At 68.9% G+C, this 230,686-nt stretch carries 190 protein-coding genes and 31 pseudogenes; 110 read left to right on the top strand and 111 right to left on the bottom strand.

Annotated features, from left to right (window positions below; translation table 11 throughout):
• Positions 1-53: 53 nt before the first annotated feature.
• Positions 54-728: pseudogene (locus ACQEXA_RS59550) on the top strand (IS110 family transposase); the annotation flags it as partial.
• 345 nt (positions 729-1,073) lie between these two features.
• Here the strand turns inward: ACQEXA_RS59550 and ACQEXA_RS59545 are convergent.
• Both ACQEXA_RS59545 and ACQEXA_RS59540 read right to left on the bottom strand, forming a co-directional pair.
• Complete coding sequence (locus ACQEXA_RS59545; protein ID WP_433135063.1) at positions 1,074-1,289, bottom strand: hypothetical protein; 216 nt, start codon at positions 1,287-1,289, stop codon at positions 1,074-1,076.
• A gap of 335 nt (positions 1,290-1,624) precedes the next feature.
• Positions 1,625-2,395 carry an IclR family transcriptional regulator gene (locus tag ACQEXA_RS59540; RefSeq protein ID WP_433135062.1) on the bottom strand — a complete coding sequence of 257 codons (771 nt, stop codon included), beginning with the start codon at positions 2,393-2,395 and terminating at the stop codon, positions 1,625-1,627.
• Between the two features lie 95 nt (positions 2,396-2,490).
• On the opposite strand from ACQEXA_RS59540, the gene ACQEXA_RS59535 reads away from it, so the two are divergent.
• The 5 genes from ACQEXA_RS59535 to ACQEXA_RS59515 all read left to right on the top strand — a co-directional run bounded on the left by ACQEXA_RS59535 (position 2,491) and on the right by ACQEXA_RS59515 (position 9,743).
• Positions 2,491-3,657, top strand: coding sequence for a pyridoxal-phosphate-dependent aminotransferase family protein (locus ACQEXA_RS59535; RefSeq protein ID WP_433135061.1), 1,167 nt, complete (start codon positions 2,491-2,493; stop codon positions 3,655-3,657).
• Positions 3,658-3,694: 37 nt separating this feature from the next.
• Positions 3,695-6,625 carry an FAD-binding and (Fe-S)-binding domain-containing protein gene (locus ACQEXA_RS59530; RefSeq protein ID WP_433135060.1) on the top strand — a complete coding sequence of 977 codons (2,931 nt, stop codon included), beginning with the start codon at positions 3,695-3,697 and terminating at the stop codon, positions 6,623-6,625.
• A gap of 287 nt (positions 6,626-6,912) precedes the next feature.
• A complete protein-coding gene (locus tag ACQEXA_RS59525; RefSeq protein WP_433135059.1) occupies positions 6,913-8,208 on the top strand; it encodes an MFS transporter in 1,296 nt (431 codons plus the stop codon).
• A gap of 141 nt (positions 8,209-8,349) precedes the next feature.
• Positions 8,350-9,135 carry a fumarylacetoacetate hydrolase family protein gene (locus ACQEXA_RS59520; protein WP_433135057.1) on the top strand — a complete coding sequence of 262 codons (786 nt, stop codon included), beginning with the start codon at positions 8,350-8,352 and terminating at the stop codon, positions 9,133-9,135.
• 401 nt (positions 9,136-9,536) lie between these two features.
• On the top strand, positions 9,537-9,743 hold the full coding sequence (locus ACQEXA_RS59515; RefSeq protein WP_433135055.1) for a DUF6417 family protein: 207 nt from the start codon (positions 9,537-9,539) through the stop codon (positions 9,741-9,743).
• A 239-nt stretch (positions 9,744-9,982) separates the two neighbouring features.
• Here ACQEXA_RS59515 and ACQEXA_RS59510 read toward each other — a convergent pair whose 3' ends face one another.
• Positions 9,983-11,125: an IS1380 family transposase gene (locus tag ACQEXA_RS59510; protein ID WP_433135517.1), complete on the bottom strand. Its 1,143-nt coding sequence runs from the start codon at positions 11,123-11,125 to the stop codon at positions 9,983-9,985.
• Between the two features lie 202 nt (positions 11,126-11,327).
• Here ACQEXA_RS59510 and ACQEXA_RS59505 point away from each other — a divergent pair, with 202 nt between their 5' ends.
• Complete coding sequence (locus tag ACQEXA_RS59505) at positions 11,328-12,725, top strand: transposase (protein ID WP_433135054.1); 1,398 nt, start codon at positions 11,328-11,330, stop codon at positions 12,723-12,725.
• Positions 12,726-12,733: 8 nt separating this feature from the next.
• Here the strand turns inward: ACQEXA_RS59505 and ACQEXA_RS59500 are convergent, their stop codons facing one another.
• Positions 12,734-13,981 carry an ISL3 family transposase gene (locus tag ACQEXA_RS59500; RefSeq protein ID WP_433135053.1) on the bottom strand — a complete coding sequence of 416 codons (1,248 nt, stop codon included), beginning with the start codon at positions 13,979-13,981 and terminating at the stop codon, positions 12,734-12,736.
• Positions 13,982-14,436: 455 nt separating this feature from the next.
• Here ACQEXA_RS59500 and ACQEXA_RS59495 point away from each other — a divergent pair, with 455 nt between their 5' ends.
• Positions 14,437-14,742: a hypothetical protein gene (locus ACQEXA_RS59495; protein WP_433135051.1), complete on the top strand. Its 306-nt coding sequence runs from the start codon at positions 14,437-14,439 to the stop codon at positions 14,740-14,742.
• Positions 14,743-15,084: 342 nt separating this feature from the next.
• On the opposite strand, the gene ACQEXA_RS59490 is transcribed toward ACQEXA_RS59495, so the two are convergent.
• Together ACQEXA_RS59490 and ACQEXA_RS59485 are read right to left on the bottom strand one after the other, a co-directional pair.
• On the bottom strand, positions 15,085-15,477 hold the full coding sequence (locus ACQEXA_RS59490) for a hypothetical protein (RefSeq protein WP_433135514.1): 393 nt from the start codon (positions 15,475-15,477) through the stop codon (positions 15,085-15,087).
• Positions 15,478-15,612: 135 nt separating this feature from the next.
• Positions 15,613-16,692 (bottom strand): annotated as a pseudogene (locus ACQEXA_RS59485) (integrase core domain-containing protein).
• 161 nt (positions 16,693-16,853) lie between these two features.
• On the opposite strand from ACQEXA_RS59485, the pseudogene ACQEXA_RS59480 reads away from it, so the two are divergent.
• The 3 genes and pseudogenes from ACQEXA_RS59480 to ACQEXA_RS59470 all read left to right on the top strand — a co-directional run.
• Positions 16,854-17,093 (top strand): annotated as a pseudogene (locus ACQEXA_RS59480) (transposase); the annotation flags it as partial.
• 275 nt (positions 17,094-17,368) lie between these two features.
• Positions 17,369-19,978, top strand: coding sequence for a hypothetical protein (locus ACQEXA_RS59475; protein WP_433135050.1), 2,610 nt, complete (start codon positions 17,369-17,371; stop codon positions 19,976-19,978).
• Positions 19,975-21,186, top strand: a complete 1,212-nt coding sequence (locus ACQEXA_RS59470) for a hypothetical protein (protein WP_433135048.1) — start codon at positions 19,975-19,977, stop codon at positions 21,184-21,186. Before ACQEXA_RS59475 ends, ACQEXA_RS59470 begins: the two co-directional genes overlap by 4 nt.
• Positions 21,187-21,252: 66 nt before the next feature.
• On the opposite strand, the gene ACQEXA_RS59465 is transcribed toward ACQEXA_RS59470, so the two are convergent.
• Together ACQEXA_RS59465 and ACQEXA_RS59460 are read right to left on the bottom strand one after the other, a co-directional pair.
• Entirely contained in the window at positions 21,253-22,566 is a 1,314-nt protein-coding gene (locus ACQEXA_RS59465; protein ID WP_433135548.1) for a hypothetical protein, read from the bottom strand.
• Positions 22,560-22,640, bottom strand: a pseudogene (locus ACQEXA_RS59460) (transposase); the annotation flags it as partial. The pseudogene ACQEXA_RS59460 and the gene ACQEXA_RS59465, both read right to left, overlap by 7 nt.
• 151 nt (positions 22,641-22,791) lie before the next feature.
• On the opposite strand from ACQEXA_RS59460, the gene ACQEXA_RS59455 reads away from it, so the two are divergent.
• The 6 genes and pseudogenes from ACQEXA_RS59455 to ACQEXA_RS59430 all read left to right on the top strand — a co-directional run bounded on the left by ACQEXA_RS59455 (position 22,792) and on the right by ACQEXA_RS59430 (position 33,286).
• Entirely contained in the window at positions 22,792-24,072 is a 1,281-nt protein-coding gene (locus ACQEXA_RS59455) for a competence protein CoiA (protein ID WP_433135047.1), read from the top strand.
• A gap of 399 nt (positions 24,073-24,471) precedes the next feature.
• On the top strand, positions 24,472-24,960 hold the full coding sequence (locus ACQEXA_RS59450) for a hypothetical protein (protein WP_432922887.1): 489 nt from the start codon (positions 24,472-24,474) through the stop codon (positions 24,958-24,960).
• Between the two features lie 81 nt (positions 24,961-25,041).
• On the top strand, positions 25,042-26,562 hold the full coding sequence (locus tag ACQEXA_RS59445; protein WP_433135046.1) for an ISKra4 family transposase: 1,521 nt from the start codon (positions 25,042-25,044) through the stop codon (positions 26,560-26,562).
• 517 nt (positions 26,563-27,079) lie between these two features.
• On the top strand, positions 27,080-30,742 hold the full coding sequence (locus ACQEXA_RS59440) for a hypothetical protein (RefSeq protein ID WP_433135045.1): 3,663 nt from the start codon (positions 27,080-27,082) through the stop codon (positions 30,740-30,742).
• A gap of 222 nt (positions 30,743-30,964) precedes the next feature.
• Positions 30,965-32,077: pseudogene (locus tag ACQEXA_RS59435) on the top strand (ISL3 family transposase); the annotation flags it as partial.
• A gap of 117 nt (positions 32,078-32,194) precedes the next feature.
• Positions 32,195-33,286, top strand: a complete 1,092-nt coding sequence (locus ACQEXA_RS59430) for an integrase core domain-containing protein (protein ID WP_433135044.1) — start codon at positions 32,195-32,197, stop codon at positions 33,284-33,286.
• 579 nt (positions 33,287-33,865) lie between these two features.
• Here the strand turns inward: ACQEXA_RS59430 and ACQEXA_RS59425 are convergent.
• The 6 genes from ACQEXA_RS59425 to ACQEXA_RS59400 form a co-directional block, all read right to left on the bottom strand.
• The gene (locus ACQEXA_RS59425; protein WP_433135043.1) at positions 33,866-34,951 is read right to left on the bottom strand and encodes a methyltransferase domain-containing protein; all 1,086 of its coding nucleotides are present in this window, start codon (positions 34,949-34,951) and stop codon (positions 33,866-33,868) included.
• Positions 34,948-35,928 carry an ATP-grasp ribosomal peptide maturase gene (gene tgmB, locus ACQEXA_RS59420; RefSeq protein WP_433135042.1) on the bottom strand — a complete coding sequence of 327 codons (981 nt, stop codon included), beginning with the start codon at positions 35,926-35,928 and terminating at the stop codon, positions 34,948-34,950. Before tgmB (ACQEXA_RS59420) ends, ACQEXA_RS59425 begins: the two co-directional genes overlap by 4 nt.
• Positions 35,925-36,146, bottom strand: coding sequence for a hypothetical protein (locus ACQEXA_RS59415; RefSeq protein WP_433135041.1), 222 nt, complete (start codon positions 36,144-36,146; stop codon positions 35,925-35,927). Before ACQEXA_RS59415 ends, tgmB (ACQEXA_RS59420) begins: the two co-directional genes overlap by 4 nt.
• A 175-nt stretch (positions 36,147-36,321) precedes the next feature.
• Positions 36,322-36,984: a hypothetical protein gene (locus ACQEXA_RS59410; RefSeq protein ID WP_433135040.1), complete on the bottom strand. Its 663-nt coding sequence runs from the start codon at positions 36,982-36,984 to the stop codon at positions 36,322-36,324.
• Between the two features lie 22 nt (positions 36,985-37,006).
• Positions 37,007-37,168 carry a hypothetical protein gene (locus ACQEXA_RS59405; RefSeq protein ID WP_433135039.1) on the bottom strand — a complete coding sequence of 54 codons (162 nt, stop codon included), beginning with the start codon at positions 37,166-37,168 and terminating at the stop codon, positions 37,007-37,009.
• Between the two features lie 153 nt (positions 37,169-37,321).
• Positions 37,322-37,708 (bottom strand): hypothetical protein, encoded by a 387-nt coding sequence (locus ACQEXA_RS59400; RefSeq protein WP_433135038.1) that lies wholly within the window; start codon positions 37,706-37,708, stop codon positions 37,322-37,324.
• Positions 37,709-37,875: 167 nt separating this feature from the next.
• Between ACQEXA_RS59400 and ACQEXA_RS59395 the strand changes: the two genes are divergently transcribed.
• The 4 genes from ACQEXA_RS59395 (at position 37,876) to ACQEXA_RS59380 (ending at position 41,513) form a co-directional block, all read left to right on the top strand.
• On the top strand, positions 37,876-39,327 hold the full coding sequence (locus ACQEXA_RS59395; protein ID WP_433135037.1) for a hypothetical protein: 1,452 nt from the start codon (positions 37,876-37,878) through the stop codon (positions 39,325-39,327).
• A gap of 15 nt (positions 39,328-39,342) precedes the next feature.
• Positions 39,343-39,834 (top strand): hypothetical protein, encoded by a 492-nt coding sequence (locus ACQEXA_RS59390; RefSeq protein ID WP_433135035.1) that lies wholly within the window; start codon positions 39,343-39,345, stop codon positions 39,832-39,834.
• A 677-nt stretch (positions 39,835-40,511) separates the two neighbouring features.
• Positions 40,512-40,691: a hypothetical protein gene (locus tag ACQEXA_RS59385; RefSeq protein ID WP_433135034.1), complete on the top strand. Its 180-nt coding sequence runs from the start codon at positions 40,512-40,514 to the stop codon at positions 40,689-40,691.
• A 618-nt stretch (positions 40,692-41,309) separates the two neighbouring features.
• Positions 41,310-41,513, top strand: a complete 204-nt coding sequence (locus ACQEXA_RS59380; RefSeq protein ID WP_359412006.1) for a hypothetical protein — start codon at positions 41,310-41,312, stop codon at positions 41,511-41,513.
• A gap of 69 nt (positions 41,514-41,582) precedes the next feature.
• Here ACQEXA_RS59380 and ACQEXA_RS59375 read toward each other — a convergent pair whose 3' ends face one another.
• Positions 41,583-42,974 (bottom strand): glycosyltransferase 87 family protein, encoded by a 1,392-nt coding sequence (locus tag ACQEXA_RS59375; RefSeq protein WP_433135033.1) that lies wholly within the window; start codon positions 42,972-42,974, stop codon positions 41,583-41,585.
• Positions 42,975-43,083: 109 nt separating this feature from the next.
• Positions 43,084-44,532 carry an IS66 family transposase gene (gene tnpC, locus ACQEXA_RS59370; protein ID WP_432920114.1) on the bottom strand — a complete coding sequence of 483 codons (1,449 nt, stop codon included), beginning with the start codon at positions 44,530-44,532 and terminating at the stop codon, positions 43,084-43,086.
• 876 nt (positions 44,533-45,408) lie between these two features.
• Here tnpC and ACQEXA_RS59365 point away from each other — a divergent pair.
• From ACQEXA_RS59365 to ACQEXA_RS59355, 3 genes are all read left to right on the top strand, one after another.
• Positions 45,409-45,750: a hypothetical protein gene (locus ACQEXA_RS59365; protein ID WP_433135032.1), complete on the top strand. Its 342-nt coding sequence runs from the start codon at positions 45,409-45,411 to the stop codon at positions 45,748-45,750.
• 477 nt (positions 45,751-46,227) lie between these two features.
• Positions 46,228-46,494, top strand: coding sequence for a hypothetical protein (locus ACQEXA_RS59360; RefSeq protein ID WP_433135031.1), 267 nt, complete (start codon positions 46,228-46,230; stop codon positions 46,492-46,494).
• 341 nt (positions 46,495-46,835) lie between these two features.
• Positions 46,836-46,997, top strand: a complete 162-nt coding sequence (locus ACQEXA_RS59355) for a hypothetical protein (protein ID WP_433135030.1) — start codon at positions 46,836-46,838, stop codon at positions 46,995-46,997.
• Positions 46,998-47,157: 160 nt separating this feature from the next.
• Here ACQEXA_RS59355 and ACQEXA_RS59350 read toward each other — a convergent pair whose 3' ends face one another.
• Together ACQEXA_RS59350 and ACQEXA_RS59345 are read right to left on the bottom strand one after the other, a co-directional pair.
• Positions 47,158-48,516: a glutamine synthetase family protein gene (locus tag ACQEXA_RS59350; protein ID WP_433135029.1), complete on the bottom strand. Its 1,359-nt coding sequence runs from the start codon at positions 48,514-48,516 to the stop codon at positions 47,158-47,160.
• A gap of 221 nt (positions 48,517-48,737) precedes the next feature.
• The gene (locus ACQEXA_RS59345; RefSeq protein ID WP_433135028.1) at positions 48,738-49,532 is read right to left on the bottom strand and encodes a FadR/GntR family transcriptional regulator; all 795 of its coding nucleotides are present in this window, start codon (positions 49,530-49,532) and stop codon (positions 48,738-48,740) included.
• A gap of 84 nt (positions 49,533-49,616) precedes the next feature.
• Here ACQEXA_RS59345 and ACQEXA_RS59340 point away from each other — a divergent pair, with 84 nt between their 5' ends.
• Positions 49,617-50,498: a carbon-nitrogen hydrolase family protein gene (locus tag ACQEXA_RS59340; RefSeq protein WP_433135027.1), complete on the top strand. Its 882-nt coding sequence runs from the start codon at positions 49,617-49,619 to the stop codon at positions 50,496-50,498.
• A gap of 92 nt (positions 50,499-50,590) precedes the next feature.
• Positions 50,591-51,949 (top strand): APC family permease, encoded by a 1,359-nt coding sequence (locus ACQEXA_RS59335; RefSeq protein ID WP_433135026.1) that lies wholly within the window; start codon positions 50,591-50,593, stop codon positions 51,947-51,949.
• A 50-nt stretch (positions 51,950-51,999) separates the two neighbouring features.
• Here the strand turns inward: ACQEXA_RS59335 and ACQEXA_RS59330 are convergent.
• Together ACQEXA_RS59330 and ACQEXA_RS59325 are read right to left on the bottom strand one after the other, a co-directional pair.
• Positions 52,000-52,182: pseudogene (locus ACQEXA_RS59330) on the bottom strand (hypothetical protein); the annotation flags it as partial.
• 37 nt (positions 52,183-52,219) lie between these two features.
• Positions 52,220-52,351: pseudogene (locus tag ACQEXA_RS59325) on the bottom strand (FCD domain-containing protein); the annotation flags it as partial.
• 217 nt (positions 52,352-52,568) lie between these two features.
• Between ACQEXA_RS59325 and ACQEXA_RS59320 the strand changes: the two are divergent.
• The 5 genes and pseudogenes from ACQEXA_RS59320 to ACQEXA_RS59300 all read left to right on the top strand — a co-directional run bounded on the left by ACQEXA_RS59320 (position 52,569) and on the right by ACQEXA_RS59300 (position 56,065).
• On the top strand, positions 52,569-53,051 hold the full coding sequence (locus ACQEXA_RS59320; RefSeq protein ID WP_433135025.1) for a GNAT family N-acetyltransferase: 483 nt from the start codon (positions 52,569-52,571) through the stop codon (positions 53,049-53,051).
• Positions 53,052-54,201: 1,150 nt separating this feature from the next.
• On the top strand, positions 54,202-54,399 hold the full coding sequence (locus ACQEXA_RS59315) for a hypothetical protein (protein WP_359410523.1): 198 nt from the start codon (positions 54,202-54,204) through the stop codon (positions 54,397-54,399).
• A gap of 9 nt (positions 54,400-54,408) precedes the next feature.
• The gene (locus tag ACQEXA_RS59310; protein ID WP_359410524.1) at positions 54,409-54,813 is read left to right on the top strand and encodes a type II toxin-antitoxin system VapC family toxin; all 405 of its coding nucleotides are present in this window, start codon (positions 54,409-54,411) and stop codon (positions 54,811-54,813) included.
• 227 nt (positions 54,814-55,040) lie between these two features.
• Positions 55,041-55,214, top strand: a pseudogene (locus ACQEXA_RS59305) (SAM-dependent methyltransferase); the annotation flags it as partial.
• Between the two features lie 584 nt (positions 55,215-55,798).
• Positions 55,799-56,065 carry a hypothetical protein gene (locus ACQEXA_RS59300; RefSeq protein WP_433135023.1) on the top strand — a complete coding sequence of 89 codons (267 nt, stop codon included), beginning with the start codon at positions 55,799-55,801 and terminating at the stop codon, positions 56,063-56,065.
• A gap of 717 nt (positions 56,066-56,782) precedes the next feature.
• Here the strand turns inward: ACQEXA_RS59300 and ACQEXA_RS59295 are convergent.
• Positions 56,783-57,271 carry a hypothetical protein gene (locus ACQEXA_RS59295; protein WP_433135021.1) on the bottom strand — a complete coding sequence of 163 codons (489 nt, stop codon included), beginning with the start codon at positions 57,269-57,271 and terminating at the stop codon, positions 56,783-56,785.
• Positions 57,272-57,311: 40 nt separating this feature from the next.
• Between ACQEXA_RS59295 and ACQEXA_RS59290 the strand changes: the two genes are divergently transcribed.
• Together ACQEXA_RS59290 and ACQEXA_RS59285 are read left to right on the top strand one after the other, a co-directional pair.
• Positions 57,312-58,532 carry an RNA-guided endonuclease InsQ/TnpB family protein gene (locus ACQEXA_RS59290; protein ID WP_433135020.1) on the top strand — a complete coding sequence of 407 codons (1,221 nt, stop codon included), beginning with the start codon at positions 57,312-57,314 and terminating at the stop codon, positions 58,530-58,532.
• A 288-nt stretch (positions 58,533-58,820) separates the two neighbouring features.
• Positions 58,821-59,144, top strand: a complete 324-nt coding sequence (locus ACQEXA_RS59285) for a DUF3024 domain-containing protein (RefSeq protein WP_433135019.1) — start codon at positions 58,821-58,823, stop codon at positions 59,142-59,144.
• A gap of 12 nt (positions 59,145-59,156) precedes the next feature.
• On the opposite strand, the gene ACQEXA_RS59280 is transcribed toward ACQEXA_RS59285, so the two are convergent.
• Complete coding sequence (locus tag ACQEXA_RS59280) at positions 59,157-59,627, bottom strand: single-stranded DNA-binding protein (protein WP_433135512.1); 471 nt, start codon at positions 59,625-59,627, stop codon at positions 59,157-59,159.
• 75 nt (positions 59,628-59,702) lie between these two features.
• Between ACQEXA_RS59280 and ACQEXA_RS59275 the strand changes: the two genes are divergently transcribed.
• Positions 59,703-59,915: a hypothetical protein gene (locus tag ACQEXA_RS59275; RefSeq protein ID WP_433135018.1), complete on the top strand. Its 213-nt coding sequence runs from the start codon at positions 59,703-59,705 to the stop codon at positions 59,913-59,915.
• Positions 59,916-60,146: 231 nt separating this feature from the next.
• Here the strand turns inward: ACQEXA_RS59275 and ACQEXA_RS59270 are convergent, their stop codons facing one another.
• Genes ACQEXA_RS59270 through ACQEXA_RS59230 form a run of 9 tightly spaced genes read right to left on the bottom strand, consistent with a single transcriptional unit; the run spans position 60,147 to position 72,089 of the window.
• Positions 60,147-62,789 carry an ATP/GTP-binding protein gene (locus ACQEXA_RS59270; protein WP_433135017.1) on the bottom strand — a complete coding sequence of 881 codons (2,643 nt, stop codon included), beginning with the start codon at positions 62,787-62,789 and terminating at the stop codon, positions 60,147-60,149.
• Complete coding sequence (locus ACQEXA_RS59265) at positions 62,765-63,415, bottom strand: hypothetical protein (RefSeq protein WP_433135016.1); 651 nt, start codon at positions 63,413-63,415, stop codon at positions 62,765-62,767. Before ACQEXA_RS59265 ends, ACQEXA_RS59270 begins: the two co-directional genes overlap by 25 nt.
• Positions 63,412-64,524 (bottom strand): C40 family peptidase, encoded by a 1,113-nt coding sequence (locus ACQEXA_RS59260; protein ID WP_433135015.1) that lies wholly within the window; start codon positions 64,522-64,524, stop codon positions 63,412-63,414. Before ACQEXA_RS59260 ends, ACQEXA_RS59265 begins: the two co-directional genes overlap by 4 nt.
• A gap of 35 nt (positions 64,525-64,559) precedes the next feature.
• Complete coding sequence (locus ACQEXA_RS59255) at positions 64,560-67,238, bottom strand: hypothetical protein (RefSeq protein ID WP_433135014.1); 2,679 nt, start codon at positions 67,236-67,238, stop codon at positions 64,560-64,562.
• Position 67,239: 1 nt separating this feature from the next.
• A complete protein-coding gene (locus tag ACQEXA_RS59250; protein WP_432941038.1) occupies positions 67,240-67,593 on the bottom strand; it encodes a hypothetical protein in 354 nt (117 codons plus the stop codon).
• Positions 67,593-70,283: an ATP-binding protein gene (locus ACQEXA_RS59245; RefSeq protein ID WP_433135013.1), complete on the bottom strand. Its 2,691-nt coding sequence runs from the start codon at positions 70,281-70,283 to the stop codon at positions 67,593-67,595. Before ACQEXA_RS59245 ends, ACQEXA_RS59250 begins: the two co-directional genes overlap by 1 nt.
• Positions 70,280-70,822 (bottom strand): hypothetical protein, encoded by a 543-nt coding sequence (locus ACQEXA_RS59240; RefSeq protein WP_433135012.1) that lies wholly within the window; start codon positions 70,820-70,822, stop codon positions 70,280-70,282. The genes ACQEXA_RS59245 and ACQEXA_RS59240 overlap by 4 nt, the downstream gene beginning before the upstream one ends.
• Positions 70,819-71,160: a hypothetical protein gene (locus ACQEXA_RS59235; RefSeq protein ID WP_433135011.1), complete on the bottom strand. Its 342-nt coding sequence runs from the start codon at positions 71,158-71,160 to the stop codon at positions 70,819-70,821. Before ACQEXA_RS59235 ends, ACQEXA_RS59240 begins: the two co-directional genes overlap by 4 nt.
• Positions 71,157-72,089, bottom strand: coding sequence for a conjugal transfer protein (locus ACQEXA_RS59230; RefSeq protein ID WP_433135010.1), 933 nt, complete (start codon positions 72,087-72,089; stop codon positions 71,157-71,159). The genes ACQEXA_RS59235 and ACQEXA_RS59230 overlap by 4 nt, the downstream gene beginning before the upstream one ends.
• A 263-nt stretch (positions 72,090-72,352) precedes the next feature.
• Between ACQEXA_RS59230 and ACQEXA_RS59225 the strand changes: the two genes are divergently transcribed.
• Positions 72,353-73,249, top strand: a complete 897-nt coding sequence (locus ACQEXA_RS59225) for an IS982 family transposase (RefSeq protein WP_433135009.1) — start codon at positions 72,353-72,355, stop codon at positions 73,247-73,249.
• A 145-nt stretch (positions 73,250-73,394) separates the two neighbouring features.
• On the opposite strand, the gene ACQEXA_RS59220 is transcribed toward ACQEXA_RS59225, so the two are convergent.
• Positions 73,395-74,624, bottom strand: coding sequence for an IS701 family transposase (locus ACQEXA_RS59220; protein WP_432923500.1), 1,230 nt, complete (start codon positions 74,622-74,624; stop codon positions 73,395-73,397).
• Between the two features lie 426 nt (positions 74,625-75,050).
• On the opposite strand from ACQEXA_RS59220, the pseudogene ACQEXA_RS59215 reads away from it, so the two are divergent.
• The 6 genes and pseudogenes from ACQEXA_RS59215 to ACQEXA_RS59190 all read left to right on the top strand — a co-directional run.
• Positions 75,051-75,228 (top strand): annotated as a pseudogene (locus tag ACQEXA_RS59215) (SAM-dependent methyltransferase); the annotation flags it as partial.
• Positions 75,229-75,313: 85 nt separating this feature from the next.
• Positions 75,314-75,544, top strand: coding sequence for a FitA-like ribbon-helix-helix domain-containing protein (locus ACQEXA_RS59210; RefSeq protein ID WP_433135008.1), 231 nt, complete (start codon positions 75,314-75,316; stop codon positions 75,542-75,544).
• A complete protein-coding gene (locus ACQEXA_RS59205; protein WP_433135007.1) occupies positions 75,541-75,942 on the top strand; it encodes a type II toxin-antitoxin system VapC family toxin in 402 nt (133 codons plus the stop codon). The genes ACQEXA_RS59210 and ACQEXA_RS59205 overlap by 4 nt, the downstream gene beginning before the upstream one ends.
• Positions 75,943-76,004: 62 nt before the next feature.
• Positions 76,005-76,130, top strand: coding sequence for a hypothetical protein (locus ACQEXA_RS59200; RefSeq protein ID WP_433135005.1), 126 nt, complete (start codon positions 76,005-76,007; stop codon positions 76,128-76,130).
• Positions 76,131-76,796: 666 nt separating this feature from the next.
• On the top strand, positions 76,797-78,212 hold the full coding sequence (locus ACQEXA_RS59195; RefSeq protein WP_433135004.1) for a hypothetical protein: 1,416 nt from the start codon (positions 76,797-76,799) through the stop codon (positions 78,210-78,212).
• Between the two features lie 25 nt (positions 78,213-78,237).
• Positions 78,238-79,671 carry a hypothetical protein gene (locus tag ACQEXA_RS59190; protein WP_433135003.1) on the top strand — a complete coding sequence of 478 codons (1,434 nt, stop codon included), beginning with the start codon at positions 78,238-78,240 and terminating at the stop codon, positions 79,669-79,671.
• Positions 79,672-79,757: 86 nt separating this feature from the next.
• Here the strand turns inward: ACQEXA_RS59190 and ACQEXA_RS59185 are convergent.
• Positions 79,758-80,180, bottom strand: a pseudogene (locus ACQEXA_RS59185) (replication-relaxation family protein); the annotation flags it as partial.
• An 864-nt stretch (positions 80,181-81,044) separates the two neighbouring features.
• On the opposite strand from ACQEXA_RS59185, the gene ACQEXA_RS59180 reads away from it, so the two are divergent.
• Entirely contained in the window at positions 81,045-81,209 is a 165-nt protein-coding gene (locus ACQEXA_RS59180) for a hypothetical protein (protein WP_433135002.1), read from the top strand.
• A gap of 62 nt (positions 81,210-81,271) precedes the next feature.
• On the opposite strand, the gene ACQEXA_RS59175 is transcribed toward ACQEXA_RS59180, so the two are convergent.
• A complete protein-coding gene (locus tag ACQEXA_RS59175) occupies positions 81,272-81,964 on the bottom strand; it encodes a hypothetical protein (protein ID WP_433135001.1) in 693 nt (230 codons plus the stop codon).
• Positions 81,965-82,138: 174 nt separating this feature from the next.
• Between ACQEXA_RS59175 and ACQEXA_RS59170 the strand changes: the two genes are divergently transcribed.
• From ACQEXA_RS59170 to ACQEXA_RS59150, 5 genes and pseudogenes are all read left to right on the top strand, one after another.
• A complete protein-coding gene (locus ACQEXA_RS59170; RefSeq protein WP_433135000.1) occupies positions 82,139-84,232 on the top strand; it encodes a sensor histidine kinase in 2,094 nt (697 codons plus the stop codon).
• Positions 84,229-84,885 (top strand): response regulator, encoded by a 657-nt coding sequence (locus ACQEXA_RS59165; protein ID WP_433134999.1) that lies wholly within the window; start codon positions 84,229-84,231, stop codon positions 84,883-84,885. Before ACQEXA_RS59170 ends, ACQEXA_RS59165 begins: the two co-directional genes overlap by 4 nt.
• A 171-nt stretch (positions 84,886-85,056) precedes the next feature.
• Positions 85,057-85,638, top strand: coding sequence for a hypothetical protein (locus ACQEXA_RS59160; RefSeq protein WP_433134998.1), 582 nt, complete (start codon positions 85,057-85,059; stop codon positions 85,636-85,638).
• Positions 85,635-85,775: a hypothetical protein gene (locus tag ACQEXA_RS59155; protein ID WP_433134997.1), complete on the top strand. Its 141-nt coding sequence runs from the start codon at positions 85,635-85,637 to the stop codon at positions 85,773-85,775. The genes ACQEXA_RS59160 and ACQEXA_RS59155 overlap by 4 nt, the downstream gene beginning before the upstream one ends.
• A 483-nt stretch (positions 85,776-86,258) precedes the next feature.
• Positions 86,259-86,462: pseudogene (locus ACQEXA_RS59150) on the top strand (alpha/beta fold hydrolase); the annotation flags it as partial.
• A gap of 22 nt (positions 86,463-86,484) precedes the next feature.
• Here the strand turns inward: ACQEXA_RS59150 and ACQEXA_RS59145 are convergent.
• The 3 genes from ACQEXA_RS59145 to ACQEXA_RS59135 are packed head-to-tail and all read right to left on the bottom strand — an operon-like array spanning position 86,485 to position 91,855.
• A complete protein-coding gene (locus ACQEXA_RS59145) occupies positions 86,485-89,643 on the bottom strand; it encodes an error-prone DNA polymerase (protein ID WP_433134996.1) in 3,159 nt (1,052 codons plus the stop codon).
• The gene (locus tag ACQEXA_RS59140) at positions 89,636-91,156 is read right to left on the bottom strand and encodes a DNA polymerase Y family protein (RefSeq protein ID WP_433134994.1); all 1,521 of its coding nucleotides are present in this window, start codon (positions 91,154-91,156) and stop codon (positions 89,636-89,638) included. Before ACQEXA_RS59140 ends, ACQEXA_RS59145 begins: the two co-directional genes overlap by 8 nt.
• Before the next feature lie 6 nt (positions 91,157-91,162).
• Positions 91,163-91,855: a hypothetical protein gene (locus ACQEXA_RS59135; protein WP_433134993.1), complete on the bottom strand. Its 693-nt coding sequence runs from the start codon at positions 91,853-91,855 to the stop codon at positions 91,163-91,165.
• Between the two features lie 929 nt (positions 91,856-92,784).
• Here ACQEXA_RS59135 and ACQEXA_RS59130 point away from each other — a divergent pair.
• Positions 92,785-93,837: a PP2C family protein-serine/threonine phosphatase gene (locus tag ACQEXA_RS59130; RefSeq protein WP_433134992.1), complete on the top strand. Its 1,053-nt coding sequence runs from the start codon at positions 92,785-92,787 to the stop codon at positions 93,835-93,837.
• Positions 93,838-94,018: 181 nt separating this feature from the next.
• Here the strand turns inward: ACQEXA_RS59130 and ACQEXA_RS59125 are convergent, their stop codons facing one another.
• Positions 94,019-95,239 (bottom strand): RNA-guided endonuclease InsQ/TnpB family protein, encoded by a 1,221-nt coding sequence (locus ACQEXA_RS59125; protein WP_433134991.1) that lies wholly within the window; start codon positions 95,237-95,239, stop codon positions 94,019-94,021.
• A gap of 181 nt (positions 95,240-95,420) precedes the next feature.
• A pseudogene (locus tag ACQEXA_RS59120) lies at positions 95,421-95,513 on the bottom strand (single-stranded DNA-binding protein); the annotation flags it as partial.
• Positions 95,514-95,619: 106 nt separating this feature from the next.
• Between ACQEXA_RS59120 and ACQEXA_RS59115 the strand changes: the two are divergent.
• The 6 genes and pseudogenes from ACQEXA_RS59115 to ACQEXA_RS59090 form a co-directional block, all read left to right on the top strand.
• Positions 95,620-95,928 carry a hypothetical protein gene (locus ACQEXA_RS59115; protein WP_432940956.1) on the top strand — a complete coding sequence of 103 codons (309 nt, stop codon included), beginning with the start codon at positions 95,620-95,622 and terminating at the stop codon, positions 95,926-95,928.
• Between the two features lie 96 nt (positions 95,929-96,024).
• The gene (locus ACQEXA_RS59110) at positions 96,025-96,753 is read left to right on the top strand and encodes a hypothetical protein (RefSeq protein ID WP_433134989.1); all 729 of its coding nucleotides are present in this window, start codon (positions 96,025-96,027) and stop codon (positions 96,751-96,753) included.
• Positions 96,750-98,084, top strand: a complete 1,335-nt coding sequence (locus ACQEXA_RS59105) for a helicase-associated domain-containing protein (RefSeq protein ID WP_432940950.1) — start codon at positions 96,750-96,752, stop codon at positions 98,082-98,084. Before ACQEXA_RS59110 ends, ACQEXA_RS59105 begins: the two co-directional genes overlap by 4 nt.
• A 221-nt stretch (positions 98,085-98,305) precedes the next feature.
• Positions 98,306-98,491, top strand: a complete 186-nt coding sequence (locus ACQEXA_RS59100) for a hypothetical protein (RefSeq protein ID WP_432940947.1) — start codon at positions 98,306-98,308, stop codon at positions 98,489-98,491.
• Between the two features lie 54 nt (positions 98,492-98,545).
• Positions 98,546-98,864: pseudogene (locus tag ACQEXA_RS59095) on the top strand (IS6 family transposase); the annotation flags it as partial.
• A gap of 214 nt (positions 98,865-99,078) precedes the next feature.
• Positions 99,079-99,237 (top strand): annotated as a pseudogene (locus ACQEXA_RS59090) (transposase); the annotation flags it as partial.
• A gap of 110 nt (positions 99,238-99,347) precedes the next feature.
• Here ACQEXA_RS59090 and ACQEXA_RS59085 read toward each other — a convergent pair.
• The 4 genes and pseudogenes from ACQEXA_RS59085 to ACQEXA_RS59070 all read right to left on the bottom strand — a co-directional run.
• Positions 99,348-99,611 (bottom strand): annotated as a pseudogene (locus ACQEXA_RS59085) (AAA family ATPase); the annotation flags it as partial.
• Positions 99,612-100,096: 485 nt separating this feature from the next.
• A complete protein-coding gene (locus ACQEXA_RS59080) occupies positions 100,097-100,465 on the bottom strand; it encodes a GNAT family N-acetyltransferase (protein ID WP_432940944.1) in 369 nt (122 codons plus the stop codon).
• Positions 100,466-100,740: 275 nt separating this feature from the next.
• On the bottom strand, positions 100,741-101,961 hold the full coding sequence (locus tag ACQEXA_RS59075; protein WP_433134988.1) for an RNA-guided endonuclease InsQ/TnpB family protein: 1,221 nt from the start codon (positions 101,959-101,961) through the stop codon (positions 100,741-100,743).
• 179 nt (positions 101,962-102,140) lie between these two features.
• A pseudogene (locus ACQEXA_RS59070) lies at positions 102,141-102,245 on the bottom strand (transposase family protein); the annotation flags it as partial.
• Between the two features lie 969 nt (positions 102,246-103,214).
• Here ACQEXA_RS59070 and ACQEXA_RS59065 point away from each other — a divergent pair.
• Complete coding sequence (locus ACQEXA_RS59065) at positions 103,215-104,387, top strand: serine hydrolase domain-containing protein (protein WP_433134987.1); 1,173 nt, start codon at positions 103,215-103,217, stop codon at positions 104,385-104,387.
• A gap of 122 nt (positions 104,388-104,509) precedes the next feature.
• Here ACQEXA_RS59065 and ACQEXA_RS59060 read toward each other — a convergent pair whose 3' ends face one another.
• From ACQEXA_RS59060 to ACQEXA_RS59045, 4 genes are all read right to left on the bottom strand, one after another.
• A complete protein-coding gene (locus ACQEXA_RS59060) occupies positions 104,510-105,919 on the bottom strand; it encodes a GH1 family beta-glucosidase (protein ID WP_432940940.1) in 1,410 nt (469 codons plus the stop codon).
• 280 nt (positions 105,920-106,199) lie between these two features.
• Complete coding sequence (locus ACQEXA_RS59055; protein ID WP_433134986.1) at positions 106,200-107,012, bottom strand: carbohydrate ABC transporter permease; 813 nt, start codon at positions 107,010-107,012, stop codon at positions 106,200-106,202.
• On the bottom strand, positions 107,012-107,983 hold the full coding sequence (locus tag ACQEXA_RS59050) for a carbohydrate ABC transporter permease (protein ID WP_433134985.1): 972 nt from the start codon (positions 107,981-107,983) through the stop codon (positions 107,012-107,014). Before ACQEXA_RS59050 ends, ACQEXA_RS59055 begins: the two co-directional genes overlap by 1 nt.
• A 2-nt stretch (positions 107,984-107,985) precedes the next feature.
• Positions 107,986-109,362 carry an ABC transporter substrate-binding protein gene (locus ACQEXA_RS59045; RefSeq protein WP_433134984.1) on the bottom strand — a complete coding sequence of 459 codons (1,377 nt, stop codon included), beginning with the start codon at positions 109,360-109,362 and terminating at the stop codon, positions 107,986-107,988.
• A 146-nt stretch (positions 109,363-109,508) separates the two neighbouring features.
• On the opposite strand from ACQEXA_RS59045, the gene ACQEXA_RS59040 reads away from it, so the two are divergent.
• Positions 109,509-110,246, top strand: a complete 738-nt coding sequence (locus tag ACQEXA_RS59040) for a GntR family transcriptional regulator (RefSeq protein WP_432940928.1) — start codon at positions 109,509-109,511, stop codon at positions 110,244-110,246.
• Between the two features lie 78 nt (positions 110,247-110,324).
• Here ACQEXA_RS59040 and ACQEXA_RS59035 read toward each other — a convergent pair whose 3' ends face one another.
• The 3 genes from ACQEXA_RS59035 to ACQEXA_RS59025 form a co-directional block, all read right to left on the bottom strand.
• On the bottom strand, positions 110,325-111,347 hold the full coding sequence (locus ACQEXA_RS59035) for a BadF/BadG/BcrA/BcrD ATPase family protein (protein WP_433134982.1): 1,023 nt from the start codon (positions 111,345-111,347) through the stop codon (positions 110,325-110,327).
• Positions 111,344-112,645, bottom strand: a complete 1,302-nt coding sequence (locus ACQEXA_RS59030; protein WP_432940924.1) for a hypothetical protein — start codon at positions 112,643-112,645, stop codon at positions 111,344-111,346. The genes ACQEXA_RS59035 and ACQEXA_RS59030 overlap by 4 nt, the downstream gene beginning before the upstream one ends.
• 61 nt (positions 112,646-112,706) lie before the next feature.
• Positions 112,707-113,525 (bottom strand): 6-phosphogluconolactonase, encoded by an 819-nt coding sequence (locus tag ACQEXA_RS59025; RefSeq protein ID WP_433134980.1) that lies wholly within the window; start codon positions 113,523-113,525, stop codon positions 112,707-112,709.
• A gap of 242 nt (positions 113,526-113,767) precedes the next feature.
• Between ACQEXA_RS59025 and ACQEXA_RS59020 the strand changes: the two are divergent.
• Together ACQEXA_RS59020 and manD are read left to right on the top strand one after the other, a co-directional pair.
• Positions 113,768-113,893 (top strand): annotated as a pseudogene (locus ACQEXA_RS59020) (carbohydrate ABC transporter permease); the annotation flags it as partial.
• Positions 113,894-113,974: 81 nt separating this feature from the next.
• Positions 113,975-115,189 carry a D-mannonate dehydratase ManD gene (gene manD / locus ACQEXA_RS59015; protein WP_432940919.1) on the top strand — a complete coding sequence of 405 codons (1,215 nt, stop codon included), beginning with the start codon at positions 113,975-113,977 and terminating at the stop codon, positions 115,187-115,189.
• 467 nt (positions 115,190-115,656) lie between these two features.
• Here the strand turns inward: manD and ACQEXA_RS59010 are convergent, their stop codons facing one another.
• Positions 115,657-116,187: a DUF6431 domain-containing protein gene (locus ACQEXA_RS59010; protein ID WP_432940916.1), complete on the bottom strand. Its 531-nt coding sequence runs from the start codon at positions 116,185-116,187 to the stop codon at positions 115,657-115,659.
• 1,099 nt (positions 116,188-117,286) lie between these two features.
• Between ACQEXA_RS59010 and ACQEXA_RS59005 the strand changes: the two genes are divergently transcribed.
• Positions 117,287-118,639, top strand: a complete 1,353-nt coding sequence (locus ACQEXA_RS59005) for an endonuclease domain-containing protein (RefSeq protein ID WP_432940914.1) — start codon at positions 117,287-117,289, stop codon at positions 118,637-118,639.
• 148 nt (positions 118,640-118,787) lie between these two features.
• On the opposite strand, the gene ACQEXA_RS59000 is transcribed toward ACQEXA_RS59005, so the two are convergent.
• Positions 118,788-119,480 carry a hypothetical protein gene (locus ACQEXA_RS59000; RefSeq protein WP_433134979.1) on the bottom strand — a complete coding sequence of 231 codons (693 nt, stop codon included), beginning with the start codon at positions 119,478-119,480 and terminating at the stop codon, positions 118,788-118,790.
• 195 nt (positions 119,481-119,675) lie between these two features.
• A pseudogene (locus ACQEXA_RS58995) lies at positions 119,676-120,833 on the bottom strand (RNA-guided endonuclease InsQ/TnpB family protein).
• 23 nt (positions 120,834-120,856) lie between these two features.
• Between ACQEXA_RS58995 and tnpA the strand changes: the two are divergent.
• Positions 120,857-121,285, top strand: coding sequence for an IS200/IS605 family transposase (gene tnpA / locus ACQEXA_RS58990; RefSeq protein WP_433135510.1), 429 nt, complete (start codon positions 120,857-120,859; stop codon positions 121,283-121,285).
• A gap of 544 nt (positions 121,286-121,829) precedes the next feature.
• Entirely contained in the window at positions 121,830-123,050 is a 1,221-nt protein-coding gene (locus ACQEXA_RS58985) for an RNA-guided endonuclease InsQ/TnpB family protein (RefSeq protein ID WP_433134978.1), read from the top strand.
• Between the two features lie 323 nt (positions 123,051-123,373).
• On the opposite strand, the gene ACQEXA_RS58980 is transcribed toward ACQEXA_RS58985, so the two are convergent.
• Positions 123,374-123,931 carry a DUF6233 domain-containing protein gene (locus ACQEXA_RS58980; protein WP_432940904.1) on the bottom strand — a complete coding sequence of 186 codons (558 nt, stop codon included), beginning with the start codon at positions 123,929-123,931 and terminating at the stop codon, positions 123,374-123,376.
• Between the two features lie 499 nt (positions 123,932-124,430).
• Positions 124,431-125,045 (bottom strand): annotated as a pseudogene (locus ACQEXA_RS58975) (DNA-processing protein DprA); the annotation flags it as partial.
• A gap of 83 nt (positions 125,046-125,128) precedes the next feature.
• Between ACQEXA_RS58975 and ACQEXA_RS58970 the strand changes: the two are divergent.
• Entirely contained in the window at positions 125,129-125,866 is a 738-nt protein-coding gene (locus tag ACQEXA_RS58970) for a hypothetical protein (protein ID WP_433134977.1), read from the top strand.
• Positions 125,867-125,939: 73 nt separating this feature from the next.
• Here the strand turns inward: ACQEXA_RS58970 and ACQEXA_RS58965 are convergent, their stop codons facing one another.
• Positions 125,940-126,731 (bottom strand): hypothetical protein, encoded by a 792-nt coding sequence (locus ACQEXA_RS58965; protein WP_433134976.1) that lies wholly within the window; start codon positions 126,729-126,731, stop codon positions 125,940-125,942.
• Between the two features lie 716 nt (positions 126,732-127,447).
• On the opposite strand from ACQEXA_RS58965, the gene ACQEXA_RS58960 reads away from it, so the two are divergent.
• The 4 genes from ACQEXA_RS58960 to ACQEXA_RS58945 all read left to right on the top strand — a co-directional run bounded on the left by ACQEXA_RS58960 (position 127,448) and on the right by ACQEXA_RS58945 (position 130,731).
• Positions 127,448-127,891 (top strand): GntR family transcriptional regulator, encoded by a 444-nt coding sequence (locus tag ACQEXA_RS58960; protein ID WP_432940896.1) that lies wholly within the window; start codon positions 127,448-127,450, stop codon positions 127,889-127,891.
• Positions 127,888-128,799 carry an ABC transporter ATP-binding protein gene (locus ACQEXA_RS58955; RefSeq protein WP_433134975.1) on the top strand — a complete coding sequence of 304 codons (912 nt, stop codon included), beginning with the start codon at positions 127,888-127,890 and terminating at the stop codon, positions 128,797-128,799. The genes ACQEXA_RS58960 and ACQEXA_RS58955 overlap by 4 nt, the downstream gene beginning before the upstream one ends.
• Positions 128,796-129,809: an ABC transporter permease subunit gene (locus ACQEXA_RS58950; RefSeq protein WP_432940890.1), complete on the top strand. Its 1,014-nt coding sequence runs from the start codon at positions 128,796-128,798 to the stop codon at positions 129,807-129,809. The genes ACQEXA_RS58955 and ACQEXA_RS58950 overlap by 4 nt, the downstream gene beginning before the upstream one ends.
• Positions 129,810-130,266: 457 nt before the next feature.
• Positions 130,267-130,731: a hypothetical protein gene (locus ACQEXA_RS58945; RefSeq protein ID WP_432940888.1), complete on the top strand. Its 465-nt coding sequence runs from the start codon at positions 130,267-130,269 to the stop codon at positions 130,729-130,731.
• 193 nt (positions 130,732-130,924) lie between these two features.
• Here the strand turns inward: ACQEXA_RS58945 and ACQEXA_RS58940 are convergent, their stop codons facing one another.
• Complete coding sequence (locus ACQEXA_RS58940) at positions 130,925-132,145, bottom strand: RNA-guided endonuclease InsQ/TnpB family protein (RefSeq protein ID WP_433134974.1); 1,221 nt, start codon at positions 132,143-132,145, stop codon at positions 130,925-130,927.
• A gap of 194 nt (positions 132,146-132,339) precedes the next feature.
• Between ACQEXA_RS58940 and ACQEXA_RS58935 the strand changes: the two genes are divergently transcribed.
• Entirely contained in the window at positions 132,340-134,070 is a 1,731-nt protein-coding gene (locus tag ACQEXA_RS58935) for a S8 family serine peptidase (protein WP_433134973.1), read from the top strand.
• A gap of 768 nt (positions 134,071-134,838) precedes the next feature.
• Here ACQEXA_RS58935 and ACQEXA_RS58930 read toward each other — a convergent pair.
• From ACQEXA_RS58930 to ACQEXA_RS58895, 8 genes and pseudogenes are all read right to left on the bottom strand, one after another.
• Positions 134,839-135,243, bottom strand: coding sequence for a PIN domain nuclease (locus ACQEXA_RS58930; protein ID WP_432940881.1), 405 nt, complete (start codon positions 135,241-135,243; stop codon positions 134,839-134,841).
• On the bottom strand, positions 135,240-135,500 hold the full coding sequence (locus tag ACQEXA_RS58925) for a type II toxin-antitoxin system VapB family antitoxin (RefSeq protein WP_359407616.1): 261 nt from the start codon (positions 135,498-135,500) through the stop codon (positions 135,240-135,242). Before ACQEXA_RS58925 ends, ACQEXA_RS58930 begins: the two co-directional genes overlap by 4 nt.
• A gap of 300 nt (positions 135,501-135,800) precedes the next feature.
• Positions 135,801-137,021: an RNA-guided endonuclease InsQ/TnpB family protein gene (locus ACQEXA_RS58920; protein ID WP_433134972.1), complete on the bottom strand. Its 1,221-nt coding sequence runs from the start codon at positions 137,019-137,021 to the stop codon at positions 135,801-135,803.
• A 227-nt stretch (positions 137,022-137,248) separates the two neighbouring features.
• Positions 137,249-138,484 carry an SWIM zinc finger family protein gene (locus ACQEXA_RS58915; protein ID WP_432940875.1) on the bottom strand — a complete coding sequence of 412 codons (1,236 nt, stop codon included), beginning with the start codon at positions 138,482-138,484 and terminating at the stop codon, positions 137,249-137,251.
• Positions 138,481-141,324, bottom strand: coding sequence for a DEAD/DEAH box helicase (locus tag ACQEXA_RS58910; RefSeq protein WP_433134971.1), 2,844 nt, complete (start codon positions 141,322-141,324; stop codon positions 138,481-138,483). Before ACQEXA_RS58910 ends, ACQEXA_RS58915 begins: the two co-directional genes overlap by 4 nt.
• A 124-nt stretch (positions 141,325-141,448) precedes the next feature.
• Positions 141,449-142,201, bottom strand: a complete 753-nt coding sequence (locus tag ACQEXA_RS58905) for a hypothetical protein (protein WP_433134970.1) — start codon at positions 142,199-142,201, stop codon at positions 141,449-141,451.
• 5 nt (positions 142,202-142,206) lie between these two features.
• Positions 142,207-143,922, bottom strand: a complete 1,716-nt coding sequence (locus tag ACQEXA_RS58900; protein WP_433134969.1) for a plasmid pRiA4b ORF-3 family protein — start codon at positions 143,920-143,922, stop codon at positions 142,207-142,209.
• A gap of 386 nt (positions 143,923-144,308) precedes the next feature.
• Positions 144,309-144,701: pseudogene (locus ACQEXA_RS58895) on the bottom strand (UDP-N-acetylglucosamine--N-acetylmuramyl-(pentapeptide) pyrophosphoryl-undecaprenol N-acetylglucosamine transferase); the annotation flags it as partial.
• 1,177 nt (positions 144,702-145,878) lie between these two features.
• Here ACQEXA_RS58895 and ACQEXA_RS58890 point away from each other — a divergent pair.
• Genes ACQEXA_RS58890 through ACQEXA_RS58880 form a run of 3 tightly spaced genes read left to right on the top strand, consistent with a single transcriptional unit; the run spans position 145,879 to position 148,790 of the window.
• Positions 145,879-146,844, top strand: a complete 966-nt coding sequence (locus tag ACQEXA_RS58890) for a fibronectin type III domain-containing protein (RefSeq protein WP_433134967.1) — start codon at positions 145,879-145,881, stop codon at positions 146,842-146,844.
• A 10-nt stretch (positions 146,845-146,854) separates the two neighbouring features.
• Positions 146,855-148,075 (top strand): RNA-guided endonuclease InsQ/TnpB family protein, encoded by a 1,221-nt coding sequence (locus ACQEXA_RS58885; protein WP_433134965.1) that lies wholly within the window; start codon positions 146,855-146,857, stop codon positions 148,073-148,075.
• A gap of 28 nt (positions 148,076-148,103) precedes the next feature.
• Positions 148,104-148,790 (top strand): hypothetical protein, encoded by a 687-nt coding sequence (locus ACQEXA_RS58880; RefSeq protein WP_433134963.1) that lies wholly within the window; start codon positions 148,104-148,106, stop codon positions 148,788-148,790.
• On the opposite strand, the gene ACQEXA_RS58875 is transcribed toward ACQEXA_RS58880, so the two are convergent.
• Both ACQEXA_RS58875 and ACQEXA_RS58870 read right to left on the bottom strand, forming a co-directional pair.
• Positions 148,783-150,078, bottom strand: a complete 1,296-nt coding sequence (locus ACQEXA_RS58875) for an ISAs1 family transposase (protein WP_432920765.1) — start codon at positions 150,076-150,078, stop codon at positions 148,783-148,785. The genes ACQEXA_RS58880 and ACQEXA_RS58875 overlap by 8 nt on opposite strands.
• A gap of 235 nt (positions 150,079-150,313) precedes the next feature.
• Positions 150,314-151,705, bottom strand: coding sequence for an FAD-binding oxidoreductase (locus ACQEXA_RS58870; RefSeq protein ID WP_433134962.1), 1,392 nt, complete (start codon positions 151,703-151,705; stop codon positions 150,314-150,316).
• Between the two features lie 428 nt (positions 151,706-152,133).
• Here ACQEXA_RS58870 and ACQEXA_RS58865 point away from each other — a divergent pair, with 428 nt between their 5' ends.
• The 3 genes from ACQEXA_RS58865 to ACQEXA_RS58855 are packed head-to-tail and all read left to right on the top strand — an operon-like array spanning position 152,134 to position 155,147.
• Positions 152,134-153,429 (top strand): ISAs1 family transposase, encoded by a 1,296-nt coding sequence (locus tag ACQEXA_RS58865; protein ID WP_432920765.1) that lies wholly within the window; start codon positions 152,134-152,136, stop codon positions 153,427-153,429.
• A 48-nt stretch (positions 153,430-153,477) separates the two neighbouring features.
• Positions 153,478-154,410 (top strand): NucA/NucB deoxyribonuclease domain-containing protein, encoded by a 933-nt coding sequence (locus ACQEXA_RS58860; RefSeq protein WP_432940858.1) that lies wholly within the window; start codon positions 153,478-153,480, stop codon positions 154,408-154,410.
• Between the two features lie 11 nt (positions 154,411-154,421).
• Entirely contained in the window at positions 154,422-155,147 is a 726-nt protein-coding gene (locus tag ACQEXA_RS58855; RefSeq protein WP_432940855.1) for a hypothetical protein, read from the top strand.
• 602 nt (positions 155,148-155,749) lie between these two features.
• Here ACQEXA_RS58855 and ACQEXA_RS58850 read toward each other — a convergent pair.
• Together ACQEXA_RS58850 and ACQEXA_RS58845 are read right to left on the bottom strand one after the other, a co-directional pair.
• Entirely contained in the window at positions 155,750-156,403 is a 654-nt protein-coding gene (locus ACQEXA_RS58850) for a single-stranded DNA-binding protein (RefSeq protein ID WP_432940852.1), read from the bottom strand.
• Positions 156,404-156,514: 111 nt separating this feature from the next.
• On the bottom strand, positions 156,515-156,745 hold the full coding sequence (locus tag ACQEXA_RS58845; protein WP_432940849.1) for a hypothetical protein: 231 nt from the start codon (positions 156,743-156,745) through the stop codon (positions 156,515-156,517).
• 374 nt (positions 156,746-157,119) lie between these two features.
• Between ACQEXA_RS58845 and ACQEXA_RS58840 the strand changes: the two genes are divergently transcribed.
• The gene (locus ACQEXA_RS58840; RefSeq protein WP_433134961.1) at positions 157,120-157,560 is read left to right on the top strand and encodes a hypothetical protein; all 441 of its coding nucleotides are present in this window, start codon (positions 157,120-157,122) and stop codon (positions 157,558-157,560) included.
• A gap of 245 nt (positions 157,561-157,805) precedes the next feature.
• On the opposite strand, the gene ACQEXA_RS58835 is transcribed toward ACQEXA_RS58840, so the two are convergent.
• The 10 genes and pseudogenes from ACQEXA_RS58835 to ACQEXA_RS58790 all read right to left on the bottom strand — a co-directional run bounded on the left by ACQEXA_RS58835 (position 157,806) and on the right by ACQEXA_RS58790 (position 167,158).
• Positions 157,806-159,782, bottom strand: a complete 1,977-nt coding sequence (locus ACQEXA_RS58835; RefSeq protein ID WP_433134960.1) for a hypothetical protein — start codon at positions 159,780-159,782, stop codon at positions 157,806-157,808.
• Positions 159,783-159,957: 175 nt separating this feature from the next.
• Positions 159,958-160,356: a hypothetical protein gene (locus ACQEXA_RS58830; protein WP_432940842.1), complete on the bottom strand. Its 399-nt coding sequence runs from the start codon at positions 160,354-160,356 to the stop codon at positions 159,958-159,960.
• A gap of 14 nt (positions 160,357-160,370) precedes the next feature.
• The gene (locus ACQEXA_RS58825; RefSeq protein WP_432940841.1) at positions 160,371-160,742 is read right to left on the bottom strand and encodes a hypothetical protein; all 372 of its coding nucleotides are present in this window, start codon (positions 160,740-160,742) and stop codon (positions 160,371-160,373) included.
• 270 nt (positions 160,743-161,012) lie between these two features.
• Positions 161,013-161,885: a Ku protein gene (locus tag ACQEXA_RS58820; RefSeq protein WP_432940839.1), complete on the bottom strand. Its 873-nt coding sequence runs from the start codon at positions 161,883-161,885 to the stop codon at positions 161,013-161,015.
• Positions 161,886-162,281: 396 nt separating this feature from the next.
• Entirely contained in the window at positions 162,282-162,698 is a 417-nt protein-coding gene (locus ACQEXA_RS58815) for a PIN domain nuclease (RefSeq protein WP_433134958.1), read from the bottom strand.
• Positions 162,695-162,928 (bottom strand): type II toxin-antitoxin system VapB family antitoxin, encoded by a 234-nt coding sequence (locus ACQEXA_RS58810; protein WP_433134957.1) that lies wholly within the window; start codon positions 162,926-162,928, stop codon positions 162,695-162,697. Before ACQEXA_RS58810 ends, ACQEXA_RS58815 begins: the two co-directional genes overlap by 4 nt.
• A gap of 181 nt (positions 162,929-163,109) precedes the next feature.
• Positions 163,110-164,330 carry an RNA-guided endonuclease InsQ/TnpB family protein gene (locus tag ACQEXA_RS58805; RefSeq protein WP_433134956.1) on the bottom strand — a complete coding sequence of 407 codons (1,221 nt, stop codon included), beginning with the start codon at positions 164,328-164,330 and terminating at the stop codon, positions 163,110-163,112.
• Between the two features lie 215 nt (positions 164,331-164,545).
• A pseudogene (locus ACQEXA_RS58800) lies at positions 164,546-164,669 on the bottom strand (integrase); the annotation flags it as partial.
• Between the two features lie 111 nt (positions 164,670-164,780).
• Complete coding sequence (locus ACQEXA_RS58795; RefSeq protein WP_433133308.1) at positions 164,781-166,001, bottom strand: RNA-guided endonuclease InsQ/TnpB family protein; 1,221 nt, start codon at positions 165,999-166,001, stop codon at positions 164,781-164,783.
• A gap of 677 nt (positions 166,002-166,678) precedes the next feature.
• A complete protein-coding gene (locus ACQEXA_RS58790) occupies positions 166,679-167,158 on the bottom strand; it encodes a MarR family winged helix-turn-helix transcriptional regulator (protein WP_359410656.1) in 480 nt (159 codons plus the stop codon).
• 392 nt (positions 167,159-167,550) lie between these two features.
• On the opposite strand from ACQEXA_RS58790, the gene ACQEXA_RS58785 reads away from it, so the two are divergent.
• Positions 167,551-167,898 carry a hypothetical protein gene (locus ACQEXA_RS58785; protein ID WP_433134955.1) on the top strand — a complete coding sequence of 116 codons (348 nt, stop codon included), beginning with the start codon at positions 167,551-167,553 and terminating at the stop codon, positions 167,896-167,898.
• Between the two features lie 188 nt (positions 167,899-168,086).
• Positions 168,087-168,305 (top strand): hypothetical protein, encoded by a 219-nt coding sequence (locus ACQEXA_RS58780; RefSeq protein ID WP_432940832.1) that lies wholly within the window; start codon positions 168,087-168,089, stop codon positions 168,303-168,305.
• 83 nt (positions 168,306-168,388) lie between these two features.
• Here ACQEXA_RS58780 and ACQEXA_RS58775 read toward each other — a convergent pair whose 3' ends face one another.
• Positions 168,389-168,670, bottom strand: coding sequence for a hypothetical protein (locus ACQEXA_RS58775; RefSeq protein WP_432940831.1), 282 nt, complete (start codon positions 168,668-168,670; stop codon positions 168,389-168,391).
• A 200-nt stretch (positions 168,671-168,870) separates the two neighbouring features.
• Here ACQEXA_RS58775 and ACQEXA_RS58770 point away from each other — a divergent pair, with 200 nt between their 5' ends.
• The gene (locus tag ACQEXA_RS58770) at positions 168,871-169,278 is read left to right on the top strand and encodes a hypothetical protein (protein WP_432940829.1); all 408 of its coding nucleotides are present in this window, start codon (positions 168,871-168,873) and stop codon (positions 169,276-169,278) included.
• A 480-nt stretch (positions 169,279-169,758) separates the two neighbouring features.
• Here the strand turns inward: ACQEXA_RS58770 and ACQEXA_RS58765 are convergent, their stop codons facing one another.
• The 4 genes from ACQEXA_RS58765 to ACQEXA_RS58750 form a co-directional block, all read right to left on the bottom strand.
• Complete coding sequence (locus ACQEXA_RS58765) at positions 169,759-169,941, bottom strand: zinc-binding dehydrogenase (protein ID WP_433134954.1); 183 nt, start codon at positions 169,939-169,941, stop codon at positions 169,759-169,761.
• 306 nt (positions 169,942-170,247) lie between these two features.
• Positions 170,248-170,430 carry a LuxR C-terminal-related transcriptional regulator gene (locus ACQEXA_RS58760; RefSeq protein ID WP_432940825.1) on the bottom strand — a complete coding sequence of 61 codons (183 nt, stop codon included), beginning with the start codon at positions 170,428-170,430 and terminating at the stop codon, positions 170,248-170,250.
• On the bottom strand, positions 170,408-171,121 hold the full coding sequence (locus tag ACQEXA_RS58755) for a cysteine hydrolase (protein ID WP_432940823.1): 714 nt from the start codon (positions 171,119-171,121) through the stop codon (positions 170,408-170,410). The genes ACQEXA_RS58760 and ACQEXA_RS58755 overlap by 23 nt, the downstream gene beginning before the upstream one ends.
• Positions 171,122-171,275: 154 nt before the next feature.
• Positions 171,276-171,884, bottom strand: a complete 609-nt coding sequence (locus ACQEXA_RS58750) for a TetR family transcriptional regulator C-terminal domain-containing protein (RefSeq protein ID WP_432940822.1) — start codon at positions 171,882-171,884, stop codon at positions 171,276-171,278.
• A 493-nt stretch (positions 171,885-172,377) separates the two neighbouring features.
• Here ACQEXA_RS58750 and ACQEXA_RS58745 point away from each other — a divergent pair, with 493 nt between their 5' ends.
• Complete coding sequence (locus ACQEXA_RS58745; RefSeq protein WP_433135545.1) at positions 172,378-172,605, top strand: hypothetical protein; 228 nt, start codon at positions 172,378-172,380, stop codon at positions 172,603-172,605.
• Between the two features lie 235 nt (positions 172,606-172,840).
• On the opposite strand, the pseudogene ACQEXA_RS58740 reads toward ACQEXA_RS58745, so the two are convergent.
• The 3 genes and pseudogenes from ACQEXA_RS58740 to ACQEXA_RS58730 all read right to left on the bottom strand — a co-directional run.
• A pseudogene (locus tag ACQEXA_RS58740) lies at positions 172,841-173,174 on the bottom strand (IS200/IS605 family accessory protein TnpB-related protein); the annotation flags it as partial.
• 194 nt (positions 173,175-173,368) lie between these two features.
• Positions 173,369-173,839 (bottom strand): cyanase, encoded by a 471-nt coding sequence (gene cynS, locus ACQEXA_RS58735; protein WP_432940820.1) that lies wholly within the window; start codon positions 173,837-173,839, stop codon positions 173,369-173,371.
• A 109-nt stretch (positions 173,840-173,948) separates the two neighbouring features.
• Positions 173,949-174,548 (bottom strand): carbonic anhydrase, encoded by a 600-nt coding sequence (locus ACQEXA_RS58730; RefSeq protein ID WP_432940818.1) that lies wholly within the window; start codon positions 174,546-174,548, stop codon positions 173,949-173,951.
• A gap of 124 nt (positions 174,549-174,672) precedes the next feature.
• Between ACQEXA_RS58730 and cynR the strand changes: the two genes are divergently transcribed.
• Positions 174,673-175,578 (top strand): transcriptional regulator CynR, encoded by a 906-nt coding sequence (cynR, locus tag ACQEXA_RS58725; protein ID WP_433134953.1) that lies wholly within the window; start codon positions 174,673-174,675, stop codon positions 175,576-175,578.
• A gap of 338 nt (positions 175,579-175,916) precedes the next feature.
• Here cynR and ACQEXA_RS58720 read toward each other — a convergent pair whose 3' ends face one another.
• The 3 genes from ACQEXA_RS58720 to ACQEXA_RS58710 are packed head-to-tail and all read right to left on the bottom strand — an operon-like array spanning position 175,917 to position 177,556.
• Positions 175,917-176,768: a helix-turn-helix domain-containing protein gene (locus ACQEXA_RS58720; RefSeq protein ID WP_433134952.1), complete on the bottom strand. Its 852-nt coding sequence runs from the start codon at positions 176,766-176,768 to the stop codon at positions 175,917-175,919.
• Between the two features lie 22 nt (positions 176,769-176,790).
• A complete protein-coding gene (locus ACQEXA_RS58715) occupies positions 176,791-177,324 on the bottom strand; it encodes a DUF6879 family protein (protein ID WP_433134951.1) in 534 nt (177 codons plus the stop codon).
• Positions 177,299-177,556 (bottom strand): hypothetical protein, encoded by a 258-nt coding sequence (locus ACQEXA_RS58710; protein ID WP_361829597.1) that lies wholly within the window; start codon positions 177,554-177,556, stop codon positions 177,299-177,301. Before ACQEXA_RS58710 ends, ACQEXA_RS58715 begins: the two co-directional genes overlap by 26 nt.
• Before the next feature lie 272 nt (positions 177,557-177,828).
• Here ACQEXA_RS58710 and ACQEXA_RS58705 point away from each other — a divergent pair, with 272 nt between their 5' ends.
• The 12 genes and pseudogenes from ACQEXA_RS58705 (at position 177,829) to ACQEXA_RS58650 (ending at position 190,650) form a co-directional block, all read left to right on the top strand.
• On the top strand, positions 177,829-178,179 hold the full coding sequence (locus tag ACQEXA_RS58705) for a hypothetical protein (protein WP_433134950.1): 351 nt from the start codon (positions 177,829-177,831) through the stop codon (positions 178,177-178,179).
• A 417-nt stretch (positions 178,180-178,596) separates the two neighbouring features.
• The gene (tgmA, locus tag ACQEXA_RS58700; protein WP_433135508.1) at positions 178,597-178,845 is read left to right on the top strand and encodes a putative ATP-grasp-modified RiPP; all 249 of its coding nucleotides are present in this window, start codon (positions 178,597-178,599) and stop codon (positions 178,843-178,845) included.
• 11 nt (positions 178,846-178,856) lie between these two features.
• Entirely contained in the window at positions 178,857-179,816 is a 960-nt protein-coding gene (gene tgmB / locus ACQEXA_RS58695; RefSeq protein WP_433134949.1) for an ATP-grasp ribosomal peptide maturase, read from the top strand.
• A complete protein-coding gene (locus ACQEXA_RS58690; protein WP_433134948.1) occupies positions 179,809-180,141 on the top strand; it encodes a hypothetical protein in 333 nt (110 codons plus the stop codon). Before tgmB (ACQEXA_RS58695) ends, ACQEXA_RS58690 begins: the two co-directional genes overlap by 8 nt.
• A 28-nt stretch (positions 180,142-180,169) precedes the next feature.
• Entirely contained in the window at positions 180,170-180,931 is a 762-nt protein-coding gene (locus ACQEXA_RS58685) for a hypothetical protein (RefSeq protein ID WP_433134947.1), read from the top strand.
• A gap of 255 nt (positions 180,932-181,186) precedes the next feature.
• On the top strand, positions 181,187-183,496 hold the full coding sequence (locus ACQEXA_RS58680) for a hypothetical protein (protein ID WP_433134946.1): 2,310 nt from the start codon (positions 181,187-181,189) through the stop codon (positions 183,494-183,496).
• Between the two features lie 276 nt (positions 183,497-183,772).
• A pseudogene (locus ACQEXA_RS58675) lies at positions 183,773-184,159 on the top strand (integrase core domain-containing protein); the annotation flags it as partial.
• Between the two features lie 43 nt (positions 184,160-184,202).
• On the top strand, positions 184,203-184,760 hold the full coding sequence (locus ACQEXA_RS58670) for a hypothetical protein (RefSeq protein ID WP_432940789.1): 558 nt from the start codon (positions 184,203-184,205) through the stop codon (positions 184,758-184,760).
• 133 nt (positions 184,761-184,893) lie between these two features.
• Positions 184,894-185,511, top strand: coding sequence for an IS607 family transposase (locus tag ACQEXA_RS58665; protein WP_433134945.1), 618 nt, complete (start codon positions 184,894-184,896; stop codon positions 185,509-185,511).
• Positions 185,508-187,478: a zinc ribbon domain-containing protein gene (locus ACQEXA_RS58660; RefSeq protein ID WP_433134944.1), complete on the top strand. Its 1,971-nt coding sequence runs from the start codon at positions 185,508-185,510 to the stop codon at positions 187,476-187,478. The genes ACQEXA_RS58665 and ACQEXA_RS58660 overlap by 4 nt, the downstream gene beginning before the upstream one ends.
• A gap of 617 nt (positions 187,479-188,095) precedes the next feature.
• Positions 188,096-188,923, top strand: a complete 828-nt coding sequence (locus ACQEXA_RS58655; RefSeq protein ID WP_432940782.1) for a sulfurtransferase — start codon at positions 188,096-188,098, stop codon at positions 188,921-188,923.
• A gap of 41 nt (positions 188,924-188,964) precedes the next feature.
• Entirely contained in the window at positions 188,965-190,650 is a 1,686-nt protein-coding gene (locus tag ACQEXA_RS58650) for a DUF1416 domain-containing protein (protein ID WP_432940780.1), read from the top strand.
• A 99-nt stretch (positions 190,651-190,749) separates the two neighbouring features.
• Here ACQEXA_RS58650 and ACQEXA_RS58645 read toward each other — a convergent pair whose 3' ends face one another.
• The gene (locus ACQEXA_RS58645; protein WP_433134943.1) at positions 190,750-190,884 is read right to left on the bottom strand and encodes a hypothetical protein; all 135 of its coding nucleotides are present in this window, start codon (positions 190,882-190,884) and stop codon (positions 190,750-190,752) included.
• 357 nt (positions 190,885-191,241) lie between these two features.
• Here ACQEXA_RS58645 and ACQEXA_RS58640 point away from each other — a divergent pair, with 357 nt between their 5' ends.
• A complete protein-coding gene (locus ACQEXA_RS58640; RefSeq protein WP_433134942.1) occupies positions 191,242-191,859 on the top strand; it encodes a superoxide dismutase family protein in 618 nt (205 codons plus the stop codon).
• A gap of 222 nt (positions 191,860-192,081) precedes the next feature.
• Here the strand turns inward: ACQEXA_RS58640 and ACQEXA_RS58635 are convergent, their stop codons facing one another.
• From ACQEXA_RS58635 to ACQEXA_RS58625, 3 genes are all read right to left on the bottom strand, one after another.
• Entirely contained in the window at positions 192,082-192,693 is a 612-nt protein-coding gene (locus tag ACQEXA_RS58635; RefSeq protein ID WP_433134941.1) for a hypothetical protein, read from the bottom strand.
• 218 nt (positions 192,694-192,911) lie between these two features.
• On the bottom strand, positions 192,912-193,235 hold the full coding sequence (locus tag ACQEXA_RS58630) for a hypothetical protein (RefSeq protein ID WP_432942446.1): 324 nt from the start codon (positions 193,233-193,235) through the stop codon (positions 192,912-192,914).
• Positions 193,236-193,688: 453 nt separating this feature from the next.
• On the bottom strand, positions 193,689-194,921 hold the full coding sequence (locus ACQEXA_RS58625) for an IS4 family transposase (RefSeq protein ID WP_433134940.1): 1,233 nt from the start codon (positions 194,919-194,921) through the stop codon (positions 193,689-193,691).
• On the opposite strand from ACQEXA_RS58625, the gene ACQEXA_RS58620 reads away from it, so the two are divergent.
• Positions 194,812-195,183, top strand: a complete 372-nt coding sequence (locus tag ACQEXA_RS58620; protein ID WP_433135506.1) for a CGNR zinc finger domain-containing protein — start codon at positions 194,812-194,814, stop codon at positions 195,181-195,183. The two genes, ACQEXA_RS58625 and ACQEXA_RS58620, sit on opposite strands and share 110 nt — an antisense overlap.
• 659 nt (positions 195,184-195,842) lie before the next feature.
• On the top strand, positions 195,843-196,310 hold the full coding sequence (locus ACQEXA_RS58615; RefSeq protein WP_433134938.1) for a response regulator transcription factor: 468 nt from the start codon (positions 195,843-195,845) through the stop codon (positions 196,308-196,310).
• A gap of 468 nt (positions 196,311-196,778) precedes the next feature.
• On the opposite strand, the gene ltrA is transcribed toward ACQEXA_RS58615, so the two are convergent.
• A complete protein-coding gene (gene ltrA, locus ACQEXA_RS58610; RefSeq protein ID WP_432930471.1) occupies positions 196,779-198,197 on the bottom strand; it encodes a group II intron reverse transcriptase/maturase in 1,419 nt (472 codons plus the stop codon).
• A gap of 613 nt (positions 198,198-198,810) precedes the next feature.
• A pseudogene (locus ACQEXA_RS58605) lies at positions 198,811-199,020 on the bottom strand (helix-turn-helix domain-containing protein); the annotation flags it as partial.
• 28 nt (positions 199,021-199,048) lie between these two features.
• Here ACQEXA_RS58605 and ACQEXA_RS58600 point away from each other — a divergent pair.
• Positions 199,049-199,339: a DUF427 domain-containing protein gene (locus ACQEXA_RS58600; RefSeq protein WP_432940763.1), complete on the top strand. Its 291-nt coding sequence runs from the start codon at positions 199,049-199,051 to the stop codon at positions 199,337-199,339.
• A 385-nt stretch (positions 199,340-199,724) separates the two neighbouring features.
• Here ACQEXA_RS58600 and ACQEXA_RS58595 read toward each other — a convergent pair whose 3' ends face one another.
• The gene (locus ACQEXA_RS58595; RefSeq protein ID WP_432940760.1) at positions 199,725-200,615 is read right to left on the bottom strand and encodes a LysR family transcriptional regulator; all 891 of its coding nucleotides are present in this window, start codon (positions 200,613-200,615) and stop codon (positions 199,725-199,727) included.
• A gap of 141 nt (positions 200,616-200,756) precedes the next feature.
• Here ACQEXA_RS58595 and ACQEXA_RS58590 point away from each other — a divergent pair, with 141 nt between their 5' ends.
• From ACQEXA_RS58590 to ACQEXA_RS58570, 5 genes are all read left to right on the top strand, one after another.
• Positions 200,757-201,986, top strand: coding sequence for an IS701 family transposase (locus ACQEXA_RS58590; RefSeq protein WP_432923500.1), 1,230 nt, complete (start codon positions 200,757-200,759; stop codon positions 201,984-201,986).
• A 502-nt stretch (positions 201,987-202,488) separates the two neighbouring features.
• Complete coding sequence (locus tag ACQEXA_RS58585; protein WP_433134936.1) at positions 202,489-202,887, top strand: transposase family protein; 399 nt, start codon at positions 202,489-202,491, stop codon at positions 202,885-202,887.
• Positions 202,888-202,896: 9 nt separating this feature from the next.
• Positions 202,897-203,802, top strand: coding sequence for an ISL3 family transposase (locus ACQEXA_RS58580; protein ID WP_433134935.1), 906 nt, complete (start codon positions 202,897-202,899; stop codon positions 203,800-203,802).
• 365 nt (positions 203,803-204,167) lie between these two features.
• Complete coding sequence (locus tag ACQEXA_RS58575; RefSeq protein ID WP_433134934.1) at positions 204,168-205,388, top strand: RNA-guided endonuclease InsQ/TnpB family protein; 1,221 nt, start codon at positions 204,168-204,170, stop codon at positions 205,386-205,388.
• A gap of 3 nt (positions 205,389-205,391) precedes the next feature.
• Positions 205,392-205,724, top strand: a complete 333-nt coding sequence (locus ACQEXA_RS58570) for an MOSC domain-containing protein (RefSeq protein WP_432940750.1) — start codon at positions 205,392-205,394, stop codon at positions 205,722-205,724.
• Between the two features lie 60 nt (positions 205,725-205,784).
• Here the strand turns inward: ACQEXA_RS58570 and ACQEXA_RS58565 are convergent.
• Both ACQEXA_RS58565 and ACQEXA_RS58560 read right to left on the bottom strand, forming a co-directional pair.
• Positions 205,785-206,012, bottom strand: a pseudogene (locus ACQEXA_RS58565) (molybdopterin-dependent oxidoreductase); the annotation flags it as partial.
• 107 nt (positions 206,013-206,119) lie between these two features.
• Positions 206,120-206,968: a GNAT family N-acetyltransferase gene (locus ACQEXA_RS58560; protein WP_433134933.1), complete on the bottom strand. Its 849-nt coding sequence runs from the start codon at positions 206,966-206,968 to the stop codon at positions 206,120-206,122.
• Positions 206,969-207,343: 375 nt separating this feature from the next.
• On the opposite strand from ACQEXA_RS58560, the gene ACQEXA_RS58555 reads away from it, so the two are divergent.
• From ACQEXA_RS58555 to ACQEXA_RS58525, 7 genes and pseudogenes are all read left to right on the top strand, one after another.
• A complete protein-coding gene (locus ACQEXA_RS58555) occupies positions 207,344-208,381 on the top strand; it encodes a methyltransferase (protein ID WP_433134932.1) in 1,038 nt (345 codons plus the stop codon).
• A 243-nt stretch (positions 208,382-208,624) separates the two neighbouring features.
• On the top strand, positions 208,625-209,467 hold the full coding sequence (locus ACQEXA_RS58550; RefSeq protein ID WP_433134931.1) for a TIGR03621 family F420-dependent LLM class oxidoreductase: 843 nt from the start codon (positions 208,625-208,627) through the stop codon (positions 209,465-209,467).
• A gap of 118 nt (positions 209,468-209,585) precedes the next feature.
• A pseudogene (locus ACQEXA_RS58545) lies at positions 209,586-210,119 on the top strand (transposase); the annotation flags it as partial.
• A gap of 364 nt (positions 210,120-210,483) precedes the next feature.
• On the top strand, positions 210,484-210,690 hold the full coding sequence (locus tag ACQEXA_RS58540) for a 3'-5' exonuclease (protein WP_432942385.1): 207 nt from the start codon (positions 210,484-210,486) through the stop codon (positions 210,688-210,690).
• A 70-nt stretch (positions 210,691-210,760) separates the two neighbouring features.
• Positions 210,761-211,688: pseudogene (locus tag ACQEXA_RS58535) on the top strand (IS110 family transposase); the annotation flags it as partial.
• A gap of 204 nt (positions 211,689-211,892) precedes the next feature.
• Positions 211,893-212,435 carry a DUF6882 domain-containing protein gene (locus tag ACQEXA_RS58530; RefSeq protein ID WP_433134929.1) on the top strand — a complete coding sequence of 181 codons (543 nt, stop codon included), beginning with the start codon at positions 211,893-211,895 and terminating at the stop codon, positions 212,433-212,435.
• Between the two features lie 134 nt (positions 212,436-212,569).
• Positions 212,570-212,851 (top strand): hypothetical protein, encoded by a 282-nt coding sequence (locus ACQEXA_RS58525; protein ID WP_359411508.1) that lies wholly within the window; start codon positions 212,570-212,572, stop codon positions 212,849-212,851.
• 163 nt (positions 212,852-213,014) lie between these two features.
• Here the strand turns inward: ACQEXA_RS58525 and ACQEXA_RS58520 are convergent, their stop codons facing one another.
• The 8 genes and pseudogenes from ACQEXA_RS58520 to ACQEXA_RS58485 all read right to left on the bottom strand — a co-directional run bounded on the left by ACQEXA_RS58520 (position 213,015) and on the right by ACQEXA_RS58485 (position 221,890).
• The gene (locus tag ACQEXA_RS58520; protein WP_359411505.1) at positions 213,015-213,704 is read right to left on the bottom strand and encodes a hypothetical protein; all 690 of its coding nucleotides are present in this window, start codon (positions 213,702-213,704) and stop codon (positions 213,015-213,017) included.
• A 194-nt stretch (positions 213,705-213,898) separates the two neighbouring features.
• Complete coding sequence (locus tag ACQEXA_RS58515; protein WP_433134928.1) at positions 213,899-214,195, bottom strand: hypothetical protein; 297 nt, start codon at positions 214,193-214,195, stop codon at positions 213,899-213,901.
• A 190-nt stretch (positions 214,196-214,385) separates the two neighbouring features.
• Positions 214,386-214,823 (bottom strand): annotated as a pseudogene (locus ACQEXA_RS58510) (transposase); the annotation flags it as partial.
• A gap of 51 nt (positions 214,824-214,874) precedes the next feature.
• The gene (locus ACQEXA_RS58505) at positions 214,875-216,941 is read right to left on the bottom strand and encodes a SpoIIE family protein phosphatase (protein ID WP_432940729.1); all 2,067 of its coding nucleotides are present in this window, start codon (positions 216,939-216,941) and stop codon (positions 214,875-214,877) included.
• Between the two features lie 173 nt (positions 216,942-217,114).
• Positions 217,115-217,741, bottom strand: a pseudogene (locus tag ACQEXA_RS58500) (heterodisulfide reductase-related iron-sulfur binding cluster); the annotation flags it as partial.
• Positions 217,742-217,868: 127 nt separating this feature from the next.
• Positions 217,869-219,590 (bottom strand): ABC transporter ATP-binding protein, encoded by a 1,722-nt coding sequence (locus ACQEXA_RS58495; protein ID WP_432940727.1) that lies wholly within the window; start codon positions 219,588-219,590, stop codon positions 217,869-217,871.
• A gap of 73 nt (positions 219,591-219,663) precedes the next feature.
• The gene (locus ACQEXA_RS58490; RefSeq protein WP_432940724.1) at positions 219,664-219,828 is read right to left on the bottom strand and encodes a hypothetical protein; all 165 of its coding nucleotides are present in this window, start codon (positions 219,826-219,828) and stop codon (positions 219,664-219,666) included.
• Positions 219,829-220,669: 841 nt separating this feature from the next.
• Entirely contained in the window at positions 220,670-221,890 is a 1,221-nt protein-coding gene (locus tag ACQEXA_RS58485) for an RNA-guided endonuclease InsQ/TnpB family protein (protein WP_433134927.1), read from the bottom strand.
• Between the two features lie 403 nt (positions 221,891-222,293).
• Here ACQEXA_RS58485 and ACQEXA_RS58480 point away from each other — a divergent pair, with 403 nt between their 5' ends.
• Both ACQEXA_RS58480 and ACQEXA_RS58475 read left to right on the top strand, forming a co-directional pair.
• The gene (locus ACQEXA_RS58480) at positions 222,294-223,379 is read left to right on the top strand and encodes an SEC-C metal-binding domain-containing protein (protein WP_433134926.1); all 1,086 of its coding nucleotides are present in this window, start codon (positions 222,294-222,296) and stop codon (positions 223,377-223,379) included.
• 1,096 nt (positions 223,380-224,475) lie between these two features.
• The gene (locus ACQEXA_RS58475) at positions 224,476-225,537 is read left to right on the top strand and encodes a PP2C family protein-serine/threonine phosphatase (protein ID WP_433134925.1); all 1,062 of its coding nucleotides are present in this window, start codon (positions 224,476-224,478) and stop codon (positions 225,535-225,537) included.
• A gap of 770 nt (positions 225,538-226,307) precedes the next feature.
• On the opposite strand, the gene ACQEXA_RS58470 is transcribed toward ACQEXA_RS58475, so the two are convergent.
• Positions 226,308-226,886 carry a hypothetical protein gene (locus ACQEXA_RS58470; protein WP_433134924.1) on the bottom strand — a complete coding sequence of 193 codons (579 nt, stop codon included), beginning with the start codon at positions 226,884-226,886 and terminating at the stop codon, positions 226,308-226,310.
• A 172-nt stretch (positions 226,887-227,058) separates the two neighbouring features.
• Here ACQEXA_RS58470 and ACQEXA_RS58465 point away from each other — a divergent pair.
• Positions 227,059-227,229: pseudogene (locus ACQEXA_RS58465) on the top strand (transposase); the annotation flags it as partial.
• On the opposite strand, the gene ACQEXA_RS58460 reads toward ACQEXA_RS58465, so the two are convergent.
• The 3 genes and pseudogenes from ACQEXA_RS58460 to ACQEXA_RS58450 form a co-directional block, all read right to left on the bottom strand.
• Positions 227,220-228,341 carry a maleylacetate reductase gene (locus ACQEXA_RS58460; RefSeq protein ID WP_432940695.1) on the bottom strand — a complete coding sequence of 374 codons (1,122 nt, stop codon included), beginning with the start codon at positions 228,339-228,341 and terminating at the stop codon, positions 227,220-227,222. The pseudogene ACQEXA_RS58465 and the gene ACQEXA_RS58460 overlap by 10 nt on opposite strands.
• Positions 228,342-229,125: 784 nt before the next feature.
• The gene (locus ACQEXA_RS58455; RefSeq protein ID WP_433134922.1) at positions 229,126-229,797 is read right to left on the bottom strand and encodes a catechol 1,2-dioxygenase; all 672 of its coding nucleotides are present in this window, start codon (positions 229,795-229,797) and stop codon (positions 229,126-229,128) included.
• 354 nt (positions 229,798-230,151) lie between these two features.
• A pseudogene (locus ACQEXA_RS58450) lies at positions 230,152-230,360 on the bottom strand (IS1380 family transposase); the annotation flags it as partial.
• Between the last annotated feature and the right edge of the window lie 326 nt (positions 230,361-230,686).

The raw sequence follows: 230,686 nt of genomic DNA, 5'->3' as shown, positions 1-230,686 counted from the left end.
GAGGTCGTCCGTGGCACGAACAGAACGAACACGTACGTCAGGGCAGGAGCGCGATGAGCCGGATATGGGCGGGGATCGACAGCGGCAAGGGCCACCATCACGGCCTCGCCATGGACGCAGACGGCAAGACGCTGCTGCCTCGACGGGTTGCCAACGACGAGCCCGAGCTGCTGAAACTGATCGGCGACGTCCTGGACTTGGCCGACGGCCGCGAGGTCACCTGGGCCATCGACATGACCGGCGGGGAACCCGCGCTGCTGCTGGCCTTGCTGGTAAGCCACGGCCAGGAGGTCCTCTACATGCCCGGCCGGCTGGTGAACCGGGCCTCCGACGGCTACCGCGGCGAAGGCAAGACAGACGCCCGCGACGCCTACGTCATCGCCGACCAGGCGAGGATGCGCCGCGACCTGCGGCCCATCCGCCCCGGCGACGGGGCCGCCGTCGAACTCAAGCTGCTGACCGGACGTCGATTCGACCTGGTCGAGGACCGCACCCGCGTCGTCAACCGCCTGCGCGGCACCCTGCTGAGTATGTTCCCGGCCCTGGAACGGGCTCTGGACGTGACGAACACTGGACCGCTCAAGCTGCTGACGGGTTACCAGACCCCAGCCGCGATCCGCCGGATTGGGATCACCCGGCTGACCACATGGCTGGCCAACCGCAAGGTTCGCAACGCGAGAGCCCTGGCCGAGGCGGCCGTCGAAGCCGCCGAGCGCCAGCACACCGCTCGTTGCCTCGATAGTGGTACCGCACACGCTTCCTCAGATTTTGCGTGCTGGCCCGGTTCGCCACGTGGCGTGGGGTTATGCCGACGTAGAGCAGTCGTCCGGAGGCTCAGCCGGGGTAGAGCGACTCCTTGAAATGCCATCCGTAGACGTCGGCCGCGGCCGGTACGGGGCTCGGCCGGGTCAAGGCCTTTCGGGCCAACCACAGTCGGTCAGGCTGGGTGAGGGCGATAGCGTCGAAGAGCCTTGTTTCCTGGGCGACTCGTGCCGTGACGGCACAGTTCCGGGGCAGGGGAACCCGGAGTCCACGTGCGGCGCGTGTCAATCCCCTCGCAGCGTGGAGACGATCTATGCGGCCAGTCCCTCGGCGAGGGTGGCCCTGTAGTCACGTTCGTAGTCGATCGGGCTCTTGAACCCGCACACGCTGTGTAGGCGCCTGGTGTTGTAGAAGTCGGTGATCCAGGCGGCGATCTTGATGCGGGCCTCCGCGGCATCGCTGCGGAGTAGCACCGACGGCAGGGAGATCAACTTCTGGGTCACCTTGTACAGCAGGTATACGAACATCCGGTCATGCTCTCAGCCGACGAGCCGTCACCGTCGCCACCTGCAGCGACGGACTTTTCGAGCGGCACAGGCGAGCCGGTGAAGCCGGCGCTCAGGCGCCGCTCGATGCCGGGACCACCAGTCTGGTGACGCTCCTCACCGATGGGAAGACCGCCGACCCCGGCCGCGAACGCAAGGTCTGCATGAGTCCGGCCAGGGCACAGCGGGGCTGGGCCGGTAGGGCCCTCAGAGGCCCGGCGAACGGGGGCACAGCGCGAGCGAAGGCCGCCGAGGCAAGCGCCGGCGTGGCTGTGCGCTGCATCGAGTGGGTCCGGCGCGGCCGCACGCTGATGACGTCATGTGGATGCGGGCGGGGTGGGACCGTATGAGTGCCCGAGGCGCGCTGAGAGGGTCTTCGCCGCCTCGCTCACCACGGCGCCGAAGAAGGACTGGGATTCGTCGGTCAATCGGGTCATCGGGATGTTGACACTGAGGCTCGCGATCGGCTCTTTGGCTTCACCCATGATGGCCGCCGCGACCGAGCCGACGTCGGATCGCCACTCTCCCCTGTTGGTCGCATAGCCCTGTGCTCGTATCCGCTCCAGCTCGGCGAGCAGCCGGTCGGGGTCGGTGATGGTGGTGTCGGTGTAACGCGGAAGGCCCTCGGCGAGCAGGCGGTCGATCACTTCGGCGGGGCTGTGCGCCAGTACCGCCTTGCCGTTGGCGGACGCGTGCAGGGGCAGGGAATGCCCCAGGGACATGCTGGTGCGCACGGGCTTGGACGTCTCCAGCCGCTCGATGAGGACCATTTTGTTCTGCTCTTGAACCGTGAGATGGATGGTCTCCTCGGTGCGCCGGCGCAGTTCCTCCATCAGCGGCACGGCCGCGTCGCGCAGACCGAGGTCGCCGCTGGCGTGCCGGCCCACGTCCAGAGCTTTCGTGGTCAGCACCCAGCGGGTGATCTCACCTCCCGCGGGACGGATCCACCCCGCCGCGTTGAGGGTCTGCAGCGCACGCTGGACGGAGCTCTTGGGTATCCCCAGAAGCCGTGACAGCTCCCCGACTCCGATCGGCTGTCGCGTGGCGACTTCTTCAAGCACGCGCAAAGCGTTGAGAACGTTCTGCATCTCCATTGACTCCCTGATCGCTCGTCCCTAACCTCGCCGTACCTTTTTACGGCACGGTGTGCCGTATTACGGCACAGAAGATGGAGTGATTTCAAGTGACGACGCGTACTGGGCGGCATTTCCTCCAGATCCCTGGCCCGACCAGCGTCCCTGACCGGGTGCTGCGGGCCATCGCACAACCGACCATCGACCACCGCGGGCCGGAGTTCGCCGAGTTGGGACTGGACGTCCTGGAACGAGTCAAGCCGGTGTTCGGCACCAGCGGTCCCGTCGTTATTTATCCCTCCTCGGGGACCGGGGCGTGGGAAGCGGCGCTGGTCAACACTCTGAGCCCCGGCGACCGTGTGCTGGCGTTCGAGACCGGCCATTTTGCGACCCTGTGGCGCGGCATGGCCGAAGGTCTGGGGCTGGAAGTGGACTTCGTCCCCGGGGACTGGCGGCGCGGCGTGGACCCGAGCGTGGTCGCCGAGCGGCTGGCCGAGGACAAGACCCACTCCATCGCGGCGGTGATGGTCGTCCACAACGAGACGTCCACCGGTGTCACCAGCCGTGTGCCGGAGATCCGGGCGGCCATCGACGAGGCGGGCCATCCCGCCCTGCTCCTTGTCGACACGATCTCCTCGCTGGGATCGATTGACTACCGGCATGAGGAGTGGGGCGTCGACGTCACCATCAGCTGTTCGCAGAAAGGCCTGATGCTGCCCCCGGGGCTCGGCTTCAACGCGGTCAGCGAGAAGGCATTCGCCGCCGCCGGGCGGGCGCGGCTGCCGCGGTCCTACTGGGACTGGACACCCATTCTCGAGGCGAACCAGCACGGCTACTGGCCCTATACCCCGGCCACCAACATGCTGTACGGGCTGCGCGAGGCCCTGATCATGCTCGAAGAGGAGGGCCTGCCCAACGTGTTCGCACGGCATGACCGCCATGCCGAGGCAACCCGGGCCGCCGTCCGGGGCTGGGGCCTGGAGGTGCTGTGCGCCGACGAGCGGGAGTACTCCAGTGTCCTGACTGCGGTACTGCTGGGCGAGGAGCACGACGCTGACAAGGTCCGTCGCATCATCCTGGACCGCTTCGACATGTCCTTGGGCACCGGCCTGAGCAAGCTCGCGGGACGGGCCTTCCGGATCGGCCACCTCGGTCACTTCAACGACCTGACCCTGGCCGGAACGCTCGCCGGTGTTCAGATGGGGCTCCAATTGGCAGGGGTGGACATCAACCCGGCCGGCCTGAGTGCCGCATTGGACCTGCTGCGCGCCGAGTGAACAGCCCTGACCAACGCTCGTAAGGAGGAAACGAGTAGTGACCACGGTCAGCAGTTCCCGGACCGCCGGCGAACACGTCACCTCGCAGGACCTGATGCGCAAACTTGGGCGGGAACTCGACGGTGAGGTCGCCTTCGACGATTACACCAGGCGCCTATTCGCCCAGGACGCGAGTATGTACTCGATAACTCCGATGGGCGTGGTGTTCCCCCGTCACGCCGGGGATGTGGTAGCCGCAGTCGCGGCGGCCGCCGAACACCGTGTACCAGTGGTCCCGCGCGGGGCCGGCACCAGCCTCGCCGGCCAGACCATTGGGCCCGGCCTGGTACTGGACCTGTCCCGGCACATGAACCGAATCCTCGAGATCGACGCCGACAACCGTACGGCCCGGGTCGAGGTGGGCGTGGTGCAGGACCAGCTCAACCGGGCCGCCGCCCCGCTGGGACTGATGTTCGGCCCCGACACCTCGACCAGCAACCGCGCCACGATCGGCGGCATGATCGGAAACAACTCGGCGGGCAGCGGATCGGTTCGCTACGGGATGACCATCGATCACGTACGAGAACTGGACGTGGTGCTCAGTGACGCCAGCCTCGCCCACCTGGCACCGGTGAATGAGGCAGAGCGGGCACGCCGGGCGCAGGCGGCCACCCTCGAAGGCGACATCTACCGGCAGCTCCCCGAGATCCTGAGGCGGAACTCCTCCGCCATCGCCGAGGGGTTCCCGAAGTTCTGGCGGCGAGCCGGCGGCTACCGGCTGGACCGGCTTGCCGGGGACGGACCGTTCGACCTGGCGAAGTTCGTCGTGGGCTCGGAGGGCACGCTTGTGGTCGCCACCCAGGCCCTGGTCGACCTCGTGCCCAAGCCGCTCCGTACGGTGATCGCCGTCGGCCACTTCACCTCGACGCCCGCCGCCATCGCGGCCACCGAGGATGCCCTCTCCTGCGATCCGGCCGCCATCGAGCTGATGGACCGTACGATCCTGGAACTGTCCAGGCAGAAGATCGAGTACGCCTCGCTGGGCACGATCCTGGAAGGCGACCCCGGCGCGCTGCTCTTCGTGACCTTCTCCGGGGACGACGAGGGCCGGATTGTCGGCCAGTTGGAGCGGTTGACCGCGCTGTGGCGGCGCCACGGCCACGGCTACCACACGTTGGAGGCGGTCACGGCCGACCAGCAGGCGGCTCTGCTCAAGGTACGTAAATCAAGCCTGGGCCTGCTGATGGCCGCCAGCGTGGGCTCACGCCGCCCGCTGGCCTTCATCGAGGACACCGCGGTCGATCCCGTGCACCTCGCCGAGTACACCCAGCGCTTCAAGGCGATCCTGGACCGGCACGGCCTGACGGCCGGGTTCTACGGGCACTGCTCGGTCGGCTGCCTGCACATTCGCCCCTTCCTCGATCTCACCGATCCGGCGCAGGTGCATACGATGCGCTCCGTCGCGGAGGAGATCAAGGACCTGGTCAGAGAGTACGGCGGCGTCAACTCCAGCGAGCACGGCGACGGGCTGGCCAGAAGCGAGTTCAACCGGGAACTCTTCGGCGACGAGCTCTACGAGGCCATGCGCCAGGCCAAAAGCGTCTTCGATCCGGAGGACCGGATGAACCCGGGCAAGATCGTGGATGCCCCGTCGATGACGGACAACCTGCGGGATCCGGCACTGCCACCGGCCACGCCGTTCCGGACGCGGCTGTCCTTCGAAGTGGTCGGCGGCATGCGCGGCGCCGCGGACCGCTGCATGAACATCGGGCTCTGCCGCAAGAGCGCCGCCGGCGCCATGTGCCCCTCGTACATGGCCACACTTCAAGAAGAGCACTCCACCCGCGGCCGGGCCAACGCTCTGGTCAACGCTCTGTCGAAGCCCGACCCGCGGACGGCGCTCGGCGACGAACGGCTGCACGAGATCCTGGACCTGTGCCTGGGATGCAAGGCGTGCAAGAGCGAATGCCCCCTCGGCGTGGACATGGCCGCCCTCAAGAGCGAGACACTCTCGCACCACCACGACCTGCACGGAATCCCGCTGCGGTCCCGGATCTTCGGCGCGATCCGGTCGCTGAACCGCCTGGGTTCGGCGACCGCACCGCTGTCCAACCTGCCTGGACGCATGCGACCGGTGCGCCGGCTGATGGACCGGCTGATCGGTATCACCCCGGCCAGGCCGCTGCCGATGTTCACCCGGGCCAACTTGTTGCGCTGGTTCAGCCGCCGCACGAGCACGGCACAACCCGTCACCCAAGGAACGGTCGTCTTCCTCGCGGACTCCTTCACCACGTACACCGAACCGGGCATCGGCCAGGCGGCCATCGAACTGCTGGAACTGGCTGGGTGGCAGGTCGAGTTGGGAGCCGACGGCTGCTGCGGCAGGTCCAGCCTGTCAAAAGGGCTTATCGATGACGCCCAGCACAAGGCCCGCGAACTCGCCCACGCGCTCAGCGCCCGTGGGGAACCAGGCTCACCGATCGTGGGCTGCGAACCGTCCTGCCTGATGACGCTGCGGGACGAGCACCTGTCGCTGCTGCCCGACGACGTGGCGGTCAAGGACGTCGCGGGCCGGGTAAGGCAGGTGGAAGAGCTCCTGGCGGAGGCCATCGACGACGGGCGGCTGCGGCTGCGCGCGGATTCCTGGCTCGCTGGGCGCAGGCTGCTCTACCACGGCCACTGCCATCAGAAGGCCGAAGTCGGCACCGCCGCGACCATGGCGCTGCTCAACCGGATCCCCGGTGTGACGGTGGACGAACTCGACGCCGGATGCTGCGGCATGGCCGGATCCTTCGGATTCGAATCCGAGCACTACGACCTGTCGATGACCGTGGGCAACGACCGCCTTTTCCCGGCCATCAAGGCGGCCTCCGAAGACACCGTCGTGGTGGCGACCGGCGTGTCCTGCCGACAGCAGATCTCCCATGGCGGCGGACGCCGCGCCGTCCACCCGGTGGAACTCGTTCGGTCCGCGCTCCACACCACGTGACAGACCGGGCGGTCCCGGCTGAATTCCTCCCCGAAGGCGGGGCGCACTCGATGCTCAGCACCGCCGCCGGGGCCGGCACATCAGTATGCCGTGTCACTGCCCGCCCGGCCTCGGCCGCGCCCTGCGCGAAAACCGCCGAGCGGCAGACACACCAAGAAGGGAGACGACGCAACTCGCCCCACACGAGTCTCTCGTGCAGTCAGTGCGCTGAAACATCCGGCAGTTTGCACCTACAAGGAGGTAGGTCGTTGGCAACGCAGACATCTACATTCCGGCGCCGATCCGACATGAAGCGATGGACCAGAATTCTGCCGGTCATCGTCTTCGTCTACATCATCTGCTACATAGACCGAACGAACATCAGCTTCGCCCTGCCCCACCTCCAAGTGGACATGCACCTCTCCGGGGCACAACAGGGCTTCGCGAGCGGTGTCTTCTTCTGGGGGTATCTGCTGCTTCAGGTCCCCGGCGGATACATGGCCGAGCGGTGGAGCGCGAAGCGGTGGGTCGCGATCCTGATGGTGCTGTGGAGCGCGGCCGCAGTGGCCTCAGGACTGACGCACAACTATACCGAACTCGTACTCACCCGCTTCCTGCTCGGGCTGGCCGAGGGCGGCGTACAGCCCGCGCTGATGTCCACCATCCGGTCGTGGTTCCCGTTCGCCGAACGCAGCCGGGCCTACGCGATCTTCAAGCTGTACACGCCGATCGCCGCAATCGTCGCCGCTCCGTTCTCCGGTGTCATCCTGACGTACGCGGACTGGCGCTGGATGTTCATCATCCAGGGCGGCGCCCCACTCGTGCTCGGGCTTGTCGCATGGCTCGTCATCATGCGCGACACGCCGGCGAAAGCCGAGTGGCTGTCGGCCACCGAGCGAAACCACATTGAGAAGTCCCGCACCGCGGAGGGCGAACCGCTCGAGCACCGTGGGACGTTCAAGGCAGCGTTCAGCAGCCCGATCGTGTGGAGGTTCGCCCTCATCTACACACTGACCCAACTGGGTCTGCTGGGGCTCTCGATGTGGTTGCCGAGCGTGCTCAAGACGGCGTTCCACACCGACATGAAAGTCGGTCTCGTCGCGATGCTGCCCCAGATCGCCGCCGGCCTGGCGATCATTCTGATCGGCAGGTCCGCGGACCGCCACGGCAGGCACGCCACCCACATGGTCGCCGTCCTCGGCGTCGGAGCCGTGGTCCTCGCCGGGGCGGGCCTGATCTCGGCCCAGCAGAAGTGGCTCGTGCTGGGGGCGATGATCCTGGGCACCGCGGCGTCGATCGCCTGGTACGGACCGTTCTGGGCCACCGTCACCAAGCTCACGCCGGCGGCGGCCGCGGGCGCGGGCATCGGGATCATCAACGGGGTCGGCAACCTCGGCGGCTTCTTCGGGCCCTACATCGGGGGATGGCTCAAGGACATCAGCGGAGGATACGCCCTCACGCAGGTGTTCTTCGGCGCGGTCTTCGCGGTGGCGGCGCTGCTCGTCCTGACGCTTCGGAAGAAGCTGCGCGAGGCGACGAGCGCCCCGCCCATCGGTACCGAAGCGGAGGGAGCGGAGGGATCACCCGCTGTCAGGCCTGTCTGACAGTTCCTTCTCGCCCTGTCACCTGTGGGCCAGGCGGCCGGATGCCGACCGACTGGCCCACAGGCCCGATAGGTGCGGGAGCCGGCTTCGACAACTTTCAGGACAGGAACGGTCCACAGGGGCCGACAAGGGAGATGTGCGGTGCGGTTGGTCAGGTATCGCAAGGCAGAGCACACCGGACGTGGTGCGCTGATCGGCGAGTACATCCACGAGATGGGCGACAGCCCGCTCGCCGGCTCACGGCCCGGACCCAGGATCGCGGCGCTCGACGAGGTGGAGCTCCTCGCGCCCTGCGACCCGCGGGTCATTGTGTGTGCGGGAAGCAACTACGCAGGACAGATAGCGGAGAAGCAGCGGCCGTGGCCGACCCAGCCGCCGCTGTTCCTCAAAGCGCCCAATGCCGTGGTCGGCCCCGGTGCGGCGGTGGTCCACCCGGCCGGACTGCGGAGGCTGGAGTACGAGGGAGAACTCGCCGTCGTGATCGGCTGCACCGCCCGCGACGTTCCCGCGGCGTCGTTCGCCGACTACGTACTCGGCTACACCTGTGCCAACGACATCACCGCGGACGACTGGCGCGCGGACGGGCAGTGGACCAGGGCCAAGAGCGCGGACACCTTCTGCCCGCTCGGGCCATGGATCGAGACGGACGTGGCCGACCCCGGGGCGCTGCGGCTGGACACCCTCGTCAACGGTCGTACGGTCCAGGACGGCTCCACCGCCGACATGGTCTTCGGCGTGGGCGAACTGCTGGCCTTCGTCACCCGCTGGATCACCCTGCAGCCAGGTGACGTACTGCTCACGGGCAGCCCCGCCGGCGTGGGTCCGCTGGTCCCGGGGGACCGGGTCGAAGTCCGGATCGAAGGCGTGGGGACACTGCCCAATCCGGTGGTCGGCACGGAGCCGCTCGGCGCGCCGGGCACGACGTGAGCGTTTGACCCCGCCCCGGCCGATGAGTCTGCGCTCTCCTATGGCCCAACGCCCGCCCGCGAAGCCGTCGGCCCGGCTGCACCCGTCGTGCAGGTGATTGTTCAGGTTGACTGAGCGCTGCGCGTCCGACCCGTGGCACCTGGACGAGCCCGGAGATGGTCGACCGAGGTCGCTAGGGCGCGTATTGAGTCGTGATCAATGGGTAGTCCGGGTGAGGTCTTTGATCCAGATCATCGAGGCGCGCAGGTGGAGGCCGGCGAGGTAGCTCTGCCTTTCGCCGCGTAGGCGAACCGCCCTTCACGACCACACTTCGCTCAGCCCCGACCGGTGCCCGCGCTGGCCGGGGCTGCTGCTGTCACCGCAGGGCGTGACCGGCCAGAGGCCGACCACGTTGCCCAGGCATGGACGCCTACGATCACCTCGACCTCGACGAGATCGACTTCGCGCCGGTCGAGCACACGACCAAGCGCCTGACCCTGCTCTCCCTCGAGGAGGCGCACGATCTGCGGCGCCTGCTGGTGGCAGTCGCCCAGGCCGGCGGGTTGATGTCCCGCGAGGCGGCGCGGCTGGCGCGGGAGATCGTCGCCCGTATCCCCTCGGGGAAGTGACCGCATGGCCCGGATGAGCCTGGACATGGGGGCCGCACCCGAGGTTCGGGTGCGGCCCTGACGCGTTCCGATGTCTGAACCCGGATCCACCGGCTTGATTTCGGTGTGATCGTTTCGGGGTCGTGCAGGGCGTGTCGGGGTTGAGTTGCGGATTCGGGCGTGGGGTGGCCGCTGGTCTGCCCAGCCTTTCCACTTTTCAACAGGTCTCGGGCCCTTTCGGGCAGGTCGGTCGGGGAGTGTCAGGGGGTTGGTGGCGCGTGCACGATGTTGAAGAGCTGGGTGAAGTTGGTGCTCCAGGGCCAGCGTTCGGGCAGGTGCAGGGTGAGGCGGCGGGCCGAGCGAGCCAGGCGGGCGGGCCCGTTGATCAGGTGGTCCCGGATGGTGGCGGTGGTCGCTCTGGCATGGAAGGTGCCGGCCAGTGCGCCGGCGGCGCGGGTCAGGTTGTGTGCCAGGGCCGCCATTGCGAGCCAGGCGGCATTGGCCTGGAAATGCCCGGAGGGCGCGTGGGCGAAGGCGCTGTTCTTGACATCGGCGATCACCTGCTCGACGACGGCGTGCCGTCGGTGATCACGCTCGGCATCGTTCAAGGAGAGCGGGGAGTCGGTGAACGCGGCGTGGTAGCGCCAGGTGTCAAACAGCGTGCCCTGTCCGGCGGGGACGGCTTGCGCGCTCAGGCGTTTGACGCGGCGCACGATCAGACGGGCGGTGACCTGCTGCTTCTTCGGCTTGGAAGTGAAGGCGGTGTAGGTGGTCTCGGCTATCTCGGCGTCGGAGATCCAGCACTGGCCCTCCTCGTCCCAGACCGCCTTGGGGTACTTGATCGGCGTCCAGGCGTCCTCATCGATGCGGGCGATGGCGGTCTTGACGGAAGCGTTCATCCGCACGGTGATGGAGAACCGCGCGCCCAGCGCCCGGCAGGAGTTGACGACATCGGCGCCGTAGAACGCCGAGTCCGCGCGCATCACCAGCAGGCCGCTGGCGCCGCAGGCGCGGGCGGTGCGGATGGTCTCGGCGACGAACGCTGCCGCCCCGCGCGCGGAGTTCGAGGGTCCCTTGCGCAGCCTGGTGGCGGCGATGACCGGGGCGGCCAGGGGTGTGGAGACGATGCCGAGCAGCGCGTTCAGGCCCTTGACCTTGCTGTATCCGTAACCGGCGCCCTGCTTGGCGTAGCCGTAGGTGCGGCGGATGGTGTCATCGATGTCCACGTAGGCGACCTGGTCCGCGCCGGGCAGCAGCGGGGCATGACGGGCCAGTTCGGGAAGGAACCGGCGGGCCACAGCGTGCAGTTGCTTCACATGCACGTGCGTGAAGGAACGCAGAAACGGGGTCTTCAAAGTTGAGCGGTGTGGAGGTGTCCGCGGGCTCGGCGGGTGGTGACGCAGCGTGTGCGTAGGCGTTGGTTGTCGGCGTTACGGAACCCTTGCATTTTGAGTTCTGGGTCACGCCGAGTGACAGGTGCTGGTCGGGGCAGGACTGATTCAGCGGTTCTCATGACAGCAGGACGGCCTCTGCATGATCGTGTCTTCTCGCCACGAGTTGACAGACGATCAGGCAAAGGCCGTGATGCATACTCTTGCTTCTCCCATGTCCGGTGTCGATGCCCTCCGCGAACTGGCTACGTTCCGCAGCCAGTTCCGCTCCTATCTGTACCGTCGGGGCGATGCGCTGTTCGAACTTGCTGATGCGATGTTGTGCACCGCCGGTCCGGTGCAGTCACCGGTGGAGCTGTCGCTGGAGCCGGAGTTCCTCCGGCGGCACAGTTCGGTATACGACGCGCTGCACCACGGGCGGGTCTCGACCGACCTGCTGCGGCAGGCCCTGGTCCGGCATCTGTCCCCGGCTCGGACGGGCGAGCCGCTGATGTTCGCCATCGACACCACCCCCCTGGCCCGTCCCGACGCCCGCTATGCCGACCAGCGGACCATGGTGATGGTCCGCGGCAAGGGGCCTGACATGTTCTTGCCCGGCTGGGACTACAGCGTCCTGGTCGGCATCGGCTGGGGCGCCACCTCCTGGGTGCAGCCGCTGGAGGCACAACGGGTGCGTCCCACCGAGCAGGCCGGCGAGGTCGCCCTTCGGCAAATCCGCACTCTGCTGGCAGACTTGCAGGCCACCGGCCGCTGGCAGCTGGGGGACCCACCACCGTTGATTCTGCTGGACGCCGGCTACCGGGGCGCAGAACTGGCCAGCGAGCTGGACTGCCTGCCCGTCCAGTTCCTGGTGCGACTGCGCAGCAACCGGCGCTTCCACTTCGACCCGCCACCACGACTGCCCGGCACCAACGGGCGCCCCCAGCGGCACGGCGCGGAGTTCTCCTGCGCCCGCCCCGACACCCGCCCGGCGCCCGACAGCGAAGTCATCCTCGACAGCGACCGGTACGGGAAGGTGACCATTCGCGCCTGGCACAACCTGCACCAGCAGCTGACCCGCCGCTCCAGCTGGTGGAGCGACTGGCCCGAGGACAAGCCCTTGCCCATCGTGCGCGGCACCGTCCTCCAGGTGCAGGTCGAGCGTCTGCCGCACGGCGGCGGCACGGACAAAGACTTGTGGTTGTGGCACCTCGGACCCCAGCCCGCTGACCCCGATCTGCTGTGGATGGCGTACATGCGCCGCTTCGACCAGGAACACTTCCACCGGTTCGTCAAGGGCCACCTCGGCCTGGGCGCCGCCCGCCTGGACACGGCCGAAGCCGTCGACCGGTGGATAACCCTCGTGCTGGCCGCCTACACACAACTACATCTCGCCCGGGACCTCGTCGACGATCTCCGCCGCCCCTGGCAGGCCCGCCCGCCCCTTGGCACCACCTTGAGCCCCTACCGAGTCCGATTGGGGTTTCGCCGCCTCCGCGCGAAACTCCCCGCGATCACCAAGCCCCCGAAACCCCGGCCCGCGGGGCCCGGCCGCCCCAAAGGCTCACGCAACAGGCCGAAACATCCTCGCCCCACCTACAGACCCCCGACCAGCACCTGTCACTCGGCGTGACCCAGAACTCAAAATGCAAGGAACCCGAAGGCGGCGCGCGCGACGAGCTTGATCACGCGGTTGATCCCCTCGCTCTTGGCGTTGCTGTGGCCGGTGTCGATGAGCGCGGAGATCTCGGTCCACCAGCGGTCGACGGTGACGGCGAGCTGGCGGACTTCGGGGATATCGGCGTCCGCGCACCAGGTCAGGAACTTCCACCGCGCGTGGCCGATGCGGTGGCGGTCGGCGCCGGTGCGGGCCAGGGCGAGGAGGTTGCGCAGGGATTCCTTGGCAATCCATGCGGTCAGCAGGACGCGGCCGATCTTCCCCTCGGCCAGCAGCGGGTTCCACATCTTCGCGAACTGCTCATCGGTGAGGTCCTCGCGATTGCGCAGCAGGCGCCGCCTCGCCTTCCACTCCGGGTCACTGGCGCGTCCACGCCGTCCCCGGACCTCGGCGGTGGTGCGGCGCCGGACCATGGAGAGCATCTTGTTGGCGAGCTGGACGACGTGGAAGTGGTCGACCACGACGGTGGCGTCGGGCAGGCCGGTGCGGATCGCGGCGCGGTAGGTGGCCGACATGTCGATGGCGACGTGGCGGATGTTCTTGCGCCAGGTCAGCGGTGTGGTGGACAGCCAGGCCAGGACGTCGGCGACGGCGCGGCCCTCGACCTGGCCAAGCAGCCCGCCGTGGCCCAGCGCGTCGACAAACCCGGTGTGCCACCGGTCCCGGGTCAGATGCCACTTGCCGCTTTCGGGGTCCTGCTCCCACTTCGTCTTGCCCCGCCGGGTCTCGTCGATGCCCAGCACCGTCACCTTGGGCAGCGGGGCGTCGACGACCTCGCGCGCCGATATACGGAAGGCGCGCATCACCGTCGGCCAGGACAGATGCAGGTCGCGGGCAGCCTGGATGACCGTGGAGCCGGCATCGCGCACCCGGCGCCCAGCCGCCTGGCGCAGCCGGGCGGTGATCCGCGCTCCGGCCGGTATCTGGGCAATACTCTCGGTGAACGACTTCCTCGGGCACGCCAGCTCGCGGCACCACCAGCGGCGCTTGTGCCAGAAGAACTCCAACCCACGCTCTCCGTAGGGGATGTCACGCGGCCGGGTCACCGCCGGCCCCTTCACCCGGGAGGCGATGACCCCGCAGGAGGGGCAGGCCCGCGCCGCCTCGTCCGCCGTGGTCAGGTGCACCCGACGCGTCCCGTCGGCCAGTGACTCGACCCGCACGACGGACACCCCGTCGAGACCCAGCAGCAACGTCGTATCGTTGACCAAGCCCGTGGCTCCCCAATGATCCTTCTGCGTAGAGAACAGAAATGATCAACCAGGACCACGGGCGTCCTGCGTCCGGGGGCCAGTCCCGCCACGCATATCACCCACCGTGACGAACAGTCAGCGTCCCTGGTGAGACGCACCGCTCAAGTTCGAAGACCCGCCATTGGACGACACCGTGCGCAGCGGCAAGCGGGGCGCGGTCAAGCCCTTCCCGATCACCCAGGAAGCACCGGTGTGGGGGACGGTCGAAGAGCCCGGTGAGAGCCGTCTGGCGGCGGACACCCGCTGCACCATGCCGCTCACCTGCGTGTTTACACACGCGAATACTTGTCTTTGCCAAGTTTTAGTCCGGTTTCGTGGTGATTTCGTTTGCCTGCAGCAACCAATTTCCATATGTTTGCCCTGAGCAACGAACCCGAGGTCACAGGTCGATGGGCTGTGCGAGGAGGAAGACCATGAACAAGCGGATGCGGCGTATCGCGACCACCGGCGTTTGCGCCGTAGTCGTGTCAGGCGCTCTGTTGGGCGCCGGCGGTTCTGTGATGGCGGCCACCCCTCGGGCGGCCGGGCACGCCCCCGCTGCGACCACCCTGGTCGACGCCGGCCATCGCTCCTTCCCGCGCAGCATCGCCTACCAGCGCACCGATCCCTGGGTCGCCGACCAGTTGGCGGTGTTCTCCCTCCCGGCAACCGAGCGGCCGGCGATGTCCGACCCGTGGATCAAGGACCAGCTGGCGCTAGTCGCGCCCGCCCGTTCCTGATCTTCTGGCGGATGCTGCTGCCGGGGTAAGCGGCCCGCGGTGTGGGAGCTGACCGGAGTCGGGTGTGTGACGGGAGCATCCTTGGACCCCGCGTGGGGGAGGGGACCCGGCGGTGGGGGAGATCCGCCGGCGGGCTGTCCCTCCTGGACACCGGCGGCCTCGGGGCGCACATCGCCGCCGGGGCCGGGAGTGCGACCGCTGCAAGGCCACCCATGGTGTCGGCTGAAGAGCCCTCTCGGTTGGCTTTCCGAATCTGTGCGTCGGGCGGACGATCGGATCGCCCTTCCCGGCGCTTCAGCAAGCAGGCGGAATGCTGGTTGCGCAAGTCCGACGATCCCGCCGTCAGGCCAGCGCAGGCATGAAGCCACCGCGGGCGGTGCCCGAGGACAGCAAGGCAGACCAATCGAGCGCCTCGGGCAGTTGGTCCAAAGACAGGACGACTGCTCCGCCGGCCTGCTCGGCATCCGCGCACCAATCGCCCATGCCGTTCGATGCCGTGCCACCACCGGCGCCCTCGACCACCGGCGCAGCGAGAGCGGGGACAACGAGTCCGTGGTCCCCAGGTCCGTCTACGACGCACAGGGTGAGTCGAGGGACGATGCTCCACCCCTCACACAAGGGCACCGCCTCGTCCGACGCGGTCAGCAGCGGCAGGGCATCGTGGACGGGCGCGTCGGCCAGCAGGAGCACGGGCGTGGCACCACGGACGAACAGAGTGTTCTCAGGATCCAGCATCACGGGACCACTCTCGCAGGCGGAGAAATCGGGGCGGCAGGGAGGTAACGAGCAGGGCAACGAGCGCGCGCGTCGGCCCAAAAGTCTCAAACCAATGCCTGACATCCTGTGCCGCTCGAAAAGTCGTCGCTGCACTCAGGCAGCGTATCTGTACTGGTTGACGAGGCCGCCGAGGATGCGGGTGCGCAGGAGTTTGTGTGTGCCGACATCTGTTGCAACAGGCTGTTCCTGGGCATCGGGTGGTAGCTGGTTGCGGGCCTGGTGGGGGCGGTGTCCGTTGTAGTGGCTCTGGTAGCCCGCAAGGACCTGTCGGACATGCGCTTCGCTCAGGATGAGGACGTGGTCAAGGACCTCGCGGCGGATGCTGCCGATGACTCTCTCGCAGTGGGCGTTCATCCGAGGCGCCCGGGGTGCGCTCGTGATCACGTCCCGCTCCTCCGCCTGGAAGACCGCGTCGAACGCTGCGCCGTACTTGCCGTCGCGGTCGCGCAGGAGGAATCGCAGGGACTCCATGCGTACGCCGAGGTCTGCAGCGAGATTTCGTGCCTGCTGTACCGTCCAGTCCCGCGTCGGATGGGCAGTGACACCGGTGATGTGCAGGCGCCGGGTGCCATGCTCGAGGAAGGCCAGCGCGTACAGCCGCTTGCCGAGCGCGGTGTCGATGTGGAAGAAGTCCGCTGCGATGATGCCCTCGGCCTGGGCGGTGAGGAACTCACGCCAGGTCGGGCCGGAGCGACGCGGCGCAGGGTCGATGCCTGCTACGTGCAGGATTTCCCATACTGTCGAGGCTGCGATCCGGTGCCCGAGCCGAGCCAACTCGCCCTGACTCCGCCTGTGGCCCCATCGCGGATTCTCGCCGGCCAGTTACAGGACGAGGTTCTTGATCGCCGTGGTAGTGGGCGACCGACCGGTGCGCCTGCGTGCGCTGTAGTCCCACTTCACGGCGATGAACCTGCGATGCCAGCCGAGCAGGGTGCCGGGTGTGACCGGGAAAACGTGGCGCCAGCGCAGGCGGGGTATCAGCCCCGACAGGGCTGCGAACCAGAACCGGTCCGCTGGCTCGTAGCTGACTGGTCGGGTCAGCTGTCGGCGCAGGACCGCATTTTCGTGGCGGAGTACGAGCAACTCGGCGTCCTTCGCCGCATCGCTGCGGAGTAGTACCGATGGGAAGGAGATCAACTTCCGGGTCACCTTGTACAGCAGGCGCACGAACACCCGGTCATGCTCTCAGTCGACGAACCGTCACCGCTGCCACCCGCAGCGACGGACTTTTCGAGCGGCACAGGACGTGAAGACATCGGAGTGGTCGGCGAGCGCGGCCTGAAGTCAGTCGATCAAGGCCTCGACCTGGGTGGACGATTTATCGGCACCCGCACCGCCGCTGCCGCATCGACAGCTTCGTCGACCTCCAGCGCCGCATCCACCGCCACCATCAGGCGATCCGCGCCGCCTTGACCACCGGCATGAGCAACGGACTGACCGAGAGCACGAACACCAAGACCCGCCTGATCATCCGACGCGACTTCGGCTTTCACACCGCCGACGCCATCATCGCCCTCGTCATCCTCAGCCTCGGCGGCCACCGCCCCCACCTACCAGGCCGTCACCCTGCGTGAACCCACCCACGGAAACGAAATACGGCAAGAGAGCCATATTTCCTCGGGGCAGCCATGGTCAGAACTCCTCTCATGAGAACCATCTGACTCTCTGTCAACTCACTCCGCATCTCGGGGGAACCTCACGTACGTGGCGTCAGGCTAATGCCGTACGGGCGTCCGCGTCAGCGCGTTAAAACGTACTGAGATGTGGGCGAACCCGCTGCGACGGTACGCCGAACGGGAGACCTTCGGGTGGGATACGCGCCACATCACGCGTCGGCGGAGGTGTTGCCATGCCTGGTCACTTCACTCACATCTACACCGCGCGCCGGGTCGCCGACCTGCTCGCCAGCGGCAAGTTCACGGACTGGCCCGACATGGGCAAGGGGAGCAACGCAGTCAAGGGCTACACCCCGGAGTACTGCGGCAGGATCATGTGCAAGTGGGAGAAATTCACCGCGATCGGCGCGATCGGACCGGACCTGTTCTTCTTCTCCATGGACTGGAATAACCCGATCCTGGGCCCGCGGTCGGACGACATCATGCTCGCCCTGGCGACGTACTACTTCTTCGACGCGGCGAAGGAGGACCACTGGGAGCCGCTGCTGGACATCCTGCAGGACGTCAACAGCCCGATGGTGTCGATCCTCAGATTCCTGATCAAGCTTCAGCAGAAGTGGAAAGACTTCGTGGCCGTGTGGAACGGGACGATCGGCCCGCTGGTCGACGCGGCGTCGGAGATCATCGATGACCTGACCGGCGGCGTCCTGGGCGAATTCAAGGGCGCCCTGGAACAGTTGCTCAACGAGATCGAGGCCCTCGGGGTGGAGGGGATCACGACCTACGCCGATCTCTGGGGCCTGATGAACACCAAGATCGCCAAGGGGTGGGACGAGCAGTCGTTCCTCTGGAGCGACATGACGCACTACCGGCGCACGTCGGCGACCTGCCAGGCGCTGGTCGATCAGGCCGAACGGATGCGCGACGGCACGGACGAGGGCGAGGAGCGCTTCGAGCAGTTCCTCGCGTATGCGATGGGCTGGATCGTCCACGTGGGGACGGACACGATCGCCCACTCCTTCGTTAACGAGCAGTGCGGCGGCCCCTACCGTGACCACCCCACCCGCCATCACCTGATCGAGAACCACATCGACGCCTGGAACTACGCCCAGAGCGGTGAGGGCGGCACAATCCCGGCCGACCCCTGGGGCAAGACCGACGACTACCCCGAACTCTCATCCTCGGCCCTGTGGTTCGCAGTGCAGCTCACACCGGAGTGCCCGCGCGGCAAGCAGCGGCCGTCCCCGCTGTCGGACGACCCCGACAAGCGCAAGAAGCAGCTCGACGTGGACGGCGAGATGCCGAAGTGGATGGCCGAGGCCATCACCGCAGCGCTGATCCACACCTTCGACCACCACCCGCACCCCCTGATCTACCAAGGGGACACCTACCAGCGGCAGATCGACCAGGGGAAGCTGACCAACGTCGTGAAGTCGGTGACCGGACACGGTCTGGACCGCCCGTTCCAGGAACTGCTGGACGCGATCGCGCCACCGCCGCCGTTCCCGGTGCCGACCGGGTTCCCGCTGCCATGGGAGGTCGCCACGGCGTACCGGCTGATGATCACGCTCTACAAGCAGAACTTCAACGGCGGTTGGGAACTACCCAAACCACGCGTGCCTGACTTCGTCATCATCCCTCCGCTGTCGGACCTCACGGATCTGTTCCAACCGCCGGACTTCACCGGCATCGACCTCGACAGCGGCATCCTGATCGAGGACGTCTGCGATATGTTCGTCGCGCTGGTCCAGTGGATTGTCAAGAAGATCCGGGATGTCATCAAGCTCATCGGCGACCTGATCAAGGCCCTCCTGAGCCCGTACACGTACGGCATCCGGATGCGGCTCCACGACATCGCGATGGGGGTCTGGGACGTCACCACCAAGATTCACGACGTGATGGCGCACTGCGGGATCCTCATGCCGCACGCCGAGGCACGCTATGAGGACAACGGCGAGCTGAAGTGGCCCAACGAGATCGACCTGCCACTGATCACCCTTGGCGGCACGGTCGACGGCGCCTTCCGGCAGGCCCTGGCCGACGCGGGCGACGCGTTCGGCAACCTCGACCAGGACCAGCACGTCGTGGTCAGTCACTCCGTCCGGGACCGCAACTACCCGTACTACCCGGTGCTTCAGTACCACGCGGACGGCAGCGAGCCCGACGGCTCGCCTCTGGCTCCCGACGACTGGGAATTCCGCCGCCCGTGGGCCTACCCACAATTCAGCGAAACCGAACAGGGCGGCCACAACACGCCCACGCCGACGCCCCCGGAGACCTACGACCCGAGCAAGTGCGACCCGAACGGCCCCAGCACCAAGGGCGGTTACAAACCGCTGCGCCCCGGGCCGTATACCGAGGGCACTACGCCGGACCAGGTCTTCTTCCGTACGAACGGCGGCTTCAGCGCGGAGTACCGGCACCGCTACGAGACCGCACAGACACCCTGGCAGACCGACCAAATCAACGAAGACGCCCTCGGCACGGGCCCCCTCGGGCGCAGTCCACTCGGCGACCCCGTCCCCTTCTCCGCGTACCTGATCGGAAGGCTGGCGAACCGGACCAACTACGCCACGCAGTTCAACCTGGACGCCGACCGCGCCTACGCCTACCTGACCTGGGACTGGATCCGGGGGATGGAGACCGATCGGGAGGACCCGGGCTTCACGTACGCGCTGCCCGTCGCGGCGCCCTGGCTGGACAAGAATCGCTGGAAGAAGTCGTTCGGCAACGAGCCGATGCAGTTGCACTACGTCGACCCGCCTCCGCCTCCGCCTCCGCCACCGATCGGGGTCGTCGAGGAAGTTCCTGGGGCCGAGGACGTGCCTGGGGGTGAATCATGACCGAGGAACGGCGGGAATGCCGCTGCGGGTGCCACCGGCACGAACATCACCGGTGCGACTGCGCATGCCACCACGGGGACCGTGAACACTGCCACGACCACGACCACGACCACGGCAAGGGGGACGGGGGCGGTGGCCACAAGCCTCCCGACGGGACCACCATTGGTTGGAAGAACCCCAACCGGCCGGGCCGCCACTGCGGTACGTCCACCGGTCAGGTGCCCGGCGGCCGGCTCACCCCGGGCGACTTCAAGCCGCAGCCCGGGAACCAGTGGCCGGGTCAGCGCGGCGATCTGTATCTGCCGTTCCTGTTCCTGCGGGCCAACGCCGGTGATCTCGGCGCGCGGCCGGTGGTCGGCCCGTTCTGGGAGAGCCCTGACATCCTGCTCCTGGCGGGCGTCGAGCCGTCGACCGCGCCGCCCGTCCCGCCGGAGCTGGGGCAGACCGCACTGGCCGGGAAGCCGAACACGGTGTATGCGCACGTGTGGAACTTCGGCCTGGCAGCGGCGCCCAACGTCGTCGTCGAGTTCTACTGGTGCGACCCGTCGCTCGGGATCGGGCCTTTGGGCGCGCACCTGATCGGCTATGCGTCGGTCGCGCTGGGCGCCCGGGGCAGCGCCCGCGCACACGCGGTCGTCAAGTGCCCGACGGCCTGGGTGCCGACCTTCGTCAACGGCGGCCACGAGTGCCTGCTGGTCCGCGTATGGGAGGAGACCAGCGACGGGCTCGGCACCCCCGCCTGGGACGCGGCGCTGAACCGGCACATTGGCCAGCGCAACATCCACGTCGCCGCCGGAGCCGGGCTCCACGCGACGGCCCGGCTGACTGGTGAGCCGCTGCTGCTGCCAACGCCGATGGCACCGCTCACCCTCAAGGTCGGCCCGCTCTACGGCGAACCGGCCCAGGTCCAGGTGGCCCGCGCGGCGCCACACGAAATGCCGTGGCTCCAGCTGCGTACCGGCACCCGGGGCCAGTTTCCTGCCCAGGCGGCGCCCACGGGCACGGCGCTGCTCTCGCCGCCGACGACGATCGGCGGGGGCACGTCGAACGGCGGCGCGGCCGAGCACCAGGTGACCGGGGACGATCAGCAGATCGCCTTCACCACGAGCGACAAGGCGCCGGGGCCCGGCGAAGCGCACGTCTACCGGGTCACCGCCAGCCAGCAGGGCCAGGTCTTCGGCGGCTACACGGTCGTGCTGCTGGGCTAGGAGGCTTGGACGGGTGAAGCCGTCTTGATCGGGTCAAGTTTGCGCGATGGTGCAGGTTTGGGCTGTTCAGGCGGCTAGTCCGGCTCGTCGGAGGTAGTCGTCCAGAGTCTTGTCGTAGGCGCGGGTGGCGGTCCGGAGTGCCGTGGGCTGGTCGGTGTCGGCGAGGTCGGCCAGCCCGGTGCGGATCAGCCGGTCATGAACCCGGGTGAGGAAGAGGGCCTGCTCGTGGCCGGCGGGGGTGAGCTGGTAGCGGTGGGTGCGCGGGATGCGTTGGATGATTCCGTGGGCGCGCAGGCGCCGCAGGTCGTAGGACATCTGCCCGGCGGAGATGGTCTCGGGCGGTTTCCCGAGCAGAGGCGCGAGTAACGCGCGCAGGTCGCGGTTGGCGAATCCGCGGGGCAGGAGCTTGAAGACCAGCAGGGCGTGCAGCAGTGCTTGGGCGCGGGGGTCGGCGAAGCGCAGGCCGGGGATGCGGGTGCCCTCGGTGGTGAGGTTCGGGTCGGTGACGGCGGAGAAGACCTCCGCACCTCGGGCCGGGTCGTGGCTGAGTCGCTGGACGCCGAGCAGGCGCCGGTTGGCGGTGAAGCCGATCTGCCGCAGCGCGGGCAGGTTGGTCAGCCGTTTGCCGATCCGGAAGTCGGTCGGGTTGTTGATGGTGGTCTCAGTGCGCAGGGCGCGTCCTTCCTTGTGGTACTGCTTGATCCGGCTGGTCTTGTAGTCGACGTGCAGGCTGGGGACGACCCCGTCGGTGAGCACGCGGGTGCGGAAGGTTCCCGGGGTAGGACGTGGTCCGCGGTGGAAGATGCGCCGGTCGAAGATGAGGCTGATCTGGTCGGGGCGGCCCAGGTCGAGGTTGTCCCGGATGACCTGCTCGAAGAAGATCCGCCCCGATTGTGGGCGGTCGAGCATCTGGGTGAGGGAGAACTCGGCCCGCAGGATGGACAGGTCGTAGCGGTAGCCAGCGACCCGGTCGGCCGGGCTGAAGGGGTGCGGCAGTGCGGCGAGCCATTTCCTCAGCAGCGCGTCGATGCGGGCTCCGTCAAGGGTGTCGCACAGGTCCTGCAGACCGGCTGGGTCATCGACCGCGGCGAAGGCGTTGTCCAACGGGGTGAAGCCGATGCCGGCCTTCGTGGCCTGCCGCTTGGCCCACTCGTGGCCGTTGAGGCACAGTTTGGCGTTGTAGGGGAAGTAGGAGCAGAAGTTCAGGAAGAACGGACCGAAGTCGCCATCCACGCAGTAGAAGTAGTACTGGTTGACCATGCCGGTGGTCTTCACGATCCACGGGTAGCTCTTACCCGCGGCGTCCCGGCGTTTCTCGGTGCGGAAGACCGTGGCCCGTTCCTGGGCCCGGCCGATGAACAGGGGTGTCGGGCCTTCCACGCCGTGATCACCGGCGCGATCAACGCCCACTGCTCGTCGGACAGATCACTCGGGTACGGCTTGCGCATGCTCATGCCACAACTCAAGCGAACCCCGAACGCCTGACCGGCAGCGATGCCCCAACGTCACACCATCGAGCGATGACAAGGCGGACGGAAGTTCACATACCGCACTCTCAGATCCACCAGCGTATCCGTCGCCTCGTGGCTCTCATCCGTTGCGAGCGTGAGGGCGTTCTCACCAGGAGGAAACCGATGTGTCTCCAGAAACGACGACATCAGGACCCTGAGCGCTGAAGAGGTCTGCTCGCACCAGCCACGCACCCATTCCGAATCGAGTCGCTCGCCAGACACGCTCATCCCTTTCGACACACCTGCAGTCCGGCATCCACGAACCTCGAAGAACCTATCGGAGGCGCGTCACGGACGTGCTGCCCGCGACGCAAAGCCAGTGCTCATAGCCAATGCGAACGCTTCCACAGTCGGAAAACTGGAGCTGGCGAACGCCGCGCGAGACGCTGGCGCGCGCGCTGAGCTCGAAGCCCGCGGGCCTGACGGCAAATGGCGTGCGGACGTATTGGCCACCGACCGCAATGGAGGGGCCTGGTCGACGGCACTCGAAGCGCAGCTCGCGCCGATCACCGACGTCGACATCACCGCCCGTACTGAGAAGATGCGCGCTGACGGCGTCACGTCGATCTGGTTCAGCGACCGGCCCAGTCCGCCCTGGCTCGGCACCGTCCCCTCCGTCCGCCTGTCACGGCCCAACGGCGAGGAACACCTCATTGTCGCCGAGGGCCTGGTGAAGTTCGAGGGGAGAGGTTGGAGCCCGGTCACAACCTCCCTGAGCCAGTTTTTGGCCTGGGTGTTTGCCCGCCGCGTCGTCCCGCACGTCCCGCGGACCCTGCTGGGATGCCGGCAGCGGGCACTTGTTACGGTGTGGACGACGCCGCAGTGCATTCGGGCTGAGGACGCGTATCTCCTTGAGGAGGAGCGGCGGCGCCGCACCGACGAAGCCCGCATGGCCGAGCTGGAGAAGGCGCGGGTCGCGACCCGCGCCAAGGATGCGGCCGCCCGGGCGAAGGCTCTGGCCGAAGCGGCCGCGGTCGAGCAGACAGCACGCACCCACCAAGCTGGTGCCTGGCGCCGGGAGATGGCCCTGCATTTCCGCCGGGGGATCGACGAGGCCCTCACGAAGCTCGCCGAGGAGCATGGCATTACCGCAACGGCGGGCTACAGCACCGGCGACCCCCGGTACGCCGGCGGTGTACCTCTTGTAGACGAGGAGGGCGTTCCGGTCGCGGTCTTCGACCCAGACCCCAAGCGGGTTCGCGCTGACGCGTTCTGCCTTATGACCGAACTTCTGCTGCTCTTCCCGAACAAGGCGAGCCAGCGGTACTTCAACGATGCCCGGAACATCAAGAAGGAGTACCGGCCGATCGGTGGCTACCGCACCGACGCCGTCAAGATCGCCCCGACCTCCCCGGCAATGCCGCCCCGGTCCTGAGGGGGCGACAGGCGGGGATTCATGGTCACTGGCGAGCGGTGGAGCGATTTCGGACCCAGAGTCGCAGAGCGCTGAGCTAGGCAAGGGGAAGTCTCGCCGACGCCTGATCGAAGCGCCGGCAAGTGGAGGGGCTTGGCACGGTCTGGATCCTGACGGCAAAGCCGGACGCCCCCTGGTGATTGCGTAGTTCTTCAAGCCTGCTCGCCATCGACACGGCCGCCGTCCGGGCCGCCGTGGACCGGTAAAAGCGGCCCCAGTGACGGCTCGAGCGCAGAGAATTCGGGCCCATCTGAGTCGGGTGCGGATCCTCTCGGGGGACGGTTGAACTGGGGTTTTGCTGATCTGGGTGTGGGTGGGGTGTTGTCGTCTCTACCGTGCGGGTAGAGGAGGCGGTGCCGGATGGGCTCGTTGATCGGGGAACTGGAGGCTCGGCAGGCGGCGGTGCGGTCCCGGGTGGAGGAACTCGAGCGGGAGATCGCCGTGTTGACCGTGCGGTTGGAGGCTGAGCGGGACCGGCTGGAACGGTTGACCGTGACGCGGGAGACGCTGGAGGAACTCGCGGCTGAGGGAGTGGCCGTGGACGCGGTCGAGCCGGTGGGCGGGGGCCGGGTGGTGGGAGCGCAGACGGTGACCGTGTGGTGGGAGGGGATGAGCAGCGCGGATCTCCCTGCGGTCTACCGCGACATCGTGGGCGTGATCGACGACGGGCCCGAGCCGGTGCAGGCGAAGCAGGTCGTGCCGAGGATCGGCCTGCCCGCGCAGACGTCGAAGATCGAGGGGACGCGGTCGAAACTGAAGCGGCTGGTCGAGCGGGGCTGGCTGGACGAACAGACACCCGCACTGTTCACCGCGTCGGCCGGAAGGACGGCGACCGGTTCGGTGCGGTGAGCCAACTCCCGGTGGTCAAGGGGCTCTTCTTCCTACCGTCGTAGGTGCCAACCAGGAACGACGGCCGGAAGAAGAGCCCGGATGGAACGCTACGACACCCACGATGTCCCTGACCCGTTTGCCTGCTCGATGGAAGCGGTGGAGTCGCTGGCAGCACGGCTGTCGGCACCCGAGACCGCCGAGTTGGACCATGCCGCGGTGGAACAGCTGATCGAGACCGATGGCCGGGAGATCCTGCGCCGGTTCTTCCAGGACCACCTCGACCTGCGGGCGGCCCGTGAAGAGCAGGCGCCGCCGCCTCGGGCGGTCTTCGGTCCGGACCGCGAGGTGCGGCCGTACCGCGAGAGGGGGCATGCCCGGCAGCTGACCTGCTTGTTCGGCACGGTGAGTGTGACGCGGTGCGCCTGGCGGAGCCGGGGCCTGTCGAACGTGCACCCGGCCGACGCCCAGTTGTCGCTGCCACGCGGCCAGCACAGCCACGGCGTCAAACGCCTCGCCGTGCGCGAGGCGGTCCGTGGTTCCTACGCGCAGGCCGTCGCGGCGATCACCGACCGGTGCGGGCCGGTACTGGGCAAACGCCGGGCCGAGAGCCTGACCGTCGAGGCCGCCGCCGACATCGACGCCTTCTACCACCACAAGATCGCCTCCCCGTGCACGGCCGACATGCCGCTGGTCATCCAGGTCGACCAGAAGGGGGTGGTGATGCGGCCCGAAGCGTTACGCGAGGCCACCCGCCGCGCGGCCGAGGCAAAGAAGCGGCAGGGCAGGCAGGCGCGGCTCGCACCGGGCGAGAAACCGAACCGGAAACGCATGGCGACCATCGCCTGCGTCCACGACACCCACCCCGCCCAGCGCCGTCCGCACGACATCGTCCACCCACCCGGCGGCCGTACCCGCCTGCGGACGGTGCGGCCCGGCCCGAAAGCGGTCAACCGGTGGTGCACCGCCTCCCTGATCCACGACCCCGACGACGTGATCGCCGAGGCATTCACCCAGGCCACCGACCGTGACCCGGGCCATCACCGGCCCTGGCTCGTCCTCGTCGACGGCGCCCGCCACCAACTCGACCTCGTCGAAGCCGAAGCACAGCGCCGCAACGCCAAGATCCACATCTTGATCGACTTCGTCCATGTCGCCGAGTACGCGTGGACGGCCGCGCACGCCTTCCATCCTGTCGGCAGCCTGGAGGCCGAGACTTTCGCCGCCGAGACACTCACCGCGATCCTGCACGGACACGCCGCCCGCGTCGCCGGCGAGATGACCGCCCGGGCCGAGAAGGAACAGCTCACCGGGGCGAAACGGGACAGCGTCGACACCTGCGCGCGCTACCTGTCCGGCCACCTCGACCAGCTCCGCTACGACACCGCACTGGACAAGGGCTGGCCCATCGCGACCGGATCGGTCGAAGGCGCGTGCCGGCACCTCGTGGGCGACCGCCTCGACATCACCGGAGCCCGCTGGGGCCTCGCCAGCGCCGAAGCCGTCCTCAAACTCCGCGCTGTCCACGCCAACGGCGACCTCGACACCTACCTCGCCTACCACCACACCCGCGAGCATCAGCGCACCTACCCCGACCAGCACCACAACCAACCCAGCACTTGATCAACAACCTTCCCTCAGAAGGATCCGCACCCATCTGAGTCTCTATGCTGGCGGTCGCCGGGAGGACGGCTGCACCCTTGCACATCACGAGGCGCTGTTGTGCGCGGACGCGACGCTGTCGGTGCCGTCCGGCAGAATGGGCCTCGCGAACATCCGACTGCGAGTGGTGCGTCTGAGGTGACCGATGGGGGACACGGCCGAAGGCGAAAGCCCTGCGCCAGGCTGGGAGGCCATTGATGACGCCCATCCCCTTGGGGCACCACCCGAGGGAATCGCTCCGCCGCTGGTGACGACTGCCCCGAACCAGCTGAATGTCCACGAGATCGGGTGGGACAACTTCGAGAAGCTGGTCACCGAGATCGTGCGCAAGGTCGAGGGCCGTGAGGCGCGGCGCTACGGCCGTCCTGGCCAGTCGCAGGACGGCATCGACATCGTCGGCTTCTGCCCCGGCGCCCCGACCCGTGTCTACCAGGCGAAGAACTATGTGAGGTTCACCGCCCGAGTCCTTGAGCGAGCGGTGGAGAAGTACGCCTCGGGCAGCCGGCCGTTCGGCGCCAGGGACCTGGTTATCGTGACGTCCGACGACACCAACGACACCGAAGTGGTGAACAGGCTCGCTGAGTTGAGGACGAAACACGGCGAATTGTCGATTGGCCTGTGGGGGCGTCAGGAGCTGTCGGACATGCTCTACGAGCACCCGAGCACCGTGATGAGGTTTTTCGGCCGCGCATCAGCCGATGCCTTCTGCTGCCCCACCGCCCCAGCCGTCGCCGTTGACTCGGCGGCTGCGGCACTGGGCCAGCTTGCTTCTGGCGGGTACAGCGCCTGGATCGAGCAACACATCCTGCCTGCTCGATTGCTGGACAGGGAAGACGAGCTGCGGGAGCTGACCGCGTTCTGTGTCGAGGCGGACCTCCCCGGCGCGTCCGCGTACATGTGGTGGCAGGCGGCCCCCTGGGCTGGGAAGTCGGCCCTGGTTTCCGAGTTCGTGCTCCGGCACCAGCCGGCCGACGTGGAGATCGTGAGCTACTTCATCACCGATCGCTTGGGCCGCAACGACCGGGAAGGATTTCTCGAGACAGTGCTGCCGCAGCTGGCCTCCCTTGCCGGGCAGGACTCCGGGACTGCGGGTGTCCGCCCGGAGGACTTCCCAGCCCTCTGCCAGGCCGCCGCGGAGGCCTGCCAATACAGCGGTCGGCGCCTAGTGCTCGTTGTGGACGGCTTGGACGAGGACCACGGAGCCGCATCCAGCAGAAAGAGCATCGCCGCGCTGCTGCCGCGGAATCCCCCGGCGGGCATGCGCATTGTGGTCACTGGCCGACCCAACCCGCCCATCCCGGACGACGTGCCCCACGACCACCCCCTCCGCACTCCGCACATTATCCGCACCCTTGCCCACTCGCCTCACGCCACCAACATCAGCACCATGGCCCGGAGCGAGCTGCACCGTCTCCTTGAGGACGAGCAAGTAGGAGTTCCCCTCCTCGGCCTCCTGGTGGCGGCACGCGGCAGCCTGACAGCAGCGGACCTGGCCCAGCTTGTCGGGATACGCCCCTATCGGGTCGACCGGCGGCTGCGCGAGATCACCGGCCGGAGCTTCATCCCTGGCAGTCACGGCCAGATCCTTGTCCCAGACTTGTCCGTTGGCGTGCGTCCCCTCGCGCTAGGGCACGAAGAGCTGCGCGGAGAGGCCCACGCCGCCCTGGGCGACGTGACCGAGTTCGAAGATCAGCTGCATGCCTGGGCGGACAGGTACCGCGCCAAGGGCTGGCCAGCCAACACCCCCGCCTATCTGCTCTACGACTACCCGCGCATGCTGCACAGCATTAACGACAGCGAGCGGCTGACCGCGATTGCCCTCGACCCGCGTCGCCAGCAGGCTCTGCTGGGGCGCGCGTCACTCGATGCGGCGTTCTCCGACATCGAGCTGAGTGCCCAGATGATCCGGCGCCGACGCCCGGTCGATCTGACGGGCTTGGCCGGGCTCGCCGCTTCACGGACCATGCTGACCCAATGGGCTCGGGCCCTCCCGGTTGGCCTTCCCGTGGCGTTCGCTCATCTCGGGTATCAACAACGCGCCGTGCAGTTCGCGCTTCTGGCACCGTATCCCGCTGGGAAAGCCGTCCGTTTGGCGAACGTGGCGCGGGCCCTGGTGAGTGCTGGCGACCAGCATGCCGTCCAGGCGGCGCGGGACGCCGCGCGGTGGGCCAAGCGAGCCCGCGCGGAATCAGCTCCCCCGAGCGGGGACGAGGACGAGGCCGAAGAGGCGACAGCGGAAGCCGCCGTGGCGCTGATCGCCGTCGGCGACTACCACCAGGGACGCGAACTGCTCAGTTCGCTCCGCTCTCCGGCGTCGTACGGGGATGTCACCCTACCCTCCCTGACGACTGCGCGGGCAGCCCTCGCTGCCCGTCCGCGAAATCCCGTGCTAGCTGAGGAGTTGCTGGAGCAGGCTGAACAGCACGCCGACGACGTGGCATCCGACTCTCCGCCCGACCCGAGCGCACCCGTGAGGGCATGGGCCGGCGTCGCCGCCGCTGCCGACGCCACACGAGCCGCCCGGCTGTATGAACGCATCACCCAGTACACACAGACGTTTCCCGCCAGCCTCCCGGCCTGCGTGGTCGACGCCGCAGCGGCCTCGGCTCTGGCTGCAGAACACCCTGAACAGGCGCATACCCTGGCCCAGCAAGCGGCACGGCGTCTTAGGGCTGCGCTGCGCGATCCCGAAGCGCTGCCGAGCGACGACGCGGCGGACCTGACCATACTTCTGAGCCCCATGCTCACCCGTGTGACGCGGGCCTTGGCGGACACCGACTGCGTGGACGAAGCCCGCCACCTCATAGCGAGCGTGCCCGAGGCAAGGCACACCGCACTCGGAATGGACACACTCGCTCGTGCTCGCGCCGTGATCGCCGATACCAATGACTCTGCAGACGAGGAACCTTCCGTGGAGGCACTGGCCGAGCAGGCATGCCGCCTCGCGGAGCAGAACCAGACGGACGAGGCGAACCATCGGCTGTACCAGGCCCTGGAAGCGCTTGGATCCTCCCAACCTGTCGTAGGGCCACGCGAGACCTGGCTGATCACCCTGTGCACGGCACTGGCTGCCATGGGACGGCACGCTGACAGTGCGCAGTTGGCCCGCACTCTGCAGGATCCCGCCGAACGGGTGCAGGCACTTGCGGCGACCGCTGTCTCGACTACCGCGGCAGGGTATCGCCTTGACGCACGACGGTTGGCGCACGAGGCCGCCGACGGCACGACAAACCTTGAAGGCGCCGGAAACTTCTCCCTCCTCGACGGCGCTCCCGGCATGAAGGTGAGCGATGCGAAGGGCGCCGCCGCACAAGCCTTGGCCTACGCCGGCGAACACGACCGCGCCCTGTCGCTCGCCGAGGAAACGGACAACACGGGCAGCGACAGGAAGCGACGCGCGCTCGTAGCCGTCGCGGCCGGACTGCGCTCTCATGACCCGGCCACCGCCGCAGGCATCATCGACCGTCAGCTTGAACGCCTCCTGGCCGCAGATGCCTCACTGTGGCAGCGGGGAGGACATATCGCCGAGCTTGCCGAGCTCCTCGCCGCCCTCGGTGACGCCGACCCGCAGAGCGGCGATCGGCTTCGCGAGGCAGTAGACCAGATTTGGGCCACGCTCCAAGCCTCGAAGACGCATCCGGGCGCGGAGTCTTTCCTCGTCCTGCTCCTCCTGAACGCTCCTGAACAGCGCGCGAAGGCCCAGCGCACACTGGCGACGTTGGAGCGCAGCTGGGCGGGCATTCCGCCGTGGGGGCTGCCGACCGGTGCCATCGCGATCGCTCACGCGGCCTTCGGCGACCTGGGCGCTGCCCGAGAATCAGCGAACAGTCTCAACGTCCCATACGACCGCGCGGAGGCGTTTGCGGCCGTGGCCGGCTACCTGACCGGCCAACCGCCAGGCCTGCGGGCGGTCTCGGAATCCGCTGAAACCGCCTTCACCCAGATATTCCACTCCCTCGCCCTGTCCCAATTGCCCCCCAACACCGCACAAACAGCGCAGGCGGTACTGACCTTCACCGCCGACGCGCTTGCCGGTGATGGCTGGTACCACGCCCTGCCAGTGCTGGCCCGTATCGCTCCAGCCGCCGTACAGAAAGTACGGGACATCGTCTTCGCCCACCGCCAGCTTGAGGCTGCTTGAGAAGACGAGTTCCTCGACGATCCCTCGAGGTGCCAGGGATGTAACTGGCGTGTCAGTCGACCAGGGTTCCGGCCGTCGGCCCACAGGTGGCTTCAGTCGTGTCCGCCTGCAGGCCCGCAAAAATCGGCTCTTCTGCCGCATGTGTGGGTGCCTGACCAGCCCTGATACGTGAAACACGCCGTCTTGCGCATATGGTTCAAGGTCTCTGAGGTCAAGATCCACATGCAGGAAGACGGCGTGTCTGCGAACAGGATATGGAAACGGTTGCTGACGGTCGAACGGGCCGTGGTCGAGCAGGTCGAGATCGACCAGGATGCGGGTGTGCTGGTCGCCCGGGTGCGGCCGGTGATGCGGGAGCAGCACCGGTGCGGGATCTGCCGCCGCCCCGGACGCGGCTATGACCAGGGGCGCGGTCGGCGCCGCTGGCGTTGCCTGGACGCCGGCACCATGAAGGTGTTCCTCGAGGCGGAGGCGCCCCGGGTGCGCTGTCGCGAGCATGGCGTTGTGGCGGCCGCGGTGCCCTGGGCCCGGCACGGTGCCGGGCACACCCTGGTCTTCGACCAGCAGGCCGCCTGGATGGCCACCGAGTGCTCCAAGTCCGCCGTCGCGCAACTGATGCGTGTCTCCTGGCGGACGGTAGGGGCCATCGTCGAGCGGTTCGTCGCCGACCGGGACACCGGCCTCGACCGGCTGTCGGGGCTGCGCCGGATCGGTATCGACGAGATCTCCTACCGCAAGGGGCAGAAGTACATGACCGTGGTCGTCGACCATCACACCCGGCAGGTGGTGTGGATGGCCGACGGCCACGGCCGCGCAGTCCTGGAGGCGTTCTTCGCCGAACTCGGCCCACAGCGGAGCGCGAAGCTGACACACGTATCCGCCGACGGCGCTCAGTGGATCGCCGACACCGTCGCCGCGCACCCCCCACGGGCGGTACGCACCATGGATCCGTTCCACGTCGTCGCCTGGGCCACCGAAGCGCTGGACGCTGAGCGCCGCGCGGCGTGGAGCCGGGCCCACCACCAGGCCCTGGATGCCGCCACCGCCAGGGCGTTGAAGGACTCCCGCTTCGCGTTGTGGAAGAACCCCGAGGACCTCACCCACCGCCAGCAGGCCAAGCTGGGCTGGATCGCGGCCACCGATCCGCGCCTGCACCGCGCCTACCTACTCAAGGAAGGCCTGCGCACGGTCTTCGCCATCGCCCGCGAGCAGGACACGCAGACGGCAATCGCGGCCCTGGACCGGTGGCTGTCATGGGCCCAGCGCTGCCGCATCGACACCTTCGTCGACCTCTGCCGCCGTATCCGCCGCCACCGCGAGGTCATCGTCAACGCTGCGGGTGCCGAATAATCATCCGTCGAGGTCACTGCCTTGATCGCTGATCTACGCGGCTCGGGGGGATCATCGCGAAGTGGTCGCCCGCTCGGCGCCAGGACGGCATCATGAACTGTCGTGCTGCTGCGTCTGGCCTACCTCGCTGCGACCAACATCCTGGCGATCCTGCGCCTGCTGACGATGACAGGACGCGAGAAGGATATCGAGATCCTCGCGCTCCGCCATCAACTGCTGGTCCTGCAGCGTCAGGTTGGCAAGCCCACCTTCACCGCCACCGACCGCGCCGTACTCGCCGGCCTCCTTCACCGCCTGCCGGCGGACAAACTGCGACGCCTGCTGTTGCTGGTGCGGCCGGACACGATCCTGCGGTGGCACCGCGACCTACTCAAGCGCCGCCACGCCGCGGTGAGCCGCCCACATCGCCGAGGACGACCACCCACCGTACGGTCGATCCGCGCCCTGGCGCTGCGCCTGGCCAGGGAAAACCCGCCGTGGGGGTATAGGAGGATTCACGGCGAACTCGCGGCCCTCGGTATCAAGGTCGCCGCATCCACCGTCTGGGAGATCCTCAAGGAGCACGGCATTCCGCCCGCGCCCGAGCGGCAGAGCACGACCTGGGCCGAGTTCCTGCGCGGCCAGGCCGAGGCGCTGCTGGCTTGCGACCTGTTCGAGGTCCGCACCCTGACCGGGGCGCGCCTGTACGTCTTCGCCGTCATCGAGCACACCACGCGCCGCATCCGGATCCTGGGCGCCACCGCCCACCCCACGGCGGACTGGCTTGTCCAGCTCGGACGGAACCTGCTCATGGACCTTGAGGACGCCGGCAGCCGCGCCAGATTCCTCATCCGGGACCGGGACGCGAAGTTCACCGCCAGCTTCGACGCCCTGTTCGCCGACGCGGGCCTGGAGGTGGTCAAGACCCGGATCCGAATACCGCGAATGAACTCCATCATGGAGCGCTGGATCCAGACCTGCCGCCGCGGGCTCCTCGACCGCACCCTGATCTGGAACCAGTACCATCTCCTGCACGTGCTCGACGAGTTCGAGACCTTCTACGATGGACATCGGCCACACCGGGCCCTGGGCCAGGCCGCTCCACTCCGCCCGCTGCCCGAAGTGGTCGACATTCCGGCGCGGAGAAGGCGCCTGAGGATCCGCAGGCGAGATCGACTCGTCGGAACCCTCCACGAGTACGGACATGCCGCCTGACCTCGCCGGATGATTATTCGGCACCCGCAGTGTTCCGACATGAACCGCCCGTTCATCTTCGGCGTGATCGTCCTCCCCGCCGACGCGGGGGTGTTCCGGCAACTTCGTGACCCCGCTGACCCCTGCGACCGTCCTCCCCGCCGACGCGGGGGTGTTCCGGGATCCGCAGACAAGTCACCGCGCACCTCGGCGTCCTCCTCGCCGACGCGGGGGTGTTCCGTGATAGAAGCCGACGACGTGACCGCGCTTGCGGTCCTTGTCCGTCTGCTATACGAGCAACTCGATGCGATGAGTCTGAAAGAGCGGGAGACAGCGGCCGGGCGCCTGAACGCACCCGATGCCGGGGGCTGCCGTGTGCTCGGTCCAGGTGGCGGTCAGGAACGCCAGGTCCCCTCGGGCGGGTCAGGCGTGGTCTACGAGCTGGACACTCCGTGAGAGTCCGCCATCGCGAGGGGCTGGCGGGGAAGCCGAGGGCACCCCGAGTGTGAACGGGACGCGCACCGCGCTGTCCGTTACGTGCGGCCTGTGGGAAGCAGCAGCCCCGCGTGGGCGGGCGGGGCTGCGGTTAGGGGGAGCTCGTCACTGGGGTTGCGGGAGATTCCAGGCGGGCCCGTCAGGTGTCCGGTACCAGGCGATCTGACGGCTGGGGGTGATGTTGACGTGGAACTCCTGCCGCTGTGGTTCACCGGTGAAGGTCTCGGCGAGGCTTTCAATGACGTCCCACAGGCGGCGCGGTCCGACCTGGCGAACCGTGCCGGACACGTGAGCCGTCGCGGCTGCCCCGTCCTGCGTCCAGATGCCGACGGCCGTCAACTTGCCCCCTTCATCACGCCACGAGCACGTGGTGTGCCCGGGCAGTGCCAGTGAGAGGGGGAACCGCAGCCGTCCCAGGACGTCACACGGCGCTGCCGTGGTCTTGGTGGGCGCCGCTTCCCGGGCCGCTTCGAATGCAGGCGGCACGGAGGAGCTACGGCGGGGCATGAAGTGGGCCGGGGTCGGGAGGAACCATCCCGTGCCATGGCCAGGGGCTGTCATTGTGACCCGCAGGATGCCGTAGCCGACCGGGGCCACGATGACCGCGCCGGGCGCGGCTTGCTTGAGGAACGCGTTCGGGATCGCGTGAAGCGCGGCAGTGGCGATGAACCGCTGGTAGGGGGCGCGGTCTGGCCAGCCGCCGGCGCCGTCACCGGTGCCGATGAACGGGTGCAGGCCCGCATCCGCCAGGCGTTGCGCTGCTGCGCCGGTGAGCTCCGGATCGACGTCGATGCTGGTGACGTTCTGCTCGCCGATCCGGTGGGAGAGCAGGGCCGCGTTGTAGCCGGTGCCGGTGCCCAGCTCGAACACGGTGTCACCGTCCCTGGCATCGAGTGCATCGAGCATCGCGAGCATGACGGAGGGCTCGCTGGATGAGCTGGTCGGGATGCCCCGCTCATCAATCTGGGTCGTCAGCGCGTGGTCGGAGTAGACGGCCTGCAGGTATCCGGGATCGCCCGGCCCGACGCGCTCCCACGCGCCGGCGGCGCCCTGGGTGTAGAAGCTGGGCACGAACACGTGGCGGGGGACGGACGCGAACGCATCCCTCCACGCGCTGGTGTGTGCCGGGTCAAGGGCGACGGCGAACTCCTGGCGCAACGCGCCCGCGGTGTCGTTGTCCAGCCAGGTCATTCGCAGGCTCCTCGCAAGTGGTCGGCGTGTGCGGCGGCGATCGGCAGCCCGGTGCGGTTCTCCACCCAGGCCCACGTTCCCGCGGGGTTGTTCTCGAAGAACACCCACTCTCCGGCCGGAGTCACGGCGAAGTCGAAGCTGCCGAACACGATGCCGTAATAGGCCAGGAAGCGCCGCACGGCTGTGGCGACGTCCTCGGGCACGTCGACTGTGCCGTAGGCGATGTACTCGTAGTCGGTGCGCCAGTCGGTGCGCGCCTTCTTCGAGGACGTGTGCAGGGTGCCGCCGAACACCTTGTCTGCGACGGCGACGAGCCGCACCTCGTAGGCCTTCTCGATGGCCTCTTGGAAGTAGTGGGCCGTGGTGCGGATGCTGTGGTCGAACGCCGCGGGATCGACGTAGTGGGTGGCCACCATGAGTTGCCGACCCTCGTCTACCGGCAGGCGTCCGCCAAGGACTGGCTTGCAGATCAGCGGCCCGCTGACCTGCTTGGCGAAGTCGCGGGCGGCATCGGGGTCGTTCGTGATCAGGCTGCGGGGCACGCGGAGCCCGCAGCGTGTGGCGACGACGAGCTGCTGCGGCTTGTGTGCGGCGACTCGATCGTGGTGCGGGTTGTTGATCCACCGTGCGCCGGGCAGAGCCGCAAACACGTTGAGCAGCGCAGCCTCGGCCTGGTTCTTTGCCCAGGTGGCGTAGGGCTCGGGAACGGCGTCGGCGATGACGGGGCGTCCGGGCCGCCTCCAGTAGACGGCCCGGACGTCCTCAAGCCGCGCCGTCCGGCGCCCGTCGTCCAGCATCCCCGTCCAGCCCCACTCTGTTGGCGCGTGGCTGGCTGTGAGTGTGAGCTGCTGGGGGAACTCGGCGACGTCAAAGCGGAGCACAGGGACGTCACGCTTGTTGAGTTCGTCCATGACCATGTCCGCTGATGCGTCGAGCCGTTCAGCGACGACGAGCACAGGGCGGGCGGCGGAGGTCATGACGCGGGCGCGAAGTACGGGTCAGAGACGTCGTCGCCCTGGCCGTCCAGGTTGGTGTCCGTGGTCGAGGCCGCCAGGTCGGACGTGTGCCAGGGGGTGCCGTCGGCCTGGACGTTCAGCTGACGCTCCTCGTTCCAGGTCACGCCCTTGATCGAGGTGGTGACCCGGCACGGAGGCGCTGCGGCTCGTGCCCCGAACGGGATGGTTGCTGTGCTCATGTGTCCTCCAGTGAGTGATCTTTGCGGAGCCCTTCGCGCGTCTGGCGTGCGAGAGGGGTCGAGCCCCGCCGCGAGGGGGAAGGCCGTCCGTAGGGGGCGTTGCAGACGGTTCCTCGCGGCGGGAGCGGGGCTGTCCGGTGGTCCGGGCCAGGGCATCCGGGCCACCGGAGGGGGTCTATGAGGCCTGCTGCAGGTGGTGCAGTAGTTCGTCCAGGTCGACCAGCCGGAACGAGCGCAGCCGCCGGACCAGTTGGGAGGCAAGGAAGGTGGGCAGGTTGTGGTGCCCGTAAGGCAGCGGGAAGTCAGGCTGTGTGATCACGTGGACGCCGCCTTGCCCGTAGCCGTAGAGGGTGCCGTGCACTCCGTGCAGGGGAGCGCTCTGGACCAGGAAGGCCATGAGCCAGCCATCCAGGTGGGGACACAGCCGGGCCGCGGCCCGCACGTGCCGGGCGCACACCGGCGGCTGTGCCGTCAGGATCGTGGTGTCGTCCGGCTCGCAGTCGTCGGGCCCGGCGAGGAAGATCCACCCGGCGGGAGTCCGCGTCGGTCGGGCGCAGACCTGGCAGAGCAGGGACTGCATCGTCTCCCGCTGCCGCGCAGGGTGCATCAGCCTCCACAGCGGCCTGCCGGTCGGCAGGTTGCGTTCGTCCCTGCGGTTTTGCGAGCAGCGCCCCCACAGCACGCCTCGTACGTCCCGGTCCTCGGCTGTCTGGTCCCGGTAGTGCAGCTGGGGCCGGCGGCCGGGCCCGATGAGGATGGTCAGATTGTCCGGGGCGCTTTCTTCCCCCTGCCGCAGCGTGACGTAGGGGATCAAGTCCCGTTCGGTCGAGGTGCCCACGCGCGCGTTCAGACTTCTTCCTCTAGTTTCCGGTGGCGAGCTGCCAGAGCAGGGCGGCGAACACGGTCACGACAGTGCTGATCAGCACAGTGGTGAGGGCGGCCTCCACGGTGGGGGAACGGATGGGGCGGCGTGCCCTCCGCCGCTCGAATCGGGTGGACCGCGTTGCTTTCGATGTCGCCACGGGGGGTGTCCTCGGATGTGGGGTGGGAGGGGCGGCCCTGCGCCCTCGGGGGAACCGCGATGCGGATGCGCGGTCGGGTGCGGGGCCGCCCCGTCTCGACCCGCCGCACGCCAAGGGACAGGGGAGGAAAGCGCGCGGCGGGGAGTTGGCGGGCTACCAGCCGGTCTCGAGGTTCTGGTAGAGCAGCCGGCACGCTCCTGCCAGGAGGTGGAGTCGTGCGGTGGGGTTGGTCAGTTCGCCGCACTCTTCGGCCAGGTGCACCGATCTGGTGTGCCGGAGGGTGTTCGTCAGGACGTCACGGGCCCGCAGGGCAGCGGGTGTGCTGCCGCTCATGCGGTCCAGACGGACTTCCGCTACAGCGAGCAAGGAGGGCAGGTAACCGTTCAGTTCGGCAGCAACGGTGTCTGCCGGGCTGGATACGGGGTCTGTGGTGGCGAGTTGTTCGGCCCGGTGGGCCGCGCTGATTACCTTGACGATGTCCACCGGCTCGCGGGCGTCGGGGCTTTGCTGTGCTTGGGAGTGCTCGGCGGTCACGGTCATCCCGTCCTCGTCCGGGGGTTATTGCTGTCCTGTTGCGCACTCACCAAGCGTTGCCGATCGTGGGCAAGCACGGTATGACCGGCGGGTGTTACCGAGGTGGGAATACACTCGTTCCCGGCTTGGTACGAAGCTTGATCGCGCCTACGATCGCACCGGAAGTTGGCCCCATGGACGCCACCACCCCCGGCCCGCTCGCTCCCGACCTCCTCGAACGCGAGGATGTATGCCGAGCCTTGGCGGAGCACGACTTCGCAGCCGCCTTCGCCTTGATCAAAAAGTATGGCGGCCTGTCTCAGAACCGCATTGCCTCGGCCTGCCACCTGACTCCGGGCAAGGTTTCCATGATCACCAGCGGTCAGCAGCAGGTCACCAGCTTCGAGGTCCTCTGCCGTATCTCCGACGGTCTGCGCATCCCAGGCCATCTCCTCGGTCTCGCCCCCCGCCCGTGGGAAAGCCGACCGGCCCAGGACGAGGCATCACAGGAGCCGGAGAGCGAGCGGCCCAGCACCAATGAGGTTCCCTGGCAGCCGGACGCCACCGTGGACCTGGCCGCACACCTGACGAGGAGCGATCTCGTGATGGACCGACGCGCGGCGGCTCGCGCACTGGCCGGGGCAGCCATCACCGGCGCCGCCCTGCTCGACCCACTCGAAGGCTGGCTCCAGCCCTCAGCCCCTACAACGGCGCCGCGCCGCCGTGGCCGGCTCGGTGTACAGGAGATCGAGGAACTGGAGTCCACGGCTCGGGCCTTCCGCGCCTGGGACCACAAGTACGGCGGCGGCCTGCGCCGCAAGGCCGTCCTGGGCCAGCTCAACGAGGTCGCAGCCCACCTCGACGAACACCAGTCGCCCCAGGTCGAACAGCGCCTGTACCAAGTCATGGCTCAGCTGGCCGGCACGGCTGCCACGATGGCCTGGGACACGGGATTCCAGCGCCGAGCCCAGACTTACTACCTTCTGGCCTTACGCTCCTCGCACGCCGGCCGCGACATGATCTTCGGCGCCAACGTGCTGGCGGGCATGGCCCGTCAGATGCTCTACCGCGGCCAGCCTCAAGACGCCCTCGAACTCATCCGCCTCGCCCAGGACGGCGCCCGGCACATCGCCGGACCCAGAGTGCGCGCCATGCTGCATACGCGGGAGGCGTGGGCATACGCGGCGATGGGCCGCACCGCCGCCTTCCAGCGCGCCACCGCCCAGGCAGCCGAGTCCCTCGCCACAGCGCGGACCGGCGAGGAGCCGTACTGGATCGCCTACTTCGACGAGGCCGAACTCGCCGGCACCACCGGTGGCCGACTCCTTGAACTTGCCCGCCATAACCCCAAACAACACGCCGAAGCCGCAGCCACCGAGATCCGTCGGGCCTTGTCCCGGCGCGGCCTCGAGGCCAGCCGCAGCCATGCCTTGGACCGCATTGGCCTGGCCCAGTGCCACTTCCTGCTCGGCGACCTCACCGTCGCGGTCGAGGAGGCTCACCGGGCCGTGGACGCGGCCCGCTCCACACGGTCAGGCCGGGTCCGCGCCCAGCTGGGCGAGCTATACCCGTACACCGTGGGAAACAGCACGGCCCGGCCGGTGCGGGCGGTCCGCGATAGGATCCGCGACCTGCTGTCGAACTGAAGGGGGCACGCGACCGTGACGACCATTGCGGTGACTGGGCACATGGACCTGACCGAGGACAGCGTTCCCCTGGTCCGCAACGCCCTGGACGTACTGCTGAAGCAGTACGCCGACCACGGCGAGCTCGTCGGCGTCTCCTGCATCGCCAAGGGCGCCGACTCCCTGTTCGCCGAAGCTGTCCTCGCCGCCGGCGGACGTCTCTCGGTCGTCATCCCCTCCCAGGACTACCGCCAAAACAAGGTCAAGCCCGACCATGCCGCCCTCTTCGACCGCCTGGTCCAAGCCGCCGAGGAGGTCCTCGTCCTCCCGCACGAGACGGCCAACCGGCATGCATACGAAGCCGCCAACGCCGAACTCATCGAGCGTGCCGACCGACTCGTCGCCGTGTGGAACGGCGACCCCCCCAGCGGCAAGGGAGGAGGTACCGCCGACACGGTCCTCGAAGCGCAGGCCGCGGGCATCCCTGTGGACGTGGTGTGGCCGGACGGGGCTGCCCGCGTGGACTGACACCCATCCCTGGAGGTGGAGGACTCGGGGACGCAGCTGAAGCAGGAGCTGGTCTGGGCCGCTGAGCTTGCGCGCCTGACCATGTCCCCACCTGGCAAGGCGACCTCCGCAGACGGGACAACGAACTCTTTCCGTAGTCAACCGGCACTCGACGCTGCCTTCATCCCGCTCAACGATCAGCACCGCAACCTCCACCACCGTGATGGCAATCGCGGCAAAGCTGCCTCATCCCTCCCCCATGGAACGGCCTCGCCGCCCCAGAACGACCGACTGGGTGAAGCGCTGACATACCCAGGTGATACCAGTGACGGCATGACTGCACCTGATCACGAGGTCAGCGATGAGGATCTCGCTGTCCTACGGGCGGCATTCCCGCCCGAGTGGCGCGAAGAGCCACTCGGCCAGGCAGGCGTAGAGGCATGGGAGCGCGCCCACGGCGTTCGTCTCCCGGAGCCCTACCGCACCTTCATCGCCGACATCTCCAACGGATCCTCACTCGGCCCCGCGGAAGAGGGGCGGCCTGCTGCCTCTCGGCTGGCTCACACCCGGCTGGCCCGGGCACCAGAGACCCCTCCGCCGCCTTTTCTCTGCAGGAGCCCTGGCGCTGGGAAGAGGAACTGCCCCTCGCGGAAGACCACTGTCCGAGCATCGCCGACGTCTACAACCACGGCTCCGTCATGCTTGGCACAGACGATGAGCTTTCCTACTGGGTCCTCGTCCTCACCGGCCCCCAGCGAGGCAAGGTCTGGCTCGTCACCGCCGTCGGCGCGTACCCGTACCCGTATCCCCAGCCCGAAGCCCACGGCTTCGCCGAATGGGTCCAACACTGGAAGACACACGACGGCTGGTGGAGCTGACCGCTACTCGCAGGCCGACTTGGTGTTCACCGCGTCGTCGCACACCAAGCCGGCCGCAGCAGCCAACCCGTCCAGGCTGAATGTCGCTGAGCCAAGAGTCCGTCACCAGCCAGAGCGCCGTTCAACAAGGGGAGGCCCGCGGTGTTCGTCGAGATTGTCTTCACGGGTCTGCCGATCGATTCCGCGCACCGTGGCCTCGACGTACTCCCGTGACAGGAACATGCGCACGGCGTCGGTGGTTTTGGAGCTGATCAGTTCCAGCGTCTTGCGCTGGGTCTGGCTGGAGCGTGAGGAAAGACCTGTTGCGCCTCATGCTGCGATAGCTGTTGCGCCCAAGTGTTGCGGCAAGGGTTGCCTCCAGCGTTGCGCCGCCTGACGGCCGGCCTCTCCGGCACCCCAGCTCAGGGTCCTATTCGCGCGTGGTCGGCCCGCTGACATCCCCTCTACTGCCGCTCTCCCCGCCGAATGAGAGAAAGAGGTGGGGGCGGGCATGGGCGGCGCGGCGGCATCGGGGATCGAGGGCCGGGTTCCAGATTCCGCGTCGGCGGGGCCTCCGCGCTCGGGCGCTGGCGCACCCGAGCGGCACAGCGACCATCGCCCTGACCCGGCCACAACCGCGTGATCGTCACCGGCAGGCTGCGGCAGCCCACCGTCGACGACAAGCAGGGCCAGCGCCGCATCAGTATCGAGATCAATGTCGAGGATGTCGCCGTTTCCCTCACCTATGCGACGGCTCAAGCCGCCAAGACCTTCCGCAACTCTGACGACTACCGCGCCTACTCGGTGCGTTGGAGGCCCGCCGCAAGGTACAGGCTGGATTGAGCGGTGGGTGGAGGGTGGTGTCAGTCCCAGAAGGCGTGTCGGGGGTGGTCCAGCGTGGTCAGCGCGGTGTCAAGGGAGGGGTGGCTGGTACGTGGTCGTAGGGGTACCAGCGGCCGTTGTGGTCGGCTCCGTCGAGCGGCCATCCGTGTTCGGTGTGGCGTGTGCGGAACGGGGATCCGGGACGTCCGGTCGGAGCCGCGGCCCTGCGGCCTCCTCGGGCTCCGGCTCCAGCGGCACCAGCGAGGTGGAGCGCCACAGCCGGGCGCAGGCGAGCAGTGTTGCGGCCAGCAGCAGCACGTTGCGGGCGGCCAGCACGCAGACGCCCAGCGGTCGGCCGCCCACCACGGAGTCGAAGCCGAGCGGGAACTCCAGCACGGTCAGCGCGGCGACTGGCAGCAGCAGGAGGGCGACCGGTCGCTGGGCGGTGCCCCGGGCGCAGAGGCAGACGGCGGCCAGCCCGATCAGCCAGATGAGGTACTGCGGGCTGATCACCCTGCTGGTGGTCACGAACAGCAGGGTGGCGGTGAGCGCGGCGTCGGCAGTGGCGGCCGGCCCGAAGTGCCGGGCGCGCAGCCGCCACACCAGCAGCCATAGGCCCGCCACGGCGCTCAGCACCAGGGACGCGGTGGCCACCTGGCTCACCCACGGGCCCAGGAACTCCATCGATCCGTAGTGGTAGGAGACGGTGCCGTGCCAGCCGAAGTGCCGGGCGATCTGGAAGACGGTGCCGCCGAGCGACTCGATCTCGACGCCGCGCTGCTGCTGCTCGTTCAGGAAGGAGAAGGCGCCGGGCAGCGCCGCCTCCGCGGCCAGCGAGAGCAGCGCGACCGTACCGCCCGTGGAGAGCCAGGCGCGCAGGCCGCGGCGTCCGCGCGGCGCGCCGAGCAGCAGCAGGCCGGACCAGACCTTCAGCAGTACCCCGATCCCGGCCAGCGCCCCGCCTAGGACCGGCCGCCGGGCGATCACCAGCAGGGCGGCGATCGCGACCACGGTCACCATGATGTCGTAGCGGGCGAAGACCGTCGGCCCCAGCAGTGCGATGCCCAGCACCCAATACCAGCTCGCGACCAGCCGCCGCCCGCGGCGCCGGTCGGCGCGGATCAGCAGGCTCAGTGCCAGCATGTCGCAGGCCACCGCCAGCAGGATGAAGGCGTGCGCGTAGCCGAGCGGCAGCAGGCCGGGCGCGACGATCACCAGGGCGGTCAGCGGCGGGTACTGCCAGGTGACGTCCCCGACCGGGTAGTGCCCGGCCCGGAAGACCCCGTACCAGCTGTGGTAGATCTGCGAGACGTCGCTGAGCACGGCGACCTTGGTCAGCGGGATGATCCCGGCCAGCACGAGCAGCAGGAAGGCCCGGCTTATCGCCCAGCCCGTCCACAGCAGCGGGCGCGAGCAGAGCGGCCCGGACTCGCGGGCGGATCTCTCGAAGCGGTGCCGGGCTCTGGCACGGGTGGTCTGCACGATGCGTGTCCTGGTCTGGCCCCGCGGGAGGGACGTCTCAACGGGTCTCGGGGGACATCGAGGAGTCTCGATCGGCCCGCATGTTTTCGAAAAGTGACTGGTTTGGTGGTCAGGCTGGGGTGGGGATCCAGGCGCCTCGGCCGTCGAAGAGTCGGGTGATGGTGTCGAGCAGGTTGCGGCCCTGCTTGGCGGCGGTAGATAGGTAGCCGCGCACGGCGAAGAAGCGCTCGGCTCCGGGTGCCGTGCGCCAGCCGCCGGAGATCTTCTGCTGGATCTTGGCCATCCGGATGGCCTGCTCGCTGGTGTTGTTGTCGAAGGGCACCCGCCAGTCGAAGGCGAACCGGAGCACCTGGTGGCTTTCGGTGTCGAGGCGGTCGAGCAGGTTCGCGGCCTTGTCCCGTTTGCGGCGTGGTTCGCCGGGGGCGCGGGGCGGGTGCAGGGTCCGTCCGGCGGCGATGATCTCCTCGTAGCGGGCGGTGAGGCGTTCGAGGGCGTCGACGGTGAAGCCGGTGGCGTGAGGGTGCGCGGTCTGGATGTTCTTGATCTCGTCCCAGGTGTCCACCAGCAGCGCGGCCAGCTCTTCGGCCCAGTCCTCGGGGTGGCCGGCAGGCGCGTTGTCCACGACGGAGGCCAGTTCGCGCAGGTGGTGGGCATTGCATAGGGCGTGGACCGCGTCGGTGTACGTCTTGTAGGGCTTCCAGCCGTCGTGGACCGCGATGCCGGTGAAGTGCGGTAGGACGCCCATGGCTTCGAACGCCTTCACGCCGCGCTTCGTGTGGACCTGGTAGAGCGTCAGCGAGCGGGTGCAGGCGGTGTGTACCCAGCAGGTGCGCCCCGCGATCCGGGTGCCGGTCTCGTCGAAGCCGACCACCTCGCACTCGATGAGTTGCTGCCGCACGGCCTCGGTGTGCGGGGCGACTGCCTCGGCGGCCTGCCCGGCCCACCCGAGCAGAGTCGCGGTGGCCACATCCGCGTCCAGGCAGTCGGCCAGCAGTTCGGCGCACCGCTCATAGGGCAGGTGCTGGCGAGTGAGCAGGTAGACCGCCAGGCTCTTCAGCCGCGGCCCGTACTGGGCCGGGGCGGCGGGGGCGTCGGAAGGGGTGGCGGCAGCGTTGACCTGCCCGCAGGCGCAGCGGCGGTGTTCGATGCGGTGCTCGGTCACCCGCAGGCGGATCTCGGGCAGGTCGAAGACCTGCCGCCGCTCGATGGAGACTACCTCGGCCCCGGTCAGGTCACCCGCGCAGCCCAGGCAGGCGGTCGGGGAATGGACCTCGATCGCGTCGGGCTCGTCGACCTGCATCAGCGCGCCCCCGGCGCCGCCGCGGGGCTTGCCCGGGCCTCGGCCCGAGGGCTTACGTAGCGACGTCGGCCTCGCCAGCCCGTCGCTGGACGGCGGCTTGGAGGAGTTCTTCGAGTTCATCCCCAGACGCCGCTTCAGCTCACCGTTCTCCGCGCGCAGCTCAGCGATCTCGGCCCGGGCGGCCGTCAGCTCGGCCCTCAACTCGCCAACGAGTGCAATCAGTTCCGCGTAGCTCGGCAGCGGCGGGGTGTCGGACACGAGATCCAATGATCAACGAGTTGGACGCCAAGATCAACTCAGTGCGCCAGGACCACCAAACCAGTTACTTCGAAAAGAGCGTGCCCATCCTAAGGACGCCCTTCGTCGAGCAGGGTAAGAAACGGCTCAGAACCCTATATGTGGGATGCCCGGCATCCACCAGGGTGATCCGGCCGTGGTCCACCGTCGGGTAGATCGTCTCCGTGAACGGCCACCCTGTCGCGCCCAAGGCCGACCCCCGCGCGCCAGCGGCCGACAGCCCTGCCAGCGCCGCCGCGCTGCCCCGGCGCCCCGGACGTCCGAGGGCAGCGCAGCTTTGCACGCCCGGCTGTGAACGGCCCCGACGGCCCGCAAGGACGTCACGGCGTCCGTGGCCGCCGTGCAGACCGCCCCACCGGCCCGGGTCACCGCCCGTGTCGACGAGGCCCAGGAGCAGCCTTCCGCTCAGCCCAAGCAGACCGTCGGCCCCGTCAAGGACTGGGACCTCCCCGGCCTCCCCGACGACTGCGTCCCCGGCCGCACACCCGAGCTGCCTCACCGATGCGCAGGCCCACGCCCGCATCCGCTACGGCCACGCCAACGGATGGGCCCAGCGCCGCGTAGCCACATTCGCCGGGCACTCGCCCCCCACCGCGCGTGGTGCGGGCCGCTTGGGAGCCCCGCACGCGATGGCCATCAACGAGACGATCATCGCCATCACCCGCACCTCGCCTGAACCCACCCGAGGAACCCGGTCATGCTGATGCATTGTCTGAAGCGAGTCGGCATGGCTGCCGGCGTCCTCTTCGCGAGTGCCCTGCTGCCTGTGGCGAGCGCTCTGCCCGCGGCAGCCGCGACGAATGACAGTTTCGTCGTCTACACCGGCCAGTCGCCGAGTTGCGCGGAATACGAGGTGCCCAGTTCGTCGACTACGGCGACGTGTTCGGCGACGACTACGTCGGTGTCTTCGACACGTGCAGGGACGGCGTCGGCGTCAAGGCGTGGGTCTGGATCAACGGCAAGCTGATCGGCGCCCAGCGCAACGGCAGCGGTGGCGAGGTCTACTTCGACATCCCGAACGTGAAGGCCAACGACTCCGTGGGAATCAAGGTGTGCGCCCAGAACGGCCCGAACGAGACCGCGGGTGCCGATAAAACATCCGCCCAGGTCGCAGACTCGATTGGCGAGGCGGCGCGGCCGGCGGGGGAGATCGCCGCCCGCATCCCCTCGGGGAACTGACCGCATTGCCCGGATGAACCTGGACATGGGGGCCGCACCCGAGGTTCGGGTGCGGCCCTGACGCGTTCCGATGTCTCAATCTTTCCCCGCCGCTTTCAGGAAGGGATAAAGCCGTCGCGATGCGCAGGGATGCCCATACGGGCGAAGGTGGAGACGGCTACCAACGGGGGCATCGCCCCCGGGGCGAGGAGGTCAGCCCTGTGACCCTTCGGGATGTATCGATTCTCTGTGGCCGGGGTCGGGTTGTGCGGCCGCGAGTGGCGTTGCGGGGTGCGACGATCTTGTGTGTGAGCGCTCCAGTGAGACTGAGTGAGTGACCGCGACGTGGTGGTGCGGCTCTGGCTGAGGGCTTGGGCCCGCAGCAGACGACGGTGGCCGAGGTGTGCAGCGACGATGTGGTCGCCGTCAGCCCGGTTCAGCGGCCGTCTTGCGAGTGGGTCGCGCAGGCTGTCGGTGGCGGCTGCGACGCTGTCCGTCATGGATGAGCTGGAGTTCCTGCGCGGCCGTGTCTACGGGGCCGACCACGACGATGCCGGACCGCGGCAGGGGCGTACCTACGTGGAGCTGGTGGCCGGCCCGCTGGATGGTCTGCTCCTGGACGTCACGGACTGGCCTGACCACGCTCGAGTCGAAGACGTCGCCCTGCATACGGAGATAGGCCGGTATGGGCCGGGCGGCCGCGCCCTGTACTCCCCGAGAGCGGTGGACCGGCGCCGGTTCGACTGGCGCGGGGACACCCCCTGACCGTCGCCGTGGCCTGCCTGGCGCTCGTTTGCGAAACCCCCGTCCCCTGCCAAGGGGGTGCGGTTTTCGCGTTGCGGGGTGGGGCTGGGGCGACGTGGATCCTGTGCGTCGGCTGCGCCGCCCCTGCGGTGGAGGTGTCTGCACACTGGCGATGGCCAGTTCCGCGAGGTTGGTGGGCTTCGTGGGGGAGGGGTGGCTGGCCTCCCCATACCGGGCCAGCCGTCGATGCCCGGCACTGGCCAAGGCTCTGACGCGATCAGCGGGCACGGCCGGAGACTGGTGATCAAGGCTGTGAACTGGGCGGATGATGTATCGGCACCCGCAGCGTCACAGTCACCCGGGTGATCAAGGACGTGAATCCGGGCCTGCGGCGGATCGCTGTGCTGGAGACGGGCGGCGGCCTGGACCCGCTGGCGCTGTTCATTGGCCAGGGCGGCCGAATGCTTACAGGCTCGGGCTGGGACCGTATCCGCTGGCGGGCGTGGGACCGGATGAAGCAGTGAAGTGCGCACGAGGAGGCTGCGGTGCTGCCCCGCCGCTGCTGGGTCTACCACGACACGCGGCACACGTTCGCGCTGCGGCTTCTCATCTTCCTCACCCGCGAAACCCTCGGTGACATCGAGAGCGAACAGGGCCGGCCCCTCGGCGGCCGGTCGCCGACCGTCAGTACCGCAGGCGGGTGGCCGCCACGATGCTCTGCGGCGTTGCCCCTTCGAACCGGGCGGCCTCCGCACGCCGTACGGCGACGACCGCGTCGAACAGCGGTTCTCCGAGCGCCTCGCGCAGCACCGCCGACCGCTCGAAGTGCGCCAGCGCCTCGGTGAGCGAGGTGGGTAGCCGCGTGTGCCCTCCCACCTCGGCGGGGTCACCCGCCACGGGCGGCGGGAGGGTCGCGGCGGCGTCGATTCCGGCGAGGCCGGCAGCGATGACCGCGCCCACCGTCAGGTAGGGGTTGGCCGCCGCGTCGAAACTCTTGATCTCGGCGTTCGCCGCCCAGCCGGCGTCCGGTGCTCCCGCGACGAAGCGGATCGCGGCCTCCCGGTTCTCCGGGCCCCAGCACTGGAACGCGCCGGCCCAGCGCGAGGGTTGGAGCCTCAGATAGCTGGCGGCCGAGGGCGCGCCGAGGGCGAGCAGCGCGGGCAGCTCCCGGAGGACGCCCGCGAGGAATGCCTCGCAGAGCGCTGTCATGCCGTGTGGGCCGTCCCCGTCCCGGCACAGGTTTTGGCCGTCCTGCCAGAGGCTGAGGTGCAGGTGGCGGCCGTTGCCGACCGCTCCTGCCTCGACGACCGGGGCGAACGAAGCCGTCAGCCCGTGCCGCGCGGAGACCGCCCTGACCGTCTCCCGCACGAGCACCGCCAGATCGGCCGCCCCCACCGGGTCGGCGGGTGCTACGGACACCTCGAACTGGCCGGGCGCGTACTCCGGGTGCAGCTGCTGCACGGCGACACCCTGCGCGAGGAGGGCGTCCAGCACGTCGCGCAGGTAGTCGGAGAGTTCGACGAAGCGTGCCATGCCGTACGCGGGGCCCGCGGCCGGGCGGGACGGCGACGGGGACGAGGACGGGTCCGGGTCTCGGCCGACCACCCACTCTGTCTCGAAGCCCATCCGCAGGGCGAGTCCGCGTTCGGCGGCCCGCTCGGTCATCCGGCGGGCGAACAGCCGTTGGCAGCCGGGGTACGGAGTGCCCCGCTGGTCGTGGCGGTCGGCCGGCGCCCAGGCCCAGCCGGGCTGCGCGGCCAGCGGGGTCAGCCGGTCGAGGTCGGGCAGGAGCCGCAGGTCGCCCTCGGGGGCGCCGGTGTGCCCGCCGGTGGTGACGGAGTCGTCGGCTAGGATCAGGTCGAAGACCGGCGGCATGGCGACACCCCACCGCACGGTGTCGGGCAGCGCCGAGACCGGCACGGTTTTGACGCGGGTGATACCCGCGGTGTCCACCATGGTGAGGACGACCCCGCTCACTCCCTGCGCCGTCAGCCGGTCGGCCTCCCCGGCCGCCCGGGCCCGCTTCTTACGCGCGGTGGACATGGCATCCTCCTTCACCGCGTGCGTCCGTGATCGGCTCCGCGGTCGTGCTCTTGAGTGTGATCGCCGCCGGGGCGCCGACGGCCGGAGCCTGCGCCCTGTCCCTTCGGGGACGTGGGCGAACGCCGCGGCGGCCGGGTACGAGTGTGCGGACCGGCCGCGGGGGCGCCGCGCCGGCCCGCGCAGGGTGTGCGCCGGGCGCGGGCATGGACCGCCGGTGCCAGTCAGCGTCGGTCGAGGAGGTCCATGAACATGCTCTTGTGGAGTTCCTCGACATGCCGGCGCGCCACCTCGGCCGCCTCCGCCGCGTCCCCGCGCAGAATTGCCTTCACCAGGGCGCGGTGCTCGTCATTGGAGTGGCGTAGGAAGTCCAGCGGGTAGGGCAGGTAGTAGCGGTACAGCTCCCGGAGCACGGCGCCGTAGGGCTCGGCGACGGAGTCGAGTCCGGTCGCGGCGGCCACCGTCATGTGGAAGCGCTCGTCGCAGCCGTGGAACTCCGCCCAGCTCGGGGCCCGGTCCATCTCCTCGATCAGCCGGTCCAGTTCCTGCGCGGACTCCGTGTCGAGGCCGCGGACCGCGGCCAGATGGGCGACCCCGCACTCCAGGACGAGCCGGTGGTCGATCAGCTGGTGCACGTCGGCCGATGCCGCCCGGTACGTTTCGATGGCCCCGACCGTCGCGTGCGCGGGCCGCTCGGCCACCAGCGTCCCTCCGGTGCGGCCGCGTCTGCGCTCCAGCACGCCTTCCTTGCACAGGGCCACCAGGGCCCGGCGGACCGTGATCTCGGAAACGCCCAGGGCCTCGGCGATCCGGTCGCTGCCGGGCAGCCGCTCACCGGGCGCCAGCAGGCCGAGATCGACGGCGAGCGCGATACGGGCCCGTACGGCGTCCAGGGCGGACAGCCGCCGGATGGCGGTGAGCGGCGGCGCGTACAGGCCGTGCGTGGCCTGCTCCGCGCGCGCCGGGCGGGAGTTCACGGGGGAGCCGGGCATGGCGACACCGTACTCAAAAGTGCTCATCTTGAACACTCTTGTTTAAGTGCTCATCGTGCTCTATTTTTTTTCGCCATCAGGCCACCTGCTGTCCGAAAGTGGTGACTCCCCGTGTCCCGGCCCCTGCCCATCGCCCTCGCGCAGGCCCTTCCGCGCTCCTCCCGCCTGCCGCTGGCCGGCTTCACCGATGAGGTCCAGGACCTCATCGCGAGGTTCCCCGGGACCCGTCTGGTGGTTCATCCCGAGCTGCACCTGTGCGGCGTGGAGGGCTCCCGAAAGGAGCGGGAGGCACAGTTGCGGGAGTCCGCGGAGCCGTTGGACGGCCCCCGGACCAAGATGCTCGCCGAGCTCGCGGGTGACCTGGGCATCTGGCTGCTGCCCGGCAGCGTGTGCGAGCGCGGCGCGGGGAGCGAGCTGTTCAACACCGCTCTGGCCTTCTCGCCCGAGGGCCGGCTCGTGGCCTCGTACCGCAAGGTCTTCCCCTGGCGACCCTACGAGCCGTACGACCCCGGCGACCGCTTTGTCGTGGCCGACCTGGCCGAAGCGGGCCGGATCGGCTTCGCGATCTGCTACGACGCGTGGTTCCCCGAGGTCGCCCGGCATCTGGCCTGGATGGGCGCGGAAGTGATCGTCAACCCCGTCATGACGACGACCGCCGACCGTGCCCAGGAACTGGTCCTGGCCCGAGCGAACGCCATGGTGAACCAGGTCTACGTGATCAGCGTCAACACCGCGGGCCCGGTCGGCACCGGCCGCAGCCTCGTGGTGGACCCGGAGGGCCGGGTACGGGTCGAGGCCCCCGACGCCCTGCCCACCGTCCTCACCGATGTGCTCGACCTCGACGACGTCACCCGGGTCCGGACCCACGGCACGGCGGGCCTCAACCGCGTGTGGGACCAGTTCCAGGACGGTGACGCCCCGATCGAACTGCCGCTGTACCAGGGGCGGATCGACCCCCGCCGCTGGAATCCGGACCGCCGCGCCGGCGGCTGACCGCCCGGCATGTCCGCCTCCGCCCCGTCCCCCGCCCGCCGACACACCCCCGGAAGCCCGCCCGGCCCCTACGCGCCCCCTGGAGCCCCGCCATGGAACAGCCCACCCCGACGCTGAACCGGACCCTGACCCTCAGATCAGTCGTCGTCTTCGGCCTCGCCTACATGACCCCCCTGATCGTGCTCGGCACGTACGGGGTCATCGCGCAGACGACCAACGGCACCGTCCCGACCGCCTACCTGCTGGCCATGGTCGCGATGATCTTCACCGCGTACAGCTACGGCAAGATGGCCGCGGCCCATCCGGTGGCGGGCTCGGCCTACACCTACGTGCGGCGAGCCATCGACTCCAGGGCGGGCTTCCTCGTCGGATGGGCGACGCTCCTGGACTACTTCTTCCTGCCCATGGTCATCTGGCTGATCGGCGGCGCCTATCTGCACGCCCAGTTCCCCGGCGTGCCCTTCTGGGTCTGGATCGTCGGCTTCATCGCGATCACCACCGCGCTGAACGTGCGCGGCATCCGCACCGCGGAGAAGACCAACGACCTGCTCATGATCTTCCAGGTGCTCGTCATCGGCTTCTTCGCGCTCTTCTCACTGCTCCACGTCTTCCACCACTCGGGCGCCGGAGGGCTGTTCAGCACCACGCCGTTCCTCAACGACCACAGCACCCTGGTCGGCATCTCGGCCGGAGCGGCCATCGCCGCGTACTCCTTCCTCGGCTTCGACGCCGTCACCACCCTCACCGAGGAGACCGTCGAGCCGCGGCGCACCATCCCCCGCGCGATCATCCTCATCGCCCTGATCGGCGGCGGCATCTTCGTCCTCCTCGCGTACACGACCCAGCTCGCCCACCCCGGGAGCACCTTCGCCGACCCGAACTCGGCCGCCTTCGAGATCGCCAGGACGATTGCCGGGAGCCTGTTCTCCTCGATCTTCCTGGCTGGTCTGGTGGTCGCTCAGTTCGCCTCGGGCATTGCCGCCCAGGCCAGCGCCTCCCGCCTGCTGTTCGCGATGGGCCGGGACGGTGTGCTGCCCCGCCGCTTCTTCGGGTTCGTCCACCCCCGGTTCCGCACCCCCGCCGTCAACATCGTGCTGACGGGGGTAATCGGGCTCATCGCGCTGCGACTCAACGTGGCGACCTCCACCTCGTTCATCAACTTCGGCGCGTTCACCGCCTTCACCTCGGTGAACCTCAGCGTGATCGCCACCTTCGTGCGCGAGCGCCGCGCGGGACGCAGACTCAACCCCCTCACCCACGTCGCCTTCCCCGTGGTCGGCGCGGCGGTCGACATCTGGCTGCTGACCCGCCTCGACGGCAAGGCCATCACCCTGGGCCTGATCTGGCTTGCCGTGGGCGTGCTCTACCTCGCCTACCTCACCCGGCTGTTCCGGACCCCGCCACCGGAGATCGACTTCGCCGAGGAGACCAGGACCCCCGAAACGGTCTGACCTGGACCCCGGAACCTGACAAGGGGCCGCCGCATTGCCGGCGGCCCCTGTCAGCTTTCAGCGCGATTGCTCCGTCTTGACCCCGGTACCAGTTCCAGGCCGCTGTCCGCGGGCAGGGCCTGCCGGTAGCCGGTGTACATGTGCTCGGTCGCCAGGTGGACCAGGCGGTCCTCGTCCGCCGCGCGGGCGGCCTCCAGGATGGCGCGGTGCTCGCTCACCATCACCGGGACGGTGCCCGGTCCTGGACGTAGGAGCGGGAGATGCGGCGGTTGACGGGTGGTCCCAGAGGGTGTCGATCATCCGCAGGAGCAGCGCGTTGTCGCAGGGCTCGATCAGTAGCCGGTGGAAGGCCCGGTTGAGTTCGAACTGCGCCGCCGCGTCGGCCGGGTCCGTGGCCGCCATCTCCTCGATCCCCGCACGTCGCCCAGGGCAGTGTGAGCGACTTCGAGGAATTCATCCGTAACGAGGCCCTCTCTCCGCAGGACGGGGACACCCGGGCCCAATACGCCGCCGACCTCGCGGCCCGAGGCCAGGCCCAAACATGGCCGCCGCCCCACAACCTGAGCGGCCGCGCACCCGATCTGGATCAGCGACCGGGCCAGCGGGTAGATTCCGGATCGTGACGTCTGCGCAGGTGCGACTCGACCCGATGACCGAGACCGAATTCCAGGCCTACTTCGAACACATGCTGGTCAAGCACGCTGCCAGCAATGTGACCTCGGGCAACTGGACGGCCGAGGAGGCTGCGGCGAAGTCCGCGCAGAACCTGGCCCGGCTGCTGCCCGACGGGCTCGCCACCAAGGACACCCATCTCTGCCTGGCCCGGGATGCGGCGAGCGGCGACCGTGTGGGCATCTTCTGGCTGAATCTGCGCCCGCATGGAACTGAGACTGCGGCATTCATCTACGACATCGAGGTCGATGCCGAGTTGCGCGGTCGCGGCTACGGCCGGGCGGTGATGCTCGCGGGTGCCGACCTCGCCCGTGAACTCGGCTCGGTACAGATCGGACTGCATGTCTTCGCGTACAACCAGACTGCGATCGCGTTGTATACCTCGCTCGGATTCGCCACGACCGATCTGGTCATGTCCTTGCCGCTGTAACAGATGGGGTCGCTGTGTCCGTCGGGCAGCGCCGGCTTGGCGGTTCGGCTTTGGGGTGATCGTGGTCAGCAGGCGGCGGTGCGTGCGAGGACCAGTTCGGTACTGGTAATGCGGGTGGCGCGGCGAGCTGAGCGGTCGGAGACCAGCCCGGCGTTCGCAGCCTGGGCGAAGTCTTCGCGCCGTCCGGTGTAGCGCTGGAGTGGGACTTTTCGAGCGGCACAGGTTCGCCGCGCTGGACCACTGCGGCCCGGGCTGGTCCGACTCGCGCGACGATTCCCCCGTGACGAACACCGGAACACTGCGGGTGCCGATTAATCATCCGGCCTGGTCACTCGACTTTCGCGGTTTCCTGTTCGAGTGGACGCCCGTGGGCCGATTGACGGCGCCGGGTGATCTTGTGCGTGTCGTCCCGGGGTGAAGCCGCAGGTCGCGAGCATGGCGGAAGCATCAGCGTGATCAAATCCACCTCGTGAGGGGCCGCTGATGCTTCCGACGATGACGGTACCCGCTTCGCTGGCACGGCTGTGGGAGGCCGCGCGGGCGACCTTCACCGCGCCTTCACCGCGCCGACGTTCACCACCTTCTGCGGTCTGGTGTGAGGGATGATCGGGCAGACCTCGGCAGTGACGGTATGCGGCATGCTCACCGGCATCTGGGCTGGAACAGCACTGGGCCCACGACCGCGCCCGCCGCTTCTTCAATGCCGCCCGCTGGAGTGTCGACCAACTCGGCCTTGTCCGCCCTGCTGGTGCACCTGCCGTTCTGAAGGGTCGATTGCTGCCGGATGACAGACTCGGTTGAGGCCGAGTGAAGCCACGACTAACTTGATCTTTAACCTGGGGTCTCGAACGGCGTCTCGTACTTGATCACTCGTGTTGGTAACTGCCGTACGTGCAGGCGGCCTTCGGCTGACCATGTGCTCCGACCAAGGAACACACATGCCCAGCACGAAGGCCGTAGGGATGAGTCTGTTGCATCATGCTGTTCGGCAGGAGCGGTTCGCGGAACTGTCACGCTTCCGGGGCCAGTTCTACGCGGTCACCACCCGGCCCCGGGACACGCGCAGTTGCTCGCTCAGCCGCGCCGCGTGCAGTGCCCGTATCATGAGCCGAAGCAGGCAGTGACCGGCAGCAGCGGGGAGGTTCTCACCATGAATGCAGCGGAAACGGAGCACCCGATCTATCCGCCGGTCCGGCCGCGGCTGACGGTCGAGGAACTGCTGGCCGCGAAGAACACGCAGCCGATCACGTCCCTGGACGATCTGAAGGCGGACACCTTCGAGTCCGACGAGGAGCTCGACGAATTCCTCGCCTTCATCTACGCCGAGCGCCGGCGCGACGTCGCCTGAGCCGCCGCCATGCAACCGGTCATCCTGGACACCGATGTCGCCTCCCTGTCCCACAAGGGCAGGCTCACCGGCCCGCTGGCCACCCGGCTGATCGGCCGCAAGCCGCTGATCACCTTCGTCACCTTGGGCGAGCTCACCCAGTGGACCGAGATCCGCGACTGGGGCAGCCTCCGCCGTCAGGAGCTCGCCGACTGGCTCTCCGGCATCCCCGTTCTCCCTGGGGACGAAGCCGTCGCCGCCACCTGGGGCAAACTCTCCGCAGCCGGAAGGAAGGCCGGACGGCCGCAGCCGACCAACGACATGTGGATCGCCGCCTGCTGCCTCACCTACGGCCTGCCGCTCGCCACCTTGAACCTGAAGGACTACGAGTACTTCAAGAACGAGCACGGCTTGCGCATCCTCGGCGAGGAATAGCCTGTGGCGCTCGAAAAGTCATAGCCACAGGTGGAAGTGGTGCGGTTCGGCCGCTGGAATCATGTCCGCGTGATCGTGTCCCTGCTGTACAAGGTGGCCCGGAGGTTGCTGTCCGTCCCGTCGGTGCTGCTGCGCCGCGACACCACCAAGGACGCGGAACTGCTCGTCCTGCGGCATGAGAACGCGGTGCTGCGCCGGCAGTTGGCCGGGCCGGTCCACTACGAGTTAGCCACGCCCTGCACTACCTGCACGCCTCCGACGAGCAGTTCGATGCGATCTGCTCCGTCTTCGGAGCCATCGGCCTCGTCGCCCCCGAGCTCCTGCTCCCGACCATCGCCCAGCACCTCAAAGCCGGACGCACACTCGCCTCCTCCGTCCCACACCCCCAGCGCGGCGGCAGGCGCTGCGGGTGCCGATAAAACATCCGCCCAGGTCGCAGACTCGATTGGCGAGGCGGCGAGGCTGGCGCGGGAGATCGCCGCCTGCATCCCCTCGGAGAACTGCCGCATTGCCCGGATGAGCCTGGACATGGGGGCCGCACCCGAGGTTCGGGTGCGGCCCTGACGCGTTCCGATGTCTCAACCTTTCCCTGCCACGTTCAGGAAGGGATAAAGCCGTCGCGATGCGCGGGGATGCCCATACGGGCGAAGGTGGAGACGGCTACCAACGGGGGCATCGCCCCCCGGGGGGGCGGCGAGGTCAGCCCTGTGACCCTTCGGGATGTAACGATTCTCTGTGGCCGGGGCCGGGTTGTGCGGCCGCGAGTGCCGTTGCGGGGCGCGACGATCTTGTGTGTGAGTGCTCCAGTGAGACTGAGTGAGTGACCGCGACGTGGTGGTGCGGGCTCTGGCTGAGGGCTTGGGCCCGCAGCAGACGACGGTGGCCGAGGTGTGCAGCGACGATGTGGTCGCCGTCAGCCCGGTTCAGCGGCCGTCTTGCGAGTGGGTCATGCAGGCTGTCGGTGGCGGCTGCGACGCTGTCCGCCATGGATGAGCTGGAGTTCCTGCGCGGCCGTGTCTACGGGGCCGACCACGACGATGCCGGACCGCGGCGGGGGCGCACCTACGTGGAGCTGGTGGCCGGCCCGCTGGATGGTCTGCTCCTGGACGTCACGGACTGGCCCGACCACGCTCGAGCCGAAGACGTCGCCCTGCATACGGAGATAGGCCGGTATGGGCCGGGCGGCCGCGCCCTGTACTCCCCGAGACCGGTGGACCGGAGCCGGTTCGACTGGCGCGGAGACATCCCCTGACCGTCGCCGTGGCCGGCCCGACCACAGGTGCGGCCATGCCTGGTCAGCGCCCTGAACCGCGGAGGGCGCACGTGGCCGCGATGCGCAATCGCTGACCGCGTGTGTGCAGTCTCGGCATGGCGTGGGCCGGTTGCGCACGCGATGCGCAGGCGCCCGGGAGCTGCGTGGTCCGGCCCGGCGGGCTGTGCGGTGCTGTGACCTGCCGTGGTGGGGCTTGTGGTCGGGGGTGGGGGCCTGCGCAATGGGCGTCGGTTTCCCTGCGGCGGGGTGTGTGCATGGACACGGTGACGCTGCACGCTGCCCGGCTCGGCCCGAGTGTCGGGCTCACGGGTGGGCATGCGCTAGGACTGATCTTGAGCAGGCCGCCGCAACTTCTGGTGGCCGGTTGTGCGTTGGCGGTCCGGGAAAAGACGTTCCGCTTCCTGCGGGGAGATGCAGGTGCAAGGCCTGCCCGGCGCTCGTTTGCGAACCCCCGTCCCCTGCCAAGGGGGTGGGGTTTTCGCGTTGCGGCGTGGGGCTGCGGCGACGTGGATCCTGTGCGTCGGCTGCGCCGCCGCTGCGGTGGAGGTGTCTGCACACTGGCGATGGCCAGTTCCGCGAGGTTGGTGGGCTTCGTGGCGGGAGAGGTGGCTGGCCTCCCCATACCGGGCCAGCCGTCGATGCCCGGCACTGGCCAAGGCTCTGACGCGATCAGCGGGCACGACCAGAGACTGGTGATCAAGGCTGTGAACTGGGCGGATGATTTATCAGCACCCGCACAGCGGCGGCGACCTGGACGGGGGAGGCGTCCTCACGGCTGAGGAGTACGGCCTGCTGGGCGCGGCCGCTGAGGTCACCGAGCTCGGCGCTGTCCACGGCCGCGAGTTCCACGGCGGCTTCGGCGGCAACGGCCTTCACGAGCTGCGGGTCGTCCAGGTGGTGCAGGGCGCGTCCGACACGGTGAGCGGATTCGAGAAGGCTGCTGTAGGAGACGACCATCGTGCCGCCGCTGGGCAGATTCGGCCGGGTGATCGCGTCGACGACTTCACTGAAGCCCTTGCGCTCCTCCTCACGGCCCCAGCCTTCACCGGGTTCCTCCGAGGATGCCCCGGCCTTCAGGCCGGGGAGGAATCGGACTCCTGCGGAGCAGGACAGGAAATAGGGGTTTCGCCTCCAGGGCGAAGGACCGTCCACCCGCGACGAGGTGAGCGAGCCCGTGGCGATCAAGAGGCCTCAACTGTCAGTCCTCCCGGGTAGGTTCGGATGCATGACGACAGACGCGACCACGGAGGGGGCCGGGCATGCCCGGTACTCCTTCCGTGTGCGCCTGTCGGCTACCGCGCGGCGCGCACTTGAAGCGGAGTGGGACCGCTGCCGGTGGCTCTGGAATGAATGCGTCGCCAAGTCCAAGCAGGTCCACCAGCAGAGCAAGGGGTCCGGAGAGAAGCTGACGTGTGGTCCGGCGCAGTTGGACAGGATGCTGACTGAGGCCCGCGGGGTGATGCCGTGGCTGGCCGAGGGTGCCTCGGTGCCGCAGCAGCAGGTGATTCGGGACTTCGCCAAGTCGCGGGCGAAGGCGTTGAAGGACGTCAAGGACGGGCTTCCGGTGCACCGCCGGGCGGGGATGCCCCGCTTCAAGCGGAAGCGGGACAGCCGCCCGAGCCTGAACTACACGCGGCGGGGTTTCCGTCTGAAGGACGGTCGTCTGCACCTTGCGGGCCAGATCGTGCTGAGCGTGGTGTGGTCGCGGGCTCTTCCGGCCGACCCGTCGAGTGTGCGCGTGTACCAGGACACGCTCGGGCACTGGTATGTGTCCTTCGTCGCCCCCGCGCAGAGCGAACTGCTTGCCCTCACGGGGCGGGTGCTCGGGGTGGACTGGGGTGTGAAGGAGACCGCCACCACCACGGATGACGCCTACGATCTCCCGCATGCCGAGCACGGCAAGCGGGCCGCGCAGGGGCTCGCCCGCTACCAGCGGATGATGGCCCGGCGCCGGCGTCCGAAGGGCCGGCCCGCATCCAAGGGCTACCGGAAGGCGCAGGCACAGGCCGCGAAGCTGCACAAGAAGGTCGCGGGGCAGCGGGAGGACACCGGCCGCAAGTGGGCCAAGTCCGTGATGCGTGATCATGACGGGGTGGCGGTGGAGGACTTCCGCCCGAAGTTCCTCGCGAAAACCACGATGGCCCGCAAGGCGGCCGATGCCGCCATCGCCGCCACCAAACGCGCTCTGGTCGAGATGGGGCGCAAGCACGCACGGGACGTCCGCCTCGTGCACCCGGCGCACACCACGATGGACTGCGCGCAGTGCGGGGCGAGAACCAAGCACGCACTCCCTCTCTCGATGAGAACCTATGCCTGCATCGTGTGCGGAGCCGTGTCCCCCAGGGACAAGAACTCCGCCCGTGTGATGCTGGTCCGGGCAGGTTGGAACCCGGACGGTGCCGAGGGCGTAAGACCTCCTGAGCCGCCGGCTCCGGTGGCGGCCTGAGCCGTGAATCCCCACGCAGCCCTGGAGGGTGGAGAATCCCCTCCCTTCAGGGAGGGGAGCCTTCAATGTTGGGTTCCAGGGAGTCGGCGGCGCTGGCGGGGTGCGTGTAGGTGCGCCATGCGGCGCTGGAGAGCTGGGTGAGAGCCTGGGCCAGGCTCAGGAGCCTGCCAGTATCCGGAGCTCGCGAGTCACTGAAGCCTCTGGCCTGCGGTAATGCGTGTTGGACATGTCTTTGACGCTGCCTGCGGCAGACCACGTTCCGGGGGCGGGCTCTGTACGGTCGGAGATGTGAAGATCTCGGAGATGGACCAGGCCCGGCTGAAGAAGTGGGCCGAGCAACGCATTCCTGCATACGCGAAGGCGGAAGTCTCGGTGGGGTGCACTGTGCGGGGCAGTGCTGCTGTGATTACCGAGGAGCGCGCGCCGTGGGATGGGGTTGGGGAGTGGACCTCGCGCAGGGTCGCTCGGCTGCGGCATACCGGTGAGGGATGGCAGGTGGAGGGGGCGGACCGCAATGGCCGCTGGTACCCGTGCGATCACCTGCCGACGGTCCCGTCGCTGGACGAGGCCCTGGCTGTGCTGGACGACCCTCGGAATGCGTTCTGGGGCTGATTCTTGTCCGTGTCAGAACGGGTGCGGCTCGGCGGGCGCCGTGTTCGGGGACGACTGCGTGGAATCGGGCATCGGCCTGGCTGCCGGTGGGGGCTCGCCCTGGGAGGGTGTGCCTTGCCGGTAGGTCTTGGTGACCTCGGCGGTCGCATACGTCAGGGAAACCGCGACCTCCTCGGCGTCGATCTCGAGGGTGGTGCGGCGCTGGCCCTCTTTGTCGTCGAAGGTGCGCTGCTTGAGGCGGCCCGTGACGATGATCCTCATGCCGCGGGTGAGCGACTGTGCGGCATTTTCGCCGGCTTGTCGCCACAGTGAGCAGCGCAGGAACAGCGGTTCGCCGTCCACGAATTCGTTGCGGTCGCGGTCGAACACACGTGGGGTGGAGGCGATGGTGAACCCAGCGACGGGCAGGCCGGAGGCGGTGTGCCGCAGTTCCGGGTCGGCGGTCAGGTGGCCCACCACGGTCACCAGCGTCTCGCCCGCCATCGTTGCCACCCCTTGCTCGATACTGGAACGCTCCCACTGTACTCGCCCTGCGGACCCCCTGGCACGATGACTGGTATGACGAGCGAGGAGAACAGGCTGGAGACGGCGGCCGCAGCATTGCGGGACGCACAAGAAGCAGTGCACACGGCTCGCCGGAACCTGACCGCGGCCATCGTCGCTGCGTACCGGGCCGGCGAGCCTGCCACTCGCATCGCCGAGCGCACCGGCACGAGCGTGGTGGACATCCGCAACCTGCTGGCCGCCACCCAGAGCTCACGCCGCGCATAACCACAATCGTCCGGGGTGTATCAGGAATTAATTCCTGATACACCCCGATTGGACTAGGCCGGCACGACGAAGTCGGTCGCTCGGCCGCTCCCAGACCGAATGGCGGGAGTGGTCGGGTCGCGGCAGGACACGCAGCGGTGCTGGGCGGGCGTGGCCAGGCGTTGGTGCTGAGGGGCTCGACGGGGCTGTGTGTGAAGCCCGCTGTCGTACGGTCCTTGGGCTGGGCGGTGATCATCCGAACTCCTCATCCCTTTCCTTCGAGAGGTGGACAGCAGCGGCGCCGGCAGGGGAGTGCGCGGCGAGGAAGGCGGCAACGTGGCCGAGCTGCTTCGCGGCGAGGTCGGTGAGCTGGTCCAGCGGGAGCGCTTTGGCGTTGGCCAGGGCGGCCTGCTCCAGCGCACCGGCCTGCTGCGGACGGGCCTGAGCGGCGAAGACGTCGTCGAGGTGGGGCCCGCGCAGCTGGACGGGCCCGATGCGGCGGCCGTGCACGTTCATGGAGACGTAGTGCTCGAACCGCTCCATGGTGGCGACCCGGTCGGGGCTGGGGTCATCACCCCACTCCATGGTGATCGGCGCGATCGCGGACCTCGATCCGGCGGTGGTGGCCAGCGTGGACGCGTTCTGCACCAGGGACAGCCGCACCGGCGTGGGGAGGCGGGACAGTAGCTGGGTCATGCCGTGGACGTGGCACTTGTACTTGCGGAGATCCTCGAACATCGCGGCGATGGTCTCCGGGGCCGCACCGGTCAGGGTGATCAGCTCGTCGAAGTACGGGCGAAACGGCACCCGCTTATCCTCCGGGGTGTCGCGCCGGGAGCGTGCGGCCCGCAGCAGGTCCCGGGCCAGGAGTGCGGTCAGGAGGCGGTCGGTGGGCCCGTTGCCGCCCGGGCACACCCAGACGATCATCCGGGAGTCCATCGCCGCGCGGATGTTGTAGACACCGACCGGCTGGCCGAGGAACGCGCGGGTGACCGGGTTGGCGGCCAGGCGGGCGATCGGGTTGAGGACGACAGCGAACGCGTCGGGCGGCAGGGTCGGGAACACCGACTGCCACCAGGCGAGGGTCTCCTCATCGAGCCGGCCCGTTACCGTCGCGAGTGCTGCCCTGCGGAAGGCCGGGTCGGTGAGCAGGGCCCTAACGTGGAAGAGCGTGGCCTGGTCCTCGGGCCGGCCGGCCTGGCAGGCCGTCTCGTTGACCGCGACAAGGACGGTCAGGGCGGCGGTGAGGATGGTCAGCGCACGCGGGGCGGTCGCGTCGTCCCAGGCCAGTGCGGAGGCGTAGGCGTCGGCGATGGCCTCGACGACCTCGTACGCCGACTGCCCGTGGTGCATCCCGAGCGGATTCCACGAACTCACCCGCGGTTGAGAACCGAGACCGTTGAGATCGATCAGCGCGATCCGCGGCATCAGGTGTTCGTGTGCCAAAAACGGCAACGCGCGCGGCCAGGAGTCGCGGTGCGGGTCGACGAAGACGAGCCCGCCACCCGCGTGCGCCCAGCCGATCGCCTGTGCCAGGGCCCGTTCCGTCTTGCCGCCGCCCGCCTTGCCGGTCCCGACCTCGAACAGGGTCTCTTCGGCGTAGGTGGCCACCAGCCGCCTTCTGCCGTCCGGGCCGCGGTAGATGCCCTGCAGCAGCAACCCAGGGTCGCCGAATTCGAACGTCGGCAGGTCACCGGCGAGCACCGGAAGACGACAGTGCAGGGTCGGGGGCTTGAGCAGGCCGGTCAGCTCCTCCAGCCTCACCCAGTTGGGGCGGGGCGGCTGGCAGTGCCCCAGATTCCAGCGGCGCGCGAAGCCGCGCCGGGTGGGCCAGTGGTCGGCGCCGATCCGCCACGGCCCCAGCCGCCGGCCGCGCATGGCCCACCGGGAGCGGCCGCCGAACACATCGAATGCCGCCTGGAGTTGGGCCAGACGGGCCTGGGCGCGGCCTTCCGTGTTCGAGGCACACATCACCAGGAGCTGGACGCGGACCAGGTGGTCGTCCTCGGCGAGCTTGCCCAGCGCCTCAGACGGCTCGATGCGGCGGGGAACGGGCGGCATCACCAGCCGCCGACCTGCGCCCGGGCCCGAGCCGGGTGTGTCGCTGAGCAGCTGCTGCACCTGCCAACCCCAAGAGTCCCCCATACCGCTGGCGTCCTGCCGCAGCCAGCGAGCGGCCCGCTGGGCCTCGCGGCGCTCAAACCGGCGCGCGGCGCCCATCAGCTGCAGGCGGCGCGCCTGCAGCGTCCACTTCGGGGCTCGCTGGATGTCGAGCCGGATTTCGGCGAGGTCGCCGAGCTCGGCGCGCAGGTCGGCCACGGCGTCGATGAGCGGCTGCAGCGGGTCGGGGGTGAGCGGCACCTCGCGCAAGGGCGCTGTGGGTGTGCCGCGCAGGATGAACTCGGCACGCACGGTGTGCTTTCGCGGCTCGTCGACGATCGGCCGGGCCCGGGTGACGGTGACATCGGGCCCAAAGGGGGTGATGGACAGCAGCCGCTGTCCGCCCGCTGGACCCTCGATGCGGTAGCGCAGCGGCGAACTGCCGTCCGCGCGCAGTCGGATCTGCACGGCCTTCGCCCGGCGGGGTGCCCACCACGGCATGGCCGTGGACGCGCGGGCGAGCTGGACACCGCGCCGGAAGATCTCCTCCAGACTCGGGTCGAAGTGCCGGGTGGCAACGAGCTCCAACGCCATCCGCTCGGCCGAAGCCTTGGCCGCGAGCAGGCGTACCACCATCTCAACCACGCCCCAGCACACGGCGATGGCCGGCGCGAGCAGATACCAGTGGCCATACAGCCATTGGGCGGCGTCGACCAAGCCGGTGACCAGTGCGAGTACCTGACCGGCAGACGTGTCACCGGCCAGGTCCGTCAGGTACGGGGCCGCGGAGTCCACGTGGCTGCTCCCTTCTTCAAAGCGGTGCGGGTGAAGTGCCAGTCGGTGATGCGCAGGTCGGTGAAGGTGCCGCCGCGGTCCGTCCCGGCCCACACCAGATGGACCACCGCCTTGGTAGGGCTGCCGGCGCGGCGGGCGATCGCGGCCTGGATGCGAAAGCGAGCGGTGGCGAACGCCGGGGCCACGTCCTGGCCGGCGTCGGGAAAGACCTCTGGCCACGTCGCTCGGCCGACTCCTGTGGCGTCCGCGCGCAGCAGCGCACGACCGGCGGTGAGCAACTCCCGCTCGTCGTCGGCGGGAAGGTCGGCGGGCCAGGAAGTCTCCAGATTCCGCTGGATGGCCCGGTCGCCGGCCACACCCTCGCCGTGCGGTGGCAGAGCGGACTCGTCGGCTGACGGCGTCGACGCCTCGGACGCCGTGGAGGCAGCCGAGCCGGCGGTCGCCGGCCTGCCGGTCGAAGGCATAGCGGCGATCGATGACCGATCCGTGGTCGCCTGCGCGGTCGACGGCGTCGCTGGGGCCAGCGGTTGCTGATCGTGCGGCATGCACAGCAGGGCAGCCCCAGCGACGGCGAGCAGGACGGTGCTCAGCACCAGCAGGCGCGAGGAGCGCGGGGTCGTGGTCACAGCAGTCGTGCACCCCCCGCATAGCCGGACATCGCGCTGACGGCGTCCAGGCGCACCACGGTCCCCGGGCGGGCGGCGTTGACCATCTGGCCGCCGCTCACGTAGATCCCGACGTGGTAGATCGTGGAATCATGTCCGGGAGCTGTGGCGTAGAAGACGAGGTCACCGGGCTTCAGCGCACCCGTGCCCTGGCTGGCCGGGATCCGCTTGCCGACACCGGCCTGCGCGGCCGCGGTGCGCGGCAGCCGGATGCCGACCTTCGCGTACGCGTACTGGGTCAGGCCCGAGCAGTCGAAGCCCTTGATGCTCGTGCCGCTCTTGCCGCCGGGCGAGCAGCAGATCCCGTACGACGTGCCGCTCGCGTTGCCTGCGCCCCACGAGTACGGCACCCCCCGCTGGGAAAGCGCCGCCTCGATCACGGTGCGGACCTTCTCGGAGACGTTCTTCAGGTCCGGGCCCTCGGCGGCTGCCGTGTACTGGTCGATCCAGCCCAGCACGCCTGCTACGTACGCGCTCGAGTGGTTGTACTGCCAGATCGCGGCCTTGAGTTGGGCGCGCTGGGCCAGGTTGCGTCCGCCTCCGCACAGATAGATCGCGGCCCCGAGAGCGGCGTCGTCCGCGTTGTGCGGGTCGGCGATCTTGTCCCCGCCTGCGTCTTTGCCGATCGACTTCCAGGTGGAAGGCAGGAACTGGAACGGCCCGACGGCGCGCTCCCCGTTCGCGGTGCCGTCCCACCGGCCGCCGTCGGTGTCCGGGACGGCGGTGGTGTTGCCACCGACACCGGAGCCGCCCAGGAGTACCCCGTAGATTTTTGGGCGGATGTCGCCGCCTGCGGCGATGCTCCTGCCGATCGCGTGGTTGGACTCGACCTTGGCGATCCCGGCGAGGATCGGCCAGCGCATGCCCCGGCACCTGGGCACATACGTCCCGACCTGCTGGACGGCCTTCTTGTAGGCGGTCAGCATCCGCGGCGGGATGTCCGCTGCGCTGCCGCCCTCGGCGATACCCCCGTCGTCCTGTGCACCCCTCTGAAGCGCGACATACGCGCTGATCGCGTTCCCCACCGGCGCGGCACAGCACACAGCGGCGAACATCAGCAGCGCCACCATGCACCCCCACCGCCTCACACGGCGCCTGGGCGGCCTCACTCGTCCTCACCGCCCTTGTTCCGCCGCCGGACCTGCTCCTGGCGCAGGCGTTCCGCGTCGGGACCGGTTAGCCGCATCAGTTCCTGCATCCGGGCCCGCGCCTCCTCCCGCGCCTGGCTACGCGCGCTCCTCCCACCGGGAAGAACCGGCCCGCCGAGATCGGCCCGAGGCTGCGGCGCAGGCCCGTCCCGGCGCGGGAGCGGTGCCGAGGCCGGAGTTGCCGTGGAACCGCCCGCCGACGCGGGCGGCTGCGCGGGGGCAGAGGTCGGACGGCTCGAAGGACGAGGGGACGGCGCAGGCGTAGCCGGGCGGGCGGTGTGACCCCGCAGGACCTGGGCCACGTGGCGACCCGTGTCTGTCCAGACCCGGCCGTCCTCGCGGAGGGTGTTGCCCCACACGCGCAACTGCTGGCGGGCGTCCTGGGTGTAGCGCGAGCCCCCTGCCCGGGCCCGGCGGACGCCTGCCGGTAGACCGGCCGTCGCCCCGTACGCGGCCCGGCCGCCGCGGTGCAGGATGCGGTAGCCGCGGAAACGGACCAGCCGGTTGTGCGCCCGGGTCGACAGCAACGTGCGATCGCTGTTCTGGTCGTGCAGCACCTGGCCGGTGTCGCGGTCGATGACCTGCCCCTGATCGTTGCGGAACCGGTCGGGCGGGCCTGAGGGCCGCCGCGGCCCCGCGCCGCCTGAACCACCGTCCCCGCCGTCCCCGCCGTCCCAGGGCCCGCCCGCGACTGCACTCGGGTCGCCCTCGGCGACGGGCTTGCGCCACGTGGCCAACTGCTCCGCATCGGGCCGGCGGCCGATCAGCAGCCAGTGCGCGCCCTTGGCGCCGAGCCGGGCGCCCAGCCCGCCCAGGGCGGCGGCCGCGGTCAGCGGGGCCAGACCGCGCCCGGCTTCGGCCGTGGCATCGGCGAGGACCCTGCCGGCATCCACGGGCATACCCGCGCCGTCGGACAGCGAGGTGAGCGCGCCCATCAGCCGCTGCCGCGTGCCGAGCATCCCGAACCTGCCACCACCTCCACCCACGAAGGCGCGCAGCCCACCGCCATATCCGCCCAGCAAAGCCGGCGAGTTCATGGCGAGCGCGGCGCCGAGCTCGGAGGTGTCGCCGGGCAGATGGGTGCCGCCGACCGTGGCGTAGCGCATCCGCATGGCCATGCGCCGTCCCAACGACGAGATCCCCGTCAGCAGGCGGCGGTGCCCGGCCGCGCCGCCGATGGCGAGGACGTCGATGAGCAGGATCCGCTCCACCATCAGGTCGGGACCGTTGGTGAGGGTGGCGTCGATGGCGATCCCGAAGAACGGGATGAACGCGCAGATCCCGACCACGGCCAGGACCGCGATGCCCCACAGGGACAGCCACTTCCACACGCTCTGGCGTGCCGGGCCGGGCAGCATGCCCGCGACGAAGGTGAGACCGCCGACGGCCGCCGCTCCAGCACAGACGCCCTGGGTGCCGAGCAGAACGATGGCGCTCGACAGGAGCATGCCGCAGATGAACAGCGCGGCGATCAGCAGCAGGAACGCGCCGCCCAGACGCCACCAGGTGGGCTTTTCCGCGTAGGCGGCGCACGACTGCCCGACGGGCCCGGCCTTCTTCATATCGGCGAGGAATGCGGCGAAGGCCTGGTCCTCGTCCGTGACGATCGCGTTGGACGCGTCGAGGAGCTCGCCTCCCGGTGTGAACTCCGGAAGCTGGGAGCTGCCGCTCGGCTTGCCGTCGACGTCACGCTCGCAGTACTGCTTGGCCGGCCCGTGGACCAGGCTGCAGGCGTCCTTCGCCCTGCCCGACGGGGTCGAGCCGGGCAGGTACCCGCCGGTGATCCACTTCAGGTGGACGGCGTAGGCCTTGCGGTCTGCAGACTTGGCCGCATCGAGGATCCGGCCGTACTCCAACAACATGTACGGCTTGACGATCAGGGCATTGGTGATCGAGTCCTGGATGGGGCGGGCCACCTCTGCTGCGGAGACCGGTCCTTCGCCTTCACGTTCCAGGCACTTGATCTCGGCGTTGCCGGCCATGCCCGCGCACGGGTCGTAACGGGCGAGTTTGCCGCCCCAGTCGTAGGAGTTGACGGATCGCTGGGCGACCTCGGCTGCCACGTGCTGGGACTGTCCCAGCGGGCCGTCCGGGCCGAGCAGGGTGTCGGGGCGGATGAGGGCGGAGGCGGCGATCGCCCCGATGAGCAGGGTGAGGAAGATTTCGCCCAGGCCGCGGCCGACCCGCCCGCGCACGATCATGAATCCGGCGAAGACGAACGCCCAGGCCAGCAGCAGGCCTTTGATCCCGAGCGTGTCGACGACCACATGGTTGTAGGTGTCGGCGACCTTCTGCGCCGGGCGGATGAGGATCTTCAGCAGCGGGAACCGGAAGGCCACCTCGATGGCCCACCCGGCCAGCCCGACCAGCAGCCGGATCAGGGTGAACAGCCCGGACAGGGCGAAAGCCAGGGCCTGCGTCTTGAAGGCGACGATGGAGCCGCCTGAAGCGTTCAGGTCGTACCCGTCGATCGGCACACCCTCGGACGAGTCGATGTTCAGCGGAGCGAGCAGGTCCCCCCTCTCGCTGTTGCTGCCGGCCGCATACACGACCTGGGTGTTGACCAGGACGAACACGACCGTGAGCAGCACCACGAAGCCGACGGAACGCAGCATCGCGCGGTCTGGACGGAGCACGTCAGCGCCGCCTTTGCCCGGCAGTGCCGCGCAGCCGCCACACCACGAGAGCACCCACACCAGCACCGGCAGACACGAGCCTCCACGCGCCACCTGCCCCGTCCGGCCGGCCGGCGGATGCAGATCGTGCGGCGCCGCGCTCGCAGTACGCCGTGGCCGGGCCCACGATCAGGCCACACGGATCATCGCCCTTGGGGCGGGCGTCGGCGGCGAAGGCCCGTCCGGTGTGCGGCCACCACGCCTGCGGCACGCCCACCCCGAGGGCGAGAACGACTGCGGCAGCCACGACGGCGAACACGGTGAGGACGCTCGCGGCTGCGACGCGCCACCAGCGGTCCCAGGAAGACGTGGTCATCACAGGTGTTCCTTCGGACGGGCATCCGCGGCCTCACCGGCGAGCGGCTCCGGCACGGACGGTGAGGCAGCGCTCGTGCGGCGCCCTGGCGTGGTGGTGATGGAGGTGGTGATACGAGCAATGCGGGGGATGGAGACCTTGATACGGCCGGTGTTCTGCCGCGGGCAGGTCAGCAGGAACTCGCCCTCCCGGCCCCTCTGGCCGACGGGAGACAGACCGGTGGTCACCAGCCGCAAAAGCTCCGGATCGTTCGGGTCGAGCCCGACGAACTCCAGGCCGCGACGGGCGCGTTCACGATCGGCGGTGCGGGCGAGCGCGCGGTAAGCCATCAGCCCGCGATCGGGACCGAGCTCGAGGGCGTCATGGGACGCGCCCAGCAGACCGGCGCCGTGCTTGCGGCCGTCGTGAAGGATTTCATGGACCAGGGCGGTGCCTTCGGCAGACGAGGTGAGCCAGTACAGCTCGTCCAGGACCACCGCGGTGAACCGCTCCGGGTCCTTAAACGCCCTCTGCCGGGCGATTGCGGCGATCAGGTAGAGCACCGCACGCCCGATCAGCGCCTCCAGCGGCTGCTGCTGCAGGACCTCCGGCTTGTCGAACGCGGCCTTGGGCGGCAGCTTCAGACCGGTTGTGGTGATCACGATCATGTCGGTGGTGCTGGAGGCGTCCAACCGCACCGGCGGCAGCGTCGGGTCGAAGACCATGCGGGCCAGGGAGTTGCTGGCGACGACCCGGATGAGGCCGGCGAGGGTCGCTGCCGCGTCCTGCCGTTTGCCCACCTCGCGCGTGGCCATCTCCTTAAGGACCTCAAGGACGCGGTGCATGGACGGCCGGGGGCCGGCGGCGGCCTGCTCGACGGCATGGTGGAGGACCTCGCCGCCTGTGCTCATCGGGCCGATGCCGAGCTGCAGGGTGAGGTAGGACAGGGCGTAGTGGCGGCCCTCCGGCCCGTCGAACAACCGCAGGGGGTCGATGGACACCTCAGCCTGGGCGGCGTCGATGATCTGGACGCGGCCCTTGGCAGCGGTACGGGCGAAGGCGGCCCACTCCCGGACCGGGGTGCGGTCGATACAGATGACGCAACCGCCGCGCGCCCACACCGCCTCCGCGATCAACTTCTGCAGGACGCTCTTGCCCGCGCCGAGATCCCCGACGATGCCCATCGAAGCGGACGCGTCGACCTTGGGCGCATCCGCCACGTTGATCATGACGGGGCGGGTGGTACCGCAGTCCAGGTCGATACCGAGGAACATCCCGCCCGGGTCACCGACCTCCGCGGTGGTGAAAGCGCCGCAAAGCGCCCAGTCTTCGCAGACTTGATGCTGGGTGAACTCCCGCACCACCCCAGGCCGCACCGTGCCGGGCAGCCCCAGGGTGAACAGGGCCTCCTGCAGCCCGGCCGGGCGCACCGCGCGGTAGTCGGCGCCGCCGAGCAGCGCGGCAAGGGCCCTGGCCCGGGCGTCGCAGACGGCGGCGGTCGGCCCCCACACCGTCAGCACGGTCACCGACTGCACCTCGACCTCCACGCTGGTGCGGGAGAGACGGGCGTCCAACTCGCCCAGGTCGCGGGCGGCCTCGGTCAGGGACGCGGGCATGCCGGTGGGGCGGGCGTCGTACTGGTCGGCCTGGTCGATCAGCTCGTTCTTCTTGCGCCGCACCTGATCCCGCGCCTTTTCCGCCGGCACCAAGGTGAGGTCGACGGTGTAGTCGACGGGAAAGTCGAGCATCTCCAGCTGGGCGAACAGATCCGCGGCATCCTGGCTGACCGCGGGCGGGCACTCAGCCAGCGCCAACTGCGCCTGGTAGCCGACTCCTGCGTCGGACTCGACCTGCAGCCAGCGCCGCCCCAACGGTGAACCGGTGTTCAGCCGCCACCAGGCCTTGCGGCCCGACCTCGTGATGCTTCCCGCGTTCTTGAGCTCGGCGATGTCGTCGAGTTCGGGGTCGAGGCCGCCTTCCTGCAGGCGGACCTGGCCGAGGTCGGCGTAGCTGGGGGAGCGCAGCACACCGCCTTGGATCTGCCCGCCATACAGCGCACTGGTCTCGGCCTCCGCCAAGAGCGGCTCCGGCAGGCCACGGTGGAGGGCGTGCTGGATCATCCACACGATCTCCGCCGGACGGGCCGGGCGGAAAGCGACGCCGCCGGCGAGCGCGGCCTCCACCCCCAAGGCCTGCTCGCGGTAGGCACCCACCTCGCGCCGCGCCACCGGCACCGGCCGCAGGCCCACCATCGGCGCGATCTCGGCCCACGCCGCGCCGAGGGACGCCGACACCTGCAGGCCGCCTGCCTCGGTCGGCAGGGGCACGGCCAGCCACAGGGTGCGGCGGTGCATCTCCTGGTCGTCCAGCAGATCCAAGGTGGCCTCGACGTTCTCCACCCACGGGTGCCGGCCCGCACCCGGCACCTGCTCGGCCGGCTCGATGCCCTCGATCATGCGCAGGGCGATCTCACCCGGATCGACCTGCGCGCACCAACCGAACAACCGCGGAGCTCCGGACAGCGACCGCACCAAATGTGTGATCTTGGCGAACTGTTCGTCACGGACTGCGGCGGGCACATGGGTGCCCTGGACGCTCTCCTCGCGCTGTCCCTGTGCGTCCGGCCCCGGGTGAAGGCGATAGAGGGCCCACACGCTGCCCTGCGTCGACCACACCAGGTGCCCGGCGATGTGACGGATCGCAACCCTCACCGCGCACCCCCCTGATGGGCGACGGCGAGCAGTTGCCGAACACCCGATACCGGCGCCACCGGCATCGTGGGAGCAGCGGCCGGGCCCGGGAGCGGCGTTAGAGGCGCACACAGCCGAGCCGCACGGGAGGGCGTGGCCTTCACGGCGGGGTCCGGCGTGGGCGCGACCTCGATGGTGAAGCTGCCGAACAAGGCTCGGGGCGCTCGGTCGCGGGCGGCACGCCCGCCGATGCGGCCTCCCCTCGGCTGCCAGCCGAGCAGCACCCAGCCCAACGCGGCCTGCATCGGGGCCCGGCCCCGGATCTTCGGTCGGCGCACCGCCCAGATCGCCAGCACCCACGCGATGATGGGGACCGGCCCCATCCACGACCACCAGCCGATCGTCTTGACCAGAAGGAAGCCGCCCGCGACAGCGACCGCGATCTGCGCGGGGGTGTACGGGCCGAGGGGGATCTTCCAGTCGGCGACCTTGCCCAGCACCCAGGGGTGGCGGCGGGCTGAGGTGTAGAAGCGGCCCACCCGCGCTGCCGCCGCGGTCACAGCCGGCCTCCGACGGCCGGTGAGTGGTCACCGGAAGCCGGGAGGTCGTACTGGACGACGCCAGGAATGGCAGGCGCGCCCTTGGCCGGGTTCTTGACCTCGTCCTCGAACATGTTCGCGAGGCTGTCGCGGGAGTTGTACAGCCCCAGCGCGATGATCATCAACAGCAGAGCGCCGATCCCTGCCTTGAGACTGAACCTCTGGACCATGATCACGACGACGAGGACGGCCAGACCGGCCTTCAGACCGTTGGTCGCCCACTCCTTGAACATGTTGATCCACGAGTTGCCGAGGTCGTCCAACTGCCCAGCGAGTATCAAGCTGTGCGCCGTGTTCACTGGGCACCCCCGTCCCGAGCGGTCCCGGACTCCAGCGCCGCGACTTCCCACCGGCCGGAGCGGGACTTGAGCGTGAGCTCGTACGCCAGTGGCCACCTACCGCCGGCATCGCGGGCTTCCACCCGAACGAGGACATGCACCGCCGTGCCATCGGCGGGCGCCGTGGCGGCGGCCGCGGCATCTTCGACTGCTGACACCTGCTCGACGGCGACCGCCTTGTACGGGGCGGGGGAGACGGCGGTGAGCTTCACGCCGGGCGCGAGGTAGCGGTCGACCTCGCCGGCACCGGTCAGGTAGGCGGCGAGGAACTCCCCGACGGCGGAGGGCAGATCGCCCTCCGGGACGGTTATGTCGTACGGCGACTTGGGCACCTCGGCCCGGGCCGGGCCGGCCACCACGCCGGGCGCACCGGTCACTGTGAAGGAGGAGCCCGAGGTGTCGGCGGCCACCGGCACGGCGTAGTAGCGCACCGAACCGTCGGCATACTGCGCAGCCACCGTCACCGACCACACCCCGCCGGTGCGCTGCGCACTGCGCACCGCGGTCACCGACTCCGGCTTTGACTGCGCACCCGCTGCCGGGTCGGGCAGCTCGACGTCCGGCGCCATCGACTGCGCAAGCCGCGCCTGCGCAGTCGTCGCGTCGTTGGCACTGCTGCGCAACCAGACGCTGAGGAACACCTGCGCGTAGCCGCCTGGGTCGGCGGCGGCCGACGTGGTGCGTACGGCGGTCGGCTTGGCCGGGGTAGCCGCTTGGACCGTGGTCGGGGTGGAGGCGACGGCGACGCACAGGGCGACGGGGCCGGCCGCGATGACGGTCCAGACCGCCACGCGCGAGAGCCGTACGCGGCGCCGCATCGCCTCCAGCCGGGCACCGGCCGCCATCGCAGCAGCAGACTCGCTCGGTGAGGCCTGCTTGCCAGGGGACATGGTGAAACTCCCAGGTCAGAACGGATGTTGCTGACCTTGAGCAAACCCGCCGACCCCGACCCGACCACCGACCACGAACCCCCGACCAAGGTCACGATGGGGACACGAAGTCCGTGGTCGGCCCGACCACAGGCCTGACCACGGGCTGGCCGTGAGCCGAGGACAGGACATCGCGTCCGGCCCACGGTCGCCGTGTCGGTGACCGCTAGACGAGTCTGTCCAAACGTCTGCGGGCATGAAGAGAGGGTGTTCAAGATCCGTTTGTGACGACAGAACTGAACACCCTCGTGACCGCACTGTACGTGAAGATCGACGACGAGTGGGCGGGGATCGCCCGCCTGCCCGGACGGCCGCCGAAGCTCAGTCACTCGGAGTTGCTGTGCCTGGCCGTCATGCAGGCACTGCTGGGCTTCCATTGCGAGGCCCGCTGGCTGCGGCACCTGCGTGCGCACTACCGGCCACTGTTCCCGTTCATCCCGCAGGACTCCGGCTACAACAAACGGCTGCGGGCCGCGCTGCCACAGATCAAGCGCGTGATCCGGATGCTGGCGAAGGACACGGACTTCTGGCACGACACCGTGTGGATCGCCGACTCGACCCCGGTGCCGTGCGGGATGTCCCGTCCCACCGTCAGGCGGTCGGAGCTGGCGGGATGGGCGAACTACGGCTACTGCGCGTCGCATTCGCGGTACTTCTGGGGGCTGCGGCTGTACCTGGTGTGCACCCCGGCCGGGATGCCGGTCCTGTGGGCCCTGGCCGATCCGAAGCTCGGCGAGCGGGAGGTGCTGGCCGCCATGCTGGAGATCGACGCCCGTCTGGTCCATGAGCGGCCCGGCCTGCTGCTGATCACCGATAAGGGCTTCGCGTCCAAGCCGTTCGAGCGGTCACTGTCCGAACAGGGCATCACGCTGCTGCGGCCCTCCCGTAAGACGGAGGTTCTGCGTCCGGGCGAGCCGATGCTGAAGAAGGTCCGCCAGCTCATCGAGTCGGTCAATGACACCCTCAAAGGCCAACTCGACCTGGAACAACACGGCGCACGCACCCATGAGGGCGTCACCGTTCGAGTCGCTCAGCGCGTGCTGGCGCTGGCCGCCGCAATCTGGCACAACTTCCAGACCGGCCAGGCGGTCAGCCGCTCGCTGACCGCCTTCGATCACTGAACGTATTCGGACAGACTCGTCTAGTAGGGCTTGGTCAGGTAGGGGGCGAGCGTGTCGTATCAGGGCCAGGGTCTTCGGCAGGTGGGGCACGCCCCGGCCCAGCAGACGAGGAGGACTTGGAGCCCGGCCACGACCTGGTAGATCGTCAGACCGTGGCCGGTGCTGGCGGGCACAGTCGCTCCAGGGTGCAGAACGCCTGCGCCACCGAGGCCAGCGTGAGATGTCGCAGGAAGCCCTGGTAGGTGCGTCCCTCGAAGTGGCCCAGCCCCAGGGCGGTCTTCAATTCCCGGTAGTCGTGCTCGACCCGCCAGCGGATCTTCGCCAGCCGCACCAGGCGCCGCAGGGGAACGTGGGCGGGCAAGGTGGACAGCCAGTACTTGGTCGGCTCCGGCTCTTTGGCGGGCCACTCGGCCAGCAGCCAGCACACCGGCAGGTCCTCACCGGGGTGCGCCCGGCGGACCCGCGCTCCGGCCGGCCGGACCCGCAGCGCGACGAAGTACGAGCGCAGCGGCCCCTTCGAGCCGCGCCGCCAGGTGACGCGGTGCCGTGCGCCGCGCCCGGCGGCCAGCACGATCTCGCGGACCGACACCGGCTTGTCCCGGTAGCAGGGCACCGGCGGCCGCCCGGTGCCCGACCACGGCGGGGCGGTGCGCGCCGCCGTCTGGGGCAACACCGCGGTATCCGACCGCACCCCGACGACATACGCGATCTCCCGCTCCTCCAGTGCCAGGCGAAAGGCCCCGTCCTGCCCGTAGCCCTCGTCGGCCACCACCAGCGGCGGATCCAGGCCCCAGCAGCGCAGCTCGTCGACCATGTCCACGGCCAGCTGCCACTTCGGCACGTGCCCGACCTCATCGGGGACGCGCGCCCGACGGCGCCGCAGGACGGCGCTCTCGGGCTCGTCTGCGGTGGCCGGATCCCATTCGGCGGGCAGGAACAGCCGCCAGTTCACCGGGCAGGAGGCGGCGTCGGTGACCAGGTGCAGACTCGGCGCGACCTGGCAGTTGGCGGTCTTGCCCAGCGCGCCGCAGTACTGCGCGGCCACCCCCGGGGAGGCATGACCGTCCTTGGGGAAGGACACGTCGTCGATCACCCAGGCTGCCGGGTGGATGGCCGGCTCCATCCGCCAGGCCAGCTCGGCCAGCACCATCTGGTGCGACCACGGGGAGTCGGCCAGGAACTGCTGCAGGCCCTGCCGGTCCACCCCCAGCCGGGCGGCCATCGGCTCCATCGACTTGCGCCGCCCCGCGCCCAGCAGCCCCCGCACATACCGCTCGCCCCACCGCCGCTGATCCACCCGCCCGAACGAGCCGAACACCTCGGCCGCGAGCGACTCCAACCGCTGTTGGGCCTCCGTGAGCTCCTGCGGTGTCATTCCCCTCACCTCCGAGAGACGACACACCGCTACTCACCCAAGGTAACCAAGCCCTACTAGGCGCCCACGTGACGCTCGGCCAACGGGCCCGCCCCCGCTGCGCGGACGGAAGCCGCTCAGACCCCGCCCGGGGCGCCTGCGCAGTGCGCCACCCGGACCTGCGCACCAGAAGATCAGGAATCCTCGGGCCGACTGCGCAGCCGCACCGCGTAAGCCGACTGCGCAGGGTCCTCGGCCGGTTGCGCAGATCGATTGCGCACCGCCTGTCCGGGCTGCGCAGTCGATCTGCGCAACCGCTGCGCACTGGGGTGAAGGTGGCGTGGTCGGCCCGACCACGAGCTGCGGACCATCAAGGCACGGACTGCTCCCCGAGCGACGGCACCCCGAGGGCGGCCCCCACATCTCGGCGACCCGAAGGAACGCGCTGTGCCCGTACCGCACAACATCACTGCCGAGGCCGAACTGTGGACGCCTACGCCGAGTCCGCGTTAACGGACGACGCCGAGCCCACGTTCTGCTGGACCCAGTGCGCCGGGCACGGCCCCGGCCCCGAACTCCTCGGCGCTGCGGAGTGCGTACCGCAATCGACTGCGGCACCGGACGCACCCAGGAAGACCGCGAAGAACATGCAGGGTCGCGACCAGACCACCGACTCTGCATAATGCAGAATCTTGCGCTAAAATGCAGACATGAGTGTGCTTACCATCCGGGACGTGCCCGAAGATCAGATCCGCGTCCTCAAGACCCGTGCAGCCCAGGCCGGGAAGTCCCTCCAGGCGTACATGCAAGAACTGATCGCCAGAGAGGCCACCAAGCCGACCATGACGGAGATGGCTGCACGACTGGAGCGCGAAGCGGCCGCGGAGTACACCACCGATGATGTACTGGCAGCGATCGACGAGGGGCGGCTGGGCCGTTGATCGTCATCGACACGTCGGCGCTGGTGGTCTTCCTGACCCATTACGGCGCCACCGGTAGCGCCGTCCGCAGGCGCGTTGGGGAAGCCGTCACCGTCTACGCCCCCACGCTGATCGACTACGAAATCCAATCGGCGCTGCTCGGGATGCAGCGCGGGGGCAAGCTCACCGAGAAGCAGGTGACCAAGGCCATGACCGACTTCACGGCACTGCCCTTGGCCAAGCACGACACCCTCCCCTTGTGGGAACGAGTTCGTGCTCTCTACGCCAACCTGAGCGCCTATGACGCACAGTACGTCGCGCTCGCCGAATCCCTCGGCGTCCCGCTGATCACCTGCGATGGGCGGATCAAGCGCAGTGGCGCAGCCAAGTGCGATGTCGAGGTCTTCGGCTCGAACTGACGCGAACAGCCCCTGGGGGACGCCTTCCTGGTGGGACACGGTTGGGTGTTGCAATCGCCGGCGTGGCCTCGGCGTCGGAGATCTCCTCCCGACTCCGGCAGGCAACATCGACCGGTGCATGCGACCGGGTCGCTACCGGCCGCCATACGGCCTTCGACGCGGGCAAGAAGGAGAACGGCTACGGCTGATCTTCTGCGCGCCGTTGAGGGCCGCTGCGTTCAGTTTGGGCCCTCTGCCTGACCGTCGCGGGTGAGCTCGGTCGGCACAGACCGCCAGCAGCCACAGCCCTCGACTATCGGTCACGTTTCAGCAACACCCGCCCGCCGCTGCCGAGGTAGGGCTCGTGACCGGCCGACCATGAACTCGACCACGGTGTTTCGCAGGTCTGCGTAATCGCGGCTGCACAACGGGTGGGTGCGGCTCGCGTTGCGCATACGGCTGCGCAACGCGGCCGGGGTCCTGCGCAGTGGGCATGTGCATCCCAGCTGCCGGCTTTGGGAAGCGACGAGCGCGCGAATCCTGTGTGGCTTGTCTCTCTGCGCCGTCCCCGGATCGTCCCGGACGGCTCCCTGTCCCCGCCGCCTTCACGGCGGTTGTCGACGCCGCCCGGCCATGTCCGAGCCCGTGGTCGCCCCAGACCATGAGCCCGACCACGGCAGCTAGACGGCTACGTTGCCGGATCGTGACCGATGGTCGGGGCTCGTGGCCGTCCCCCTGGTCGGGGTCGGCGGGTGAGCTGACGGTATGGAACACACGCACGCCCGCGCACCCAGGGCCCCCGCCGACCGCCCCACCTCGGCGGGCCCGGTGCGCTGCCTGGGCCATCGCGCGCGGCCCGCTTCGGTGGTACGGCGGTGAGCCGCTTCGGGGCAGGCGTCCGCCGCGGCGCGATGGCGGCCGACCAGTTCACCCAGATCGCCAACGGGCTGTTCCGGGACTCCCGGCTTTCCTTCAAAGCGAAGGGGATCTTCGGGTACGTCAGCACGCACCGAGACGGCTGGCAGGTCACCCTCGCCCACCTCGTTGCCGTGGGGCCCGACGGGCGGGAGGCGGTCCGCGCCAGCCTGAAGGAACTGGAACGGTACGGCTACCTCATCCGCGAACGCCTGCGCCGGGCGAACGGAACGCTCGGCGAGGTCGTCTACTCGATCACCGACCGCCCCGCCACCCTCGACGTCGCCCTGCTGGAAGCCACCTCCACCCTCACGATCGAAGACGACGCCGTCGGCTTCGGGGCGGGGATCCGGCGCGGGGTGATGGCGGCCGACCAGTTCACCCAGATCGCCAACGGCCTCTTCCGCGACAGCCGGCTTTCCTTCAAAGCGAAGGGGATCTTCGGGTACGTCAGCACGCACCGGGATGGCTGGCAGGTCACCGTCGCCGAACTGGTGCGCCGCGGCCGCGAAGGCGTCGACGCGGTCACCACTGGGCTCAGGCATCTGGAGCGGCACGGATTCCTCTACCGCACCCGCGAGCGCAACCCCGACGGCACGCTCGGCCAGGCGCTGTACGTCATCACCGACCTGCCCGCCCTACAAAACCCCAGGTCGCAACCAGAGTCGGGTTTTCCAAGATTGGCTGAGCCTACGTTGGCTGATCCCGGCACTAAGAACACCAACAGAAAGAAGACCAACCAGCAGAAGACCAACCCCCTCCGTCCGTGCGACCGCGGCGACGCCGCGCGCACGAACGCAAGGACGGCCCCATCGGACGCGACAACGTCGCCGAAGCCGCCGCCCCCGGCAGACGAGATGCACGCGGGCATCCGACTGCTGCTGGAGATCGGGGCGAGCCGTCCTGAACTGCTGCTGACCGGGCCGGCGCTCACCGACCAGGGCCGCGTGGCGACCGTGATGATGGACTCCGGCTGGAGCGCCGAGCAGCTGCGCCACGTCATCACCGGCCGGTCCCTGCCGAACCCGGTGCGCACCTCGGTCGGCGCGATCATCGCCGCCCGGCTCCGCGCCGCCCAGGCCCACCCCCCGCCCGCCACCGCCGCCCGGCACGACGCGGCCCCGCTGGACGAGCCGTTCGCGCAGACGACCACAGAGCGGTCATCAACAGCGGCCGCCGCCCACTCCGTGACCCAGGCCCTCACCTATCGGGCCCTCGTCGAGTGCGCAGGCTGCGGCGTGCCTGCAACCGCCCCCGGCGAAGACCTCTGCCCGACCTGCCTCGGCTGGCCGCTGTGCCGCACCTGCCCCGGCCCGACTCGCAAGCGAGCGCACCCCGACGGCGACGGCCGCTGCACGACGTGCTCCTCCGCCTGACCGACCAACCGGAAGGAAGCAGCCCGTGACCGACACCCGCCCCACACCACCGCCACCCGGCTTCGCGCAGCACCGGCATCCCTTCACCGCCGACCCGGGCCGGTGGGAGGCGGAACACGCACGCGCCCTGCGAACCCGCCACGTCCGCCACCACACGTGCACAGCCGAGTGCGAACCCGTGCTCGTCTACGAGCGCACCCGGTGGGGCTGGCTCGCCTGGACCGTCCCAGGCGACGGCTCCCAACCCGAACTCCCCTACCAGATCGGAGTCCTCACCCCATCGGCGACGCGTACACAGTGCCTGGCCCTGCGCTGGCTGACCAGGCGCCCCGCCCGGCGCATCGGCCTGGCCCCCGGCATCCCCGGCTCGCTGCGCTTCACTGCCGTCGTGGTCGCGCTCTTCAGCCTGATCACCGGCCTGTTCGCCATGGCCGACGGCATCCCCGCCGACGTCGCGCTGCCAGCGATCCTGCTCGCGCCGCTGCTCACCGAACACCTGCCGGCCACGCTGGACACCCGGGCCCGCGAACACGTCCGCAGCGTCGAAGGCGCCAGCGCCTGCCGCTACCTCCAGCGCCTCGCCGCACTGCACACCTGCCTCGTCCAGGCCGCCGTCGGCAGCGACCGCTACGAGCTACGCCGGTCGGCCGAGATCGGTCAGCAACTGCTATGGGACGCCACAAGACTGCTCCAGACCCACGACACCCGCTCGACCTCGCGTGAACTCATTGCCCGCGAACGGCTGATGCTCCAGCTCGCCGACCAGGTCGCCCAGATCCTCAAGCACGCATCCGCCCAGGCCGGGCCGGACAACGCGGACCAGGTCCGCGAGCCGAGGCGGCCGCCTGGCACCCGGTCGACACGGCCAGCACCTCAACACACGCCCGGCACGTCACCGCTGGAGGGAACAATCGTCATGCCCGAGCCCAACGCCGCTGCCCGCACCTCAGACGTCTACCTGCTCTTCGCACACGAGCCCTACTATCCAGGCCCCGGAACCCAGGAGATCAACACCACCCTCGTGGCCGCCGACACCCTGCTCCACCCGCGGGTACTCCAGCCCGACGGCACCCGGATCCACGACCTCCTCACCCAAGGACGGCAGCCGGGCGAGATCATCCCGCTGGCCACCCTCACCCACGAACTCGACGGCGGCGCCGACTGGCCGACGGTCGGCGACTGGGAACGCGTCACCACCGACCTGGTGCACCTCGTGCAGACACAGATGTGCGACGCTCTCAGCCTCGGACTTCCCGAAGTCGCCAGGGCCCTGATCTGCACCGGCCCCGAGAGCCAGGTGCGTGCCTTCGACGCTGCGGCCGGGGAGTTCACCGTCTACGGACCGGACGACCGCACCAAGGTCCTGACTGAGGTCGGCATGTCCCTCACCGGCTTCGCGGCCGAACAACCCTTCTGGCCGGGCGACGGACTCCTGCCGCCCCTGTGCCAGAGTGCCTGACAGCGACGCCGGACAAACGCCTGCCGCCCCAGGACCGGTGTCCTGGGGCGGCAGGCCGATCAACAGCTATCGCCCGCGCGGGGGACTCACAGGTCTGTCCACGGGCGAGGCCGGCCGCCGGCCAGAGGCATCCACACGGCATGGGCGGGACCGTGTTGCTCAAGGTCTTCGAGCACAGCAGCTCCGAGGCGGACTTCACCGGCGAGGGTCGCTACGAGCGGGTGGTGGGCAACCATGGCCTGCAGATCGCTCATGCGATTCTCCAGCCTGGCTCGGGCCGCACCCGTCAGCACGAAAAGCACGCGCGGAAAGACCGGATACCAGCGGAGCCAGGCAGGACCGGTGCCGGCCGGCTTGCGCCGGCCGACGGGCTGGGCCTCGTGCTGGAACAGGCGCGCGTACTCGATCAGTTTCACGGCCAGCCGCTCGCCGCTCATGGTACTGCGGTCGACTTCTACAAACGCGCGCAGCTTTCGCCGGTGTTCGCCCTCGGCGACGGTGTAGCACCTACGCGCCGGGGGTGTGCGTCGACGTACCCGTCCCGCAGGGCGGGCCGAGCACCTGCAGGTGGGGCGCGACTGTCCCGCGATGCGGGCTGCCTGGGTCCTGCGCGTCCCCGTGATCGTGACAGCAGCGTCCGTCGCGGCCGTGCCCGAACGGCAACAAGCATGGACGGGATGCCCTCCCAGCCCAGCCGGGGCAGCATCGGCGGCGGGCACTCACTCGTACGCGCTGCTCAGCGTGCACAGCCAGGGTGCGCTTCGTACTGTTCCAGTGCCCGGCTCTGACAGGACGGCAGGGCATGGCGGTCCCGCGCTTCGTCGCACGCCGCGCGGGACTGCCGCATGTTTGCGGTGAGCATGCCGATCGGCGACGCCAGCGGCTGGGTGGGCGTAGCGACGGACCACTCAGCTACCGCCAATGTGCAGCTTGCGCGAGTCGCCTCCCGTGGCCGCCGTCAGCCCCTGCGCACGAGAGCCTCCCGGAACGAGGTGCCATGACCACCGTCATGGGCGACTCCAGAGCGAGGGCAATCAAACTGCCCCGCGTCCTGCGTGTGGACTTCTGCAAGCGGCCGCCCCCTATACTGACGGAGCGTCAATCCTTCGGTGTCTCAGCGACCTTGCCGACGACTCCGGCGCGAAGCAGCGCCACCTCCTCGCAGCCCACGCAGTCGAGGGACCTCGTGCCGAACACCCACACGCCGCCGGCGCCGCGGTCCTGAAACTCAGGCCGATGCCGGGGCGTCCCGCAAAATCCCTGGCGCTCCCAACCACCCTGACACCCGGGACCTCCGCGGCAGCGCGGCACAGGGCCGCGACCCCCTCGCCCCGACACCACGCCTCACACACGCCGCACAGCGGCACCCGCCCGTGATCGGCCCGAGAGAAGCCGCCGCCGACCACGTCGGTCTGCGTCTGCGCAGCGGCCGCCGCCAGGACGCCCGGCCCGTGGCCGAGATCCTGCGCCGCATCGGGAAGCCGATCGAGCTCCACAGCACCGACCTGCTCGACCAGAGCGATCCAAGCAACGCGTAGGACCGGGGCGTTGCGGATCCCCCCACCACCCGCAACACCCCGGCCGGTCAATGCGCACTCGGTCAAAGTGCGGGGGCCTCGTTCACCGCCTGCGTCGTCGGACGGGATTCCCGAGCGTCCGCGGTGAAGCTCGGAAGTCCGTCGCGGACGACAGCCACGGCGCAGGCCACGAAGCCCGCCAGCAGCAGCGCGTTGGCCACGGCGAAGGGGACGGAGCCGGCGTCCGCGGTCAGGACATTGGCGGGCGCGTAGGCGATGAGTGCCACCGCCGCCCAGCGCGGAACGGCGCGGCTGCGCCACAGGGCGATGCCGAGGCACACCATCGCCACCACGCCGCCGAGCAGCCCGAGGACCAGGAAGGGCACGAACTGCGGGGTGCCGGTGATGTTGTCCAGCAACCCGCTCGCGGCCTTGCGGTCGACACCGACGGCCGCGTGCGTGGCGAAGTCGAGCGCGACGAGGAAGACCATGGCGCTGCCGGAGATCATGCCCAGCCACCCGGCGACCCCGGCCAGCTTCGGCGAGGCCCGCCAGGCGAGCAGCGCGGCGAGCACGGTGGCCGCGCCGAGGAGCACGACGAAGACATCGGCGGTGAGCGCGGCACCGACGCTCCCCGTATGCGCGGCGAAGGCGTCGATCCTGGCCCCGGACGAGCTGCTGGCGTTCGGGGTCAGGGCACTCGACAGGACGGCGGCGATGCCGGTGGCCACCAGGCAGGCTGCGGCGAGGGCGCGGGCGATGGGTGATGTGGACACGGGGAACTCCCCTTCTTCCGTGGATCCGTGAACGAACGGGCCCCAGCGAACGGGCCACAACAGCAGGGGAATCGTGCGGACACCGACTTCCCGCCGGGATGAGTTCGGGTTCCCGGTCGGGTCGGGATGTCCTCCCGGGTCCCCCGGGAACGGGTCGCGGGCACAATGTGAGTCGTGAACCGCCCAGCCGGCGACGGCTCTTCCGCAGCGGGGCGGCCAGCTCGTCGGCTGATCGCGCACACCGTGGCGTTTTCGGCGGTGGCGCTGGCCGTACTCGGCGCAGTGCTGGCCGTCCTCAACCGCCACACCCAGACGCCGAACGGCGACAGCGCCACCGGCTCGCACAGCTGGGGCCAGTTCCTGCTGACGCTGGCGTTCGCCGTCGCGGGCTGGCTGCTGGCCTCCCGGCGACCCGACGTCGTCTTCGGCTGGCTGGCGCTCGCCACCGCGATCGGCCACGGGTTGGCTGTCGCGGGCCTCGGCTGGCTGGTGTTCACGGTCGGCGGCGGCCACCAACTGCCGGGGGCCACGACCGCGGCCGTGGCCGCCCTGTGGGGGGAGCCGCTGGAGAACCCCTTGATGGTCGTGGTCTGGGCCACGTTCCCGTACGGCAGACTGCCGCGCGGGCGGACCAGGTGGCTGGCCCTCGCCAGCATCGCGATGTGCGGGGGCGGTTGGCTCTACGGGCTGCTGTCCCCCTTCTCCGCGGGTGACATCACGGCCCCCTACCGCCACCTCCGCAACCCGCTGGACCTCGGCCTGCTGCCCAGCTGGCAGCCGGTTGCCCTGTTCGCCAGCGGCATGCTCCTCGGCTCGGTCGTGATGGTCGTACGCTGGCTGCGCGCCCGAGGCGAGGAGCGGCAGGTACTGCGCTGGCTGGCGGTGACGAACATCGCCGGAATCCTGGTGACGCCGTTCGTGGTCGCCCTGCCCGCCGGTGAGCTGATCGCCACCGTGGGCGTGCTGACCGAGCTCGTCGTCGTCGCGGCGGTTGTCCTCGCCCACCAGGTCTACGGAATTGACGTCGTCCTCAATCGCACCCTCGTCTACACCCTGCTCACTGCCTTCGTCGCCGGGGTCTACGCGGCCGGTGTCGGCGTCCTGGCGCTGCTGGGCGCCGCGGTCGGCGGGCCCTGGACGGCCGTCGCCGCGCTCGGCGCCGCCTTCACGCTCGCCCCGGCCCGGGGGCGGGTGCAGCGGATCGTCAACCGTTTCCTGTACGGCGAGCGCGACGAGCCGTACACCGTGATCGGCCGGATCGCCGCCCGGCTCGAGGCCGCCGGGAGCATCCAGCAACTGCTGCCGAGCCTCCTTGAGTCGGTCGCCGCAACGCTGCAACTGCCGTGGACCGCCCTGGAGATACGCATCGAGGACGGCACGATCCGCCGCATCGCCCACGGCTCCCCAGCCCCCGACGGGGCCGGCGCCCGCTTCCCGCTGGTCCACCAGGGCGTGGCCATCGGCGAGTTGGCGGCCGGGCTGCGCGCCGGGCAGCGCAGCCTCGCCCCCCGGGAGGCGCGGCTGCTGGAGGACATCGCCCGGCAGATCGCCGTGGCCGCCAGCAACGTACTGCTCACCGAGGCGCTGATGCTCTCCCGGGAACGGATCGTCGCCGCGGCGGAGGAGGAGCGGCGCCGGCTCCGTCGCGATCTGCACGACGGCCTCGGCCCGGTGCTCACCGCCGCCGCGAACAAGGTCGACGCCGCCCGCAACCTCGCCGAACGAGACCTGCCGCGCGCCCGCGGCCTCCTCGGCGACGTCCGCGCCGACCTGACCGCGGCCCTCGCCGACCTGCGCCGGCTCGTGTACGCGCTGCGCCCGCCGATCCTCGACGAGCTGGGGCTGCTTGCCGCGCTGCGCGAGCAGGTGCGCCAGTGCGCGGTCCCCGTGACCCTCGCCGCTCCCACTGCGCTGCCGGCGCTCCCCGCGGCCGTGGAGATCGCCGCCTACCGCATCGTGACCGAGGCCGTCACCAACGTCACCCGGCACGCGGGCGCCTCCCGCTGCACGGTGACGATCGCCTGCGACGACCGGCTGGCCATCGAGATACGCGACGACGGTGCGGGCAATGCCACCTGGCCTCCCGGGATCGGTCTGTCCTCGATGCGGGAGCGGGCCACCGCGCTCGGCGGTAGTTGGCTCGCCGGCCCCACCGCGGACGGCGGCCGGGTCGCCGTCGAGCTGCCCCTCGCCCTGGCCGGCAGCCCAGCGCCGCACGACACGTCCGGGAACGGCCCCGGCCCGGCCCTGACCGGGAGCAACCCATGAGCGAACCGGACCGGCCGGTACGGGTCGTCATCGTCGACGACCACCGGATCGTCCTCGACGGACTGGCGGCCCTCCTCAACTCGGTGGAGGGCATCGACGTCATCGGCGAGGCCGCGTCCGGCGAGGAGTCCGTCGCGCTCGTCGGCACGCTCGGGCCCGACGTGGTGCTGATGGACGTCGCAATGCCCGGCATCGGCGGCGTGGAAGCCACCCGCCGGATCACCGCCGCGCACCCGGACATCGCCGTGGTGATGCTGACGATGTACGGCGAGGACGAGTTCATCTTCTCCGCCCTACGCGCCGGCGCCCACGGCTATCTCCTCAAGGGCGCCCAGCAGGAAGACGTGGTGCGCACCATCGGCGCCGTCGCGCGCGGCGACGCAGTCTTCGGCCCCGACGTCGCCCGCCATGTCCTGCGCACCTTCAGCCAACCGCAGCCGGCCACGGTCCCCTTCCCCCAACTCACCGACCGGGAACGCGAGGTCCTCGCCCTGCTGGCCAACGGCTGGCCCAACAGCCGTATAGGCCGCCACCTGACCCTCACACCCAAGACGGTCGCCAACCACGTCTCGAACATCCTCACCAAACTCCAGACCCCGGACCGCACCGCCGCGATGCTGCGCGCCCGCCGCGCGGGGCTCGGGAACCCCTGAGACCCGCCCGGCTGCTCGCCCCAGGCCGCTGGTGGGGCTTGGTCAGGCAGGTGTCGCGGTGGCAGGTGGTGCAGGCGCCAGCCCAGACGGCCAGGAGTAACTGCATCCCGTGGGCGACCTGGCAGAGGTCAGGCCGGCATCGTTTCCTTCGACGAACAGGGGCGCTTCACGGTGACAGTGCACCTGGACAACGCCGCTTCCCTTCAGGCCGTCTACTACTACGACGGTGCCTACCCGGGGCACGTCTATGGCGAGTCGGGAGCGCTGCAGGTCGACATTGACAAGATCCCCATCCCCTACATCCTCCAGACCAGCGCGCAGCGCATCAACAAGGGGGAGTCGGTCACCCTGACGGGGCGTCTGGAGAAGCAGACAGCCGACGGCTGGGAGCCGTTGGCCGGCGTCTCGGGAGGAATCCTGTTCGGGTCGTCCCTCGACGTCAACGACTTGGTCGGCGGGTTCACCACAGCTGCCGACGGCACCTTCAGCGGCGAGTACACACCGTGGCGGGAGGGCTTCTTCCAGGTCGCCCACCAAAGCGAGGACCCGTTCATCTCCGACGGCAGCGCGCAGAGCTCATACGTCTACGTGCTGCAGCCCTCGCACTTCCGCGATTTCACGGCCAGCCGCACTGATCACCGGACCGTTCACACAGAGGGGCACATCGACTTCGACGATTTCACCCGGGCACCATCAACGTCGCCGTCCAGTATTCGCCGGACGGAAAGTCCTGGACCACGCTCAGCACGGTGAGGGCGCAATGGGACGGCATGGGCAACGGCTTCTCCACCGATCTGACCATGAAGCACCCGGGCTACTTCCGGGCCTACTTCGACGGCGGTGACGGCTTCCAATCGGCCGCGTCCGACAGTGTCCACGTGGGACGCTAGGCCGCCCGCTCCGGACCTGGCCGCCGGGCGACCGCACATGGTGCCTGTAGCACGCGCTTCCCATACAAGCTGTGGCCGACACCCCATCGACGCTCTGTAGCAGTCGAAAACGCCGGGGCACCGCAGCGATTCACGGGCCGGGGCCGTCTCTGGGGGCCTCGCTGTCGCGGAAGCTGAGCGCCGCACTCGCCCAGGAGGGCGGAGTACGGCGCTCACGAGCAGGCCGTCACGTCCACCGTCCGCTAACGCGCGGGTCAGGATCGGTTCACGCGTCGCCGTAACGGGTCGTCCCTCGCTGTCACGCACGGGCTTCCCGTCACCAAGCTTCCACCCCCGCCCCCCACCGCTGACCCCGGCATCACCAGCCGCTCGTCCCCGCACCCACCCTCGCCCATCGCCCTGGACAGACAGGTCCAGGGCGAGCAGACGGTGGCGTCGACCGCGGCGCCACCGATGACAAGGAGAACCCCCGCCATGAACCTCATGTCGCAGAACAAGCCCACCATCGTGCTGGTCCACGGTGCGTTCGCGGACTCATCCAGCTGGAACGGGGTGGTCGAGCGTCTGCAGTGGGACGGCTATCCGGTCATCGCTCCCGCGAACCCGCTGCGCGGCCTGGCCAGTGACGCCGCGTATGTCCGCAGTGTGCTCGACAGCGTGGACGGGAATGTCACTGTCCCCGGACACCGGGATCGATCTTCTGGCTGTGTCACCTCCCGTAAAGACGGCGGCGGACGGCCGGTGCGGGGACGGCAAGGCCTTGCACGCTGTGGACGATGACGTTGACCGCGTCGTATGCCCGCTCGACGTGTCCGTCGAGGATGACGGCGGGGGCTTCGAGGACTGTGCGCCGGCAGCGCTCCCACACGGGTGGGGAGAAGACGAGGTTGACCATGCCGGTCTCGTCCTCCAGGGCGCCGAAGGCCACCCCGTTTGCGGTCGGAGGCCGCTGCAGGTATTTGGCGAGGCCGCCGACGCGGACCCGGGTCTGGTCGGCCAGGTCGCGCGCGGCCGCGGCGGTCACGGCGCCACGGCGTGCGAGGTGGGGCCGGACGTGGTGGACGGGGTGGGTGGTGGCGCTGGCTCCGGTGGTGGCCAGGTCTGCGGCCGTCTGTTCGGCGCTCGTCATCGGCGGCAGGTCGGGTGTGGGTGCCAGCATGCCGAGGCCGGGGAGGTAGGGCTGGATCGTGCGGGGGAAGGCTCCGGCCGCCCACAGCGCGGTGCGGCGGTGGCCGCTGAAGGCGTCGAATGCGCCGGCGCCGGCGAGCTGTTCCATCAGGCGGGCGGGCAGCTGGGTGCGGCGGGCGAAGTCCTCCAGGTTGTCGAAGGGCTGCGCGGCCCGGGCTTCGACGATCACGCGGGCGGTGTCGGGGCTCAGTCCGGTGACGCTGGTCAGACCGCGGCGGATTGTCATCTGCCCGCTCTCCGCGTCGGGTTCGAGGGTGGCGTGCACGCTCGAGGCGGTCACGTCGACGGCGCGGACGGGGATTTGGCGGCGTTGCGCGTCCTGGATGAGGGTTTGCACGTCGTAGAAGCCCATCGGGAGATGGGCCATGATCCCGGCGAGCAGGGCCGCGGGGTAGTGGTGCTTGATCCAGGCGCTGGCGTAGATGATGTGGGCCATCGACTGGGCGTGGCTTTCGGGGAAGCCGTAGCCGCTGAAGGCCTCGATCATGGAGATGATCTGTTCGGCGGCCGCGGGTGGGATGCCGTTGCCGGCCATGCCGTCCATCAGGCGGCCGCGCATTTCGGCGACCTTCTGTGGGGCGTGCTTGGCGGCCATCGCCTTGCGTAGCCGGTCCGCTTGGCCGGGGGTGAAGCCGGCGCAGTCCATGGCCAGTTGCATCGCCTGCTCCTGATACAGGGCGACGCCCAGCGTTTTCTCCAGGGCGCGCCGGGCGAGGGGGTGGGGGTAGGTGACGGGTTCCTCGCCGCGCCGGCGTCGCAGGAATGGGTGTTTGGAGCCGGCCTGGATCGGGCCCGGACGGATGATCGAGGCGGCGATGGCGAGGTCGTTGAAGTTCTCCGGCCTCAGTTGCGGCAGTGTCGAGACCTGCGCTCTTGATTCGACCTGGAAGACGCCGATCGTGTCGCCGCGCGCGATCATGCGGTAGACGTCCGGGTCGTCGGCCGGGATCGACGTGAGGTCCAGCCGGGCGCCGTAGTGCTCGCGGATCAGGTCGCAGGCGGTGTGCAGGGCGGAGAGCATGCCCAGACCCAGTAGGTCGATCTTGATGAGGCCGGCGGCGGCCACGTCGTCCTTGTCGCCCTGTAGCACGGAGCGGCCCTGGGCGGTGGCCCATTCGGTGGGCATGACCTCGCCGATCGGTTGGCGGGTCAGGACCATGCCGCCGACGTGCACGCCCAGGTGCCGGGGCAGGGTGTGCAGTTGGGCGGCGAGCTCACGCACGTCCGGGGGCAGGTCGACGTCGGGGCCGGGCGGGGTGTGGTGGATGTGCCGGGTCATCTCCCTGATCTGTGCGGCCGGGTAGCCAAGGACTCGGGCGGCGTCATGTGTGGAGAGTCTGGGCTGGTAGGTGATGACGTTGGCGACCTGGGCGGCGTGATCGCGGCCGTAGCGCTGGTAGACGTACTGGATGACCTCCTCGCGGCGGCCGGCCTCGAAATCGATGTCGATGTCCGGGGGGCCTGCCTTCTCCACTGAGAGGAAGCGTTCGAAGAGCAGGCCGTGCTTGAGGGCGTCGACGGCCGTGATCCCGAGGACGTAGCAGACGACGCTGCTGGCCGCCGAGCCGCGGCCCTGGCACCAGATGCCGCGGCCGACGGCGAACTGCACGATGTCGTGGACGATCAAGAAGTAGCCGGACATGCCCAGCTCGGCGATCACGCCGAGCTCGTGATCGACCTGCTTCCACGCCGCGCGGGTCTCAACGGACGTCTCCTCACGCTCGCCGTAACGGGTGGTACAGGCCCGCTCGGCGAGGTAGCGCAGCCACGCGTCCTCGTCGTACCCCGCCGGGGTGGGGTATCCGGGCAGTTCGGGTCGCAGCTGGTCGAGGTCGATGACCGAGGTGCGGCCCAGCTCCAGGGTGCTCTCCAGCACGCCGGGGTAGCGGGTGAGCGCCTCTGTCATCTCGGCGGGCGAGCGCAGGTGCGCGGTCGGGGCCGCATCCAGGTGCCCGGCAGCGCGCTCGAGGGTCTCGCGGCGGCGCAGCGCGGCCAGGGCCTGGGCCAGACGGGCCTGGCGCGGCGCGGGGTAGTGGACGGCGCCGGTGGCCACGACCGGGACACCGAGGCGGCGGGCGGCAACGTACATGGTGTCGTTGGCGACGGAGTCTTCCGGGTGGTGGTGGTTGACCAGCTCGGCATAGAGGCTGCTGGTTCCGAAGACCTCGGCCAGGCGCGCAAGACGGCGGGCCACCAGGGCAACGTCGCGGCGGTCGGCATCCGGGCGGGGGCAGCCAGGCAGCACCGCCCACTGCCCCGCGGCTGCCGCCCGAAAGAGCACGTCCAGGTCGTAGACCGGGGCGCTCTTGGCGCCGGCCAGCTGCGCGCTGCTGATGACCGCCGACAGACGCCGGAATCCTTCCAGGGTGCGGGCCAGGACGACGGGCGTGCCCAGCTCCGGGGAGGCGAGCGTGAGTTCGGCGCCCAAGACAGTGCCGATCCCGGTCGGTTTCGCGGCCTGGGCGAGCCGCCGCGCGGCGTACAGACCGTCCCGGTCGGTGACCGCAAGCACCGAAATCCCCAGGCGGGCGGCTTCGGCGACCAGGGCGTCGGGTTGTGCGCAGCCCTGAAGGAAGCTGAAGGCCGAGTGGACGTGCAGCTCGGCCCAGCCCGGCCCGGTGTCCTCACGCTCGCTGTGGGTGCGGGCGGTGGGGAAGCGGAGGATGTGCGCGTCACCCATAGTGGGCCTCCGCCCACCAGCGGCCGTGTTCGATGGCCAGCAGCCAGGCGTGGCCGTCGGCGGTGGTGATCTGCATGCGGGCGATGCGGCGGCCGCGGCCGCGGTCCCACCACTGCTCCAGCACCGGCCACGGCCCGGCCCACCCGGCCACCTCAGCCCCGCCGTATCCCTCGACCGTGAGGTGGGCGGGCGCGGCCGACGTGGCGAGACGGGCAGAGACGGCCACCAGTTGCCCGCCGCCGTCGGTGAGTTCGGCGGGCAGCCACCGGGGGAAGGTGGCGGCGGGATGCGGCGCGGGCAGCCGCCCGGGCCACGGTCCTTCGGCCGGGCGGCGGGTGTCGAGATCACCGAACGGGATGAGCCTGACCTGATCGGCAGGTCCCCGGCCGCCTCCGATCTCCATGCGCAGGACGGCCTGGTGGCCGAGCAAGGCCTGCACCCGGGCGCCGGCCCGCTCGATCTCCTCCGGGGTGTGCCGCTCACCGAACAGGGCGCTCTGACGGCCCGTTGCCGCGGTCAGCTGTTCGGGCCGCAGCATGAGACGGGTGATACCGCCCGCGCCGCCGGCGTCCAGGGCGCCGCCCTCCGCCCAGGCCTGCAGCACGCCGCGCACCCGCTCGGCGACCGCGAGCGCCGACAGTCGCCCCTCATGCCGAAACAACCGCGACCGCAGACGGCCGTCGGCGAGTTCGACTGTCGTCTCCAGCCGGGCGCACACGACGCCGGCCGCCGCGAGCCGCTCGTGAAGCTGCTCGGCGAGCGCTTTGGCCACGAACGCCACCGGCTCCAGCAGCTGCTCGGCAGGCTCGAAGGTGTGCGCCACGCTGTGCTCGCCGGTGCCGGATCGGACCGACAGTGGCCGCAACTCCTGACCGCGCGCCCTGCGGTGGGCGTTCATGCCCTCAGCGCCGAACCGGGCCAGCACCTTGTCCTCGGGCAGGCCGGCGTACGTCCCGACGGTAGGGATGCCCAGGCGCTGAAGGAGTTCCACCAGCCGCGGCACGCCCAGCACGCCCACCGGGTACGGGGCGAGCCAAGCGGCATCGCCACCGGCCGGGATGATCTCGCCGCTACGCGCGGCGAGCGCGGCGGTGAACACGGTGTCGGCGATGCCCGCGCGGGCCGGCCAGCCGAGCTCGGCGACGGCGGCCATCAGCCGGTCGACCAGCTGCTGTTCGCCGCCCCAGTAGCGGGAGGGGCCGCGGGCGGGCGCGGCGAGCAGTCCGGGCCGGATCACCTCCAGGCGCGGCATCACCGTGCCCTCCAGATGACCGGCCACGCGTTCGAACACGCGCGTCTCAGCGGCCAGGTCCCGCTCGAGGACCCGCAACTCGGGACAGCGGGCCTGCGCCACCCGCAGCCGCATCCGGCGCCGCACCCCGGCCGCGCGCGCGGCGGCCGAGCAGGCCACCACTGCGTCGCGGTGCACGACGGCGACCGGCTCGGCGTCCTGGCCGCCACAGGCGATCACGGGAAAGTCGGGCACCCAGGCCACGACCACTCTGCCGGCCACGGCGGGTCACCCCACCACGCGCAGGCCCGCACGTCCCCCGACCGCACGCACCGCAGGCGTCGCGGGCACGGCGAGCGGGCCACCGCTCGCCTCCTGCCCTACCGGGGCGATGGCACCGTTCGGGCCGGGCAGCCACATCTCGGCATACCGGGGCGCGACAGCGGCCCCACGCCCGGCGGCCGCCACCGTCACCCGCCGTGCGCGCAGCAGACCGTGCCCCTGGCCGACGCCCTCCCATGAGGAGACCACTACTCGCAGCCGCACCTCCGCGCCTTGCCAGCCGCCGGCCGACAGCAGGACCGACCCGCTGCGGCGCATCACGGCCGCCAGGCGGCGCGCAACCCGGTCGGGTACCGCATCCAGCGAGCCGGTCACCACGACGGGAACGGCTTCCAGGACGGTGGCCAGGACCTGCGCCCACTGCCGGCCCGGGGTGTCGATGCGCATCCCGTGCGCCAGTTCCAGACCGGCGGCCTCAGCTGCCAGGACGCCCAACTGCGGTAGCCCCACCGCCGCCCACCCGGCCGCGCCGCGGGAGGCCTCCGCCGCGAGCGCGAGCAGCAACGGCATGTCCCCGCCCGCGCTGACCGCGGTGCCCGCGCGGACCCGCCCGCCGGGCAGCAGCGTCGCCAGCGGAGAGGCCGCCGGTGAACGGGTACCGCTCCCCGCCCTGTCGCTCGCTACCGGTGGTGCACCCATAGCGAGATATTCGAATAAGAGTGCGATTAATTCAAGGCGGCCGCCCTGTATGTCACCCCAAAGGAGAGTGCTCCCGATCACGGGTTGACGCGCGGGCACGACCCGGGCGCGACACCGGCCAATGGCCGCGCGGGCGAGGAGCCGTCCGCATCTCTCGGCCCGCATGCACCCCGCCTTGCAGGTTGCCACCCCAGGGCCCTCAATGTCCGCATTGACCCGTTCGGGCGCGCCTCGAGTTGGGGGCCGGTAGCCGGAGACCATTGCTGAGGCCAACCGACGCAATTCGCTGACCTGCCGAAACGCGGCTACCGAGGGGTGGGCATCCCCCTGAAGGAGTGTGGAGTTTCCCGGTGCACCGCGGTACGCCGTTGTCGTCGGTCCGGGTGGTCATAGCCGGTTCCCAGATGGGGAACCGGCTGGCGGCGAAGACTTCGAGCGTGGTGAGGAAGACCTCGAAGGCGGCCGCAAAGCCCCGGCCGAAGCGCCCGCCGATCCGTCTGTGGGAGATCAAGACCGGTCGGATCGTGAACCGGCTGCGGGAGCTGCACGAGTTGGGCGGGGGATCCCGGCATACGAGCAGTTCCCCCTCCCAAAGGAGCTGTTCCTCGTGCTGGACCACGCGCAGACGTGGGCCGGCAAGTTGAAGCAGCCGAAGGACAGCCTGGTCAACGTGCGTGGTGGGTGAGGCGGCGGTGTGGCGCACGAAGCTATGCAGTACCTTCGCGAGCAGGCCGACACCGGGCACCTGAAGGCGATCGAGGACGGCCAGGCCCCCGGGCCACCCGACCCCTTCCCTGACAGCACCGCACCGCGACCATCACGAACCCGGCGGCCGCCCCGCACCCGCAAAAACCATCGGTTGGGCCTTTACCTATACTTTGTCGCTTATGGGAGCTTTTGGTGGGCGCGGAGCACGCTGGGTCGGTCACATGCGTCAGGATCCGGTGCTGGTCTCGCCGCTACTCCTGATACTGCTTCTTTTCGTCCTCGGGGTGCTGACGCCGCCCGACGTAACCATCGATCGACTGCTTCCCGTCGCGCCCGCCCTCGCGGCGGCGCTGTGGCCAGTTGTACCCACGCTGCTCCTCGGGCTGGCCTGTCTGTTGGGAGTCGCGCTCTACGCCGTCGCGACGTCGGACCCTTCCCTCTGGTTCACCGCCGGAGCCATCAGCGCGGTCACCGCAGCCGCCGCGTACGCCAGCCATCTGCGCCTGCAGCGTGAGGCCACGCTCACCGAGGTCCGCACCGTGGCCGACACCACGCAGAACGTTCTCCTGCGGCCCATCCCACGCCGTGTCGGCCCCTTGGAGATCGCCACCCTGTACCAGACCCCCACCCCGCACGCACGCATAGGCGGGGACTTCTACGCCCTGGCCGACACCCGGCACGGAATCCGCCTGGTCATCGGCGATGTCCGCGGCAAAGGACTGCCCGCCCTCGTCGTGGCCGCGGCCCTGCTCGGCTCGTTCCGCGAAGCAGCCTACGAGGCCACCGACCTCACCCAGCTCGCCAAACGCCTGGAGGCCACGTTGCTCCGCGGCGACGCGACCGCCCTCGCCCAGGGAGACCCCGCCGAACTCTTCGCCACCGCCGTACTCGTGGAAATCCCCCGCCACGGCAGCCACGCCACGATCTTCAGCTGCGGCCACCCCCCACCCCTGCTTGCGCGTCACGGCAACATCGACACCCTCGACACAGACGATCCCGCCCCGCCCCTGAACCTCGGCAGCCTGCTCACCACCCCCTGCCACCCCCAACGATTTGCCTTCCGGGCGGGTGACCACCTGCTGCTCTACACCGACGGCGTCACCGAAACCCGCGACGCAACCGGAGCATTCTTCCCCCTCGCCACCTGGGCACAGGAGCAGCTGACCACAGCACCGCGGCAAGTCCTGAACAACCTCCACCACGCCCTGCTCAAACACAGCGGCAACAACCTCAACGACGACATCGCCGCCATCGCCATCCGCAAAACCGCCTGACCGCATCCCGCAACCCGGCGCGAGCTGCCGCCAGGCGCTGCAGTCCAGGAACGTCGGCTCCCCGTCGCGCCAGGTGTTCGCCTCCCGGTCGAAGCTGCGCGGCGCGGAGGCGACATTGAAGGCTCCCCTCCCTGAAGGGAGGGGATTCTCCACCCTCCAGGGCTGCGTGGGGATTCACGGCTCAGGCCGCCACCTGAGCCGGCGGCTCAGGTGGTCTTACGCCCTCGGCACCGTCCGGGTTCCAACCTGCCCGGACCAGCATCACGCGGGCGGAGTTCTTGTCCCTGGGCGAGACGGCTCCGCACACGGTGCAGGCATAGGTTCTCATCGAGAGAGGGAGTGCGTGCTTGGTTCTCGCTCCGCACTGCGCGCAGTCCATCGTGGTGTGCGCCGGGTGCACGAGGCGGACGTCCCGTGCGTGCTTGCGCCCCATCTCGACCAGAGCGCGTTTGGTGGCGGCGATGGCGGCATCGGCTGCCTTGCGGGCCATCGTGGTTTTCGCGAGGAACTTCGGGCCAAAGTCCTCCACCGCCACCCCGTCATGATCACGCATCACGGACTTGGCCCACTTGCGGCCGGTGTCCTCCCGCTGCCGCGCGATCTTCTTGTGCAGCTTCGCGGCCTGTGCCTGCGCCGTCCGGTAGCCGGTGGATGCGGGCTGGCCCTTCGGGCGCCGGCGCCGGGCCATCATCCGCTGGTAGCGGGCGAGCCCCTGCGCGGCCTGCTTGCCGTGCTCGGCATGCGGGAGATCGTAGGCGTCATCCGTGGTGGTGGCGGTCTCCTTCACACCCCAGTCCACCCCGAGCACCCGCCCCGTGAGGGCAAGCGGTTCGCTCTGCGCGGGGGCGACGAAGGACACATACCAGTGCCCGAGCGTGTCCCGGTACACGCGCACACTCGACGGGTCGGCCGGAAGAGCCCGCGACCACACCACGCTCAGCACGATCTGGCCCGCAAGGTGCAGACGACCGTCCTTGAGGCGGAAACCCCGCTTCGTGTAGTTGAGGCTCGGCCTGGCCTCCCGCTTCCGCTTGAAGCGGGGCATCCCGGCCCGGCGGTGCACCGGAAGCCCGTCCTTGATGTCCTTCAGCGCCTTCGCCCGCGACTTGGCGAAGTCCCGAATCACCTGCTGCTGCGGCACCGAGGCACCCTCGGCCAGCCACGGCGTCACCCGACGGGCCTCGGTCAGCATCCTGTCGAGCTGGGCCGGACCACACGTCAGTTTCTCGCCGGACTCCTTGCTCTGCTGGTGGACCTGTTTGGACTTGGCGACGCATTCATTCCAGAGCCACCGGCAGCGGTCCCACTCCGCTTCAAGTGCGCGCCGTGCGGTAGCCGACAGGCGTACACGGAAGGTGTACCGGGCATGCCCGGCCCCCTCCGTGGTCGCGTCTGTCGTCATGCATCCGAACCTACCCGGGGGGACTGACAGTTGAGGCCTCTTGATCGCCACGGGCTCGCTCACCTCGTCGCGGGTGGACGGTCCTTCGCCCTGGAGGCGAAACCCCTATTTCCTGTCCTGCTCCGCAGGAGTCCGATTCCTCCCCGGCCTGAAGGCCGGGGCATCCTCGGAGGAACCCGGTGAACCTGGCGACGGGGACCCCGGCCGAGGTGAACCGCAACTCCGGGTCGTCGACGAGGTTCCCGATCACCGTCAGCGGTGTGTCGTTACGCATCCACACAGCCCCGCACGGACCTATGACAACCCGTCCACGACTCGTTCCTGTATCGCCCTGGCCCCGCGCCCCATGAGCGGCCGGGCACGGCCGGTATCGTGCCGGGATGGGGACATGGAGCCGGGCCCAGCCGGACAGGCTGGTCGAGGAGGCCACCGTCGACGCCTACGGCGAGGACGAGGAAGTCACGGGCCTGTTCACGATGGTCGAGGAGCATCTGGCCATGCCGTTCGCCACGACGGTCCTGGGCGTAGAAGTGAGCGTCATCGGCGTCGACCTCACCGCGAGTGGGATCGTGGCGATCTGCGCCCGCGGCAAACAGCGACAGGCCATCGGGCTACTCGATCTGCCCCTGCCCACTCCCGCACCGAGTGGTGCGCAATGGATCGAGGCCTACCGCCACTGGGCGGGCTGACACCTTGCCAGGTTGTGCTCGGGCACGGTACCAGGTCTTCGGAGGGGTCCGCGGTCGGCGGCGAGGGGGTTCGGGCTGGTCAGGCACAATGGCGCGGTGCGCGAAGACGATGACACAGAGCTGCTGGAACGGGTACGGGCGTTGCGGGCGGCCGGCAGCGGCCCCAAGCAGGTGGCGAGGGCGTTGGGGCTTCGCCTCGGGCAGGCGGGGGTGCTGGTGCGGCGGGCCGCCGCAGCCGACCAGGCGGTGGAACCGGGAGACCGGCCGGTGGTGGGCTGCTGGGTGAGCCCGGGCTGGAGCAGCGGGCTGGACCTGTCGGCCTGCCCTGGGTGGGCGGCGCAGGACGGCTCGGCGAGTGAGGACGCCGCTGGGGCAGGGTTCGCGCAGTTGCTGGTGGCGCGCCGGGAGCGGGCAAGCCGGGTGACGGTGACCGGTGTGCTGGTGGACGTGTACTGCCTGGGTGTCAAGAACGTGATCGAGCCCCGCACCATGGGTGCGGGTTCGCTGGAGGCCCACCGGCGCTCCTACTACAGCGCGTTCGAGGAACCCTCCCTGCCGATCGGTATCGAGCAAGCGCAGGCCATCGTCTACGGGGCCGTCGCCTACGCCCGCGAGCTCGGGTTCGAGCCGGCCCCCGGTTTCACGCAAGCCGCCGCAGTACTGGGGGAACCAGCCGGCGCGCTACCGCAGATCGGCTTCGGGAACCAGGGGATGCCTTTCTATCTCAACGGTCCCCGCGACGACGCCCGCACGGTGTTGGCCACCTTGGAGCGCACCCGCGGCGCTGGCAACTACCACTACGTCCTCGCCTCGGGGCCGATGTGACCCACCCGCACGACACCGAGACCCCGCAGATCCGCCTCACCGAACACCGCGCCCAGGCCGACCTGCGGACACTGCTGCAACTGTGCGCCGCGGGCCGGGTGAAGTGCAGTGCCAAGACACTGCGCCCGTCCGCCGCGACCATCGCCCAGGTGGCCGAGGTACTGGACGCAGGCGACTTCTACCCCGACGAGGCGATAGCCGCCTTCGCCTGGCCCCTGCTCCTGCAGGCCGGCGGCCTGGCCCAGCTGGCCGCCGGCAAGCTCGCGCTGACCACGCGCGGCCAGCAAGCCCTCACCCAGCCCGCGCACCAGGTGCTGGCCCACCTGTGGCAACGCTGGCTTTCCAGCACGATCCTGGACGAGTTCTCCCGCGTCGAAGCGGTCAAAGGCCAGCGCGCCGCGAACGTGCTCAGCGCACTCAAACCACGGCGCGGCCACGTCGGCGCCGCGCTGGCTGCCCTGGCCGCTGGCGAGTGGACCACCGTCGACCAGCTCTTCACCACCATGCGCAAGGCAGGGCACAACCCCTCGGTCGCACGCTCCGAGCGGGCTCTGTGGAAGCTCTACCTGGAAGACCCCGAGTACGGCAGCCTCGGCTACGACAGCCACCACCCCTGGGCACTGCTCCAGGGCCGCTACACCATGGCCGTGCTGTTCGAGTACGCCGCACCACTGGGACTGATCGACGTCGAGTACGTGGACCCTTCCGGGGCGCGCGACGACTACCAGCACAACTGGGGCGGCGACTGGCTGGAGCGCCTCAGCCGCTACGACGGCCTGCACGCGATCCGCCTGACCCCTCTCGGCGCCTACGCCACCGGCCAGACCCCCACCTACCTCCCCGGGCCCGCCCCCGTCCCCGTCCCCGAACCGGCCACCGCCTCAAGCGCCACAGGGCTGAAGGTCCTCGCCAACCACGACCTGGTCGCCCTCGACGGCCTACCCCCGGCCCAGGCCCTGCTCCTGGACGCCTTCGCCACCCGCACCGGCGACCGAACCTGGGCCCTGAGCCCCGCCTCCCTCCTGGCCGCCGTGCACGCCGGACGCAACCTCACCGAACTACGCACCTACCTCGACCGCGCCGCCACCGCCCTGCCGGACACCGTCGCCACGCTCCTGGCCGACGCCGAGCGGCGCGTCGGCCAGGCCCGCGATCTCGGACCCGTCCACCTGATCGAGTGCGCGGACACAGCCACCTGCGCACTGCTGGCCAGCGACCGGCGCATCCGCGCGCTCGCCACCCGCCTCGGCGACCGCCACCTCGGCGTCCCCGCCGACAAACTCGACCGCTTCCGCAAAGCCGCCCTCACCCTCGGACACCCCATCACCTGAAAGCCACTCACCCCGACAACTCTCCAGACGTCCCTGCCACAAGCGACCTCACCGTCGCCGGCGTGGTTCCACTTGCGAACGGCTCTCAAGAAGCTCTGCCATCCGTTCCGCCCGTATTCCGGCTGACCCCCACGTACCGTTCCAACTCCACACGCGAGCGCGTGTCAGCGCGTACACCCAGCTGCAGCGCGGACGCGGGCGGCGTCGGCGGGGCGGATGCCTTGGCCGACGGGATCGACGCCGATCAGGTCACGGTGCAGGCGGCGAATCCGCAGCGCGAGATCGAGATGGAGGTGGGAACGTTTCTCGCGGACTTCGGCCACGGTGCGGGTGCTGACACCCAGACGCACGGCGAGTGCGGTGGCAGGCGTTGTCAACTTGAGCGCATAGCCTTCGGGTTGGGATGATCGTCGGGCTTGTTGATCACCAGGGAGGGGCTGGCCGTGGAGACCGAGGCGACGGTGTCGTACAAGGGGTTCCGGTTCCCGGCGGAGATCATCTCCCATGCGGTGTGGATGTACCACCGCTTCTCGCTGTCGTTCCGTGAGGTCGAGGAGCTGCTGCTCGCGCGCGGGATCATCGTCTCCCACGAGACGATCCGGCAGTGGTGCGAGAAGTTCGGCCCCGAGTACGCCGCCGCGTTGCGCCGCCGCAGGCCGCAGGCCGCAGGCCGGGGACAAGTGGCACCTCGATGAGGTGTTCATCAAGGTCAACGGGGTGCGGCAGTACCTGTGGCGGGCGGTGGATCAGGACGGCAACGTGCTGGACATTCTGGTGCAGCTCCTCGGTCAGCTCCCGGTCCCGGACGGTCCGGGCGGCCTCGGAGCGGGATTGGGCGGCGTAGTAGGTGCTCGACGCGATCTCGGCATCGGTGCCCGTGAGGGCCGCACAGATCGGCTGGACGCCGAACTCCTCCTTGTACTGGTCGATGTAGGCGACCTTCAGCGCAGTGGGCGGTCCAGCTCCGCGGCGAAGAAAGCCGAAGTTGAAGTTCATGGGGTCCAAGCAACAGAAGTACGACGCTGAGTTCCGTGAGGGCGCTGTACGCATCGTGATCGAGACGGGGAAGCCGATCCCTAAGGTCGCCGAGGAACTCGGGGTCCATCCCGGCACGCTGCACAGCTGGGTCTCGCGGTGGCGCCGCAACGGCTCGGCTTTCTCCGACCGGCCCGCGCCGGCCGAGGCGAGTGGTCGGCTGCGGGAGGCCGAACGCGCCGAGAGCCGCAGGCCGGCGACAGAGGTGCTGCCGTGGCGCAGGGCCTCCACGACCGGGCCGAGGGTCAGCGCCTCACGGAACGGTGGGCAGACGGCCGTCAGGAAACGCGGTCCGTGGATGTCCGAGGCCTTCAGCGCCTCCCGCACCAGGCGGCTCTTGCCGATTCCCGCCTCGCCCTCGACCAGGATGAGCGTCGCGGGGCCGGTCAACGCAGCGGTGAGCGAGGCCAGTTCGGCCCGCCTGCCGACGAACCGCGGACTGCCGGGGGGATCACTCGCGCCGGACCCGCCCGATCCCGCAGTTCGCTGCACCCGCTTGCCTTTCCCCAGGGCCACTCGATACTGACTACCGCCTCGCTCGCAGCCTCGGCCACGACGATCTTTCCAACCACCGCCTTCATCAGTCTTTCCACTCACCGATCCCTTTGCTTGGGCCACATCCGCCCTCGTGTCCGGCCGCGTTAGCCCAGAGGCACCAATCCCTTGCGCGATGGCTCTCCACGTCGCGATCACCGGTTGAGACGGCGGGCTTCAGTCGGGCATCCAGTTGGTGCACCCCCAAAGCCAGCTCGCGCATTCGGCCGGAGGTTAGCGTCGGGTGGACTCCGCTTCTTACCCATGTCTTGACGCTACGGGCGATCGGGGAGACGTGAGCTCATCGGCGTTGGCCAGCCGTGCCGAATCACGCTGGCCTGCGGCTGGAATCGCCGTACTCCGCCACCAGGAGCTCGAGGCAGCACGTCGTGAGGCCGCGATGGGGCTCCCCCGAGGGGACTCCTGATTGCGGCCCGGTCGTCTCAGCCACCGGCCGCCACTCGCGCCGACTCGGCAGCAGCACGATCGGAGTAGCCCGGGTGTCGGGCGTCGACTAGATCGGCATAGGCGGTCGTTCGCGAGAGGTAGTCGACCACGAAGGGGCAGATTGCGGTGATCGTGCCTCCGCGGGCGCGGATCTCGTCGAACACCCGCCGCACCAGCGCGCCCGCCACACCCTGGTGCTGATGACTCGTCTCGACCTCAGTGTGCCGAAGAGCGTACCGGTTGGGCTTCAGGTGGGTGTAGTAGAGCCAGCCGACCAGGTCGTCGTCACGGCAGAGCTCAAAGCGGCCTTGATCGATGTTGTCGATCAGCTGCTCGGTTACCGGCACCTGCTCTTCGCCGCTCATCGCCTTACCCCTCCAACGTGTCGTCACGCCGACCATTCGGACGGCCCCGCTTCGGACCTTCAAGTCCAGTATGGCGGCTTTCTGCAGCCTGAGGGGAGATTAAATTGGACTCTGAGGTCCGTTCAGCGCTCCAGCAGCCCGGGGATCTGCTCGCGGAAGGTCTGCCGCCGGCAGCCCAGGACCGGACAGACCAGCCGTCGGACACGAATTTGAAGGCTCCCCTCCCTGAAGGGAGGGGATTCTCCACCCTCCAGGGTTGAGCGGGGATGTACGGCTCAGGCTGCCACCGGAGCCGGCGGCTCAGGTGGTCTTACGCCCTCGACACCGTCCGGGTTCCAACCTGCCCGGACCAGCATCACGCGGGCGGAGTTCTTGTCCCTGGGGGACACGGCTGCGCACACGGTGCAGGCATACGTTCTCATCGAGAGAGGGAGTGCGTGCTTGGTTCTCGCCCCGCACGTTGCGCAGTCCATCGTGGTGTGCGCCGGGTGCACCAGACGGACGTCCCGTGCGTGCTTGCGGCCCATCTCGATCAGGGCACGCTTCGTCGCCGCGATGGCCGCGTCGGCCGCCTTGCGGGCCATGGTGGTCTTCGCGAGGAACTTCGGGCGGAAGTCCTCCACCGCCACTCCGTCATGATCGCGCATGACGGCCTTGGCCCACTTGCGGCCGGTGTCCTCTCGCTGCCGCGCGATCTTCCTGTGCAGCTTCGCTGCCTGTGCCTGCGCCTTCCGGTAGCCGGTGGATGCACGCTGTCCTTTCGGTCGCCGGCGCCGGGCCATCATCCGCTGGTACTTCGCGAGCCGCTGAGCGGACCGCTTGCCGTGTTCGGCATGCGGAAGGTCGTAGGCGTCATCCGTGGTGGTCGCGGTCTCCTTCACACCCCAGTCCACGCCCAGGACGTGGCCGGTCTCCACAAGCGGCTCGACCTGGGCCGGGGCGACGAAGGAGGCGTACCAATGCCCGAGCGTGTCCTGGTACACGCGCACACTCGACGGGTCGGCAGGAAGAGCCCGCGACCACACCACGCTCAGCACGATCTGGCCCGCAAGGTGCAGACGGCCCTCCTTGAGGCGGAAACCGCGCCGGGTGTAGTTCAGGCTCGGCCTGGCCTCCCGCTTGCGCTTGAAGCGGGGCATCCCCGCCCGGCGGTGCTGCGCAAGCCCGTCCTTGATGTCCTTCAGCGCCTTCGCCCTCGACCTGGCGAAGTCCCGGATCACCTGCTGCTGCGGCACGCTCGCGCCCTCGGCCAGCCACGCTGTCACCCCGCGGGCGTCGGTCAGCATCCTGTCCAGCTGCGCCGGACCACACGTCAACTTCTCGCCGCCCGCTCTGCTCTGCGCGTGGGCCTGCCGGGACTTGGCCACGCATTCGTTCCAGATCCAGCGGCAGCGATCCCACTCGGCTTCGAGTGCGCGCCGGGCTGTCTTCGACAGGCGTACACGGAAGGTGTACCGGGCATGCCCGGTGTCCTTCGTGGTCGCTTCTGTCGTCATGCATCTGAACCTACCTGGGAGGACTGACAGTTGAGAGTTCTTGACCGTTGTGGGCGGCATCACGGCCGTGCGGGGTGGACGCCGGATCGCCCTGACGGCGATCCGGCTGTCCCTGCCCTGCTCCGCAGGAGTCCGATTCCTCCCCGGCCTGAAGGCCGGGGCATCCTCGGAGAAAGCCGGTGAACCACGACCCGGCGGCCGTCCACCGGAACGTCAGTCACTGTCCGGCGGTGATACCCGTGCACCTGCCCGGTTGGCACCCCACAGACCGGGACGGCCGGCGGCCACAGTGACCGCACAGGTGATAGCCGTCAGCGAAGACGGCAGGACAGAATGCAACGGCAACGGAACTCCTCGAAACAAGCTGTCTTGGTCGACCGCCTGTACCGACGAGCTCCGTTGCGCTTTGCCCCCGAACTCTCAATGCGCTTGCGTGACCTGCAAAAACGCTAACTATCCGGCCTTGAGGGAAGGCCCACCATGTGGTCAGCCACGCAGCGAGTCCATCCAGCTGACCTGCTGTCCCGGGTCCGTCACGGGTCGTCAAACGGGCGCTGAGGGCCCGTCTCGGAGAAGGTCGGTCAGTGAGGCGGCCAGCATGGGCACGCCGCGTAGGAAATCGGCTCGTGCGAGCTTGGCGTCGGCGTGGAGGGCACTGATGCGGTTGTCGGTGCCAGCGGGGCCCGTGCCGTCAAGGACGAACAGCACCCGCGGGAACACGGGATACCGGCGCCGCCATTCCTCCACCGGAACCTCGCCACTCGGCCGAGGCCGGCCGACAGCCACGGGGACATGCCGCCCAGGGTGTCGTACACGGCGAGGCCCGCGAAGTCAGGGACGAGCGACATGGAATGAGCGTCGCACTCCGGTCACACGGCGCCCGCACCAGCACCGCATATCAGCCATGGCCGCCCAGCCCCGGCCGCCATGCGCACACCTGGGCGACGCTCCCCTTGCCGGCCGCGCAGATTAATGTCTGCCGGCGCCGGCGCGGACACCCCGCGGACTCGCGGCACCCCGCGGCAGCGGTAGGGCGCCGGCCGCCGCACGCACGGCGCTCCAGCCTCCGTTCCCACCCCCCAGCAGGTCAACCGGGCCGGCGCATCAGGTACGGTCAGGCGCAGGTTTGCCCGGCCGGGACCGTCCCACGTTGGCATATCCGGCTGCGGGCATCGGTTGTAGTTGCGTTTGAAATGGGAACCGGGCCGGGGGTCCGGCCTGGCGATGACGACCTGTCGATCACGGAGGACCGGATGCCGAGCGATCCCACCACTCGCGGCCCGCGCAGGGTACGGGGCACCGTTGCGTACGGCTATGAAGCTGTACGCGAGGAGTTCGCCGCCTACGCGGCGGGGGAGCGGGACGACTATGACGCCCAGTTGGTCGCCTACCTCGATGGCAGGCAGGTCGTGGACCTGTGGACCGGTCCCGACTTCACCGGCGACTCGCTCGTCGGCGTGTACTCGTCCACCAAGGGCGCTGCCCACCTCACCGTGGCCCTCCTCGTTCAGGACGGCACGCTGGACCTGGACGAGCGGGTGAGCCACTACTGGCCCGAGTTCGGCGCCGAGGGCAAGCAGGACGTGACCCTTCGCGACCTGCTGGCCCACCGTGCCGGAGTGGTCGGGGCAGACGCGGGCTTCTCGCTGCAGGAGCTCGCGGACGACCGGGCCATCGCCGAACGCCTCGCCGCCCAGCGCCCGTACTGGCGCCCGGGTGCCGCCTTCGGCTACCACGCCCTCGTCATTGGCGCGCTCACGGGCGAGGTCGTCCGGCGCGTTACGGGCCAGAGTCTGCAAGCGGTGTACGAGTCCCGTATCCGCGCCCCCTACGGCATCGACTTCTACCTGGGCCTGCCCGAGGAGCACGAGTCGAGGGTCCTCGACATCCAGCCCATGCTGCCGACTCCCGAGCAGCAGGGGGAAATGGACGCGTCCGCGTCGGGACCGCATACCCTCGTGGGCATCGCGTACAACCGCAATCACCCGCAGCCGACGGACATGCTGACGTTGCCCAACTCCCGGGCCGTGCGTGCCGGCGGCCCTGCGTCCTTCGGCGGCGTCGCGTCGGCGCGCGGCCTGGCCAGGCTGTACGCGGTCGCCATCAGCGGGGTCGGCGGCGAGGCGCCGCTGCTCAAGCCGAACACGGTGGCCGAGTTCACGCAGATCCACTCCGCCGGTTACGACCTGGTGAGCCGCGAGTACAAGGCGTACGGCCTTGGCTTCTCCGCGTCGGCGGACCGGTACCCGCTCCTCAGCCGGTCCGCCTTCGGCCACAGCGGCGCCGGCGGCTCGCAGGCGTTCGCCGACCCGCACAGCGGCCTGGCGTACGGCTACTCCCGCCGCCGCTACGCCTTCCCCGGCGGCGCGGCCCCGGAGAACGACCGCTTCGTCAGGGCGGTCCACCGTGCGGCGGTCGGGAGCTGACCGTCGCGCGGCAGACGCGTTGTGATCTCAGCGACCAGGCCCGCCGCCTGGGACAGTGGCGGCGGGCCTGGTGTCGCCGGCCGTCTTTCGGCGGGCGGTGCGTAGGCGCTCAGCAGAGCGGACTATTCGGCGGCTGAGGGGAGTTCACCTGTGGAGGCGACCTGCGAGTACCAGTAGGCGCTCGACTTCGGGATACGCCGGCCGGTCGCGTAGTCGACGTACACCGCGCCGAACCGCTTGCTGTAGCCGTAGGCCCACTCGAAGTTGTCCAGCAGTGACCACAGGAAGTAGCCGCGGATGTCGGCGCCGCTCTCGACGGCCCGGTGGACTGCTTCGAGGTGGGCCTGCAGATAGGCGATGCGCTCCGGGTCGTGGACACTGCCGTCGTCGCTGGGTGTGTCGTCGAAGGCCGCGCCGTTCTCGGTGACGTAGAGCGGAAGCCTGGGGTGTTCCTTGGCGAATCGCGTCACCAGGTCGTACAGGCCTGACGCGTCGATGGACCAGCCCATGGCCGTCTGGCTGCCGGGCGGCTGGTGGAAGGTGACCGAGTCGGCCGCGGGCCACGGCGACGGGGCTGGCGTGGTGTGGCCGTCGGTGGGGGTGCGGCCGTTGTCGGTGGCGGCTGAGACCAAGGTCGGCGTGTAGTAGTTCAGGCCCAGGGAGTCGAGGGGGTGCTGGATGTCGGCCAGGTCCCGGTCGTGGACGAACGACCAGTCGGTCAGGCGGGCCGTGTCCGCCAACAGGTCCTGCGGATATGCGCCGTCGAGCATGGGCCCGGTGAAGATCCGCGTCGCCAGCGCGTCGATACGCCGCGCCGCGTCCAGGTCCTGGGGTGACTGTGAAACCGGCCTGACCTGCGCCGCGTTGAGAGTGACCGAAACCTGGGCGTGAGCCGGGAGCACCGATCGCAGAGCCTTCGCGGCCAGGCCGTGGCCGAGGTTGAGGTGGTGCGCGGCGCGCAGTGCGGCGACGGGATCGGTCCGGCCGGGTGCGTGCACGCCCGATGCGTACCCCAGAAAGGCGCTGCACCAGGGCTCGTTGAGGGTCGTCCACAGCGTGACCCGGTCGCCGATTGCCGCCCCGACGAGGCTTGCGTACTCGGCGAACCGCTCGGCTGTCTCGCGCCGCGGCCAGCCGCCGGCGTCCTCCAATTCCTGTGGGAGGTCCCAGTGGTAGAGAGTCACCATCGGCTCGATGCCGTGCGTGTGCAGTTCGTCGACCAGCGCGCGGTAGAAGTCGAGGCCGCGCTGGACGCTCGGGCCCTTTCCGGTCGGCTGGACGCGCGGCCACGAGACGGAGAAGCGGTAGGCGTTGACGCCGAGCTTGGCCATGATGCCCACGTCTTCACGCCAGCGGTGGTAGTGGTCGGTGGCGACATCGCCCGTGTCACCGTTGAGTACCTTGCCCGGGGTACGGCTGAAGGTGTCCCAGATCGACGGGGTGCGCCCCTCCAGCGTGGCACCGCCTTCGATCTGGTAGGCGGCGGTGGCGGTGCCCCACAGGAAGCCGGGTGGGAAGCGGCGGACGGTCATGAGTGTGCTCTCCCAGAGAGTCGTGAGGTGAGGAGTTGATCCGGTGGTGTGTCGTGCGTCATCCGGACGCGGCGTCCCGCTGGGGCCAAAGGGGCACTGTCGTGACGTAGCCGTGGAGCGGTCAGCTCGGCGAGGGTCTGCGTCCCAGTGCCGTGTCAGTCAGGGTTCGCCCTTCCCCCGGGCTTCGCCCGGGGGACCCAGGAGCGGCGTCCGGTGAAGGGGGCACTTCCCAGCGGTAGCCGGGGGAGTCGTGACGGGGTGAACCTTGGCTGACGCGGCACTAGCCCTTGACTGCTCCGGAGAGCATGCCCCGGATGAACTGCCGCTGGAAGAACACGTACAGACCTACCACCGGCACGCAGATGAGTACGGCGGCGGCCGCCAGAAGGTTGATGTGGACCAGATAGCGGCCGGAGAATGCGCCCAGGCCGAGTGTCATGGGCTGATGGGCGGGGTCGGATACAAGGATTAGGGAGAGGAAGTAGTCGTTCCAGGTCCACAGGAAGCTGAGCAGTATCAGGGTCGTGACGGCCGGCTTGGCGATGGGCAGGTAGATACGCCACAGTGCGGACCAGGAGTTGGCGCCGTCCATTTGCGCTGACTCGCCGATGCTGGCCGGGATGGCGCGGAAGGCCGCTCGCATCCAGAAGGCGCCGAAGCTGACTCCCATACCGACGTGGGCGAGGATGATGCCCTGGTAGGTGTCGGTGAGCTGGTAGGACTGGAAGTCGTAGTACAGCGGGACGATGATCGCCTCCATCGGGATCATGATCCCGAGGAGCAGCAGCGGGAAGAGTAGCTTCTCTCCCACCACGCCCAGCACGCCGAATGCGTAGCCGCTGAGGATCGCCAGCACGGTCGAGGCGGTCACCGCCGTGCCGGTGATGATCAGGCTGGACTTCAGGTACTGGGTGAAGCCGGCCTGCCGCCAGGCGTCGACGAAGTTGGACCACTGCACATGGCTGAGATCCAGCGTTCCGGTGACATTGGGGCTCACTGCGACGCCCAGGATCCAGATGACCGGGAAGAGTACCGCGGCGGCGAGCACGGTGAGAAAAGTGTAGTTGAAGACTTTCTCCCGGGTGGAGATCATCAGTCGTCTCCTTCCGAGAGCTTGACCACGACGAGGGACACGATCAACGAGACCAGTGCCAGCACGACGCCGATGGCGGAGGCGGCGCCGATGTCCGGATTGGCGAAGGCACGTTGATAGAGCACCACGGTGGGGGTGATGGTGGAGGTCCCCGGGCCGCCCTTGGTGGTGAGCCAGACGATGTCGAAGACGCGGATCGCGCCCAGCACGGTGAGGGTGAGCACCACGGCGAGCTGTCCGCGCAGGCCCGGCAGGGTGACCGTGAAGAACTCCCGTATCGCGCCCGCCCCGTCCATCCGTGCGGCGTCGTACAGCTCACTGGGGATGTTCTGGATCGCGGCCCCGAACAGCACCATGCACAGCCCGAACGCCCCCCAGGTTCCGGCGAGGCCGAGGGCGGGCAGGGCCCAGGTGAAGTCGCCCAGCCAGCCGCGGGTCAGTCCGCCCAGGCCGAAGGCGGAGAGTACGGAGTTGAGCGGTCCGTCCGGGGCGTAGATCCGCTTCCAGACCACCGCGGCGACGGCCGGGGTGAGCACCTGGGGGAGAAAGATGATCCAGCGGTAGACGCCGCCGCCGCGCACGTCCTTGCGTGCGGTCAGCGCCGCACTGGCCATGCCGAGGGTGATGGGCAGGATGCTGAAGAAGACGATGAAGTACAGGGTGTGGACGACTGCCTGGCGCAGCGTCGGATCGGAGACGAAGCCGGAGTAGTTGGCGAACCCGGCCCAGGTTGCGGAAGTGACCCCGTCCCAGTGGTAGAAGGACAGTTGCACCCCCTGCCCGGCCGGGACCAGCACGACGAATGCGTACAGCAGCAGCGCGGGGGAGAGGTACGCCAGCCCCAGCCAGCGGCGGCGGCGCCGGTGTGGGGAGGGCCGGACTCGCCGCGCACGGCGCGGGGGCTGGGCGGCTTCGGCCCCCGCGCTTGCGGCCGTGGCCTTAAGGCTACGGCTCTTGCTGAGCGTGGCCACGGCTACCTGGCCAGGGTCTTGACGAAGGCGGCGTCGTCGTGATCGGCAGCAGTGACCACCGCGTTCGGTGTGGACTTGCCGGCCAGCATGTTCTGCATGGCGGTGTCGATGGTGTTCAGCAGCGTCGGCGTGGACCAGTCCAGATAGGGCACAGAGGTACTGTCCGCCGAGATCTGCTGGGCGATGGCCACATCGTCGGCGAACAGCGGGTCCCCGGCGGGGGCCTTCACCTTCGGGTGCAGCAGCGGCATCGTCCCGTTTTGGACGGCGAGTTCGGCCGCCTGCTCACCGGCCGCGAAGTTGAGGAAGGCGGCGGCTGCGTCGGGGTGCTTGGATTTGGCGGAGATGGAGAAGTTGGCTGCCGAGGAGGCGGTGGCAACTGGCTTGCCGCCATCCGCGCGAGGCAGAATGAACGAGCCGAAGCCCTTGGACTGGCCCGCCTTGAGCGGCAGCGAGCCGGAGTAGTCGAAGTGGAACAACCCCTGGCCGTTGACGAAGGACTGGGCGGCGTCCGCCCCGGCGACCCCGGCGTAGTCCTTGGTCAAGTAGCCCTTGTCGGACCACTGCTTGAGGGTGGACACCGCCTGCGGGAAGCCGGCCTGAGCGATGCGCACTCCGCCGTGGGAGTAAGTGAAGTCGGAGATCTTGCTCTGCGAGCCGAGGGCGTTCATCAGTGAGTACAGCGGGGTGGTGAGGCCAGCCTGTTCGACGTTGCCAAGAGAGATCGGGGTGATTCCGGCCGACTTGGCCTTGGCCAGGTCGGAATCGAACTCCGCGAGGGTGCGTGGCGCCTGGGCGCCGATCCGTTGCAGCAGGGCGCGGTTGTAGTAGACCTCGATCACCGAGGCCCTGGCGACGGGCGTGCCGAACATCGAGCCGGTGCCGATCTGCTTGCCGTCGGTGGCGAACTCGTGCTCGCTCAGGATCGACTGAGGGAAGGACTGCTTCCACCCGTAAGCCTTGGCGTAGTTGTCCAGGTTGAGGACCAGGCCGCCGCGGACCAGAGTGCCCAGCGACTGCCAGCCGTTGTTGGGCGGGACGATGTCCGGCGGGTTGGCGGACTTCAGCTTCAGCGGAAGGGCCGCCATCGCGTCGCCCCAGGCCATCGGGGTCCGCTTGATGGTGACGTTGGGGTACTTCCGCTCGAATGCCGAGACGACAGAGGTCATCCAGGCGTTGTCCGTGCCACCCGAGAAGGTGTCCAGGACATTCAGTGTGACCTTGCCCATTTTGGTCGGGTCAGTGACGACCGAACCCGTCTTGGCCTTGTTCGCCGATGCGCTGGTGCCAGCGCCCGGCGCACAGCCGGCGAGCAACCCGACCGCCACGAGCGGGATCAGTATGGCGCCGATCCGCTCTGTTCTCTTGTGCGAGACCACAATGTCTCCTGTCGTCGATAGCCCGTTCGGTACCCGAGTCCTCGCGAGCATAGATCTTGGCAGACCAATTAGTCCAGATCCTCGAAGCTGGTTTGTTCCCGTGATTCTGTGTCCGCCTGGTCCGCACAGACTGCTATCGTAGGGGGATGACCATCGGCGAGGACATTGGGGCGGGGGCGGCGGTCACGCAGACCTACCGCCGACTCAGCGACGGCCTGCGCCGAGGCGTGTTCCCGGCAGGCGGACGCCTGCCCGGAGAGCGCGACCTCGCGGAAAGCCTGGGAGTGAGCCGTTCGACACTGCGTCAGGCCCTGGGTCGGCTGGCCGAGGAAGGCAAGCTCGAACGCTCGTCGCAGCGTGGATGGTTCGTAGGCCGCAAGGTGGTCGGTGAGCCGCCCAGCACCCTGCAAAGCTTCTCCGAGATGGCACAGGCCCGCGGATTGCGCCCGCGGGCGAAGATCCTGGGGCATCGTGCCCGCCCGGCCACGTTCGAGGAGGCCGAGCAGCTCGGCATCGCTCCGGCCGCCCGTGTGCTGGAGCTGCGCCGCCTGCGCAGCCTGGACGGGGTGCCGGTGTGTGTGGACTTCACCGTCGTGGTCCTCGCCCTCGCCCCCCAGCTGCAGGACGTCGACCTCACTGACCGCTCGTTGTACGAGACCCTGGAGCAGCAGTGCGGCCTGCGCGTCGCACGCAGCTCGTACACGGTACGTGCCGAGGCCGCCGACGAGCCCACCGCCGAGCTGCTGCAGATCGAGCCGGGGGCGCCGGTGCTGATCGGCGAGGAAGTCACCTACAGCGATGACGGCGACCCGGTGCTGACCGGTCGGATGACCTACCGCAGCGACGCCTACCGCTTCCAGGCGGACCTGTACCGCCCCCTGTGAACCGCGCGGCGGCACAAAGAACAGCGCGAGGGCCGGCCCCCGTATCGGGCGCCGGCCCTCGCCCGTGTCGAACCTTCTTCAGGTGGCCAGGAAGTCCTTGGGCGGCATGGTGGCGGCCACCTGTGCCGCCACCGCCTCCGTCACCCCGACACCGTTCTCGGCGAGGGCGTCCAGCAGCGCCCCCGCCACCGGCGGCACCACCGCACGATGCGGCACCGCGCCCGGCACGTGATCCGGCAGCTCCTGAACCAGGGCCGCCGCCACAGGCGAGTCATCCGCCATCAGAACCGATCCGGACAGCACCACGCTTACGGGCGCGTTGGCCGTGGCAAGACCGGTTCGGCGCGCGGCCACGCCCGCGTACGTGGCCAGATGACGCCCCTGGGTGCGAACGATCTGCATGGCAGCCGGGTCACCGGCTTGCGCTGCCGCGGTGACCACCCGTGCGCTGCCGTTGCGGTCCCGGCGTGTGGCACCGCCCTCGCGGCGGGTCAGCCAGTGGTTGAGCGTCGCAACAGAAGGCTTGTCAAAGTGGGCCAGCAGCGCTTCCGTCAGCGCCGTAGGCTCCGCCAGGCCGAGCTCTGCCAGGAACACGGCCCTCAGCGCCTCGTCGGCCAGGCCGATGGCGCCCAGTGCGTGCTGGCCCCACCAGCCCATGTCCCACAGCTCACCCTGGGGGCCCCGGGCGGCGATGGCCCCGGCCGTCCCGGCCGCGACGGCAATACCGACGCCCGAGGGTTCGCCACAGCGAATGGCCGCGTAGCCGTCGTTGAGAACGCTGCGCCGCACCGTGGCAGGCAACCGCCGCTCCAGCGCCCCTTCCCAATACGCAGCGTCCTCGGGCCAGTCGACACCCGCCAGCCGGAAGGCCCCACCGGCCAGCGCGGACAGGTCGGCGCCCGCCTGTGCCAGAGCCGCGCCGACCGCGGCCATCACCTCGTCGACGGCGGCCTGCGGGGAGGGCGCTCCGTAAATGTCGCCGCATTCGGAGCGCCCGGCGCCCACCACCTCACCGGAGGCGGTGGACACCAGGGCGGCGGTCTTGCTGTTGCCCGCGTCCACGCCGAGGTAGAGCGTGGCTGTGGGGGCCGGCTGCGTCACGGGAGCAGCCGCTTCGGCAGCCACGCGGACTGGGCCGCGGCCAGCTCGGCGTACATCGCCTCGGCGACGGTCAGCGACGGCACCAGGGGGTTGGCCATCAGCGCGCGGACGGCATCTGCGGCAGTGCCTTCCCAGGCGGCCTTCGCCGTGAGGATCTGGTACTCCGCCAGTTGCTGGGTGATGCCCACGACCGAGTGCGGCAGCGGCTTTTGCCGCTCGGGGTGGAAGCCCTTGCCGTCCACCGTGCCCCACAGCTCGACCACGGTCGAGTCGGCGAAGCCGGGCAGCCAGCCGCCGCTGTTGGTGATGTTGAACGGCAGGCGGATCGCGGCGTCGTTGTAGTACGCGCTGATGGCGTCGATGGCGAGCTCCAGCTCGTGGATGCCGCCGCGGGAGCGGTCCTGCGCCAGTTCCGGCGCGTCGGAGGCCGCCTGCTCACGGTAGTGCTCCCAGTAGTCCGGCAGGGCATCCATGATGACCTCGGAGCGGGTCTTGGCCGCAAGCTGCCTCTCCCGCAGGATCTCGTCGCGGAAGTAGTAGTAGTTGAAGTAGTCGGAGGGAATGGACTCCATCGCGACGGCCAAGTGCAGCGCCCGCATGCCGTTGACGTCGTCCGTGGGCTTGTCCTTGAGCGCCTCGTAGCGCTCGCGAAGAATCGGGAAGGCGTCCTGCCCGTCGTAAGTGGCCTCGTTCGACCAGCAGTTGTGATTGACGCCGACCAGGTTGGCCTTGAGCTTGTCCGGGTCCAGGCCGGCTGCCTTGGCGACGACCGGCGGGAAGACGATCGGGCCCTCGCAGAAGGACACGATGGGGATGTCGGTGTAGTCGGACACCGCCTGGGAGACGATGTTGACCGGGTTGGTGTAGTTGAAGATCCGGGCGCGGGGCGCGACGTCGGCGAGGTTGGCGCACAGTTCCTTGATCACCTGCACGGAGCGCAGCGCCATCATCATGCCACCGGGGCCCTGCGTCTCCTGGCCGATGACGCCGTACTTCAGCGGGATGCGCTCATCGATCGCCCGGGCGGGGAACCCGCCGGGTCGGAAGCTGGACAGCACCGCGTCGACGTCGCGCAGTCCCTCGCGCTGGTCGGTCGTGGTGGTGACGGTGATGTCCAACCCGGCGTTGCGGGCCATCTTCTGCGTGATCGTCTTGACGACCTCGAGGTGGTCGGGGTCGAGGTCGATCAGCACGAACTCGGAGCCGTCGAACTCCTCGCCGTGATGCATGAAAGAGGCCATCGTTCCGGGGGCACGTGAGGAGCCGCCACCGAGATAAGCGATCTTGACGCGGGCCATCGATCCTCCAGGATCTGGTACGGGTCCGGACACCTGGTCCGGACCGGCGGGTATGCGTGTGTCAGGCGGTCGTGTTCAGCGCTGCTGCGGCCTTCACGACGGCCTCGTCGAGGTACAGACGAGGCCGGGCGCAGTCGGTGAAGACGGTGGCCGGCCAGTCGGGCTCGTAGTGCTCGGCGGCGAGAAGCCGGCGGGCCGTCTCGGCCTTGTCCACCCCGTGCACCACCATCACCACCCGCTTGGAGTGCTCCCGGATGGTGCCGATGCCCACGGTCACCCCGTAGTGGGGGACCTCGTCCAAGCCGCTAAAGCTCGGGAAGGTCGCCAGGTTGTCCAGGCGGGTCTGCTCGGCCAGAGCGACCACACGCGTCCTCGCGTCGTGGTCAGTGCCCGCAGGGTTGAACGCGATGTGCCCGTCGCCGGCGCCCGAGGCGAGCAGGAACAAGTCGATGCCACCGAGAGCGGCGATCCGCTCGTCGTACCCGGCGGGGTCCGCCGGGTCAGGCACCAGGAAGCGCTCGGCGGTGATGCCGCGCCCGGGGCCGGCCGCGGCATTGAGAGGCTCCACGATCTCGCGCCGCCCGAACCGCGCACAGCTGTGCAGGAGTTCGGCGTCGATCCGACGGTGGGCACCGCTGCGCGGGTCGCGCTCGACGTACTCGTCCATCATGACGATCACGACGTGGCCGAGATCCAGGCCGCGCGCGACGACCTCGTCTGCCAGCGCGCGATAAGCACTGTGCGCACTGCGCCCTCCGGGACAGCCCAGCACGTACGGCCGCTCGTCGCGCGCTGCGCTGTCGATTTCGTCCGCGATCTCCTCGGCGAGGGCACGCCCGAGGGCCTCGGGGTCAGGGAAGACGGTCGGCGCTACACGCACAGGGTCAGCTCCTTCTTGGACCAGGTACGCCACAGATCATATATTGGTCTGACTGGTCTAAGCAATGACTCGTCCCCCTGGGCGGTGGCACTCCGTGACGTGGTGTCAAGCCCCGGGTTTCGTGGAGACTGAGTTAGCGACCGCGCGGATAGGCGTAGGGTCATGGTCGGCGGTTCGGGCGTTCGTCCCAGCGGTGAGTCGTCCATGCCCGCCGAATGAGGCTACGCACGGTGATGATCGTCGCCAGCACGGACTGGGGCGGTCTGATGGCCGCCACCACCCTCATCACGGTTCCCGTCGTGTTCGCGGCACTCCTTGGCCAGAAGTATCTGGTGGCCGGACTGACCTCCGGGGCCTCCAAAGGCTGAGCCCACGAGCCAACCGCCGCCCCGACACCTCGACCTCCCATCACACGGAGCTGGCTCGCCGGCTCCGGAAAGGGACCACGTATGAAAATCGTCGACGCGAAGGTCGTCGTCACCCGCCCGGGCCGCAACTTCGTGACCCTCAAGCTGACGACCGATGACGGACTGACGGGTCTCGGCGATGCCACCCTCAACGGCCGTGAACTCGCGGTCGTCAGCTACCTCCAAGACCACGTTGCCCCGCTCGTGATCGGAGCCGACCCGCACCGCATCGAGGACACCTGGCAGTCCCTCTACCGCGGCGCCTACTGGCGCAGGGGGCCGGTGACCATGGCGGCCATCGCCGCCGTGGACGTCGCCCTGTGGGACATCAAGGCCAAAGTGGCGGGCCTGCCGCTGTACCAGCTCCTCGGCGGAGCGAGCCGTGAACGGCTGCTGGCCTACGGACACGCCAGCGGCCAGGACATCCCGGAACTGCTCGACTCCGTCCGAGCCCGGCTGGACGAAGGCTACCGCGCCGTGCGCATTCAGACTGGCATTCCCGGCCTCAAAGCCGTCTACGGGGTCCACACCACGGACGCCGACTCGGCACCCGTCCTCCACCAACAGGCCCGCCCGCTGGTGGAGGACTGGGACACTCCTTCCTATCTGAGTCACATGCCCACGGTCTTCGAGGCCGTGCGCCACGAGTTCGGCCCGGAACTCCCGCTCCTGCACGACGCCCACCATAGGCTGACACCACTGCAAGCCGCCCAGCTGGGCAAGGATCTCGAGCCCTATCGCCTCTTCTGGCTGGAGGACTGCACTCCTGCGGAGAACCAGGAGGCCCTGCGCCTAGTCCGGCACCACACCACAACCCCGCTCGCCATCGGCGAGGTCTTCAACACCGTCCACGACTACCGGACACTGATTACCGAGCAATTGATCGACTACGTACGCTCGGCTGTCACCCACTTCGGCGGAGTCACCCCGCTGCGCAAACTCTTCGACCTGGCCGCTGTCTACCAGATCAAGAGCGCCGTGCACGGACCGGAGGACATCTCACCGGTGGGCATGGCCGCTGCACTCCACCTCGACCTGGCGATCCACAACTTCGGCATCCAGGAGTTCTCTGGACACAGCCCGCTGACGGCCGAGGTGTTTCAGCATGACTACACGTTCGCCGACGGTTACCTGCACCCCGGCGAAGCGCCGGGCATCGGCGTGGACATGGACGAGAGCCTGGCGGCGGCACACCCCTACGAGAGGGCCTACCTGCCCGTCAACCGACTCCAGGACGGCACCGTTCACGACTGGTGACGTCCGGACGGTGTTGCGCGACGTTGGATTTGGCGATGACGGCGACGCTCGCGGTGACGATGCAGAGTCCGGCAATTCGGGCAGTCATCGGAGGGGTTCGGGGGCGGGCATGTGCACGCTGTCGTCGTGATGTGCAGCGTCTCTGGTTGGCTTAGCGAGTCTGAGCGTTGCTCAGCCTTGGGAGCCAATCGCCTTCGCGCCCTGGTACTGAACGACAGGAGCCGCCGACCCGCGTGGCACGTCCCTGCGGACGCTGGTCGACCGGGCCGCAAGACCCGACCGAGGAGGGTGCCCGACGTCGCCTGGGCGCCGGGCGTGCGCGTAGCACTCCGCCATAGGTTCACTACGGTTCGCTAATCCAACTGGTGAGCCTGTCGCGTGCGGCGACAGGCGCATGGGCTGGAGCGCCAACGCAAGCGTCGCGAGCCTGGATTCGGGCAGGGCGAGGCCCGGTAGGGGCGTGGTGATCAGCTTCCGGTGTCGGGAAGCAGGCGGCCGCCGCAGATCATCGCGGCCACCGGCCACAGGCTGGGGGCGTTGAGGTGCAGGCGGCGGACGGTGGCGTCGGCCGCCGCGAGCAGGGTGTTGAGGTACTCGGCCAGGAGCATGGGCTGGGGTGCGAGCCGGGCGAACATGTCGGGGTCGGTCCAGGCGAGTTGGTGGGCGGCCTGGCGGCGGATGGTCTCCAGACCACGGCGGGCGTGGCGCAGCAAGCCGCGCACCGTATCGGCGGGCACTCGCAGGGTGGCGGCGATGGGGCGGTGGCCGCTGCCGCGAGCGTGTGCGACGAGGGCGGCGGCCACCACGTCCAGGGAGTAGCCGCTGCGTGGCGGGCTGGTGACGGGTAGCAGGACGTGGGTGTGCCGGCATCCGGGGCAGCGGGCTCGATCCGGTCGCAGGTGCCGCAGCGTGCCGTCGGCCTGGCGAACGGCACGAGCCCGTGCGGTGCCCCTCGGCAAAGCCCTGCGAGACGGGCTGCCATACGCCGTGGTCCTCACGCACGCTCAGTCGATCCGCTTCCTCCGCAGTCTCGATCAGCTGAGCGGTGGTCAAGGGGACGGCCGCCGCGAAGACCCGCCCGAGGTGGTGGCAGTGCAGCATCAGGCGGAGCTCCTCCGAATACGGCTCATCGGCCACCACGAAGAGATCGGGCAGGGTCCAGCCCAGCGGACCTGCTACGGCAGATAGCTGCTGCCGGCGATGCGGACTCGGGTCCCAGCGCCACACCATCCCGTGCAGCGTGCTGAGGGACAGTCCCATGAACGGCAGTTCGCGGATGCCGAAGCCGCGATTGCGGATCAGCGCGCCGAGCACGGCGGCAAATCTGGTCTCGGCGGGACGGCGGCCCGACCAGGCTGGCTGCACGAAGCGTTCTGGAACGGCGACGCGGGGCAGCGAGCGGACGAAAGCCTCCAGCGCGGCGAGCTGCGAGTGATCGCAGTAACTGACGCGGTATGCGAAGGGCGAGGCGGGGCTGTTCCGCCAGGTAGGCGCGTACGAGATCGGCGACGGGTGCAGGCAGCGGCGACGGAGGGTCTCCGAGCCGGACTGTGAGGGCATCACCATCATCGATCACGTCCTCGATGGTCAACCGGACGATGCGGCTGACGGGTTGCGCGTAGAGCAGGACGAGCGAGGCCGCAGTTCGGGTTCTCAGCGGCAGGCACTGGTCGTGCAGGACCCGGCGGAGGATGGCGAGGCAGCGGCGCTGGTGCATCGGGGCCTGGTCCTGCTTGATCACATGGGGTGGCAGGGCGAGTCGGGGCATGGCGCCGTTGTCCATGCACCAGCGCAGGAACGGCTGGGCGGGACGGCGGGTGGCGTAGTTGTCCGCGTGCCAGGCGTCGAGGTCGGCCTGCCGACACTGGTCGAGGGTCCGATTGCGGGCTGCGAGCCGCCGCAGCGAGGCAAGATGCGTCGGCGCCTTTTCCTTCCCCAGGACCTTTGTAACTCTTGTGACGGCGTCCGCACCGCCGATGGTCCTGAGACCGGCACGTCCCTTGTCCACTTTGTCTTCCTGACCGCCCAATCCCAGCAAGTCGTGCACAGAAAGGCCGCCCCTATCAGCATGTCGGTGCGGGTCGTTAGCCTGTCGGTATGCCTGAGCGTGTCATCCCGGGTCGCGCGGGCGGCCTGATCCCTTTGGGCGCTGCGGACGCTTTGTGGGCCGGCTTGACGACCGACAGCGCTGTGCCGACGGCTTCTGCGGCGTTCACCTGCTCTCCTGCCCATGCCCGGGTGGGGTACGTCCTGCTCGGCGGCCGTGTGGTGGCGACGGTGAAGACAAGCGGCGGCCAGTGGAGTGTTCCGGAGATTGAGGTGCGCCGGGCGGCAGCGGAACTGAACGCGGTTGAGATGGACTGCCAGGACCTGGTCCGCATCGGTCCGTTCCATAGCGCGCCGAAGGAGGAGTGCAACGAGGGAACACTGATGCGCTGGCGCCAGCGCATCACCCGGGAACTGCAGGAGCTGGGCGCCCCTGAACGGGCAGCACGACGCGAAGGCGGCCGGCCATCCCATCTGGCGGGGATCGACTGGCGGCAGATACTCGTGGAGCAAACTCGAGACCGGACGGCGCGGACATGGTGGCTACCGCGCGCCGTGGTCAGGCTGCTGGACGCGGCCCAGCACACCGAAACGCAGTGGCTGCAAGCCGCACGGACCTGCCAGGGAAACACGGCCGTCATCGAGCCGCCCAGCCACCACCGGCAGGCCCGAACCGCCGACGGCCAGCAGACGACAGGTCCCGACTGCTCAACGGCCTCGCTGCGCCCGTACAACGGGGAACTGCAAGGCCACCTGTACTCGGCGCTGAACAGGAAACCCGGCACCACCCACAAGGTGGCTGGGTGGACTTGCGCTATCTGCCGCACCGCACCTGCCGCCGTACTCGACCACTGCCACGAACACGGCTACGTCCGCGCCCCCGTCTGCCACTCCTGCAACACACTAGAACGACCCGACCACCTGTACAGCAACGACATCCGCGTGGCCAACCACTACACACGCCTCTTTGACACCCACACCGCCGACTGGCTCCGCCACTGGCACCGCTGCCCGGGCTGCCGCGCCCGCACCACCTTGCCACTGCCTCATCTCGCCGCATGGACCGCCTACGTAGCCTGCCGATCGCTGCGCCCGACCCATCGCGATGCCCGCGGCTCCCGCGCACGCAAACCCTGTGGTGTGCTGCGCGTGTCCTGGACGGGCAGTCACAACGCGCCCCGTTCCTGCTTGCTCACTGTCGCCGTCGACTTCTGCCCTTCCGGCGAGCACCGTGTCCTGACGCAAGTCCCCTACCGTGAAGCCGCCAAGCGGTTTGGCACCTGGCTGGCCGAAACCGCCCCGGCCGTGGCCGCCGCGGCCGGACCCGACCGCCTGGACGACCTCCCCACCCGGTTCCGGCCAGTCATCGCGGACACCAGAGGTGAGGGCCTGGCGCTGTTCTGAATGAACAGCACCAGATCCGAAGACATCTCCGGGACCCGCCGCGCCCAGAGTCTGGGCCCCGGCAGAAGCAACGCCTGCTCCCACTGTTCGCACCGGCGGCCTGACCAGCGGTGGGCTGCCAGCGCGGGCCCGCGCCAGCGGATGTTCCTCAGACCCCGGCGGCGCGTCGGGCAGCTGCAGCGCGGGCGCGGGCGGCGTCGGCGGGGCGGATGCCTTGGCTGACGGGATCGATGCCGATCAGTTCGCGGTGCAGGCGGCGAATCCGCAGTGCCAGATCGAGATGGAGGCGGGGACGTTTCTCGCGGACTTCGGCGACGGTGCGGGCGTTGACACCGAGACGCAGGGCGAGTGCGGCGGCAGGCCATCCGGCACGCGCCAAGTCGGCCAACAGCCGGGACGCTTCAGCGGAGCCGGTCAGGCCCGGGGAGCCGGGTTCGCGACGGGCGGGGACAGGGATACCGAGCACGGCGTCGGCGGAAGTGCGAGCGATGTCCCGCACCACCTGGCCTTGCCCTGGGGTGCGGAAGAGGCGGCGGACCAGGGTCACCGACAGGCCGGCCCTGTCGGCGATGTCCTGCGCGGACATGCCCTGCTCGCGCAGCCGGACAGCCCACCGGGCGGCGGCGTACGGCGGGACGCGGGCGGGGAGACCGCGGAGGCGGTCCTGGTTGCGTTGGCGGCTGGCCCGGCGTGCCGCCTGGCGGCACTCGGTGCGGGTGCAGCCGTAGTCGGCACAAGATGCCTGGCCGTGACGGACGGTTGACCGCTGCGGCCGGCGCTGCACGAGCGGCGCAGCCGGGGCGGCGGAGGTGGACGCGGACTGTTCTGGAGAGGGCGGCACGGTGATTCCTGCTGCGAGTTCGTGGTGCCGGTCCACGGTACGCGCCCACGCGGACAAAGCAGCCCCGCCCCCCGGACTCGGCTCCCTGGCAGGAGCGAGGTGCCAGTCACTGGTCAACTTGACTCGGCTCTGAAGGGCCGGGCTTGGAGGTAGTGCCCAACTGGCTGCTGGGTGGGCTCCTCCGTCCAGACACCCTTACGGGGTGGCAGGGGCGTGTGACTTACACCCCGCAGTCCACGCGTCTTCGCCCCTGCGGGCGAGGACGCGGGAAGCGTTCCGGTCGGCGTGCGCAACGACGCCACACGACCGGCATGCGAACTTGGCTTGCAAGACGCGGTTGAGCCGGTCCACGTGCCCGCACTGCGCGCACTCCTTGGAGGAATAGGCGGGGTCCACGAACACGAGCGGGACTCCGGCCCGTCGCGCCTTGTAGACGATGAAGTCTCCGAGCTGGGCGAAGGCCCAGGAGTGGAGTGCGACCCGTTGGGGCTTGCGGAGCCGTACCCGGGTGCGGATGCCCTTGAGTTCTTCCAGGGACAGGCCGCGTCCGGTGCGTTCAGCCTCGGTCACGATCGTCTTGGCGATGATGTGGTTGGTGTTCTTCACGTGCCGCTGTTCGCGGCGGGAGCGTTCCTTGAGCCGTCGCCTGGCGGACTTGGTGCGCTTCTTTTGGAGTTTGGCCCGCAGGGCACGCTGCTGCTTGCGGTATCGGTTGAGGTGGCGGCCGGCGGCCTGGTAGCCGGTGGACGTGGTGGCGATGTTGACGATGCCCAGGTCCACGCCGGTGAACCCGCCGGGTTCATACGGGGCGGCTTCGGGAACCTCGCAGGTGGCGATCAGATAGAACACGCCGTCGCGTTCGATCAGGTCCGTTTCGCCCTTGCGGTACTGCTGGAGCGTCTTGAGCGCGCCCGCCGAGCAGGCGAACCGCACGCCCTTCAACCGGCCCTGCGTGGTCCAGATGGACACGGTTCGCATGTCGTACTGCCAGCTCAAACAGCGGTCGTCGTAGGGCTGCGCGGCATCAGGGCGGAACGTGATCGGCTTGGACTCGGCCTTGATCCGGCGCTTGGAGCCCTATTGGCCGAGGTTCCCGGCACGCAGGTTGGCGTGCAGCGTGGTGTACGCGTCACGCACTTTCTTGATCACATGCTGCGCCGCCTGCGCCCCCAGGCCACGGGTCTTTAGTTCGGCGTAGGTGTGCTTGCGTAACTCGTACTCACGCGGCACGTCGGCCGCGAACGCCACCTCGGAGACCCAGTTGGCCGCTTCGTTGACTGTGCGCAGGGTCGCCGACAGTGCGGATGCCTGCGCGGCGTCCGGTATCAGCTTGACCTGCGTCACGATCTTCACGGGCGTGATCGTATCATTGCTCTCTGTCACCTCGATGGGAGCCAAACTCCGATATCCGCAGAGGCCGTAGCGTCGTCTACACGCTGCATGCGCATGTGGTCTTCACGCCGAAATACCGGCGCGGACCGTTCACCGGCGAGATCCTGACGCGCTGCGAGGAGGTCATGCGTGACGTCTGCACCGACTTCGGTGCACAGCTGCGGGAGTTCAATGGCGAGACCGATCACGTCCACCTGCTCGTCCACTACCCGCCGAAGGTCGCCCTCTCCCGGCTGGTCGGCTCCCTCAAGGGCGTCTCCGCCCGGCGTCTGCGCCAGGAGTTCCCGGGACACATCCGCACGTACCTGTGGGGCGAACACTTCTGGTCCCCCTCGTACTTCGCCGCCTCATGCGGAGGTGCACCGCTCGCCGTGGTGAAGGAGCACATCGAGATCCAGAAACGCCCCGGCTGAGGTCAACAGTGCAGACCCGTGCACCTGCGCGGGTCAAAGCGGCCGAGAGAAGCGATTCCTCCCGGGTCTGAAGACCCGGGGTTCCTCGCTAGATCATGCTGAAGCCAGTGGTCGAGAGCACGGTCATCGTGATGGCGGTGGAGGGCAGGCCACCAGGGGGCAATGGGGCTTCGCCCCTTCGCGCAAGCGCGGACCCCCAGGTGCGGCCTGCCCGCACAACCAGCGAAGCAGATCAGTAAAGGCCCGAGCCCACGATGTCAGAGCCGCGCGCCCTTGGGGCCGTCGCCGTCACAGGTCACAGCGCTCTCGGGAATTTGTTCGGCTCCGCAGTCGCAGAACCACCGTTCGGTGTCGGCGGTGTTCACCGGCTTTCTCCGAGGATGCCCCGGCCTTCAGGCCGGGGAGGAATCGGACTCCTGCGGAGCAGGGCAGGGACAGCCGGATCGCCGTCAGGGCGATCCGGCGTCCACCCCGCACGGCCGTGATGCCGCCCACAACGGTCATGAACTCTCAACTGTCAGTCCTCCCGGGTAGGTTCGGATGCATGACGACAGAAGCGACCACGAAGGACACCGGGCATGCCCGGTACACCTTCCGTGTACGCCTGTCGAAGACAGCCCGGCGCGCACTCGAAGCCGAGTGGGATCGCTGCCACTGGATCTGGAACGAATGCGTGGCCAAGTCCCGGCAGGCCCACGCGCAGAGCAGAGCGGGCGGCGAGAAGTTGACGTGTGGTCCGGCGCAGCTGGACAGGATGCTGACCGACGCCCGCGGGGTGACAGCGTGGCTGGCCGAGGGCGCGAGCGTGCCGCAGCAGCAGGTGATCCGGGACTTCGCCAAGTCGAGGGCGAAGGCGCTGAAGGACATCAAGGACGGGCTTGCGCAGCACCGCCGGGCGGGGATGCCCCGCTTCAAGCGCAAGCGGGACAGCCGACCGTCGCTGAACTACACCCGGCGCGGTTTCCGCCTCAAGGAGGGCCGCCTGCACCTTGCGGGCCAGATCGTGCTGAGCGTGGTGTGGTCGCGGGCTCTTCCGGCCGACCCGTCGAGCGTGCGCGTGTACCAGGACACGCTCGGACATTGGTACGCCTCCTTCGTCGCCCCGGCCCAGGTCGAGCCGCTTGTGGAGACCGGCCACGTCCTGGGCGTGGACTGGGGTGTGAAGGAGACCGCGACCACCACGGATGACGCCTACGACCTTCCGCATGCCGAACACGGCAAGCGGTCCGCTCAGCGGCTCGCGAAGTACCAGCGGATGATGGCCCGGCGCCGGCGACCGAAAGGACAGCGTGCATCCACCGGCTACCGGAAGGCGCAGGCACAGGCAGCGAAGCTGCACAAGAAGATCGCGCGGCAGCGAGAGGACACCGGCCGCAAGTGGGCCAAGGCCGTCATGCGCGATCATGACGGAGTGGCGGTGGAGGACTTCCGCCCGAAGTTCCTCGCGAAGACCACCATGGCCCGCAAGGCGGCCGACGCGGCCATCGCGGCGACGAAGCGTGCCCTGATCGAGATGGGCCGCAAGCACGCACGGGACGTCCGTCTGGTGCACCCGGCGCACACCACGATGGACTGCGCAACGTGCGGGGCGAGAACCAAGCACGCACTCCCTCTCTCGATGAGAACGTATGCCTGCACCGTGTGCGCAGCCGTGTCCCCCAGGGACAAGAACTCCGCCCGCGTGATGCTGGTCCGGGCAGGTTGGAACCCGGACGGTGCCGAGGGCGTAAGACCACCTGAGCCGCTGGCTCCGGTGGCAGCCTGAGCCGTACATCCCCGCTCAACCCTGGAGGGTGGAGAATCCCCTCCCTTCAGGGAGGGGAGCCTTCAACCAGGTTTCCTCGCCGCAGGCAGAGCAGCTGCTTATCGTCATCGGCACGGCTCCACGGTAGTGCGCACAGGCCGACTGCATCTCCGGGCTGGTTCACGGGCGATCGGCCGGTGTGCTCACAGGCCGAAGAGTAGGTCCTGAGCAGCATCCTGGGTGCGGAAGAGGCGCTCTTGACGTACGGGGGGTCGCCGAGGGCGACAACCTCCTCTGTTCTCTGTTCTCTGTTCCTTGTTGCGCCGGTCTTTCGGGCTGGCCGGTTATGGGGGCGTTTTGTTGGGGTTCGTGTCCTGCAGAGATTCGTCGTCGTGCTGTTGTTCGGTCTGGTGGTTCTGGTCGGTCTGATGCTGTTCCGGGGTGAGGGATCGGGCCGCGTCGCACTCAATGCAGGCTGCTGAGCGGGGTTGACGGAGCGCGGCAAGGGCCTCTTTTCGGGTGAGTGTCCGGTCGCTGGGAGTGCAGCCGACGACGTGGAGGAGTGTGGCGCCCGGGTGTCCGAGGCGGTGGGGCAGGTACTGGAGTGTCCATGCGGGCGGGCGTTTCTGGGACGGGGTGTCTGTTCCGGACAGACGGTGGGTCGGGACGTGCTCGTAGGAGACACCGGGTACCGGGCGTGCGTGTGCGGGACTCACCCAGACTCGCTGCTCGGCAGGTTCGGCGGAGCCGTTTGTGCCGTCCTGCCACACCAGGATTCCTACTTGGTAGAGCCAGCCGTCCTTCACCTGTCGGCGGGCGTGCAGCCGTCCGCGGACTTCCTGGGCGTCGGGGAGTATGACGAAGATCGGTGGCACGCGGTGGGCGTCCTTTCCCTGGTCCACGATGACTGCTCTTGTCCTTTTCGCTCGGATGACGGGCCCAGGCCTTTGGGCCGTCCATGGCTGTCTCTCCCTCCTCTTGCTTGGTTTAGTGGGCAGGACGACGTCTCGATAAAAGATAGGTGGGGTTTTCGGCAGCCCATGCCGGTATGGAGTGTGCGGGACAGGCCCCGGTCCCCGTGGCGGGATGTAGTACGGCCGGGGCCGCCCCCGCGCAGCAACGTTCCCATGCCGGCGCGGCGAGGTCGTGACGGCTCTTCTTTACCCGAGTGACACCGACGCGCTCCAGGTCGATGCCGTGCGCGGCGGGGTCGGTGAGCATCTTCGCGAGGCAGGCGGTTGAGTCTGCTCGCAGTCCCCAGTTGATGACGGTGTCCAGGTCGTCGGTGGTGCTCAGGCAGGGCAGGGACAGGGTGTACGCGGTACGGGACATGGTTTCGTCACTGCTTCCGGGCCCCGCGCCCCGGCCGATGGGCCGGGCAGGGACGGGCGGTGGGGCTGGTCAGCGCAGGGCGGCGAGCGCGTGCGCGGGGTCGGGGACCAGGACGGCGCGCTGCTCGGCGAGCAGACGGACGTTGCCGTCGGCGCGCACGTTGTCGGTGGGGGGCGGTACGAGCACGGGCCGGTGGAGGTCGGCGGCGACCTCGGCGGTGTGCATCGCGGCCTGGGCGTAGTCCAGGGCCTCGATGAGCACCACCGCGCGCACGAGGGCGGCGAGCAGGGCGGCGCTGGCCTGGAGCGTTGCTCCGCTGGCCGGGGTGCTGGGCCTGAACAGGCTGACCACTGCGCTGCCACCCGCGGGGATGGAGCTCAGCAGCTGGGCGTGGTCGTGCGGATGGGCGCGGTCCAGGCCGCGCGGCAGGACGGCGAGCGTCGCCCGCCCGGCCTGGGTGGCGGCCCGGTGGGCGGCGGCGTCGACGCCGTGGGCGAGTGTGGCGGTGACTGTGTGCCCGGTCGCAGCGAGGGCGGTGGCGAAAGCCCGGGTACGGGCGAGGGCCTGCGCAGTGGCGGCTCGGTTGCCGGTCACGGCCACGGCGCGGGCGGTCAGCTGGGGCAGCTGCTCGTGTCCGCGTACCCACAGCCCCAGCGGGCAGTTGGTACCGAGGTCGGCCAGGGCGGCGGGCCACGGACTACGGCGTCAACCTTCGAGCGCAGCAGAACGTCAGCTTCTTCCAGGGCTGGGACGTACACCGTCTCGCCTTGACCTTCGAGGTGACCGCCCACGGCGGCTACACCGAGGACGCTCCGTTCCTCGTCTCCGGTCGCCTCTGGACACACGAGATGCCCAGCCCCGCGAGCTGGATCGGCGTCCTGCACTCCACGTCGGGGCCGATCGGGCTGAAGTCGTTCGGGACGATGTTCATGCTGGAGACGACCGTGACGGACCAGCAACTGCGCGGCCTGGAGAAGATGCGGGCGGGCGCAGACCTGTCCCTGCGCGCCGAACTCACCCTGACCGCGCTGGCCGAAGCGAAGCACTGGCCCGTTGCCTGCGACCAGGAGAACATCCGCATCCCGCATGCAACGTGGAGCAACGCCCTCGCCCAGCTTGATGCCGGCGCCTTTGTCGACGTCCTCATCCCCATCACCACCGTGGACGCCCGGGCCACCGCCGCACGGCGCATCCGCGAGGCGAAGACCGCAATCCGCGACCAGCGCTACGAGCACGCCGTCACCCTCGCCCGCCAGGCCCTCGATGCCGTACGCGAGGCCTGCAACACCCAGAAGCTCCACGACCAGGCGACGAAGAAGAAGGCCGGGGGGCGGGATCAGGAGGAGCGCTGGGCGGTGCTCACCCAGAGCGCCTACGCCCTCTTCAGCGGCGCTCCGCACGACGACTGGGGCACGACCGAGAACTTCGACTGGACCCGCGCCGACGCTGTCGCGGCTGTCGCCGCCGCCGCGGGCCTGCTCGCCCGGCTGGAAGACCTGCCGTAACAGCACCGAGCCGGACACAGAGACGGGCCGCACGGGGAGATCCCGTGCGGCCCGCTGCTCTGTGCACCTGGGGTCACCGGCGATGGCCGGCGCCCCACGCGAAGGCCAGGTCGTCCAGCAGGAGATCCTCCAGCTCTGCGTCCCACACCCCATCCAGGAGGAGCGGGGCGGTCTCGAACCGCTCGCACAGCACCAGGCTTTCGGGCTGGCCGACCAGGGCGTACCGGCCGTGTTGGGCGGGCGTGCTGCCTGGCCCGTACGCGCGCAGCATCTCCTCCAGGCGCTCGCGGTGCCGGTCGGCGAACGCCGTCAGGCGCTGCACGTAGTCGGCGCGCTCGTCCTCCCGTACGGCGCTGAGGGCGACGGCCAGGATCTCCTGGGAGGTCTCGGGAACGAGGAAGTGGCCCGGGTCTGTCAAGGCCCACGTGAACCGCTGAGTCACCGCCAGGATCTCCTTCACATCGAGCGTCGGGGTCGGCGCCGACACCTCGCTCTGGGGTACGTGGGGGAGCGGCTGTCGGAGATGGGTGAGCAGCTGGGCGTTGGACTCGGCACGCCCGCGCTGGGCGGCGGTGGTGTCGGCGATGCGCAGCAGGTAGCTCGCGACCGCCCGCACGCCCTTGAACCAGCCGTCCTCGAAGGCCTGCTCCGAACCGGCCGGGGGGCTGCTCTCGGACACCCAGGTGTGCGCCCCGGCCACCGCCCCGGCCTCCAGTTGCGAGACGAGCTGGTCCGCCTGCGCTGCGGGGACGCCGGCCTCGGCGAGCGCCTCGAACACCGTGATGCGCGCGGTCACCGCGTCGCTCTGGTGCCAGCTGATGCGGGTCAGCTCGTCCATGTGCGGGTCGTGTTGCTCGGTGCTCATGCTGCTCCTCCCTTGTCCTGTGTGGTTCGGTGGTTGCCCCGGTCCGGGTCGCGTACGGGGGCTGGCGCCCGCGTCTCGGTGGCCGGGGTGCGCAGGATGCGCCAGTTGGTGCGGGGTCTGATGGTCTGCGGGGGAGTGTCAGTTGAACTTCGTCATCGGAGCGTCAGTGGCGCAGGCGCGGCGGCCTGGTCGTTGGCGCTGACGGGTGATGCTCACCTGTTGCTGGCATGAGCGACGAAAGACCATGTCGTTCTCACGCCGACCGCCAGCCTGGCAGCACGGCGGGTGCCGCGTTCGTACAAGGCATCTTGTTTCACTCGTTGGGGGGTCCTGTTGCGGCAGGGGTGCGGTTGGGGCACGCTGCGCGGCAGCCCGGAGTTCGATGTCCACGATGGCGTTCGCGATCCCTTCCTTGCGCCACTTCTCGGGACGTTCGTCGCGCGACTGATGGTCTGCGGGGGAGTGTCAGTTGAACTTCGTCATCTGGGCGTCAGTGGCGCAAGGCGCGGCGACCTGGTCGTTGGCGCTGACGGGGGATGCTCACCCGTTGCTGGCATGAGTGACGAAAGACCATGTCATTCTCACGCCGACCGCCACTCTCGACATGCGAAGAGCGTCGAACTGTGCCACTGCGTCGCGAGTCCCGTCTCGTATGAAGGTCGGCAACCGGACGATCAGGCTTGGTTGCGACGGCTTCACTGTGACACTATATATCTATGGAACTAGATAAGCGGTTGAGCGAGGTGTCGCCGGTGGAGTTCCGTCTCGACCCGGACAGTGGAGTGCCTCCCTACATGCAGCTCGTGCGGCAGGTCGAGGACGCGCTTCGACTGGGATACTTGGTCCGGGGCGACCGCCTGCCGAAGGTCAAGGAGGTGGTGGCAGCCCTGGCCATCAACCCCAACACAGTCCTGAAGGCGTACCGGGAGTTGGAACACAAGGGGCTCGCGGCGGGGCGTCCCGGGCAGGGCACCTTCATCCAGGCGTCGGTCGACGTGGTGCCGTTGCGCGATGTGCACGCGCTGCGTCAGGGGATCACGCGCTGGCTTGAGGAGGCAGCAGCGGCGGGGCTGGACGACGAGGCGATCTCGGCCCTGTTCACCAGTGCCCTGTACGATCTGCGGCGCGGGCGCCACGCAAAGGCGACATCGGCATCGTGAACGCCGTCGAGACACAGCACCTGGGCAAGCGCTACCGCCGCTCGTGGGCGCTGCGCGACTGCACCCTGGCGATCCCGGCCGGGCGGGTCGCGGCACTGGTGGGGCCCAATGGCGCTGGCAAGAGCACGCTGCTGCAACTGGTGGTCGGCCTGACGCGTGCCACCAGCGGGCGCCTGGCGCTGTTCGGCAGCCTGGTGCCCGGTTCGGTCCAGGCGCTGCCCGAGGTCGGATTCGTGGCGCAGGGCGCCTCGTTGTACCCCCACCTCAGCGTCGAGGACACCATGCGGCTGGCGCGCAGCCTGAACGACCGCTGGGACGACGCCTACGCGCGTGCGCGGCTTGCCGCCATCGACATCCCGCCGGGCCGGAAGGTGGGGCACCTGTCCGGCGGCCAGCAATCCCAGGTCGCGCTCACGCTGGCGCTGGCCCGCCGCCCCCGGCTGCTGATCCTTGATGAACCGGTTTCCCAGCTCGACCCCCTCGCCAGACATGAGTTCATGGCGGTCCTGATGTCCGCGGTGGCGGAGGACGGCATCTCGGTGCTGCTCTCCTCACATGCCGTCGCGGAGCTGCAACGGCACTGCGACTACCTGGTGGTCCTCGGCCAGGGAAGGGTCCAGATGGCGGGCGACATCGATCGACTCCTTGCAGGGCACCGGGTCTTCACCGGCCCGGTCGACGAGGCGGACGCCGTGGCCGAGGTGTTCCCCGTGGTGGGTGACCGCAGGGCGGGACGCCAAGCCACCCTCCTCCTGCGGTCCGACGACACCAAAGCGCCGCCGCCCGGCTGGCGGTCGCAGCAGACCAATGTGGAGGAGCTGGTCCTGGCCTATCTGCGCGCACCCGGCGCGAGCGTGCTGCCTGGGCCTGTCCGCCACCAGGACGATGAGCGGAGGACCACGGCATGACCGCGATCACAGCCGTACGAGCAGACCATCTGTCCCGGGCCGGCCGACTGACCTGGGCCACCTGGCGCCAGCATCGAATGGCGCTCGCCGGAGTCGTCACGCTCATGGCAGCCGCCGGCGTCCTCCTACTGGTCAACGGCCTCGCCGCGCGCAGTGACTACAGTCGCCTGGGCCTTGCCAGCTGCGGGATTCTGACCGGACGGGACTGCGGCATCCCCTTGTCCGCTTTCCGGCAGAAATACGGACCGTGGGCCCAGATCGTGCCCGCCTCCCTGATGTTCATCCCCGGGCTCGTCGGCATGTTCGTGGGGGCACCGCTCATCGCCAGAGAACTGGAGTCGGGGACCTTCCGCTTCGCCTGGACGCAGAGCCGCCGCCGGGACCGACTGGTCCTGAACAAGCTCACCTTGCTGGGCGCGGTCCTGACCGCACTCGCGGTCGGATTCTCGGTTCTGTTCAGCTGGTGGTTCCAGCCCTGGCTGCCGCTCATGGGCCGAATGAACCCCGGGGGGGCCTACGAGATGTCGGGCGTGGTGTTCGCCGCCCGCACCCTCTTCGCCCTCCTGCTCGGTGCACTCATCGGCGCTGTCCTGCGGCGCACGGTCATCGCGATGGCCGTCGCAGGGGCAACCTGGCTGGGCGTGGTCTGGTCCTCCGTCATGTACCTGCGCCCGCTGATCATGCATCCCCTGGTGCTGCCCGTCGGCTCTCCCCTCAACAAGGCCGACGGGTGGACCGTGAACTCCTGGGTCCAAGACGCCGCCGGCCACCGCTTCGACGCCAAGAGCAGCCAGTTCGCAGATCTCCTGCGCCGAGCCCAAAGCGACGGTGTGGGCTCGAACACGCCTTGGCGGACCTGGATGGCCAACCATCACTACAGCCAGTGGGACGCCTACCAGCCGGCCAGTCGCTTCTGGCACTTCCAGGCGGTCGAAGCCGGCGCCTACGCGGTCCTGGCACTCCTCCTGGCCGCCGCCACCACGTGGTGGGTCCGCCGTCGAGCCGCGTGAGAAGGTGTTCAACGCCGCAGAGTTATGGCGCAAGTGCCCTGGTCAGGGGGCTTGAACGAGGTTGTCGCTGGCGCCCTTGAAGCGGTCGTCGAGGGCTTTGACCTGCGGAGACCGCAGCTGGACGATGTAGTCGTCCAGCAGGATCCACGCCAGGGGGCGCCTCGAAGATCATGGCTCCTGCTGGAGGAGGCGGTGCGCCAGGGGAGCCCTCGACGGCTCTCGCGGCAACGGCGGCCGGGCCTTGGCACGTCGGGCCGGAACCGTCTTCCGGCGTCCAACAAGGGTGTGCAGCGACTCCGGGTCGTCACCGGATCCGATCGGGGGGATTCCATCCCCTGGACGGCTCGCCCGATTGCGGGCAAGGCGGCGGCACCTTAGCTTCAGCGCGTCGGATTCATTCCGAAAAGCCAACATAATCCCTTATGTCGGCTTCTCTGTGGCGTCGAGTGGAGCATTCATGTCGGTGATGACCGGTACCCCGCCCCTGCAGCAGTTCGGCCAGCAGTTCGGCAGCCAGCAGATGGGTGGCCCGCAGCAGCAGATCGGACAGATCGTCCAGCAGTCCATCCAGCAGGCGTGTCAGCAGGCCAGCCAGCAGGTCGCGCAGCGCATGCAGCAGACCCTGCAGCAGATCCAGCAGGTCCAGCAGCAACTTCAGCAGCAGGGCCTGGCCCACCAGGCCCACCCCTACTTGGCCATGGCGCTGCACCACACGCTGCTTCAGGGCGTGCGCAGTGCTGTGGAGCAGTCCGTGCAGCAGGCGCTGCCGACCGCGATCGTGACTCTGCTCCAGCAGAGCCAGCAGAGCCAGCAGTCGTGGGGCGGCGGGTACGGGCAGCAGTCGTTCGGTCAGCAGTTCCCGCAGTACCAGCAGCCCGGCTTCGGCTTCGGGCAGGTGGGTCAGCCCTTCGGTATCGGCTGACCCCGGGGCGGTGCGCTGTGCGGTGTGCCCCGGGAGCCGTTGTCCGGGCACACCGCATCACCGAGCAAGCGGGACCCGCCCGGTCGCTGGACCAGGAAACACGAGCAGGACGGACAACACAGGCGTGTTGAAGGCTCCCCTCCCTGAAGGGAGGGGATTCTCCACCCTCCAGGGCTGCGTGGGGATTCACGGCTCAGGCCGCCACCTGAGCCGGCGGCTCAGGTGGTCTTACGCCCTCGGCACCGTCCGGGTTCCAACCTGCCCGGACCAGCATCACGCGGGCGGAGTTCTTGTCCCTGGGGGACACGGCTCCGCACACGGTGCAGGCATAGGTTCTCATCGAGAGAGGGAGTGCGTGCTTGGTTCTCGCTCCGCACTGCGCGCAGTCCATCGTGGTGTGCGCCGGGTGCACGAGGCGGACGTCCCGTGCGTGCTTGCGCCCCATCTCGACCAGAGCGCGTTTGGTGGCGGCGATGGCGGCATCGGCCGCCTTGCGGGCCATCGTGGTTTTCGCGAGGAACTTCGGGCGGAAGTCCTCCACCGCCACCCCGTCATGATCACGCATCACGGACTTGGCCCACTTGCGGCCGGTGTCCTCCCGCTGCCGCGCGATCTTCCTGTGCAGCTTCGCGGCCTGCGCCTGCGCCTTCCGGTAGCCCTTGGATGCGGGCTGGCCCTTCGGGCGCCGGCGCCGGGCCATCATCCGCTGGTAGCGGGCGAGCCCCTGCGCGGCCCGCTTGCCGTGCTCGGCATGCGGGAGATCGTAGGCGTCATCCGTGGTGGTGGCCGTCTCCTTCACACCCCAGTCCACCCCGAGCACCCGCCCCGTGAGGGCAAGCGGTTCGCTCTGCGCGGGGGCGACGAAGGACACATACCAGTGCCCGAGCGTGTCCTGGTACACGCGCACACTCGACGGGTCGGCCGGAAGAGCCCGCGACCACACCACGCTCAGCACGATCTGGCCCGCAAGGTGCAGACGACCGTCCTTCAGACGGAAGCCGCGCCGGGTGTAGTTCAGGCTCGGGCGGCTGTCCCGCTTCCGCTTGAAGCGGGGCATCCCGGCCCGGCGGTGCACCGGAAGCCGGTCCTTGAGGTCCTTCAGCGCCTTCGCCCGCGACTTGGCGAAGTCCCGAATCACCTGCTGCTGCGGCACCGAGGCACCCTCGGCCAGCCACGGCATCACCCCGCGGGCCTCGGTCAGCATCCTGTCCAACTGCGCCGGACCACACGTCAGCTTCTCTCCGGACCCCTTGCTCTGCTGGTGGACCTGCTTGGACTTGGCGACGCATTCATTCCAGAGCCACCGGCAGCGGTCCCACTCCGCTTCAAGTGCGCGCCGCGCGGTAGCCGACAGGCGCACACGGAAGGAGTACCGGGCATGCCCGGCCCCCTCCGTGGTCGCGTCTGTCGTCATGCATCCGAACCTATCCGGGGGGACTGACAGTTGAGGCCTCTTGATCGCCACGGGCTCGCTCACCTCGTCGCGGGTGGACGGTCTTTCGCCCTGGAGGCGAAACCCCTATTTCCTGTCCTGCTCCGCAGGAGTCCGATTCCTCCCCGGCCTGAAGGCCGGGGCATCCTCGGAGGAACCCGGTGAAGGCGGACGTGATGGCCAAGGAAAGGCCCGGAAACAACCGCGAGAGCGAGTTGGAGGACGCGGGGACGGGCGGGGCGCGATCCGAGGGGAGGAAAACGGAACCACGCGAGAACAGCGCGACATCACCGGTCACGGTGCAGCCGCGCCGACAGCGGTACATGGTGACACCGCTGCCGCAGCATCTGCTCCCGCCGGGAGTACGCGAACTGAGCATGGACGCGGTGTGCGACCGACTGGAACACATGCCCGAGGTCAGGGTGATCCGCCGACTCCAGCCGTCGCCGAAGCTGCAGTCGGCCGGGGTGCGACCCTCCTGCCCGGAGATCGCGGTCGTCGAGGCGGCCGAGGCCCACCTGCCGGCGATGCGGACACTGCACGTCCACATCGAGCCGGACCTGCCGCTGTCCGCAACCGGACCCGCCGCCACCCCGAGCACGGGCATGCTGCCGCTGCCCGATCCGGGACTGGTCCTGCCGCAGGAACAGCCCACTAAGATCTCGCTGCGCATCTGCGGCCCGGACGGCGAACCACTGGCCGGCGCGGCGGTGTTCCTGATCGGAGCGACCTGGGCCCAGGGCACCACCGCCGCCGACGGGACGGTCACCATCCCGCTGGCGACGGACACCGCGCAGTCCGTCCAGTCCCTGTACGTCCGCCCCAGAGGCGACTACACCGACCGATGGATCCACCGCCCCGAACTCTCAGCGACCCAGCACAACCTCGTCACCCTCACACCGCTGGCCAAGGTGTACCCGGGGCTGGAGGACCGGCAGCACTACGGCTGGGGCCAGCAAGCCATGCGCCTGGACCGGCTGCCCCCCACCTTCCGTGGCTTCGGCATCAAAATCGCGCTCATCGGTACGGGCGTCAGCATCGACCACCCCGACCTGAAACAAGGCGTGCGCTCCGGCATCGACCTCGTCCGCGGCACCACCGAGGGCTGGGCCCACGACCCGCTCGGCAGCGGCACCCACACGGCGGGCATCATCGCCGGCGCGGACACCGGAAAGGGCGTCATCGGCATTGTCGTCGATGCCGAGATCGACGTCTGCCAGGTACTGCCCGACGGGCACTTCAGCGACCTGATCGCCGGCCTGGACCACTGCATCCAGCACGAGGCCGACATCGCCCACATCGCCGTGGCCACCCCCTACCCCTCGGCGCTTGTCTCCCGCAAACTCGTCGACGCGAACGCGGCGGGCATCGCCTGCATCGCCCCCGCGGGCGACACCGGCGGACCCATCTCCTTCCCCGCCTGTCTGCCCACCGTCTTCGCCGTCGGCGCCCTCGGAGCCTTCGGCACCTACCCGCCCGACACCGCCCAAGCCACCCACTACGGCCCGCAACTGACACCCGAAGGACTGTTCGCTGCCCCCTTCAGCTGCTACGCCGGCGTCGACGCCGCCGCCCCCGGCGTCGCGGTCCTCTCGTGCGCGCCGCAGGGCGGCTACACGGCCCTCGACGGCACCACCACGGCCTCGGCCCACATCGCGGGCCTCGCTGCCCTCATCCTCGCCCATCACGAGGACTTCCACGGCCAGCTGCTGCCCCGCGGACCCGGCCGCCTACAGCACCTCTTCGAGATCATCGCCGCCAGCTGCCGCCCGCTTGCCGCCCCCGGCACACTGGACGCCGCCCGCACCGGACGCGGACTGCCCGACGCGCTCATCGCCCTCGGCCTGGCCCCCGGCGTGCAACTCGCACCAGCCCCCTCGTCCTACACGCCGTCGATGGCCGGGTAGATCCCTACGCGCGGCGTCCGCACGCTGTGACACCCGCCGCGAGAAAGGGAAAGTGCGGTGTCGTTCGGCTTGCAGGCCAGCGGAGATGGGATGGGGGAGCTGTTCTGAGCTCGATTGAGCTTTTCGGGTGTCCGGAGGTTCGCGGCTGATGTTCCGTGACCGACCTGGATCGAACGGCCAGCAAGATGTTCGGGTGGACGGGCGGTCCGAGCCGTAAGCATCCCCGGATGAGGCTGAAAGGGCTCGATCCGTCCAGCCACACCGGCTCCCAGCGGTGTGGCTGGACGGTGCCCTTGTCGTGTATGCGGCAGGAAGGGCGCGGTGGATGGCGAAGGACGCCCAACCCTCCCTGCGGCGCTTCGATCACGATGACGCGATCCCGCTAAACTGTGCCTCTACCTCGCCGACCAGGACGTCCCCGACCCGTGGGGCGGGGACGAGACCGCCTTCACCGCCGTTGTGAAACTCATCGAAGACGGCGCCGGCCAGCACCTTCCGTAACCTAGAGGCTCAGCGGGGGTGAGTCCTGTTGCCAGAACCCGTGCTCAGCCGAACGCCCCGAACATTCTTGGGTGTTGTGGACCGCGTTCGCTCCGCGTCCGGCGTGCACGGATCGTGTCCGTGGTCCGGGGATGCGGGGGCGGTTTTCCTCGCTCTCTCGGTCGCCGGGTCGGGCCTGGGCGGTCCGATGCCCGTGCACATCGCTCTGGTGTGCACGGGGCGGTGTCTTGGGTGGGGTGGGTGGCGCCGCGGGGGCGTCGGCGGCCCTTATAGGCCGGGGAGGATCTTGGTGGGTTGGCCGGTGTGCTTGGCGATCGTTTCGAAGTCGGCGTCGCGGTGCAGCAGGATCAGGTTCGACAGTTCGGCTGTGGCGGCGACCAGTAGGTCGACGGTGCCGGGGCCGCGGTGCTCGCCGTGGTTGGTGAGCAGCTGCTGGACCTCGCGGGTGCGCTGGTAGATGCCATCGGGGATCGGCACCCACGTGTACGCGGCGGCGAGGAGGGTGAGGATGGCGGAGCGGTCGGCCGCGGTGCGGGCGGAGTAGCAGAACTCCAGCTCGGTGATGTCGCAGACGCCGACCAGGCCGGCGTCGATGGCCTGGTTGAAGCCGTACTCGTCCTGGATGTCTGGGATCAGGCGCGCCAGGGCGGAGGTATCGGCGAGGTAGTTCACGCCGCGTCCCGCCCCGTTCGGTCGCGGTGCTTATCGCCGGGCTTGGGCCGGTAGTTCTTCTTGTCCAGCAGCAGGTCGAGGTCCACCGCGCCGTCGGCGGCCAATCGGGCGAGCTCCGTGCGGGCCTTGGCCCGGTTGATGCGCGTGGCCGCTTCGGACAGGGCGCGGTTGACGGTGTCCTTCTTGGTCTTGGTGCCGAATGCCTGCTGAGCAGCGGCGAGGGCCTCTTCGTCGATGTCGATGAGCATCTTGGTCATGGCAACCCTCTTTCATCTATACGTAACTCTATCACGTATATATCGCGGGTGTGCCCGGGCGCCCCGCGGCACCCGACCGCCTCGTTGCGACTCGTAGCGCTTCAAAGCTCACCCCGGAAGCCGGTCATCATGAGTCCCTTCGTGAACTCGTCCGGCGGTCTCGCGGCTACCCCCGCTCTGCGCCGGCCTTTGCCCGCGGTGCGCTTGAGGGAGCCCGTCACAGAGATGACCGACTTGAAGGCTCCCCTCCCTGAAGGGAGGGGATTCTCCACCCTCCAGGGCTGCGTGGGGATTCACGGCTCAGGCCGCCACCGGAGCCGGCGGCTCAGGTGGTCTTACGCCCTCGGCACCGTCCGGGTTCCAACCTGCCCGGACCAGCATCACGCGGGCGGAGTTCTTGTCCCTGGGCGAGACGGCTCCGCACACGGTGCAGGCATAGGTTCTCATCGAGAGAGGGAGTGCGTGCTTGGTTCTCGCTCCGCACTGCGCGCAGTCCATCGTGGTGTGCGCCGGGTGCACCAGGCGGACGTCCCGTGCGTGCTTGCGCCCCATCTCGACCAGAGCGCGTTTGGTGGCGGCGATGGCGGCATCGGCTGCCTTGCGGGCCATCGTGGTCTTCGCGAGGAACTTCGGGCGGAAGTCCTCCACCGCAACCCCGTCATGATCACGCATCACGGACTTGGCCCACTTGCGGCCGGTGTCCTCCCGCTGCCGCGCGATCTTCTTGTGCAGCTTCGCGGCCTGTGCCTGCGCCTTCCGGTAGCCCTTGGATGCGGGCCGGCCCTTCGGACGCCGGCACCGGGCCATCATCCGCTGATAGCGGGCGAGCCGCTGAGCGGCCCGCTTGCCGTGCTCGGCATGCGGGAGATCGTAGGCGCCATCCGTGGTGGTGGCCGTCTCCTTCACACCCCAGTCCACACCAAGCACCCGCCCCCTGGGAGCGAGCGGTTCGCTCTGCGCGGGGGCGACGAAGGACACATACCAGTGCCCGAGCGTGTCCCGGTACACGCGCACACTCGACGGGTCGACCGGAAGAGCCCGCGACCACACCACGCTCAGCACGATCTGGCCCGCAAGGTGCAGACGACCGTCCTTCAGACGGAAACCCCGCCGCGTGTAGTTCAGGCTCGGCCTGGCCTCCCGCTTCTTCTTCCAGCCGGGCATCCCGGCCCGGCGGTGCTGCGCAAGCCGGTCCTTGACGTCCTTCAACGCCTTCGCCCGCGACTTGGCGAAGTCCCCAATCACCTGCTGCTGCGGCACCGAGGCACCCTCGGCCAGCCACGGCATCACCCGACGCGCCTCAGTCAGCATCCTGTCCAACTGCGCCGGACCACACGTCAGCTTCTCGCCGGACTCCTTGCTCTGCCGGTGGACCTGCTTGGACTTGGCCACGCATTCATTCCAGAGCCACCGGCAGCGGTCCCACTCCGCTTCAAGTGCGCGCCGCGCGGTAGCCGACAGGCGCACACGAAAGGAGTACCGGGCATGCCCGGCCCCCTCCGTGGTCGCGTCTGTCGTCATGCATCCGAACCTACCCGGGAGGACTGACAGTTGAGACCTCTTGATCGCCACGGGCTCGCTCACCTCGTCGCGGGTGGACGGTCTTTCGCCCTGGAGGCGAAACCCCTATTTCCTGTCCTGCTCCGCAGGAGACCGATTCCTCCCCGGCCTGAAGGCCGGGGCATCCTCGGAGGAACCCGGTGAACTTGGGGGCTGAGGCGGCGGGTTCACGGAATCTGCCGCATGTGTCACTTCCCGGTCTGCCGCCAGACGGAGGTGAGCGCCGCTACGGGGTCGGTGTCGGGGGGTGCCGCGGGCCACCATTCGCCGTCGTCTTCCTGCAGGTAGGGGTACCAGCGGGCGTCGGGGCCCAGGCGGAGCTGGATGCCGTGGCCGGTGAGGGTGAGGCGGTTGCGCCAGGCCCTGAGGGGGATCGGCGCGGTGGTCATCTCGGTGAGGGCTGCGGTCAGGGCAGCGCGGGCGGCCGTCATTGCCGCCGGGTCGGGGGTGTGGGGCTGTTCGGCGACGGTGAGGCCGGTGGGGCCGCTGTGGCGCCAGGCGCGGGTGAGGCGGGCGAACGCGGTCGGTTGGGCGCCGGTGGTCTGGATCAGGCGGTGGAACCACTCGGGTCCGGGGTTGCTTGCGGCGATCCGTACGGCGTCCTGGTGCTGGGTGAGGTGCAGGTCGGTGGTGTCGCCCGTGAGGAGCCGTGCGGCGCGTTGGGCGGCGTCGGTCATGAGGCGTTCCAGGTCCGTGGTGGCCAGGCCGCTGCCGGAGGGCGGGGTGATGGGCAGTGCGGCGGTGTGGGCGGCCGGTTCGGGGGGTTCGGGCAGTTGGGGGGCGTCTTCGGCCCAGCGGGTGTACGCGGCTGCGGCCGGGACACCCGTCGGGGCCGGTGGGCTCGCGGTCTGTTGGCTTGCCGTGCGGCGTGCGCGCAGCTGGGCGAGGACCTCCTCGCGGCTGCGGCCGCGCAGTGCAAAGAGCACGAAGGGGTCGGTGTCGATGGTGGCGGCGATGGCGTAGCAGAGTGCGGCGGCGTGTTTGCAGGGGTATCCCCAGTCGGGGCAGGAGCACTCGGGGTCGAGTTCGGTGGGCTGAGGGAGGAGGGGTACGCCTGCCTGGCGGGCGTCGTCGACGAGTTCGGCGGGCATCTCGCCGTCGAGGAGCGCGGCGAGGTGCCCGGCACGGGCCGTAATGGTGTCGAGCAGGGTGTCCCACTGAGCGTCGGTGAGGACGGGCAGGTGGACCGAGGAGCGGTACGGGCGCGGCCGGCTGCCCTGGACGGCGGCCTTGACCTGGCCTGGGGCGACGGTGGCCGGGCCGACCATGCCCTGGCGGGCGTAGGTGCGTCCGCGGGACAGACGTCCGGCGTCCAGAGTGGAGCCCTCCAGGGCCGTCACCCACGCCTGGCCCCACCAGGTCGCGGCGAAGGCGCGCCTGCCGCGGCCGGGCGCGCGACGCTGGCCGGGCAGCGACGGGCTCATGATTGCTCTCCCAGGGCGACGAGTTCGGCGAGGTCGGCGTCGGACAGTTCGGTCAGGGCGGCCTCACCGGAGCCGATGACGGCGTCGGCGAGCGCGCGCTTGGATTCGAGCAGTTTGGCCACCTTGTCCTCGACGGTGCCCTCGGCGATGAGTTTGTGCACCTGGACGGGCTTGTCCTGGCCGATGCGGTAGGCGCGGTCGGTGGCCTGGTCCTCGACGGCCGGGTTCCACCAGCGGTCGTAGTGCACGACGTGGGTGGCGCGGGTGAGGTTGAGTCCGGTGCCCGCCGCCTTCAATGACAGCAGGAACACCGGCACTTCACCGCGCTGGAAGCGGTCCACCATCTCCTCGCGCCGCGTGACGGTGGTGCCGCCGTGCAGGAAGAGGGTGGGGGTGCCGCGTTCGGCGAGATGTTTCTCCAGGAGGGTCGCCATCTGCTTGTACTGGGTGAAGACCAGCACCGACTCGCCTTCGGCGGTGATGGTGTCGATCAGTTCGTCGAGCAGGTCGAGCTTGCCGGAGCGGCTGGCGAGGGGTGTGGACTGGCGCAGGTACTGGGCCGGGTGGTTGCAGATCTGCTTCAGCGCGGTGAGCAGCTTGAGGACCAGGCCGCGGCGGGCGATGCCCTCGGATTCCGTGATCTTCGTCATGGTCTCGCGGACCACCGCCTCGTACAGGCCGGCCTGTTCGGCCGTCAGCGGTACGACGCGGTCGGTCTCGGTCTTGGCCGGCAGTTCGGGTGCGATCCCCGGGTCGGACTTTCTGCGGCGCAGCAGGAAGGGACGGACGAGACGGGACAGGCGCTCGGCGGCCTCGGGGTTCTCGCCCGCTTCGATGGCGCGGGCGTGCCGGTCGCGGAAGGCGGTGAGTGGGCCGAGGAGTCCGGGGGTGGTCCAGTCGAGGAGTGCCCACAGTTCGGAGAGGTTGTTTTCCACGGGGGTGCCGGTGAGGGCGACGCGGGCGCGGGCGGGCAGGGCGCGCAGTTCCCGGGCGGTGGTGGTGTAGGGGTTTTTGACGTGCTGGGCCTCGTCGGCGGCGATCAGCGACCAGGCGGTCTCGGCGAGGACTTCGCGGTCGCGGCGCAGCACGCCGTAGGTGACCAGGACGATCTCGTCGTCGGCCAGGTCGTCGAGGTGGCGGTCGCCGCCGTGGTAGCGGCGCACGGGGATGGATGGGGCGAACCTGGCCGCCTCGCGCTGCCAGTTGCCGAGTAGGGAGGCGGGGCAGACGACGAGCGTGGGGCCGGCGGTGTCGGGGTGGGTCTGGCAGTGCAGGTGCAGGGCGAGCAGGGTGATGGTCTTGCCCAGGCCCATGTCGTCGGCGAGGCAGCCACCGAGGCCGAGTTCGCACATCTCGGCCAGCCAGGCCAGGCCCCGCTTCTGGTAGTCGCGCAGGGTGGCTTTGAGTGCGGCGGGCTGCGGTGCGGGCGCACGCTCTTCGGGGTCGCGGATACGGGCGACGAGGTCGCCGAAGGGGCCGACCGCCGTGCAGGGGATCAGTTCTCCGTCCCTTGCCGCCTCGCCGGTCAGTGCGGCTTCGAGTGCCTCCATGGGGGTCAGCGGTTCCATCCTGCGGCGCTTTGCGCGTGCCACCAGCTTCGGGTCGGCGACTACCCAATGGTCGCGCAGCCGGACGAGGGGGCGGCGGGCCTCGGCGAGGGCGTCCATCTCTTCCTCGGTGAGCGGTTGGCCGCTGAGCGAGATCTGCCAGCGGAAGTCGAGGAGGTCGTCGGTGTCGAGGAGGCCGCCCGCGCTGGAGCCGGGGGCCGTGCGCTGCCCGATCTGCGCGGACGCGGTGAGTGCCTTGACCAGCTCGCGCGGCCAGTGCACGTCGATACCCGCCGTACGCAGCGTATCGGTGGCGTCGCCCAGCAGGTCGAGGGCTTCGTCGTCGGTCAGCCGGAGCTGATCGGGCGCGGCGTCCTTCAGCAGCCGCTGGAGCGGGGGCCAGACCCGGGCGCCGCGGCGCAGTGCGAGCAGCGTCTGGGTCTCGGCATGCGGGCCGAGCAGCCGTTCCACTTCGGCCGGTTCGCTCCACAGCCGTGCGGCCTCGACGACGAGCGCCGGATCCGCCTCGGTGTGCAGCTGCAGGACGGCCCGGAACTGCCGACGTTGCCCCTCGGGCAGGTCGACGCGCAGTGAGACGCCGACGTCGGCGGTGAACGCGGCGGTGGTCTCCTCGGCCCACTCGCGCAGGGTGAGCACGACACGCGTCTCGCGCCAGGCGTAGGGCAGGGCTCCCATGGCGAGCGGGGCGGCCGGGGTACGGACCAGGTCGTCGGCGACCGCGTCGCAGAACTGGCGTACCAGTGCGGCCGGTTCGGCGATCCGCAGTGGGGCCGGTCCTGGCTCGGGCAGGCAGTGGGCGTGGGGCGGGAAGGCGGCGGCGAGGGCGTCCAGCCTCTGACGCTGGCCGGTGGTGAAGGGGCCCGCCTGCCAGGTGTCGTAGCCGGCGGGGGTGAGGGCCGGGTGGAGTCGGCCGTCGGCGAGCAGACGCAGCGCGAAACGGGCGGCGGCTTGCCAGGCGGCGGCGGACGGATGCGGCGGCTTCGCCCCGGCCAGGGCGGCAACGGCGAGGGCGACGGGCAGCGCGTAGCCCTCCACCCTGCGCCGCCTGGCCGAGCGGCCGTGCGGCAGCACCAGCTCCGCCGACTCGGTCTCGACGCCCGCGGGCGTCATGCCCTCGGCGGCGGCTGCCCCGACGGGCTGCCACAGCAGCAGCCGACCGAGGCGGGCGGGCTCGCCGGGCAGGAACACCGACGCCCAGCCGCCGTCGAGCAGACCCCGCGCCCAGGCGGCCGACTCCGGTGCGGCCAAGGGCGGCACGCTCCTCGTGCCCATGCCCGGCTCCCGTACGACGACTCGTGCCACTCTCTTTCGCCCCATCGTTATGCAAGCGAGCCGCACCGCGCCCCGCTCACCACCACGCGCCGTCACCCACCAGCGGGTTCCGGCCGCCCTTGCGTCACCGGCGGGAGTGCGCCTTGTTCGCCGCGGTACGCATGCGTTTGGCCAGCCGCTTGTCGACGCTGCGCAGACCCTCACCCAGTTCGGCGAGCACCTGGGCGGTGGCCGGGTGCTTTACTCGCCACAGGTCGTCCACCCGCCCTTCGAGCGCCTTTGGCACCGTGTTCCAGTTCTCCAGGAAGCCCCGGACCAGCTCCTCGCTCTCCCCCGCACCGGCGAGGAGCGACAGCCCGTCGACGAGCAGCCACAACCCGGCCTCCTCCGCCCGCGCCGGGTCCACGTGCGCTTCTGCCCCAGGGCGTGCGCCCAGGGCCGCAGCGGCCACCTGGCGGCACCCCTCGACGTCGGAGTCCGCTGCCTTCCGCAGCACTCGCAGTGCCCGGGGGTCGTCGAGCTCGGCCAGGACCAGTTGGGCCACGGCGCGCTTCGCCGCGGCCTTGGGGCCGTCTCCCGCGCAGGCGTCGAGCAGCCCCACCGCGGCATCCGCCGCAGTTCGGTGTTCCAGCCACCCTTCGACCTCCCGGCGCATCTCCTCGGGGAAGTAGCCCACAAGCCCCTGGAGCAGAGTGTCGGCGTCCGCTTCGGCCAACTCACCGAGCAGCGGCGCAGGCATACCCCACTCCATCAGGTAGGCGCGGAGCCCGTAGCGGCCGAGCGGGGTGAGCCGCATGCGGTCCCCGCGCCCGTCCTCCCGCGACCGGTCCGACGCCGCCGACGAGGGTCCTGAACCGCCCGGCTCCTGTCCGCTCATGGCGTTCAGGAGTGTGCGCAGAGCGTCTCTGATTGGCTTAGCGAGCCTGAGCGTTGCTCAGCCTTGGGAGCCAATCGCCTTCGTGCCCTGGTACTGAACGACAGGAGCCGCCAGCCCGCGTGGCACGTCCCTCCGGACGCTGGCCGACCGGGCCGCAAGACCCGACCGAGGAGGGTGCCCGACGTCGCCTGGGCGCCGAGCGTGCGCGTAGCACTCTGCCACAGGTTCACTACGCTTCGCCAATCCAACTGGTGAGCCTCCTCGGCCAAACCGTCGCCGTCACCGGGCTCGTACTCCACCGCGCCCAACAGGGCGAGCCTTTCCCCCAACTCCCGGAAGGACGCCGCGAACAGCGCCTGGAAGAGATCGAACTCCGGCCCGGTCTCGCCCGCCTCACGGGCCTTCGCACGCAGGTCGTCGACATCCACCCAGACGTCGTCCGGGGCGTCGTACAGCAGCTCGACCAGTCCGTCGGCGAGCTCGGCCGTCAGCTCGCTCAGCTCGCCGTGCAGCCTGTCCAGCACCCCCGTCTCACCGATCTCCTCCAGCAGATCGCACAACGTGGCGGCCCAGAACTCCAGAAGGTCCTCACCGGCGAAGTCGGTCGCCGCGCCGCCCCACGCGCGGCCCCCGCCGATTGTGATCATCCCGCCGTCCACGGCGAGCCACCACGGATCGTCGAGAACGGCCACGTCCTTGGCGCTGCGCAGCGATTTCAACGCACGAGCCCGCGCGACGGCATCGGCATACGGCGAGTCGCCGCTGGCCAGCTTCCACAGCTGGAGATCTTCGACGGCCTCACGGGCAAGCGCGGGCCGCAACACCCGGCCGGCGGTGACCTGCCGTCCCTCGCGGCACCAGGCGGCGAGCCGCAGCGCCGCGTCGAAGAGCGGAACACCCCGCACGGCAGCGACAAGGTCCCCCCGCGCAGCCAGGGTCACCGGGCGCAGCACAGGCACATCCTCGGCAGGCCCGTCGACTCTGGCATCGACCGGATCGCCCACCCGGCACTGCCCACAGGTACACAGCGCCACGTCCTCGGCGTTCAGCCGACCAACACCGCCGCGCCCGGCCCGATCACCGGCCGGCGGCTTCGCTTTTCCGAACACCGTGTCCGGCGTCAACAGGGCCAGCCGCGCGGTGATCCCGTCCCGGTTGAAGGCCGCCGGATCGTAACCGGCCGCCCGCAGCTCGGCGACCAGCTCACCGTACAGGTCATGCCCGGCCCCATCCGGGCGGTCGAGGAGCTCCAGCACCTCGGCCAGCCCCCACACGCCGCCGATGTCCTCGCCCGGCACATTCGCCCGACGCCCGCCGACGCAGCACACCGCCCGCTCCGCGCCCGCCGGGCGCGGCAGCGCCTTCTCCAGCGTGATCCCGTGCTCCCAGTCATCGCCGAAGTCGTAGACGTAGCGCAGCCGTGCCCCCTCCTCGGCCAGCACGTCACCGAGCGCGGTGGCGCCCTCGTCACCGACCCCGCGGCCGAAGCCGAGATCGATGTCCGTGAGCCGGGCCGCAGCGCCGTACCCCCGGCCGAACTCGTCGGTGAAGAGATGCAGATGACCACCATGCCAGCCGAAAGCGACCTGGATGGCGTCGTGCAGTGTGCCGAGCGAGGTGTCGGACGGCAGCACCAGGCGTCGCCACAGGGGCGGCTTTGTACCGTGGAGCACGATCTTCAGCTGGAGATCGGACAGGACCGCCCTCGTGTCTCGCCGCACCTGTTGCTCCCACCGATCCGAGGCCACCCGAACGCCTCATCATGGCGGCCCGGCGCGTGCCAGCCCAAATCAGACAGTCGCGATGACCGGCAATGCAGCCCCATACGGCCTCGGTGTCACTCGCAGTGGGTACCCCAGTGCCGATCAGCCGGACGCTGCCGCCAGGATCACGTCCACCAGCGTCTCTGGTTGGCTTAGCGAGCCTGAGTGTTGCTCAGCCTTGGGAGCCAATCGCCTTCGTGCCCTGGTACTGAACGACAGGAGCCGCCGGCCCGCGTGGCACGTCCCTGCGGACGCTGGTCGACCGGGCCGTAAGACCCGACCGAGGAGGGTGCCCGACGTCGCCTGGGCGCCGGGCGTGCGTGTAGCACTCTGCCACAGGTTCACTACGCTTCGCTCATCCAACTGGTGAGCCTGTCGGCCGCGTCCGGCTTCCCATGTGCCCGGGCCCGCTCCGCCATCGCTGTACGGCAGGCGGGGTCCGTCAGCAGCCGGCCCACCGCGTCGCACAGGGTGCCCGCCGTGACCTCACCGAGCAGGGCCACGGCTGCCCCGGCCTCGTGCAGGTAGCGGGCGTTGTGCGCCTGCTCGTTGCCTGCCGACGTGGCCAACGGGATGAACACCGCCGCTTTGCCCAGCGCGGTCAGTTCCGCGAGCGTGCCCGCCCCGCTGCGTGAGATCACGACATCCGTCAGCGCCAGGACGTCCGGCAACTCCGGCCCGACAAAGCCCGTCGGGTAATACCGGCTCGCCAGATCCGCGGGCAGGGCGGCATGCCGGATCAGGTCGGTGATACGCCAGTTTGCGCGGAAGCTGTCGCCCCGGGCCTGCTCGACCTGGGCGTACAGGTCAGCCAGCCGCGGTCGCCGGCAGATCGAGAGCAGCACATCGGTCCGGGCGGCGAAGACACACAGCGAGCACGAGCAGCGCGAGGTGGCGGACCAGTCGCCGGCGCCGGGCACCGAGTCGTACGTCCAGGAGTAGGGCACCGGCGCGTCGGCGTGCCGCTCCTTGACCGCGCCGGTCGACCAGTCCTTGACGGCAGCCACTCGTCCACGATCCGCGCACTGTTGGCCTGCACGGTGCGGAAGGATGCACGCTTCTTGCGGTCGGGCCCCTCGTCGCTGCGTAGACCCATGACCTTCAAGATCCGCACCGGGCGGCCGAGCTCACGCTTGAGGCGGTTGACGATCGGCGTCCAGGCGCTGGAGACCACGCTCTCCTTGGCTCTCTTGCGGCAGTACGGGCTGCCCATTCGAGGGAAGCGCCCGTACGCCGCGATCTCGGTCAGCTCTTTTGCGCCGTCCGGGCGGAGGCACGCGAGTTCGTGGATTCTTGGAGGGGTCCAGTAGTTGAAGCCGCTCGCCTGTCGTCAGTTGAGGGCGCGGCGAGGGGCGGGTTCGTCACGGGGCGGTGAGCGTGTAAGCGGTTAGGCCCGCCGGACTCAGCGCAGGCGACATCGTGGATCGCACAGCGCCTCCTGCTGGTCAGCTCCGAGCTCGCCGACGTTCTCAGCACCGTGATCAGCCGAGTTCGCGGGCAGGACGGCTGAGTGCCGAGCATCCCGTCCTACGACAGCGAATCCGCCCAGAGAACACCGGAGAGCGGGCACGAGTCAGGGCGAAATCGGGCCTGTCCGGTTCGGGAAGGGGCCGTCGGAAAAGGGCCCGAGCCACGGGCACCTCGTCGGCGGCTCACTTCACTCGGCGGGCGGGGACGGGAAGACCAACGTTCGCAAGGACGCACGGCGTCCCGTCCCCGACCCAACAGATGCAGGTCGTGGGTTGCGGCCGGGGCCAGCTTGCGCCACGTGGCGGCTGTTGTCGTGTTGCTGACAACTGTCGGTCATCCCCCTAACATCACTTCCCGCGACAGCGCTCTTACCGATCGGGGGAATTGTGCAGAACAAAGACGTCCGTCGAAACTTACGCGATACTCCTGGCGATCGCGCTTCCCATGGGGTTGCTGAACCAGCTGCCCTCCAAGGCGGAGGCCGCCGAGCAGGTGCGGCTCCCGCCGGCCGCGTGCGCGGGCATGACCGCGCCCGGGGAGGACGGGAACTCGGTCGACGACGAGAACCACGCCGCCATCCGGCTCGACCTGCCGACGCCCGACTCGGAGGTCGCGGTCGACGAGCAGGGGAAGATCGACGTCAAAGGCGTCCTGCACAAGCAGGCGCAGATGGTCGATGTCTCCATCGGCAAACTGGTGACGACCGACTTCACCCTCGGCCCGCCGCCGGACGGCGTCTCGCGGTGGGCATCGTCGTGGAAGACGCGACTGCGGCCGCCACAGCTCGGCAAGAACCTGGTGTGTGTCCGCGCGAAGCGCGACCCCAAGCGGTCCGCGCGCATCCTGCGATCCTTCACCATCGTCGACCGGATCGCGCCGAGCAACGTCAGCGGGCTGGCCGTCGGTGACATCACGCCCACCACGGCCCGGGCGTCCTGGGGCGAGGCCACCGACAACTACGGTCTCGCGGGATACGAGGTCCGGGTTGACGGCGGCGACCCGATCCGGACCAACGTCGGCACCCGCTCGTACACCTTGACCGGCCTCTCACCGGACGCGGACCACACCGTGTCCGTGGTCGCCGTCGACCTGGCCGGCAACAAGTCGGCGGTGCCGGCCAAAACCATCTTCCACACGAAGGAACTGCCGCCGGAGCCCGACCCCAACGCCGAGCTGAAGTTCGACGTGCAGGAGGGCGGCGCCGTTGCCAGGTGGCAGCCAGACCCCAACGGGGACTTCACCGGCTTTCTCCGAGGATGCCCCGGCCTTCAGGCCGGGGAGGAATCGGACTCCTGCGGAGCAGGGCAGGGACAGCCGGATCGCCGTCAGGGCGATCCGGCGTCCACCCCGCACGGCCGTGATGCCGCCCACAACGGTCAAGAACTCTCAACTGTCAGTCCTCCCAGGTAGGTTCGGATGCATGACGACAGAAGCGACCACGAAGGACACCGGGCATGCCCGGTACACCTTCCGTGTACGCCTGTCGAAGACAGCCCGGCGCGCACTCGAAGCCGAGTGGGATCGCTGCCGCTGGATCTGGAACGAATGCGTGGCCAAGTCCCGGCAGGCCCACGCGCAGAGCAGAGCGGGCGGCGAGAAGTTGACGTGTGGTCCGGCGCAGCTGGACAGGATGCTGACCGACGCCCGCGGGGTGATGCCGTGGCTGGCTGAGGGCGCGAGCGTGCCGCAGCAGCAGGTGATCCGGGAGTTCGCCAGGTCGAGGGCGAAGGCGCTGAAGGACGTCAAGGACGGGCTTGCGCAGCACCGCCGGGCGGGGATGCCCCGCTTCAAGCGCAAGCGTGACAGCCGACCGTCGCTGAACTACACGCGGCGCGGTTTCCGTCTGAAGGACGGTCGTCTGCACCTTGCGGGCCAGATCGTGCTGAGCGTGGTGTGGTCGCGGGCTCTTCCGGCCGACCCGTCGAGCGTGCGCGTGTACCAGGACACGCTCGGGCATTGGTACGCCTCCTTCGTCGCCCCGGCCCAGGTCGAGCCGCTTGTGGAGACCGGCCACGTCCTGGGCGTGGACTGGGGTGTGAAGGAGACCGCGACCACCACGGATGACGCCTACGACCTTCCGCATGCCGAACACGGCGAGCGGTCCGCTCAGCGGCTCGCGAAGTACCAGCGGATGATGGCCCGGCGCCGGCGACCGAAAGGACAGCGTGCATCCACCGGCTACCGGAAGGCGCAGGCACAGGCAGCGAAGCTGCACAGGAAGGTCGCGCGGCAGCGTGAGGACACCGGCCGCAAGTGGGCCAAGGCCGTCATGCGCGATCATGATGGAGTGGCGGTGGAGGACTTCCGCCCGAAGTTCCTCGCGAAGACCACCATGGCCCGCAAGGCGGCCGACGCGGCCATCGCGGCGACGAAGCGTGCCCTGGTCGAGATGGGCCGCAAGCACGCACGGGACGTCCGTCTGGTGCACCCGGCGCACACCACGATGGACTGCGCAACGTGCGGGGCGAGAACCAAGCACGCACTCCCTCTCTCGATGAGAACGTATGCCTGCACCGTGTGCGGAGCCGTGTCCCCCAGGGACAAGAACTCCGCTCGCGTGATGCTGGTCCGGGCGGGTTGGAACCCGGACGGTGCCGAGGGCGTAAGACCACCTGAGCCGCTGGCTCCGGTGGCAGCCTGAGCCGTACATCCCCGCTCAACCCTGGAGGGTGGAGAATCCCCTCCCTTCAGGGAGGGGAGCCTTCAACTACCGCGCCTTCCTCGACGGCCGGCTCTACGACGAGTTCTCGATGAAGGACTACTGCCAGGACGCCGAGGGCAAGCCGGCAGACCCGTGCACGGCGGACGATGTCATCAAGTACACGATCGAGCCGCTCGAGTCGTCCACGCCGCACTCAGTGCGGATCGACGCGATGCGCGAGGACGGCACCAAGTGGCGGGACTTCTCCAGAGACTTCACCACCAAGGCCGTCGACCCGGCGATCCCGGCAGAGGTCACGCAGAAGGCGACAAGCGAGGCCTCGCAGTGCGCCGCGCAGGGCGGCGACTTCTACATCGAGCAGAGTTTGCGTGCCGGCATCACCGTGCCCGGGGGGAGCGTCGAGGTCTTCCCCGGCTGCTTCAAGGCCGCGAACGCCAGCTGCATCGAGAAGTACATGCCGCCGGACAAGGACGAGAAGCTCGACTGCTCGGACGACGTCACCCACTTCCTCCACGACCTGGCATCGCCCGGCGGCGGACCGGTGCTCTCCTCGCTGAGCGGCGGCCCCACCGGCGAGGTGCAACCGCTGTTCGATCCGGGCACCCTGGTCCAACCAGTGGTGTGGTGTGAACAGAACGCGCCCACCTGCACAGGGCCCCGGCGAGTGCCGGGATCGTCCGGTTTGATCATGTGATGCCGTAGAGGGTGAGGACGCGGGGGCGCTCGGTGTGGGCTCGTCGTCCGGCGGCGGTGTTGACGTAGCCGGCGAGCTTGAGCGCGCTGCGGATCAGGTCGCGGAGGGCAGCGAGTACGGCGGGCGCTTTGTGGGTCCTGACCTGGGACTTGTCCTCGTTGAAGGTGACATCTCGACACCAGTGGACGGTATTTTCCACGGTCCAGTGCCCGCGAGCCCAGGACGCGATCTCGGCTGCGTTCGCTTCCTCGGCGGGCAGGTCGGTGATGGCGTAGACGGTCTCGCTGGACCATTTCTTCGCTCCGTAGAGACGGCGGCGGCGCTGGATCCGCAGGACCTGGGCCGCGTGCGGGAAGAGCAGTCCGCTGACGGTGACGACCTGCACGAGCCGCTGCTCGTGACGGCCGTGGCCCCGGGCGTCGTCGCGGTGGATCACAGGGATCTCCTTCCAGGGCAGGGCGTGGAGTTGACGGGCCTGGCCACGCTGGTTGTTCTTGATGGTCAGCAGGTAGTGAGCGCCGCGTTCGCGCAGGTAGGTGGCGTGGTCACGTTGGGCGTGGAGGGCATCGGCGGTAACGACCACCCCCGCGAGATCCGCGTCGTCGATCTGGTCGAGAAGAGGTGCGAACTCGGGGATTTCATTGGTCTTCGCGCCGATCTCGCGGGAGGCGAGAGTGACACCGTCGCCGTGACGGACGGCGGACAGGACGAAGACCCGACTGCCGTCCGGGCGCCTCGCGCCACGCAGGCACTTGCCGTCCACCGCGATCGCCCGCCGCCTCAGCCGTGCCGGCTCGGCGCGGGCGGCCGCCCGGTGAGCCCGGCGCTGTTCACGCTCGGTTGCGCCGTCGGGCATCACCGGCTCCGGCCGGCGGGGCTGTGTGGACAGCAAGGGCCGAAGGTAGTCGTAACCGGCCGCGCCGATCTCACCGGGATCGAGCCGCCCCAGGACGCTGCGCAGGGTCTTCTCGCTCGGCACCCGGTAGCGGCCAAGGAGTGGGTGGTAGGGCAGGCCGAAGGCGGCCAGTTCCTCCGGCGTCGCACGTCGGCACCACTCCGCCGCCGCGGTGATCGAGTCGTGGCCGGACGGGGTCATCGCGCAGACCACCAGGGCCAGCAGCGAGGAGAGCCGGTACCGCACTCCGCAAGCCCCTCTCGGGTCGGTGACCGACTCGAACTCCGTGACCAGGCTGCGGACTTGGTCCTTGGCGGCACCCTGGCCGAGGGCTTCCAGGCAGGGCGCATGAGGCACGGGGACAGCGACAGGGGATGATGGAGGAACGAACACGGCACCTTCGTGGATCTTGGAGCGTAGAGAACTACATGATCCACAGGTGCCGTGTTCACCTGCTTCCGGGGCCCACCACCGACATCAACACCCCAGGCCAGGACGATCCAGGCACTCGCCAAAGCCCTGGGGGACACCCTGATCAACTCTTCCAGCGTGGGATCCGGTGCGCTGAGCAGTTACGGGACATACCGACTGCGGTCGGCAGCAGGATCGTTCGCGCGAGAGGAGTCGCTCAGGCGGGCGTGATGTTGTGGTTGTGGCGGAAGAGGTTGTCCGGGTCGTGGCGACGCTTCACGGCGGCGAGACGGTCGTAGCGCTCCTTTCCGTATACAGCGCGCACTCCTGCCGGGTCGGTCGCCTCGTCCGGCGACAGGAAGTTCACCATGTTGCGCTCGGCCACCCAGGGTGCCAGTCCGTCCACGACGCGCGCCAGATCGGCCCGGAGCTCCTCGGCGCGGTCGGGCGTGCCCACCGCGGCGGCGAAGAGGACATACGGCAGTCCCTTGCTGGGCACTGAGTTGGGAAAACGGGGCTCACGGTCGAAAGCACCGCCGAGAGCCCGTATCTCCACACTCGTCAGTGTGCAGTCCGACTCGGCGTCCGTCAGCTCCACGAGTGCCTGTGCGGTCTTCTCGGAGAACTCCGTCAGGCACACGCAGCGGTCGAAGTACGGCATCGGGTCCACCGGGTCCATGTGGATCTCCCCGACCGAAGTGACGGGCTTCTCCGCCACCAGGTCGAGCAGGGCCGGCGCAGCCGCCCGCAGCGGTGCGATCAGTTGCTCGCCCTCGGTCGCGGTGCCGAGGTAGCCGATCCGCAGGTGGACGACGAACGCGCCACGCAACGGATCGGGGAGCGCCGGCAAGTCAGGCAGGCGCTGGACTGCGATGGACGACGTCATGTCGTCACCGACGGTGGGCAGCCACATGCGCCAGGCCGTCAGGACGCGGTCCAGGTCTTCCCCGCGGAAGTAGATGCCCCCGCCGTAGAAGCGTGCGACGGGGAACACCTCGAACTCGATCGCAGTCACGACTCCGAAGTTGCCCTTGCCGCCCAGCAGAGCCCAATAGAGGTCCGGTTCGGACTCGGGTGTGACCCGGCGCAGCTCTCCGTCCGCGGTCACCACGTCCAGCCACCTGACGTGGTCGGCGGCATAGCCGTGGGTGCGGCCCAACAGCGGACTCTGTCCACCCCCCAGCGTGTAGCCGACAACCCCGACCTCGGGTGCCGAACCGGATACCGGAGCAAGCCCGTGCTCGGCCGTGCGGGGCAGTACTTCACTCCAGTGCACACCCGCCTCGACGCGTACGGTTCGCTCCTCGGCGTTGACGGAGATCCCTTTCATACGCTGCGTGGTGATGAGGAGCCAGCCCTCGGCCGAGGAAACCATCTGGTGGGCAGTGGACTTCACCGCGACCGGCAGCCCGTGCCGGACGGCGAACCGCACCGCCGTGACGACATCCTCAGCGTTGGCCGCCCCCACCACGACCGCCGGCTCGAGAGCACAGTTCAGATTGTACGTGGCGCACTCCGCCTCGTAGCCCTCGGCCCCCGGCTCCACAACCGGTCCTGTCACAGTCTGCCGCAGCCCCGCCACGTCCTCGGGCTTCAGTTGCACGCCCACGCGAATCCCTCTCCATTGAACGGTGAACACTTCTTGCCTATGTTGCGTACGACCCTGCCATTGCAGTGTCTACGGGAGCTCTACAAGGCCTATACGGTGGCAATCGCAATAGCCGCGAGGTCCGACAAGCGGAAACTGCATGGAACTGTCCTGCCTGCTGCTTCTGCCCTCTGCGTATTGCTGCGCGAAAGCGGCCCGCGGGTGAGCCGCGAGATAGTCGCGGGATCAATGGTCAGACTCTGTTGGCGATCTTCAGGTGAGTTCGAGGTCGAGGCAGAGGGTGTGGAAGCGGGTGGGTCCAGGGCCCCGGCGAGTGCCTGGATCGTCCTGGCCTGGGGTGTTGATGTCGGTGGTGGGCCCCGGAAGCAGGTGAACACGGCACCTGTGGATCATGTAGTTCTCTACGCTCCAAGATCCACGAAGGTGCCGTGTTCGTTCCTCCATCATCCCCTGTCGCTGTCCCCGTGCCTCATGCGCCCTGCCTGGAAGCCCTCGGCCAGGGTGCCGCCAAGGACCAAGTCCGCAGCCTGGTCACGGAGTTCGAGTCGGTCACCGACCCGAGAGGGGCTTGCGGAGTGCGGTACCGGCTCTCCTCGCTGCTGGCCCTGGTGGTCTGCGCGATGACCCCGTCCGGCCACGACTCGATCACCGCGGCGGCGGAGTGGTGCCGACGTGCGACGCCGGAGGAACTGGCCGCCTTCGGCCTGCCCTACCACCCACTCCTTGGCCGCTACCGGGTGCCGAGCGAGAAGACCCTGCGCAGCGTCCTGGGGCGGCTCGATCCCGGTGAGATCGGCGCGGCCGGTTACGACTACCTTCGGCCCTTGCTGTCCACACAGCCCCGCCGGCCGGAGCCGGTGATGCCCGACGGCGCAACCGAGCGTGAACAGCGCCGGGCTCACCGGGCGGCCGCCCGCGCCGAGCCGGCACGGCTGAGGCGGCGGGCGATCGCGGTGGACGGCAAGTGCCTGCGTGGCGCGAGGCGCCCGGACGGCAGTCGGGTCTTCGTCCTGTCCGCCGTCCGTCACGGCGACGGTGTCACTCTCGCCTCCCGCGAGATCGGCGCGAAGACCAATGAAATCCCCGAGTTCGCACCTCTTCTCGACCAGATCGACGACGCGGATCTCGCGGGGGTGGTCGTTACCGCCGATGCCCTCCACGCCCAACGTGACCACGCCACCTACCTGCGCGAACGCGGCGCTCACTACCTGCTGACCATCAAGAACAACCAGCGTGGCCAGGCCCGTCAACTCCACGCCCTGCCCTGGAAGGAGATCCCTGTGATCCACCGCGACGACGCCCGGGGCCACGGCCGTCACGAGCAGCGGCTCGTGCAGGTCGTCACCGTCAGCGGACTGCTCTTCCCGCACGCGGCCCAGGTCCTGCGGATCCAGCGCCGCCGCCGTCTCTACGGAGCGAAGAAATGGTCCAGCGAGACCGTCTACGCCATCACCGACCTGCCCGCCGAGGAAGCGAACGCAGCCGAGATCGCGTCCTGGGCTCGCGGGCACTGGACCGTGGAAAATACCGTCCACTGGTGTCGAGATGTCACCTTCAACGAGGACAAGTCCCAGGTCAGGACCCACAAAGCGCCCGCCGTACTCGCTGCCCTCCGCGACCTGATCCGCAGCGCGCTCAAGCTCGCCGGCTACGTCAACACCGCCGCCGGACGACGAGCCCACACCGAGCGCCCCCGCGTCCTCACCCTCTACGGCATCACATGATCAAACCGGACGATCCCGGCACTCGCCGGGGCCCTGCCCACCTGCACGATGCTGCTGGCGCCTCCGGTGGTGGTCGGCGAGGCCGCGGCAGCCACAGCCGTCGTCGCCACCGTCGTCTACTGGGTCGTCATCATCGCCGCGGCGATCGCCATCGGGGTCGTGCTCGGGACGCTCTGGGCGATCCTCGCTCCCAGTTCGATAGCCATCGGCGGAATCCTCGAATACCCGATCGACTACACCAAGGACTTCAACATCTTTGGCGACTGGGGCTTGGAGGATGGCCGTTGGTACCACAGCCTGACGGCATACGCACAAACGATCAAGACGGCAAAGGAGGTAACCGACCGCTACAACCTGCCGTTCGCGTGGAACTCCACCGATGACTCGGATCTCAGGGCCAACATCGACCAGGCCTGCGCCGCCCAGAAGCAGGCCTCGTCGACCATCGCCCCGTGCGGTGAGGACTTCGCCGTCTACGTGCCCGGCGGACGGAACTACAAGTTCGAGCCCATGCAGGAGACGGGGAAGCACATCGTGGAGGCGATGGGCAACGGAAGGTGGCCGCAGGGGGGACGGGCCAAGTGGTTCGGCCCGGCGCGCAGCATAAACGGCCAGGCCGCGATCAACGCGGGCTACCAGCGCAACTGGTTCTACACCGATGCGCGGTTCGCGCCGAATGCCTGCCTGCCTCGACCCGCGGTCGGTTCCGGGAAGACCTGCGACGAGTTCCCGTTCTGGGCTACGGATCAGGCGGTCAACCTGTCGGGTGTGACCGCCGACGTGCGACTGGTGCCGAGCACGGAGTCGATGCCGCAGGCTCGTGACATCATCGGGTTCGAGAACAAGTGCAAGGTGCAGGACAACGAGAGGTTCATCGTGCTGCCGGTCAAGCCGTGGGTTGCGGCGAACGCGCCGAGTTTCGGGTTCCGCGTCAACTCCAGCGGGGCCGACCTGTGCATGGAGCCCGCGGGAACGCCCTGATGCTCGATGACATGTCCGTGCTGCGTGACGCGGCACAGGAGTACCGGGCGGCGGCGACGGCCGCGGGCCTCACCTGGCCCGAGTCGGTCGCCCCGCCCGGGGCTCCGCCCCCGCCGGACCTGGTCTACCGGCTGTTCGACGTGGACCGGGTCGCCGAGCAGGTGACCTGGCTCCACGGTCAGGGATGGGGCGAGAAACGCCTGCTGCCCAACCGCGGCTGGCTGCTTCCCTGGCCGGCCGACGTGAACGAGGCGCTCACCAACCTGTCGCTGTCGGTCGGCGTCCCGTTCCCCTGGCGGCATCAACTACCGCTGTTCCACTTCGAGTACCTCATCTACACGTTCGTGCTGGCGGGCGACCACGAGGGCGAGATCTGGCGCTACGAGATCGCTCCCGACGCCTGGGACGCGGTCCGCGCGGCCCCCAGCCTGGCCGCCTTGTTCACCGAGTGGGCCAAGGGGCTGGCGGCCGGTGTGGTCTACCTCAACGACCTCGACGGCTTCCTCGCCGTAGGCGAACGCGGCCACGGCCGCCGCGACGTCGACGTGCTGCTGGAGCGAACCGCCATCCTCGACCCGCTGGCCTTCCCGGTGTCCATGCCGGAGCAGCCGCTGCTGAGGGAGCGGCAGGCCGCGTGCGGGGTCGACATGAGTTGCGTCGGCGCCGACCGGGGCTTCGAATGCTTCGAGGCGCTGAACGAGGAGATCGACGCCGTGCGCGCCTCGCTCGGGGTCTGAGCGGCTCAGCCGAGTGGCTGGGCGGCAGCGCAGGCGAAGACGGGATCGCATCGGCGAGGGCGGCCATCAGATCTGCCCGCCGCCCGGCCGGTAACCGCCCCGCGTCCGCGCCCCCGCTATGTGCAAGGGCGGGGCTCGGCAGGCGGCACTGCGTGCGGGCGATGGCCCCCTCGGTGGCGTTGCGGTTGCCGGTCACGGCCACGGCGCGGCCGGTCAGCTGGGGCAGCTGGTCGCCTCCGCGGACCCATAGGCCCAGCGGGCAGTCCGGGCCGAGGTCGGCCAGGGCAGTGGGCCAGACCTCATCCGCGGGGATGATGAACCGGCAGGTCAGCTGTGCGTTGTCGAGCTCGTCGCGTGTCCTGTACTGGGCCAGTCGCCCGTTGCCGTCGTGGCGCACGCGCTGTAGCCAGACGTCGGCGGGGGAGTAGCGGGCGAGGTCGGCGGCGACCTGGGCCGGGGTGAAATGGGCGGCCGGTGCGGCGCGGGCGGCACGGTCGGACAGCGTGCTCTTGGGCATGGCGGCCTTTCGGGCGGGGCGCGGCACCGGCAGGCGAACCGGTGCCGCGCCGGGTGGGCGGGTGAAGGGGGAGAGGGAGAGAGAGTCAGCGGCCGACGTGAAGGGGGGAGCCGTCGGCGGCTGCGGGGGTGCCGGTGTTCGCCCAGCCGGAAGACCTTTGCTCGTCCCACCAGGCGGGCGGGTTGCCCGGGTGCCTGGTGGCCGCTGGGGATGTGCTCGGTGCGGCGGGCTGAGCCGTCGGGGGTGGGGCGACGGGAGCGGCGGCGGCCGGGCTGGGCAGGCTGGCTTCGGTGTAGGCGATGCGCTGGCGCAGGCTGACGCCGAGGTCGTCGACGCTCACGTAGATGGAGTCGTCCCTCGTTTCGGTGATGCGCCCCTTGATCAGGATTGTGACCCCGATGGTGAGGGACTCGGTGGCGTTGCGGGCGAGGTCCCGCCAGGCCGTGCAGACGTAGGGGATCGGGGTTCCATCCCGCCACGTCTGTGCGGCGGCGTCCCATTGGCTCGGCGTCGCGGTGACGCGGAACCGGCAGACGGCGATACCGGATTCGGTGAAGCGGCATTCGACGTCGCTGCTGACGGTGCCGGACAACACGTGCGGGATGAGCGGGGACATGCGAACACCTCCTATCTCAAAGTCCAGGTAGGCGAAGACGAGAACCCCCGCGATCGCGACGCACGGCAGCCCTTCGTCATCGGGGCCGGCCTGCGCGTGGAAGACGGCCGCGCTGTTGACCACAGCGCAGACCTCCTCGTCCGTAGTGTGATTCGGGGTGGTGTGAACCACCCCTGACCTGCTGTTTCTCGGCGGCCAGTGAGAAACACTGGCCGTTGGCTGCCGGAGCTAGATTCAGCGCATGAGCACATGGGGGCCGGTGGTGACGGCAGCGGGCGGCTCGTGATCGCGGTAGTCCGAGACCTTCACGTAGACGCCCGGCATTGTGTCCAGCCGCAGGCCGGGCCCCCAGGCCTCGGTCACTTCCTGGGGGAGATTCTCCACGCCGTCCGCCTCGACCTGCCCGGCCCAGCCGGTCACGTCGCGGCCGAGTGCTCGCCGCCACGTCAGCAGGATCGGGAACAACTGGCCGCAGTCGTCGACCAGGGCGACCGCGCGGGACTCGTGCGGGCCCGGGGCACTCGGCGTAAGTGGGCACGTCGGGGCGGCTGCGTTCTCCGTGGAGGCTGTCTCGCCCTGATTCGGCCTTGTCGCGTTGTGGATCAGTGCGTGTGCAGGCGTGGACCAGATGGTGAGTGGTGCAGGCGCTTGGCATCTCCGGTTGACCAGGGGAGATGCGGCGGCGAACGAAGGTGTCAGGAGCCGTTGACATCCTCACCTCCAAGGAATAGGACAAAAGTCGTAAAGCATTCACAGTTAGCCATCTCGGATTTAGGTGGCTTTCCGGCGGTCGACGCCAGGGCCACTTGACTCGTGCGCTGCGAGAAGGAGGTGAACACATGAGCGACACCGAACAGGCGCCTCAGGAGCCCGAGTCGACTTCGACCGAGGGTGAGGAGTCGGCGGCCGAGGCAGCGGAGACTGCGGAAGGTGCGGAGGCGGAAGCCCCTGCGACCGGTGAGGCCGAGGAGCCCGAGTCGGCTTCGACCGAGGGTGAGGAGTCGGCGGCCGAGGCAGCGGAGACTGCGGAAGGTGCGGAGGCGGAAGCCCCTGCGACCGGTGAGGCCGAGGAGCCCGAGTCGGCTTCGACCGAGGGTGAGGAGTCGGCGGCCGAGGCAGCGGAGACTGCGGAAGGTGCGGAGGCGGAAGCCCCTGCGACCGGTGAGGCCGAGGAGCCCGAGTCGACTTCGACCGAAGGCGAAGAGACCACAGCCGAAGCGGAGAAGCAGGAAGCGGAGGCACCGGAGGCCGAAGGCGAGGAGTCGTCCGAGGGCGAGTAAGTGTGACCCCCGGCAAGGCGATCATCGTCGTGCGATCAATGAATGGTGGCCTATACAAAACGACGTCGCCCCCGCTTGGCAGCGGGGGCGACGCATGTGTGAATACCTACGGTGGCGCCGCATGGTCCCCAGTGCTCGGCAGCCGGCGGGTTGGAGAACACGTTTGGTTGGTCGAACGAGGGGCCGGGCGCCTCACGTCCGCAGGGACGGGAGGCGCCCGACGCGTGTCGTTGTTGCGAGGTGGGTCAGCTCAGCGCCAGCCGGTACACGCCGCTCCCCGTGCCTGCGAACAGCCAGTGGCCGTCGGGGGAGACCAGCACCGAGTGCACGTCAGGGTCGAGGAGCTGCGCGGAGACACTGTTGCTCCAGTGCATGCCACCGTCGTCGCTGCGGAACACGCCCTGACCGGGCCCGTACAGGTCGCGCGATGCGGCGAACAGCGTCCCGTCCGGGGCGAAGGTGACGTCGTCGTAGGTCAGTTCGGGGATGTCGGTGGCGTCGTTAAACGATGCGCCGCCGTCATGGCTCACCTTGATCATGTTGTTCCCGACGGCCACGATGTGGTGGGGATCGGTGGGGTCGATCGCAATCCGGTAGACCTCTCCGTCGAACACCTTGACCCCGGTCGCGCCGGAGTCCGTGCTGTGGTAAAGGCCGGTCACATCGCCGATCCACAAGGAACCGTCCCGGGGGTCGACAGCGACCGACGCCACGCCCTGCAGCTCCGGGAACTGGTGCAATTGGAAGGTCGCACCGCCGTCCTGGCTGGCATACACGCCCACGGCGGGGAACGTGGACGCGGCGTAGATCTTCGACGTATCGCGGGGGTCGACAGCCACCGAGAACGACGCCCCGCCGGGGACCTGGGCCAGTGTCCGCCAGGTCGCCCCGCCGTCCGCTGAGCGTTCCAAGGCGAAGCAGTCGGTCATGCAGAGGCCGCCACGCGTCCTCAGCACGCTCCCCTTCGCGCCCGGTACGGTGGCCAGCGCTTCGATTTGGTTGCCGATGGTGAAGGGACTCTGCCCTGTCCACCCCCAATCCTGGTAGCCGGGCTGGAGGTTCGCGGTCAGGGGTGCCGTGGAACGGTAGCTGCCCACGGTGGCCGTGCCGGCGATGAGCGCGGAGCCCGAGACGGTCAGCGAGTCGACCTCGGCGTCAGGCGCGCCGATACGCTGGAAGCGAACCGAGTCCGAAGTCGTGTAGATCCCTGCCGGGGCCGCAATGACCTGCTCTTGCGGTCGGTCCGGGAAGCTGCCGGTGTCGGTGTAGACGTCGAGCGCTTTGGTGGCTGCCGGCTTAGGGGTCCACGTCTGGCCGAGATCGCGGCTGACCCACAGGTTCTTCATGGTCTTCCCGCCGGCCGCCGTCCCGACCGTCTGTGCCTGGAGCTCGCCGGCCGCGGTCAGCCCGGTGTAGGTCATCGCGTCCTTGGCACCCCACGGACCGGACAGCTGGGTCCAGGTGCGGCCGTGGTCGGTGGAGAAGACCGCGCCCTGGAATATGTTCGAGGCCACCAGGACCGGCCCGCGGGCCGACAGGTTTTCCACCGAGAGATCAAGGGGCGTCGGCAGTTTCCGCGCGGGGCCGGCGTTTCCGAGTGCGTCCTCGATGAGGTAGATCCCCTTGCCGGTGCCGACGAACAGGTCGTTGCCGTCGAGTACAAGCCGGGTCGCTCCGTTCGGCGAGCCGGGGATCTGCTGCCAGTGCAGGCCGTGGTCCGAACTGACGAAGACCCCTGCGTCACCGGCCGCGTAGACGTACTGTCCCGAAGGCGACACCACGACATCGGACATTTCGGTGGGGCTGTCCACCATCGTGTGGAACGTCCGGGCGCCGTCGTCGCTGCGCAGCAGGAAGCCCTGACCACCACCCACGACCCTCCCCGCCACATAGACGACGTCCGGGTCGTGGGGATCGGCCGCCAGTCGCATTCCCACACCGTCGGGAATTCCGAACTTGGCCTGCGGCTGCCACGTCAGACCGTGGTCGTCGCTCCGGTCGATACGCATGCCCCGGTCGGGCAGCACATAGACGCGGGACGGCATTGCCGGGGTGAACGCGAGATGGCCGCCGCTGGCGTTGGGGCCCATCGGCTGCCACTGAGTCGCGGTGGCGGTGTTCGGGGTGCCCGTACCGGCCGTGGCGGGCAGGGCCGCGGCTCCGGCGAGGGCCGTGCTCAGACCCAGCACGAGCAGGGTCTGCTTCATGGTTTTGAGGTGCATGAAACGGATCGTTGATCGGTAAACAGTCGATGGCAACCGGTCCATGCTGTCCTAACCGCGCCATGTCACATTTAGGCCAACGCGTCTGGTGACGTGTGGTGCTTTAGTGCCGTTCGTCCCACGTCGTCCCGCTCAAATCCGGCCCTGACCAGTAGTGATGGCCTGCGTGTGATTGTCAGTTGCTGATCGTCACCGTGATGTCAGTGGAGGACTCGGCTTGACCAGGGACAAGTCGCTGACCTCCTCCGCCGGTTACTTGTGACACGAGTGGGGCCCACCACTGTTTGGCGTCGACGGTGCGGGCCGGCGAGTCGGGGAGATCGGCCAGCATCAGCAGCAGGACCGGGTGCGGGCAGGCGGTGAACCACTGGGCGACAGTCCACCAGGCGGCCACAGCGGCGCGCCGCGCGGGATGGGCGGCGCGGGCCTCCCCCTCCAAGCGGGCGGCTTCGGCCTCGTGGTGGGCTGCCGACCAGGCGAGGAGGCGCAGTAGGGCGGGCAGTGCGAGCGCTTCCAGGGCGGCGGCCTGGTCGGCGTCGGTGAGGGTCTGCGCGGTCGACGTGACGGCCTGCATCACGCCTCCGGCCGTCATCTGACCGCCCGGATGAAGTGGGCCAGGATCAGGCCGCCGCCGGGGGGACGGTGCCGGTGACTTCCTGTGCGGGGGTGCGCTGCGGCAGACCGAGGCCCAGTCGGTGTCGGGTCCCTCGTCAGGGCCTCGATGTTGTCGGCTTCGAGGACTACCTGGGTGAGGTTGAGCCCGGATGCCTCGGCGGCCACGTCGGCGGCTGCGGTGAGCCAGTGGGCCGCCGCGACAGCGGCCGCGGTCGGATCGATGCCGATGAAAAGTTCGTCAGGGCCGAAGGGCTCCTGCTGCAGGAGGTGGTCAGCGGCGGCGACCTGGACGGGGGAGGCGTCCTCCGGCTGAGGAGTACGGCCTCCGGTTTGCAGATTTCCCAACGGAGTCCTTCAGGCGGGGGAGCCTTCAAGCCATCCAACTCATCGACCGTGCCCGATCCTGGTGGTCAATTACACAGAGTGGCCGAACGTCGGAGGTCACCAGCCGCGACTGTGCGCCCATCGCTGACAAATCGGACGAGCAGCGGCACCTTCGCGAACGTCGCCGTGACGCTGCGCCAATTAACCACCAGGATCGCGCAGGCGTGATCGGCGAGTACGGATACGCGGCTTGACCAGTGGCGACGAGTTTCCGAACGGCAGGGATTGTGGTCAGCCGGCGGAACGACGCCGGTGTGCCTTCTTTGCCGCGGTCTTCTGTGCCGCGGTCTTCTTCGCCGTCTTCCTTCCGGTCGGCTTCGCACGGCGTGTCTGTGCTGCGTCCACGCTCTGTTGCAGCACCGCCATCAAGTCCACCATGGCTCCCTCGACGCCCCGGGACTCCGGTGCGTGCGGCGGCTCCATGCCCTGAAGCCTGGCAGCGACGACCCGCTGCAGGGCGCGGCTGTAGTCGTCGTGCTGCTCCGCCAGGTCGAAGCCGGAGCCCATGGCGTCCATCAGGCTGTACGCCATCTGCAGTTCCTGGCGGCGGGCCGGTGGGGTCTCCGGGACGGTGATCTCCTGAGCAGGGCGCAGTTGGTCGGGCCACAGCATGGTCTGCATCGCGATTACCTCGTCCCGAGCCCAGAGTACGACGAGCGATTCCCGGGTGCGCAGCGCTGTCCGTGCGATGGCCACTCGCCCGGACTTCCTCATGGCGTCGCGCAGCAGGACATACGGGCGCGCGCCAACGGTGCCGGTACCGAGGTAGTACGCCGTGTCCAGTGCGAGCGGGTCGATCTGGCCTGCGTCGACGAACGCCAAGATCTCGATGCGTCTGGCGGTAGGAAGCGGAAGATCGGCGAGATCGTCGTCGCTCAGTACGACGACCCGGCCGTCCGGGGCCTCGTAACCGGGCGCCACTTCCTCAAAAGGGATTTCGACGTCCTCGTGTTCGCAATAGCGGCGCAGGCGTACCCGGCCACCGCCACACCGCGTGTGCACCTGGTGCAGCGGGACCTCGTGTTCCTTGGTGGCCGCGTGCACGGTCACCGGGATGGACAACAGGCCCCAGGTGATGGCCAGCTTGATGATGGTCTGCGGCATGACTCCCATCGCACCCACGCCCGCCAATGATCGCATGTCGAGCAGGCCGCATTGAGTGTTCCGCTTGGCCTGTCTGCATGCTTCGACCGAGACACTTTGGCCATCAAGGAGCTTGGAGAGCTGACCCGGAGGGCAACATCGGGTGCGGAAGCTGCGCTCGGGGGTGGCTGGTGTACTTCGATCAAGCAGCGTGACACCTCGGGATGCCAGTAGGGTTCCCAAAGTCCCGCATACGTGCTGACCTGTTTGTTCGCCAGCTGATGTCGATCTTCGTCAAGCCGTGTTGCGGTACTCGTGGATCAGGCCGCCAGGGACGTCGTGGCGCTGGATCCGCTGCGCGGGGAACGGTGTGACTCCTCCACCCCGTACGGGGTGGAGGAGTCACGGACCCGCCTGTCAGTCGGCGGTGCCCGGCGTGACTACCCAGCGGTGCGGCTGCCCGGTGAGGGAGGCGATCATCTCGAAGTCCCCGTCGTAGTGGAGCACCGTGGCACCGTGGCGCTCCGCGGTCGCCGAGATGAGCAGGTCGGCCATGGACAGGGCGCGGTGGAACCCGCCTTGCAGGGCGAGTTGCTGGACCTCCACGGCTCGGTCCCAGGCCTCGTCGGGGCAGGGCAGGTAGTCGAAGGCGTCCAGGAAACCGGCCAGCCGTGCCGCTTCCGCCTTGTCGCGGGCCCTGTGCATCATCTCGATCTTGACTGCCCCGGTGATGGCGAGCAGTCCCCGCAGGTGCAGCGGGTCGACGACCTCGCGGACGGCAGGCTTGGTGCGGCGCGCCAGGGCGGACTTGTCGATCAGGTAGCGGGTGGTCACGCGGCGTTCCGCTTGAGGGTGCCGTCCTGGTTCTTCGGACCGGTGGTCTCGATAATCTCGCTGAAGTCGAACTCGCCGCGGTCCATCGCGTCGAAGAACTCCTGCCGCCGGATCCGGTTGACGACCTCCTGCAGCGCGGCACGCACGGCAGCCGCCTTGGTGTTGACCCCCAGGGCGGCGCGGACCTCCTCGACAACGGCGTCATCGAGGTCGATAACGGTACGAGACATGATGCGGTCTCCATTACCTAGACGATACTGCAACGATATCATTGCGACGCAATAAATGATAGCGGTGGGAGGTCATCCGTGAGCGGCTCGACGGCAGCTCTGCAAGGACACTCGCTTTGAAGGCTCCCCTCCCTGAAGGGAGGGGGTCTCCACCCTCCAGGGCTGAGCGGGGATTCACGGCTCAGGCCGCCTCTTGGTCCAGCGGACCAGGAGGTCTTACGCCCTCGGCACCGTCCGGGTTCCAACCTGCCCGGACCAGCATCACGCGGGCGGAGTTCTTGTCCCTGGGCGAGACGGCTCCGCACACGGTGCAGGCATAGGTTCTCATCGAGAGAGGGAGTGCGTGCTTGGTTCTCGCTCCGCACCGCGCGCAGTCCATCGTGGTGTGCGCCGGGTGCACGAGGCGGACGTCCCGTGCGTGCTTGCGCCCCATCTCGACCAGAGCGCGTTTGGTGGCGGCGATGGCGGCATCGGCCGCCTTGCGGGCCATCGCGGTCTTCGCGAGGAACTTCGGGCGGAAGTCCTCCACCGCCACCCCGTCATGATCACGCATCACGGACTTGGCCCACTTGCGGCCGGTGTCCTCCCGCTGCCGCGCGACCTTCCTGTGCAGCTTCGCGGCCTGTGCCTGCGCCTTCCGGTAGCCCTTGGATGCGGGCCGGCCCTTCGAACGCCGGCACCGGGCCATCATCCGCTGGTAGCGGGCGAGCCCCTGCGCGGCCCGCTTGCCGTGCTCGGCATGCGGGAGATCGTAGGCGCCATCCGTGGTGATGGCCGTCTCCTTCACACCCCAGTCCACCCCGAGCACCCGCCCCGTGAGGGCAAGCGGTTCGCTCTGCGCGGGGGCAACGAAGGACACATACCAGTGCCCGAGCGTGTCCTGGTACACGCGCACACTCGACGGCTCGGCCGGAAGAGCCCGCGACCACACCACGCTCAGCACGATCTGGCCCGCAAGGTGCAGACGACCGTCCTTGAGGCGGAAACCCCGCCGGGTGTAGTTCAGGCTCGGCCTGGCCTCCCGCTTCCGCTTGAAGCGGGGCATCCCGGCCCGGCGGTGCACCGGAAGCCGGTCCTTGACGTCCTTCAGCGCCTTCGCCCGCGACTTGGCGAAGTCCCGAATCACCTGCTGCTGCGGCACCGAGGCACCCTCGGCCAGCCACGGCATCACCCCGCGGGCCTCGGTCAGCATCCTGTCCAACTGCGCCGGACCACACGTCAGCTTCTCTCCGGACTCCTTGGCTCGCTGGTGGACCTGCTTGGACTTGGCCACGCATTCATTCCAGAGCCACCGGCAGCGGTCCCACTCCGCTTCAAGTGCGCGCCGCGCGGTAGCCGACAGGCGCACACGAAAGGAGTACCGGGCATGCCCGGCCCCCTCCGTGGTCGCGTCTGTCGTCATGCAACCGAACCTACCCGGGAGGACTGACACTTGAGACCTCTTGATCGCCACGGGCTCGCTCACCTCGTCGCGGGTGGACGGTCCTTCGCCCTGGAGGCGAAACCCCTATTTCCTGTCCTGCTCCGCAGGAGACCGATTCCTCCCCCGCCTGAAGGCCGGGGCATCCTCGGAGGAACCCGGTGAACTGCGCGGATGAGTTTTCGGCACACGCAGGGCGGGCGCCCGCGACGCTTTGGCACGCAGGTCGCAGCGTGGCGTCGCTTGAGCAGGTTGCGGTGCCGGCGAAGGATCGTGTCGGGGCGTACCGGCAACAGGGGGGAGGTGCCGCAGCTTGTCCATCGGGAGGTGGTGGAGCAGGCCGGCGAGGACGGCACGGTCGGTATCGTTGAAGGCTCCCCTCCCTGAAGGGAGGGGATTCTCCACCCTCCAGGGCTGCGTGGGATTCACGGCTCAGGCCGCCTCTTGGTCCAGCGGACCAGGAGGTCTTACGCCCTCAACACCGTCCGGGTTCCAACCCGCCCGGACCAGCATCACGCGGGCGGAGTTCTTGTCCCTGGGCGAGACGGCTCCGCACACGGTGCAGGCATACGTTCTCATCGAGAGAGGGAGTGCGTGCTTGGTTCTCGCCCCGCACGTTGCGCAGTCCATCGTGGTGTGCGCCGGGTGCACCAGACGGACGTCCCGTGCGTGCTTGCGGCCCATCTCGATCAGGGCACGCTTCGTCGCCGCGATGGCCGCGTCGGCCGCCTTGCGGGCCATGGTGGTCTTCGCGAGGAACTTCGGGCGGAAGTCCTCCACCGCCACTCCGTCATGATCGCGCATGACGGCCTTGGCCCACTTGCGGCCGGTGTCCTCCCGCTGCCGCGCGATCTTCCTGTGCAGCTTCGCTGCCTGTGCCTGCGCCTTCCGGTAGCCGGTGGATGCACGCTGTCCTTTCGGTCGCCGGCGCCGGGCCATCATCCGCTGGTACTTCGCGAGCCGCTGAGCGGACCGCTTGCCGAGTTCGGCATGCGGAAGGTCGTAGGCGTCATCCGTGGTGGTCGCGGTCTCCTTCACACCCCAGTCCACGCCCAGGACGTGGCCGGTCTCCACAAGCGGCTCGACCTGGGCCGGGGCGACGAAGGAGGCGTACCAATGTCCGAGCGTGTCCTGGTACACGCGCACACTCGACGGGTCGGCCGGAAGAGCCCGCGACCACACCACGCTCAGCACGATCTGGCCCGCAAGGTGCAGACGACCGTCCTTGAGGCGGAAACCGCGCCGGGTGTAGTTCAGGCTCGGCCTGGCCTCCCGCTTCTTCTTCCAGCGGGGCATCCCGGCCCGGCGGTGCTGCGCAAGCCCGTCCTTGATGTCCTTCAGCGCCTTCGCCCGCGACTTGGCGAAGTCCCGGATCACCTGCTGCTGCGGCACCGAGGCACCCTCGGCCAGCCACGGCATCACCCCGCGGGCGTCGGTCAGCATCCTGTCCAGCTGCGCCGGACCACACGTCAACTTCTCGCCGCCCGCTCTGCTCTGCGCGTGGGCCTGCCGGGACTTGGCCACGCATTCGTTCCAGATCCAGCGGCAGCGATCCCACTCGGCTTCGAGTGCGCGCCGGGCTGTCTTCGACAGGCGTACACGGAAGGTGTACCGGGCATGCCCGGTGTCCTTCGTGGTCGCTTCTGTCGTCATGCATCCGAACCTACCTGGGAGGACTGACAGTTGAGAGTTCTTGACCGTTGTGGGCGGCATCACGGCCGTGCGGGGTGGACGCCGGATCGCCCTGACGGCGATCCGGCTGTCCCTGCCCTGCTCCGCAGGAGTCCGATTCCTCCCCGGCCTGAAGGCCGGGGCATCCTCGGAGAAAGCCGGTGAACCTGGGCTTGCCGACCTGGCGCTGCAGGACCAGCAGCTGGTGTCACAGTGCCAGGATCTCGATGTCTTTGTCTCGGTCACTCATCGGCAGCGGGTGCAGGAGCGCAAAGGTGTTGGTCGCGGCGAGGTAGGCCAGGCGCAACAGCACGACAGATCATGATGTCGTCGATGCCTAGCACTGGCCAAGGCTCTGACGCGATCGGCGGGCACGGCCGGAGGCTGGTGATCGAGGCTGTGAACTGGGCGGATGATGTATCGGCACCCGCAGACTCAGCCCCTTGCCGTCCTTCAGTTCCACCCCGGCTGCCCGACCCGTCACGGGGAGCCGGGCGACGACGACACCGCGGCGCGTACAGCGGCACTGTCAACAACGGCGTGATCTTCGGCTGAGCATCCGGCCGCGTCCCCGCCGACCCGAACCTCCAGCACCTCCGGCCACCGGGGGTGCTGTTCCCGTTCGGGCATGCCGCCAGACGCCGGGGCGGGCGCCGGGGTCACTGCTCGGCGCAGACTGCGTCGCCCGGTGAGGTGCGCACCCGGGCCAGGAGTGCGCGGAGCGCGGTCATCTCCTCCGGGGACAGGTCGCCGAAGAGTCCGCGTTCGACCTCGTCCACCGCGGTCTGGGTCTCGGCCAGGACGCCGCAGCCACGGTCGGTGATGGCGACGATGTGCCGGCGCCGGTCGGAGGGGTCGCGGCGGCGCTCGACGAGCTGGGCGGACTCCAGGTCGTTGAGGATGGCGACCATGATGCTGGGATCCACCTCGAGCGCCGCGACGAGGCCCTGCTGCCCCATGGATCCGCACCTGCCGAGCAGCATCAGCGTGGCTGCGGCCCGCGGCGCGAGGCCGCAGGAGGCGAAGGCGCGCTGGACGCGGCTGTTGGCGATGGCGCCGTGCCGGGCCAGCAGGAAACCGAGCCGCTCCAGCGGGTCGCCGCCGGCAGCATCCTCAACCGCGATCTCGTTCCCTGTCATGGCTCCATGATAGCGCGATGTCAACCATCGTGATCGATGGTTAATCCACGACTTTCAATGATTCTTCGGCGACCCGCGCCGCGATTGCGACCGCGTGCGGGACCTGCCCGCACGCCTTGGCGGGCGCTTGTGCCGGGTTATTCCACTTCCCCGGTTTCCTTGCGCGAGGCGATGGTCACACCCCATAAACGATTGACCATCATCAATCATCTGTTAGGTTCCATTCACCAGCGATTCACAGCGCCGCCGACCCCCTCGGAACCAGCGCCTGCGAACCAGGCGCCCGCCCCGGCGGCCCCGCGCGAATCGCCCCCGCACGACGCAGACCGGCCCACCGGCCGGGCCGTCGTCCGACGCCCCCCACACCGGGGCACGGCAAGGAGAGACCCGACATGAACAAGTGGACGCGCATCATCGCAACCTCCACTGCCTCGGTGGCGCTCGCCGGCACCGCCCTGCTCGGAGCCACGGGTTTCGCCTCCGCCGCTCCCCGGCCCACCGGCCAGGACCGGCAGACCGTGACCGTCAGCAGCACGGCATGGGACAGGACCGCCGACCGCGCCGGGAACGACGACCGGCGCTGGAACGACGAGATCACCCGTCGCCACTACGACTACGGCCACCACCGCTGGAACGACGAGATCACCCGTCACCACTACGGCCACCACCGCGTGCAGTACTGGAGCCACGGCCACTGGGTGACCGTCTGGCTGTCCCACGGCCACGGACCCGTCCGCTGAGGCGTGACCGGATCCGGCACGCCCCGCCGGACCACGACGCCGCGCCGACCGGACGACGTCCCGGGCGACAGGGCAGGGAGCCACGCCGGTGCCCAGTCGCTTCGTCCTCACACGGCCCGGCACCGGCCGGCCCCCACTCCACTGCCTCCCGTCGCGCCACCGGCACACCGAAAGACCCGGAGAACACCATGCTCAACACCATCCCGACCACGAAGAACAGCAGCCTGCTCACCAACGCCCTCGTGGCCATGCGGCGCCTGCCAACCCCCACCCCCACCGCCGGCACCGGACGACACCGCGGCCGACCCGCCAGCGAACGCCTCGCCTCCGTCGGCGCCCCCGGCATGGGCGCCCACCGCCGCCCGCCCGCCGCCCCCGCCCCCGGCGGCACCGCCGCCCGGGACTGAACACCACGGGCATCCTCGGAGTTCAGCCGGCCTTGGCCGGGCGCAGCCGCGCCGCTCAGGCGTTCCCCCCTCCGCGCGGGACTTCAGCGCCTGCGCGACGCCGATCGCTGCGCCAACGTGACCGTGATCAGAACGCGGAGTCGCTCGTCGACCACGCCCTCGGAGGACTCGGCAATGGCCTCGAGGCTGGTGCCCGCGGTGATCCAGGCATTGGTCAGTGCTTGGAGCGACAGGGCAGTGGCGATGAGCCGGCTACCGAACGCGGAATCCAGGCCGCTCCTCACCCGGGCCAGGACATCGAGCCGGAGCCACCAGCGGCGCCCTACCGCACGGGCCTCACGCCACCACCGGGCCACGGATTGCACAGAACAACTTGACAGGGGACGACGAGGGCGGCCCAGCGTGTGCCGCTCGAAAACACGATTCTGGCCCTGATCTGCAGGTTTCCCGGACCGGAGCAGTGCCCCGCACGGCATCTGCGATGATCCTTCGATGCCGCTGTCCATCGTCACCGCGCTGGTCCGGAACCTGATCACGGTGTTTGCTGCGGTGCTGCGCACAACGCGTGGCCAAGGATGCGGAAGTGCTGGCGTTGCGGCACCAGAACGCGGTGCTGCGCCGCCAGATCGCCCGGGTCCGCTACGAGCCCGCCGACCGGGTCTGGCTCGCTATTGCATTGCTTCAACAAGAGTCGGACGGCATGTGGAAACAGCTGACCTGCGGGTTCTCTGATTGTGAGTTCTCTGAACTGGTGCACCGCAACTTGTCCTGGCCTGACATCAAGTGCTCTCGGACGTGTTGCCGCTACTCGGCAGACGACCTGGCCGTGTCGGCCAGGGCAGGGCTGGAACTGCGCCATCAACTCCCGCAGGAGCCCGTGCTGGTGGGGACGCTCAACACCGTTCGGAGCGTCCGTCTGAGCCTGTGCAACTCATGCTCAGTCAGGAACGGTCGAGCGTTAGAGACGTGGTGAACTCTCACGTGTGTGTGTGGCTTCTTGGTGACTCGGCGAACTGCAAAACAGAGGAACTGGGCGCTGACACCCAGCAGGTACACGGCGGTCGTGGTCGTTCCGACGAGCCCCCACAGGAGGGGCCCTGAACAACACCGGGCGAGCAACAGGCTGACCAGCGCGACGAAAGCAGCCATGGGCAGATGGAAGGCGGCCCATATCCGCGCGTCGGCGGCGGACCTGCCCGGCGCCATGGGGGCACTGCCGTAGGCGACGGCACCCAACGCGACGAAGGAGAGCGTCGCACCGGCGAGGAGTGCCAGGACTTCGGCCGCGCCTGGGGCGCCCCGATCGGACGACGTCATTGCGGTGGCGGTCCACAGTGCCAGGGTGTATCCGTGCGGGGCCGCGCTCGCGGCCACGGTAGCGCGGAGTTGGCCACGGTAGCCGCGTTCCGGGGCCGCGCGGCCACCGGGTCTGACCGTCCTGGGTTGCGGTTGACTATCCGTCGGCGACATGGATGACGACCTTTCTGTGCCGGTGCTCCTTCTCGAGCGCTTCGTACGCGGCGCGAGCCTGCGCGAGGGGAACGACCCGGTCGATCTCCGGGCTCAGCCGTCCGCTCCTGATCGGCTCACTGATGGAGTCGAGTCCGTCGTGGTCCGGTTCGACGACGAAGGGCACTCCGCGCGTGCCGCATGGTCCTGGGCCGCTCAGGGCGTCGGGTGGTGAGGGAGGCGGCCCATGGCGCGACGACGACAGCGCCGGGCCCGGGCTCGGGGCGCAGTGCGGTCTCATGGACCGGCCGTTGGGCCTCTGCGTCGGCGTGCGCGTACTGCGCGCATCGTGTTCATGAGGCGGTCACTTCCTGATGAAGGGCGACGCCGTGCCAGTGGCCAGGCCGTCGCGACCGGCATCACGGGTACGGCCGGAGCCGGCATCGCCCATTCAAGGGATCATTGCCGCCGCCCTGCCGGTCGGGGGCACCGCTCAGTCCGCCCTGTCGGCGACACCACCCCGTTCGATCGCCAACCGGGTCAGTTCGACTCGTGTGTTGATGTCGAGGTTGGTGAAGATGTGCTTCATATGGGTGTTGACGGTGTGTACGGACACGTAGAGACGGTCGGCGATGGGTCGTCGGATGCGGTGGTCAGTGTTCGCGCAGCGCCGCAACAGCTTCCGCCGTCGTCCATGTCGCGCTCGCCAGATAGCGGTAGTTGATGAGCGCGGAGAGGTACCCGTCGCCTTCGGGAAGCCGGGCTCCGGCTGTGGCGTCACGCACGACGACCACTTCGAAGCCCTGCTCGATGAGTTCACGCAGATGGCTCTCGACGCACAGGTTGGCGGCCATGCCGGCCAGGATGACCTGTGAGACTCCGTGCTTGCGCAGTTGAAGGACGAGGTCGTTCGACTCGGGCCCATAGATCTTGTGCGGCGAGGTGATGATGGTCCTGCCGTCGAGTATGTGTTCCCGGTAGGCGGGCAGGAAGTCGGCCCCGGAGTCCGCGAAGCCGTCGAGAGCGAGGGGGCCCTGGCGCTTGAACATGCCCACAGAGTGCATGTACTGCTCCAGCGGGCCGCCGAACTGCCAGGCATCGTCGGACGGGTAGTAGTAGTGCGGCGAGATCGCCACGGTGATGTCAGCGGCCTTGGCGGCTTCAAGCAGTTGCCCGATATGGAGAACGGTGTCGTTGTCGGTGATGCTGCCACCGAAGACCTCCCATGTGGCACCGGCCGGGCTGAGGAAGTCGATCTGCGGGTCGGTGACGACGAGAGCCGCGCGTGACAGGTCGAGACGGAAGCCGCTGTCCGGAAGCGCGGGCGCGGAGGGCTCTGCGTAGAGGTCGGCCTGGTTGGACGCCATGAAGTGGACTCCTGATTGGTGACTCGAAGGTGCATGAGCACCTTCATTATAACTGTCCAGTCGTCTATGAATCCATAAGCGAATCGTGTGGATCTGATAACCGAGAGTCATCGATCTGTCCCCCGCACACGGGGGCACTGCGGAGTGTCGGCTCTCAGGCGGAGGTCGTCTGCGTGCCGAGCAGCCGTGGCAGGGCTGTAGCGAGAAAGCGGTCGTAAGGGGCCCTGCTCCGGTCGAGGCGGCCCCGCATGGCCGCGCCCTCCCAGGATTCGATGATCATGGACGCCAGTTCGGTCATCTCGAGGGAAGTTGCGGCGTTCTGCCCGCTTGCGCTCTCCGCGAGGCAGACTGCGACCAGGCGGGACCAGTGGTCCATGATGGCGGCCAGTTCCTCACGCGCCTCTTGATTGCCGTCGGACAGTTCGAGGGTCATATTGCCGATGAGGCATCCCAATGCGAAGTCCTGCTCGGCATGGTCCCGGGTCATAGCCTCGAAGAACCGGACGACGCGCCGTACGGGCGGAGTGGACTCGTCGCTGAGCATGGGGGCGTGATTGCGGACGATCCCAGCCCAGTACTGCCTGAGGACGGCAGCAGCGAAGGCGTTCTTGCTGCTGTAGTAGCTGTAGAACGAGCCCTTGGGCACACCGGCCATGTCCGTGATCTCTTTGATGCCTACCGCGTTGAACCCCTGGGAGTGGAAAAGGGCCAATCCCGCATTGAGGAGATTCTCACGGACGAGGGGATTCGCAGGTCGGGACACGGGCCCATTCTACCGCCGGCCTTGCGTGATGATCCGTCAGGTTGTCGATGAGCCCCTTTCCGCTCACCGGGGACAGGTCGCTCGCGGACCAGTACATGCCGCAGCGACCTCGCCGACAGTACCGCGGCCGGCCGCCGGACCGGCGAGATCCACAGGCCCGTCCGAGGGGACGTGCTCGGCGACAGCGGTCGCACCAAGCGGGACACGGGCGTCTGGGATGACCAAGGGTAGGCGGCCGACCACGGCCGGTCAGCACACGGATCGGCGTCCAGGGAACGTGCCACCCGGTTCGTGCCGATCACCGCGCGGGCGATGAGCGCTTCCTTCTCGAACCGCGCGCGCGTGAGCGGGTCCAGTGGCGTTGATGCCCCTATGGATGCCAAGCAGCGCCTTGTGCGGGGTCCAGGTGGTCGGCCGCGGTCGTCGTGGGGGCGATGAGTTGACGGCGGCCGTGCGAAGCTCCTGGTGGGCGGCCGGTTCATGGTTGAACCAAGTGGAGATCTACTTCTCCGTCGTGCAACGCAAGGTCGTCTCACCCAGCGACTTCACCGACCTGACCCAGGTCGGGGATCGGCTCCGAGGATTCGAAGACCGCGACAACGCCACGGCACAGCCGTTCCAGCGGAAGTTCACCACCTCCGACCTGGACGATCTGCTGGCCAGGCTCGACCGGCACACCGCCGATCACCAGGAAAAATCCTCCGCCGAGCCAGCAGCGTGATCAACCGTTCCTGAGGACTGAGCATGAGGTGTACAGGCTCAGTCGGGCGCTCCGAACGGTGTTGGGCGTCCTGGTCTCCCGCGTTCGCGCCGCGTCCGGTCCCAGCGGATCGTGTCCGTGGTCCAAGGATGCGGGGGCGGGTTCCCTCACGCCCTGGGGTGCCGTGTCCGGCCTGGGCGGTCCGATGCTCCAGTCCATCGCTCTGGTGGGCAGAAGGCGGTGCCGTCCGTCGCCGGATGCGGTGCCCGAGGGCGATGCCGGCCTCAAGGCTGCGGATGTGCGCCAACCGGGCACGCCGCGCAAGAGCCCACTGATCGTGAGTGGCTTTCGTACGACTCCTCGGTCAAGGCCCGCTTCCGCTGCGCCCACGTATCCGCGGAGTGCTCCAGACCCTCAGCGCACCGGCGTTTGAGATCCTTCGACGCCAGCGAGCCCAGATGCGTGCCCACCAGCCGCAACACCCGCTCGTCGTCGGCGCTCAGGTGCCTTAAGCGGGTGCGGATCGCCACGCCGGACGGGCCGAGGGCCACGAATGGGGCAGCGATCGTGCGCAGCGACTCATCACGCATCGATGTACTCCCTCCGCCAACGCTTGATCAGCAACAGGAAGAACGGTACCGGTCGGCACTGACAGTGCCCGCCACGCGACGTGTGCACGCTGCAACACCACGAACCAGTACATGCTCGTGCACACTCATGCACGCTCCTGCACATCCGAAACCGAACAGCTCCCAACCCCCGAAGGACTTACGAACTCGACTACTTAGAAGGGCCTGTAGGGCAGGTACTTTCCGTCCAGGGTTATCACGGCGCGCTCGCCGCCCTCGGGGTCGGCGACCTTCTTTACGTCGAGCTTGAAGTTGATCGCGGAGATGATGCCGTCACCGAACTGCTCGTGGACCAAGGCCTTGAGCGTGGTGCCGTAGACCTGGATCATCTCGTAGAAGCGGTAGATCGTGGGGTCGGTGGGGATGCCGCCCTCGATCGAGCCGCGGGTGGGAATGGTGCGCAGCAGCATCGCCGCGTCGTCGTCCAGGCCGAGGAGCTCGGCGACGGCCTTGGCCGACTTCTCCGGCAGGGCGTGCTGGCCGAGGACGGCGGCGGTGACGAACGCGACCGACAGGCCGGCGGCGTCCGCGATCTGCTGCCAGGTGAGGTCCTTGCGGGTCTTGGCCTCGACTGCGGCGATTGCGAGCTGCTGACGGGCGTTGCTGTCGAACTGAGCGTGCACCATGGGAATGGTTCCTTTCAGGCGGTCCGTCCCCTGAGGTTGCAGGGGGTTGGGAAGAAGTGGTCCCGGGGATCCGGTCAGGCCAGGCCGGGGGAGGGGGCGAAGGGATGGGTCAGGCCGCGAGGGCGGAGTGCGTGCCGGTGTCGAGTTCTTCGACGGTTCCAGTGGGGATGTCGAAGATCCAGCCGTGCATCCGCAGGCTGTCCTCAGCCAGCGCGTGGGCCGCCGAGGGGTGGGTGGCCAGGTTCGCCAGCTGGGCGGCGACATTCTCCCGTACCAGCGCGGCGACCTTCTGTCCGCTTTCGGCGGGTTCGGTAAGGACCTGGGCGGCAGTCGCGTGGCGCAGCCAGCCAGCGATGGCCGGGGTGCTGGTCAGGTCATGGCCTTCGGCGAGAGCGGTCATGGCGCCGCACGCGGAGTGCCCGCAGACGATGATGTCCTTCACACCCAGGACGACAATCGCGTACTCGATGCTGGCGGTGACGCCGTCGGCGCTGGAGGTGTAGGCGGGGACGAGGTTGCCGGCAGTGCGGACGACGAACAGCTCGCCGGGGTCGGCCTGGGTGATCAGCTCGGGGACGACGCGGGCGTCAGAACAGCTGATGAACATCGTGCTGGGCTGGTGGGTGGTGGCCAGGTGGGTGAAGAGCCCGGCCTTGACGGGGAAGACCTTTCGTTGGAAGCGGTCTACTCCCTGGGCGAGATGACGCATGGCCCGTACTTCCTTCGATCGGATTGCCGCTGGGGCTGACGCCATTCACGGTGCACGACCTGTATATGTAGCGTCCAAGACTCAATAGCACTGGCTGCAATCGACCACATCTATAGTTTCGGTCATGAAGCCGGAGCTGCGTCATCTGCGCTATCTGCTCGCAGTTGGCGAGCACGCAAGCTTCACCCGTGCCGCCGAGGAACTGCACATCGCCCAGCCCACCCTGTCCCAGCAGATCAGGCAACTGGAGAAGGCCCTGGGAGTCCAGTTGCTGGACCGCACCGGCCGCACCGTACGCCTCACCGACGCCGGGACCGCCTACGCCCATTACGCCCAGCGCGCGCTACGGGACCTCGCGGCCGGCGAGCGGGCGGTGCTGGACGTGCAGGACCTCTCCCGCGGGCACCTCCGCCTCGCCGTCACCCCCACCTTCACGGCCTACCTCACGGGCCCCCTCGTTGCCGACTTCTACACCCGCCATTCCGGCGTCACCCTGGACGTGCGCGAGATGACCCAGGACCGCATCGAAGCTGATCTGCTCAGCGACCGGCTCGACCTCGGCATCGCCTTCACAGGCGCCCATCTCCCGGGCATCGAGGCAGCCGCACTGTTCACCGAGACCCTCAGCCTCGTCGTCGGCTCTCAACACCCCGACACCCAGAACCGCGGCCCCCTGCCCGTCACCGACCTCCGCGAACGCCATCTCGCAATGCTCAGCAACGATTTCGCCACCCGCCGGTACATCGACCAGCACCTCGCCGAACACCAGGTGCAGCCGCGGATCGCGGTGGAGGCCAACTCCATCAGCGCCCTCACCGAAATCGTGACTCGCACCCCGCTCGCGACCGTCCTGCCCGATGCCATCACCCGCGACCACCCCCACCTGACCCCCATCCCCCTCTCCCCGGCACTCCCCTCCCGCACCGTCACACTCCTGCACCGTGAAAGCACCTACCAGAGCGCCGCCGCCCGCGCCTTCACCTGCCGGGCCACCGACTGGGCACATGCCCACGGCTTCGACCTCGGCTGACAGTGAAGATGTCCGTGGTGACGCTGCAGGTGTGACCCTGCGGGTGCCGATAACCCCGAACGTCACCGGCCCGGCACACGACCTCCTTGCAGACCTGGACAGACCTGCGCGATCCTGGTGGTTAATTACACAGAGTGGCCGAACGGCGGAGGTCACCAGCCGCGACTGGGCGCCCATCGCTGACAAATCGGACGAGCAGCGGCACCTTCGCGAACGTCGCCGTGACGCTGCGCCAATTAACCACCAAGATCGGGCAGGGTCACCGTCAGCCGCCTTGAGTGGTGAGATGGAGCGGTCCTCGTCCTCCCGTAGAAGGGTGAGGCTCGTCGTGGCTGGGCTCAGCCCAGTGCGTCGATGGCCTTCACGATCAGGGCGCGTGCTTGTGCCCCGTACACGGCCATGCTCCGTAGTTGCTCGAAGGCTTTCACGTACAGGGCGATCTCGGACGGCTGGGTGACGTTCACTTCGGCACAGAGCAGCTCGACCGACACGAGGGTGTCGTCGTGCACGTCGAATGTCTCTTGTGGCCACAGGGCACGCTGGCGCGTCGTGGTCGGGATAACGCCGAAGGACACCTGGGGGAGCGCCCCAGCGGTGAGGAGGTAGCCCAGCTGCGCGGCCATCGCATCTGCGTCGCCGAGCTGGTAGGAGAGCACCGCCTCTTCGATGAGGAACACGAAGCGGTGGCCTGGCTCGTGGATGATCTGCGAGCGCTGCACACGGGCTGCTGCCGCCTCGGCCCCGTCGTCGGGAATGTTGAGGAAGCGGGCGTTGAGGCTCAGCAGGGCCTGTGCGTAGCCCTCGGTCTGCAGGAGTCCAGGGACGAGGACGGGGGAGTAGACGCGCAGCAGCTCCGTCGACCGGTACAGCTCGACGTAGCTGTCCTGCAGCCTTTTGAGGCCGGAGCGGACCCGCTGGCGCCACTCGCGGTACAGCGATTCCGCATGCTGGGAAGCGGCGATCAGGTCCGGCACCTGATCCGCGGCATCGGTGGCGCGGCACCACAGGCGGATGTCCGTGGGCGAGGGCGGCGTGCGGGCGTTCTCGATGCGGGAGGTCTTGGCGTGGTGCCAGCCGCACCGGGAGGCCAGCTCAGTGACCGTCAGGCCGGCGTTTCTCCTCAGGTCGCGTAGCTGTCGTGCCACGTTCTCGCGGGCGGACTGGGCCGAGGAAGACGGGGAGATGGGCATGAGCGGGCCGCGGCGCTTTCTGTCAGTGGATCTCGTACCGGTCGTGGGGGATGGCGCGCTCCCAGACGGCTTCGAACGCGTCCACGCACTGCTTGACGATGCCCGGCTCGCTGCGCAGCTCCATGTCCGGATCCGCCCAGCCGCCCTCTCCGGTGAAGTGATTGAAGAGGACGCGGGTCCCGTCGAAAATCCACAGGTCGGCGCCCGGCAGCATCAGGTCGACTGCGTGCCGGCGGGGCAGCCAGCGGACCTGTTCCCCGGCCGCGGCGTTGACGACGGTTCCGGCGTGCTCGTACCGGATGTAGTCGGTGACCGGTTCGGACACGATGCGGGCCCGTCGCACGACGACGCCGCGGGCCGCCGCCCGGGAGATCATGTCGACCCACGGTGCCCAGTAATCCGAGGTCGGATCCGTGTCCCTCTGCCCCGTGCGCAGCCAGGTGTGGAAGTCGTCGGCCTCATCGCCGACGGCGTACCGGTCGCGCATCTCGAGGTGCACCGCTGAACGCTGCGTGGCTTCGAAGAGCTCGTCAAAGCTGGGCACGTTCTGCGGCATCGCAGGCCTTCCTCAGGATCGGTACCAGGCGTGCGGGGATGCGGATCACCGTCTCGTGCTCGGGAACGCCTTTCGCGTGTCCGGGCGCCGTGTTCTCGACGCACGCGGCTCGCGTCTTCTCGTCGGCTGTGTAGCTCTGGATCACGATGTCCGCGTTCTCCTGGTCCACCCAGGCCGTGGGTGACCCGTTCTTGCCGGTGTCCGGGTCGATCCCGATGAACTGTAAGTCCACGGCTGCCTCCAGCGTCGTCGTTGTGCGCCGTTGTGCACCAACCTCACGTCAGCGGGCGGACAGCGTCAAGAGGGCGAACCGGCCGCGCAGCCGCCTACAACTACACACGCACATCGATGCACATCACTGGCTCTGCTGCACTTCGCGCTCCTAGCGTCGGGGATACGACGAGCCCCGGCAGCCGCCCGAACGGCCACGGGGCATGGCCGAACGCCGCGAAGGAGCACCGACATGAGGCAGGTTGCAGCCCGGACGCCCACGGGGGTGATCCGGTGAGCAGCGTCATCCACGACATCCCGCCCGAGGCGCTGAAGGTCCTCGCGCTCCCCTCGCTCGACACCCTGGCCGACGCCAAGGTCCGCGGCGCGGCGTGTGTCTGGTGCGGCGAAAAGTTCACCGCGGAGAGGGCCGTTGACCTCGGCGAGCAGATGAGCCCGCACAGCGGCACCACCTCGCTCATGCGCTGGTTCCCGCGCGCCTGCCACGGCTGCATCGCCGACCGTGCGCACCGCGGCCTGTTCGCCCACGGCTCGACCTGCGAGCTGTGCCGCGATGAGAAGACCACCGCCGACTGCAGCGCCGGCCGCGGCCTGTACCGGCTGGTCAGGAAGTACCGCCAATGACCTACGCCGCACTGCGACGAGCGATCAGGCCCCACGAGCCGCGCACGTGGCTACGTCACCGCCGCGGCCACGGGAGCCGACGGCACCTTCGTCGTGCACGACTACCTGTGCAAGAAGGCGCCAACCCAGAAGCCCCGTCCAGACAGGACCGCTGAAGACCCCCGCGCCGGCACCCTGACACGGCGCTGAAGCGGGCAGCCGCGATGGCAAGCAACACAGCGGCCGCCCCATGTAGCTCCGTCGAAAAGACCCCCAGATACGCGCTGCGACGCGTTGCTCTTCGCTTCCGAAGACCCCGGTTCGCATCCGGGCAAGAGGACTCCGCCCCGGGCCCCAGCCCTGGACAGGTCGAGCCCCGGGACGGACTTCACCATGCAGTTCCACCTTCACCCCGGCCAAGGAGGCACCGTGCAAGCGATGACCCTTCCGCCCCAACCATGGGGCATGCGCCGCATGACCCCACTGCACAACGCCGAACCCTCACCCTGGCGGTACGCGGGACTCGATCCGCAGACCCAGACCGGCCGCTGGATCGGCGGGGACGGCCGCATGAGTCCGGTCGAACTCGGCAAGCACGGCACGTCCGTCAACACCTACCCGCCCACCCAGGTCAGCAAGGACGGCAAGGTAGACGGCGACTCCGGCCACGACGCCACCCAGGACTAGGCGGCGCGCCCATGGACACACGCCCGGTGCTGGTCTGCACCCAGCACGAAGACGCGACCGCCGACCTGGTCATCACGGAACTGAACCGGCGCCGGGTGCCCGTTCTCCGGCTGGATCCTGGCCGGGACTTCCCGGCGCTCGCGCAGCTCGCCGCCCGTAGTGGGGCCCAGGGATGGAGCGGTCGACTCACGATCGGGCAACGCACGCTCGACCTGTCCGCCGTACGCGCTCTGTACCACCGTCGCCCCCATACCTACCCGACGGACAGCAGCAGGCAGGCGGCCCGGTTCGCTGCTCAGGAGAACCGGCGCGGACTGGGCGGTGTGCTCGGCGCGCTGCCGGGGTGCCTGTATCTGAGCCACCCGCAGGCCATCGCGCGCGTCGAGTACAAGCCGGCTCAACTGGATGCGGCGGCCCGCGTTGGGCTCACCGTCCCGGCAACCCTGATCACGAACGACCCGATGGAGGCCAAGGTGTTCTGCGCCGAACAGCCCACAATCTACAAGCCCTTGCACGCTGGGGCGTACGAAGTGGGGGGCGAGCCGGCCGGGATCTGGGCGGCCCCGGTAGAGCCCGGCGAACTCGACGACGCGGTCGGTTACAGCGCGCACCTGTTCCAAGTGCAGGTGCCCAAGGCGGTGGACGTGCGCGTGGTCGTCGTCGGTGAACAGGTCTTCTGCGCCCTGATCACCGCGCCGCCCGGGATCGTGGACTGGCGGGCCGCGTACCGGAACCTCAGCTATGAGCCGGTCGAGTGCCCAGAGCGGGTGCGGCGGGCGCTCGTGGCGTTCCTCGCCGACTTCGGCCTGAACTTCGGTGCCTTCGACTTCGCGATGACCGCGGACGGCGCATGGTGGTTTTTGGAGTGCAACCCCAACGGCCAGTGGGCCTGGCTCGAAGCCGCGGCCAACCTGACGATCACCACCGCAATCGCAGACCTGTTGGAGAACGGAGCGACCAGGCATGCGTGACCCCCTGTCGTCGGAGCATCTGCGGGCCGACCTCGCCCGGCACCTGTCCAAGAGCGGCGCCCTGCACAGTCCGGAGTGGGAGGCGGCCGTTTTGTCCGTGCCGCGCGAGGCGTTCCTCTCCCGTGGCTGGTTCGAGTACGACGCAGGCGGCTGGTACCGGCCGGCGTCCGGTGACTCAGCGGCCGGACTTGCCCGGATCTACGAAGACGACACCCTCGTCACGCAGGTGGCTGGCAGCGTCTTCCCCGAGCAGGTCGAGGGACGCATCGCGGCGGCCCCGCTCCTCGTCGTCCACTCTCCCGAGCCTGGTCGTGCGGATGCTTGAAGACCTGCGGGTGAGTCAGGGAGCGCGCGTGTTGGAGATCGGCACGGGCACCGGTTACTCGACGGCGCTGCTGTGCCATGTCGTTGGCGACGACACGGTGACCACGGTCGAGGTCGACGCGGAAGTGTCTGCCCGCGCCGGGGTGGCACTGGCGGGTGCCGGCTACTGGCCGACCCGCGTGGTCGGCGACGGCCTCCTCGGCCACAAGGAGGGCAGTCCGTACGACCGCGTGATCGCCACGTGCGCCGTGCATACTGTCCCGGCCGACTGGCTCGCCCAGGCCCGAGTCGGCGGTGAGGTCCTGGTGACCGTCGGCGGGTGGATGGATGCATCCGAGCTCGTCCGGCTCACGGTCGCCGACGACGGCACAGCCGGCGGTCCCGTGCTCGGCGGACAGGTCTCGTTCATGATGGCCCGCCCTCACCTTCCGCCCCCGCTCGTTATCCTGCCGAACCTCAGCGAGGGCGACACGCAGCCGACGGAACTCGGCGGCGACGTACTCGATGACTGGTCGGCCCGGTTCGTCGCACAGTTCGCCACCCCGCACGCCCAGCGGCTCATCCTCGAACGGCACGGCCGAGCAGAACAGGTCGTGATCGACGTGGACGCCGGGTCCTGGGCCGTGGCCTTCCAAGACGGCGAGCGGTGGATGGTCCGGCAGGGCGGCCCGGTGCGGCTGTGGGATCAGATCACGGAACATCTCATGCAGTGGCATGCGGCCGGTCGACCGCCGACCGACCGCATGCGGCTGCACATGGGCCCCGACGGGCAACGTCTCACCTGGGCGTGACCGCGGGACAACAGCTCTTCAGCTGCCCCGTCCGTCCGCTGCCCCCCGTGGCGGACGAGGCTTGTCCGCCAGGCGGCGCACCGGCACGGGTGCGGCGAGCTCCAGGCGGATCAGCCGTTCTTCGGTGAGTGCCGCTGTCTGCGTGCCTCCATCCCACCGTAGGGCCGGTTCCATCCGCCGCGGTGCACCACTTGGTGCGGGTGAAGCGGGCTTCTTGCGGCACGGGCTGCTGTGCTGTGCCGCTACGCTGCCGGGGTGAGCACCCCCACAACCACCCCCACACCCCTGCGACTCGACCTCGCATCCTTTCTCGCCTGGGCCGAGCGGCGCGGCACTGCGCTCGATGCGCGTGCCGCCGAGGCCGTGCTCGGCCTGCTCGCGCTGAGCGGGGCGCGCCGCCGGCCCGGCGTGCCGGAACCCACTGAGGAACTGGTGGAGGAGCTGCTGCACACCCTGCTGCCGCTGTACGTGAGCGCAACCGAGGCCGAGCTGCCCGGCTTTTTGGCCGCAGTGGTCGCGCTCGCCGACCGTACCCACGAAGCGGGCAGGCTCAACGCCAAACGGCACGCCAGGCTGGTGGCCCGGGTGCAGGAGCTGGCCGAGGGCTTCACTCAGATGATGACCAGCCCGCAGCGCGTCACCTGGGCGCGGCTGTACGGCAACCTGCTGCGGGCCGAGGGCGTGGAGGCCGCCGATGCGCGGGCCGTCGCCGCCTGGCTGGAGGCGTTCGCCGCCCGCCCGTATGCACAGCGGCAGACGGCGCTCGGCCTCGCCGTCGCGGACGGCCCGCTGGCCGCAGCCGGTTGGCTACGCGCGCTGACGGGAGAACGCTCCCGGCAGGCCCGCTCCCTGCTCGCCGGGCGTCTGCAGGCCGTGGCCCTGGGCGAGCAGGTGCGGCCCCCATCCGGCCAGGCGCCGCTGATCCCCGAGGCCCCGCAGGGCGAGCCGGACGTCCCGCAGGAGCAGGAGGACGCCTGGTACGACGCCCAGGCCGGCGTGCTCTCGGACCGCTGGACGGCAGCCGGGCTCGACGCCCTGCTGCGTGGCCCGTACGCGCACCTGGCACCCGGCGCCGGCAGCCACGCGCCGCTGGTCGGCATCGTCGGCGAATTGGCCGCCCAGCACCTGGAGATGTTCGGCCCAAATCCTTCCCCGCTACCTCCACCGCCCCTGCCGGCCTCCCCCGAAGAGCAGGCCGCCCAACTGCGCGCCGCGCCGCTGCCGCAGGCCCTCGCGCAGGCCGCCGCCAACCCGGACACCGCGGATGAGCAGGTGCGTGAGCTGGCGCTGGCCAGCGGCTTCCTGACCGTCGACGCGCACGGCGCACCCTTCCCGGGGCCGGCCGCCGAGGTATGGCAGCACGGCGGGCCTGCCGAGCTGGCCGGGCTCGCCCTGGACCTCCTGGACGCGCTGCTGGCGCAGCTGGCCGAAGACGAGGAAACCGCCGAGGAGTTCCCCGGCGAGCACCTCGGCCCGCTCTACTTCCTCTATCAGCAGGCCGGGGTGGCCCAGTCGGTGGCCCGGCAGGCCGCACAGGAGGAGCTGTGGATCGTTCCGCTGGGGCACCAGAGCGCCCCCGATGCGTCCGTCCCGGCCACCGGTCCATACGAACTCCCCGCTCCCGAGGCCCTGTCCGCGGTCACCGGCATCCCCGCACTGAACGAGGCGGACCGCGAGGACCTGCAGCCGGCCGCCGCCCGCCTGGCACGCGTCATGGACCGGCTGGCCGGACTCGGCATCGCCGAGCGCACCGGCGACGCGCTCACCCTCACCCCACTCGGCTCGGCCCTGCTGCGCGACGCTCTCCTCCTGGGCGCCGGCGGGGCCGACGACGGCGCCTTCCCCACCCAGGCACAGGTGCGCACCTGGGCTGCGGACCTGCTGGTGGCCGCTGCTCAGCACTGGCCGCCGGCCGCGGCCCGTCAGGTGCTCGGCGACTGGCTGACCGAACGCGGCGCCGACGGCTGGCCCGCACTGCTGGCCGCGCTCGCCGCCACCCGTCCTGGGCCGGACGCCGCCGACCGGCGCGCGCTGCTCGGCCTGCTCGACCTGACGGCCGCACCCGCGCATGCACTACACGCCCAGCTGGCCGACCCGGTGCTCGGCGGCCACGCGGAACGCGCCCTGCGCGAGCGAGGCCTGACGCCCGACGCCTCCGCGGTGCCCTCCGCAGCCCGCGCGGTGCTCCTGCTCGACGAACTCGAAGCAGTGCGCCAAGCGGCCTCCCTCACCCACCGCCTGACCGCCGCTTTCGAGCAGCACGAACCGGAGCTGCCGGTCCAGGTACAGGCGGCCTTCGACAAGGCCGCGGCCGACTGGCCCGGCGGCGGCCCGGCCCTGCTCACCGCGCTCGCGGACGCAGACCCGTACCAATCCGCTTTCCTCGCACAACAGCTCACCCACCACCCTGACCCCGCCAACGCCGAAGCGGCCCGCCAGGCCTGGCGGGCGTACCGCAGCGACAGGAATGCGGCGCTCACCAGCCATCCGCGCAAGGCGAAGCCCAACTCCCAACGGAAGCGCCCGGCCGCCAAGCGGTCCGCGAAGAAGCGCAAACGGCGCTGATTCGGCTGAAGATGGGCTCCGCCGGGCGTGTCGGTGACTGGGTGTGAGTCCTTGACGACGTAGTCCCGGCCGCGGGGGATGGAGCCGGGCTCCGTCGTGCCGGCGTCGGATTCGATGGTGTCCCGCCCAGTGGTGGAGCAGCGATCACGCATAGCCCCTGGTCATGAGGCGGCCATCGCGCAACTCTCCGAGTAGGGTGCGGGTGCCGATAAATCATCCGGCCAGGTCACTGCCTTGATCGGCCATCCCTGGGCGACTCTTTACGGCCCCTCTGTGGGCAGTCGAGCCAAGTTCTTGATCCGGGATCGGGACTCGAAGTTCAGAGCCGCCTTCGACGCCCTGCTTGCCGATGCCGGGCTCAAGGTCGTCACCACCGGCGTCCAGATGCCCCGGATGAACTCCATCATGGAGCGCTGGATGCAGACCTGCCGGTACGAGCTCCTGGACCGCACCTTGATCTGGAACCAGGGCCACCTCCTTCACACGCTCCGCGAGTTCGAAACGTTCCACAACAGGCATCGGCCGCACCGAACCCTGGGGCAGGCCGCGCCTATTCGCCCGTTGCCCGAGCCGATCAACGTACCAGCGCACATCAGACACCTGAAAGTCCGCCGACGCGACCGCCTCGGCGGAACCCTCCACGAGTACCGACATGCCGCGTGACCAGGACGGATGATTAATCGGCACCCGCAGAGTTGGGGGGCGCGTGAACAGCGATTTTCTGCTCAGGCTGATCGCAGCGGGAGCGGCGTTCGGCGGAGCTCTCCTTGGTGCCGGTGGTGCAGTCATAGCCAGACGCAGTCAGGCAAGTGCTGCCCGCTACCAGGCCGATGCCCCCTGGATCAGAGAACTCCTGCCCTCCCTCTACGTAGAGTTCCTCCTCCAAGCCGAGCAGGTCTACCAGGCCATGTACGAGGACGCGTTCCAAGGGCGGTGGGACGAGATGGAGCGCCGGGCCCGGGAGTTCGATCCACAGCGGTTGAAGCGGGCATTCGCTGCACTCGAACTTCGCGCTCCAGTGGACGTAGTCGATGCGGCCACTGCGCTTCAGCAGTCTCTCCTGTACGACCACGCCCCCGAACCAGTCTGGCTTGGCACGGTACAAAGAGACCTGGGCCCACAGATGGCGGCTCGGACCAGGCTGTCCGGGGCCTACCACAGCCAGCACACCCTGTTCCTGAAGGCGGCCAGAACCTCTCTCAAGGTTGGCGCCTACGACGAGGCGCCGGCTCGGCGAGCGTGGCTGCGCTTGCGGCGTCGGTGAGCAGTCCGGATCCGTCGGGACGGGACAGCCAGAAGCGGCCGCAGGCCTGCCGGCCTGTCGGTGGGCAGTGCAGGACCGAGCCGGCAGGCTCATCAATTTGCTTAGAGTTCCTCAATGATCGTACGGTGATCGTGTGGAACTTCTTCGACTCTCAAAAGCCGCCAAACGCTTGGGTGTTCACCCCGTGACGCTTCGGCTTTGGGCAGACTCGGGCAAGATTCCAGTGACTTGGGTCGGGCGTGAGCGCCGGTTCTCCTCGATCGATGTCGAGGCGATGAAGGTCTCCACCGGTGGCGAGCGTGTCCGCCTGGAGGGCCTGTACGTGCGCGTCTCCGGCTCCCACGGGCAGGAATCCTCGCTTCAGGCGCAGGAGAAGGAGCTGCGGGCCACCTCCACCGGCGAGATCGTCAAGGTCTTCCGTGACCGGGCCTCTGGCCTGCGGGAGGACCGGCCCGGTCTGAGCCGGCTCCTGCGGGCCGTTGCTGACGGCTCGGTGACCGTCGTGCGGGTCACGCACGAGGACCGGCTCGCCCGGTTCGGTGTCGGCTGGCTCAAGCACCTGCTGTCCGTGTACGGCGCCCGTCTTGAGGTGCTGCACCCGAAGAAGCTCGGCAGCCGGGACGAACTCCTTGAGGACTTCGTGTCGCTGGTCACCACGTTCGCCGGCCGCCTGTACGGGATGCGGTCGGCTGAGAACCGGCGTCGCCTGCTGGCCGAGTCCGAGCAATGCCAGGCCGGTAGCCACCGGTGAGCCGGAAACCGCAGCTCGCCCACGGTGAGACCTCCCGCACCGCGTGCGCCCGCACCCTTGTGCGCACCGGCGTGGATGAGAAGACGGGCGAAGTCCTGACCCAGGCCGTGCTGGCCGAACGCATCGGCTGGTGCAGCGACCTGGTGGCGGGCATGGTTTCTGTCGTGCTCGCCGAGCGTTGGAACAGCCCTGATGTGAAGGTACTCGCCTCCGGCGTCGACGCGGGCGGCCGGAATCTACCGTCGAACGCGTGGATGGCGCTGCGCCGTCTGGGCTGGAGTGCCACCCCGCCCCAGGGCGTGAAGGTCAACGACCGGATCGTGCGCATGGCCCAGGAGCAGGCCGGGCGGGCGCTGCGCTCGGTGAAGTGGCGCGCCGATGTGGTCTTGGGGGTGCTGGCGACGTGGCCGGCCGATCCGAGCAAGCGCACCCCGAGAGAGTGGGATCAGGTTCGGGCGGCGATCTGTGGCGGGGAGCATCTGCCGTCCAGCATCATCAAGGCCCGCACCCGGCAGGCCGCCACCTATCTCAAGGCCAACGGCCATCTGCCCGTGGACGTGTTCGAACTCGAAGGCACCCCGAAGATCCCCCGCCTGCTGCTCCTCGCCGCGTGCGATGGACAGCAGGCCACGATCGAACGCTCCGAAACCGACACCGGGCAGGCGCTGCTACGGCTTCAGCTGCCCACCCGCCCCGACCCGGCCACCTACCGGGACTGGACATGGGTGGCCTGCCCCATCGCGCTGCCGCCGACGGTCCCCGCATCGGCGGTGCTCCACCTTCCCACCCTCCGCTGCGCGGGTGACACCGTGCGCGCTGACCTGGCCTACACCCACGCCGTCCCCAAGGCCCACCACACCGGTCATGCGGTGGCGCGCGGCGTGGACTGGGGCCTGAACACGCTCCTCAGTGCGGGCGCCGTGCAACTCAAAGGCGAGGGGCGGATCACCGCGCTCGGGGCCGGCGCCCAGTTCCGGGCCGCCGGTGTGCTCGCCAAGCAGCACCGCCTGCGCCGCCTCTCAGAGCGACTGCACACCAAAGCCGACCAGTATGAACGGCTGATCGCAGGCCACGACCACCAGCTTGCCCCCACGCTCGACGTGCTCCGCAGCGAGATCCAGCACGTGTCCAACCGCCGATCGAACCTCAACGACGCCCTCGCCTGGGCTGCCGCCAGGTGGGCCGTCGACCAGGCCATCGCGGCCAGGGCCACGGTGATCTATGTCGAGGATCTGCGGTCGATGGAAGCCGGGGGCATGGGCCGCACCCTGAACACCCGCCTGTCCCAGCAGGTCCGCGGACAGATCGCCGACCGCATGCGGCACCTCGCCACCGAACAGGGCATCGCAGTCGTCACGGTTCCTGCCCGCAACACCTCCAAACTGTGCCCGCACTGCCTGACCCCGCTGCGGCACCGCAAAGCCCCCGACCGGCCCACCCTCGCAGGATGGAAATGGGCCATCTGCCCCCACCAGGACTGCCGTTGGCAGGGCGACCGCGACCACGGTGCCTGGCGACGAATCGCAGCCCGCGGCCTGGCCCACCAGGCCACGACCGCTTGCGACCGCACCAGCGGCCACATGGTGATCCGGACGGTCCTCGACAACCTGGAAGCGAAGGCCGTCCTCACACCGACTGCCAAGACCAGCCGGAAGGACCGGACCAAGACCGGCCCCACCCGGCGTCGTTCCACACGCCCCGCGCCCAGGCGACGCAGGGCACCCTCCCCAGCACGGCCTCACGGTCGTGCCGGCCAGCGTCCGGAGGGACACGCTCACACGGACCGGACCCGGCTGCCCCGCGCAGCCCACCGACACCAGGGCATGAACACGACCAGCACACCCACCACCGGCCACCAGCCACAAGGGGCAGCACTCGGCGCGGGATTCCACCTCCACGCCCACGCCTCCCCACCACGGTGGGAAACGATCCCGGAAACTCAATCCAACCCAGGATCGCATAGCTAATCAGAGACGCTGCACGGCCATCTGCCGCACGTCCGCGAGCTCGGCTTCGGCGGTGATGGGCACCAGTCACCAGGTTTTCCGCTGCCCGGAGGCCGACTGCGGGTGCGAGCTGACGGTGACCAAGCGGCTTCGCCTTCCTGCACCAGCCAGCAGGACGCCCCGACGTGCTGCTGCGGCAAGACCATGGTCAAGAAGTCCGAGTAGCGCGGGAACCGGAGAGCCCGGCCCTGCGATGCCGGACGATACCCGCCCTGGTGGTTTCCCCCGTGCCACCGTGGCGGGGCGATTTCGCCGACCGTGCGGTCACTGGCCGTCCGTCGCCTGGAGGACGGCGAGGTCGGCGTGGGCCCCCCGACGGCGGCGTGGCCGCCACCTTGGCCGCGGCCGCCATCGTGGGCGGGGCCGACGTGGTGGTCGGCGCCCACAAAGCGGCGGCAGTCGAGCACAGCGTTGCGTTTACGGGCGCGGTCACATGGCTGGGCGCTGGGATGAGTCGTGCCCGGAGTTGCCGCCCGCATCGCCGAGGGTTGTGCTGGAAGTGGCGGCATGTACGCCACGTGTCGGTGCGCTTCCGAGGCTGCGGAGGGTCTCACCCGCCGGACTGGAAGGAGGCGGCGATGAGCCGTGAACACTCTTTGGTCGACGCTGACTGGGCCGAGCAGCACCTGGACGACCCGCAGGTGGTATTCGCCGAGGTGGACGAGGACGTCAGCGCCTACGAACAGGGCCACATCCGCGGCGCGGTGAAGTTCGACTGGAAGATGGACCTGCAAGATCCCGTCCGCCGCGACTTCGTCGACCGCGAGCACTTCGAGGAGTTGCTGTCCAACCGCGGCATCGCGCCTGACCATACGGTGGTGCTCTACGGCGGCAACAACAACTGGTTCGCCGCGTACGCCTACTGGTACTTCAAGATCTACGGGCACGACCAGATGCGCCTCCTCGACGGCGGACGCAAGCTGTGGGAACTGCAGTCCCGACCGCTGACCGACGAGGCGCCGCAGCGGCCCAGGACCGACTACACGGCCAAGGAACCGGACTTTTCGATCCGGGCCTTCCGTGACGAGGTACTCGCCTCGATCGGGAGCAAAAACCTGATCGACGTCCGCTCTCCCCAGGAGTTCTCCGGAGAGCTGCTGGCCCCCGCCCACCTGCCACAGGAAGCGGCTCAGCGCGGCGGGCACATCCCGACCGCCAGGAACGTGCCCTGGTCAAAGGCGGCCAACGACGACGGCACCTTCAAGTCCGACGAGGAACTGCGGGCGCTGTACCGTGACGCCGGCGTCGACTTCGACCGGGAGAGCATCGCCTACTGCCGGATCGGCGAGCGCAGCGCCCATACCTGGTTCGTCTTCCACGAACTGCTCGACCATGCGGACGTCAAGAACTACGACGGCTCGTGGACCGAGTACGGCTCGATGGTCGGCGTCCCGATCGAGAAGTGACCGGAGCAGCAGCCTCACAGACGGTAAGCAACGGATTAGACGTGACCAGAACCCCAGCGGCGCCGACGGGTGGCCGACGCCAGGCAGCCGCTGTACCGGAGATCGACACCACCACCCGGACCGAGGTGGCCGGCCGCGTCGAGGCCGCCGACGGGCCGGTCGCGGGTGCCTGGGTCCGCCTGCTCGACCCGGCAGGGGAGTTCGTCGGCGAAGTGGTCACCGCCTCCTCGGGCACGTTCCGCTTCTACGTGACGCCAGGGCACTGGGTGCTGCGCGTGCTGTCGCCGCGCGGCGCCACAGAGCTGCCGGTGGAGGCGCAGCTCGGTCAGGTCACCGAGGCCCAGCTGCGCCTGTCGGCTCAGCTGCCCGAGGGCCTGGAGGTCATCCAGCTCGCCACGCTGAGCCTGGGCAACCGCAGCTACCTGATCACGGACGGGTCGGTAGCGGTCGCCGTGGACCCCCAGCGCGACCTGGAGCGGATCACCGCCGTGCTCGACTCGCGGGCCTTGCGGCTCGACGCGGTCGTCGAGACCCACCTGCACAACGACTACGTCACGGGCGGTCTGGAACTGGCCCGCCGGTTCGATGCCGCCTATGCGGTGCCGGCCGGGCCGAAGCTCGGCTTCGACGCCGTCCGGGTACGCGACGGCGACCAGCTTCCGGCCGGCGAGCTGCAGATCCAGGTGATCGGCACGCCGGGGCACACCGACCACCACGTCGCCTACGCCTTCGCACCCTCCGGCGGGACGCCACGGCTGGTATGCACAGGCGGTTCGCTGCTGTACGGCACCACCGGGCGCACCGACCTGATGGGTGCGGACCTGGCCGAGCCGCTGGCCCGCCGGCAGTACCGATCAGCCCGCCACCTGGCCGAGGTACTGCCCGATGACACCGTGGTCCTGCCGACCCACGGATTCGGAAGCTTCTGCACGGCGACGACCGCCACCGCGGTCGAACGTTCCACCATCGGCCGCGAACGCGCCGCCAACCCCGTCTTCACCCTGGCAGAGGACGCCTTCGTCTCCAGCGCCCTGGCCGGTCTCGAGCCCTACCCCGCGTACTACCGCCACATGGCACCGATCAACGCCGCCGGACCCGTGCCCCTGACCACCCTGACCGTGCCGCACACCGCCACTCCCTCCGAGCTGGCCGACCGCATCGCAGCCGGGGAGTGGGTGGTCGACGTCCGGCCGCGAGCCGACTTCGCCCACATCCACCTGCGGGGCACGGTGAACTTCGACGCCCGCGGATCGCTGGCCACATACCTGGGCTGGCTGGTGCCATTCGACGCTCCGCTCACGCTGCTGGCCGCCGACGCCGAGCAGCTCGAAGCCGCCCGGCACGGGCTGCTGCGGATCGGCTTCGACCACCCCGCGGCCGTCGCCGCCGGAAGCCCGCTGGAATGGGCAGGCCCACCCCGGCTGGCCTCCTACCCCCGATCGGACTTCACGACCCTGGCCACCGCCCGGGCCGGGCGGCCGATAGAGGTCCTGGACGTCAGAAGCGGCAGCGAGTGGCGCTCCGGACACCTGCCCGGCGCCCGGCACGTTCCGCTCCCCGAAGTGCCCGGAGCCCTTTCCGCCCTGCCGGACACCGAAATCTGGGTGCACTGCCGCAGCGGCTTCAGAGCCGCGATCGCGGCTTCACTGCTTGCCGCCGCAGGACACCAGGTCGTCCTCGTCGACGACGCCTTCGAGCACGCAAGGCCCATGATGCAGGGACAGTAGGGCCACCGCCCCCATACAAGCCGCAGGCCATGCTCGGGCACGCCCGTCCCAGGCATCACCCCGGCACAGCTCCAGCGTCCGCGCCGCTCCTTGCTGTGGTCACCGTGTGACGTCCAGCTCTGTGTACATGCCGGCCGCGTAGTGGCCGGGGAAGTTGCAGGCCAGCTCGTAGCGGCCGGGCTGCACCGTCACCGTGCTCCAGGCCATCGCGCCTGAAGCCTCACCCAGGCTCACCGGTTGGATGAGCGAACCGTAGTGAACCTGTGGCAGAGTGCTACGCGCACGCCCGGCGCCCAGGCGACGTCGGGCACCCTCCTCGGTCGGGTCTTGCGGCCCGGTCGACCAGCGTCCGCAGGGACGTGCCACGCGGACTGACGGCTCCTGTCGTTCAGTACCAGGGCACGAAGGCGATTGGCTCCCAAGGCTGAGCAACACTCAGGCTCGCTAAGCCAATCTAAGACGCTAGAGTGCGCCTGCTCGACCCTTCACTCCAACGGACGCCTTCTACGCGTGGCGCGGAATCGTTGGCCCGTACGGTGGGACGGCCATCCCGCCGGACCGCTCATCGTGCTTTGTCGAGGGAGACCGCTCATGAGGATTCTTCGTAAAGCTTTCGCCGCCCTTGCCGTTACAGCAGTGCTCGCGCTGCCGGCCACATCGGTATTCGCGGATGACGGCTCCCGCACGGTGAAGGTGGAGGGGCAGTTCGTGCCGTCTTCGCCGTTCCATCCGTCGCAACCGCTGACGTACGACGCGAAGACGGTGCCCGTGGGCGCTCGCATCTCCGTCGTCGAGCAGGTGGGCGGTCCCGTCGGCGGCGCGGCCACCAGCGTTCGGCTCCAGGTGAGCGGGCTGCTCCCGAACCGCGTGTATGGAGCGCATGTGCACACCAAGCCGTGTGGCCGCACCCCGGATGCCTCCGGTCCGCACTACCAGAACGTCAAGGACCCCAACCAGCCTTCTACCGACCCCGCCTACGCGAACTCCGAGAACGAGGTGTGGCTGGACTTCAGGACCGACGCCCAGGGCCGTGCCACCGCCGAATCCCGGCATGACTGGGGCTTCCGGCCGGGCGAGGCCCGGTCCGTGATCATCCACGAGCACGGGACGGCGACGAAGCCCGGCGAGGCAGGAATGGCTGGGGCACGGCTCGCCTGTCTTACTGTGCCGTTCGCCGGCACGACCGACGAGGCAGGCACCGGCAACTAAAGCCGGCCAGCTATGGGGCGTCGGTGGCCCCATAGCTGGTGCCCGGCCGCATTGTCGTCAGTCGCCGACGCTCCGCGTGGGCTCCTCATGAGCGGCCATACCGGGCGCGATCTTGCGGCTCCGTCGGGAGATAGAGCAATCAGGAGCACCTCCGGCGTGCGCCACGGCATTTACCACGCCCCGGCGCGCACCGAGCGTGCGGTGAGTCGCTGACCTGCTGTTTCAATTCCGGTCCGCCTGGGTGAAGGCGGCCAGCATGGGGATCACGGAGCTGGGGCGGCCGGTCGCCTGCACCTGTACCCAGTCGCCAAAGGGGCCGACGATCGCGCACACGTCCTCCACCTCGACGTGGCCGGGCTCACCGGACGGCCTGGACTCGCGCCGCCAGACAACCCGCGTACGGCGCTGCTCCTTTGAGACGCGTGCGCCGGGCAGTTGGCCGGCCAGGGCGTGAGCGACGGCGCCGCGCCCCTGGGCCTCCGCCTGCTGCTTCGCGGTGAGTTCGGCGACCTGCTTCACGGCCTGGGCGTGCAGCGGATACAGCCGCCGCGTGATCTCGCGGGCCACATGGTCGGCGCTGCTGGCCGTCACCCCGATCGACGGTGCCCGCACGTGGGTTTCGTCCGGTAGTGCGGCGTACACCTTCAGCCGGTCGGGGCGGCGTGCGTCGGGCCGGCACAGGCGCAGGGCGCGGCCGTCGCCGTCGACGACCAGCCGCGCAAGACCGCGCGCGTACTGGGGCAGCGGATCGGTCCGGCAGTGCGTGCCCAGCTTGCGCGCCACCTCGTCGGCGAACGCGTCGAACTGCTCCTGGGTGGCCAACTCCTGTGGCATGGTGGCGCCTTCACTCCTTCGGTGGCTGGGGGACGGGTCCGGTGCGGGGCGGTGTGACGGCGCTGGCGCGGCTTCCTGGCGGCGGTCGGCGTCACGGCGGGCGTCTTCGGCGGTGTAGCCGGTGTCGCACGACGGCTTGCACAGCCGGCCTGGAGGTGCGCCACACGTCTCACAGCGCTCGTCGAAGTCCTCCGGGCGCCACGGCTACAGCGGGCCGGTCATGCAGGGAACTCCTCGTCGCTGTCGTTGGTGAGCTGGGGCAGAACCGGCGCGGGGTAGACCTTGCGCAGCGGGGCAAAGACCCCCGGGCAGAGGAGGACGGCCTGCTGGAGTGCGGCAGTGTCCATGGGGTGCAGCCACCCAGCCCGCACGGTCCAGCCGCACGCGCGCGGGTTGGGCTCGGCGGCGGTTGAGGCGACCAGGACAGCGTGACGGACCGTGCTGCCCTCCAGCGCGAAGACCAGCAGCGCCCGCAGCCTCACGAAGTCCTCTTCGGCCTGCGGCGGCATCCGCAGCCACGGCGGAGCGCCTCCGATCGACACCAAGACCTCGGCCCGAACGAACCTGTGATCCACCCGCGCGGCGACGAGACTGAGCTGGTGCTCTCCGTCTCCCAGGGCCCTGCCCGCGGTCGGTCATCGTGCCGCAGACCGCCTGCCCGATGCGGTGATGCCTTCAGCAGGTCGTCGGTCTTCACATAGAGTGCGGTGGCGAGGGAGTCCAATTCTGTCTTCACACACCGACGTTGGGCTCCCTTCCCTTGTGCCCGCAGCCGATCCCTTGGAATCGATCATCTAGACGCAATACCGGTGATTTAGGTTGTTTTCCGGCGGGTCGGCTTCGTCTTCGTCGGCTCGACCAGGGTCGCGCGGGGTGCGTCCGGCTGGGTCGGATTGCGGTGCTCGCTCCTTTTGAGTTTCCAGTTGGACATCTTGCGTTTGATGACGCGGGGGTTGGCGCGTAACCGGCGTGGCGGCAGGGGGCGTTCGCGGATCTCACGCAGGGCTGCGGCCAGGGCCCGGGTCAGCCGGGAGGGGGGAAAACGCCGCCTGGTCGGTGAGGTGGCGGCGGACGACGCGGAGGGTTCGGGTAAAGGAGATCCGGTCGGGGTCGTGGTCCGACTGCCGCGCCGCCTGGTGCATCAGCTCCCGCAGGGCGTGATGCACCAGGAAGAAGCCGAAGATCTCCTGTTCGACGCCGGCTGGGTGCTGGGAGCGCAGGACCAGACGGGGCCCGCCCTGGTGGGTCTTGATCTCGTCCAGGGTGTTCTCGATCTCCCACCGCTGGGCATAGAGCGCGGCCAGCGAGGCAGCGGATGCGGCCTTCGGGTCCAGGATGGTGGTGATCAGCCGATAGACCATGCCGCCGGGGGCGAGGGTGTACTCGATGACGCGGACCCGGGCGGGGTCTGCGCGGCGGTTCTTGTCCCGGGCGGCGACGATCTCGGAGACGTACGAGCCGTCCTCCAACAGGGCCCGCACTGGCAGCACGGCATCATTCTTGACCGGCCACAGCAGGTCGGCGCCTGTCACCGTGGCGGCCCGCCACAAGTCGAAGCCGCGAAAGCCCCGATCGGCCAGGACCAGCATGCCCGGCCTCAGCTCCGTGAACAGGCGCTGGGCCAACTCGGTTTCATGGACGGTCAGCGGTCCGGCCTCGGCTGCGAAAACCGCGTGGGTGCCGCACTCGACCAGCGCGGCCACCCGCGCCTGTGGATAGGCGCTCTTCTCTTGTCCCCGGCTGACCCCGGGACGGCCGAAGAAGGCGGCATTTGCCTCGGTGTCCGGCACGTCGAAGGTGGTGCCGTCCACCGCGACCAGCCGCCAACCCCGATACCAGGACCCGCTCGTCTCCTCGGTCGCCACCGGACGGCACACCCGAGCGAACAGGGCCCGCAATGGTTCCGGGCCCAACCGCAGCCGAGCCCGGCCGATCGCCGCGGTGGTCGGCACGCGCCACGTCCCCTTCCACCGGCCCATCCGCTCCAGACCGTGGGTGAGGAGCCGCGCGACCTCCTCATATCCCTGCCCAGAGAACAGGCACATCGTCAGCACGAAATAGACCACCACCCGGGCCGGCAGCAGCCGCTGCCGCTGCTCGGCCCGGCCGCACTCCGCGATCACCTCGTCCACCAGCTCCGGCGGAAACGCCCGGGTCAGCACCCCGATCGCAATCCGATCCGACAACCGCTCACCTGCTGACGACTTCACCTGTCCGGGCCTTGGCACACCTCACCCAACGACCCGAGAACATCAAAGTCACCGGTATTGCATCTATTTAGACGCCCGCGACCTCATCACGCTGCTCTCGGATCCGGCGCGACGGCAGAAACTGCGCGAATGCGACTCCGAGATCTGCAGGATGATCTACCTCGACGCCGTGCAGGGAAGGCCCCGGAAGTGGTGCTCGATGCAGCGCTGCGGCAACAGCGCCAAGGCGGCCAGGCACCGCCGCCACCGCGAGGAGACCGTTGCACCCCCTGCGCTCTGACAGGGAGTCAGGGCGCCGCGACGGAGTGGAGGCGAGCGACCCATTCGGAAAGTATGTTCTGGGCCACCAAAAATCTCATCGGTTGAAAGCTCCACAAACCGACAAGTCGGTTTAGCCTCGTGCTCTAGGGATCGCCGAGACATCCGCCGCGGGCATCCCGGGGAGTTCCCAGACGTGAATCGGAGGCCCTCACCCATACGGCCGCGTGAACGCCACGGATGTGGGGTTTCCGGATAGACAGCATGGACAGACGATGTCACCCGCGGCGAGGGCCGCTTCGCCCCCTGTCACCAGCCGGATTCGGCGTGAAAAGGGTGTCGTCGTCTCACTCGCCCAGCAACGGCAAGGATCGCGTATCCGGTGGATCACCGACTCGACGAAGGGCGGATCTTTCGAAGGATGATCATTTGAGCTTCGCCCCTGGAGACCAGGATCTCAGCGCAATCCCCGGGAGGCAACAGCCCCCCGTGTCGTCCGGTACCCGTCTGGTATGTGCCACCGCGCCGCTTCGATTGGCTCTGCTGGCAAGTGATCCTGTGACCGAAGACTGCGCGACCGCTTACCTGAGCCAGTCCCCATCCATACGGCTGCTGCCCCCTGATCGAGCGTCAGAAGCCGAGACGGTACTGGTCCTGGCATCAAACATCACGGGCGACACCTTGACCTCAATCGAGCGTGTCACTCGGGAAGCCTCCGGAGCCACGCCGGCCGTTGTCCTGGTGGCCGACTCGATCAGCCGTACCCATCTGGTCCGCGCCATCAGCCGCGGGCTGGTCAGCTTCCTGCCACGCCCGCAAACCAGCATGGAACGCGCGGTTCAGGCGGTACTCGCGACCCGGGCGGGCCACGCGGACCTGCCCCAAGCCATGATCAAGGACCTCATCGAGCAGATCAAATCGAACAACGGCGCACGGACCGGGACAGATCCCCGCTCGGCCGGACTCAACCTTCGCGAGATCAACGTCCTCTCCCTCGTCGCCGAAGGCCTGTCCACGTCGGAGATAGCCCAGCAGCTCAACTATTCGGAAAAGACCATCAAGAACATCCTGCACTCCATGACGGTCCGCCTGGGACTGCGTAACCGGGCGCACGCGGTCGCCTACGCGGTCCGCGCGGGAGTCGTATGACAGGCCAACCGTCAGACCGCGCCCCTCAGCCAGCCATCGGAGCACTGCAGGGCGTCGCGGCGTAACCGCAAAAGCAGTGCGGCCGCGGCGCGTACTGCTGCGTGGACGGTGAGACCACGAGATCCCCGATCATCTGTCATGACAAGGAAAGAAAATTGCCCTTGGAAAATTGCCCTTGGAGCGCTTGATGGACCCTCACCTTCTGGCAGTGCCAGCACGTCCCGGCGTTGTCAGGGCCGCTTCCCACCTTCCCCGGCGTCCCCCGGGTCAGGCTGCCCTCAGCTTCAACCGGACTGCTGCGATAGACCGGTGGCGGTATCCCTTTACCCCCGCCCGGTCATCGTGAGGTCGACCCGGAGCGCGGTACTGGCCTCACGACCAGCCCGTTTCTCCGGGTCGCCTCCCGAACCCGGCGTGCACCGCTAAGCGCACCGGGCTCTCCACAAGTCCCGTGGGTCGGTGTTCACTTCATGCTGTGCTCGGCCACAGTGTCGGGATGCGTGTTCCCCGGTAGTAGTAGCGCTTTGCGCTCACTCTTGCCGGATCGAACAATTCCTTCCCGCCCTCGGCGGGCCAGATGCCGTAGCGTCGGCGTAGTACCTTCCAAGGAACGCGCCGATGCTTGCGCTCCTGCCATCTGATGATCTCCTTCCAGAGATAGGCCCTCAGATAGCTGAAAGTCGCGTTCGAGCACCCGTACTTGAAGTACGCGGTCCAGCCCCGCAGCATCCGGTTGAGCTGACGCAGCAGGTCTTCGAGCGACAGGTTCGTGCTCCGCCGGCATATCGTCTTCACCTTGGCCATGACGGCCACCAGGGCCTTCTTGGCTGGATAGACGTAGACGTACTGTTTGCCGGTGCCTCGCTTCTGGTGGCGCTGGATGCGCCAGCCGAGGAAGACGAGGCCCTCGTCGATATGGGTAATCAGGGTCTTCTCCGGCGACAGGCGTAAGCCCATCGTGGACAGGACCCCGGCGATTTCTTCCCGCAGGGCTTCAGCGTGTGCCTTGGTGCCCGACACGAGCAGGCACCAGTCGTCCGCATACCGCACGAGACGGTAGTTGGGCAGACCTTGACGGCGTCGCTTGGCCCTTCCATACGGGCTGGCTCCGGGGCCGCCCGGCCCTTGGGCGATATGCTCGTCCAGGACCGAGAGAGCCACATTGCTCAGCAACGGCGAAAGAATCGACCCTTGCGGAGTCCCAGCGTTGGTATCCACCAGCGTGCCGTCCTCATCGAGGATGCCAGCCTTCAGAAATGCCTTCACCAGATCCAAGACACGTTTGTCTCCGACCCGTTCCCGCACCCGGCCCATAAGAGCGGTGTGCGAGATTTCGTCGAAGCAGGCTTTGATGTCACCTTCAACAATCCACTCATACGAGCGGGATGCGAAATGGTGCACCTCGGCCACTGCGTCGTGAGCCCGGCGATTCGGACGGAATCCGTAGGAACACGGGAGGAAATCCGCCTCGAAAATCGGCTCCAACACCAGTTTCACGGACGCCTGGACTACCCGGTCTCGGATGGTCGCGACCCCCAAGTAGCGGACCTTGCCGCCAGCCTTGGGAATCGCGCGTCGCCGAGCCGGGAGGGGCCGGAAGGTGCGGGCTTTGAGATCATCTCGCAGTTCCGAAAGGAACCCCTCCAGCCCCCGCACGGACTCGATGTAGTAGGCGGTCTCGCCGTCCACTCCCGCCGTGCGCGCGCCCTTGTTATTCCGCACCCGATCCCAGGCCACCAGCAGGAAGCCCGGGTCCGCGGCGAGGTTGTACAGATCATCGAACCTGCGATGAGGGTCATCACTGGCCCAACGGTGCAGCTTGGTCTGGATTTCCAGTACCCGGCGTTCCGCCTTGAGTAAGACGTATTCCAGTTCGTCGGTATTCACCAACGGCCTCCCGGCATTCCAGCATCCTTATTGCCGACTTGCTGGCCCCCTTCGCCATGCGCGGACCTCTCGTCCGCTCGGACTACTACGGGGCCTCCGCCCCATCCCGCGCCTTCGACAGACGACGTATCTATCCCAAGAACCCGGATGGATTCCGGGCCCGGGGAACAACGCGAGATGGTTCCCGTGTTCACGGTGAATCGATCGGTCAGTCCGGCGCCCAGCTTTGCCCCGGCAGCATCGCCACGGTTACGCCGCAGGCTTTCGCCGTGGCCTCCCCACCGACACGCCAAGTCGGCTACGGAGTCAGCCCGCTCAACGAGCGAACTGTGCGCTACAACCCGGCCCATATCCACCAGATTTGAGCCGGTGCCACGCTTACGGAGCTTTACCACTGGTTCCTCTCGTACGCCCTCTGATCTCGCTCGCCGGACCCGGCCCGTCTGGTAGTTCCGAGCAGTCCCGGCTTTGTCAGCGCTGCTTCCCGCCCTCCCCGGCGTCTCCCGGATCGGACTGCGCTCAGCTCCCACCAGGCTGCTGCGACAACCTGGCGAGGAGGTCTCGCACCTCCTTCGATTCACCGCGCCTCACGGCGCACCAACGCCTCGTGGCGCACCGCGCCGTCCACGATCAGCACGATGTTCTTGCGGGACCGCCTGCGAGGTTGCAGGGCGAGTAGCAGCGCGAGGTGGTCGATGACGCGGTCGGCGGCCGACTTGGAGATCCCGAAGAGCGGGGCGAGCTGTCGCAGCGTCAGGTTTGTGCGCCAGTGAGCGGCGACCAGCAAGCCCCGGTCCTCCAGTGGCGGGCTCCATGGCCGGCCCGAGTCCGGCTTCGCACCGCGATGGTACGTGCCGCGTGCCGACATCCACGAAGAGGAGCTGAGCCGGGTCGAGGAGCAGACGTTCTGCCCGTACAAGGGCCTGGCCAGCTACTACGACATCGACGGGGTACAGGGTGCGGCCTGGTCGTATCGCGAGGCCTACACCGAGCTCGAGCGGATCAGCGACCTGGTCTCGTTCGAACCCGACGAGGTCGAGGTCTATCTCGACGGAGAGCGGCTGCGCCTCGAACAGGGCCAGACCGTGGTCCCCCACGGGATCGACCGGGAGCTTTCGACGGATGAAGTTCTCCGGCACTGACCCATCTGCCCGCCACGTCCAAAGGCCCCGTTCCCTGATCTGCAACTGAGCACCGGCCGACGTATGGGAACCCCCGACAATGTTGCCCAGGCCGTCCCCTTCGCCGTGACCAACACTTTCATGACCGGTGTCATCATTCCGGTCGAAGGCGGACGGCCCTCGTGCAGCGAGCGGCACAGCACGAGGAGGCCCGAAGAACGGCCGGCAGGCAAGGGCGGTCCGAGTCGATCGACGCAGGGCTCACGTGTCGCTCACCCAACAGCCGGGCACGTGGTCGGCCTCACCGGTGAAGTGCGGCAGAGCCGGTCGCCAAGTCGGCTCCGATCTGTGGGAACAGCTTCGTCAGAGCGAGCCCGCCGAGGGCTGTTCCCGCAGTCGAGGGCCCTCAGGGGGCAGCGCTGGGGGCCGGCAGGCCACGCCGTCGCAGGTCCTCCAGGAACAGCGAGACCAGCGCGTCGGAGGGTGCGGCTGCGACCGCTACGACCCCGCGGTACACGCGGGGCTCCAGGCGACGTACCACCCCCGAGGGCTGAGCGGTGAGCGCGGATGTGGGGACGATGGAGACACCCATACCAGCCCCAGCCAGCTGGGCCGCGGTGCGAGGACTGCGCGTGCGCAGGACGGGCATGAGGGAGACCTGGTGGGCGGAGACGAACTGATCGAGCCAAGCAGCGTTGCCGTTGTCCGGCGTGTAATGAATGAACGGTTCGTCAATAAGCTCCTTGACCGTGACGGACGCCTTTCCAGCGAACCGGTGCTCGCTCGAGGCGACCACGACCATTTCCTCGTCCCCCAGATGCTCCAGGTAGGCCGTTGTGCCGGTGGGTTCCGGTCCGACGACCAGGTCGGCCTCGCCCGCCATGAGATGTTCGACCATCCTGTCGCTGCTGGTGAACTCCATGAGATCCAGTTGGACATCGGGTCGGCTGGAACGCCAGCGCCACAAGATGGGCACCAGAAGCCACACTGTCATCGTCTCCGCGCAGGCCAGCCGCAACCGGCCCGCACCTCCGCCAGCCACGTCTCGTCCGGCTTGCACGGCCCGCTCGGCCGCTCTCAGTGCCACGCGCGCCTCTGCCGCGGCAGCCAGGCCGGCTGCAGTGACCCGCACGCCCCGGGACAGGCGCTCCACAACCGGTGTGTTCAGTTCCCGTTCAAGGGAGGCAATCTGGTGGGAGAGGGCAGGCTGTGACATGTGCAGGGCTGCTGCCGCTTTCGTCACAGATCCCGTATCGACGAGTGCCACCAGACACTCCAGCGCTCTCAAAGTAGCCATTCTCAGAATCTATGCCAAACCAATTAAAGTCTTATAACTCGAAAGCCGAAGGGGTCTGAGCCTAACACCAGAATCGGTGGTCTAGTAGGGCTTGGTTACCTTGGGTGAGTAGCGGTGTGTCGTCTCTCGGAGGTGAGGGGAATGACACCGCAGGAGCTCACGGAGGCCCAACAGCGGTTGGAGTCGCTCGCGGCCGAGGTGTTCGGCTCGTTCGGGCGGGTGGATCAGCGGCGGTGGGGCGAGCGGTATGTGCGGGGGCTGCTGGGCGCGGGGCGGCGCAAGTCGATGGAGCCGATGGCCGCCCGGCTGGGGGTGGACCGGCAGGGCCTGCAGCAGTTCCTGGCCGACTCCCCGTGGTCGCACCAGATGGTGCTGGCCGAGCTGGCCTGGCGGATGGAGCCGGCCATCCACCCGGCAGCCTGGGTGATCGACGACGTGTCCTTCCCCAAGGACGGTCATGCCTCCCCGGGGGTGGCCGCGCAGTACTGCGGCGCGCTGGGCAAGACCGCCAACTGCCAGGTCGCGCCGAGTCTGCACCTGGTCACCGACGCCGCCTCCTGCCCGGTGAACTGGCGGCTGTTCCTGCCCGCCGAATGGGATCCGGCCACCGCAGACGAGCCCGAGAGCGCCGTCCTGCGGCGCCGTCGGGCGCGCGTCCCCGATGAGGTCGGGCACGTGCCGAAGTGGCAGCTGGCCGTGGACATGGTCGACGAGCTGCGCTGCTGGGGCCTGGATCCGCCGCTGGTGGTGGCCGACGAGGGCTACGGGCAGGACGGGGCCTTTCGCCTGGCACTGGAGGAGCGGGAGATCGCGTATGTCGTCGGGGTGCGGTCGGATACCGCGGTGTTGCCCCAGACGGCGGCGCGCACCGCCCCGCCGTGGTCGGGCACCGGGCGGCCGCCGGTGCCCTGCTACCGGGACAAGCCGGTGTCGGTCCGCGAGATCGTGCTGGCCGCCGGGCGCGGCGCACGGCACCGCGTCACCTGGCGGCGCGGCTCGAAGGGGCCGCTGCGCTCGTACTTCGTCGCGCTGCGGGTCCGGCCGGCCGGAGCGCGGGTCCGCCGGGCGCACCCCGGTGAGGACCTGCCGGTGTGCTGGCTGCTGGCCGAGTGGCCCGCCAAAGAGCCGGAGCCGACCAAGTACTGGCTGTCCACCTTGCCCGCCCACGTTCCCCTGCGGCGCCTGGTGCGGCTGGCGAAGATCCGCTGGCGGGTCGAGCACGACTACCGGGAATTGAAGACCGCCCTGGGGCTGGGCCACTTCGAGGGACGCACCTACCAAGGCTTCCTGCGACATCTCACGCTGGCCTCGGTGGCGCAGGCGTTCTGCACCCTGGAGCGACTGTGCCCGCCAGCACCGGCCACGGTCTGACGATCTACCAGGTCGTGGCCGGGCTCCAAGTCCTCCTCGTCTGCTGGGCCGGGGCGTGCCCCACCTGCCGAAGACCCTGGCCCTGATACGACACGCTCGCCCCCTACCTGACCAAGCCCTACTAGGAGTGTCCTGAAGATCTCGGAGTCGCGCCCGGCTTGCACTAGTTCATGGCGATTGACATTTACCGGCAATTCGGGGTGAGCCGGGCGGCCGGAGCAAGATCTTCAGCGGTCTTCTAGAAGGGGCCGCTGGAGTCACTACGTTTCGAGCAGATGAGCCGGTGACCGACCCGCTGATTGGCAGTGCCGAGCCGGAAGGATCGGGTGTCAACGCTACTTTCGCGGGTCTTCGAAGTTAGGCGGGGTGTGATGTCCGTCGTTGCTCGTGCCTGTCACGCAGTGTGAGTGATTGGCTGTCCGGGCCCCTGGACGCAAGGCGCCCGTGGCCATAAACGATCATGACTGTTCTCTACGCAGCTTGATCACATGGAACCACGGGCTTGGACAACAATACGACGACGCTGTTGGACCTCGACGGCCTGGCCGTGGAGCGAGTCGAGCGCCTGACGGACGGCACCCGGCGGGTGCACCTGATCACCGCGGACGAGACCGCGCGGGCCTGCCCGTCCTGCGGGACGTTCGCTTCGCGGGTGAAGGGCCTGGTCCGCACCCGTCCACGTGATCTCTCCTACGGGGAACGGGGATTGGAGCTGGCATGGCTCAAACGCCGCTGGTACTGCCATGAACCGGACTGCGCCCGAAAGTCCTTCACCGAGCAGGTGCCCCAGATTCCGGCGGGTGCCCGGATCACTGCCCGGCTTCGTCGCGCCGCGGCCCTGCGGGTGCGTGATGCCGGCTCCACCGTCGTCCAGGCTGCCCGCGACCTGCACGTCTCCTGACCAACGGGGATGTCCGCATTCCGCACGGCCTCCCGTGAGGTGACCGAGGCCGAGCTGCCCGGAGTGGAGGCGCTGGGCTTGGACGAGACGAGGCGCGGGCGACCCCGCTGGGAGCAGGACCCCGACACCGGGAAGTGGCAGCTGACCCGGGACCGATGGCACACCGGCTTCGTCGACGCCTTCGGCACTGGTGGGCTCCTCGGCCAGGTCGAGGGACGCAGCGCCGCCGACGTCCTGGCCTGGCTGTCCACCACCCCACTGAACTGGGGCACGAACATCCGCTACGTCGCCATCGACATGTCGGCCACCTACCGCGCCGCCATCCGCACCGGCCTGCCCCACGCGCTGATCGTGGTCGACCACTTCCATGTCGTCCAGCTTGCCAACAAGATGCTCTCCACTGTTCGGCGCCGCACCACCGCCGAAGTCCGGGGCCGACGCGGACGCGCCACCGACCCGGAGTGGAAGGCCCGCAACTGCCTCCTGCGCAACCGCGAGGACCTCACCCACGAACAGTTCGAACGGATGTGGAACCCGCTCCTGGACGAAGGCCCGATCGGACAGCGACTGCTCACCGCCTGGATCGCCAAGGAGAGCCTGCGCACCCTGCTCGCGCTGGCCCGCACCAGCGCCGATCGCGAGCAAATCGGCCACGCCAGATGGAAGTTCCTCACCTGGTGCGCGGACAGCGACATCCCCGAGGTCACTAAACTCGCCGCCACCGTCGACCGCTGGTGGCCCGAGATCGCCGCGTTCATCGACACCGGGCACCACAACGCCAAGAGCGAAGGGATCAACCGCGTGATCAAGCTCGTCGCCCGCAACGCCTTCGGGTTCCGCTATGCCGAGAATCAGCGGCTACGGACACGGTGCGTCACCACCCGGCGAGCCCGAGGACACCTCTACCCCGCCTAACTTCGAAGACCCACTTTCGCTCAACGTAGGTATCCTCAAAGACGTGCACTGGCGCGGAAAGACCGTGCACACCGGTGCGTGGAAGTACCCCCGTCGAAGGGCCACGGATGGTACGTCGGCTCAACATCGACGGGGACGGGCAGACCCGCAGGGGCGCGGCGGAGAGCAGAGGGCAGTCTTGGTTCACCGGGTTCCTCCGAGGATGCCCCGGCCTTCAGGCCGGGGAGGAATCGGACTCCTGCGGAGCAGGACGGGAAATAGGGGTTTCGCCTCCAGGGCGAAGGACCGTCCACCCGCGACGAGGTGAGCGAGCCGTGGCGATCAAGAGGTCTCAACTGTCAGTCCTCCCGGGTAGGTTCGGATGCATGACGACAGACGCGACCACGGAGGGGGCCGGGCATGCCCGGTACTCCTTCCGTGTGCGCCTGTCGGCTACCGCGCGGCGCGCACTTGAAGCGGAGTGGGACCGCTGCCGGTGGCTCTGGAATGAATGCGTGGCCAAGTCCAAGCAGGTCCACCGGCAGAGCAAGGAGTCCGGCGAGAAGCTGACGTGTGGTCCGGCGCAGTTGGACAGGATGCTGACCGAGGCCCGCGGGGTGATGCCGTGGCTGGCCGAGGGTGCCTCGGTGCCGCAGCAGCAGGTGATTCGGGACTTCGCCAAGTCGAGGGCGAAGGCGCTGAAGGACCTCAAGGACCGGCTTCCGGTGCACCGCCGGGCGGGGATGCCCCGCTTCAAGCGGAAGCGGGAGGCCAGGCCGAGCCTGAACTACACGCGGCGCGGTTTCCGTCTGAAGGACGGTCGTCTGCACCTTGCGGGCCAGATCGTGCTGAGCGTGGTGTGGTCGCGGGCTCTTCCGGCCGAGCCGTCGAGTGTGCGCGTGTACCAGGACACGCTCGGGCACTGGTATGTGTCCTTCGTTGCCCCCGCGCAGAGCGAACCGCTCGCTCCCACGGGGCGGGTGCTCGGGGTGGACTGGGGTGTGAAGGAGACGGCCATCACCACGGATGGCGCCTACGATCTCCCGCATGCCGAGCACGGCAAGCGGGCCGCGCAGGGGCTCGCCCGCTACCAGCGGATGATGGCCCGGTGCCGGCGTTCGAAGGGCCGGCCCGCATCCAAGGGCTACCGGAAGGCGCAGGCACAGGCCGCGAAGCTGCACAGGAAGGTCGCGCGGCAGCGGGAGGACACCGGCCGCAAGTGGGCCAAGTCCGTGATGCGCGGTCATGACGGGGTGGCGGTGGAGGACTTCCGCCCGAAGTTCCTCGCGAAAACCACGATGGCCCGCAAGGCAGCCGATGCCGCCATCGCCGCCACCAAACGCGCTCTGGTCGAGATGGGGCGCAAGCACGCACGGGACGTCCGCCTGGTGCACCCGGCGCACACCACGATGGACTGCGCGCAGTGCGGAGCGAGAACCAAGCACGCACTACCTCTCTCGATGAGAACCTATGCCTGCACCGTGTGCGGAGCCGTCTCGCCCAGGGACAAGAACTCCGCCCGCGTGATGCTGGTCCGGGCAGGTTGGAACCCGGACGGTGCCGAGGGCGTAAGACCTCCTGGTCCGCTGGACCAAGAGGCGGCCTGAGCCGTGAATCCCCACGCAGCCCTGGAGGGTGGAGAATCCCCTCCCTTCAGGGAGGGGAGCCTTCAACAAGCCGAGTCCTATGCGCACTGGCGCCGGGTGTTCTGTGACGACCTCGAGTTCGGCCACTTCGGGGAGAACTTCACCATCGACGGGTTGCCCGCCGACGAGGTGTGCATCGGGACCGCTACCAGATCGGCGAAGCCGTATCTGAGGTCACCCGACCCCGCGACCTGTTATCGCGTCGGTATGCGACTGAACGAGCCGCGCATGGCCTCCCTCACGGTCGTCCACCGCCGACCCGGCTTCTACTTCCGCGTCATCACGGAGGGCGGGTAAAGGCAGCCGACGCCGTCGCACGGATCACTGCAGGACTTGGATGGCTCACGGTCGCGGCCCCACCGACAGTCGCTCCAGCACGTGCCGGACCGAACGCACCGGCGGCCACGCGAACAGCCTCGGATACACCGTCCACAGCTTCGCCAGCAGCAGCGGAATGGCAGCGATGCCGGAGACGACATGAAGTCCTTGGGTGAGCCGCTGACCTCAAACGGGGCGGCTGGGCAGGTGGTCGGCCAGCCGTCCCGGCGGATGCTGCAACACGTGACTGATCAGGCCGGTGACGAAAGCGCACCCTGTTCAGCGGCGGCGCGCTGCCATCCAGCAGTGCACAGGGACGGCCTCGAAAGGCCTCTACCGTTGGCCGTCCTTTGCGGGGAAACACGGGTGGACCTTCATCGGCCGTTGAGTCGCCAGAGCCAGTTCTGCCGCTCGTACAAAGCGTCAAAGCCCATACGGTACATGTTGCGCAGAGACGGGTTGTGCGTGCCTGGTGATTCCGGCCGGGTCTCGGCGACGAGCCAGCGGCACCCCAAGTCTCGGGCGGCCAGCGCCCGGGCGGCGAGGAGTGCCGTGTGTGCGCCCCGCTTCCTTGCGTGCGGGACGGTTGTGCCGCCCAGGAACCGGCCAATGCCATGACGGGCGTACAACATCCCCGTACCCACCAACTCATCGCCGTCCCATGCCCCGAAGCAGTGCCAGCCTGGTCGGCCGACGGCTGAGCTCATCATCTGAGCCAGTCCTTCCGCAGGCATCTGGAACACGCTCATCATCACGGCGCCCCAGGTGTCGGCGTCCTGTTGGTCGACACCTGCAACGCGGAGGGGTGACGGCGAATCCTTCATCTCGGCGAGTCGACGGCAAGCGACGCCTGTCTCACAGAGCAGCTTCACCCAGGGGGGACTTTCAGAGAGCCCTGCCTTTGCGCAGATTTCGTTCCAATCATCGGGTAGAACATGGGGCGACATCTGGAGGACGGCCATGGGGGTCTGCTCGTTCTCGAAGAAGCTGCACACCTCATGGATAAGATCTGCTGTGATGGGTGTCGCGAAGCCGAATCCCAGGGCCTTGCTCCAGTAACCAGCAGGATCGTGTCGCATGGACATGACCACACCACCCGCGAACCTTGCTTCCGCCATACCAAGCTTCGTTCGTATGGCCTCTGGCAACCCCATTCTGAGGTCGAAGTTCTGCTCCGCCTCCGACAGTTCAGCTTCCGTGGCCAGATCATAGTCGCGCATCATCAACCCGTTCGCTCTCCGAGGGCCGTCGCGATGCCGAGCTTCGCCACGACATAGAGGGCCTGAGAATTCTCGAAGCCGGCGACGAACTGCTTCATGCGCATGGGATCCGGGACAGCGGGAGGAACCTCGGCACTGGGATCGACAGACACAGCAGGTCGGCCTTTCGTCGGAAAGCAGCAACGCGTGCGCACGGCGATCGGCACCGTATCCCGGCAGGCGGCGGAAGAGCAGCTCTCAGTGGGCGCTGCGGGGTCGACGGGGTAAATCGAGGACCTTTTGGCACCTACCTGCCGGACATACTGCACCAACACCCTGAAGCCTGTGTCTGAATACTGCGACGTATGGGAATTTCAAGTACCTGAAGGGGAGAATCCCATGACGAATGCGCAAAAGCCGGACACGACCTCGGCTGGCGACGTGTATCAACAGATGAGCAGCATGGTGACCAGCCACTGGGTCCCGCAGATCATCCGCGCGGCCATTGATCTGTCCCTGCCGGAGCATCTGGCTGGAGGGAGCCTCACCGCGGACGAGGTAGCCGAGCGTGAGAGCAGCGCGCCCGAGACGACCTTCCGCCTCATGCGGGCCTGTGTAGTTCTCGGCCTGCTCACAGCCGACGACTCCGGCCGTTTCAGCGGCACTCCACTGTTGGGCACTCTGCACAAGGATGCACCTGGGTCGCTGCGTGGCCTTGCGCTGGCGACTACATTGTCCGCTCAGTGGCTGTCCTGGAACGCGTTCACCTCCTCGGTACGCAAGGGAAGGACCCAGGTGCACGAAGCCCTGGGTACTGACTTTTTCGACTACCTCAAACAGCATCCCGCCGAAGCTCGTGCCTTCTCCGACGGACTGGCCAGTACGACGTCTCTGTGGACCGGCACGGCCGCCAAGGTCATCGACACGGCGGGCGTCGAGTTGGTCGCCGACATCGGCGGCGCCAACGGATCGCTGCTGCATCTGCTGTTGGAAGACGACCCGCAACTGCGCGGAATCGTCTTCGACCTTCCCAATGTCGTGGAGAGTGCGATCGAGGAGGCAGCGAGCAAGGGCCTGTCTGACCGCACCGAGGTAGTGGGCGGGGATTTCTTCCAGTCCGTACCGGCCGCTGACCTGTACCTCATCAAAATGATCATGCACGACTGGGACGACGAGAGTTGCATCACCATCCTCAAGAACGTCCGTGCCGCGATGAACCCGGGCGCGAGGGTCACGGTGGTCGAAATGCTCGTCGGTAAGCCGAGCAACCCCGGTCCGGCCGCCTTGATGGACATGAACATGCTTGCCGTGTGCCCCGGTCAGGAACGGTCCCTCTCGCAGTACGACGCACTCCTGTCCGCGGCGGGCCTGCGTCGTACCGGCGTCACGCCTACCGAGTCAGGCCAGAGCGTCATCGAGGCTGTCGCAGCAGGGTGATGACCAGCCATTCGCGAGCCTCGCGCTTTCGTGGGGCCACGCTCTGATGACCTCCTGCGCGGCCGGCGGTCTGGGGCCGCGCAGGAAGGCGCAGAGGCCGGGGACCACGCCTCTTCCAGCGACCTCCCGGGGCTTGGTATGCCAATTCTGCTGGTCAGGAGCCCGAATCCGAGTAATCGGCGAGCTGCCAGCTTATGTCCAGGGTCGCATCGGCTCACCCACTCATCAGCACGAAGGGCTGTCATGACCAATCACCCGTTCCGTTTCGGCGTCAGTCTGTTCAACGTCGGCTCCCGGTCGGCCTGGCGCGCCCGCGCGCGTGAAGTGGAGGACCTCGGGTACGACGTGCTTCAGGTAGCCGACCACCTGGGCATGGCCGCGCCGTTCCCGGCGTTGGTGGCCGCGGCCGACGTGACGAGCATCCGGCTGGGCACGTTCGTGCTCAATGCCGCCATTCTCAGCCCCGCATACCTGGCCCGGGATGTCGCCGACGTGCACCGCCTCACCGACGCCCGCCTCGAGCTGGGGCTCGGCGCCGGTTATGTCCCGGCCGAGTTCGAGGCCGTGGGCGTGCCGTTCGGCACCGGCGGGGAGCGACTGGGGAAACTGGAGGCGACCCTGGCGGCGACACGTACACTGCTTGCCGCGGAAGCCGACAACCCCCTGCCGCCGATCATGCTGGGTGGCGCCGGCGACCACATGCTGCGTCTCGCCGGCCGCGAGGCCGACATCTTCAGCTTCTCCATCATGGCCGGGGTGATGGCGGGTGTCGCCCCGGAGGACGCGCTCGCCCGCCGCATTCAGGTGCTGCGGGAGGCCGCCGGCGACCGCTTCGACGACGTCGAGCTGAACCTGTTCGTCGCGGCGGTGGGCGAGAACGCGGAGAAGGTCGACCTCTCGATCATCCGCCAGGCCAGCGGCCTCGACGACGCCCAGCTCACCCAGCTGCCCGGCGTGCTGCTCGGCTCGCCGCGTGAGATCGCGGACCGGCTGCTGCGGTACCGCGAGGAGTTCGGCCTCAGCTACATCAGCGTCCTGGAGCCGCACATGGCCGCGTTCGCCGAGGTCATCAAGCACCTGCGCTGACGCTCGGCCTGGCTCAAGGCTTGAGGTCAAGATCTTGCCGCGGAACGCGGTGGGCGCTCCTGCCCATACCCGGGTCTGTACGGTCAACGGTGGATCTTCGAACAGGAAGTAACACCTGATGACAGACGTGACCGTGTCGGCTGAGGCCGTGGAGGACGTGCAGTCGACGGGGCGGGCTGATGCGCTTGACGAGCAGTTGATCAGCCAGCTGGTGGACCGGGCCAAGGCCGACGGGATCAAGCTGACCGGCGAGGGCGGGCTGCTGCAGCAGTTGACGAAGAGGATCCTCGAGTCCGCTCTTGAGGGTGAGATCACCGATCACCTTGGGCACGAGAAGCACGAGAAGACGACCAACGGCAACACCCGCAACGGCACCCGGTCGAAGACCGTGCTCACCGATGTCGGCCCGGTCGAGATCGACGTCCCGCGCGATCGGGTGGGCTCGTTCGAGCCGCACATCGTCAAGAAGCGGCAGCGGCGGCTGACCGGCGTCGACGAGATGGTGCTGTCGCTGTCCGCCCGTGGCCTGACCCACGGCGAGATCTCCGCGCATCTGAAGGAGGTCTACGGCGCCGAGGTGTCCAAGACGACGATCTCCACGATCACCGACAGCGAGGTGATCGACGGCATGCACGAATGGCAGAGCCGCCCGCAGTGCCATCAAGAACAACTGGACCACGGCCCTGCAGAATCGGCTGACCCTGCCAAGCGCCAGGGCACCACGGGGGGAGTTTCGGGTACCCCGGTGGAGGCGCTGGTCGAGTGGTCGGTGAGGATGTCGGCCTTTGAGCCATGGGGTGCGGAAGGGGCGTGGGCGCGGTGTTCGAGCCGGTGTTCTTGCGGCGGGGCTTCGAGGGGATCGATCCCCTGGGGGTTGAGTACACGGTCGTCGATGTGGAGACCACCGGTCTGGATCCTGCGCGCGGCCACCGGGTGTGCGAGGTCGCGGCGTGCGGCTGCGGGCCGACGGCACGGTGCTGGCGGAGTTTTCCACTCTGGTTGATCCGCAGCGGCGCATGTCGCGGGAGAATCAGTCGCGGCACGGGATCAGCAACGACGATGTCGCGGGCGCGCCGCAGTTTCCGCAGGTTGCGGGGACGTTGCCACGGCTGATGCGGGGCTCGCTAGTGGTGGCGCACAAGCTGGCGTTCGACAGCTCGTTCCTGGGTGCGGAGTTCGCCCGGGCCGGGGCCAAGTGCGGGTGGCGGGGTTGTGCACGCTGACGGCGTTCCGTGCCCAGACCGATCTGCGCGGCTACACGCTCGCGGGCATCGTCAAAGACCTCTCCGGGTCCTGGCCCCGCATGGCGAGCTCGTCGCGGCCGGGGTGGAGGGAACCGGTGCCTACGGCGCCGAGCTCGCCCGGGTGCTGACCGCCGCCGGCGTCACGGTCATCGATGTCGACCGCCCGGACCGCAAGACGCGGCGGATGAAGGGCAAGTCCGACCCGATCGACGCCTACGCCGCCGCGACGGCCGTGCTGTCCGGACGCGCCACGGGCATCCCCAAGAGCCGGGACGGCGTGGTCGAGGCGGTGCGGGTGCTGCGGATCGCCCGCCGCAGCGCCATCAAGGCCCGCACGCAGGCCATGAACCAGATCCGGGGCCTGCTGGTCTCGGCTCCGGCGATGCTGCGTGAGCAGCTCGCGGGTCTGGACCGGGCCGCGCTGATACGCACGCTCGCCCGGTTGCGGCCCGGCGACGACCTGTCCCACCCGCTGGCGGCGACCCGGGCGTCGCTGCGGCGGCTCGCCCGCCGTCACCAGGCGCTGGACGAGGAGATCACCGAACTGGACTGCGAGATCGGGCCGCTGGTGAAGCAAGCCGCCCCCGCCCTGCTGGAACTGTTCGGGGTCGGCCCCGAGACCGCCGGACAGCTACTGGCCTCGGCCGGCGACAACCCTGAACGCATGTGCTCCGAGGCGGCGTTCGCGCACCTGGCCGGGGTCGCGCCGATCCCGGCCTCGTCCGGCCGCACCCACCGCCACCGGCTCAATCGCGGCGGCGACCGGGCCGCGAACAACGCCCTGCACACCATCGTCCTCACCCGCATGCGCTTCGACGAACGCACCCGCACCTACGTCGAACGCCGCACCAAGGAAGGGCTGAACAAGAAAGACATCATGCGCTGCCTCAAGCGATTCGTCGCCCGCGGTCTACCGCGCACTGACCAGCACACCGACCAGGCGAATCAATCAAACCGACCTGGCTCCAGCGGCTTGACAGCCATAGGAGCATCCCGCTCACCGCACCGCCACCCACGCTGCAGCTGTGACTGAGGGGTTCAGTGGGCCAGTCCAGCTGAGCGTTCGGCGTTGATGGCTGCAGCGGAGGTTAATGGCCCCGGCGCTCCCAGACCGCCGGTTTCTCCGGGGTGACAGGCGTGCGCGGTCGGACTAGTCAGGGGCGTCTGGCAGACTCCGCAGCATGGGAATGTTCAAGCGAGCCAATGAGGCGGAGAGCGCTGGTCAGGCCGGGGAGCGAGCCGACCTGAGTGTGCTTCTGCTGCAGGGCGAAGACATGATCGAACAGCTGGCTCGTGCCCACATGTCCTGGGGCCTAGGCTCAGCGGACCGCTGGGACCTGGACCAGACGACCGGCATCATCACATGGACCTTCCCCGATAAGACTGCGACTGCGCCTGCACAGATCCTCGGCAGCTTCAGCCCGGGCTCGGGCTCATGGCTGTGGGCCTGGGCCAACGAGAGCATCCTCCCCGACATGAGCCGCGACTCCCGCAGCTTCCGCGACTGGGCGGAAGCCAACGGGCATCCCGCCCTGGCCCAGCCCAAGATCAGTGCCGATGAGCGGGCTGCCTCGACTCTCGTGGCCTTGGCTGTCCGGGTCACCGGGGCGACTGGCTATTACAAGGGCCCGGGAGGCAAATCCTTCGTGATCATCACCTTCGGGCCGGTCACGCTGACGAATGCGGACGGCAGCGTCTCCACCTTCAACATCAATATCAGTTAGCGTCGGGGCGGTGCCCTGAGCCTTCCTCGGATACCGGCTCTCGTGCGGTCGGCCGTCCTGTGAGGCTGCCGTTCCGTTCTTGTCGTCGGGGCGCTTGTTCGGGTGGAGTACCCCTGCGTCGGCGGGGAGGACGGGTGACCGCCCACTACTGGTATCCGGAAGGGTTTCCCACCCTGGCGGCCGTGACCGTGCACGGGCGTACAGAGCCCCAGGTCGACTTGGACGGTATCCGGCTGATCGGCCGGACGGTATCCGAGGTCGACGCAGAGGTGATCCAGTACATCGAGGACCGCGACCTGGGCTGGCTGGTCTACTGCGACGGTGGTCCGGGGCCGGAGGAGCTCAACATGTACGTGCGGGCCACCAGAGCCGGGGACACCGTCGTCAGCGGAGCCCGCTTTTTCGCACCGGGCTGAGGACCGCGGCTGACGCCGCAAGACAGCTCGATCTCCTCGACGTGAGCATCTCTCGGTCAAGGCCCGCGCCGACACCACTGCTGGTTCGCTCGTTGGAGCCGCGCTCTTCTAACGGCCAGTACAGCGAGCTGCCGCCGCAGCGGCGGCTCGCTGCCCAACGGTTTTACTCAGCCTGCTCGGCCTGCGCCTCGCCCGCGACGGGTGCCGCCGGCTGCTCGGCCGCGTTGGGGGCGGTGTAGAAGACGGAGGCGCCCTGCTTGGTGCGCTGCGCCTGGTTCTTGGCCACCAGCCCTTCGAGGGTGGTGCGCACGACCGTGATCTTGATCCCGCGCTCGGGATGCGCCGTACTGAGAGCGGTGGCGACTTCTGCCGCGGAGCGCGGGTCGCTCTGTTCGGTGAGGTGGCTGCGGATGAGCTCGACGAGCGTGGGCTGGTCCGCCTTCACGGCTGCGGCGTTACCCGCGGGCTTCTTCCCAGCCGTCGTCTTCTTGGAGGCGGACTTCTTGGTGGCGGACTTCTTGGCCACCGTGCGGTCCTGGGTGTCGGCGGCCTTCTTCGCCCGTGTCCGCTTGCCGGCGCCGGGCTCACCAGCGGTCTTCTTGTTGCGAGGAGCCGGCACGGTGGAGCTGGCCGGGGCGGCCGCAGGCTGCACCGGCGTGGGCGAAACGCCCAGCACCTGCTGCACGTTGACCAGCACGGAGTGGTCGTGCTGCAGGCCTGCCAACTGCTCCTGCAGCGCAGCGATGTCCGCGCTGATGCGTTCCTGCTCCTTGGCGTTGCGTTCGAGATCGCTAATCACCTGGGCGGCGTACTGCGATGTCAGCTCGGTGGTGGCCGTTGTGCTCTCCGACATGGTGTTGACCTTTCTCGGAATTCCTGGCTTGCTCGGCCAGGTCTTTGGCGTAGGCGCAGAGCCAGGCGCGTGTGCTCGGGCTGGCGTCTGAGGACAGCAACGGTCACTGCTGCAAATAGCCCTTCCACAGAGATAGTACGGGTGAGGGAAGTGTGTTGTTTCTCTGGAGTGATGTCTTTCGCTCGGGCTGAGCTTCAGGGTCGGCGCATGGGGTGCGGTCTGGGGTGTACTGCAGAGCGGGTTGGAGTGCATGCGTGGGGGAGTTGCCACAGGACTTCGTCGGTGTCCCGGTGGTGGTGCCAGGCGGCCAGGACGCGGACGGTCGTCAGCCGGTCGAGCAATTCTGCGGTCTGATGGGGAGAGTGGCCGCACAGCCGCGCGAGGACGTCCATGTCGGCCTGATGCTGGACCTCGGGGGAGGTGTGCGCAGCCAGCACGAGGGCGGTCAGTCGCACCGCCGGTGGTGCGGTGTGCGGCAGGAGCAAGGGCACCGGCCGCAGAGCCCAGTGAGCTGCGCGGCGGCGCGCACTTCGGCCGGGAGCCTGGTCAAGCACCGCCGCATCCAGCAGTCGCACCTGTACGGGCGCCGACTTCAGGTCGGTCGGGCCGGGGCACTCCCCAGACGTCTGCCCGGCTGGGGTCTATCAGGATTCATGACACTCCCGCGAGCTGCAGGACGGGGACAGTCCCGCCCTGCTCCTTGTGGCTGGCGTGGTCGGTGCCGTCGAGAGCGAAGTAGCGCAGGGCGGTGAACTGGTCCTCGATGCGGTTGAGCCAGGAGTTGTTGGTCGGTGTGTAGGCGAGCTCGACGTTGTTGGCTGTGGCCCAGTCGCCGACCCTGGTGTCCTTCTTCGTCGTCAGGTGCGGGGAGAAGTTGTCGAGCACGATCGCGATGCGGATGTTGGGCGGGTAGAGGCTGCGCAGGTAGCGGCAGAACTCCAGGAACCGGGTCCGGTTCTTCCTGGGCTTGATGTGGCCGTAGAGGTGGTCCCGGGCCAAGTCGTAGGCGGCGAAGAGGTGTCGGACCCCGTGGGGGCGGGTGTAGGTCGCCCGTCGGCGGGGCCGTGGCTCGCGGTCCGGGTCCTTGTGTCGGCCACCGCGTTCGGCCCATTGCCGGCCGCAGGTGGACTGCGATGCCTTCTGAGACCTGCCTCACGCTGATCGATTGGGTCAGAGAATCTGCTCGGCCCAGACGGTCTTGCCGTCGGGGGAGTAGCGGACGCCCCAGTTCTGGGCGAGTTGGGCGATGATGAACAGGCCGCGCCCGCCTTCGTCGATGGTCTTCGCGTGGCGCAGTCGCGGCGCGAGGGGGTTGCCGTCGTGGACCTCGCAGGCGAGTGTGCGGTCCTTGATGAGCCGCAGCCGTAGGGGCGGGGTGCCGTAGCGGACGGCGTTGGTGACCAGTTCGCTGACGATCATCTCGGTCGTGTAGGCGGTTTCCTCATCCACTCCCCATAGGGTGAGTTGGTGTTGGGCGTGGGCGCGTGCCGTGGCGACGGCTTCGGGGTGGTCGTCGAGATGCCACGCGGCGATCTGGTCGGCGGGGAATGCGTGGGTGCGGGCGAGGAGGAGGATGACGTCGCCGTGGCGGATGTCGTCGTCCCGCAGCCGGTAGAGCACGTCATCGCACAGATCCTGCAGTGGCCGGTCGGGGTGGGCCAGCACCCGTTGGAGGGCGTCCGGGGACAGGGAGGTGTGCAGGAGGGGCGCCGTGTAGAAGGCGAGGACACTGCCGTCGGCGACAGAGACCGTGGTGGCGGCGAAGGGGGGGCCCTCGACACTGCCCAAGGGAGGTCCGCTCGGCAGGTCGAGGACCTCGGTCCTCCCGTCGGGATGGGCGATGACGGGTGGGGGGTGGCCGGCCAGGACGATGGTGCAGGTCCGGGCGAAAGGGTCGTAGACCGCGTACACGCAGCTTCCCGTGAGCGGCTGCCGGTGCAGGGGGTCGCCGGGCGGGAGAGCCGCGCGTTCCTGGGCCAGGCTGATGGCGGTGTCGTTGAGGCGTGCGACGAGTTCATCGGGCTCCAGGTCGAGTGCGGCCAGGGAGTGGTGGACGGTCCGCATCTGTCCCAGGGTGGTGGCCGCGAGGATGCCCTGGCCGGCGACCTCGCCGACCACCAGTGCGGTGCGGGCGCCGGGCAGGGCGAAGGTGTCGAACCCGCCGCCCCCGCCCACCTCGGAGGGCACGTGCAGGTGCGCGGTTTCCACGGTGGTCTGCGTCGCGGGGCGGGGAAGCAGCACATGGCACTGGATCGTCAGGGCGATGGCGTGTTCCCGGGTGTAGCGGCGGGCGTTGTCGATGCACAGGGCGGTGTAAGCGGCCATGGCGACGGCGAGGGTGACATCGTCCGTGTCGAAGACGTCCGCCTCGTCGGTGCGGTACAGGCTCAGCAGCCCCAGCACGGTTCCACGCAGGGTCAGGGGTGCTGTGATGAGAGAGCGGGCACCGGATGCGCGGATCGCCTCGCCGCGTGGCGGGACGGCGGCCAGCCAGGGCGTGTCGGGGCCCAAGGCGACAATGCGGGGCTTGAGGTCGGCCAGCGTCTGGGCGTAGGGCGTCGGGAACGGCAGAGCGCGCACGTCACCCACCGGATGTGCCTGGATCTGCTCGTCGCCGCCGCTGTGGCCGAAGGCGGCACGGCGCAGCGGCACCTCCCGTCCCAGAGGACTCGGCGGAGGGTCCTCGCCCCGTATCACTGCGTCCACCACTTCCACCACGGCGATGTCGGCGAAGTCGGGCACCACCGTCTGCACCAGTTCCTCGCAGGTGGCCACCACGCCGAGGGTCTGTCCCACGTGCTCGCGCACCGAGCCGACGACATGTAGGCGGGCGCTTACCTTTTCGCGTTCGGTGACGTCGAGCATCTCCACCAGCACCCCCACGATCCTCCCCTGTGGGCTCTCCAGACGAGATGCCGAGACGGAGAACAGGTACTCCGGCCCCGGCGCGCCCTTCGGACGCACCCCCACCAGTCGCCCCCGTGCGGGAGCGCCGCTCTCCAGCACGCCGTGCAGCATTGCCTCCACCTCACCGGGTGCGGAAAAGTCGTATTCGCCGGTGAAGTGTCGGCCGATGATCTCTTCAGGGGGCGCTTCGTGCAGAACCGGACTGGTGAGGTTGATCCGCAGGATCCGCAGTTCCGGGTCCAAGATCAGCAGGCCTGTGGGGGACTGGTGGAACAGAGTTTCGAATGCTGCAGCATCCTCGACGGGCGAGATGGCTTCGTTGTGCGCCACGGCAACCCACCTCCACCATCCAGCCTGTGCGCCGCTCCCTCGCTTCGCGAGACGTGTCGGACGTCGGGGGGCCGGATGTGGGTCTGCGTGGCTGGCCAGCTCGGCTTGGGCCGTCAGCTGAGTGTGTCGGAGGTGTGTCGCGAACACCGAGAGACAACGAGAGAGGGCGGGAGTCAGTGGGCGCGGGGGCTCGGGCGGGTGGCTCGCTCCAGCGCGATGAGTGCCGAGTAGTAGGGGCGGCCAGTGACGTGCTTCATGCCGATCTCGCACGTGCGGTTCGCAGACAAGTGCGCGTCGTAGTGGCGGGAGGTGACTTCTTCGGCCTCATGCTTGGCGGCGGATTCGGTGAGCTCCTTGTGGAGCATGCCGCGGTCGCCGGCGAATCCGCAGCACTCGACATAGACGGGGGTGTCGGCCTCGTCGGCGCAGGCGGCCGCGATGGCCTGCAGGTGCTCGACGTCGTCGAGATGGTGCATGGAGCAGGTCGGGTGGATGACCGCGCTGTCGACCCTGTGGGTGATCTCCAGGTGAGGCAGCAGTTGCGTGGTCGCCCACACCAGGGAGTCGACGACGGTGAGCTCCTTGTGCTTGCGCAGATTTTCCTCGGTCAGGTACGGGACCACCTCATGGGCGATGCCCAGGGTGCACGAGGACGCGTCGACGATCAGGGGAAGGCGGCCGTGGTCGGTCCACTCCCATGCCCGTTCCACGATGCGGTTGGCCATGGTGGTGTTGCCGTCGTCGTAGCCCTTGGAGTGCCAGATCGTCGCGCAGCACGAACCGCCCATGTCCCGGGGCACGCCGTATGCAGGTTCTTCCGTTTCGTTCTTTCGCAAGCCCAAACGTACCTGTGGTACGGCGTGTTCTCTGCATCAGCTCTGGTCAGCGACCCAGGAAAGCGACAGACGAGCCATTTTTCGGACCAACTCAATGCAGGTCCAGGACGTGGTCCGTCCAGTCGGTGAACTCGAGGTGGTGCGTTATCAGGATGATGGTCGGCCGATGGTCGGCCTGGAGGAGGGGTTTGATGATGTTTTGTGCGGACTCGACGTCGAGGGCCGCGGTGGGTTCGTCGAGGATCAGGACGGGGGTGTCGCGCAGGATCGCCCGGGCGATGGCGATCCGTTGTGCCTGACCGCCGGAGAGTTGGTGCCCATGATCGCCGACAACCGTCTGGTAGCCGTTCGGCAGTGCGGTGATGAACTCGTCGGCCTGGGCGGCGCGCGCGGCTTCGCGGATGCGTTCCTGCGTTGCCTGCTCGGTGCCGTAAGCGATGTTGTCGCTCACCGTGCCGTGGATGAGGGTGGTGTTCTGGGGGAGCAAAGTGACGTTTTCACGGAGCGCGTTCAGGGACAGCTCGTCCGCGGTGGCGTCGTCGAGGCTCACAGAGCCGCGGTCGGGGTCGGCGAATCGGAGCAGCAGCCGGGCGATGGTGGACTTGCCGCTGCCGCTGGGCCCCACCACGGCCAGTGTCTCACCGGGCTTGAGGGTGAACGACAGGCCGCGCAGTACTGGGCGTTCGGTTCCGGGGTAGGTGAAGGTGACCTGGTCGAAGGCAACGTGCCCCTTCGCGTGCTTCAGGGACCGGGCGTTCCCCGGTTCGGTGACGGTCGGTTCGGTGTCGAGGATTTCCGTGAGTCGTTCGACTCCGGCCTTGGCTGTGGAGACGCCGGAGGGGATACGGGACAGCCCGCGCACGGGGCCGTACAGCTGGGACAGGAACCCGACGAACGCAAGCAGTCCGCCCAAGGTGAGGTGGGCGGTGGAGATCTGCCATGCGCCGAGTCCTATGACGAGGAGCGTGCCAAGGACCTCGACGACCTGCAGGAGGGGCCCATACACCCCTCCCAGGCGGGCAGCCCGGAGCTGGGCGCGCATCAGCGCGCCACCCGCCTTGTCCAGCCGTTCCACCTCGTGTGCCTGCTGGTTGTACGCCTGGACCAGAGCGGCGTTGGACAGGCTTTCCTGGACCACGGTGGTGAGAGCGGCCTGCTCGACGCGTGTTGCGCGAGCGGACGCAGCGAAGCGGGAGGAGAAGCCTCGACTGACGCCCCAGAAAACGGGCGCGACGACCAGGGCGGCGAGGGCGAGCTGCCAGTTCAGATAGAACGCGGCGGCAGCGAACACGACCGCACTGACCAGTTGGAACACGGCAGCCAGCAAACCGGAGGCGACGAGTTGTTCCACCGCGCCGACATCCGCGGTCAGGCGGGAGATCAGGTCACCCAGCCGTTTTTCGGCAATCACGTCGACGGACAGGCTGTGCACGTGACGGAAGACGTGCGTGCGCAGCCGTCTGAGAATCCGCTCGCCCGTGCGGGCCACCATGTAGTTGCCGCCGAATGTGGCGAGCCCTCCGGCCAACGCAGTGGCAACGATCTCGGACGCCAGCGTCCAGAACGCGGCGAAGTGATGCGACGTGAGGACATCGTCCACCAGGGACTTGACCAACCAGGTGGAGAGGGCTTCGGAGGCGGTTCCGGCGACCATGAAGAATCCGCCGGCCGTCAGTCCGAGCCATTCCGTTCGTGCCCACGGCCCAAAGCGCCGGATGACGGCGTGCCAGGTCAGGGTTCGCGGGTATGGGTGTACCCCAGGGGTGGTTGTGAGGTTCTCTGCTGCGGACACCGCTCCGCTCCCACGTGCCATGCGTTTCCGCCTCACCAGAGGGGCCAGCAGGGCCGGTGGCCTGCTGGCCCCTCTTGTTCAATGGGTAAGCGCGTCAGTCGTCGCAGCCCCAGCCGCCACGGTCATCGTCGGCATCCCAGCCATCGGAGTCGCCCCAGCCATCGTGGTGGCCCCAACCCTGACGGTGGCCCCAGCCGCGGTAGCCCCAGTCGTCGCCGTTGTAGTCACGGACACGCAGTCGAATATGGAATCCACGCATGGAAGTTCACTCCTTCGTGTTGTCTGCACCGGTTTGTGCCGACTGACCGAACGTACCCGGCGGGTTTTTGTTGCCTCGGCATGGCCCGAACTCCAGGGTGTGTGCGCCGAGTCGAACACTGATCAAGGCCTTCACCTGCACAAACGCCTATCGATCTTGAACTGCGGCCGGCTGGAAATAGTTCGTTAGGCATTGAATAGTGTGATCTAGCAGTCAGAACCATCTGATGTCTCATATGTCACGTCGCGTTTCCGGAACATTTCGGGCCGACGTTGACAGCACTGGTCGTGGATAGACGAACCGAACCCGATCGGCGTGCGCTCGCCCCAGGCCGACGGGAGATGGCATGAAGGACGGCGCCCCACAGCGGAATCGAAAGGTTCCGCTCGGTGAGAAGAACGCGCTGATCGCGAAGGATCTGCGGGCGAGTGAGCGGCAGGTGGAATGCTGGCGCCGTGCTTGGCGAGAAGGTGGAATGGACGACCTCACCTCCACGAGGCCTGCGAAAACGTCCCAAGGTGTGCCCTCGGGCGGCTGGGTGGAGGCCAGCGGGGCCCTGGGCGTATCAGAGCGCTGATCCCTGGAAGGTCAGATCGACTGCTCGATGGCGGCGGTGTGGCAGCCGCTGCGTCGCCACGGTCCCGCACCGGTGCTGGCCCCGACGCCCCGACGGAGGGTTCGGAAAAGTGTGGCCGACCCAGACCGAGGTTGCCCGGCGGGAGGGTGCAGCACGTATGGAACTACGCCGCCAGGCCCGGGCCTTGGCGCTCCAGATTTGAAGGCTCCCCTCCCTGAAGGGAGGGGATTCTCCACCCTCCAGGGTTGAGCGGGGATGTACGGCTCAGGCCGCCACCGGAGCCAGCGGCTCAGGTGGTCTTACGCCCTCGACACCGTCCGGGTTCCAACCCGCCCGGACCAGCATCACGCGGGCGGAGTTCTTGTCCCTGGGGGACACGGCTCCGCACACCGTGCAGGCATACGTTCTCATCGAGAGAGGGAGTGCGTGCTTGGTTCTCGCCCCGCACGTTGCGCAGTCCATCGTGGTGTGCGCCGGGTGCACCAGACGGACGTCCCGTGCGTGCTTGCGGCCCATCTCGATCAGGGCACGCTTCGTCGCCGCGATGGCCGCGTCGGCCGCCTTGCGGGCCATGGTGGTCTTCGCGAGGAACTTCGGGCGGAAGTCCTCCACCGCCACTCCGTCATGATCGCGCATGACGGCCTTGGCCCACTTGCGGCCGGTGTCCTCACGCTGCCGCGCGACCTTCCTGTGCAGCTTCGCTGCCTGTGCCTGCGCCTTCCGGTAGCCGGTGGATGCACGCTGTCCTTTCGGTCGCCGGCGCCGGGCCATCATCCGCTGGTACTTCGCGAGCCGCTGAGCGGACCGCTTGCCGTGTTCGGCATGCGGAAGGTCGTAGGCGTCATCCGTGGTGGTCGCGGTCTCCTTCACACCCCAGTCCACGCCCAGGACGTGGCCGGTCTGAACAAGCGGCTCGACCTGGGCCGGGGCGACGAAGGAGGCGTACCAATGTCCGAGCGTGTCCTGGTACACGCGCACGCTCGACGGGTCGGCCGGAAGAGCCCGCGACCACACCACGCTCAGCACGATCTGGCCCGCAAGGTGCAGACGACCGTCCTTGAGGCGGAAACCGCGCCGGGTGTAGTTCAGCGACGGTCGGCTGTCACGCTTGCGCTTGAAGCGGGGCATCCCCGCCCGGCGGTGCTGCGCAAGCCCGTCCTTGATGTCCTTCAGCGCCTTCGCCCTCGACCTGGCGAACTCCCGGATCACCTGCTGCTGCGGCACGCTCGCGCCCTCAGCCAGCCACGGCATCACCCCGCGGGCGTCGGTCAGCATCCTGTCCAGCTGCGCCGGACCACACGTCAACTTCTCGCCGCCCGCTCTGCTCTGCGCGTGGGCCTGCCGGGACTTGGCCACGCATTCATTCCAGATCCAGCGGCAGCGATCCCACTCGGCTTCGAGTGCGCGCCGGGCTGTCTTCGACAGGCGTACACGGAAGGTGTACCGGGCATGCCCGGTGTCCTTCGTGGTCGCTTCTGTCGTCATGCATCCGAACCTACCTGGGAGGACTGACAGTTGAGAGTTCTTGACCGTTGTGGGCGGCATCACGGCCGTGCGGGGTGGACGCCGGATCGCCCTGACGGCGATCCGGCTGTCCCTGCCCTGCTCCGCAGGAGTCCGATTCCTCCCCGGCCTGAAGGCCGGGGCATCCTCGGAGAAAGCCGGTGAACCGCTACCCGGCTCACTTGACCGAGCGGGAAGAAGAGATCCTGCGCTTGAACTTGTTATTGCTGGGTGATGGTGTGGTGGCGGGTGAGGGATCGCCAGCGTCGTCCGGCCCGGCTCACCGCGGCGCCGGCGGCAGGGTCGGACCGCGTTCCCTCACCCGCTCCCAGCGGCCTTTCGACACCGGCCCAATGGGTCAACGTCCCGCCGGTAATGTGGCCGTATGTCCCGCAAGCGTCGCCCAAGCCCGCAACGCACCGCCCCCGTCGAGCGGAATCCCGCCCGGGAAGCGGAGGGGCTTGAGGCACTGGCCCGGCAATATCCCGAAGAACGCGAGGACATCCTCCTCGACGCAGCCGGCTGCTGGAGCGATGCCGGCCGGCACGACCGCGCTCTCGCCCTCTACCAGCAGCTGCTGGATACGGGCTGCGAAGAGCCGCACCTGATCGAGGCGTACCGCATCAGCACCCTGTGGGACGCCGGACGCACCAGCGAGGCCCGCGACGCGGCCACCCGACTGCGGCGTCAGCACCCCACCGATGCCGGGGCCTGGAACGTCGTCGCCGAGACCTTCGAAACCGCCGGCGAACTCCAGGACGCCGCCAACTGGTTCACCGCGGGCCTCACCCACCTCCTTGGCCCAGCCGCACCGCTCACCCGCACCGGAGTCGAGGACTCTCCCGACCCCAGCGGGATTGAGATGCTTGCCATCGGCCGCCACCGGGTCAGGCGCCGGCATGGCCAGCCACACGACGACCTCGACCATCTCGCCGACGAACTCCACCTGCACGGTCCGGCTCTCCTGCGCGGACCCGGCACCCTGGACGACCTGCACGATCCAGACCACCTCAGGGCCACCGAGAGCGGTGACCTAGACGTCCTGCAAGCCGAGTTCGAGAAACTCACCGCCGAGGCCGCCGCACGCCGCGCCGCCCTGTTAAGGCCCCGCATGACCTGCGCACTGTTTTGGCCCGAGCCCGAGTTCACAGGGCTCCTCGCCCGATGGCCTGTACTGGAAGATGCTTACGGGGCCGATCACCACGATCACATCCGCCGCGTCGAGGAGATCCTGCTGCGCCTGTCCGAGGAAGGCGAACCGCATCTGGGCATCGCCCAGGGCAGCGTGAACGACTTCGAGGAATTCACCCGTACCGAGGCCCTCTCCCCGCAGGACGGGGACACCCGCGCCGCATACGCCGCCGACCTCGCGGCCCGAGGCCAGACCCAAACATGGCCCCCGCCCCGCAACAGCCCCTGCTGGTGCGGCTCTTTGCGCAAGTACAAGAAATGCTGCGGCAACCCCGCCTGACCTGACCAAGATCAGAAGGCATCTCTCACCCAACTCGCGACCGACACTGACACGCCGGCGGTCGGGGGGGGGTGAGATCCCTCCACGTCGGCGAAGTGGAAGTCCTCAACTGCTCGCCGACCATCGCCGACCAAGATCGTCGGCGTTATCTCCTGCGGCATCTCTTGCACGATCACTTGCAATATCTCGTGCGCGAGCCGCTTGGCCGGCCTCGCATCTGTGCAGGTCACCAGGCCTCTTTGGGCGTGGTCGGGGGCTGACATCCCCCTATGCGCCTCTCACAGCCGTCCCGAAGCAGAAAGAGAAGGGTTGGGGCGGGCGGGGGCCAGCAGCCGGTGCGGCGGGGGATCGGGCCGGCCTTAAGTTGTTGCGCGTCGGAGGGCCTCCGCGCTCGGCACCGGGCAAGCCCGGCGCAGGCGATCCGGGGAAGCGGTCGAGTTGGTGAGCTGGCTGCAGCAGGGCGATGTGCTCCTCGACGCCGGCCGGCCCAGGACGGCGGGATGTCCCACGAGGCGGACCGGCTGGCGCGGGAGATCGTCGCCCGCATCCCCTCGGAGAATTGACCGCATCGCCCAGATGGACCGCATATATGAGGCCGCACCCGAATCCCTGGTGCGGCCCTAACGCGTTCCGATACCCCAACCCTTACCCCTGTCGCTGTCGGGAAGGAATAAAGGCGTCGTGATGCGCAGGATGCCCACACGGGCGAGGGGCGAGATGGCTGCCGACGGGGCGGGACAGGCTCACCAGTTGGATTAGCGAAGCGTAGTGAACCTGTGGCAGAGTGCTACGCGCACGCTCGGCGCCCAGGCGACGTCGGGCACCCTCCTCGGTCGGGTCTTGCGGCCCGGTCGACCAGCGTCCGGAGGGACGTGCCACGCGGGCTGGCGACTTCTGCCGTTCAGTACCAGGGCACGAAGGCGATTGGCTCCCAAGGCTGAGCACGCTCAGGCTCGCTAAGCCAATCAGAGACGCTTTAGGCCACGGCCAGGACGGGTAGTGGAATCCTGTGAGCGGGTTTGGATACCCGAGACGGGTCGTCAAGGGTGGAGGTGTGCGCGGTCGCCCCCGCTGGCGCACGCTGCTCCCTGTCGCATTGATCGTCGCCGCAGTGATCGTCACTGTTCCCGCCCGTGACCTGGCCGTGGGCTACCCGCTGGCGGCAGCGGCGCCGGTGGCCGCGGCCCCCCTGATGTCCTTCGCGGGCACGATCGCCACCGGGCTGGTGGTCCTTGGGGCGGGTGTTGGGCTGACCGTCTGGTACGGCCCGCCCAGCGAGTCCCAGGTCATCCGGTTGATCACCATTGTGGTGTTGACCGCAGTTGCCGCGGTTATCAATCGGCTGATCACGCGCGACCGGCGATCGCTTCGTTCGGCCCGCGATGTAGCGGAGGCGGTCCAGAACGCTGTGCTGCCCCTCCCGCCGGATCGCATCGGCCCGCTGGCCATTGCCGCCCGTTACCTCGCCGCGCATGAGGAGAGCGCCATCGGCGGCGACCTGTACGCCATTCAGGACACCTCGCACGGCGTCCGGCTCATGATCGGGGACGTCCGCGGCAAGGGATTGGGAGCAGTCGAAGCAGTCTCCGTGCTGCTGGGCGCCTTCCGCGAGGCCGCCGACTGGGCGCGGGACCTGCCGGAGGTGATTCGGATACTGGAGCGGGCGATGAACCGCCTGAACGCAGGCGGTAACGACCCGGTGGGCTTCGCCACCGCCGTCGTCGCCGAGATCTCCAGTGACTTCACCGCCCTCAGCATGGCGAACAGGGGGCACCCGGCGCCGCTGCTCGTCGACGGTGGCAAGGCCCGGGAGCTGGAGCCGGCCTCCCCATCACTACCGTTGGGCCTTGCTGATCTCGGCCCCCCGCAGGTCCCGGTCGACCGATTCGACCTGCCTGCTGGCGCAGCCCTTGTGCTGTTCACCGATGGCGTCACCGAGGCTCGCGACCGGCACGGCGCCTTCTATGATCCCTTGCAGCGGCTGTCACGCCCCACCCCACGGGAGCCCGACGGCCTCCTGGATGCACTGATCGCCGACCTCTATCAGCACACCGGCGCAAAACTCACCGACGACGCGGCCATGCTCGCGCTAGTCCGCCACTTCGAATCACCGAGTGAAATGCTCGCTCAGGGACGTGGCCTGCCCGGGCAGCCGTAGCGAGGGCGGCGCAGGGGTTTTGGCCGGGGGCGGGCATGATCAGGGGGCCCTACGCTTGACCGGCAAATCGGGCAGCCAGGTCGGGCCGCCGAAGTGTCCGATGGGCCCCCTTCGGATGTGGCCCGTAACGTGAGCGTGGCATCTCAGGATCAACCGGAATCGGGCACTGGCGGGCTCAACATCCAGGTGCGACTGCAGGGCGAGACGGTCCTCGGGACCAATCTGACGTACCCAGACCTCGAACACGGGGTCATCGAGGGGGTCCGCTTCCATTCAACGTAACCCCCACCGCCCGTCCGGCCTATTCGCGGCCAAAAGGCGCATTATCACGCATGATCACAGCGGTGACCAGGAGAAACAACCGATGGGCCCGGCGCCTCCGGAGCGATAGGCGCGTTCAAGATGGCCCGGCCACTGGTGTCGGCCACGTCGCTGAGGACCGCCGAGCGCTTCATCCCTACATCCCCAAGAGATGGTCGAGCCCCTACGAACCGGTCGTGCGCAACAACAGACCAAGGACTGGAACACCGACTACGCCCTGCGCGGCGGCGTCGAAGGCACCATCCGCCAGGCAGTCGCCCTCACCGACCTGTACCAAGCCCGCTATCGAGGCCTGGCAAAGGCCTGCCTCGACATACGACGACCGAGAAACTCCGCGGCATCCGGCGTTGGTCCCGGCATTGCCCGCCCTGGGCAGGCCGGCCAAGGCGTCGCCGGTGTTGTCCAGGAAGCACAGCAGCGGGTGGTGACCGAAGTCGCGTTGGGTGACGTTAGACGTCTTCGGCCCCCTTTATGGCAGCCTCGTTGCTCCGTGATGATGCGAGGGCAGCGAGCAACGGCATTTTGTGCAGCGGCGGTGGATCTCCCGCCAGGCCGAGCTGCTGCCAGGCCAGCTCCACCGATATCTTCAGCACCCGTCGCGCCCGCATGATGAGCAGGACGGCGAGAGGCAGCTCAACCAGCACGGCCGAGGCGGCGCTCGCCCACACATCCTCCTTTCCCCAGCTCAGGGAAACGTCGAACCAGGCATCGCAGAGGAGGAGAGTGGCTGCCACGAACGACAACGGGACCAGGACCTGGCGTCTCAGCCGCACCGCCGCTCCCGCACCGGCCAGTGTCACGAGCAGCATTACGTCGAAGCCGGTCCACACCCAGGGCCAGTGCCGGGCCTCAAAGCGATCCGGTAGCGACACCGCCAGGTAGATGGTCCACGGCACGAGCACGAGTACGCACAAGCCGAGCTGCCGTAGAACCCGCCGTCGGCGGCGGAGCAGCGTGGAGCCGTCGAGTGAGAGTTCGCCGGCCGTCGTACCGGCGGGGGCAGTGGGGTTGCTCTGCTCGCTCGTCATTGCCTGTTTCTGCTGTCAGCTGCCGGTCCAGCAAACCGCCGGCCATGGTGAATCGTCCTGCTGTTTGCACGGCACGGGGGCAACGCGTCGACGGTCCGGCTGCGCCGCGAGGACTGGCCACACCGCTGCCCCAGCCGAAGACCGGGACCGGTTGATGCAACATAGGGGCATCAATCTCAACACCCACCGGGCCGCCGGGATGCGCCCGTACGCGGACGAACACGACTGGCTCACCATCGTGCACCTTCCCTCCTACGCGCCGGATTTGAATCCAGTGGAGGGCGTCTGGTCACTGTTACGGCGCGGCCCGCTGGCCAATACCGCCTCCCCAACTCAACACCATGGCGCAGGTCGGTTGCCGTTGAAGGCAGCCCGGATCAAGTCGTGGAGGTCGGCGGGTCCAGCCGGGCGTGGTGGGAGCGCGCGATCCGCCAGTACTGCGGAGACCTCGGCGATCGCTGGGTCCAGGTCGGTCTCGCGCATGCCGATCGCGGCGAGTGATGTGGGTGCCCCGAGGAGCCGGTGGTGTTCCCAGATCAGGCCTCCGGCGTCGGTGACGAGTCCGGTGATACCGAGGCTTTCGAGCACGGTCTGGGTTTCGGCGACGGCGGCCGGTGTGATGTGTGCGACGGTGTAGGGGAGGAGCACGGTGTGGAGGGGGCTGTGTGGCAGGTTGAGCATGCCTCCTAGGACGTGGCAGAGTTTGTGGTGTAGTCCGGTGGTGGAGACCTCCAGGGACCATCCGGAGAGCCAGGCGCCACGCAGTGCGTAGGCGCGGGCGTCGATGTCATGGGGTCGTTCGAGGATGGTCGGTAGGGCTTGAGCCATGGATCGGATTCCTTCGGCGGCGGCCAGTCGTGTCAGCGGGGACGAGTCGCTGGCGTACAGGGCTTCCACGCAGTGCGCGATCGCGTTGATGCCGCTCGTCACCGAGATTGCTGTGGGCAGACCCAGCGTCAATTCGGGGTCGTAGACGACGGTGCGGGGCCGGACCGTCGTTGCTCGTCCGGTGGTCTTCCTCCCGCCTTGGGTCAGTCCCCAGATCGAGGTCATCTCACTGCCGGCGTAGGTGGTCGGAACGGCGACCAGTGGCAACTCGAGGTCTCGTGCGACCGCCTTGGCGAGGCCGGTGGCCGAGCCACCGCCGATGCAGATCAGTACTTCTGCGCGTGCGTCCTGGATGATGGCCACGGCCTCGCTCACCGCGTGTATGGGGACGTGCTGCAGGACCTCGCCGATGCGCGCGCAGACCCTTCCTCCCGCATCGGCGGTCACCTGGTCCGCAGCACTCTTGGCGGTCGGATCGTGAATGACGGCGATCCGGCTGCCGTACCGGACTGCTTCACTGGCGGCAACCGAAATCACGCCAGGCCCAAACACGACGCGTGAAGCAGGCCACTCGTGGACGAAGCCCGCGAGCCCTGCCGAAGACACAGACGGCTCGATCTCGATCATGACAAGGGTTCTCCTCATTGGACAGGGACCGTAATTTGAATCCAGGGACGCTCGGCCTCTGCGGGTATCAAGACCACGTGCAGCCAGCAGTTCCCAGGACGAAAGAGCGGCCCTGCTCGGTACACGCCGTTGACTACGCGCGCGAGCTCAACCGTCTCGTCGCGGCGCCGACGCCTCCCGGACGTGCTGTTGTCATCGACGGGGACAGTCGTTGCTCTCGCCCAGCGGAGCGTGACACGCACTACGAGCCATGCCGGGGCCGGCGTAGCCGGTGTCAAGGCGTCCCCGATACCGTCGGCCGGGGGACACTGGCCCGGGGCTGAGTCCGGACCGGTGGTTCGAGCAAGCCAGTGACCTGGTATCGGATGCACGTGTGATCGGAAGAAAGCCAGCGTCCGTCGCCATGACTCCTGCGCCGCGTCAGCGGACTCGTTGCCGTTCTCAGTGAGCCCGGCGAGGAAACTGTGACCCGCCTTACCGCGCCCTCAGCGCCGGCCCAGCCGCCCACATAGGGGGCCCTGCTGACCTCACTGGCGGCATGCGCGGCAATCCGCTTCACCGCCTACGAGATCCGCCGCCTCGTCACCGTCGTCCAGCCCCGGCCGTCACCGGCAGCACGAATCGCCCACTGCCTCTGCTGGCGTGGTATCGCTGCCGCCAGTCCTGCGCCGGAACATGCCGCCGAGCCCGACGATCAACCAGCCGACCGCGACCCCGAACTACATCGCCATCGCCCCGATCGATCTACGGCTGAAGGGGCCGGGTGGCGGTTCCTTTCTTGCAACTACTGGGGTTGGAGCACGAACGCGAACTCGCCGCAGGTCCAGCTGTCACCGTCGACGTCGGTCTTGCTCAGCGGGATGATCAAGCCCGGCTTGACGCCCGTTGCGCAGTCGCTGTCGAGGTAGGGGTCGCCCTCGAAGTAGAGCTGGGTGACCAGCGGCTTGTAACCCTCGGCGGTGATCCTGAAATGCAGGTGCGCGGGGCGCCATGTGTGCCGCCCGAGCACCGAGTTCAGCAGGTGTCCCGTCGGCCCGTTCTTCGGGATCTCGTACGGGGCGGGCCGGATGCTCCGGAACTCGACGCCGCCGTCCTCGTCCACGGGGACGCGGGCGCGCAGCACATAGTCGTCCGGCATGCCGACGTCGATGAAGCTGTACAGCCCCTCGCTCGTGGCCTGCCACACATCGACCACCGCTTGGGAGACGGGCTCCCCACCCGGGCTGCGCACGGTGGCCTTGAACAGCATCTTCTCGCCGGCCTCGTTGGGCCGCATCGGCAGCGTGTACGGCCGCTCGCTCAGCAGTGGCGCTCCGGGCTTGTAGTAAGGCCCCTCGATAGCGCTTGGTGTCCACGGCCCATCGCCGTAGCTGGTGGTGTCCACCGTCGCTTCGAGGAAGTTGTCCAGCCACAGCGGCCACTCGCCGGCGTCGCTCACCCGGATCATGTACTGCATGACCGCGGCGTAATCCTCGTATTGAAGACCGTGACGAACGATGAAATCCCTCGTCAGGTCCATAAACTTGTCGAACAAATCGACGGTGCGCTGATCAGTCATCTAATTCTCCTGGGGAGATCGCGGGAATGCGAATTCAGCGTCCGCGTAGCCGGCGGATCCGGTCTCACTGCAACGCTAGGCGCAGCTGCACGGCGAGGACCAATACCGGATCGGAACAGGTGCTCGTGCTGTGCGGGTATCGCGTCGGCTGTTTTCCGGGATCACCCGGCCTCGAGCGGCGTGGCGGGCACGTGATCAAGGAATGCCTCGACGAGCCAGGGCACGTCGTCCGCGCGATACAGGCGGCTCAACCTCACGGGTGGCACGCCGGCGGTCGCGAAATAGGTCAGGTCGCAGGCCGTCGGCGTCGGTGAACCGCAACTGGGCACCAGGATGGACCGTTCCTCGCGGACGATCGGCCGCATCCCCGCCTGCCGGCCCCTCAGCAGGTCACCGGCCAGTTCGGCGACCCAGACGCCGTCTAGGACCCCGTCGTCGGCTTCGACAGCCGGGGTCCAAGCCGACAGCCTGGTGAACGGTCTCGATGACGGTCATACCGGCCGAGTACGACAAGCACCTCCCGCTACCAGCACTCCTTCGAGGTCCACGACGACCTGTCCGCCCGCGTCCGGCGAGGCGGCTGCGGCCGGTTTCCGGACACGCTCACGCACCTTGGCGCGGGCCGAGCACAACGCGGTCAGGCCTTGGGTCAGCCGCGGGCGAGGGCGTGGGTCAACCGGGACACCGTCGGATCCCAGGCCACTACCGCTGCTTCGCCCCGGGAGTGGTGACTGTGGCGGGACGGGTGTCGCCGGTGTGGCGCAGGTGGCGGGTGGGGGGACGGCTT

Source organism: Streptomyces sp. CA-106110, assembly GCF_050936285.1.
Lineage (GTDB): Bacteria > Actinomycetota > Actinomycetes > Streptomycetales > Streptomycetaceae > Streptomyces.
Note: the sequence above shows the minus strand (reverse complement) of the source record. Positions and strands in the feature narration are given on the sequence as shown.

Coding starts and splice junctions, on each gene's coding strand:
- ACQEXA_RS59260 (WP_433135015.1), bottom strand. CDS start 64,524: ATGGTGGCGCTGCTGATGTTCGCCGCTGTGTGCTGTGCCGCGCCGGTG.
- ACQEXA_RS59060 (WP_432940940.1), bottom strand. CDS start 105,919: ATGACCGTCCGCCGCTTCCCACCCGGCTTCCTGTGGGGCACCGCCACC.
- ACQEXA_RS59400 (WP_433135038.1), bottom strand. CDS start 37,708: ATGACCGTGACCGCCGAGCACTCCCAAGCACAGCAAAGCCCCGACGCC.
- ACQEXA_RS58805 (WP_433134956.1), bottom strand. CDS start 164,330: ATGACGACAGACGCGACCACGGAGGGGGCCGGGCATGCCCGGTACTCC.
- ACQEXA_RS59425 (WP_433135043.1), bottom strand. CDS start 34,951: ATGACCTGGCTGGACAACGACACCGCGGGCGCGTTGCGCCAGGAGTTC.
- ACQEXA_RS58830 (WP_432940842.1), bottom strand. CDS start 160,356: ATGCAGGCCGTCACGTCGACCGCGCAGACCCTCACCGACGCCGACCAG.
- ACQEXA_RS58885 (WP_433134965.1), top strand. CDS start 146,855: ATGACGACAGAAGCGACCACGAAGGACACCGGGCATGCCCGGTACACC.
- ACQEXA_RS58555 (WP_433134932.1), top strand. CDS start 207,344: ATGACGAATGCGCAAAAGCCGGACACGACCTCGGCTGGCGACGTGTAT.
- tgmA (WP_433135508.1), top strand. CDS start 178,597: ATGACCCTTCCGCCCCAACCATGGGGCATGCGCCGCATGACCCCACTG.
- ACQEXA_RS59385 (WP_433135034.1), top strand. CDS start 40,512: ATGCTTGGCACAGACGATGAGCTTTCCTACTGGGTCCTCGTCCTCACC.
- ACQEXA_RS58580 (WP_433134935.1), top strand. CDS start 202,897: ATGTCCGCATTCCGCACGGCCTCCCGTGAGGTGACCGAGGCCGAGCTG.
- ACQEXA_RS58550 (WP_433134931.1), top strand. CDS start 208,625: ATGACCAATCACCCGTTCCGTTTCGGCGTCAGTCTGTTCAACGTCGGC.
- ACQEXA_RS59040 (WP_432940928.1), top strand. CDS start 109,509: ATGACCATCGGCGAGGACATTGGGGCGGGGGCGGCGGTCACGCAGACC.
- ACQEXA_RS58540 (WP_432942385.1), top strand. CDS start 210,484: ATGTCGCGGGAGAATCAGTCGCGGCACGGGATCAGCAACGACGATGTC.
- ACQEXA_RS58965 (WP_433134976.1), bottom strand. CDS start 126,731: ATGAGCACCGAGCAACACGACCCGCACATGGACGAGCTGACCCGCATC.
- ACQEXA_RS58520 (WP_359411505.1), bottom strand. CDS start 213,704: ATGTCGGAGAGCACAACGGCCACCACCGAGCTGACATCGCAGTACGCC.
- tgmB (WP_433135042.1), bottom strand. CDS start 35,928: ATGACCTCCGCCGCCCGCCCTGTGCTCGTCGTCGCTGAACGGCTCGAC.
- ACQEXA_RS58795 (WP_433133308.1), bottom strand. CDS start 166,001: ATGACGACAGAAGCGACCACGAAGGACACCGGGCATGCCCGGTACACC.
- ACQEXA_RS58985 (WP_433134978.1), top strand. CDS start 121,830: ATGACGACAGAAGCGACCACGAAGGACACCGGGCATGCCCGGTACACC.
- ACQEXA_RS58940 (WP_433134974.1), bottom strand. CDS start 132,145: ATGACGACAGACGCGACCACGGAGGGGGCCGGGCATGCCCGGTACTCC.
- ACQEXA_RS59210 (WP_433135008.1), top strand. CDS start 75,314: ATGAGTGTGCTTACCATCCGGGACGTGCCCGAAGATCAGATCCGCGTC.
- ACQEXA_RS59515 (WP_433135055.1), top strand. CDS start 9,537: ATGGACGCCTACGATCACCTCGACCTCGACGAGATCGACTTCGCGCCG.
- ACQEXA_RS59345 (WP_433135028.1), bottom strand. CDS start 49,532: ATGAGCACTTTTGAGTACGGTGTCGCCATGCCCGGCTCCCCCGTGAAC.
- ACQEXA_RS58485 (WP_433134927.1), bottom strand. CDS start 221,890: ATGACGACAGAAGCGACCACGAAGGACACCGGGCATGCCCGGTACACC.
- ACQEXA_RS58590 (WP_432923500.1), top strand. CDS start 200,757: ATGACACCGCAGGAGCTCACGGAGGCCCAACAGCGGTTGGAGTCGCTC.
- ACQEXA_RS58835 (WP_433134960.1), bottom strand. CDS start 159,782: ATGCACCTCAAAACCATGAAGCAGACCCTGCTCGTGCTGGGTCTGAGC.
- ACQEXA_RS59115 (WP_432940956.1), top strand. CDS start 95,620: ATGGGGACATGGAGCCGGGCCCAGCCGGACAGGCTGGTCGAGGAGGCC.
- ACQEXA_RS58640 (WP_433134942.1), top strand. CDS start 191,242: ATGAGGATTCTTCGTAAAGCTTTCGCCGCCCTTGCCGTTACAGCAGTG.
- ACQEXA_RS59130 (WP_433134992.1), top strand. CDS start 92,785: ATGCGTCAGGATCCGGTGCTGGTCTCGCCGCTACTCCTGATACTGCTT.
- ACQEXA_RS58910 (WP_433134971.1), bottom strand. CDS start 141,324: ATGGGCACGAGGAGCGTGCCGCCCTTGGCCGCACCGGAGTCGGCCGCC.
- ACQEXA_RS59280 (WP_433135512.1), bottom strand. CDS start 59,627: ATGGCGGGCGAGACGCTGGTGACCGTGGTGGGCCACCTGACCGCCGAC.
- ACQEXA_RS58935 (WP_433134973.1), top strand. CDS start 132,340: ATGGCCAAGGAAAGGCCCGGAAACAACCGCGAGAGCGAGTTGGAGGAC.
- ACQEXA_RS59315 (WP_359410523.1), top strand. CDS start 54,202: ATGAATGCAGCGGAAACGGAGCACCCGATCTATCCGCCGGTCCGGCCG.
- ACQEXA_RS59135 (WP_433134993.1), bottom strand. CDS start 91,855: ATGGGTGCACCACCGGTAGCGAGCGACAGGGCGGGGAGCGGTACCCGT.
- ACQEXA_RS58560 (WP_433134933.1), bottom strand. CDS start 206,968: ATGATGCGCGACTATGATCTGGCCACGGAAGCTGAACTGTCGGAGGCG.
- cynR (WP_433134953.1), top strand. CDS start 174,673: ATGAAGCCGGAGCTGCGTCATCTGCGCTATCTGCTCGCAGTTGGCGAG.
- ACQEXA_RS59290 (WP_433135020.1), top strand. CDS start 57,312: ATGACGACAGACGCGACCACGGAGGGGGCCGGGCATGCCCGGTACTCC.
- ACQEXA_RS58950 (WP_432940890.1), top strand. CDS start 128,796: ATGACCGCGATCACAGCCGTACGAGCAGACCATCTGTCCCGGGCCGGC.
- ACQEXA_RS58960 (WP_432940896.1), top strand. CDS start 127,448: ATGGAACTAGATAAGCGGTTGAGCGAGGTGTCGCCGGTGGAGTTCCGT.
- ACQEXA_RS59080 (WP_432940944.1), bottom strand. CDS start 100,465: ATGAGCGGCGAAGAGCAGGTGCCGGTAACCGAGCAGCTGATCGACAAC.
- ACQEXA_RS58820 (WP_432940839.1), bottom strand. CDS start 161,885: ATGCCGCAGACCATCATCAAGCTGGCCATCACCTGGGGCCTGTTGTCC.
- ACQEXA_RS59165 (WP_433134999.1), top strand. CDS start 84,229: ATGAGCGAACCGGACCGGCCGGTACGGGTCGTCATCGTCGACGACCAC.
- ACQEXA_RS58890 (WP_433134967.1), top strand. CDS start 145,879: ATGGGGTTGCTGAACCAGCTGCCCTCCAAGGCGGAGGCCGCCGAGCAG.
- ACQEXA_RS59445 (WP_433135046.1), top strand. CDS start 25,042: ATGGAACGCTACGACACCCACGATGTCCCTGACCCGTTTGCCTGCTCG.
- ACQEXA_RS59545 (WP_433135063.1), bottom strand. CDS start 1,289: ATGTTCGTATACCTGCTGTACAAGGTGACCCAGAAGTTGATCTCCCTG.
- ACQEXA_RS59065 (WP_433134987.1), top strand. CDS start 103,215: ATGCCGAGCGATCCCACCACTCGCGGCCCGCGCAGGGTACGGGGCACC.
- ACQEXA_RS58780 (WP_432940832.1), top strand. CDS start 168,087: ATGCTCAACACCATCCCGACCACGAAGAACAGCAGCCTGCTCACCAAC.
- ACQEXA_RS59505 (WP_433135054.1), top strand. CDS start 11,328: ATGTCCGGTGTCGATGCCCTCCGCGAACTGGCTACGTTCCGCAGCCAG.
- ACQEXA_RS58530 (WP_433134929.1), top strand. CDS start 211,893: ATGGGAATGTTCAAGCGAGCCAATGAGGCGGAGAGCGCTGGTCAGGCC.
- ACQEXA_RS58480 (WP_433134926.1), top strand. CDS start 222,294: ATGTCCCGCAAGCGTCGCCCAAGCCCGCAACGCACCGCCCCCGTCGAG.
- ACQEXA_RS59125 (WP_433134991.1), bottom strand. CDS start 95,239: ATGACGACAGACGCGACCACGGAGGGGGCCGGGCATGCCCGGTACACC.
- ACQEXA_RS59075 (WP_433134988.1), bottom strand. CDS start 101,961: ATGACGACAGAAGCGACCACGAAGGACACCGGGCATGCCCGGTACACC.
- ACQEXA_RS59540 (WP_433135062.1), bottom strand. CDS start 2,395: ATGCAGAACGTTCTCAACGCTTTGCGCGTGCTTGAAGAAGTCGCCACG.
- ACQEXA_RS59450 (WP_432922887.1), top strand. CDS start 24,472: ATGGGCTCGTTGATCGGGGAACTGGAGGCTCGGCAGGCGGCGGTGCGG.
- ACQEXA_RS59475 (WP_433135050.1), top strand. CDS start 17,369: ATGCCTGGTCACTTCACTCACATCTACACCGCGCGCCGGGTCGCCGAC.
- ACQEXA_RS59220 (WP_432923500.1), bottom strand. CDS start 74,624: ATGACACCGCAGGAGCTCACGGAGGCCCAACAGCGGTTGGAGTCGCTC.
- ACQEXA_RS59490 (WP_433135514.1), bottom strand. CDS start 15,477: ATGCTGGATCCTGAGAACACTCTGTTCGTCCGTGGTGCCACGCCCGTG.
- ACQEXA_RS59145 (WP_433134996.1), bottom strand. CDS start 89,643: ATGGGTGACGCGCACATCCTCCGCTTCCCCACCGCCCGCACCCACAGC.
- ACQEXA_RS58720 (WP_433134952.1), bottom strand. CDS start 176,768: ATGCCCATCTCCCCGTCTTCCTCGGCCCAGTCCGCCCGCGAGAACGTG.
- ACQEXA_RS59275 (WP_433135018.1), top strand. CDS start 59,703: ATGACGAGCGAGGAGAACAGGCTGGAGACGGCGGCCGCAGCATTGCGG.
- ACQEXA_RS59395 (WP_433135037.1), top strand. CDS start 37,876: ATGGACGCCACCACCCCCGGCCCGCTCGCTCCCGACCTCCTCGAACGC.
- ACQEXA_RS59230 (WP_433135010.1), bottom strand. CDS start 72,089: ATGTCCCCTGGCAAGCAGGCCTCACCGAGCGAGTCTGCTGCTGCGATG.
- ACQEXA_RS58785 (WP_433134955.1), top strand. CDS start 167,551: ATGAACAAGTGGACGCGCATCATCGCAACCTCCACTGCCTCGGTGGCG.
- ACQEXA_RS59310 (WP_359410524.1), top strand. CDS start 54,409: ATGCAACCGGTCATCCTGGACACCGATGTCGCCTCCCTGTCCCACAAG.
- ACQEXA_RS58460 (WP_432940695.1), bottom strand. CDS start 228,341: ATGATCGAGATCGAGCCGTCTGTGTCTTCGGCAGGGCTCGCGGGCTTC.
- ACQEXA_RS58635 (WP_433134941.1), bottom strand. CDS start 192,693: ATGCCACAGGAGTTGGCCACCCAGGAGCAGTTCGACGCGTTCGCCGAC.
- ACQEXA_RS58905 (WP_433134970.1), bottom strand. CDS start 142,201: ATGAGCGGACAGGAGCCGGGCGGTTCAGGACCCTCGTCGGCGGCGTCG.
- ACQEXA_RS58470 (WP_433134924.1), bottom strand. CDS start 226,886: ATGACGAGCGAGCAGAGCAACCCCACTGCCCCCGCCGGTACGACGGCC.
- ACQEXA_RS58855 (WP_432940855.1), top strand. CDS start 154,422: ATGTCCGTGCTGCGTGACGCGGCACAGGAGTACCGGGCGGCGGCGACG.
- ACQEXA_RS58810 (WP_433134957.1), bottom strand. CDS start 162,928: ATGTCTCGTACCGTTATCGACCTCGATGACGCCGTTGTCGAGGAGGTC.
- tgmB (WP_433134949.1), top strand. CDS start 178,857: ATGGACACACGCCCGGTGCTGGTCTGCACCCAGCACGAAGACGCGACC.
- ACQEXA_RS59335 (WP_433135026.1), top strand. CDS start 50,591: ATGGAACAGCCCACCCCGACGCTGAACCGGACCCTGACCCTCAGATCA.
- ACQEXA_RS59360 (WP_433135031.1), top strand. CDS start 46,228: ATGGATGAGCTGGAGTTCCTGCGCGGCCGTGTCTACGGGGCCGACCAC.
- ACQEXA_RS58755 (WP_432940823.1), bottom strand. CDS start 171,121: ATGGCGTCCAACCAGGCCGACCTCTACGCAGAGCCCTCCGCGCCCGCG.
- ACQEXA_RS58575 (WP_433134934.1), top strand. CDS start 204,168: ATGACGACAGACGCGACCACGGAGGGGGCCGGGCATGCCCGGTACTCC.
- cynS (WP_432940820.1), bottom strand. CDS start 173,839: ATGGTGCACGCTCAGTTCGACAGCAACGCCCGTCAGCAGCTCGCAATC.
- ACQEXA_RS58925 (WP_359407616.1), bottom strand. CDS start 135,500: ATGACCAAGATGCTCATCGACATCGACGAAGAGGCCCTCGCCGCTGCT.
- ACQEXA_RS59415 (WP_433135041.1), bottom strand. CDS start 36,146: ATGAGCACAGCAACCATCCCGTTCGGGGCACGAGCCGCAGCGCCTCCG.
- ACQEXA_RS58840 (WP_433134961.1), top strand. CDS start 157,120: ATGAGCGACACCGAACAGGCGCCTCAGGAGCCCGAGTCGACTTCGACC.
- ACQEXA_RS58790 (WP_359410656.1), bottom strand. CDS start 167,158: ATGACAGGGAACGAGATCGCGGTTGAGGATGCTGCCGGCGGCGACCCG.
- ACQEXA_RS58860 (WP_432940858.1), top strand. CDS start 153,478: ATGCTGCTGGCGCCTCCGGTGGTGGTCGGCGAGGCCGCGGCAGCCACA.
- ACQEXA_RS59250 (WP_432941038.1), bottom strand. CDS start 67,593: ATGACCACGTCTTCCTGGGACCGCTGGTGGCGCGTCGCAGCCGCGAGC.
- ACQEXA_RS58495 (WP_432940727.1), bottom strand. CDS start 219,590: ATGGCACGTGGGAGCGGAGCGGTGTCCGCAGCAGAGAACCTCACAACC.
- ACQEXA_RS58655 (WP_432940782.1), top strand. CDS start 188,096: ATGAGCCGTGAACACTCTTTGGTCGACGCTGACTGGGCCGAGCAGCAC.
- ACQEXA_RS58595 (WP_432940760.1), bottom strand. CDS start 200,615: ATGGCTACTTTGAGAGCGCTGGAGTGTCTGGTGGCACTCGTCGATACG.
- ACQEXA_RS59350 (WP_433135029.1), bottom strand. CDS start 48,516: ATGTCCACCGCGCGTAAGAAGCGGGCCCGGGCGGCCGGGGAGGCCGAC.
- ACQEXA_RS59055 (WP_433134986.1), bottom strand. CDS start 107,012: ATGATCTCCACCCGGGAGAAAGTCTTCAACTACACTTTTCTCACCGTG.
- ACQEXA_RS58455 (WP_433134922.1), bottom strand. CDS start 229,797: ATGCAGTACATGATCCGGGTGAGCGACGCCGGCGAGTGGCCGCTGTGG.
- ACQEXA_RS58945 (WP_432940888.1), top strand. CDS start 130,267: ATGTCGGTGATGACCGGTACCCCGCCCCTGCAGCAGTTCGGCCAGCAG.
- ACQEXA_RS58920 (WP_433134972.1), bottom strand. CDS start 137,021: ATGACGACAGACGCGACCACGGAGGGGGCCGGGCATGCCCGGTACTCC.
- ACQEXA_RS58915 (WP_432940875.1), bottom strand. CDS start 138,484: ATGAGCCCGTCGCTGCCCGGCCAGCGTCGCGCGCCCGGCCGCGGCAGG.
- ACQEXA_RS58730 (WP_432940818.1), bottom strand. CDS start 174,548: ATGCGTCATCTCGCCCAGGGAGTAGACCGCTTCCAACGAAAGGTCTTC.
- manD (WP_432940919.1), top strand. CDS start 113,975: ATGAAAATCGTCGACGCGAAGGTCGTCGTCACCCGCCCGGGCCGCAAC.
- ACQEXA_RS59495 (WP_433135051.1), top strand. CDS start 14,437: ATGAACAAGCGGATGCGGCGTATCGCGACCACCGGCGTTTGCGCCGTA.
- ACQEXA_RS58490 (WP_432940724.1), bottom strand. CDS start 219,828: ATGCGTGGATTCCATATTCGACTGCGTGTCCGTGACTACAACGGCGAC.
- ACQEXA_RS59470 (WP_433135048.1), top strand. CDS start 19,975: ATGACCGAGGAACGGCGGGAATGCCGCTGCGGGTGCCACCGGCACGAA.
- ACQEXA_RS59300 (WP_433135023.1), top strand. CDS start 55,799: ATGGATGAGCTGGAGTTCCTGCGCGGCCGTGTCTACGGGGCCGACCAC.
- ACQEXA_RS59005 (WP_432940914.1), top strand. CDS start 117,287: ATGCCTGAGCGTGTCATCCCGGGTCGCGCGGGCGGCCTGATCCCTTTG.
- ACQEXA_RS58715 (WP_433134951.1), bottom strand. CDS start 177,324: ATGCCGCAGAACGTGCCCAGCTTTGACGAGCTCTTCGAAGCCACGCAG.
- ACQEXA_RS59030 (WP_432940924.1), bottom strand. CDS start 112,645: ATGGCCCGCGTCAAGATCGCTTATCTCGGTGGCGGCTCCTCACGTGCC.
- ACQEXA_RS58690 (WP_433134948.1), top strand. CDS start 179,809: ATGCGTGACCCCCTGTCGTCGGAGCATCTGCGGGCCGACCTCGCCCGG.
- ACQEXA_RS59525 (WP_433135059.1), top strand. CDS start 6,913: ATGAAGCGATGGACCAGAATTCTGCCGGTCATCGTCTTCGTCTACATC.